Annotated in this window: 178 protein-coding genes, 3 tRNA genes and 2 pseudogenes (1 of these 183 only partly in view); 75 read left to right on the plus strand and 108 right to left on the minus strand. The window is 67.1% G+C overall.

The window, feature by feature from the left end; genetic code table 11:
* Positions 1-1,090, plus strand: the 3' portion of a protein-coding gene (locus tag ACJH6I_RS08250; RefSeq protein ID WP_318984846.1) for an FUSC family protein. The gene continues 1,085 nt to the left of window position 1, outside the view; the window shows 1,090 of its 2,175 coding nt (coding positions 1,086-2,175); the start codon falls outside the window, past its left edge; it ends in the stop codon at positions 1,088-1,090.
* Here ACJH6I_RS08250 and ACJH6I_RS08255 read toward each other — a convergent pair whose 3' ends face one another.
* The gene (locus tag ACJH6I_RS08255; protein ID WP_318984847.1) at positions 1,091-2,095 is read right to left on the minus strand and encodes a pirin family protein; all 1,005 of its coding nucleotides are present in this window, start codon (positions 2,093-2,095) and stop codon (positions 1,091-1,093) included.
* Between the two features lie 64 nt (positions 2,096-2,159).
* Positions 2,160-3,887, minus strand: coding sequence for a phosphoenolpyruvate--protein phosphotransferase (gene ptsP / locus ACJH6I_RS08260; protein ID WP_318984848.1), 1,728 nt, complete (start codon positions 3,885-3,887; stop codon positions 2,160-2,162).
* Positions 3,888-3,989: 102 nt separating this feature from the next.
* Between ptsP and ACJH6I_RS08265 the strand changes: the two genes are divergently transcribed.
* The 11 genes from ACJH6I_RS08265 (at position 3,990) to ACJH6I_RS08315 (ending at position 17,499) form a co-directional block, all read left to right on the plus strand.
* Entirely contained in the window at positions 3,990-4,769 is a 780-nt protein-coding gene (locus tag ACJH6I_RS08265; protein WP_212807866.1) for a DeoR/GlpR family DNA-binding transcription regulator, read from the plus strand.
* Positions 4,766-5,743: a 1-phosphofructokinase gene (gene pfkB, locus ACJH6I_RS08270; RefSeq protein ID WP_226520295.1), complete on the plus strand. Its 978-nt coding sequence runs from the start codon at positions 4,766-4,768 to the stop codon at positions 5,741-5,743. Before ACJH6I_RS08265 ends, pfkB begins: the two co-directional genes overlap by 4 nt.
* A gap of 25 nt (positions 5,744-5,768) precedes the next feature.
* Entirely contained in the window at positions 5,769-7,790 is a 2,022-nt protein-coding gene (locus ACJH6I_RS08275; protein WP_406783930.1) for a fructose-specific PTS transporter subunit EIIC, read from the plus strand.
* A gap of 45 nt (positions 7,791-7,835) precedes the next feature.
* Positions 7,836-8,093, plus strand: coding sequence for an HPr family phosphocarrier protein (locus tag ACJH6I_RS08280; protein WP_020099974.1), 258 nt, complete (start codon positions 7,836-7,838; stop codon positions 8,091-8,093).
* A gap of 193 nt (positions 8,094-8,286) precedes the next feature.
* Positions 8,287-9,633, plus strand: a complete 1,347-nt coding sequence (mycP, locus tag ACJH6I_RS08285) for a type VII secretion-associated serine protease mycosin (protein WP_212807863.1) — start codon at positions 8,287-8,289, stop codon at positions 9,631-9,633.
* Positions 9,630-11,015: a type VII secretion protein EccE gene (gene eccE / locus ACJH6I_RS08290; protein WP_212807862.1), complete on the plus strand. Its 1,386-nt coding sequence runs from the start codon at positions 9,630-9,632 to the stop codon at positions 11,013-11,015. The genes mycP and eccE overlap by 4 nt, the downstream gene beginning before the upstream one ends.
* A 14-nt stretch (positions 11,016-11,029) precedes the next feature.
* On the plus strand, positions 11,030-12,601 hold the full coding sequence (locus tag ACJH6I_RS08295) for a PPE domain-containing protein (RefSeq protein ID WP_212807861.1): 1,572 nt from the start codon (positions 11,030-11,032) through the stop codon (positions 12,599-12,601).
* Positions 12,598-12,936: a YbaB/EbfC family nucleoid-associated protein gene (locus tag ACJH6I_RS08300; protein ID WP_212807860.1), complete on the plus strand. Its 339-nt coding sequence runs from the start codon at positions 12,598-12,600 to the stop codon at positions 12,934-12,936. The genes ACJH6I_RS08295 and ACJH6I_RS08300 overlap by 4 nt, the downstream gene beginning before the upstream one ends.
* A gap of 10 nt (positions 12,937-12,946) precedes the next feature.
* Entirely contained in the window at positions 12,947-14,131 is a 1,185-nt protein-coding gene (locus tag ACJH6I_RS08305; protein WP_212807859.1) for a hypothetical protein, read from the plus strand.
* 157 nt (positions 14,132-14,288) lie between these two features.
* Positions 14,289-15,482, plus strand: coding sequence for a hypothetical protein (locus ACJH6I_RS08310; protein ID WP_244872715.1), 1,194 nt, complete (start codon positions 14,289-14,291; stop codon positions 15,480-15,482).
* 10 nt (positions 15,483-15,492) lie between these two features.
* Positions 15,493-17,499: a serine/threonine-protein kinase gene (locus ACJH6I_RS08315; protein WP_212807857.1), complete on the plus strand. Its 2,007-nt coding sequence runs from the start codon at positions 15,493-15,495 to the stop codon at positions 17,497-17,499.
* 1 nt (position 17,500) lies between these two features.
* Here the strand turns inward: ACJH6I_RS08315 and ACJH6I_RS08320 are convergent, their stop codons facing one another.
* The 16 genes from ACJH6I_RS08320 to ACJH6I_RS08395 all read right to left on the minus strand — a co-directional run bounded on the left by ACJH6I_RS08320 (position 17,501) and on the right by ACJH6I_RS08395 (position 38,273).
* Positions 17,501-18,181, minus strand: a complete 681-nt coding sequence (locus ACJH6I_RS08320) for a sensor domain-containing protein (RefSeq protein WP_212807856.1) — start codon at positions 18,179-18,181, stop codon at positions 17,501-17,503.
* A 33-nt stretch (positions 18,182-18,214) separates the two neighbouring features.
* Positions 18,215-21,265, minus strand: coding sequence for an ATP-binding cassette domain-containing protein (locus tag ACJH6I_RS08325; protein ID WP_212814468.1), 3,051 nt, complete (start codon positions 21,263-21,265; stop codon positions 18,215-18,217).
* Positions 21,266-21,320: 55 nt separating this feature from the next.
* Complete coding sequence (locus ACJH6I_RS08330) at positions 21,321-22,799, minus strand: neutral zinc metallopeptidase (RefSeq protein ID WP_212807855.1); 1,479 nt, start codon at positions 22,797-22,799, stop codon at positions 21,321-21,323.
* Between the two features lie 101 nt (positions 22,800-22,900).
* Complete coding sequence (locus ACJH6I_RS08335; RefSeq protein ID WP_212807854.1) at positions 22,901-24,004, minus strand: hypothetical protein; 1,104 nt, start codon at positions 24,002-24,004, stop codon at positions 22,901-22,903.
* A 100-nt stretch (positions 24,005-24,104) separates the two neighbouring features.
* On the minus strand, positions 24,105-25,649 hold the full coding sequence (gene eccD / locus ACJH6I_RS08340) for a type VII secretion integral membrane protein EccD (RefSeq protein ID WP_212807853.1): 1,545 nt from the start codon (positions 25,647-25,649) through the stop codon (positions 24,105-24,107).
* Entirely contained in the window at positions 25,646-27,040 is a 1,395-nt protein-coding gene (locus tag ACJH6I_RS08345) for a MinD/ParA family protein (protein WP_020099962.1), read from the minus strand. The genes eccD and ACJH6I_RS08345 overlap by 4 nt, the downstream gene beginning before the upstream one ends.
* Positions 27,041-27,146: 106 nt before the next feature.
* The gene (locus ACJH6I_RS08350; RefSeq protein ID WP_212807852.1) at positions 27,147-27,431 is read right to left on the minus strand and encodes a WXG100 family type VII secretion target; all 285 of its coding nucleotides are present in this window, start codon (positions 27,429-27,431) and stop codon (positions 27,147-27,149) included.
* A 45-nt stretch (positions 27,432-27,476) separates the two neighbouring features.
* Positions 27,477-27,782 carry a WXG100 family type VII secretion target gene (locus ACJH6I_RS08355; RefSeq protein ID WP_212807851.1) on the minus strand — a complete coding sequence of 102 codons (306 nt, stop codon included), beginning with the start codon at positions 27,780-27,782 and terminating at the stop codon, positions 27,477-27,479.
* Positions 27,783-27,879: 97 nt separating this feature from the next.
* On the minus strand, positions 27,880-29,184 hold the full coding sequence (locus ACJH6I_RS08360) for a PPE family protein (RefSeq protein ID WP_406783985.1): 1,305 nt from the start codon (positions 29,182-29,184) through the stop codon (positions 27,880-27,882).
* Positions 29,185-29,253: 69 nt separating this feature from the next.
* A complete protein-coding gene (locus ACJH6I_RS08365) occupies positions 29,254-29,550 on the minus strand; it encodes a PE family protein (protein ID WP_212807849.1) in 297 nt (98 codons plus the stop codon).
* A gap of 172 nt (positions 29,551-29,722) precedes the next feature.
* On the minus strand, positions 29,723-31,468 hold the full coding sequence (gene eccCb, locus ACJH6I_RS08370) for a type VII secretion protein EccCb (protein ID WP_212807848.1): 1,746 nt from the start codon (positions 31,466-31,468) through the stop codon (positions 29,723-29,725).
* Positions 31,465-33,702 (minus strand): type VII secretion protein EccCa, encoded by a 2,238-nt coding sequence (gene eccCa / locus ACJH6I_RS08375; protein ID WP_133425723.1) that lies wholly within the window; start codon positions 33,700-33,702, stop codon positions 31,465-31,467. Before eccCa ends, eccCb begins: the two co-directional genes overlap by 4 nt.
* Positions 33,699-35,174, minus strand: a complete 1,476-nt coding sequence (gene eccB, locus ACJH6I_RS08380; RefSeq protein WP_212807847.1) for a type VII secretion protein EccB — start codon at positions 35,172-35,174, stop codon at positions 33,699-33,701. Before eccB ends, eccCa begins: the two co-directional genes overlap by 4 nt.
* 3 nt (positions 35,175-35,177) lie before the next feature.
* Complete coding sequence (gene eccA / locus ACJH6I_RS08385) at positions 35,178-36,899, minus strand: type VII secretion AAA-ATPase EccA (RefSeq protein ID WP_212807846.1); 1,722 nt, start codon at positions 36,897-36,899, stop codon at positions 35,178-35,180.
* Complete coding sequence (locus tag ACJH6I_RS08390; RefSeq protein WP_212807845.1) at positions 36,892-37,410, minus strand: YbaB/EbfC family DNA-binding protein; 519 nt, start codon at positions 37,408-37,410, stop codon at positions 36,892-36,894. Before ACJH6I_RS08390 ends, eccA begins: the two co-directional genes overlap by 8 nt.
* Positions 37,411-37,412: 2 nt before the next feature.
* On the minus strand, positions 37,413-38,273 hold the full coding sequence (locus ACJH6I_RS08395) for an ESX secretion-associated protein EspG (RefSeq protein WP_212807844.1): 861 nt from the start codon (positions 38,271-38,273) through the stop codon (positions 37,413-37,415).
* A gap of 517 nt (positions 38,274-38,790) precedes the next feature.
* Here ACJH6I_RS08395 and ACJH6I_RS08400 point away from each other — a divergent pair.
* The gene (locus ACJH6I_RS08400; protein WP_212807843.1) at positions 38,791-39,987 is read left to right on the plus strand and encodes a MinD/ParA family protein; all 1,197 of its coding nucleotides are present in this window, start codon (positions 38,791-38,793) and stop codon (positions 39,985-39,987) included.
* Between the two features lie 12 nt (positions 39,988-39,999).
* Here the strand turns inward: ACJH6I_RS08400 and ACJH6I_RS08405 are convergent, their stop codons facing one another.
* Entirely contained in the window at positions 40,000-40,773 is a 774-nt protein-coding gene (locus tag ACJH6I_RS08405; protein WP_371824502.1) for a transcriptional regulator, read from the minus strand.
* Between the two features lie 351 nt (positions 40,774-41,124).
* On the opposite strand from ACJH6I_RS08405, the gene ACJH6I_RS08410 reads away from it, so the two are divergent.
* Positions 41,125-41,421, plus strand: a complete 297-nt coding sequence (locus tag ACJH6I_RS08410) for a WhiB family transcriptional regulator (protein WP_212807842.1) — start codon at positions 41,125-41,127, stop codon at positions 41,419-41,421.
* A gap of 79 nt (positions 41,422-41,500) precedes the next feature.
* Entirely contained in the window at positions 41,501-41,812 is a 312-nt protein-coding gene (locus ACJH6I_RS08415) for a GNAT family N-acetyltransferase (protein WP_212807841.1), read from the plus strand.
* Positions 41,813-41,861: 49 nt separating this feature from the next.
* On the opposite strand, the gene ACJH6I_RS08420 is transcribed toward ACJH6I_RS08415, so the two are convergent.
* From ACJH6I_RS08420 to ACJH6I_RS08440, 5 genes are read right to left on the minus strand one after another with little or no spacing between them, the layout of a single operon-like run.
* A complete protein-coding gene (locus ACJH6I_RS08420; protein WP_212807840.1) occupies positions 41,862-42,368 on the minus strand; it encodes a pyridoxamine 5'-phosphate oxidase family protein in 507 nt (168 codons plus the stop codon).
* A gap of 34 nt (positions 42,369-42,402) precedes the next feature.
* Positions 42,403-43,059: an enoyl-CoA hydratase-related protein gene (locus ACJH6I_RS08425; RefSeq protein WP_212807839.1), complete on the minus strand. Its 657-nt coding sequence runs from the start codon at positions 43,057-43,059 to the stop codon at positions 42,403-42,405.
* On the minus strand, positions 43,056-43,682 hold the full coding sequence (locus ACJH6I_RS08430) for a TetR/AcrR family transcriptional regulator (protein WP_212807838.1): 627 nt from the start codon (positions 43,680-43,682) through the stop codon (positions 43,056-43,058). Before ACJH6I_RS08430 ends, ACJH6I_RS08425 begins: the two co-directional genes overlap by 4 nt.
* 55 nt (positions 43,683-43,737) lie before the next feature.
* Positions 43,738-45,426 (minus strand): serine/threonine-protein kinase, encoded by a 1,689-nt coding sequence (locus ACJH6I_RS08435; protein WP_212807837.1) that lies wholly within the window; start codon positions 45,424-45,426, stop codon positions 43,738-43,740.
* A 44-nt stretch (positions 45,427-45,470) separates the two neighbouring features.
* Positions 45,471-47,102 carry a metallophosphoesterase gene (locus tag ACJH6I_RS08440; protein WP_406783986.1) on the minus strand — a complete coding sequence of 544 codons (1,632 nt, stop codon included), beginning with the start codon at positions 47,100-47,102 and terminating at the stop codon, positions 45,471-45,473.
* 643 nt (positions 47,103-47,745) lie between these two features.
* Here ACJH6I_RS08440 and ACJH6I_RS08445 point away from each other — a divergent pair.
* From ACJH6I_RS08445 to ACJH6I_RS08455, 3 genes are all read left to right on the plus strand, one after another.
* Entirely contained in the window at positions 47,746-48,915 is a 1,170-nt protein-coding gene (locus ACJH6I_RS08445; protein ID WP_318985909.1) for a trypsin-like peptidase domain-containing protein, read from the plus strand.
* 160 nt (positions 48,916-49,075) lie between these two features.
* Positions 49,076-49,807: a DUF3592 domain-containing protein gene (locus ACJH6I_RS08450; RefSeq protein ID WP_406783931.1), complete on the plus strand. Its 732-nt coding sequence runs from the start codon at positions 49,076-49,078 to the stop codon at positions 49,805-49,807.
* The gene (locus ACJH6I_RS08455; protein WP_406783932.1) at positions 49,777-52,863 is read left to right on the plus strand and encodes a BTAD domain-containing putative transcriptional regulator; all 3,087 of its coding nucleotides are present in this window, start codon (positions 49,777-49,779) and stop codon (positions 52,861-52,863) included. Before ACJH6I_RS08450 ends, ACJH6I_RS08455 begins: the two co-directional genes overlap by 31 nt.
* Position 52,864: 1 nt before the next feature.
* Here the strand turns inward: ACJH6I_RS08455 and ACJH6I_RS08460 are convergent, their stop codons facing one another.
* Positions 52,865-53,266 (minus strand): hypothetical protein, encoded by a 402-nt coding sequence (locus tag ACJH6I_RS08460; RefSeq protein WP_406783933.1) that lies wholly within the window; start codon positions 53,264-53,266, stop codon positions 52,865-52,867.
* Between the two features lie 4 nt (positions 53,267-53,270).
* Positions 53,271-54,002: an LpqN/LpqT family lipoprotein gene (locus ACJH6I_RS08465; RefSeq protein ID WP_406783934.1), complete on the minus strand. Its 732-nt coding sequence runs from the start codon at positions 54,000-54,002 to the stop codon at positions 53,271-53,273.
* Positions 54,003-54,234: 232 nt separating this feature from the next.
* Here ACJH6I_RS08465 and ACJH6I_RS08470 point away from each other — a divergent pair, with 232 nt between their 5' ends.
* From ACJH6I_RS08470 to ACJH6I_RS08480, 3 genes are read left to right on the plus strand one after another with little or no spacing between them, the layout of a single operon-like run.
* On the plus strand, positions 54,235-54,771 hold the full coding sequence (locus ACJH6I_RS08470; RefSeq protein WP_406783935.1) for a DUF4333 domain-containing protein: 537 nt from the start codon (positions 54,235-54,237) through the stop codon (positions 54,769-54,771).
* A gap of 9 nt (positions 54,772-54,780) precedes the next feature.
* Complete coding sequence (locus ACJH6I_RS08475; protein WP_406783936.1) at positions 54,781-56,130, plus strand: neutral zinc metallopeptidase; 1,350 nt, start codon at positions 54,781-54,783, stop codon at positions 56,128-56,130.
* A gap of 34 nt (positions 56,131-56,164) precedes the next feature.
* Positions 56,165-56,479: a hypothetical protein gene (locus tag ACJH6I_RS08480; protein ID WP_061000044.1), complete on the plus strand. Its 315-nt coding sequence runs from the start codon at positions 56,165-56,167 to the stop codon at positions 56,477-56,479.
* A gap of 9 nt (positions 56,480-56,488) precedes the next feature.
* Here ACJH6I_RS08480 and ACJH6I_RS08485 read toward each other — a convergent pair whose 3' ends face one another.
* The 3 genes from ACJH6I_RS08485 to ACJH6I_RS08495 are packed head-to-tail and all read right to left on the minus strand — an operon-like array spanning position 56,489 to position 58,445.
* Complete coding sequence (locus ACJH6I_RS08485) at positions 56,489-57,004, minus strand: nuclear transport factor 2 family protein (RefSeq protein WP_061000046.1); 516 nt, start codon at positions 57,002-57,004, stop codon at positions 56,489-56,491.
* Positions 57,005-57,015: 11 nt separating this feature from the next.
* Complete coding sequence (locus tag ACJH6I_RS08490; RefSeq protein WP_064858608.1) at positions 57,016-57,618, minus strand: TetR family transcriptional regulator; 603 nt, start codon at positions 57,616-57,618, stop codon at positions 57,016-57,018.
* 2 nt (positions 57,619-57,620) lie between these two features.
* The gene (locus ACJH6I_RS08495; RefSeq protein ID WP_082762264.1) at positions 57,621-58,445 is read right to left on the minus strand and encodes an SDR family oxidoreductase; all 825 of its coding nucleotides are present in this window, start codon (positions 58,443-58,445) and stop codon (positions 57,621-57,623) included.
* An 84-nt stretch (positions 58,446-58,529) separates the two neighbouring features.
* Here ACJH6I_RS08495 and ACJH6I_RS08500 point away from each other — a divergent pair, with 84 nt between their 5' ends.
* Both ACJH6I_RS08500 and ACJH6I_RS08505 read left to right on the plus strand, forming a co-directional pair.
* Complete coding sequence (locus ACJH6I_RS08500; RefSeq protein WP_064858609.1) at positions 58,530-59,396, plus strand: LLM class F420-dependent oxidoreductase; 867 nt, start codon at positions 58,530-58,532, stop codon at positions 59,394-59,396.
* Positions 59,393-59,890 (plus strand): nuclear transport factor 2 family protein, encoded by a 498-nt coding sequence (locus tag ACJH6I_RS08505; protein WP_061000052.1) that lies wholly within the window; start codon positions 59,393-59,395, stop codon positions 59,888-59,890. The genes ACJH6I_RS08500 and ACJH6I_RS08505 overlap by 4 nt, the downstream gene beginning before the upstream one ends.
* Here ACJH6I_RS08505 and ACJH6I_RS08510 read toward each other — a convergent pair.
* The 11 genes from ACJH6I_RS08510 to ACJH6I_RS08560 form a co-directional block, all read right to left on the minus strand.
* Positions 59,887-60,534: a TetR/AcrR family transcriptional regulator gene (locus tag ACJH6I_RS08510; protein ID WP_110767171.1), complete on the minus strand. Its 648-nt coding sequence runs from the start codon at positions 60,532-60,534 to the stop codon at positions 59,887-59,889. The genes ACJH6I_RS08505 and ACJH6I_RS08510 overlap by 4 nt on opposite strands.
* Positions 60,535-60,604: 70 nt before the next feature.
* Positions 60,605-61,660 (minus strand): DUF6670 family protein, encoded by a 1,056-nt coding sequence (locus ACJH6I_RS08515; protein WP_406783937.1) that lies wholly within the window; start codon positions 61,658-61,660, stop codon positions 60,605-60,607.
* A 29-nt stretch (positions 61,661-61,689) separates the two neighbouring features.
* Positions 61,690-62,523: an SDR family NAD(P)-dependent oxidoreductase gene (locus ACJH6I_RS08520; protein ID WP_061000088.1), complete on the minus strand. Its 834-nt coding sequence runs from the start codon at positions 62,521-62,523 to the stop codon at positions 61,690-61,692.
* 58 nt (positions 62,524-62,581) lie between these two features.
* A complete protein-coding gene (locus ACJH6I_RS08525; RefSeq protein WP_131808724.1) occupies positions 62,582-62,989 on the minus strand; it encodes a hypothetical protein in 408 nt (135 codons plus the stop codon).
* Positions 62,990-63,110: 121 nt separating this feature from the next.
* Positions 63,111-63,305, minus strand: coding sequence for a hypothetical protein (locus ACJH6I_RS08530; protein ID WP_061000058.1), 195 nt, complete (start codon positions 63,303-63,305; stop codon positions 63,111-63,113).
* Positions 63,306-63,411: 106 nt separating this feature from the next.
* Entirely contained in the window at positions 63,412-63,867 is a 456-nt protein-coding gene (locus ACJH6I_RS08535) for an SRPBCC family protein (RefSeq protein WP_061000060.1), read from the minus strand.
* A 444-nt stretch (positions 63,868-64,311) separates the two neighbouring features.
* On the minus strand, positions 64,312-66,096 hold the full coding sequence (locus ACJH6I_RS08540) for a hypothetical protein (RefSeq protein WP_406783938.1): 1,785 nt from the start codon (positions 66,094-66,096) through the stop codon (positions 64,312-64,314).
* Positions 66,093-67,304, minus strand: coding sequence for a hypothetical protein (locus ACJH6I_RS08545; RefSeq protein WP_406783939.1), 1,212 nt, complete (start codon positions 67,302-67,304; stop codon positions 66,093-66,095). Before ACJH6I_RS08545 ends, ACJH6I_RS08540 begins: the two co-directional genes overlap by 4 nt.
* A 426-nt stretch (positions 67,305-67,730) precedes the next feature.
* Complete coding sequence (locus tag ACJH6I_RS08550; protein WP_406783940.1) at positions 67,731-68,024, minus strand: hypothetical protein; 294 nt, start codon at positions 68,022-68,024, stop codon at positions 67,731-67,733.
* A 35-nt stretch (positions 68,025-68,059) separates the two neighbouring features.
* On the minus strand, positions 68,060-68,344 hold the full coding sequence (locus ACJH6I_RS08555) for a hypothetical protein (RefSeq protein WP_406783941.1): 285 nt from the start codon (positions 68,342-68,344) through the stop codon (positions 68,060-68,062).
* 289 nt (positions 68,345-68,633) lie between these two features.
* Positions 68,634-68,792: a hypothetical protein gene (locus tag ACJH6I_RS08560; protein WP_406783942.1), complete on the minus strand. Its 159-nt coding sequence runs from the start codon at positions 68,790-68,792 to the stop codon at positions 68,634-68,636.
* A 123-nt stretch (positions 68,793-68,915) separates the two neighbouring features.
* Between ACJH6I_RS08560 and ACJH6I_RS08565 the strand changes: the two genes are divergently transcribed.
* A complete protein-coding gene (locus ACJH6I_RS08565) occupies positions 68,916-69,515 on the plus strand; it encodes a hypothetical protein (protein WP_406783943.1) in 600 nt (199 codons plus the stop codon).
* 652 nt (positions 69,516-70,167) lie between these two features.
* Complete coding sequence (locus tag ACJH6I_RS08570) at positions 70,168-71,061, plus strand: DNA-processing protein DprA (RefSeq protein WP_406783944.1); 894 nt, start codon at positions 70,168-70,170, stop codon at positions 71,059-71,061.
* Positions 71,062-73,477: 2,416 nt separating this feature from the next.
* On the opposite strand, the gene ACJH6I_RS08575 is transcribed toward ACJH6I_RS08570, so the two are convergent.
* From ACJH6I_RS08575 to ACJH6I_RS08605, 7 genes and pseudogenes are all read right to left on the minus strand, one after another.
* Complete coding sequence (locus ACJH6I_RS08575) at positions 73,478-74,176, minus strand: hypothetical protein (protein ID WP_406783945.1); 699 nt, start codon at positions 74,174-74,176, stop codon at positions 73,478-73,480.
* A 44-nt stretch (positions 74,177-74,220) separates the two neighbouring features.
* A complete protein-coding gene (locus ACJH6I_RS08580; RefSeq protein ID WP_406783946.1) occupies positions 74,221-75,357 on the minus strand; it encodes an McrC family protein in 1,137 nt (378 codons plus the stop codon).
* Between the two features lie 19 nt (positions 75,358-75,376).
* On the minus strand, positions 75,377-77,647 hold the full coding sequence (locus ACJH6I_RS08585) for an McrB family protein (protein ID WP_406783947.1): 2,271 nt from the start codon (positions 77,645-77,647) through the stop codon (positions 75,377-75,379).
* A gap of 15 nt (positions 77,648-77,662) precedes the next feature.
* On the minus strand, positions 77,663-81,625 hold the full coding sequence (locus ACJH6I_RS08590) for an Eco57I restriction-modification methylase domain-containing protein (RefSeq protein WP_406783948.1): 3,963 nt from the start codon (positions 81,623-81,625) through the stop codon (positions 77,663-77,665).
* A complete protein-coding gene (locus tag ACJH6I_RS08595; protein ID WP_406783949.1) occupies positions 81,622-84,438 on the minus strand; it encodes a helicase-related protein in 2,817 nt (938 codons plus the stop codon). The genes ACJH6I_RS08590 and ACJH6I_RS08595 overlap by 4 nt, the downstream gene beginning before the upstream one ends.
* 6 nt (positions 84,439-84,444) lie before the next feature.
* The gene (locus ACJH6I_RS08600) at positions 84,445-85,611 is read right to left on the minus strand and encodes a DUF1998 domain-containing protein (protein ID WP_406783987.1); all 1,167 of its coding nucleotides are present in this window, start codon (positions 85,609-85,611) and stop codon (positions 84,445-84,447) included.
* A gap of 960 nt (positions 85,612-86,571) precedes the next feature.
* A pseudogene (locus ACJH6I_RS08605) lies at positions 86,572-89,589 on the minus strand (DEAD/DEAH box helicase); the annotation flags it as partial.
* Between the two features lie 368 nt (positions 89,590-89,957).
* On the opposite strand from ACJH6I_RS08605, the gene ACJH6I_RS08610 reads away from it, so the two are divergent.
* Complete coding sequence (locus ACJH6I_RS08610; RefSeq protein WP_406783950.1) at positions 89,958-91,613, plus strand: RNA-binding domain-containing protein; 1,656 nt, start codon at positions 89,958-89,960, stop codon at positions 91,611-91,613.
* 157 nt (positions 91,614-91,770) lie between these two features.
* Here ACJH6I_RS08610 and ACJH6I_RS08615 read toward each other — a convergent pair.
* Positions 91,771-91,853 (minus strand) — tRNA-Leu (locus ACJH6I_RS08615).
* Between the two features lie 276 nt (positions 91,854-92,129).
* Here ACJH6I_RS08615 and ACJH6I_RS08620 point away from each other — a divergent pair.
* The 7 genes from ACJH6I_RS08620 to pknB all read left to right on the plus strand — a co-directional run bounded on the left by ACJH6I_RS08620 (position 92,130) and on the right by pknB (position 101,865).
* Complete coding sequence (locus ACJH6I_RS08620; protein WP_406783951.1) at positions 92,130-93,626, plus strand: DUF3662 and FHA domain-containing protein; 1,497 nt, start codon at positions 92,130-92,132, stop codon at positions 93,624-93,626.
* Positions 93,627-93,750: 124 nt separating this feature from the next.
* Positions 93,751-94,218 carry an FHA domain-containing protein gene (locus ACJH6I_RS08625; RefSeq protein WP_064859211.1) on the plus strand — a complete coding sequence of 156 codons (468 nt, stop codon included), beginning with the start codon at positions 93,751-93,753 and terminating at the stop codon, positions 94,216-94,218.
* On the plus strand, positions 94,215-95,750 hold the full coding sequence (locus tag ACJH6I_RS08630) for a PP2C family protein-serine/threonine phosphatase (RefSeq protein WP_406783952.1): 1,536 nt from the start codon (positions 94,215-94,217) through the stop codon (positions 95,748-95,750). The genes ACJH6I_RS08625 and ACJH6I_RS08630 overlap by 4 nt, the downstream gene beginning before the upstream one ends.
* 28 nt (positions 95,751-95,778) lie before the next feature.
* Positions 95,779-97,284: an FtsW/RodA/SpoVE family cell cycle protein gene (locus tag ACJH6I_RS08635; RefSeq protein ID WP_406783953.1), complete on the plus strand. Its 1,506-nt coding sequence runs from the start codon at positions 95,779-95,781 to the stop codon at positions 97,282-97,284.
* On the plus strand, positions 97,281-98,759 hold the full coding sequence (gene pbpA, locus ACJH6I_RS08640) for a D,D-transpeptidase PbpA (RefSeq protein WP_406783954.1): 1,479 nt from the start codon (positions 97,281-97,283) through the stop codon (positions 98,757-98,759). The genes ACJH6I_RS08635 and pbpA overlap by 4 nt, the downstream gene beginning before the upstream one ends.
* Positions 98,756-99,985 (plus strand): protein kinase domain-containing protein, encoded by a 1,230-nt coding sequence (locus ACJH6I_RS08645; protein WP_061005914.1) that lies wholly within the window; start codon positions 98,756-98,758, stop codon positions 99,983-99,985. Before pbpA ends, ACJH6I_RS08645 begins: the two co-directional genes overlap by 4 nt.
* The gene (gene pknB, locus ACJH6I_RS08650) at positions 99,982-101,865 is read left to right on the plus strand and encodes a Stk1 family PASTA domain-containing Ser/Thr kinase (protein WP_406783955.1); all 1,884 of its coding nucleotides are present in this window, start codon (positions 99,982-99,984) and stop codon (positions 101,863-101,865) included. Before ACJH6I_RS08645 ends, pknB begins: the two co-directional genes overlap by 4 nt.
* A gap of 11 nt (positions 101,866-101,876) precedes the next feature.
* Here pknB and ACJH6I_RS08655 read toward each other — a convergent pair whose 3' ends face one another.
* Both ACJH6I_RS08655 and ACJH6I_RS08660 read right to left on the minus strand, forming a co-directional pair.
* On the minus strand, positions 101,877-102,545 hold the full coding sequence (locus tag ACJH6I_RS08655; RefSeq protein WP_318985855.1) for an aminodeoxychorismate/anthranilate synthase component II: 669 nt from the start codon (positions 102,543-102,545) through the stop codon (positions 101,877-101,879).
* Positions 102,546-102,582: 37 nt separating this feature from the next.
* Entirely contained in the window at positions 102,583-103,401 is an 819-nt protein-coding gene (locus tag ACJH6I_RS08660; RefSeq protein WP_406783956.1) for a DUF881 domain-containing protein, read from the minus strand.
* 80 nt (positions 103,402-103,481) lie between these two features.
* On the opposite strand from ACJH6I_RS08660, the gene crgA reads away from it, so the two are divergent.
* Positions 103,482-103,766 carry a cell division protein CrgA gene (gene crgA / locus ACJH6I_RS08665; protein ID WP_020099906.1) on the plus strand — a complete coding sequence of 95 codons (285 nt, stop codon included), beginning with the start codon at positions 103,482-103,484 and terminating at the stop codon, positions 103,764-103,766.
* 148 nt (positions 103,767-103,914) lie between these two features.
* Positions 103,915-104,328: a PH domain-containing protein gene (locus ACJH6I_RS08670; protein WP_318985853.1), complete on the plus strand. Its 414-nt coding sequence runs from the start codon at positions 103,915-103,917 to the stop codon at positions 104,326-104,328.
* Between the two features lie 66 nt (positions 104,329-104,394).
* Here the strand turns inward: ACJH6I_RS08670 and ACJH6I_RS08675 are convergent, their stop codons facing one another.
* Entirely contained in the window at positions 104,395-104,922 is a 528-nt protein-coding gene (locus ACJH6I_RS08675) for a peptidylprolyl isomerase (protein ID WP_166555253.1), read from the minus strand.
* Between the two features lie 131 nt (positions 104,923-105,053).
* Between ACJH6I_RS08675 and cwsA the strand changes: the two genes are divergently transcribed.
* A complete protein-coding gene (gene cwsA, locus ACJH6I_RS08680) occupies positions 105,054-105,425 on the plus strand; it encodes a cell wall synthesis protein CwsA (RefSeq protein WP_318985852.1) in 372 nt (123 codons plus the stop codon).
* Between the two features lie 72 nt (positions 105,426-105,497).
* On the opposite strand, the gene ACJH6I_RS08685 is transcribed toward cwsA, so the two are convergent.
* The 5 genes from ACJH6I_RS08685 to ACJH6I_RS08705 all read right to left on the minus strand — a co-directional run bounded on the left by ACJH6I_RS08685 (position 105,498) and on the right by ACJH6I_RS08705 (position 110,344).
* Positions 105,498-105,863: a hypothetical protein gene (locus tag ACJH6I_RS08685; RefSeq protein ID WP_318985851.1), complete on the minus strand. Its 366-nt coding sequence runs from the start codon at positions 105,861-105,863 to the stop codon at positions 105,498-105,500.
* Between the two features lie 264 nt (positions 105,864-106,127).
* The gene (locus ACJH6I_RS08690; RefSeq protein ID WP_016895229.1) at positions 106,128-106,541 is read right to left on the minus strand and encodes a DUF6262 family protein; all 414 of its coding nucleotides are present in this window, start codon (positions 106,539-106,541) and stop codon (positions 106,128-106,130) included.
* Entirely contained in the window at positions 106,538-108,547 is a 2,010-nt protein-coding gene (locus ACJH6I_RS08695) for a tyrosine-type recombinase/integrase (RefSeq protein WP_078343183.1), read from the minus strand. Before ACJH6I_RS08695 ends, ACJH6I_RS08690 begins: the two co-directional genes overlap by 4 nt.
* Complete coding sequence (locus tag ACJH6I_RS08700; RefSeq protein ID WP_231752584.1) at positions 108,534-109,631, minus strand: tyrosine-type recombinase/integrase; 1,098 nt, start codon at positions 109,629-109,631, stop codon at positions 108,534-108,536. The genes ACJH6I_RS08695 and ACJH6I_RS08700 overlap by 14 nt, the downstream gene beginning before the upstream one ends.
* Before the next feature lie 11 nt (positions 109,632-109,642).
* Positions 109,643-110,344, minus strand: a complete 702-nt coding sequence (locus ACJH6I_RS08705; protein WP_231752585.1) for a hypothetical protein — start codon at positions 110,342-110,344, stop codon at positions 109,643-109,645.
* Positions 110,345-110,614: 270 nt separating this feature from the next.
* On the opposite strand from ACJH6I_RS08705, the gene ACJH6I_RS08710 reads away from it, so the two are divergent.
* Together ACJH6I_RS08710 and ACJH6I_RS08715 are read left to right on the plus strand one after the other, a co-directional pair.
* The gene (locus ACJH6I_RS08710; RefSeq protein ID WP_016895225.1) at positions 110,615-111,712 is read left to right on the plus strand and encodes an XRE family transcriptional regulator; all 1,098 of its coding nucleotides are present in this window, start codon (positions 110,615-110,617) and stop codon (positions 111,710-111,712) included.
* 15 nt (positions 111,713-111,727) lie between these two features.
* Complete coding sequence (locus ACJH6I_RS08715; protein ID WP_016895224.1) at positions 111,728-112,057, plus strand: hypothetical protein; 330 nt, start codon at positions 111,728-111,730, stop codon at positions 112,055-112,057.
* Between the two features lie 72 nt (positions 112,058-112,129).
* Here ACJH6I_RS08715 and ACJH6I_RS08720 read toward each other — a convergent pair whose 3' ends face one another.
* The gene (locus ACJH6I_RS08720) at positions 112,130-114,088 is read right to left on the minus strand and encodes a cation-translocating P-type ATPase (RefSeq protein WP_016895223.1); all 1,959 of its coding nucleotides are present in this window, start codon (positions 114,086-114,088) and stop codon (positions 112,130-112,132) included.
* Entirely contained in the window at positions 114,085-114,465 is a 381-nt protein-coding gene (locus tag ACJH6I_RS08725; RefSeq protein WP_016895222.1) for a helix-turn-helix transcriptional regulator, read from the minus strand. Before ACJH6I_RS08725 ends, ACJH6I_RS08720 begins: the two co-directional genes overlap by 4 nt.
* An 82-nt stretch (positions 114,466-114,547) precedes the next feature.
* Between ACJH6I_RS08725 and ACJH6I_RS08730 the strand changes: the two genes are divergently transcribed.
* A complete protein-coding gene (locus ACJH6I_RS08730) occupies positions 114,548-115,144 on the plus strand; it encodes a bifunctional 2-polyprenyl-6-hydroxyphenol methylase/3-demethylubiquinol 3-O-methyltransferase UbiG (protein ID WP_212807815.1) in 597 nt (198 codons plus the stop codon).
* Between the two features lie 43 nt (positions 115,145-115,187).
* Positions 115,188-115,793, plus strand: a complete 606-nt coding sequence (locus tag ACJH6I_RS08735; RefSeq protein WP_197419930.1) for an isoprenylcysteine carboxylmethyltransferase family protein — start codon at positions 115,188-115,190, stop codon at positions 115,791-115,793.
* A 28-nt stretch (positions 115,794-115,821) separates the two neighbouring features.
* Here ACJH6I_RS08735 and ACJH6I_RS08740 read toward each other — a convergent pair.
* From ACJH6I_RS08740 to dnaA, 10 genes are all read right to left on the minus strand, one after another.
* Positions 115,822-115,892 (minus strand) — tRNA-Ala (locus ACJH6I_RS08740).
* A gap of 285 nt (positions 115,893-116,177) precedes the next feature.
* A tRNA-Ile gene (locus ACJH6I_RS08745) sits at positions 116,178-116,251 on the minus strand.
* A 90-nt stretch (positions 116,252-116,341) separates the two neighbouring features.
* Positions 116,342-117,271 carry a DUF3566 domain-containing protein gene (locus ACJH6I_RS08750; protein WP_318985849.1) on the minus strand — a complete coding sequence of 310 codons (930 nt, stop codon included), beginning with the start codon at positions 117,269-117,271 and terminating at the stop codon, positions 116,342-116,344.
* Positions 117,272-117,314: 43 nt separating this feature from the next.
* On the minus strand, positions 117,315-119,837 hold the full coding sequence (gyrA, locus tag ACJH6I_RS08755; RefSeq protein ID WP_318985848.1) for a DNA gyrase subunit A: 2,523 nt from the start codon (positions 119,835-119,837) through the stop codon (positions 117,315-117,317).
* Positions 119,838-119,927: 90 nt separating this feature from the next.
* Complete coding sequence (gyrB, locus tag ACJH6I_RS08760) at positions 119,928-121,955, minus strand: DNA topoisomerase (ATP-hydrolyzing) subunit B (protein WP_020099899.1); 2,028 nt, start codon at positions 121,953-121,955, stop codon at positions 119,928-119,930.
* 219 nt (positions 121,956-122,174) lie between these two features.
* Positions 122,175-122,723 carry a DUF721 family protein gene (locus ACJH6I_RS08765; protein ID WP_318985906.1) on the minus strand — a complete coding sequence of 183 codons (549 nt, stop codon included), beginning with the start codon at positions 122,721-122,723 and terminating at the stop codon, positions 122,175-122,177.
* Between the two features lie 23 nt (positions 122,724-122,746).
* Positions 122,747-123,910 carry a DNA replication/repair protein RecF gene (recF, locus tag ACJH6I_RS08770; RefSeq protein ID WP_212807812.1) on the minus strand — a complete coding sequence of 388 codons (1,164 nt, stop codon included), beginning with the start codon at positions 123,908-123,910 and terminating at the stop codon, positions 122,747-122,749.
* Positions 123,911-124,804, minus strand: a complete 894-nt coding sequence (gene gnd, locus ACJH6I_RS08775) for a phosphogluconate dehydrogenase (NAD(+)-dependent, decarboxylating) (protein ID WP_318985847.1) — start codon at positions 124,802-124,804, stop codon at positions 123,911-123,913.
* A gap of 28 nt (positions 124,805-124,832) precedes the next feature.
* On the minus strand, positions 124,833-126,023 hold the full coding sequence (gene dnaN / locus ACJH6I_RS08780; protein ID WP_061006386.1) for a DNA polymerase III subunit beta: 1,191 nt from the start codon (positions 126,021-126,023) through the stop codon (positions 124,833-124,835).
* A gap of 629 nt (positions 126,024-126,652) precedes the next feature.
* Positions 126,653-128,128, minus strand: a complete 1,476-nt coding sequence (dnaA, locus tag ACJH6I_RS08785; protein ID WP_318985846.1) for a chromosomal replication initiator protein DnaA — start codon at positions 128,126-128,128, stop codon at positions 126,653-126,655.
* Positions 128,129-128,739: 611 nt separating this feature from the next.
* Here dnaA and rpmH point away from each other — a divergent pair.
* The 10 genes and pseudogenes from rpmH (at position 128,740) to pip (ending at position 135,988) form a co-directional block, all read left to right on the plus strand.
* Complete coding sequence (gene rpmH, locus ACJH6I_RS08790; protein ID WP_073695092.1) at positions 128,740-128,883, plus strand: 50S ribosomal protein L34; 144 nt, start codon at positions 128,740-128,742, stop codon at positions 128,881-128,883.
* A gap of 22 nt (positions 128,884-128,905) precedes the next feature.
* Positions 128,906-129,283 (plus strand): ribonuclease P protein component, encoded by a 378-nt coding sequence (rnpA, locus tag ACJH6I_RS08795; protein ID WP_318985845.1) that lies wholly within the window; start codon positions 128,906-128,908, stop codon positions 129,281-129,283.
* On the plus strand, positions 129,280-129,555 hold the full coding sequence (yidD, locus tag ACJH6I_RS08800; protein WP_020099892.1) for a membrane protein insertion efficiency factor YidD: 276 nt from the start codon (positions 129,280-129,282) through the stop codon (positions 129,553-129,555). The genes rnpA and yidD overlap by 4 nt, the downstream gene beginning before the upstream one ends.
* A 43-nt stretch (positions 129,556-129,598) precedes the next feature.
* Positions 129,599-130,609, plus strand: coding sequence for a membrane protein insertase YidC (yidC, locus tag ACJH6I_RS08805; RefSeq protein ID WP_406783988.1), 1,011 nt, complete (start codon positions 129,599-129,601; stop codon positions 130,607-130,609).
* Positions 130,610-130,667: 58 nt separating this feature from the next.
* Positions 130,668-131,210 carry a R3H domain-containing nucleic acid-binding protein gene (locus ACJH6I_RS08810; RefSeq protein WP_020099890.1) on the plus strand — a complete coding sequence of 181 codons (543 nt, stop codon included), beginning with the start codon at positions 130,668-130,670 and terminating at the stop codon, positions 131,208-131,210.
* Between the two features lie 66 nt (positions 131,211-131,276).
* On the plus strand, positions 131,277-131,960 hold the full coding sequence (gene rsmG / locus ACJH6I_RS08815; RefSeq protein WP_318985843.1) for a 16S rRNA (guanine(527)-N(7))-methyltransferase RsmG: 684 nt from the start codon (positions 131,277-131,279) through the stop codon (positions 131,958-131,960).
* 149 nt (positions 131,961-132,109) lie between these two features.
* On the plus strand, positions 132,110-132,979 hold the full coding sequence (locus tag ACJH6I_RS08820; protein ID WP_020099888.1) for a ParA family protein: 870 nt from the start codon (positions 132,110-132,112) through the stop codon (positions 132,977-132,979).
* A gap of 2 nt (positions 132,980-132,981) precedes the next feature.
* Positions 132,982-134,010 (plus strand): ParB/RepB/Spo0J family partition protein, encoded by a 1,029-nt coding sequence (locus ACJH6I_RS08825; RefSeq protein WP_318985842.1) that lies wholly within the window; start codon positions 132,982-132,984, stop codon positions 134,008-134,010.
* Positions 134,011-134,242: 232 nt separating this feature from the next.
* The gene (locus tag ACJH6I_RS08830) at positions 134,243-135,001 is read left to right on the plus strand and encodes an acetyltransferase (RefSeq protein WP_318985841.1); all 759 of its coding nucleotides are present in this window, start codon (positions 134,243-134,245) and stop codon (positions 134,999-135,001) included.
* Positions 135,002-135,090: 89 nt separating this feature from the next.
* Positions 135,091-135,988: pseudogene (gene pip, locus ACJH6I_RS08835) on the plus strand (prolyl aminopeptidase).
* Between the two features lie 773 nt (positions 135,989-136,761).
* On the opposite strand, the gene ACJH6I_RS08840 reads toward pip, so the two are convergent.
* On the minus strand, positions 136,762-137,100 hold the full coding sequence (locus ACJH6I_RS08840; protein WP_318985840.1) for a MerR family transcriptional regulator: 339 nt from the start codon (positions 137,098-137,100) through the stop codon (positions 136,762-136,764).
* 54 nt (positions 137,101-137,154) lie between these two features.
* On the opposite strand from ACJH6I_RS08840, the gene ACJH6I_RS08845 reads away from it, so the two are divergent.
* Together ACJH6I_RS08845 and ACJH6I_RS08850 are read left to right on the plus strand one after the other, a co-directional pair.
* Positions 137,155-137,937, plus strand: coding sequence for an alpha/beta fold hydrolase (locus ACJH6I_RS08845; RefSeq protein ID WP_318985839.1), 783 nt, complete (start codon positions 137,155-137,157; stop codon positions 137,935-137,937).
* Positions 137,934-139,067 carry an MFS transporter gene (locus tag ACJH6I_RS08850; protein WP_318985838.1) on the plus strand — a complete coding sequence of 378 codons (1,134 nt, stop codon included), beginning with the start codon at positions 137,934-137,936 and terminating at the stop codon, positions 139,065-139,067. Before ACJH6I_RS08845 ends, ACJH6I_RS08850 begins: the two co-directional genes overlap by 4 nt.
* A gap of 287 nt (positions 139,068-139,354) precedes the next feature.
* Here the strand turns inward: ACJH6I_RS08850 and ACJH6I_RS08855 are convergent, their stop codons facing one another.
* The 9 genes from ACJH6I_RS08855 to ACJH6I_RS08895 all read right to left on the minus strand — a co-directional run bounded on the left by ACJH6I_RS08855 (position 139,355) and on the right by ACJH6I_RS08895 (position 150,767).
* On the minus strand, positions 139,355-139,828 hold the full coding sequence (locus tag ACJH6I_RS08855; protein ID WP_318985837.1) for an AAA family ATPase: 474 nt from the start codon (positions 139,826-139,828) through the stop codon (positions 139,355-139,357).
* A gap of 72 nt (positions 139,829-139,900) precedes the next feature.
* Positions 139,901-141,094 carry an N-acetylmuramoyl-L-alanine amidase gene (locus tag ACJH6I_RS08860; RefSeq protein WP_064857443.1) on the minus strand — a complete coding sequence of 398 codons (1,194 nt, stop codon included), beginning with the start codon at positions 141,092-141,094 and terminating at the stop codon, positions 139,901-139,903.
* A gap of 157 nt (positions 141,095-141,251) precedes the next feature.
* A complete protein-coding gene (trxA, locus tag ACJH6I_RS08865) occupies positions 141,252-141,584 on the minus strand; it encodes a thioredoxin (protein ID WP_061006395.1) in 333 nt (110 codons plus the stop codon).
* Between the two features lie 40 nt (positions 141,585-141,624).
* Positions 141,625-142,563 (minus strand): thioredoxin-disulfide reductase, encoded by a 939-nt coding sequence (gene trxB, locus ACJH6I_RS08870; protein ID WP_061006396.1) that lies wholly within the window; start codon positions 142,561-142,563, stop codon positions 141,625-141,627.
* 127 nt (positions 142,564-142,690) lie between these two features.
* Complete coding sequence (locus ACJH6I_RS08875) at positions 142,691-143,452, minus strand: hypothetical protein (protein ID WP_406783957.1); 762 nt, start codon at positions 143,450-143,452, stop codon at positions 142,691-142,693.
* Positions 143,453-143,539: 87 nt separating this feature from the next.
* On the minus strand, positions 143,540-144,091 hold the full coding sequence (sigM, locus tag ACJH6I_RS08880; protein WP_064857446.1) for an RNA polymerase sigma factor SigM: 552 nt from the start codon (positions 144,089-144,091) through the stop codon (positions 143,540-143,542).
* 96 nt (positions 144,092-144,187) lie between these two features.
* Entirely contained in the window at positions 144,188-147,592 is a 3,405-nt protein-coding gene (murJ, locus tag ACJH6I_RS08885; protein ID WP_406783958.1) for a murein biosynthesis integral membrane protein MurJ, read from the minus strand.
* Complete coding sequence (locus ACJH6I_RS08890; protein WP_406783959.1) at positions 147,589-149,985, minus strand: hypothetical protein; 2,397 nt, start codon at positions 149,983-149,985, stop codon at positions 147,589-147,591. The genes murJ and ACJH6I_RS08890 overlap by 4 nt, the downstream gene beginning before the upstream one ends.
* Positions 149,982-150,767: an NUDIX hydrolase gene (locus tag ACJH6I_RS08895; RefSeq protein WP_318985834.1), complete on the minus strand. Its 786-nt coding sequence runs from the start codon at positions 150,765-150,767 to the stop codon at positions 149,982-149,984. Before ACJH6I_RS08895 ends, ACJH6I_RS08890 begins: the two co-directional genes overlap by 4 nt.
* A 123-nt stretch (positions 150,768-150,890) precedes the next feature.
* Here ACJH6I_RS08895 and ACJH6I_RS08900 point away from each other — a divergent pair, with 123 nt between their 5' ends.
* Together ACJH6I_RS08900 and ACJH6I_RS08905 are read left to right on the plus strand one after the other, a co-directional pair.
* A complete protein-coding gene (locus ACJH6I_RS08900; protein ID WP_318985833.1) occupies positions 150,891-152,351 on the plus strand; it encodes a CCA tRNA nucleotidyltransferase in 1,461 nt (486 codons plus the stop codon).
* 18 nt (positions 152,352-152,369) lie between these two features.
* Positions 152,370-152,852, plus strand: a complete 483-nt coding sequence (locus ACJH6I_RS08905) for a pullulanase (protein ID WP_318985832.1) — start codon at positions 152,370-152,372, stop codon at positions 152,850-152,852.
* 33 nt (positions 152,853-152,885) lie between these two features.
* On the opposite strand, the gene ACJH6I_RS08910 is transcribed toward ACJH6I_RS08905, so the two are convergent.
* On the minus strand, positions 152,886-153,668 hold the full coding sequence (locus ACJH6I_RS08910) for a TIGR03084 family metal-binding protein (RefSeq protein ID WP_318985831.1): 783 nt from the start codon (positions 153,666-153,668) through the stop codon (positions 152,886-152,888).
* Between the two features lie 9 nt (positions 153,669-153,677).
* Positions 153,678-154,967, minus strand: a complete 1,290-nt coding sequence (locus ACJH6I_RS08915) for an MFS transporter (RefSeq protein WP_318985830.1) — start codon at positions 154,965-154,967, stop codon at positions 153,678-153,680.
* Positions 154,968-155,086: 119 nt separating this feature from the next.
* On the opposite strand from ACJH6I_RS08915, the gene ACJH6I_RS08920 reads away from it, so the two are divergent.
* Positions 155,087-155,707 (plus strand): YqgE/AlgH family protein, encoded by a 621-nt coding sequence (locus ACJH6I_RS08920; protein ID WP_318985829.1) that lies wholly within the window; start codon positions 155,087-155,089, stop codon positions 155,705-155,707.
* A 57-nt stretch (positions 155,708-155,764) separates the two neighbouring features.
* Positions 155,765-156,520, plus strand: coding sequence for a MerR family transcriptional regulator (locus ACJH6I_RS08925; RefSeq protein WP_318985904.1), 756 nt, complete (start codon positions 155,765-155,767; stop codon positions 156,518-156,520).
* On the opposite strand, the gene ACJH6I_RS08930 is transcribed toward ACJH6I_RS08925, so the two are convergent.
* Entirely contained in the window at positions 156,517-156,873 is a 357-nt protein-coding gene (locus tag ACJH6I_RS08930) for a hypothetical protein (protein ID WP_212807785.1), read from the minus strand. The genes ACJH6I_RS08925 and ACJH6I_RS08930 overlap by 4 nt on opposite strands.
* A 49-nt stretch (positions 156,874-156,922) precedes the next feature.
* On the minus strand, positions 156,923-157,951 hold the full coding sequence (locus ACJH6I_RS08935; RefSeq protein ID WP_318985828.1) for an LpqN/LpqT family lipoprotein: 1,029 nt from the start codon (positions 157,949-157,951) through the stop codon (positions 156,923-156,925).
* 195 nt (positions 157,952-158,146) lie between these two features.
* On the opposite strand from ACJH6I_RS08935, the gene leuS reads away from it, so the two are divergent.
* On the plus strand, positions 158,147-161,029 hold the full coding sequence (gene leuS / locus ACJH6I_RS08940; protein WP_406783960.1) for a leucine--tRNA ligase: 2,883 nt from the start codon (positions 158,147-158,149) through the stop codon (positions 161,027-161,029).
* A 67-nt stretch (positions 161,030-161,096) separates the two neighbouring features.
* Here the strand turns inward: leuS and ACJH6I_RS08945 are convergent, their stop codons facing one another.
* Entirely contained in the window at positions 161,097-161,762 is a 666-nt protein-coding gene (locus ACJH6I_RS08945; RefSeq protein WP_318985827.1) for an SDR family oxidoreductase, read from the minus strand.
* 54 nt (positions 161,763-161,816) lie between these two features.
* Between ACJH6I_RS08945 and ACJH6I_RS08950 the strand changes: the two genes are divergently transcribed.
* The gene (locus tag ACJH6I_RS08950) at positions 161,817-163,157 is read left to right on the plus strand and encodes an amylo-alpha-1,6-glucosidase (protein ID WP_318985826.1); all 1,341 of its coding nucleotides are present in this window, start codon (positions 161,817-161,819) and stop codon (positions 163,155-163,157) included.
* 7 nt (positions 163,158-163,164) lie between these two features.
* Here ACJH6I_RS08950 and ACJH6I_RS08955 read toward each other — a convergent pair whose 3' ends face one another.
* The 10 genes from ACJH6I_RS08955 to ACJH6I_RS09000 form a co-directional block, all read right to left on the minus strand.
* Positions 163,165-163,629, minus strand: a complete 465-nt coding sequence (locus tag ACJH6I_RS08955) for a MarR family winged helix-turn-helix transcriptional regulator (protein ID WP_318985825.1) — start codon at positions 163,627-163,629, stop codon at positions 163,165-163,167.
* Between the two features lie 40 nt (positions 163,630-163,669).
* Positions 163,670-164,407, minus strand: a complete 738-nt coding sequence (locus tag ACJH6I_RS08960; RefSeq protein ID WP_318985824.1) for an amino acid ABC transporter ATP-binding protein — start codon at positions 164,405-164,407, stop codon at positions 163,670-163,672.
* Entirely contained in the window at positions 164,404-166,152 is a 1,749-nt protein-coding gene (locus ACJH6I_RS08965) for an ABC transporter substrate-binding protein/permease (RefSeq protein ID WP_406783989.1), read from the minus strand. The genes ACJH6I_RS08960 and ACJH6I_RS08965 overlap by 4 nt, the downstream gene beginning before the upstream one ends.
* Positions 166,153-166,242: 90 nt before the next feature.
* The gene (locus ACJH6I_RS08970; protein ID WP_318985822.1) at positions 166,243-167,025 is read right to left on the minus strand and encodes an LLM class F420-dependent oxidoreductase; all 783 of its coding nucleotides are present in this window, start codon (positions 167,023-167,025) and stop codon (positions 166,243-166,245) included.
* 9 nt (positions 167,026-167,034) lie between these two features.
* Positions 167,035-167,949 carry an alpha/beta fold hydrolase gene (locus tag ACJH6I_RS08975; protein WP_406783961.1) on the minus strand — a complete coding sequence of 305 codons (915 nt, stop codon included), beginning with the start codon at positions 167,947-167,949 and terminating at the stop codon, positions 167,035-167,037.
* 21 nt (positions 167,950-167,970) lie between these two features.
* The gene (gene ahpF, locus ACJH6I_RS08980) at positions 167,971-169,542 is read right to left on the minus strand and encodes an alkyl hydroperoxide reductase subunit F (RefSeq protein ID WP_406783962.1); all 1,572 of its coding nucleotides are present in this window, start codon (positions 169,540-169,542) and stop codon (positions 167,971-167,973) included.
* A gap of 129 nt (positions 169,543-169,671) precedes the next feature.
* On the minus strand, positions 169,672-170,235 hold the full coding sequence (gene ahpC, locus ACJH6I_RS08985) for an alkyl hydroperoxide reductase subunit C (protein ID WP_346416640.1): 564 nt from the start codon (positions 170,233-170,235) through the stop codon (positions 169,672-169,674).
* A 186-nt stretch (positions 170,236-170,421) separates the two neighbouring features.
* On the minus strand, positions 170,422-171,510 hold the full coding sequence (locus tag ACJH6I_RS08990; RefSeq protein WP_406783963.1) for an inositol-3-phosphate synthase: 1,089 nt from the start codon (positions 171,508-171,510) through the stop codon (positions 170,422-170,424).
* Positions 171,511-171,564: 54 nt separating this feature from the next.
* A complete protein-coding gene (locus tag ACJH6I_RS08995; protein ID WP_064857478.1) occupies positions 171,565-172,137 on the minus strand; it encodes a PadR family transcriptional regulator in 573 nt (190 codons plus the stop codon).
* Between the two features lie 166 nt (positions 172,138-172,303).
* Positions 172,304-173,158, minus strand: a complete 855-nt coding sequence (locus ACJH6I_RS09000; RefSeq protein WP_082934498.1) for a DUF1707 domain-containing protein — start codon at positions 173,156-173,158, stop codon at positions 172,304-172,306.
* Between the two features lie 144 nt (positions 173,159-173,302).
* Between ACJH6I_RS09000 and ACJH6I_RS09005 the strand changes: the two genes are divergently transcribed.
* From ACJH6I_RS09005 to ACJH6I_RS09020, 4 genes are read left to right on the plus strand one after another with little or no spacing between them, the layout of a single operon-like run.
* On the plus strand, positions 173,303-173,734 hold the full coding sequence (locus tag ACJH6I_RS09005; protein WP_020099850.1) for a DUF5318 domain-containing protein: 432 nt from the start codon (positions 173,303-173,305) through the stop codon (positions 173,732-173,734).
* Between the two features lie 4 nt (positions 173,735-173,738).
* The gene (locus tag ACJH6I_RS09010) at positions 173,739-176,204 is read left to right on the plus strand and encodes a transglycosylase domain-containing protein (RefSeq protein WP_165605464.1); all 2,466 of its coding nucleotides are present in this window, start codon (positions 173,739-173,741) and stop codon (positions 176,202-176,204) included.
* Positions 176,201-177,850: a glycosyltransferase family 87 protein gene (locus tag ACJH6I_RS09015; protein ID WP_406783964.1), complete on the plus strand. Its 1,650-nt coding sequence runs from the start codon at positions 176,201-176,203 to the stop codon at positions 177,848-177,850. The genes ACJH6I_RS09010 and ACJH6I_RS09015 overlap by 4 nt, the downstream gene beginning before the upstream one ends.
* Positions 177,851-177,891: 41 nt before the next feature.
* Positions 177,892-178,356 carry an SRPBCC family protein gene (locus ACJH6I_RS09020; protein ID WP_406783965.1) on the plus strand — a complete coding sequence of 155 codons (465 nt, stop codon included), beginning with the start codon at positions 177,892-177,894 and terminating at the stop codon, positions 178,354-178,356.
* A gap of 191 nt (positions 178,357-178,547) precedes the next feature.
* Here ACJH6I_RS09020 and ACJH6I_RS09025 read toward each other — a convergent pair whose 3' ends face one another.
* The 3 genes from ACJH6I_RS09025 to ACJH6I_RS09035 form a co-directional block, all read right to left on the minus strand.
* Positions 178,548-179,138: a hypothetical protein gene (locus tag ACJH6I_RS09025; RefSeq protein ID WP_406783966.1), complete on the minus strand. Its 591-nt coding sequence runs from the start codon at positions 179,136-179,138 to the stop codon at positions 178,548-178,550.
* 29 nt (positions 179,139-179,167) lie between these two features.
* Positions 179,168-179,815 carry a hypothetical protein gene (locus tag ACJH6I_RS09030; RefSeq protein ID WP_138251303.1) on the minus strand — a complete coding sequence of 216 codons (648 nt, stop codon included), beginning with the start codon at positions 179,813-179,815 and terminating at the stop codon, positions 179,168-179,170.
* 153 nt (positions 179,816-179,968) lie between these two features.
* Positions 179,969-180,604, minus strand: a complete 636-nt coding sequence (locus tag ACJH6I_RS09035; protein WP_138251302.1) for a hypothetical protein — start codon at positions 180,602-180,604, stop codon at positions 179,969-179,971.
* 193 nt (positions 180,605-180,797) lie between these two features.
* Between ACJH6I_RS09035 and rpsF the strand changes: the two genes are divergently transcribed.
* From rpsF to ACJH6I_RS09075, 8 genes are all read left to right on the plus strand, one after another.
* Positions 180,798-181,088, plus strand: a complete 291-nt coding sequence (gene rpsF, locus ACJH6I_RS09040; RefSeq protein ID WP_020099843.1) for a 30S ribosomal protein S6 — start codon at positions 180,798-180,800, stop codon at positions 181,086-181,088.
* An 81-nt stretch (positions 181,089-181,169) separates the two neighbouring features.
* Positions 181,170-181,679, plus strand: coding sequence for a single-stranded DNA-binding protein (locus tag ACJH6I_RS09045; RefSeq protein ID WP_138251301.1), 510 nt, complete (start codon positions 181,170-181,172; stop codon positions 181,677-181,679).
* A gap of 47 nt (positions 181,680-181,726) precedes the next feature.
* Positions 181,727-181,981, plus strand: a complete 255-nt coding sequence (gene rpsR, locus ACJH6I_RS09050; protein ID WP_020099841.1) for a 30S ribosomal protein S18 — start codon at positions 181,727-181,729, stop codon at positions 181,979-181,981.
* Between the two features lie 15 nt (positions 181,982-181,996).
* On the plus strand, positions 181,997-182,452 hold the full coding sequence (rplI, locus tag ACJH6I_RS09055; protein ID WP_212807767.1) for a 50S ribosomal protein L9: 456 nt from the start codon (positions 181,997-181,999) through the stop codon (positions 182,450-182,452).
* Positions 182,453-182,959: 507 nt separating this feature from the next.
* Entirely contained in the window at positions 182,960-184,750 is a 1,791-nt protein-coding gene (gene dnaB, locus ACJH6I_RS09060) for a replicative DNA helicase (protein ID WP_029120101.1), read from the plus strand.
* A gap of 640 nt (positions 184,751-185,390) precedes the next feature.
* Entirely contained in the window at positions 185,391-186,632 is a 1,242-nt protein-coding gene (locus ACJH6I_RS09065; protein WP_406783990.1) for an MCE family protein, read from the plus strand.
* A 181-nt stretch (positions 186,633-186,813) separates the two neighbouring features.
* A complete protein-coding gene (locus ACJH6I_RS09070) occupies positions 186,814-187,791 on the plus strand; it encodes a glycoside hydrolase (protein ID WP_406783967.1) in 978 nt (325 codons plus the stop codon).
* Between the two features lie 438 nt (positions 187,792-188,229).
* On the plus strand, positions 188,230-188,463 hold the full coding sequence (locus tag ACJH6I_RS09075) for a hypothetical protein (RefSeq protein WP_406783968.1): 234 nt from the start codon (positions 188,230-188,232) through the stop codon (positions 188,461-188,463).
* Here the strand turns inward: ACJH6I_RS09075 and ACJH6I_RS09080 are convergent.
* The gene (locus tag ACJH6I_RS09080) at positions 188,438-189,670 is read right to left on the minus strand and encodes a benzoate/H(+) symporter BenE family transporter (protein WP_406783969.1); all 1,233 of its coding nucleotides are present in this window, start codon (positions 189,668-189,670) and stop codon (positions 188,438-188,440) included. The two genes, ACJH6I_RS09075 and ACJH6I_RS09080, sit on opposite strands and share 26 nt — an antisense overlap.
* A 56-nt stretch (positions 189,671-189,726) precedes the next feature.
* On the opposite strand from ACJH6I_RS09080, the gene ACJH6I_RS09085 reads away from it, so the two are divergent.
* Positions 189,727-190,242 (plus strand): helix-turn-helix domain-containing protein, encoded by a 516-nt coding sequence (locus ACJH6I_RS09085; RefSeq protein ID WP_212807745.1) that lies wholly within the window; start codon positions 189,727-189,729, stop codon positions 190,240-190,242.
* Positions 190,243-190,272: 30 nt separating this feature from the next.
* Here ACJH6I_RS09085 and ACJH6I_RS09090 read toward each other — a convergent pair whose 3' ends face one another.
* A complete protein-coding gene (locus ACJH6I_RS09090) occupies positions 190,273-191,112 on the minus strand; it encodes an SDR family NAD(P)-dependent oxidoreductase (protein WP_406783970.1) in 840 nt (279 codons plus the stop codon).
* Positions 191,109-191,447 (minus strand): nuclear transport factor 2 family protein, encoded by a 339-nt coding sequence (locus tag ACJH6I_RS09095; protein ID WP_406783971.1) that lies wholly within the window; start codon positions 191,445-191,447, stop codon positions 191,109-191,111. The genes ACJH6I_RS09090 and ACJH6I_RS09095 overlap by 4 nt, the downstream gene beginning before the upstream one ends.
* A gap of 81 nt (positions 191,448-191,528) precedes the next feature.
* Between ACJH6I_RS09095 and ACJH6I_RS09100 the strand changes: the two genes are divergently transcribed.
* A complete protein-coding gene (locus tag ACJH6I_RS09100; RefSeq protein ID WP_406783972.1) occupies positions 191,529-192,407 on the plus strand; it encodes a MerR family transcriptional regulator in 879 nt (292 codons plus the stop codon).
* 34 nt (positions 192,408-192,441) lie between these two features.
* Here the strand turns inward: ACJH6I_RS09100 and ACJH6I_RS09105 are convergent, their stop codons facing one another.
* Positions 192,442-193,575, minus strand: a complete 1,134-nt coding sequence (locus ACJH6I_RS09105; RefSeq protein ID WP_406783973.1) for an ABC transporter substrate-binding protein — start codon at positions 193,573-193,575, stop codon at positions 192,442-192,444.
* Positions 193,576-193,583: 8 nt separating this feature from the next.
* Entirely contained in the window at positions 193,584-194,609 is a 1,026-nt protein-coding gene (locus ACJH6I_RS09110; protein WP_406783974.1) for an aldo/keto reductase, read from the minus strand.
* 85 nt (positions 194,610-194,694) lie between these two features.
* Between ACJH6I_RS09110 and ACJH6I_RS09115 the strand changes: the two genes are divergently transcribed.
* A complete protein-coding gene (locus tag ACJH6I_RS09115; protein ID WP_406783975.1) occupies positions 194,695-195,225 on the plus strand; it encodes a TetR/AcrR family transcriptional regulator in 531 nt (176 codons plus the stop codon).
* Between the two features lie 25 nt (positions 195,226-195,250).
* Here ACJH6I_RS09115 and ACJH6I_RS09120 read toward each other — a convergent pair whose 3' ends face one another.
* Positions 195,251-195,835 (minus strand): SDR family NAD(P)-dependent oxidoreductase, encoded by a 585-nt coding sequence (locus ACJH6I_RS09120; protein ID WP_406783976.1) that lies wholly within the window; start codon positions 195,833-195,835, stop codon positions 195,251-195,253.
* Positions 195,836-196,015: 180 nt separating this feature from the next.
* Between ACJH6I_RS09120 and ACJH6I_RS09125 the strand changes: the two genes are divergently transcribed.
* The gene (locus ACJH6I_RS09125) at positions 196,016-198,802 is read left to right on the plus strand and encodes a BREX system ATP-binding domain-containing protein (protein ID WP_406783977.1); all 2,787 of its coding nucleotides are present in this window, start codon (positions 196,016-196,018) and stop codon (positions 198,800-198,802) included.
* A gap of 28 nt (positions 198,803-198,830) precedes the next feature.
* Here the strand turns inward: ACJH6I_RS09125 and ACJH6I_RS09130 are convergent, their stop codons facing one another.
* The 4 genes from ACJH6I_RS09130 to ACJH6I_RS09145 are packed head-to-tail and all read right to left on the minus strand — an operon-like array spanning position 198,831 to position 201,859.
* The gene (locus ACJH6I_RS09130) at positions 198,831-199,526 is read right to left on the minus strand and encodes an SDR family NAD(P)-dependent oxidoreductase (protein WP_406783991.1); all 696 of its coding nucleotides are present in this window, start codon (positions 199,524-199,526) and stop codon (positions 198,831-198,833) included.
* A gap of 23 nt (positions 199,527-199,549) precedes the next feature.
* Positions 199,550-200,290: an SDR family oxidoreductase gene (locus ACJH6I_RS09135; RefSeq protein ID WP_406783978.1), complete on the minus strand. Its 741-nt coding sequence runs from the start codon at positions 200,288-200,290 to the stop codon at positions 199,550-199,552.
* Positions 200,287-200,688 carry a cupin domain-containing protein gene (locus tag ACJH6I_RS09140; protein WP_406783992.1) on the minus strand — a complete coding sequence of 134 codons (402 nt, stop codon included), beginning with the start codon at positions 200,686-200,688 and terminating at the stop codon, positions 200,287-200,289. The genes ACJH6I_RS09135 and ACJH6I_RS09140 overlap by 4 nt, the downstream gene beginning before the upstream one ends.
* A 4-nt stretch (positions 200,689-200,692) precedes the next feature.
* The gene (locus ACJH6I_RS09145) at positions 200,693-201,859 is read right to left on the minus strand and encodes an NAD(P)/FAD-dependent oxidoreductase (protein ID WP_406783979.1); all 1,167 of its coding nucleotides are present in this window, start codon (positions 201,857-201,859) and stop codon (positions 200,693-200,695) included.
* Positions 201,860-202,167: 308 nt separating this feature from the next.
* Between ACJH6I_RS09145 and ACJH6I_RS09150 the strand changes: the two genes are divergently transcribed.
* Complete coding sequence (locus ACJH6I_RS09150) at positions 202,168-203,196, plus strand: NAD-dependent epimerase/dehydratase family protein (RefSeq protein ID WP_406783980.1); 1,029 nt, start codon at positions 202,168-202,170, stop codon at positions 203,194-203,196.
* On the opposite strand, the gene ACJH6I_RS09155 is transcribed toward ACJH6I_RS09150, so the two are convergent.
* Positions 203,193-204,059, minus strand: a complete 867-nt coding sequence (locus ACJH6I_RS09155; RefSeq protein ID WP_406783981.1) for an arylamine N-acetyltransferase — start codon at positions 204,057-204,059, stop codon at positions 203,193-203,195. The genes ACJH6I_RS09150 and ACJH6I_RS09155 overlap by 4 nt on opposite strands.
* A gap of 35 nt (positions 204,060-204,094) precedes the next feature.
* Entirely contained in the window at positions 204,095-204,646 is a 552-nt protein-coding gene (locus ACJH6I_RS09160; RefSeq protein WP_406774517.1) for a TetR/AcrR family transcriptional regulator, read from the minus strand.
* Between the last annotated feature and the right edge of the window lie 276 nt (positions 204,647-204,922).

Below are 204,922 nucleotides of genomic sequence, written 5' to 3' on the forward strand. Positions count from 1 at the left end.
CGTCCTGGGTCGGCGACTGCCGGCGGCCGGGAACCTCGACCGCGTGCTGTCCGAATCCCAGGCCGTGTCAGCCATCCCGTCGGGGTTCGTCGCGACGCGAGCGGTGGTGGTTCAGAACAGCCTTCGTACCGGCATCGGTCTGGCCGTTGCGGTGGCCGTCGTCCATCTGTTTCCCCTGCAGCACGGTTTCTGGATCGCCATGGCATCGCTGTCGGTACTGCGCAGCAGCGCGCTGACCACCGGGACCCGCGTGTTGCGCGCCGTTGGCGGCACTGCGATCGGATTCCTCCTGGGCACCGTGGTGATCCACCTGATCGGCGCGAACCCCGTCCTGCTGTGGTTCGTCCTGCCCATCGTGGCGTTCGGTTCGGCCTATGTGCCCGATGTGTTCTCGTTCGTGGCGGGCCAGGCGATGTTCACCATGCTGGTGCTCACCATCTACAACCTGATCAGCCCGGCCGGCTGGCGCGTCGGGCTGATCCGGCTCGAGAACGTGTTGGTGGGTGCCGCGGTGGGCATCGTGGTGTCGCTGCTGCTGTGGCCGCGCGGGTCGGCGGCGGTCGTCCAGCGCACGCTGGAAGCGGCGCGCGTCGCCGGTACCCGGTATCTGACCGCGGCCGTGCGGCGAGTGACCCGCGGCGCCTCCGAGGCCGCCACGGACCGGGTGCACGCCCTGAGCTTCGACGCGCTGACGGCCTCCCGGACCGTGGATGATGCGGTGCGCCACTTCCTTTCGGAGAGCAGCGGGGCGACCGAGCTGCGGGCGCCGGTGGTCCGGGCGGCCAATCAGACGGTCCGGTTGCGGGCGGCGGCCGACCTCATCGCTGACGTCGTGCCACCGCCCCTGGCCCCGTATCGCGCCGCCCGCGAGGTCCTCGAAGCGCACACCGCGTCGATCTGCGCCCGGATCATGGGCACCGAAGACGCCGACGCCGCAGCGCGCACACCCATCAGCGACGATTTCGTGCTCGCCCTGCGCGCCGAGACCGGCGGCGGAAACTTGTCGGTCGAGGCCGCGCTGCCTCTGGTGACCGTCGCCGCCAGCCTCGGCGAGCTCGAACTCCTCTATCCGGAGTCCGCGCCCGCCTGATCAGTGCCCGGGGCGGTGCGGCTTCAACGCGTTCGGCGGAATGGTGCCGAACTTGCCGGACTGGAAGTCCTCGAACGCCTCGATGAGCTCCGACTTGGAGTTCATCACGAACGGGCCGTAGTGGAAGACCGGTTCCCGGATCGGCTGACCGCCGAGCAACAGCACCTCGAGCGCGGGCCGGTTGGAGTCCTGGCCCTCGTCGGCGGCGACGGTGATCCGGTCGCCCGGCCCCAGCACCGCCAGCTGACCCTGGTGGATGGGATGGCCGACGGGTCCCACGCTGCCACGTCCGGACAGGATGTAGACGAGCGCGTTGAAGTTGCGGTTCCACGGCAGGTCGAGGCGCGCTCCGGGCGCAATTGTCGCGTGCGCCATGGTGATCGGCGTGTGCGTGCCGCCGGGGCCCCGGAGCCGCTCCGGCGGCGACATCGCATCTCCGCGTATGTCCATCTCGCCGGCGATGACGCGCACGAGCGCGCCACCGTCGTCCGACGACAACAGGGTGACGTCGGTGCCCTCGATGGCCTGGTACCTGGGGGCGGCGAACTTGTCCTTCTTGGGCAGGTTCACCCACAGCTGCAGGCCGTGGAACAGTCCGCCGCTCTCGACCAGTTCGGCCGGCGGCGTCTCGATGTGCAGGATGCCCGACCCGGCGGTCATCCACTGCGTGGCACCGTCGGTGATCAGACCGCCGCCACCATGGGAATCCTGGTGCGCGAAGCGGCCGTCGATCATGTAGGTCACCGTCTCGAACCCGCGGTGCGGGTGCCAGTCGGTGCCCCTCGGTTCACCGGGTTCGTACTCGACCTCACCCATCTGGTCCAGGTGAACGAACGGGTCGAGGTCCGCCGGGCTGACCCCGGCGAAGGCTCGGACCACCGGGAAGCCCTCGCCCTCATAGCCACGAGGGCCGGTGGTGATGGACCGCACCGGGCGTTCTGTGTCACTCGGCGCAGCGGAAGCAATACGCGGCAAGCTGATCGTGTCAGCGGTGATAGCAGGCATGTCACCTATAACCGGACTGCAGTCCGATTAATTCCGGGTGCTGTGCGCATCCGATAACCGCTGCTCAGCGTGTTGCCAACGCAGCGAGCGCCGCGCTGCGGGCGTCCGCCGACGACTCGGCCGCCAGCGCCGCTTCCGCGGCCGCCCGGCACTGCTCGAGCGTCACCCCGGCGAGCGCGGCGCCGACCGCACGCACCGCGGCAGCCGCCGTCGACAGGGACGTCACGCCCAATCCGACAAGCACACACGCCAGCGCCGGATCGGCCGCGGCCTCCCCGCACACCCCGACCGGCTTGCCCTGCTCGGCACCCGCCTTGGCGGCCGTACCCACCAACGCCAGCACCGCCGGCTGCCACGGGTCGCTGAGCGTGGCCAGGTCGGCCGACATCCGGTCCGCCGCCATCGTGTACTGCGTCAGATCGTTGGTGCCGATCGACAGAAAGTCGACGTGCCGCAGAATCCGATCCGCCAACAGCGCCGCGGCGGGCACCTCGATCATCACTCCGGGCGTCAGGCCGAACGACCGCACCTGTGCCGCAAAGGCTTTCGCTTCGGCGGGCGTCGCGATCATCGGGGCCATCACCCACGGACGCTGGCCGGTGGCGTCGGCCGCGGCCGCGATGGCCTGCAGTTGGCGGGTCAGCAACTCCGGATTGCCCTGGGCGATGCGGATGCCGCGGACCCCGAGCGCCGGATTGGCCTCATCGGCGTGCCCGGCGAAGCGCAGCGGCTTGTCCGAACCCGCGTCGAGGGTGCGCACCACCACTTTCCGGTCCGGGAATGCGGCCAGCACGTCGCCGTAGATCTGCGCCTGCTCGTCGACGGTCGGTTCGAGATCGCGGTTCAGGAAGCACAATTCGGTGCGGAACAGACCGATGCCCTCCGCAGGCGTCTCCGCCGCGGCGTGCGCCGCGGCACCGTCCTGCACGTTGGCGAGCACCGCGACCCGATGGCCGTCAGCAGTGACGCCCGGGCCACGCCAGCTGTCGGCGAGGTCGGCCTCGCGGCGCGCCTGGGCCACGGCCGCGGCGGCCAGGGTCGCGTCGGGCTCGATCTCCACGGTGCCGTTGGTGCCGTCCACCAGCACCATCGTTCCCGGCTGCACCTTCTCCAGCCCGGAAACGGCCACGACGCACGGGATGCCGAGCTGACGGGCGATGATCGCGGTGTGACTGGTCGGCCCACCCAGGCTGGTCACCAACGCGACCACCAGGTTGGGGTCCAGGCCGGCGGTATCCGCAGGCGCCAGATCCTCGGCACACAGCACCGACGGCACATCCGGCACCGGCACCCCCGGCTCGGGAAGGCCACGCAGATCCGCGATCACCCGATCCCGGATATCCCTCAGGTCGGCGACCCGTTCGGCCATCAATCCACCCATGCGGGTGAACATCTCGACGAACTGATCCGCCGTCGCGACGACGGCGCGGACGGCGGACATGCCGTCGGCGATGCGCTTCTCCGTCGCCGCCGCCCAAGCCCGGTCCTGCGCGAGCGTCGCCGTCGTGGCCAAGACTTCGGCCGCCGCGCCGGTGGCGCGCGCTGCGCGGTTGCGGAGCCGGTCTGCGACCGCCGACGATGCCGCGGCGAAGCGCTCCCGCTCCCCCGCCCGTTCCGGCTCTTCCAGCTCTGCGGCATTGTCATCGGCCTCCGGCGCAGGCCGGGGACCCGGCCACAACACCGGCGCGTACCGCACTCCGCCGACGGCGGGCACGCCGCGCAGGACTACAGGTGCACTGCTGGTTTCCACGTCGACGACCCTTGGCGACGGGCTCACAAATGTCTGGCTCATGTGATGTAGATTACTCCGAACCGTTGACAAGTCAACACATCCAAGCGTAAAACAAACAATACAAAGATCGAACCGGATGGATTCCCACACAATTGGAGGGTCATGTACGCGGAAGAACGGCAGCAAGCCATCGCCGCGCGAGTCCTCGCCGACGGTCGCGCCTCGGTCAACGACCTGGCCGAGGCCTACGACGTCACCACCGAAACCGTCCGCCGCGATCTCGACGTCCTCGACAAGGCCGGCGTCATCCGGCGCGTGCACGGGGGAGCGGTGCCCGCCCGCACCCTGCACCTGGTCGAGCAGGGCGTCGTCCAGCGCGATTCCACCCAGACCCAGCAGAAGGCCGCCATCGCGGCCGCAGCCGTCGCCTTCCTGCCCGCCACCGGCGGGACGGTGCTGATCGACGCCGGCACCACCACCGCGCGCATCGCCGAGCTCATCCCCACCGACCGCGACCTCGTCGTCATCACCAACTCCATTCCCGCCGCCGCAAAGCTGACATCCAACCCGACGGTGTCCCTGCAATTACTGGGCGGCCGCGTCCGCAGCCTCACCCAGGCCGTGGTGGGGGAGCAAGCCCTGCGGACACTCGACTCGCTGCGCGTCGACGTCGCCTTCCTCGGCACCAACGGCATCAGCGTCCGACACGGCTTCTCCACCCCGGACAGCGACGAGGCCGCCATCAAGCGCGCTATGGTCCACTGCGCCAACCACGTTGTCGTGACAGCGGATTCGAGCAAGTTCGGCAGGGAAGACCTCGTCAGTTTCGCGCCGCTGTCGGCGGTTCGCACCGTCGTCACCGACACCGATATCCGCCCCCACGAGCGCCAAGAGCTCATCGACGCCGGCGTCGACGTCATCTGCGCGGAGAGTGAATCATGATCGTCACCGTCACCCTGAACCCGAGCCTCGACCGCACCGTCACGCTCGACGAGCCGCTGACCAGGGGAGCGGTACACCGCCTCACCCCCGTCTCCACCGAGCCAGGAGGTAAGGGGGTCAACGTATCTCGCGCACTGACCCAGAACGGCGTCGACACCCTCGCGCTGCTGCCGGCAGCCGACCACGATCCGATCCTGACGGGGCTGACGACGCGCGGCGTGCCGTTTCACAACATCGCCATCCCGGGCCCCGTGCGCAGCAACCTCACAATCACCGAAAAAGACGGCACCACAACCAAACTCAACGAGCCGGGGGCCCACCTGGATGCCGCTGCCCTGGCGACCCTGACCGCCGCCGTCTGCGACCACGCAGTGGGTGCCACCTGGGTCGTGCTGTCCGGATCGCTGCCCCCCGGGGTGCCCGACGACTGGTACGCCGGCATCGCGGCCCGGCTGGCGGCACTGCCGTGCGGCGTGGCGGTGGACACCTCCGAACGTCCGCTCACCGCCCTGGCAGAAGCCTTCGAATCCGCGGCGCCCGACCTCATCAAACCGAACTCCGAAGAACTGGCCTGGCTGACCGGGTGCTCCGCATCGGAGCTGGAAGACGCTGCCGCGCAGGGTGATCCGATGCCGGTCGTGTCCGCCGCGCGGCAGCTCGTCGACCGCGGGGCCGGCACCGTGCTCGTCACGCTCGGCGGCGCGGGCGCCGTCCTGGTCGACCGCGACGGCACCTGGGCCGCCACGGCACCGTCGATCGTGCCGCGCAGCACCGTCGGAGCGGGCGACGCGTCGCTCGCGGGCTATCTCGCCGCCACCATCGCCGGTGCCGCACCCGCGCAGCGGCTGCAGACCGCCGTCGCATACGGCAGCGCCGCTGCCGCCCTGCCGGGTTCCGCACTGCCCGGCCCGGACCAGATCGACGTGAAAGCCGTTCAGGTCCACGCTGTCACGTCCGCCTCCGCCCACCTCTGATCCGTTCTATTCAAAAGGAACACCCATGCCGATCATCACCTCGGACCTCGTCGCACTCGATGTCGACGCCGGCCCCGACAAGCAGAATGTGATCGAACTGCTGGCCGCCCGGATGGCCGAAACAGGCCGCGCCACCAACGGAGACGGACTCGTCGAAGCCGCCCTGGCGCGCGAAGCCCAGTCCGCCACCGGGCTTCCCGGCGGCATCGCCATCCCGCACTGCCGATCGCCCCATGTCGACGAACCGACGATCGGTTTCGCCCGGCTGGCGCCCGCGGTCCCGTTCGGCGCGCCTGACGGCCCCGCCGACCTCGCCTTCCTCATCGCCGCCCCGGACTCCGGTGGCGCCGAGCACATGAAGCTGCTGTCCAGCCTGGCCCGGGCCCTGGTCCGCAAGGACTTCGTCGAACAGCTGCGGGGCGCGGGCACCGCCGATGAGGTGGTCGAACTCGTCGAAGGCGTGGTCGCCCCAGCACCGGCAGCCGCGGTCACACCCCCGGCGCCGACCCCCGCCGCACCTGCTGCCGAACCGGCGCCCACGGCCTCGATCATCGCGATCACGGCCTGTCCCACCGGAATCGCCCACACCTACATGGCCGCCGATGCCCTGAAACTGGCCGCCGACCGCGCCGGGGTGCACTTCAGCGTCGAAACCCAGGGCTCGTCCGGGTCCACCCCACTGTCCCCCGAAACCATCGCCGCGGCCGACGCCGTCATCTTCGCCACCGATGTCGGGGTCAAGGACAAGCAGCGCTTCGCCGGCAAGCCCGTCGTCGCCTCCGGTGTGAAGCGGGCCATCAACGAACCCGACACCATGATTGCCGAAGCCGTTGCCGCGGCGAAGGATCCGCAGGCCCCCCGAGTCCAGGGCGAGACCGCCGGGGCCGCCACCACCGATACTCGCGGCGGGCTGGGCTGGGGCACCCGGCTGCGCCAGATCCTGCTGACGGGCGTCAGCTACATGATCCCGTTCGTGGCGGCCGGCGGTCTGCTGATCGCGCTCGGCTTCCTGTTCGCGGGATATGAGATCGCCAACAAGCCTGCCGGGCAATCGGATTCGCTCGCACACATCATCGCGACCACCAACTCGCTGACCAACCTGCCGGCGGGCGGGCTGATGCAGTACCTCGGCGCCGTGCTCTTCACCTTGGGTGGACTGGCCTTCGGCTTCCTGGTTCCCGCGCTCGCCGGGTACATCTCCTTCGCCATCGCCGACCGTCCCGGCATCGCACCGGGTTTCACCGCGGGCGCGGTGGCCGTCACGGTGGGCGGCGGATTCATCGGCGGTATCGTCGGCGGTCTCATCGCCGGGTTCGCCGCCCTGTGGATCAGCTCGTTCAAGGTGCCCCAGTGGTTCCGCGGCCTGATGCCGGTGGTGGTGATCCCGCTCGGCGCCTCACTGATCGTCGGCCTTTCGATGTTCCTCCTGCTGGGCCGTCCGCTGGCCGCCGTCACCTCCGGGCTGACCCACTGGCTCGGCAGCATGTCCGGCAGTTCACTGATCCTGCTGGGCGTCATCCTCGGCCTGATGATGTGCTTCGACCTGGGCGGACCGGTCAACAAGGCCGCCTACTCCTTCGCCGCCGCCGGGCTGAACATCACCGACGTCGCATCGCTGCGGATCATGGCCGCCGTCATGGCCGCCGGAATGGTGCCGCCGCTGGCCATGGCGTTGGCCTCGGCCGTCCGGCCCCGGTTGTTCACCGAGCCCGAACGCGAAAACGGCCGGGCCGCATGGCTTCTCGGCGCGTGCTTCATCAGCGAAGGCGCCATCCCATTCGCCGCCGCCGATCCGCTGCGGGTCATCCCGTCGATGATGTTCGGCGGCGCGGTGACCGGCGCCCTGGTCATGACCTTCGACGTGACCTCCAAGGCGCCCCACGGCGGCATCTTCGTCTTCTTCGCCATCGGCAACCTCATCTGGTTCGTGGTGGCCGTCGTCGTCGGCGCTGTCTGCAGTGCGCTCGCGGTGATCGCCGCCAAGAGCGCGGGCCGGTCGCTTCCGCCGGTCGACACCACCGCGGCTCTGCAGCCGGCCAACAGCTAGAACGTCCCGATCAAGCAACAAACCCAACAATCACAAGGAGAAGCAATGCCCAGCAAGACCGTCACCGTCGGATCCGCCATCGGCCTGCACGCCCGTCCGGCGGCCGTCATCTCCGAGGCCGTCATCAATTCCGGTGCCCAGGTCACCCTCGCGGTCGACGGCGGGGAACCCGTGGACGCCGGCTCGGCGCTGATGATCATGACGCTCGGGGCAGGCAACGGAGCGCAGGTGACGGTGGCCTCCGACGACGAAACCGCCCTGGCCACCGTCGCTGACCTGGTGGCACAGGACCTCGACGCCTGACGGACGCGGCCCGGGGTCACTCCCAGCAGCCACAGAAAGCGCACAGAGCCCCCACTACGCACCACTAGTATGAATTCGTGCTACATGCGTATGGGGAGGGCATCGCGGTTCGCGGCGGTGTCGTAGCGGGAAAAATGTCACGGGGGACTCGGAACATCACGAGCGGTCGTCCCCATGGTGGGGGCGGTTGCTCGTGCGTCGTCTAGCCGCCGTAGCTGCTGCGTTGCTGCTGGCTGTCGCCAGCGCCCCGCCCGCACTCGCCATCGAACCGCCGGCCATCGACCCCGGCGCCGTCCCGCCCGACGACACCGGCCCCGATCAGCCGATGGAGCAGCGCAAGATCTGCTCCGCACCGACCGTGCTGCCGAACACCAACTTCGCCGACAAGCCGTGGGCGGCCGACTATCTGCACCTCGCCGAGGCACAGAAGTTTGCGACGGGAGCAGGCGTCACCGTCGCCGTCATCGACACCGGCGTGAACGCCTCGCCGCGGGTCCCCGCCGAGCCCGGCGGCGACTTCGTCGACAAGGGCGGCAACGGCCTGTCGGACTGCGATGCCCACGGCACCCTGACCGCGTCGATCATCGCCGGCCGTCCGGCACCGACGGACGCGTTCATCGGCGTCGCGCCCGAAGCCCGCATCCTATCGCTGCGCCAGACCTCGGAGGCATTTCAGCCGAAAGACTCCCGCAGCGATCCCAACGATCCGAACACCACCCAGACCGCCGGGTCGCTGCGCAGCCTCGCTCGCGCCATCGTGCACGCGGCGAACCTGGGTGCACAGGTCATCAACATTTCCGAGGCCGCCTGCTACAAGGTGACCCGGGCCATCAACGAGACCGGCGTCGGTTCCGCCATCGCCTACGCGGTGAACGTCAAGAACGCCGTGGTCATCGTGGCCGCCGGCAACACCGGCCAGGACTGCAACCAGAACCCGCCGCCGGACGTCAGTGTGCCGTCGGACCCGCGGGGCTGGAAGCAGGTGCAGACCATCGTCTCGCCGGCCTGGTACTCGCCGCTGGTGCTGACCGTCGGCGGCATCGGGCCGCAGGGCCAGCCCAGCAACTTCTCGATGTCCGGCCCCTGGGTCGGTGCCGCCGCCCCCGCCGAAGGCGACACCGCACTGGGCTACGACGGCAATCCCGTCAACGCGCTGAACGGACAGGACGGCCCCATCCCCATCAACGGCACATCGTTCGCCGCGGCGTACGTCTCGGGCCTGGCGGCCCTGCTGCGGCAGCGTTTCCCCGACCTGACCGCCGCACAGATCGTCACCCGCATCACCGCGACGGCACGCCATCCCGGTGGGGGAGTGGACAACTACGTCGGCGCCGGTGTCATCGACCCGGTGGCGGCGCTGACGTGGGACGTTCCCGCCGGCCCCAAGCAGGCGCCCTACCAGGTCAAGAGCATTCCGCCGCCGGTGTACATCCCGCCGCCGGACCGCGGGCCGATCACGATGGTCGTCGTGGCCGGTGCCGCGCTGATCGTGCTGCTCGGCCTGGGTGCGGTGACCCGCCGTGCGCTGAGGCGCCGATGAGGCACTTCGGGCTCCGCTTCACCACGGGGCACCTGCTGTGGGCGGCAACGCTGGTGCCGGCGGTCGTGCTGCTGTGCATGCATTTCAATCTGCTGTGGCTGGGCATCACCCTCGGTGTCCTGATCGCGCTGTTCTCGGTCCTCGCCATCCGCGGGCGGCGGCTGACAGGCTGGATCGCCGCGATGTTCGCCTGGCAGCGCCGACGCAAGGTCGCCCCGCCGGCACCGTCGGAACCGGCCGTCGGCGCGACGGTCATGCCCGGCGACCACGTCGCGGTGCGCTGGCTGGGTGACCACCTGGTCTCGCTTGTCGAACTGGTGCCGCGCTCGTTCACCCCGACCGTCATCGTCAACGGCGAGGCCTTCACCGACGACAACCTCGACACCCGACTGGTGGAGCAGCTGCTCGCGGCGCACGCACCGGATCTCGAGGCGGACATCGTCTCGGCCGGCTACCGCGTCGGCAAGACCGCGCCCTCGAGTGTCGTCGCGCTGTACGAGCAGGTGGTCGGCCCCTACGCCGCCCCCGCCAACCGGCGGACCTGGATCGTGTTGCGCGCCGACCCCGACGAGACCCGCCGGTCGGCCCTGCGCCGCGGCACCGGGGTCTCCGGCCTGGCCAGCTACCTGGTGGCGACCACCACCCGCATCGCCGATCAATTGGCCAGCCACGGCATCGACGCCCGCCCCGCCCGCAGCTTCGAGGAGTACGACCGCGCGACCGCGATCAGCTTCGAGCGCGAGACGTGGTCAACCATCAAGGGCCGCAGCACATTTACCGCGGCCTACTCGGCACCCGGCGGTCCCAACATGTGGTGGTCGGCGCGCGCCGACCACACGATCACCCGCGTCCGGGTCAAGCCGGGTCAAGCGCCGACGGCGACCGTGCTGCTGACCACGCTGGCCACGCCGACGACGCCGCGCGGTTTCTCGTGTCTGTTCGGTGGCCAACGCGCCGCGCTGGAGGGGCTGAGCCCGATCACCGACCGGCACTACGAGCTGCCGATCGGCTCGGCCGGCGTCCTCGTGGGGGAGACCGCCGACCGCTACCCGGTGTACATGCCGTTCGACAACGTGGACTCGACGATCAACCTCGGCGACGCACACGTGTTCACCCAGTTCGTGGTCCGCTCGGCGGCGGCAGGGGCCGTCGTCACCTTGGCGCCGCAGTTCAAGGAATTCGCGGGGTTCATCAACGCCCGGATCGGGAACGTTCCGAAGGTGGTGTGGCCCAACGCCACCACCTACCTCGGTCCACACCCGGGTATTTCACGAATTCTGTTGCGCCACAACTTCATCGATACCCCGCGCCACCGTCAGCTGCCCATCCAGCTGATCAACCCGCGCGAGGAGAGCCGGTTCCAGATGGCGCTGGAGAAGTGAGGGGGAGCAAGTAGATGGCTGGAAAACTGAAAGTCTCCTCGGAGACGCTGAACGCCAAGGCCGCTGAAGTCGACGTAGACCTGCCGACCTTGCCGCCGGCGCCCAATGCGCCATGCGAGTTGACCATCGCGCAAGAGGCCACCGGTTTCCTCAAGAACAACCTGCAGCAGCTCGACGCCGCACTCAAGGCTGGGCGGGCTCAGAATCGGCGACTGGCGGCCTGCCTACGGGCGGCCGCCGCGGCTTACGACGCTGCCGACGCAGCCGGGAAATCCGGCATCAATGCCACCGAGCTGGGCGCTGGCGGTGGTGCACCGATCACGCCCAACCTGCCCCCGGCACCAGCCCCTTCAGACCCGGTCGGCAGCTTGCCCTGGATGCTCGAATCGCTTGGCGGAGCCGAATCGCACCCCAGCAATCCCGGCATGGACTGGGAGGTGGCCGCCAAGCAGATCAACGGCGGCGACCAGGGCGCCTCGATGATCGAGTTCGGCGCGAAAATGACTGCAGTGGCAGCGAAACTGGCTGAACTGAACGGCAAGTTCAACATGGCGGGCGTCGAGTGGGAAGGCGACGCTGCCGAAGCCGCGGAGACGGCGCTGAAGGACTACTCGACGTGGCTGACGGCGATGACCGCGGCAGCGAACAACCTGGCCGTCCAGGCCATCGAACTATCCACGATCCATGGCGGCAGGCGACCCGAGCATCCCAGCATGCAGGACGTGGCGGACTACGAGAACGCCAGCGTGCTCGCGACAGTCGGTCAGGCGGCATACGACTTCTTCACCGGCCACGCCACCAAGCAGCAAGAATCCGACACCGTACGAGCCAAGTACGCGCAGCAGGCGACGATCCGATCCCTCGTCACCCCGCCACCACCCAACTTCGGGTCGAGCCCGTGGCCGGCCGTCAAGCCGGGAGACGTGGCGAAGAAAGACGGCAACGGCACAGGCGCGCCCCAAGGACCTGGTGGAGGTGGACCATCGGCCGGTGGCGGCGGTGGCACCCCGAGTGGTGCGACGCCATCGATTCCGGAGTCGCCGAGCGTCAGCCCGGCTTCTGCCGGTGAGCAGAAGCCCGCAGGCGGCGGATCACCCTCTGGCGGTTCACCTTCCGGTGGCGGCTCGCCGTCAGGCGGCTCCGGACAGGGTTCACCGAGCGGTGGCATGCCCGGCGGCTTGGGCGGCGACAAGCCGGAGATGCCGAGTCTGCCCGACGGCCCCGGCGTGAGCCCGGCGTCCGCGGGCGGCGGCGCGGGCGGCGGGTCCGGAGGCGGTGGCGGTGGGCTGGGCGGCCAGCCCATGCAGCCGGCAGCCGTCGCGCCCGCGGTGGGTGCCGGTGGTGCGGCAGCCGGTGGCGCCAGCCAGGCCGCGGGCCGCCCTCCGGTCGGCGGCGGCGGTATGGGTGGCGGCATGGGTGGCGGCATGGGCGGCCACGGCGCTGGCCGCGAAGGCGGCAAGGAGAAGAAGCGCAACGCGAACCTGTCGCCCGACGAGGTCCTGTACAAGGAGGACCGGGCCTTCACCGACGGCGTCATCGGACACCGGCGTCGCACCAAGATCGATGACAAGAAGGACACCAAATGATCGAGATGCACCCCGAGGTCGCTGCGGTTCTCCAGCAGGCCCAGCGTCTGCAGTCGGTCATGGACGAGCAGCTCGCCAAGATGAACACCGAGTCGTTCACCGCGACCGACGAGGCCAAGACCGTCGAGGTCACGCTCAACGGCCACCACTGGCTGACGGACCTGTTCATCGAGGACGGCCTGCTGCGCCTCGGCGCGGAAACCGTCGAAGCCCGCATCAACGAGGCCTTGGGCAACGCGACGGCGAAGGCCACCGAGTCCATCAACGCCGACCGGGCCCGCCTCAACGAGCTCGTCGCCGAGATCACGGCCGGTAATCCGCCCGCCCAGCCGTAGCGGTCACTGAATGAAGATCGCCAAGCTGGCCGCGGCGACCGCGGCCGTGGCACTGTTGGCCGGCTGCACCACGGTGACGACCGGCGATGCCACGAAAGACCCGTCATTCAAGCCGGGTGACGCCATAGTCAGCCTGCTGAACCCGGGCAACTACCCGACGGTGCCGAAGCCCGGACCAGCCATGAAACCCGGGCCCGAGAGCGGCCGGATTATCGACGGCGAACGCATGGGTGACTACGTGGTCGGGCCATGGGAGATTGACCCGCAGCTACTGCACGTCGGCTTCACTTCGACCGGTCTGTTGTTCAGTGTCGTATCGCTCCTGTCGCCCGAGCTCGACCAACTGGCGCAACAGCACCACTTGATCTACGGATTCGGCTCCGGCCGCCACACGGACGTCGACGCCGACCACCTCCGCAAACTGCAGAACACCGTTTTGCGCTTTCCAAGCCCCGACGAAGCGGCTGCCGCAGCATCTGGTTTCTACACACGGCACCCGGGCATCCACGATCCCTCGACGAAACTCAATCTCCCGATACCCGGACATCCGGAATCGCAGGCGCTCCAAGTCACCATGCCTGATGGAACGTTCGCCACCTCGATCATCTCCCCGCATGGCCCATATGTGTTGATTCAAAGCGGCACAGCACAGGAAAGCCCCGGCGTTTCATTGCAACTGGCGACCAAGTCGTTAGACCTTCAGGCAAGTCGAATCGACAACTTCAAGCCCACCGATCCCAGTCAGTTCGCCACCATGCAGACCGATCCAGAAGGACTGTTGAGCAGGACGGTGCCCACCAAGGAACACAAGGCAAACCAGGGCTTGTGGGGGCCACGCGGCCTCCTTCATTTCGAAGACGACCCAGTCCAAACCGCCGCGGCATTGACGGCAGCCGGCGTCGACGTCATCTCGGTACGCGGTACCTACCTCTACCGGGCCAAAGACGCCACGACCGCGGCGCAGCTCGCGCAGAAGCTCGCCGAGCCTGGCGGTAGCAGCCCCAGCGAACCTGGCCCGACCGTACCCGGACTCCCCGCGGCCAAGTGCCGGGCGATCAATTATGCGGAAGTGAAAGCGCTTGTCTACGACTGCACCGCGTCATTCGATAGGTGGGTGTACGTGGCTTCCTCGTTGCAGCCGTTCGACGCCACACAACGAATGGCATCCCAATACCTGCTGCTGACCGCGAAATAGCGGCACCTGGTTCAACTCGCGTTCGGCCGCCTTCAGGCCGTCCGGCCGTTGCCGCGGCGGGCTGAGGCACTCAGGCGCTCGAGTGCGTACAGTTCGCGGAGAGTCACTGCGCAACGCAACGGGGAGCCGGCGCAGTCGGGAGACGATGGGGAACGTCATGAAGACCGCCAAGTTGGCCGTAGCGACGGTCGCAGTGGCACTGCTGGCCGCCTGCACAACGATAACGAACGGCGACGCGACGAAAGACCCCTCGTTCAGGCCTGGTGACGCCATCGTCAGCCTGTTGAACCCCGGGAACTATCCGACGGCACCCAAGCCCGGGCCCGCGCTGAAACCAGGCGCCGAATCTGGACGCCTCATCGATGCCGAACGGCTTGGCGAATTTGTCGTCGGACCGTGGGAAGTCGATCCCACCCTGATCAGCATCGGGGTGAACGTGACGGGCGTATTTCTCGACGCCGACCGCCTAAACAGCGTCGAGCCCGGCCCGATGAAGCAGATCGCCAAAGATCATCAGCTGATCAACGGGTTCGGCTCAGGTCGTGGCACCATTCGCGGCGCGGATCACGACAACCAGTTAGTGATTCTGGTACTGCGATTCCCAACAGCCGACCTGGCCAACGACGCTGCCCGCCAATTCGCGGCACAGGCCCCGACAATAGATCCAGCCTCACCCAATCAACCGATATCAATTCCAGGACATCCCGAGGCGCTCGCGCACGCAGCCACCACGTCAGAGCGAAGTTTCACAGTCAGCTCCTATACTCCGCACGGGCCATACGTGCTGTATCAATACGCTTCGAGTGACGTAAACCGCGACACCGCAACACAATTCGTTGCAAAGGTGCTGGATATGCAGACTTCACGCATCGACAAGTTCCAGCCAACCGATCCAGCGCAGTTCGCCACCATGCAAACCGATCCCGAAGGCCTACTCAGCCGGACAGTTCCCACGAAGGAACACAAGAGCAATCAGGGCCTATGGGGGCCACGCGGCATCCTTCATTTCAGTGACGACCCGTTACTCACGAGCACCGCCCTGACACCAGCCGGCGTTGACGTCGTTTCGGTACGCGGCACCCATCTGTACCGGGCCAAAGACGCCGCCGCAGCGACGCAGCTGGCGCAAAAGTTCGCCGAGCCTGACGCCAAGAACCCAAGTGAACCTGGTCCCGCCGTGCCCGGCCTGCCCTCAGCGAAGTGCCAGGCAACCGATGTCGCTGACGTCAAAGCCCGGGTCTACTCCTGCGCGGCAGCGCTGGACCGGTGGGTCTATACGGCAGCATCATTGCAACCATTCGACGCCACACAACGAATGGCGTCCCAGTATCTGCTGCTGACTGCGAAATAATCGGACCACAATGACCTCGACCTTCAACCCCGGCGACATCGTGGCCGGTTACACCATCGAATCCGTCCTGGGTGTCGGTGGCATGGGTGTGGTGTACAAGGCCAAGAATCCCCAGCTGCCCCGCAGCGACGCGCTGAAGGTTCTCACCACTTCCATCCAGGGCGACGGCCAGTTCAGGGAGCGCTTCCTCCGCGAAGCCAATGTCGCCGCCACGCTCGACCACCCCAATATCGTCGCGGTCTACTCCCGTGGCGAAACCGAGGCGGGTCAGCTGTGGATCGCCATGCAATACGTCGCGGGCACCGACGCCGACCAGGAAGTCCGGTCCGGGCGGATGTCACCCGCGCGGGCGGCCCGCATCATCACCGAGGTCGCCAAGGCTCTCGATTACGCGCATCGGCGGGGCATCATGCACCGCGACGTCAAGCCCGCCAACTTTCTGCTGGCCAACGCCGAAGATCCCGGTGATGACGAACGAGTCTTCCTGGCGGACTTCGGGATTGCTCGCGCCTTTGATGACGCTGCGCACCTGACCACCGACGGCTCGGTCATGGCGTCCATCGCCTATGCGCCACCTGAAGCGCTCAGTGGGCAGCACGTCGACTCTCGAGCCGATATCTATTCGCTTGCCTGCAGCCTGTTCGTGCTACTCACCGGCCGGACACCGTATGGAGGACTGCCGGGTGGCATCGCCGCGATCGCGGCAGCACACGTGACAGGAGAGATACCGCGCGTCACGGATCGGGTGCCTACTCTTCCGTGGGCGCTGAACGAAGTCATCGCCCGCGGCATGGCGAAGGACCCCAACGCGCGCTACCAGACTGCCCGCGAACTCGCGGCCGCGGCCACCGCGGCCGTCGCGAACCCGGGCCCTGCGCTACAGCCGCCCAGTCGGCTACCGCCTCCGGGTTCGCAGTCATGGCCGCCGCGTCAGCCAACACCGCCCGATGGCGTATTGACTTATCCGAGCGGACAGTTCAGCGGTCCTTACCCGCCCGGCCCGCTGCCTGGCCAGATGGCGGCACCCCAACCTCCGGCTGCTCGACAAAAGAGTCCACGCAAGCGTCGAATAGTCATCGGTGCCGCCGGCGCCGCCGTGATCACCGTCATCGCGGTCGTCGCCTCCATCATGCTGATCGGCAAGCCCGACGCCCCGGCGTACACGGCGCAATCATTCACGCACGCCCACGGCACCACCGAAATCACAAAGGCGCCAACAGCTGTCGCCGCCTTGGGCCCCGGCGACGCCGACGCCGTGCTGTCGCTCGGCCTACAACCGGTGGCCATTGCCGGCGCAGGCACTTCCCTGCCCTCATGGTTGCAGTCCAAGATCACCGGAACCCCGTCGGTCAAGGACACCGTCGGTTTCATCGACACCAGCGCCATTCAGGCCGCCAAACCCGACGTCATCATCGCGACCGGCGAGATCGATGACGCGACCTACCAGCGCCTCGCCGCGATCGCCCCGACCGTGACTCAGCCAAAAGACACCAGCCGAGCATGGAACTGGCAGACCCAGCTCAAATGGATCGGCAAGATTCTCGGCCGCTACAAGGACGCCGACAACCTCATTGATCAGGTGTCGTCCCAGCAGACCGACCTGAAGAATCAGAATCCGAGAGCCGCGGGGAAGAGCGTCCAGGTGATCCACGTGTCGGACGATGGCGTCAGCCAGACGCTGACGCCGTCCAACGCGGCCGACTATCTCAGTTCGCTCGGCCTGAACTACGACCCCGAATTGCGTCGCAAGCCAGGCGACAATAGTTCAACCCGTTCGATGCCCGACCTTGGAAAATTGTTCTTGATTCACAGCGAAGTACTGGTCGTGGTCCGCACCGACAAAGCCGCCGGTAACGGTGGGGCAGCGGGGCTTCCCTACCAATTGGCCGCCTACCGCGGATCGATGATCATCGTGGATGACCCTAATAGCGTTGCAGCACTTGCCGATCCCGGCGGCTACCTGGCTACCGAGTATCTCAACGCCAACTTCGTTCCGCTGATGAGTGTCATCCGCTGATTCACAGGCCGGCGGCGATCTTCGCGACTAGGTCGCGCCCCTTGTTTGCCACGTTCGGAGCACATACCCGCACGTCAATGATCACGTTCCTGCGCGAACCCAATGCGTGCTGACATGGAACCCGGGTCCCGTCGCTGGCTGTCCCCGACACCGGAACGCTCGCGACGGAATCGACCGATTCAACTCTTTCCAACGCATACGTCAGGGGCACCCGACCACCCGTGACAGTCGCCTGCTGGTCCTGGCACGACCTCCAATGTCCGGTAGTCGCCTCACGAAAGCCCGCCGCCTCCGCGTCCGTCGAGAATGCGGCCACCACCTGCACCACTTGCGCATGCTGATCCCCGTGAAGAAGCTGCCCTGCGAAACCTGTTCGGCCGTAGTACCCAATGGTGTCGAGAGCCGGCATGACCGCTTCGAGACAGCGGATCGGTTCCACCCGCAGCTTCGTATCCGGTTTTCTGAAGATCGCCTCCGGCGTCATCGCGACGCCCACCAGGTCGCTGATCTCCGAGGGCGAGCCCAACAGCCTCGGCAGGCCGGCATCATCGATCGGTTTGGCTACAGCTGATGTCGACGTCGCCGGGGAAGCGGCACCTGTGGCCGTCGTGGCCGTACCCGACACTTTCCGGTCAGTGACCGAACAACCCGCCGCCACAACGACGACCGCTCCGATGAGCATTCCAGTACGCCAGGGATTCATCTGATCCTTCCGTCAGCTGACTTTGTCAGCGATCTGCTTGGCCAGCTCCGCCGCCTGCGTGCCGCCGCCCGGGCTGCACGCCAGCACGTCGACCACCACATCGGCCTTGGTGGTCAGCACGTGCTGGCAGCTGCGCCCCGGTTCGGTGAACTCCGCGGTGAGGGTGCCGTCGTCGGATGTGACCCCACCGACGGCCAGCTGCCGCGCCGGTCGGCCGTCGGCCGTGAACGTCACACCTGTATTCGCACATCCCAACCATGTCGCGGCGGCCGGAATCCGTTCCGCTGCTTGCGGTCCTGGATAGCCCACGGCATAAGCAACCATCCAGGTATTCGGGTCCGCCGGGTTACGCAGTTCCATACCTGACATCCCGGTGAACCCCGGGCCGAAGGTTGTGGCGCCACCTGCGTCCGCGACACCGGCGCACGGCGGGGGAGTGGCTGTCCCTGCTCGCGGAGTTTCCGCGGTGACGATGGTCGCGGTCGCCATCGGCGGCGACTGCATGGCGGCGCTCACCGCCTTGCCGTCGGGGAGCAGGGTCGCCAGGTCGATGCGGTGCCCCGGCGGCGCAACAGCTTTGGGTGGTGCTGTGGGTGCCGTCGGTTGCGTCGGCCGGTTTCCGGAGTCGCGGGTCACGTAGGTCATGCCGGCCACAAATCCCGCGGCCAGGACCACGGCGCCCACGATCAGCGCCGCTTTCGGCGCACCTGATTCGGCGCCGCAGCTCGGCAGCCGCAGCCGTCGGTACACCACGAATCCGGCAACCGCGCCCAGCAGCACCAGCACCCCGATATCCAGCGCCCACCAACGTAATTCGTGGTGCCACAGCTGATCGTCGACCGACATGAGCGGAGCAATCTTCAGCAGGTCGACCACGCTCGCCGACGCTGCGAAGCCCCACCGCCCCGGCAGGAACCACGATGCCTGATCCAGACCGACACGTCCGGTGACAGGAATCATGCCGCCGGAGAACACGATCGACAGCATGATGACGACGACGAGCATCGGCAGAATCTGCTCACTGGACCGCGCCACCGAGGACAGCAGCAGACCCAGGATCGCCGAAACAATTGCTGCCACAGTCAGACTCACATAGAAGTCGAGAGTCGGGCTGCCCAACAGCAAGGCACCCTGGGTGGGTGCACCTTTGCCGATCACCACGATCGCCACCACGATTGCTGTCTGAATGGCAGTAAATGCGCTGTAGACAACGATTTTGGCGGAAAGGTAGGCGGCGGCCGACAAACCGACAGCCTGCTCCCTGCGGAAGATGGTGCGCTCGCCGACCAGATCACGGATCGTCAGTGCGGTCCCCATGAACACTGCCGCGATGTTGGCGACGATGAGCAGTTGATTCGGTTCGTTGGGGGAGTGGCCTACAGTCGCCACCCCAAATCCGGTGTCCCCCGGCACGATCAGCGACATCGCGCCCAGGATGAACGGCAGTAGCAACAGGAAGGTGGTGTAGATCCGATCGGCGAAGATCAGCCGCAACTGCCGGCGCGCAACGGTGAGCAGCTGACGGCGGGTGCTGGTACGGGCCGGTGCACCGAGCGGACCCGCGGGCTCCGGCGGCGCCGCCGGTCGGTCGGCGGCCGGATTGTTCTGCAGGAACACCGCATGCGCCGCGTCGGGATTGGCCGAAACCCAGGCGAAGATGTCGGCCCAGTCTTGTGTACCCATCGCTGATCCGACCGCTTGCGGGGGCCCCGCGTACACCGTCTTGCCGCCGGGCGCCAGCAGCAGCACCTGATCGCACATGTTCAGGTACGTCAGGGAGTGCGTCACCACCAGCACCGTGCGCCCGGCATCGGCCAGGCGGCGCAGCATCTGCATGACCTGTCGGTCCAGCGCCGGGTCCAAACCGGAAGTGGGCTCGTCGAGGATCAAAAGCGATGGGCCGGTAAGCAATTCAAGCGCCACCGAAGCGCGCTTACGCTGCCCGCCCGAAAGCTTGTCCACCCGCTTGTCGCGGTGCGCAGCGAGCTCGAGCTCAGCGAGCACCCGTTCCACCACAGCGTGGCGGTCATCCTTGCTCGTGTCGGGCGGCAACCGGAGTTCGGCGGCATAGTTCAGCGCCTGACTGACGGTCAATTGCCGATGGACCACGTCGTCCTGGGGCACCATGCCGATCCGCGACCGCAACGACGCATAGTGGGCGTGCACGTCGTGTCCGTCGAAGGTGACCTGCCCGGACGTGGGTTTGGTGACGCCGCCGAGCAGCCTGATCAGCGTCGACTTGCCTGCGCCCGAGGGGCCGATCACCGCCGTGAGAGTGCCGGGCCGGGCGTCGAACGACACGTTGGTCAGCAGCTGGTGGCCCTCGATGGCGAGGCCGACCTGGCGTACCTCGATGCCACCGGTCGCGACCGCCTGCCGCGACTGGACCGCGGTACCTCCGGTGAACACCAGGTCGGTGTTGCCGACGGTGATGACGTCCCCGGGGCGCAGCGTGACCGCCTCGACGCGGTGACCGTTGACGAAAGTACCGTTGCCCGAGCCGTTGTCGTACAGCTGGGTTCCGGTCGGGGCGGGTATCAGGTAGGCGTGGATTCGGGAGGCCAGCGAATCGTCGACTCTGATGGTCGCTGTCGAATGCCGCCCGATGGTGACGGCGCCCGCGGGCGGTCCCGACGAGCGTTGTGGGGCGGCTGCAGGCGGGCGCGGCGGCGGAGGCGGCGGCTGCGGCGGAACCGGCCGTGGCGCTTGAGGGATCCGCTGCGTCGGACGCGGGGATGCCATCTGCGCCGGTGGCTGCCGGTACTTGGCGACCGGAATGACCTGGGTCGCCGTACGGAAGTGGAGCTGCGGCCCGTCCGGAGCTCCGACGGCCAGCACGAGGTCGTCACTGATGACGGCCGACGGCACGCGCATCCGATTGGCGAAGATTCCGTTGCGGGACTTGTCGATTGCCACCCACTGACCGACACCGGGGTCTACCCGGATGATCAGGTGCAACCGAGATACCACATGCTTGGCACCGGGGCCGGCGTCCGGGATCCTGACGTCCGAGGCCTCGCCGCGGCCGACGGTGACCTCCTTGCCGGGCGGGAAGGTGAACATGGCGCCACCGAGCGTCACGATCAGCGGCGGGACGGAGCTCACGAATGCACTCTCCTCACTGGTAGCGCTTGTAGCAGCCCTCGTCGTCGGTGGCCAGCCCCGCCCGGAACGCCGCGATCCGGGTGAATGCCGCCGGAACACCCTGCCCGTCGACCGCCGTGGCCACGTAACCGTTGGTGAGCAGCCCGGCGACGGCCTTGTCCAGGTCACCTGCGGTCAACTGCAGGCTGGCACCACTGGGCAGGTCATGCGGCTTGGCCATCTGGCGCTGGGCCTGCGCAGTCAGGCAGGCCGTGCGTAGCGCGGCTGTCGGATTGTCCAGCTTGACGCCACGCTGGTTCTCGAGCGCCATCATGTACCTCGACACGATGATCGAGAACGCCGTGTTGTCACCCTGGATGAGCGTCTTTTCGGCCATGTCGGCCGGTGTGCCGATCTGTTGCAGGGTAGGCAGGTTCACCGAGATCGTGTTCGTCGACGGACAGTACGAGGCAGGCGAATCACCCTGTGAGATATCACATTTCGCCGGCTCGTAGGTCAACTTCGGCGGCTGCTTCGGGGAGTAGATCACCCCGAGCAACTCGACCAGAGTGCCGATCGTGTCCTTGTCGATCGCCAGGTCTGCGGACCGGTGATCGTCGTCCATCGGCTCATCTTCGAGCTCCATCGGCAGACCCTTGCGGCGCTGCTTGATGTCGTTCAGATCGATGGCCGCGCAGGCCTGCGGCCCGACGGTGAAGCCCTGCTGGAACGCGCTGACCCGGTCCAGCGCGGTGCCGTGGCCGTCGGTGAGCATGTCGTCGTCGTGCGGCCCCAGCGTGGGATCCCGGACGGTGATCAATCCGGCGAGCACATGGTTGAGGCCGTCACCGGTGCTCATCATGAACCGCTTGGAATCACCGGCCGCGACATAGTGCAGATACGCGCCGGCGAAGCAGTCGGCCTGCTGTTCACGGACGATGACCGGCGTACTGCGGGTCACCAGTTTCGCCATGTACTGGATCGCGTGGCCGTATTCATGCCCGATCAGACCCGCGACTGAGACGTCGCCGAAGTACTTTCGCCCGGTCGGCACCATGATGCCGCGGTCCCACGCCATCAGCTTCTCGCTGGGGCAGTAGAAGGCATTCACCAGGCCGGCGGTGTCCTCGCCGCACGCCTCCGGACTGCTCCGATCGCGGGCGTCATACGACAGGAATTTCTCGATCGGTTTGAATGAGCCCTTCAAACCCGATGCGCTGTAGTCGTGTTGCCAGTACTCGGCGATGTCATTGATCGCCTGCAACGCCAGCCGGTCGACGTCGCTGTTGTTGGTGTTCTGCACCTTGCCGACCGCTGCGGGCGCGTTGTCGCGCAACCCACTCGGGCCATCCTTGGCCGGGAGGTCGGCGACGTGGAAGGGGTCGTTGACAGGCGAGACCGCGGTGCCGGCGACGGTCGGCGCACAGCCGGCGAGCAGCGTCACCACGCATACCGCCACCGAACGTCGCAGCGCCGTTCCGCGTATCACCCGCAATCCGAAACCGCCTGTCATCGTGCCCCCTGACGTTCGATTCAGACTATGGCCTGCCGGCAGCTTCAGAACAGCGAACGGTGCACCCCGATGTCAGGGTGCACCGTTCATCGGTCGGGCTGTCAGAACTGACCGGCAGCGATCTTCTGAATACCCTTGTGGACCTGAATTCCGATGTAGCCCAGCACAACTGCGATGACACCGTTGATCACCACAGCCAGTATCAACATTGCCGTGAGGCTACCGCTGATGTAGGGGCTGCTGCTCACTCCCGCCAGGCCGATGATGCCGATCAACAGACCCAGCAGGCTGGCGGCCGCACCCACACCACAAATCCCGTAGGCCACGAACTGGGCTGCCAGCTTCGTGCCGAGGGCCAGGAAGCAGTAGGCCAACCCGAGCCAGACCACACTGGCGATGAGCGAACCGATGCCACCGAACAGGCTGAGGAACAGCCCGATCAGCACCGCTCCGCCATAGCCGAGATAGACGAACTGGTTGGAACCCTGCGGGTTGTTCCGCATGTTCTGGAACCACGGCTGCTGAATCAGTTCGCCGCGGACACCGCGCGTCATCAACCGGAAGATGAACGAATCACCCTTGGTGAGCAGCGACTTGGCCATGTCGACCGGCGTCTGCTGCGGACCGGCCGGCCCGCCGAACTGCGGTGCACCCGGGCCGGGGTAGCCACCGGGTTGGGGCGCGCCGAAACCAGGCTGGGCGCCGCCCGGACCAAATCCCGGCGGGATCGGAGCGCCGAAACCCGGAGCGCCGAACCCGGGGGCACCGTAGGTCGGAGCGCCGAACCCGGGCGGGGGCGGCGGCGGCACGGGCGCACCCGCGGGGTTCCACGGCTGCTCAGGCTGCGGTGGCACCGGTGCTCCGGGCTGGCCGAACTGCGACTGCGGCGGCTGATAGCCCGGCTGCGGCGGCTGCCACTGCGGGGCCGCGGGCGGCACCTGCTGGCCGTAAGGGTTCGGCGCGGCGGGAGGCTGCGGCGGCTGCCACTGCGGGGCCGCGACGGTCGGCGGAACGACCTGAGTCTGGTCACCCGTCTCGGGGGCGGCTGCGGTCGAGGGAACGACCTGGGTCTGGTCGCCCGTCCCCGGCAAGGCTGCGCTCGGCGACTGGAACGCCGACCGATCGACGAACTGGGTCTTCTCCTCGAGATCACCGGCCGTCGGCGGCTGCTCACTCGCCGGGCCGGCCTCGTGATTTTCGGACATATCGTGGTCTCCCTAAAAATTGACTACTCAAGACACGGTACGGGCGCCAACATGTCGGTCCTGCAGCGGTATCGCGCTCCGGGCGCGGCCGAAAGACCCGTCAGAACCGGATGTTCCGGATGTTGTCGTAGACCCCGGCGATCCACAGCAGCAACGGAATCACCGCGGCAATCGCCGCTCCATCGGTCAGCTCCAAGATCCTCTTCGTCACCGGCGAGACGCGGCCGACGCCGTCCGTCGCACCGACGGTGATCAGCGCCACCAGCGCAAGGGCGACGTACAGCACTATCACCAGCCAGGCGCTGTCGGCATCCCACGAGACCAACTTGATCATCACCCCGGTCGGGATGGCCACCGTCGCCGCCAACAGTGCCCAGCCGCACCACCGTTCTGCGTAGAGCCGCGACCGGAAGCCGCAGACGACCGTCACCAGTCCCGCGACGATCAGCGAGTGCACGAAGAAGTGTCCCTGCACCACGATCGCGATGGCACCGTAGGTCAGCACCGTGACACCGGCGCTCAGGAAGCCGATCAACAGCTGTCGTGCCAGCGTGCTGCGTTCTGTCAGGCGGGCCGCGGAATCAGGCACCGAATCGATGATCGCGCGCCATGTCGCCGACTCTTCGTCGATGACATTGCTGTGCGCGGCAACCGGATCCAGCAGTTCCTCGTTCGCGATCACCTCACCCGGGGCCGGGATCGGCGGCAGCGCGATCCGCGCCACCGCGACCGTGAGCTTCGCCGCGTTGGTCACGACGATCAGTCCGAGGGCGATGGCACCGGCGGGAACCCACGAAGCTCCGCCATATCCGTAAGCGATGGCGGCGCCGGTCACCGCGGCCGCGATGACCGCCAGGAAAGCTGCCACCGCAGCACGTTTGCGCGGCCCGCCGCGGGTCGCCAGCACGACGATCAGAATCACCGCCGCCGCCCCGGCGAGCTGCGGCGCACCCATGTCGTTGATGCCCCGAGGGAGCGGAACCGCCAATGCGGCCGCGCCACCCAACAGCGGCAACGAGGCCACGAGAAGACTCTCGGACAGATCGACGTTGTCGTAGCGGCTCTTGGCAACGAAGCTGCCGCCCAACACCAGCGCGCCCAGCAGGCCGAGCGCGACCGGCCACCACCAACCGTGGCCGGACTGCGACCACGACCACAACGACGCACCAGCAACTGCGAGCGTCGCGACTGGGATGGCCAGTCCGACAAGCCGTTTCAGCGCGGCGCCGTCGAACTCTGGGGACTCTTCGAGCACCGCCATGGCGTCGATGACGTCCTCGACCAGCGGCCGGTAGCGTTCGGTCCGACTCACCGACACCAAGGTCAGCAGGGCACCGTCGACGACCCCGGCGTCGTCGAGCGACTCGGTGGACTTCAACGGCGGCGACCCCGGGCGCGCGAACGCCCAGACGCCCTGGGCCTTGAAGTCGAACCCGGCCAACACATCGGCCGGGGTGTCGTCGAGCAGATCGGCGAGGACGTTGACCGTCTCGTCGATGTAGGTCTCGATCGGCGTCGACGCCGGCAGGACCAGATCGGTCATGCGTCGACCCGTCAGGATGGTGACCCGGGTGGTCGACTGCCTTGTCGGATTGTCAGCTGCCGCGGTGGGCGCGGCGGTTGCGGGGCCGGCCGATGCGGTCACCGGCGCTCGAGCCTGTCGAAGTCGTCGGACAGCGCCGCGGCGAGTTCGGTGATGCGCCGCTGGTAGGTCTTGCCCAACAGGTCGAACTGGATGTCGGAACCGGCGGCGATGTGCTTGTCCCACGGCAGTACGACGACACGGCCGGCCGGCACGTGGCGTTCGAACTGCTGCACCAGGTCGTCGACGTCGATGTTGGTCTTACCCGGTGTCACGTGGTTGATGACCACACACGCCCGGCCCAGCAGATCCTGATATCCGTTCTGCCGCAACCAGTCCATGGTCACCGCGGCCTGGCGGGCACCGTCGATCGAGGCGCTGGCGACGATCACCAGACCGGACACCGTCGACAGCACGGCGCGCGACGCCTGGTGGAACAATCCGGCGCCACAGTCGGCGAGCACCAGGTTGTAGTACTGCGAGACGATCTTGACCGCGGCCGACCAGTCCTCTTCGTTGAAGTCACGGCGCGCGACGCTGTACTCGGCCGACGACAGGACCTCGAGGTTGGAGGCATTCATGCTGGTGTACGCGCGGATGTCGTTGTAGCGCGCAAGTTCCTTGTCGGACAACAGATCCGAGATGGTCGCGGCAGACTGCCGGCCCGCGCGGTCGGCCAGGTTGCCACCGTCGGGATCGGCGTCGACCGCCAGGATTCGGTCGCCACGGACCTTTGCCATGACAGAACCCAGAGTGACCGTGACAGCTGTCTTGCCGACGCCGCCCTTCAGTCCCAGCACACCGATCTGGTACGAGTCGCGGGCATTACGTCGGATCCGGGTATAGAGGTCCAACTCGTACAGCTCGTCGGGCGACAGGCCCAGGTTGATGCGCGTGAGCAGGTAGAGCACGTGGCGCCAGCCGCGTTGCGACGGCATCTTCACCCCGGCCCGCACACCCACGTGAGACAGCGCGTCGATGGCGCGGTGGTCGCCGATGGTGGCGGCCGACGTCTGGTCCGGCATGTGCTGCTCGGTCCACTGCATGTCGGCCTGGGGATCCATGGCGTAGTGCTGTGGCGGCGGCTGCATGTGCCGCGGTGGGGGCGGCATCATCATCGGGGCGTGCTGCGGCTGCTCGTACTGCGCGCCGGCCATCGGCGCGCCCTGCGGCGAGCGCATCAGGCCGTTCTGCATGAATTGCGGTGGCGTAGGCGGCATTTGAGTCGTCACTTCAGACGGCCGCGGCGGCGGGACCATGCCCGGCGGCTGCTGTGGCTGGCCGGCAACGGGCGGGCCCGACGGCGATTCGGCCCCTGCAGCCGAGGCAGCGGCCGCGGAGGCAGACATCTGCGCGGCGGCAGCAAGGGTCGCATGGTCGACGGTTCGCGTGGCTTCCTCGTTGTCGGCCTGGCCCGGCGAGTTGTTGAAAAGCCGGTCATAGTCGGCGGACATGAGTACCTCTCGATTGTGTGTGGATTACACCGGGAACGCACATGAGGTGGGCAGAGTCGACCCTACGCCGACCTGCCCACCTCCTGTGTTGCGTCGCGTGGATCGCCTAGCCGAACATTCCGGTGACGCCGTGCTCGGTCGACTGCATCTGGCCACCGGCCTCGCTGACGGCATGCCCGAGGCTCTGCAGCGCGTTGTTGAGCTCCATCGCGGTGTTGTCCCACCGCTGCTGGACGGCCTGGTAGGCCTCCGAACCCGAGCCGCCCCACACGGAAGCCAGCTTCGCCAACGAGGCCTTGCCCTCGTCCAGCAAGCCCTGTGTCGTGCTCACGGCGCCGGCCAAGTCGCCAGCGCTGCCCTCGATGCCGGCGAAATTCCAGTCCTGTGCCATTTGTCTTCTCCGCTTCTGAGTCGTTGTACGTAGTGGTTGGTCTGGCTAGATCTGCATCTGGCTCGACAGCGACGACCCGGCGTCGGCATCGGCCGCGGTGTACTGCACGCCGGCGGTCTGGATGTTGGTAGAGATGTCAGCCAGTTCCTTCAGCTGCTGCGTCATGGCCTCGTCGAAGCGAGTCAATGCAGCCTGGGCCGCCATGCCCGCCTCGGGTGTCTTCATGTGCGTCGCGAGCTGGCCTGCCACCGCGTCGACGTGGGTCTTGACGCCGGTCAGCTCACCCGCGATGCGATCGAAGTTCGCTGCCTCTGAGGCGAGGACTTCGGCATCTGTATTCATGCTCGTCATGCTGGATCACCTTTTCTGTTTCCTGTGTCCTCACCACGGGAATGGCGAGTCCTTGCCGACCCCCCTGGGCCGGAAAGCCTGTGTGTTAACCGACGACTCACCAGTCGTCGTCATCGTCGTCGAGGTCCTGTACCAGAACCCCGGGTGCCTTGAGGGCTTCCCTCGTCCCCCCGCCCTTCTCTGCTTTGCCGCCGGGACCCATTCCGGCCCCGGCACCGCCGGCACTGCTCACCGGCGCCTTTCCGGCGCCGGAAGAACCCGCTGCCGCGCCGGCCTCCAACGAAGCGGTCGAGGCGCTGTCGACGCCACCGACCAGCGAGGCCATCAGCGGCGTCCGCGGGGCCGAACCGCCCATGCCCGGCAGTGACGCGGCGCGAACCAAGCCCGCACCCGATGTCGCGCCCGAACCACCCGCCAGCGGGTGATTGGAGAAGGGGCTGGCGCCCATGAGGCCGATCTGCGGCCCGTTGTTCTGTCCGAAGCTACTTCCCAGCTGACTGAAAATCTGCGTCATCTGTTGCATCGGCTGGCTCAACTGCTGAACTGGCTGCGTGATGAGCTGGCCGAGCTGCTGCGGCAGCTGCGCGGCCTGCGAACCGACCTGCGAGACCACCTGCATCATCATTTGCGCGCCCTGCTGGCCTTTGCCCTGTTGCTCGCTGGCACGCTGCGCGGCCGATTCGGCCTTGGACGCCTGGCCCTGGGCCCGCTGTCCCGCGAAATTCGCCTGCGCCGCAGCATTTCCGACCATCAGCGCCGCGTCTTCAATTGCCGCCTGGCTGGCCACCTGCGAAATGACCAAATTGCGCGCCACTGCCTCGGAAACCCCCATCGCAGTTCGCGCGACAATCGCCGCTTCCGTCGCCTCGCCGACTCCAGGTATCACGATGGGCTTTGGCGGCAGAATGGGTTCGAACAACGTGTTCATGGTGGTCTCGGCCTGATACGTCTCCATCACCGAGCCCGCCAACGCCCACATGCGCGCGTAGTCCGCCTCGTTGAAGCCGATGGGCACCGTGTTGATACCCAGGAAATTCGTGGCCTCGAGTACGCCGTGCGTGACGTGGTTCATCTCGATTTCCGGCAGCTGCGGAGTGGTGGCCAAGGCCAAGCTGTATGACTCCGCCTGCGCCAACGCCTGCATCGCGCGCTTCTGTGCCTGCATAGCAGTGGTGTGTAGCCACGTCACCATCGGCGTGGTTGCCGTGACGGCTCGTTCACTGCCCATGCCGGACCAGTTCGCGCTCAGCTCCGCCAAGCTGGCGGCAAGCTCCACCGCCTGCGTCTCCAGCGCAACGGCCAACGCTTCCCACCCTGCAGCTGCTTGCAGCATCGGCGCAGGGCCTGCACCGGCCATGAGTCGGCCGGTGTTCATCTCCGGCGGGAATGCTCCGTAGAACATCGCCGGCATGGCGGGAAGCCCCATGATGTGCTGTCCTCAGGCTCTGTGTGGGCTCGTCGTACGCGGTGGCTAGATCAGGGTCGCTGACGTAGCCACGTCGGTGGCCTCATACATGGCGCCCGCCTCGACGTACGCCGCGCCGGCACGCGCCAGCTCTTCCTGGGCGAAGGCGTTGATGCCCATGACCTCGACGCCTTCGACGGCGAATGCCATGGCGGCCTGCAGCGACACTTCGTCTGCACCGGCCGGGACCAGGGTGCTGGCCTCCGTCATGGTGGCGGTGCCGGTCGCAACGCCACGCGCTCCGTTGGCGACAACCTGCGTGCCGACGCCGATCGCGCCCTCTTCATGTTGCAAAGGCTGCATTTCTTTTCTCCTTACCAATTCAAGATCGCGGTATGGAATTGTGCGAACGGCACAGATAAGAATTGAAGATCCCCCACGGAACCCCCGTTCCCCCTAGGCCGATCAGCGGGCGTTTAGCGTTGCTGAACGTCTGAAACTGATACTACCGAGGGTTTTGGGGGGTCACCTACACTTATTCCGCCGGAGGATCAACATAGGCCGCCTGGATGACCTCCTTACCGTCCGGTGACACCAGAAGCGCCTGGCCAGGGGGCCTACGACGGAGTTTGAACTCGCTCGACGGGAACTCCGCTTTCTCGCCCGACAGGAACATCGTCGGCGTTCCGGCGCCATAAGCGGTACCGACGAACTTGTCCATCGTGGAACGGTGCGCCTGACTCATCTGACACGTCACGATGATGTGCAGACCGATATCGGCAGCGGCGGGCAATAGCGGCGCCAATGGCGCCATCGGCGACCCCATACCGCTGGCGGCGACGATCATGTGCCAGTCATCGACCAGCAGCACCACGTCCGGACCGCTCCACCACGACCGTGAGCGAAGCTGGGACGTTGTCAGGTCCGGTGGCGGCAGCCGCTTCTTCAGGTTCACCGCCAGCGCCTTGATGGACTCTTCCAGTGCAGCGATGTTGCGGTTGATGGCTCCCGCCGCGAGCAGATGTGTCTCAGGCACGGCGTCGAGGAGGCCAGACCGGAAGTCGGCGAGCATGAACCGCACCTGATCGGGGCTGTTGCGCTTGCAGATCGCCTCCGCCACCGCATGCGCAATAGTGGTCTTGCCCGACTTCGGCGCACCGAAGATGAGCTGATGCGGCGTGTTGTACATGTGGTTGTACGCCACCGAGAGATCAGATTCGCGCACGCCCACCGGCACCGTCCAGCGGGTCCGGTAATCGTTCTCCGGGCCGGGCGGGTTGGGGTCGAGTTCGTGCAGGTAGATCCGCTCGGGCAGCACGCGCACCCGCGGTGCCATGTCGGTGTGCAGCGACGCGATGTGGTCGACGGCAGCGGTGATGGCCGGCACGAGGTCGGCTGCGCTGTGCACCCCGTCCATCCGGGGCACGCCGATCATCAGGTGGTGCTTCTCCATCGACACCGCCCGGCCGGGGCGGTTCGCCGGAATCTCGCGGGTGATGCGGTCGATCTGCGTCTCGTTGACGTCACCGAGGCGGAATTCGACCTTGGTGCCCAGGTAGTCACGGACACGGGATTTCAGTTCCGTCCAGCGCGGCGTCGAGATGATGACGTGCACTCCGAACGCCAGGCCCTGACCGGCAAGGTCCTGGACCACGGGCTCCAGGTCCGGGAACTCACCGATGAAGGCCGGCCAGCCGTCGATGATCAGGTAGACGTCACCGAACGGATCCTGCGACGCAGGGTGATTCGGATCTTCACGCAACTGCCGGTAACTGGCAATCGACCCGATACGGAGCTCTTTGAAAGTCAATTCACGTTGCCGCAGAACGGCTTTCATTTCCGCGACGACACGCTGTACTCGGTCCGGTTCGGAACGGGTGGCGACGCCACCGACGTGCGGCAGATCCTCGAGGTACATGAGGCCACCACCACCGAGGTCGACGCAGTAGAACTGCACCTGTCTGGGGGAGTGGGTCGCGGCCGCCGACAGCACCAGTGTCTGCAGGAACGTCGACTTCCCGGTCTGCGGCGCTCCGCCGACCGCGATATTGCCACCGGCCGCCGACGTGTCGATGCCCCACACTTCCTGCTTGTGGCGACGCGGTTCGTCCATGATGCCCAGACCGAAGCGCAGCGGGGCCCGCTGGTCGCGCTCCACCAGCTCGTTGACCGGCATCGGATCCAGCAGCGGCGGCAGCCACATCTTGTACGCCCGGCTCTCGCCGGTCGTCAGCTGGTTCAGCACCACTTCGCGCAACGCGCGCTGTTCGGTGTTCGTCATCGTCCGACTCCCGAATCTGCCATCGGCGCAGCGGTGAACGGCCGAATCCGGAAGTTGTTCTGCGCCACCACTCGTGGCGCGTCGTCACCTTCGTCGTTCTCCGCCGCCGTCGGCACATAGGTGCCGCCGGTGTAGATGCTCTTGAACTTGACCGGATCCTCCATACCGACACGGAGGAAGCCGACGCCGCTCTCCTTGTTGGTGATGTACTGCGCCTCGGGCGTACCGATCACCGCCTTGGATTCGGCGGAGCTCGTGGTACGCAACGCGATTCGGTACGTCAGGTTCGGCTCCAGTTTGTCGATGCGGGCGCCACCGGTGTTCAGTGACTGCGTCGCCAACAGCAGGTGCACACGCAGCGACCGGCCCACGCGACAGATACGGTCGAACAACGCGATGAAGTCCGGGTGGTTCTGCAGCAACTCCGCGAACTCGTCGACGACGACGAAAAGCGTTGGTAGCGGCGGCAGATCGGCCCCACGCTCGCGGTACTTCTCGTACTCGGCGACGCCCGACAGCGCACCGGCCGCGCCGACCTGCATACCGGCCTGACGCAGGATGTTCTGCCGGCGGTCCAGCTCACCGGTGAGCACCTCACCCATACGGCCGACGAGTTCGGCTTCCTCTTCCATGTTGGTGACGACAGCCGCGGTGTGCGGCAGCTTCTCCATACCCAGGAATGTCGAACCGCCCTTGAAGTCGGTCAGCAGCAGGTTGATCTGATCCGGATGATGCGTCGCCACCAGTGAAAGGATCAGGGTACGAAGGAATTCCGACTTACCGGAACCCGTCGTACCGATCAGCATGCCGTGCGGACCGGCACCGAATTCGGCGCCCTCCTTGATGTCGAGATACATGATCTCGCCATTCTTGAGCTGGTGGCCGAACGGGATGCGCAACCGGTCCTGATCCGTATCCGAGTACATCCGCCACCGCCGCGGCGTCACCTCCTCGACCGAGCGCGCGCCGACCAGGTGGTGCCACTCGCTCGACACCTTCTTCTGTACGCGGGTGCCCTTGTCGATGATCGTGCCGGTGATGGACCAGCCCGCGAGCTTGCGCGCCAACCGGCCGGCCGACGTCGGGGTCACCGAGTCGGTCACGGTGGTCACCTCACGCCATGGCTGGGACGCCGTGCGGTCCTCGCACGAGCCGTCGGGATTGACCTTGATGCGATAGCCCGACCGGTGGTTGCCCTTGGTGATGACGGTGACGCCGGCGCGACCGTCGACCGGGAAGCCGGCCTTGCCGCCCGTCAGATCGACCACCAGAACATATGGGCCCGACGGGGGCGCGTCGGCACTGTGCGGACCGCGCGCCGTCAGGTCCGCCAGCCCGTCCGGCTTGGTGAACACCAGGCGCCTGGGCCCGGCGTCGTCGAACTCGGTCTGGCTCTGCACGTGGGGCAGCCACTTGAGCCACGCCCAGTCGGGATCGTCGAGATCGTCCATCAGGACCCGGATCTGCAGCAGGTCCGGCGGATGGAAGACCGCCAGGTGGCAGATCATGGCGGCGAGCAGACCCCGCGACCCTTCCGGATCACCACCGATGGCGATGGTCGGGTAGCTCTTGAGGATCACCAGCTTCGGGCAGTCGTGCACTAGACCGTGGGTGCGCAGGAACTTGGTCACCCACATGTGGCTGACCGGCTCCAGATGAGCCTGCGGTGCGGCCATCGGGCCCGCGAGGTCCGACCCGATGTTCGGCTTGAGCAACCGGTCGACCGCCGCCTGGGCGCCGATGCCGATGCGGGCACCCATGAAGAAGTCGGCGTTGTTGCCGCTGACACTGCGCGACCACTGCCGCTGCGTGCCCACGATGGACAGCAGGTCCTCGGGATGCGGTGCGTGGTAGCTGAAGAACGTCACCTGCGCGTCGGCCGACGACGTGACGCGGGTCCGCAGGCCGGCCAGGTACCGCAGATACTCCTTGCGGTCCTCGTTGATCTCCGGCACCTTCTTGCCGCCGCCACCGCCGCTGGCCATGTAGCCGACAGTGCCCATGATCATCATCAGCGGCATCATCAGCATGTACGGCGACAGCTGACGGACGCCGGTGAAGATCATGATCGCGATCATTCCGAGCATGCCGCCGCCCATGACGTACGGCATCGCCTTCTGCATGCCCGACGCGGGGATCTCAATGCCCAGGTCGTCGGGCGGCGTCACGTTGATCTCACCCGGGGTCAGGCGCGGACCGCGCTTCATCGACGGGGTGAACTTCTTGGTCGTCATGACGCACCTCCCGGATGCGGCGGCGCCGCGGCCTCGTTGCTGCCGCCCACCTTCCGCGGTTTCGGATCAGCCGGCAGCGTGTCGTGTTCGAGCAACGCCGCCTCCTTCGACAGGACCGGGCCTTCCATCAGCAGACCGACCACCTGCCACGGTGCCGTGGTGGCGCCGCTGAGGCCGAGGGCCTTCGCAGTGTCGTCGTTGGCTATCCCGTATCGGACGCCCTGGGCGTCGACGTAGTACTGGGCCTCGCCGTACCGCGGGTCTGGCGACTGCAGCCGGATGAACTGACCGCCGTCGATGTAGACGGTGGCGTCACCGCTGATCTGCTTGATGCCGTTGCCCATCGAGCTCGGCGAGATCGGCAGGTGCCGACCGACGATCACCGTGGTCTTGGCACCCTGGTCACCGGCTTCGCGCTGCCACGCCCAGCACACCGTCGGATCGTCCTGCGGCAGCAGCATGGTCATGGGCTTCGCCGGCAGCGGTGACGTATAGGTCTGCTCGGGGATTTTGGCGACGACGCTGGATTCCACCGACGGCGGCGAGATCAGCCCGTACGAGTTCGTGGCGCGCAGCGCGGCCGCCGTGGTGTCGTTGACCTTCGCGACGCCGTCCGGCAGCACCACGTACTGCTGCTTGCTGTTGTCGGTGACGGTCTGGAACACCGTGCCGTTCACCAGGTTCGGCGGCAGGCCGACGGTGTTGGGCGCGCCCGCGGCCGGGATCGGGGCCAGGGCCCAGGGGCCGACGTTCGGCAGCGCGTTGAACAGGCCGGACGAGATGGGCGCCGACTTCGAACCGACCGGAATTCCCACGGCAGAGGTCAGCGCGCGGTCGGCCAGGTCGATCGAATGCCGTCCGTCCTTGGTGATGAGCCAGGTCTTGTCCTGGTACTTGACCAGCACGCCCTGATCTGGCCGGATGGGGCCGACGCCGCCGCCCAGAACGACGGGTTCGACGAGCACCGAGGTCTCGACGGTCGGGGTGACGCTCTCGGGCTTGGTGACGGTGTCGCACACCGACCAGGTGCCCGACGTGCCGTTCACCGGCGTCGCGTAGGGCGCACCGGGGATGCCGATGGGTTGGCCCTTCGGCATCTTGGACAGTTCCGCAGGCTTGACGACCTGCGGCTCACCGGTGTGGCCGAGAACCAGCCGCGCCGACGTCAGGTTGTAGACCGGACGGATCTGCCCCGAGCCCCCGGGCATCACCACATACAGCTGGTTCGTGCTGCGGTCGACGAGCAGCGAGTCCCCGCCGCGCTTACCTTGCGGTTTGAAGTACGCCAGCATCGCCGCACCGAGACAGACAATGACCGCGACGACGATGCCTGCGGACACCGACCGGCTGTAGAACTGCAGCGGGTCGTCGAACATCCGGGTGTCGCGCCGCACGATGGCGTGCTCGACGCGGCGGAGCAGGAAGCGCCAGCCGCTGACCTGAACCTTGGTGGTGAGCCGGAAATCAGCCATCGGTTATTCGCCGATACTCAGGCGCCGATGCACCCCGCTGATCGCGGAAGCCATGTCGTCGCCGGTGATCTCGCCGAGCGCTTCGACGCTCAGGCTCTCGATGTCCATCGAGCGGGCGAGGCGCATGTCGCGGGCCTGCTCACCGGCCTCGACCAGCTGGCGCGCATAGCGGCCGTTACCCGCGATGTCGATGGCCGGCTTGCCGTTCAGCTCGTGCTGGTACAGCGTGGTCGCCGCTTCCAGCACCTGCTTGGCCGCTTCGTCGTTGATCAGCGAATCATTGCTCTTGGCAATGACTTTCGCGATTTCGACGATCTCCTCGGGGGAGTAGGACTCGAACTCGATACGGGTGGCGAAGCGGGAGCGGAGACCGTCGTTGGCTTCCAGCAGCCGGTCGATGTCCGAGCTGTAGCCCGCGATGATGACGACCAGCCGGTCGCGGTCGTTCTCCATACGGGCCAGCAGGGTGTCGATGGCTTCCGAGCCGAAGGCGTCACCGCCCTGCAGTCCGTCCTGGATCAGCGTGTAGGCCTCGTCGATGAACAGCACGCCGCCAAGGGCCCGGTCGATGACCTTGGACGTCTTCACGGCGGTATGGCCGAGGTACTCGCCGACGAAGTCCTTGCGGGACGTCTCGATGAGCTTGGGCTCGGCGATGACCCCGAGACCGGCGAGGATGTTGGCGACCACGCGCGCGATGGTCGTCTTGCCGGTTCCCGGCGGTCCGGTGAAGATCATGTGCTTGGACTGCTGCGCGACCTTCATGCCACGCGCGGCCCGGATCTTCGCCATTTGCGTTGCGGCGCGGTAGGTCTCGATCTGCTCCTTGACCTTGGCCAGGCCGATCTGCCGGTCGAGTTCGGCCTGCGCGTCACTGAGCATCTTGTCGCGCGCCGAGGTGTCGGCCACGACGCTGTTCGGATCCCACTTGTCCGACCGAGCGGCGATCTTCTCTGTCGTGGTGGTCTGCAGCCGGTAGTTCGGATCGCGAAGCGCCTCAGCGACTTTCGGCTCGGGGAAGTTGGCCTGCAGCCATTCCAGCAGGCGACGGGCACCCTCTTCGTTGCCCTGCTCGCGGAACGTCATTGCCAGGTACCACGCGATGGGCCGGCCGCACGCCGTTCCGGCCGGCGATTCATTGGCTTCGGTCAGCTTGTCCTTGGCCTCGGTGAACAGGCCGAGGTTGGCTGCCGCGACGCCACGGGCCACGCCGGCGGCACCGGCCAGGAAGGCGTCCGGCCAGCTCTCCGAACCCCGGAGCACCTCCATGACATCGGTCCAGCGCTGACCGCCGGTGTAGATGACGGCCTTTACCCACGCCACCAAATGCTCCGAACCGCCGACCGCCGCGCCCTCCACGGCTTCCAGCGCGTCGGCGTAATTGCCCTCGGCCGCCTCGTTGACGGCGAACGCCAGCGTCAGCGCGAGGGGCGAGTTCACGGGATAGGTGATGTCGCCGAGCTCGCCGCCGATACGCACCCGGGCGTTGACCTGCGCCAGCGACACCTCGGCCTGGCCGGCGAGCATGCCGAGGTTGCCGCGTGAGTACCAAGCGCGGAACAACGTGGTCCGATCGGTGTCGCCGCAGCGAATGCGCCCGATCCAGGCGTCACACGCAGTCTCGTCGACAGACGTGATCTCACTGAACAGCTGCATCGAACGCGCCGGTGCGGTGTCCAGCATGCCGACGGCGTTGTTGAACATGGCGGCGAGTTGGTCACTCATTGGCGTCTACTTCCCCTGAATATCTGGTGGCAAAGATCTGGGCACGCGTCGCGGCGGCCTCTTCCGGCGACGGCAGGTCGAGACTGCGCGACAGGAAATCCTTCGCCTCTGCGCGGTCGTGACCCAGTTCCCGCAGTCCCGAGTACATGACGTCGTATTGCGCCGACCTGCCGTCCTGGCGAGCGAGTCCGGCGATGACGAGGATCTCGTCCGCCAGTTCGACTTCCGTCATGTTGGTGACGCCCGGAGCGAGTCGGATGCGGTGGATCCGGCCGTCCATGAGGGCCGTGACGGTCACCGTCTGCGGCGGGTTGGTGACCGTGTACCCGAACGGGACAGGCGCGTCATCGGCGGACGGCGCATCGTCCTCGATGACCCCGGCGTCGGGAGGGACGACGTCGTCGTCGGCGTAGAGGTAGTCGAGTGCGCCGCCGAGATCATCGTCCGAGCCGTCGTCCGGATCGTCGCCCGACGGCTCGTCATCGAACCCGTCATCATGGTGGGCCGCCAACGTCAGTCCTGGTAATCGTCGCCGGCGGCGCCCGCCGAGGCCGTGTCGAACCAGGACCGCGACGGCAGGAACTCCAACAGCCCTTGCAGGGCGCGTTCGAGGTTCTCGTCGGTGCCCGCCAGGAAGCTGCCGTACAGCTCCCCGCTGACCTTGCGCGGCAGGGACACGATGCGGCCCAGCCGGGAGTCGAGAACGCCGGCGGCCACGTCGGCCTCACTGTGCGTACCGCCCTCGTGCCGCTCGTTGGCGGTGAGCTCGACCCATGAGTCGGGATTGGCGATGAGTTCGGAATAGGTCCGCGCCGAGCTCAGGCTGATGCCGAACTGGGTGAGCTGGTCGGGGGTGCGGGCGTCACTGAGCCGGCTGGTCGACGCGGTCAGAGGCTCGACGTTGGCGGGGTTGGCGGAGCCGAGCACGGCATTCACCATGCCGGCCAGGCCCACCTGCGGGGCGACCCGCTGGATGACGATCATCTCGCCGTCGCGGGCCGCGACGACATGGCGTTCGCCCTTGCGACAGACCACGAACCGCAGCATCTTCCCGCCGACGTCGCGGCGCCACCAGCGGCCCTCGATGGTGCGGTCGGCGCGGCTGAGGGTGTCGACCATCGCGGCGACTTCCGGATGCGGGTTCCCGTAGATGTCGAGGACGCCCTGCGCCGTCAGATCCCGCCGCACCTGTTCCCAGACCCGGTCCCGAAGGTCCAGCTGGGGAATGTTCGGCCGGATGCCGAGGCTTATCGGGAAATCCATGAGCTCGAGCTTGTCGGCGATGACCAGCATGCCGTCGATGGTGACCTCGACCGCGATGACGTCGTCGATGCCGCCCGAGGCGGTGCTGGCCGCGGTGTACGGGCCGGTCACGACAACCGTCCCGGCGCCATAGCCGACCCAGACGTCCCGGCATCACGCCCGGCGCATGTGTCCACCCGCTGCATCTCGCTCCACCCCCTGTTCCCGGCGCCAGGCGCCGGGCATCGCTGTCCTCCGTGACCATCTTGGTACGCCACCTGACGGACGGCAGGCCGATGGCCAAACTCCTACGCGAGTCACGGCATCTGACCTGCGCGGGCGGCCCCACACCACCCCCACAGCGCTTCCCCACAACCCGCATCGAGCCTACCAGCGGGTCCGCCGCCGGATCCGCACCAATTCACCGACGGCGCGCACTCAGTCGACGCGGTCGACACGCAGCGAAAAACGTTGGTGGACAACCCAATCAGCAGCACCGCAGCCAAGGGGCCCAGACCGTCGGCCGAACGGGCGCCGACGAAATTGGGCCCAGCCATCCCGCCGGCGGCGCCGGCGTGGTCGATACTGGGATGGCATCTGCGTCTTGGCACCTGCGTCGAGCGAACCGAGGAGAGAAAGCGCGTATTCGGTGACTGACCACTTCGAACCGCAGCACAACCCCCCGGAAAGCGCTTTCGCCGGCCATCCCGTGAACACGCCGCCGGCCTGGCCACGGGTAAATCCGGCCGGCAACACCGGCATGCAGCACACCGAACCGCTGCAGCGCAGGACCGGCTACCCACCGCAGCCCGGTCCCGTACCGCCGGGTCCGATGCAGCCGGGACCGCACCCGCACCAACCCTGGCCGCACGGTCCTCAGGGTCAGTTCACGCCACCCGGGTCGTACGCCGACGCCATCCGCCGCGACGACCTGCTCCGGACCCGCAAGCCCGAGCCCGGTCGCGGCTGGCGCAAGACGCTGTTCAAGGCGACGTTCGGGCTGGTAAACCTCGGTCCGTCACCCGACGAGATCCAGGAAGCACAGCAGATCAACCGGATCCGGTCGGCGCTGTCGGGTCACTACAAGGTCGGCGTGATGGGCAAGGGCGGCGTCGGCAAGACGACGGTGTCGGCCTCGATCGGGTCGCTGTTCGCCGAGCTCCGGCAGGACGATCGGGTAGTGGCCGTCGATGCCGACACCGCGTTCGGCAAGCTCGGCAGTCGCGTCGACCCCAAGGCCCTGAGCTCGTACTGGGAGTTGGCGTCCGACCAGCACCTGGAGAGTTTCGCCGACATCCGCAACCGGGTCGGCAGCAATGCCGCCGGGCTGTTCGTGCTGGCCGGTGAGGCGAGCCCGGCCCGCCGCCGGGTGCTGGATCCCGCCGTCTACCGCGAGGCCGCCTCGCGGCTGGACCGCCATTTCACCATCTCGATCATCGACTGCAGCTCCACGATGGACAGCCCTGTCACGCAGGAGGTGCTGCGGGATCTGGATGCGCTCATCGTGGTGTCGTCGCCCTGGGTCGACGGTGCCGGCGCGGCCGGGCAGACGCTCGACTGGCTGGCGGCACACGGCCTCAATGGTCTCCTGCAGCGAACTGTGGTGGTACTCAACGATTCCGACGGCCACGCCGACAAACGCACCCGCTCGGTCCTGGCCCAGCAGTTCGCCGGGCAGGGGCAGGCCGTCGTCGAGGTACCGTTCGATGCGCACCTGCGGCCGGGCGGCGTCATCGCCGGCACCCGGGAAATGGCGCCGGCGACGCGGCGCAAATTCATCGAGATCGCAGCCGCGCTGGCGGCGAACTTCCCGACCGGTGACGATCGGCACCGCGACCGTTCCTGACGCTCGCGGCGGCTACACCAGCTGCACGAGCAGCTTTTCGACCAGCTCTTTGTCGTGGTCCGACACCGCCGCTTCGGCCTCGGCACCGACCACGACGGACTCGGGAACCCCGGCGGCCAGGGCCGTCTCCTGAATGGTCAGGTTGGCACTGCGGCGCGCTGCATACAGCCGCTGCCCGAGCGTCGCGGTGGGCGCTTTCGCGCCGAGCAACGTCAGTTCGTCGATGCGGGCGCGCACCAGTCCCAACGCCTTGATCAGCGGCGGCGACACCGGGCCGAGCCGGGCGGCGCTGGCGGCGACGGCCTCGAGTTGCCGCAGGTCGGACAGAATCTGCGTGACCCACGGCGTGAATTCAGAATCCTCGATCGCCGGCAGGGCGTCGGCCGTGGCTCCCAACGTGTTCACCGCGGCGACGACGGCCTGCGCGATCAGCGGAACCTCGCCCGCGTTGGTCAACGGCGGGGCTGGGGCAGCTTGTGCCTGAGGCGCCAACGGCACCTGCGTCGTCGGGACCGGCTCGCCGCTGCGGATCCGGGCGATGGTTCCCGGCGGCCACTGCAACACCTCTTCGAGACGCAGGCGCGTTCGTTCCCGCGGCCAGCTGCGGCCCTTTTCGAATGAGATCAGCGCTCCGGCGTTGATGATGCCGTCGGCCGCAAGGCTGCGCTGGCTGATGTCCAACTCGCGCCGCCGGGCGGCGGCGGCCGCACCGGCGCGCTCCATTCCGGGGTCGACTGCGGGCAGGGCGATGTATTCGGTGACGTCATCGGGATCGATGTTCGGCACCCGATGTCACCTCCCATCCCTTGCGGCCCGCGCTCAACACGAAATCCGGAGCACCGTCGGCAGTCCGATACAGCTTAACCCGTTCGGCCCCGCATAACTATTGCGTTAACGGTCACTGAACCGTATCGGTCTCGCGCCAAGCGCTTCAGTTAGACCGTACACCCTCCCCAAAGCACGACTTTCACCAATGTTATTCCGGACCATTCGGATGATTTTTGAGCCCTCGCAGCGCGCTGACCTGCGGATATATCTAACGCTACGGTTTAACTGTTGCATTACTGCAGTCTGGTGCTATAGATTCTTCCCAACCGCGACGGAACAGTCGCAGCGCAACAACAAAGGAGTACTCCGATGACCGCAATTGCCATGGACGGCCTGCCGCTCGGTGAGTGCACCCGGAGCCCGGAGCAGTGGACGACGATCGCCAGCGACGAGGCCAAGGCCCTCTGCCGCCAGTGCCCGCGCCGCTGGGCCTGCGCGCGTGACGCCGTCGAACTGCCCCGCGCCGAAGGCCTCTGGGCCGGCATCGTCATCCCGGCCGAGGAGGGTCGCGGCCGGACGTTCGCGATGAAGCAGCTGCGGTCCCTGGCCGAAGCCAACGGCTACCCGGTCCGCCGCCAGCGCCGCATCTTCCTCGAAGTCGCGTAGTACCCGCTTGCCCACGCTGCCGTTTGAGGGGGCGGCAGCGCGGGCGGCGGTTCTACGCAAGAGGGTTACCGTGGGTTCTATGGCCACTGCGAGCACGACCGACAAGACCGGAGCGCCGACCACAGTCACCGCCGAAGCCGGACGATTCACCATCGCCGTCGAAGGCAAGACGGTCGGGCTGATCGATTACATCGACCGGGGTGGCCGACGAATCTTCCCGCACACCGAAGTTCAGCCCGAGTACGGCGGCCGCGGGCTGGCGACGATCCTCGTCGCCGAGGCGTTGGACGCCACCCGTGCCGCAGGGTTACGCATCGTGCCGCAATGCTCGATGGTCAGCGGGTACATCGCCAAGCATCCCGAGTACGCGCCGCTGGTCGACCGGGCCTGAGTGGTTTGGGCGCGCTCCGTATCGGAGAGTGATACGGGGCGCGCCGAGATCACTGCTGGTTCAGGTACTGCGCGGTCGAGCCGCTGATCGGCATGTCGGGCATGCCGAGTTTGCGGTGGTCCCAGCTGCGCATGCGGCTCGGCACGACCCGGACCGCGACGCGGTTGTTCATCATCTGATCGACGAACGGGCGCATCTCGTCGGTGTAGGGGCCGGTGTACCGCTCCCACACACTGATGCCGACGCGCAGACAGGTGTCGGGATCCTCGACGATCTCGGCGGTCCCGTCGATCGACACACCTCGCAGGGTGCCGTAGGTGTCACCATCCTCGATCATCACGGTGATGGTCGGATCCCGACGCAGGTTGACCGCCTTCTGCGACTTGGCCTTGGTCTCGAACCAGATTTCGCCGTCGAGCACGGCGTACCACATGGCCACCAGGTGCGGCCGGCCGTCGGCCAGGACGGTGGCCATGGTCGCGGTCCGGCTGCGATCGATGAACTCGACGATTTCGTCGTCGGTCATGACGATCTTCTTGCGCTCGTTCTGTCCCACGCTCTTATGCCTATCAGGCCGCACCTGGGGGCGGTTACCCGGCCTGCAGCGCCGCGATCGCCGGGGCGAACATCGTCGCCTTGATGGCGGCCATGGTCTGGGAATCCTTGCCAGCCACCGGAATCACGAGATCCACGGCGGAGGAGACGACCGCGTCCTCGGCCGTGGCCAGCTCGACGATGCCGTACTTGGCGGCGTCGTCGCCACCGAAGCGCCGGCCGGTGGTCATCGACGCGATGGCCGCCTGCGGCGTCAGCTTGGCCTGGATCAGCGCGGCCATACCGGGCGTGAACGGAATCCGGATGTCGACCTCGGGGAAACAGAAGAACCCGCGGTCAGCGCGCATGGTCCGGTAGTCGTGGGCCATGGCGAGCATCGCACCGGCGCCGAAGGCGTGTCCGTTGACCGCGGCGGCCGTCGGGATCGGCAGCGTCAGCACCCGCGCGAACAGCGCGTGGACCCGCCCGACGTAGGACTGCATCTGGTCGCCGTGCGCCATCAGCCAGTCGAGATCCAGGCCGTTGGAGTAGAACTTGCCGGCGCCGGTGGTCACGAGTCCCTGGGCGCCGCCCGCGACGAGATCGTCGATGGCACCGTTGACGTCGTCGAGAAAGCCCAGCGAGAAGCGGTTCTCGTCATCGCCGAGGTTGAGAACGGCGATCTTGTCCTGGTAGCTGACGGTGATGCTCATGGTTGTTTCCTCCTGGTTGGGGTGGGTTCGTCGGCGAGGACGGCACGTACGGCTGCGGTCAGCCGTTCACGTGCCCAGCTGTTGCTGATTCTGTTGCGGGACAAGATGATTGCGGTCGGCAGGTCGACGATGCACACCGTGATGGCATCGACCGCCGCGCCGTCGCGCCGGTTCCAGAGGTGCGACGACAGCCGCACCATCAGGTCGATGAGCTGACGGTCGAGGTCTTTGAGTTCAGCCGCCAGGGACGCCGGCAGGTCGGGTCCGAGCAATTGATCGCGCTGCACCCGCCACACCAGTTGGGCCGACTGCCGTTGACGCTCGTAGAACACCGCGGGGGCCTGCGCGGCGGCGACGACGGCGTCCACGGGGTCGGCGGCCGCGTCGGCCAGGGCGGCGTCGACCAATTCCGTTTGTACGTCGAGGAATCGGCGTGCGGCGCGCAGCCAGGTGCGGGCGACGAGCTCGGTTCGCGAGCCGAAGTTGTGATAGATCGCGCCGTTGGAGACGCCGGCCGCGGCGGCCACCGAACGGGTGGTGACACCGGCCGGCCCGGCCTCGACGGCTAGCGATTCGGCAGCGTCGAGCACCGAGTCGAGGTCATACACACGAGGCCGGGGCACCGGCTCACCATAACAGAGCAATCGCTCCGTTATTGCGCAGCAGGGGTGTCGCCGGTTACGGCGGATAGATCTGCTTGATGGTCCCGTCGGCGTTGACCTGCATGTATCCGGTTCCGGGCGCCGTAGAGTGGATCGCGAGCCCCAGACCGCCACCCTCTTCGCCCTCGATGATGAGGTACAGCTGCGAGCCGGGTTCCGCACCCAGCTGCTGCGGTGCACCGGGCATGGTGGCGGCCACGGCCTGCGCGTTGATCGCGCCGAGGTCCGCCAGCACGTCGAACGAACTGGTGCTGGTGTCCGAGCCCCACTTGTTCCAGCTGCCGCCGCGATACATGAAGCTCTGGTCGACGTGCTTGTTCGTGGGGGAGACGCGATCCATGACCGCGTAATCGGGGTACACCACGAGCTTGAATCCCATGGCGTCGCCGAACTTCGCCTTGATGGTCCCGATCAGGTTGGTCAGACCGTCGGCGGTCTGCAGCTGACTCGGTCCCGCCGGCATCGACGCCGCGGTGGAGGCGGGAGTCGACATCGAACCGGTCGGGTACCCGGCGGTGCCCCCGGGACCCGTGGGCATCGACGGAAACAGTTGTGCGCTGGGCTGATTGGTGGCCTGAGGCTGGTCGCCCGAACCGCTGTCGGGCCACATCACGTACGCGATGCCGGCGCCCCCGAGGACGACGATCGTGACCAAGGCCGCGACGATCACCACCGCCGAGTTGCGCCACCATGATTGGGCCGGTTGGTTGTTCGCCAACTGCGGCGGCGACCACTGCGCGGATCCGGCACCCAGACCTTGCGCCGGCGTCGCGTACTGCGTGTGCGCGTGCGCCGGGTAGGACTCGGGGCCGGTCGTGGGGTAGGGGACCGAAGGGGCGGCCCACGCCGGCGGTGTCTGCTGAGCGGGCTGACCGAACTGAGCGGGCTGCGCCGGTCCGGTCAGCGCGGAACGCGCGGCGTTGGCAAGGTCTTTCGTTGTGGCGTAGCGCAATTCGGGGTCCTTCGCCATGCCGGTGGCGATGACCTGATCCATGTATGCCGAAATCCCCGGCCGCATGGTCGACGGCCGTGGCGGATCCGAATAGAGGTGGCTGGTGATCTGCCGCTCCATGCTGTCGCCCGGAAATGGCGGTGCTCCAGTCAGGCATTCGTGCAGGACGCACGTCAGCGCATAGATGTCGGACCGGGCGTCGCACCGGTCGCTGGTGAAGCGCTCGGGTGCCATGTAGGCGACGGTGCCGATGGTGGCACCGGTGTGGGTCAGTTTGGTTTCGCCTGCAGCGCGGGCGATGCCGAAGTCGATGAGGTACGCGAAATCGTCTGGCGTGACCAGGATGTTGGCGGGTTTCACGTCGCGGTGCACCAGCCCCACGCCATGCGCGGCGCCGAGCGCGGCAGCAATCTGCTCGACGATCGAGACCGCGCGGTCGGGTGCCAGTGGGCCGTCGGCCAACAGCTGCTGGACGGTCTTGCCGTCGATCAGCCGCATCGTCACGAACAGCCGGTCGTCGATCTCACCGAAGTCGTGGATCGGCACGATATGCGGCTCATCGAGCCCGGCCGCGGCGTGGGCCTCCCGGCGGAAGCGCACCTGGTACTGCTCGTCGTCGGCGAAGGTCGGCGGCAGCACCTTCATCGCGACGACGCGCTTCATGGTGGTGTCGTAGGCCTTCCAGACCTCACCCATGCCGCCACGACCGAGCAGCTCAATCAGCCGGTACCGGCCGAACGGTGTCCCTTCCACCGGCTAACCATAAGAGGCGGCGGCGTCCGCTGCCCAGCGAATGGTTACGCGCGCACCCTGCGGCGATAGGTGACCTTGTCGAATTCCCGGCCGTGTTCGTCGACCGCGGTGACGTCCATTTCGCTCAGCAGCTGCCCCGGCCTGACATCGACGCGGATGAAGGCGTAGTTGCGGAAACGCACGCGCGACCAGCCGACCGCCTCCGCCTTCTTCTTCCCTTCAGCAGTCCAGACATAGCTGTTCGGGACGAAGGTGTCGGGAGCTTCGTGGCCGCGGTAGCTCTCGGGCTCACCGGGCTGGAAACCGTATCGGGGCCGGCCGGCGCAGCCCACGGTGTAGTAGACGGTGCCGTCGGTTTCCGCGTCGACGGTCGAATTGTCCCCGGCGACCTTGGTGGGGCGGTCGCCGCGGATCGGGTCCGTGCGCTCGTAGACGTGGTTGTGTCCCTGCAGCACGAGATCGACCTGATACCGGTCGAACAACTCGCACCAGGCCGCCCGCACACCGCCGTCGCTGGCGTGCGAGTCGGTGGTCGAGTACGCGCAGTGGTGGAAGAAGCACACGATGAAGTCGATATTGGGGTCGGCGCGGTAGGCGGCCAGGGTGCGCTCGACCCAGGAGTTCTGGGTGCCATCGGAATAGCCGGTGTTGGAACGGATTTCGAAGCTGACGTCGTTGGCGTCCAGTGACAGCACCGCGACGTTGCCGTAGGTGAACGAATAGACCGACGGGCACGCCGCCGGCCCGTTGTCCGGAAAGTCCATGCGCGCCAGGTGACCGCCGTAACCGTGACTCGGATACGAGGCCTCCATGTCGTGGTTACCGGTCGCGAACATCCACGGCGTACTCGCCGCACTGGCCTCGATGGACCCCAGATAGACGTCCCAGACGAACGGGTTGTACTTGTCGAAGCCGTGCGCGGCCTTGCCCCCGGACGGGACGAACGACAACGGCTTGCCGCCACCGGACGGGTCGGCATACGCGATATCCCCGGCCAGCAGATGGAATTCGGGGTTGGACGCGACGATCTGATTGAACACGTTGGCGGTGTGCGGGACGTCGGGCTCGTTGTCCGGCTTGTAATAGCTGTCGTCGTAGTCGCCGCGTTTGAGCCCGGCAGGCTGGCGCGGTATGTCATCGGTGCCCTGGTCACCCATCATGGTGAACCGGAACGGCGCCAATGTCTTTCGCACGCTGGGCATCGCCGTCTTGGCCGACCGCACGTCGCTGACGAAGCCGTCCTCGGTGCGCCACCGGTAGAAATGCGCGCTGCCACCGGGCAATCCGTCGACGGGGACATGGGCGTAGAACTGCTCGGCCGCAAGGACACCGCGATCGCTGGTCGGGATCTGCGTGACGAGGTTGCGCACCTCGGCCTCGATGGTCGCGCCCAACTGATCGGTGGGCCCGTGGTCGACGAACACCTTGGTGCCACCGGGATTTCGCGACAACTGCGCCGCCAGCCGCAGCTGGCTGTCCGCGGCGCCGCCGAAACCGACCCGCCGGTTGGCCACGCTCAGCGGCGCGTCCTGCGCGTAGGCGCGGCGCCCGAACGGCGCCAGACCCAGGGCCGCCACCGCCGCGGCGGCCGCCGATCCGCGCAGGAAATTCCGCCGCGATACCCGGTGCCGACGCAGGTACTGCTGGTGCCAGTCGTACTGCTCGGCGATCGTCATGGTCGTCGACAAATCGTCGGGGATGCCCGTGTCCGGGATTTCACCGGCGGCGGTCAGTCGGGTCGGACGCACCAGTCGATGGTGGCCCAGCACGGTCCGTCCCGCGAGTCCGACACCCGAATCAGGGCCGATGTTCAGCCGTGGTTCACGGAACCGCGATCAACGGCGCCGGGGCGCCGTACCGCTGTGGCCAGTCCTGCCATGCGACGCCCGTCGGGTCTACGGCCTGCTCTGTCCCCGATCAGGATCGACAACCACACGGTCACCGGCGACCCGAAATGACACTTTTTGTGATCTGAAAAGTCTTGGGCTGTCCCGAACTCTTTCTCAGCAACGCCTCAGTTGGCGGCGGCACGGTGGAGACATCAAGCGCGAGCACGCCTGTCTTACCGACGTTTCGAGAAAGTAGTCAACGCCAATGAGACACCCGTCAGAACAGCCGACGCCCGACAACCAGCACCTCTGGTCGCGACAGTACGCCGCTGAACAGGAGAAACTGGTCCAGTGGAGCAATGACCGTTACCAGCGTCCCCACGCATCGGCCGCCTACACCCAACCACTGCGGACTCCGTACGGGGCGCCGCAGCAGTATCCCGCCGCGCCCGTTCCACCGGCGCCAGCTAAGCGCTCGCGCTCCGGGCTGCTGGCCTTCGGCGTCGCCGCCGTAGCCATCGCGGCAGGCGCGGCAGGCACCATGGCGGCGGTCGACCACTACGGCAGCGTGGCGCCGACGGCGCAGGTTCCGCTCGCCGCCGGCATCCAGAACCGCACGCTGCCGACGGCTTCCGCGCCGGCACCGGCGGCGCCGGCCGGCTCCGTCGAGGCGGTGTCGGCCAAGGTGCTGCCGAGCGTCGTGAAGCTGCAGGTGCAGACCGGCCAGCAGGGCGGCGAGGGCTCCGGCATCGTCCTCACCGCGGACGGCCTGATCCTGACCAACAACCACGTCGTCGCGGAAGCCAATCAAACTGCCGCTGAACAGGATTCACTGCCCAGCGGGCTGAGCCCGAGTGGCCGGCTGCCCCGCGGTCTGACGGGCGGCGGCCAGACCAAGGCGACGGTCACGCTGGCCGACGGCCGCACCGTGCCCTTCACGGTCGTGGGCGCCGATCCGGCCGACGACATCGCGGTGGTGAAAGCCCAGGGGGTGTCCGACCTGACCCCGATCAGCATCGGCTCCTCCAAGGACCTGCGCGTCGGACAGAACGTGGTGGCCATCGGCTCGCCGCTGGGCCTGCAGGGCACCGTGACCACCGGCATCATCAGCTCGTTGAACCGTCCGGTGAGCACCGGTGACGAGCAGACCGGCCAGCAGTCGGTGATGAGCGCCATCCAGACCGACGCCGCGATCAATCCCGGCAACTCCGGTGGCGCGCTGGTCGATATGAACGGCAATCTGATCGGGGTGAACTCAGCGATCGCCTCGCTGGGTGGTGGTCCGGAATCCGGTGGCTCCCAGCCGGGCTCGATCGGCCTCGGCTTCGCCATCCCGGTCGACCAGGCCAAGCGCATTGCCGACCAACTGATCTCGACCGGCACGGTGCAGCACGCCTCGCTGGGCGTCAAGCTGGCCGCCAACAACAGCGCGCAGGGCGCGGCCGTGGCCGGCGTCGTCGCCGACGGTCCCGCCGCCGCGGCCGGCCTGGACAAGGGCGCCGTGATCACCAAGGTCGACAACCAGCCGATCGACAGTCCCGAAGCGCTCGTCGCGGCCATCCGGTCCAAGGCGCCCGGTGACAACGTCACCGTGACCTACGCCGACCCCTCCGGAGCGGAGCGCTCCGTGCAGGTGACCTTGGGACAGACGGAGGCCTAGACCGCCCGCACGTCCTGTCCCGCAATCCCTGTGAGGGTTGTGTACGCCGAACCCGAGATACGCGTACACAACCCTCACAGGCGTTTCCGGGCATCCCCGCGCCAACCGGATTCCAATCGCGCCGTCCTACGCTCTCCATGTCGACACTTCCGGAGGGACCATGCGCGTCGAGTACATCGTGGTGCTGATCGCCGTCATCGTGATCGTGGATGTCGCCGTCCTCGTCACGCTGCTGCGCAAGCACCGCGCCCGCACAGCTCCTGCCGACCCTACGACAACCAGCGCAACGGAACTCGGTGCCACCGACCTACCCAAGAAGTCCGCGGCACCGGTCCTGGCGAAGGCGTTCCTGGCGGTCGGGCTGTCGTTGGCCGTCGCGGCCGGTGTCTGCGCAGCGATTGTCGCCCAGACGAATTCGTCCGACAGGCACGCCGCCGGGACCGTCGTCGAGCTGGTGCCCAGCGGCGGCGGCAGCAGCCCGCGCTACCGGGCGCGCGTCGAATTCGCCACATCCACGGGCGCGCACGTCCGCTTTCTCAGCTCGGTCAGCAGCAATCCGCCCCCCGCCAAGCTCGGCGAGCACGTCGACGTCCGGTACGACCCCGACGACCCACACGACGCCACCATCAACAGCTATTGGCAGGTGTGGTTCCTGCCGACCCTGCTCGCCATCATCGGCGCCCCGTTCCTGCTGGTGGGCACCGGATTCGGGATCGTGAGCCGGGCCGGCCGTAGCCGCGGGCCGGAACCGCCTCTGAACTGGCCGGACCGCCAGCAGATTGCCAGGTTCATCTGCGCTGCCGCAGGTCATGCGCGGATGTATCGTCTCTCCAGTTCCAAATTTGCTGTGAATCGGGGGAAATGGCCCAGTACTACCTCTCGGGTGCAGTAGCGGCCCGGGTCGACGGCACGCCGGCAGCGCTCGGCGGACCGAAGCAGCGGTGCGTACTGGCCGTATTGCTGGCCAATCACGGCACGGTGGTGAGCATCGACCGCCTGATCGACGCCGTCTGGGGGGACGAGCCACCGCCGAAGGCGCTCGCGTCGGTGCGCTCGTATGTGGCCAACCTCCGCCGGGTGCTCGACCCGGGCGCCGACGTCGGGCCCGACCAGACGCCCGATGCCCGCCGGGGCGACGCGCAGGGTCAACGGCTCGCCTCCCACCCCCACGGCTACCAGCTGAATCTGCTCAGCGGCGACACGATCGACCTCGTCAGCTTCGAAAGCCTTGTCTCGAAAGGCCGGACGGCGCTGATCCGCCACTCGGCCGGTGCCGCCGTGGAGATGCTGACCGAGGCGCTGGCACTCTGGCACGGAGATCCGTTCGGCGAGTTCGCCTATCACGAGTTCGCCGCACCCGAGGCCATCCGCTTCGCAGCCCTGCGGACCACCGCCATCGAGGCCCGTTTCGACGCCGCACTGCAACTCGGCGGTGGCGGCGAACTCGTACCCGAGATCGAGGCGGCCCTGGCGGAACACCCACTGCAGGAACGCTTGTGGGGTCATCTGATGCTGGCATTACACCGGTCCAACCGGACCGCCGACGCCATCCAAGCATTCGACCGGGCCCGCACGACACTCGACCGCGAGGTCGGGACCCGGCCCGGCGAAGGCCTGCAGACCCTGTTCGAGAAGATTCGCGACGGCGCCGCGGAACTGCGCGTCGCACCCGCACCGCACGTGCTGAATCCCGATCCGGACCCGGCGGCGCCGCCCCCGTTCGTCGGCCGGGACGCCGAACTGGGCGCCGTCACCGCGGCGGTGCGCCGGGCCGACGGCGGCGCCGGCGGGCTGACGCTCGTGACCGGCGACAGCGGCATCGGCAAGACCACCCTGGCGCAGGCCGCCGTCGACCGCGCCCGGGCGGCGGGCGTCGCCGTGGCCTGGGCCGGCCACCCGAGCGGGGTGAAGCTGCCCCTGCTGTGGACCTGGATCCAGCTGCTGCGCCAACTGGGTGGCGAGCTCGGCACCACCGGCCGCAAGGCCGTGCTGCGGGAGGCCCCCGGCGTCGTCAACGCCCTGGTTCCCGAATGGCACGGCGATGACGACCTCAACGCCGGCAGCCGGTTCGCGCCAACGGGATTCGCCCTGGTCGAGCGCATCGTCGCGGCACTGCGCGAGCTGTCGACCCTGGCCCCGATGGTGCTCGTCATCGACGATCTGCAACGGGCGGACCCCGCCTCGATCAACACCCTCGTCCTGCTGGCCGAAGAGTTCCCGCGCGTCCCCATCCAGGTCATCGGCAACTGGACCTTCTTCGGGGACGACCGGCCCATGAACCGGTCCTCGTTCGAGCGCATCGTCCGGTCGAACGACACCGTCACCCTGCATCTGGACGGCATCGACCGCGCGGCCGCCGCAGACCTCGTCGACGCGGTGGTGGGCGGCACGATCCCGCCGGCCATCTCGGCACAGGTCTGGGAGCAAGCCGGCGGAAACCCCTTCTACATCAAGGAACTGGCGCGGGCGCTGGACACCGACGGTGCACCGCAGCGCGGCCATCCCGCGCTGTCGGATGCCGTGGTCGGCGTCGTCGGCCGCCGGCTCGGCGTCCTGGACCGGCCCTGCCGTCGGGTGCTCTGCGCGGCCGCCGTCGTCGGGCCCGAATTCAACGTCGCCGACCTGGCCGACATCGTCGACCTGTCGGTCTCGACGGTGCAGAGCCGGCTACGTCCGGCGTATCAGACCGGCCTGCTCGACGAACTGCCCGCCCGTCCCGGCGCCTACCGGTTCAGCCACGGGCTGGTGCGCGACGCGCTCATCGCCCAGCTCGCCACCACCGACCGCACCAGCGTGCATGCCGCGATCGCCACCACGCGGACGGCGACGCTCGCGACCGCCGCGTACGAACACGTCATCGCGACCGCCGACCATGCCTGGCGGGCCGGCGCGGAACTGAATCCCGATGTGGCCCTTGGCATTCTCGAGGTCGCCATCCAGCGGGCCCTGAACCGGTCGGCGTACCACGACGTCGCGGGGCTGGCCGAGCACGCCCTGCAGATCGGTGACCGACTGCCGGCCAAACCCGAACACCTGGACCGGCAGGCCACCCTGTGGCTGCACCTGGCCGGGGCGAAGAACATCCTCGAGGGGCAGGCCAGCGAGTCGGCCGCCGCGGCCGTCCAGCGGGCCTTCGAGATCGGTCAGGAAGTCAAGGGCCGGGCCTTCTACGGCGCCATCGCACTGCAGTCCATGCTGCTGTGCGCGCACGGCCGCATCGACGAGGTCGAGATCATCGCCATCGGCCTGCAGGACCAGTACGACAAGTCCGGTGACCCGGTGATCGGTCTCGTCAACGACTTCGTGCACATCCTGCTGTACACCCTGCGCGGCAACACCGACATGCTGATCAGCACCGGGCTGCACATGATGGACACCTTCCCGCCGCCCGAGACGGTCATCGATCCGCTGCACTTCTTCCATCCTCGCGTGTACTGCTGGATGGCGATTGCCGAGGCGGTCCGCGGCGACGTGCAGGCCATGCGCGAATACCACCGCCGTGCACTGCATCTCGCGCAGAGCCGCGGCGACGTGTTCAACATCCTGGCCGCGCGGCTGACGTACGTCGAATGCGCGGCGGTCCTCGGTGTCACCGACGGCATCGTCGAACTGGCCGACCAGGTCGACGTCGAGTTCACCGCGGCGGGCAGCCCGCAATGGGCTGCGTGCGCGCGCATCGTCCGGGTCTGGGCGCAGGTCATCGGCTCGGGTGAGGGCGACGCAGCGGTCGCCTTCCAGGCGTTCGACGAATACACCTGCGACGGGACCACCGTGATGAACACGATGTTCCTGTGCCTGCTCTCCGACATCGAGTTGCACCAGGGCCGTCCCGACAATGCCCGTGCCCTGGTGCACCGGGCCGGCCGCCTCGCCGATGCCACGGGCGAACAGGCCTTCGCCCGCGGCATCGCCGAACGGCTGGCGGCCCAGTCCGTCGAGCCCGTGTGAATCAGGCCCTGGCGGTCCGGTCGGGCAGCTCCTCGCGCCACTGGCGCCAGATGGCCCGGTCCGTCATCAGGTCCAGCACACTGCCGAACCCGGACGGATACACCAGGGAGACAACCCATTTGCGGGAGTCTCCGCGGCTGACCTCGCAGCCGCCCCGGTACAACTGGCGTAACCAGGTGACCGTCACGGCGTCCCGCGGGAAGTCGAAGATCACCACCTCCTCACCCGCGGACAGCTTCGCCTGGTAATCGGTCAGGCCCAACTGGTCGTCGACCCACTTCGAATACTCGGACGCAAGGCACCGCACCTGGGTGTCGGTCAGCTCGAGTTCGACGTTCACCCACCAGGTGTTGGTACGGCTCTTGAGCAGATACGCCTTACTTCGGGGTGGCGCCGTCGCCATTTCGTCAGAAGGTGATCTTCAAAGACTTGTCGACCGCGTCCAGCGCCTCGAACAGCTCGTGGCCCTGGCTCTCGTCGCTGGTCGCGTTGATCTGCAGCACGTACAGGCCGTCGGGTCCCTTGAAAACCACCGTCTCCTGGCCGAACGCGGCCTTGCCGCCGCCCTTGAGGTTGTACGTACCGGCGATCCGGAATGCCGGGAAGCCGGCCGAGGTGCCCGCCTCCTCACCGACGGATTCGAAACCGGGGAGGTTCTTCACCTCGCCGCCAGCGAGCTTGAGCAGCTTGTCCGGATCTGCCGGACCGTCGAGGCGCGACACCAGCGCGATGATGTTCGCCGTGTAGTCGGTGCTCTGGGCACCGGCCCCGGTGTACACGAGGGCGCCGTAGGCGTAGTCAGGAGTGTCTTCGCCGGCGCTGTCCCAGCCGGTCGGGCGGTCGATGTCGACAGCCGGCGCACCCGGATCCCCGGGGTGGATCGACGTCTCCTGGATCTTCTCTTCCTTGATGTAGTCGGCGATCGTGGGATTCGTGCCGGATTCATCGGCCGTACGCGGCTTCAGCTTGGGCGCCGCCTTGGTCGACGACGTCGCGCTCGAGCTGCTGCTCGAACTCGACGAGCTGGAACTGGAGCTGGTCGAGCTCTTGCCCTTGTCGCCGCCTCCGCAAGCGCCCAGCGTGATGCTCAGGCAGACCGCGGCGGCAACGGCGATGACAGGCCGATGCGACATCTGCATCGTGACTCCTCAGGGGTAGACGACGGACGCCGGTCACGTCCTCGGCGCCACGATATGGACGGCCGATTGGAATTCCGTTGAACCCGGCGGCGCGCTCGGTTGGAACCGCGGCCACCAACCGGACCGGCGCGGACTTCCAACCGGATTCCAACACCGCAGCGCTAACTTTTGCCGTCCGCTCGATCAGTGCGGCGCCGGTGGCTGGCGCCCGAACTCGGAAGGGGTTGGCGACATGACCAACACGATGTGTCAGAGGCTCGTTCTGGCATCTGCGATCACGGCTGCCGTGTTCGGCGCCGCCGCCTGCTCCAGCGGGACACCGTCGGTGAGCAAGAAAGACGTCGAGAGCCAGATCGTCGAGAAGATGACCGGCGCCGACGGCAAGAAGGCCGATTCGGTGACGTGCCCCGAGAACCTCGCGGGCCAGAAGGGCGCCGAGATCAACTGCACCATGAAGGTCGGCGACAAGACCAGCACCGTCAACGTCACGGTCACCAGCATCGAGGGTGAGAACGTGAAGTTCGACATGGTTCAGACGATCGACAAGGATCAGGTCGCCAAGCAGATCAGCGAGGAGCTGGGACAGCAGTTCGGTACCAAGCCGGAAACGTTGACCTGCCCGGAGAACTTGAAGGGCACCCCGGGTGCCACGCTGCGCTGCGAGCTCAAAGACAGCGGCCAGACCTACGGCGTCACGGTCACCGTCAACAAGGTCGACGGCTCCGACGTGAACTACGGGTTCAAGGTCGACGACAAGCCGACGTCGTAACCGATGCGAATGAACCGGGCCCTCTGGCGGGCATCTGCGCTCCTGGCGGTCTGCACCCTGACCGTCGCCGGCTGCGGCGGGAAGCAGCTGAAACCACAGGCTGAGCCACCATCGTCGACGACGCCGGCGGGCCCTCCGGTGGAGATTCACGGCGACGCCTCGGACCCGGTGAACAAGATCGTCATCAAAGCGATCGGCGACATCGAAAGCTATTGGGAGACCGAGTTTCCCAAGCTCTACAAGAAGGACTACACCCCGGTCAAGGGTGGCTTCTACGCGGTGGATCCCGGGCAGGGACCGCTGCCGCCGTGCGCCCAGGCGGCCGCCGACATCGCCGGCAACGCGTTCTACTGCGCCAAGGCCGACAACGTCGCCTGGGACGTCGAAGGCCTGCTGCCGAGTCTGCGAAAGCGGTTCGGCGACTTCGTCATTCCCGTCGTGATGGCCCACGAATGGGGGCACGCGATCCAGGCCCGCGCGAACTTCCAGGGCGAGACCGTCACCAAGGAGATCCAGGCCGATTGCTTCGCCGGGGCCTGGGCCAAGCACAGCGCCGAGACCTTCAAGCCCAGCCCCAACGATCTCGACCGCGCCCTCGCCGGCGTACTGTTCCTGCGCGACGAGCCGGGCACCGGGCAGCATGAATTGAGCGCGCACGGCAGTGGTTTCGACCGGGTGAGTTCCTTCCGCAACGGATACGATCAGGGCCCGCAAGCCTGCGCCGACTACCGGCGCGGTGACCCGGTGGTGGTCGAGCTGCCGTTCAACAACGCGGAGGATGCCGCGGCCGGCGGCAACGCCCCGTACGAGTCGATCGTGGACGGTGTCCCCGAGGACGCCGAGGACTACTTCGCGAAGCTCTACCAGCAGGGCACCGGCAAACCGTGGACCCCGATGAAGCCCGCGCAGAAGCTCGACCCGCGCAACCAACCGGACTGCGGCAACGAATCGACCAAGGGTTACGTGCTGTTCTACTGTGTGCCCGAGGACTATGTCGGATTCGACAACGTCGAGGCCATGCCCCAAATCTATGAGGAGGCGGGGGATTTCGCGGTGGCGACGCTGATCGCGACGCAGTACGGGCTCGCGCTGCTGACGCGCCTCGGGCAGGACAGCAGTGACAAACACACGTCACTGCAGGCCGACTGCCTCGCCGGCGCCTGGGCCGCGAGCCTGCTGCTGCACGAACGCGCCGACAGCCGTTACAGCCTGTCGCCGGGTGACCTCGACAAGGCGGTGTCCGCACTCCTGCTGTTCCGGGGTGAGGGTGACGTCGAACGCCAAGGTCAAGGCAGCGACCGGATCGATGCCTACCGCAAGGGCGTCTACGAGGGCGCGAAGCCGTGCCTCGCCCGTTGACCACAGCCACCTCGTCGCTCAAGGAGCGTGCTCGATGACCCAGCCCGACCAGACCAGCGTCGCCGCGGACGAGACGCCGGCCGGACAGCAGACCTCGGCCGGGCGCGGCCTGCTGAATTCGATGCACCCGAAGGCGTTCTTCGCCATGGCCGACGGCTATCCCGTTGGGGTCAAACAGTTTCTGCAGTTCTGCCTGCTGCTGATCTATCCGGGCTGGCTGCTCGCGGCGCCCTTGTGCGCGGCCATCTATTTCACGGGGTACGGGGTCCTGTGGGTCCTGTTCTGGCCGTTGCGCGCGTGGATGAAGAAGAACCGGCCCGAGGAGTATGCCGCCAGTCAGCTCAAGTGAGCGGGCGTCCTATCGCTTCAGGAAGTCGAAGAAGTGCGGCGTGGTGTCGACCCGCAGCCGCGTCAGCTTGCGGTAGCTGATGAGCCACAGGCCGTGTTCCAGGCGGTACTGCTCGTGATAGTGGCCGTAGCCGTGGAGATGCTCTTCGGCTTCGCCGTTGGTCCACCACAACTTGTCCTCCATGGCCCAGATTCCGGTGGCCGTGGTGTCGCTGGTCAGCTCGATCTCGGGGGTGTGACCGTGGTGGACGGTGGTGACGGTGGTGCCGCCGTCGAGCAGTGACCGAATGGCGCGCGTCAGCGGCTCCTTACCGACCACCCGGTTGCCGGCCGCCTCTTTGGGCGTCCAATTGTCGTTGTCGGGCAACCCATCCCAGGTCTCGGAGACGACGTCGTCGGTGTGCAGTGTCGGGTAGACCTCCCACTGCTTGGTATCCATGCACCGCAGCCGGCGGGCGAAGGTGCGCTTGATTGCCTCGATGGCGCAGGCCTGGTCGCCGGTGCTGAGGGTGATGTCGGTGGTCATTCGATCTCTTTTCAGGATGTGCGGTTTCGCCGGCGCCAGGGCGCCAGCAGCAGTTCGCAGGCCCGGCGCATGTCGCGCTCGGCCTGCTCGGGCGTCGTCTCCCCGGTGATGGCCCACGACAGGATGCCGTACGCGCACTGCTCGAGCAGCAGCGCGATCTGCGTCTGGTCGGCGGTGGGCGCCGCGATCCCGGCGACGCCGAGAATGTTGCGCCGCAGGTTGTAGTCGCCGCGGACCGTCGACTCGGCGCGGCGGGCATTGACCGACGTGATCATCGCGCGCGCCAGTAGCGGACGGGCCAGCATGTTCCGGATGATGCCGGCCATGAACTCGGTGACGTCGGCGACCGGGTGCCCGGTCGTCGGACCCGGCGGAGCTGCGGTCTGGGTGAGGTGGAACAGCAACGCCGCGAACAGGTGATGCTTCGTGGGGTAGTAGCGGTAGACGGTGGTGATCGAGACCGCCGACTGATCCGCCACGTCCTGCATCCGGACCTCTTCGAGGCCGTACCGCGCCCCCAGGAGCGCGGCGGTCGCGAGGATGCGGTCGCAGCGGTCGATTTGCGCGGGGGTCCTGGGAGTCGCCGGTTCCCTGTCGAGCGGTGCGCGGGGCATGGCTAAACCGCCGGCCCAGACGGCGTGCCCTGCAACATCTTCTGGATCATCGCGTGTGACGCCAGCAGCACCTTGTCGCGATCGGTGGTGGCGTGGACCGCCGGACTGGCGGCGTGCATCGAGATGACGTGCACGGGTCCGTTCGCGAGATTCGCGAGGCCTTCACGGGCGACGTCGGCCGGATCGGACGCGGGCATGCCGGGGACGTCGAAATTGAGGCCGACGCGCTCCATCGCCGGTGTCCTGGTGAGGCCGAGGACGAGTTCGAGGACGTGCACGTTGTGCTCGCGCAGCTCCAGCCACAGACCCTCGGCGTAGATCCGGCTGAATGCCTTCACCCCGCCGTACACGGTGTGCCGCGCCGAGCCGAGGTGCCCGGAGAGCGATCCGACCAACATCAGCCCGCCCCGGCGACGCTCGCGCATCGGCGCGCCGAAGTGGTGGACCAGCCGCAGCGGGGTGGTGACGTTCAGGTCGATGACGCGCTGGAACTCCGTCAGGTCGCCGTCGAGGAACTCGGCGCTGTGGGTGTTGGCGCCGGCGTTGTAGATGAGGAGTCCGACCTCCAGATCGGTTGTGGCACTGATGATCTGATCCACACCGTCATCGGTGGTCAGGTCGACGGTGAGCTCGCGCACCGTCACGCCCAACTCGCGACAGCGAGTGGCGGTGGCCTGCAGCGGCCCCGGCTTGCGCGCGATCAGCACCAGGTTGACACCGGCCCGCGCGAGCAGTGCCGCGAACTCGGCCCCGACGCCTTCCGAGCCACCCGCGATGACGGCCCACGGCCCGTATTGCTGCAACTGCAATGCGTCCTCACTAGACAAGTTCACGCCCCATATCTAAAATTCATTTTAGTTTTCAGCGTCCGAGGGTAGCCGATCCAGACGCCAGATCGGAAGGGCGCATAAATGCGGATTGGTCTGCAGACGCCAGTGGTGATCCAGGTACCCGCCACCGCGTCGGCGTGGGAAGCGACGGCCGGCGTCGCCGAGATCGGGGAGATCGCCGCCGTCGCCGACCTGCTCGGCATCGACTACCTGACGTGTTCCGAACATGTCGTCGTGCCGACCGATGTGGCGGCCACCCGGGGCGCGACGTACTGGGATCCGCTGGCCACCTTGGCTTTCATCGCCGGGCGCACATCGCGCATCCGGCTGGCCACCTCGGTGCTGGTGCTGGGCTACCACCATCCGCTCGAGATCGCCAAGCGTTACGGCACCCTCGACCAGGTCAGCGGTGGCCGGTTGATCCTGGGCGTGGGCGTCGGGTCGCTGCGGGAGGAGTTCGACCTGCTGGGCGCGGCCTGGGACGACCGGGGTGCCCGCGCGGACGAGGCGATGACCGCGCTGCGCGCGGCATTGCCCACCAATCATCCAGTGCACCAGGGTGATCACTACAACTACGACTCGTTCGTGATGGACCCCTGTGCGCTGCAACCGCGCGTACCGATCTGGGTGGGCGGCCGGACCCGCCGTTCGCTGCGCCGGGCCGTCGAGCTCGGCGACGGCTGGATGCCCTTCGGCCTCGCGGCGGCCGAGATCTCGACAATGCTTGCCACCGTGGAACTTCCGACGGATTTCGACATCGTGCTCGCCACGAGGCCGCTGGATCCCATGGGTGCACCGCAACAGACACTCGATGCACTCGGCGCGCTCGAGGACGCCGGTGCGACGGCCGCGACCTGCGTGATCGCCTCCCGATCCGCGGCGCACTGCTGCGAACAACTCGGCGCCCTGGCAGATCTGACGAACCTGCTGACCACGGAGGCGAGATGACCGAACAACGACTGGCCGAGCTCGAAGCGCGGTTGCGCCGCATCGAGGACGAACGCGCCATCGAGCGGATGATCGCTTCCTACGGTCCGCTCGTCGACGCCGGCGAGGCCGACGCCGTCGCCGCGATGTGGGCGCCCGACGGTGTCTACGATGTCGAGAACTGGCTCATGACCGGGCCCGCCGACGTCGCGGCCATGGTGCGCTCACCCGGTCACCAGGATTTCATCACCACCGGTTGCACCCACTTCCTGAGTCCCGCCGTCGTCACCGTCGACGGCGATGAGGCGGTCGCCGTCTGCGAGTCGACGCTGTTGCTCAGGCGCACAACGACTTACGAACCCATCCGGGCCGGCGTCAGCCACTTCCACCTTCGCCGGGCCACCGGGGCGCCGCACGGCTGGCAGATCGTCAAACGCGTCACGCGACTGCTCGACGGAACCGAGCGGCCCCGCAGGTTGCTGTCGGACGGTATCGCCGGACGGCTCCCGGCCTAGCCGCGCACCCGGTCCAGTGTGTGCCCGGCCATGGCCGCCAGGACGCGGTGGGCCCGGGCGACCATGGCCGCGGCGGACTCCTCGGGATGATTGCGCCAGAACAGCATCAGCGCCGACACCATGTGTTCCCAGACGCCGGTGGCGGCCACCAGGTCGACGGGATCGGTCAGGCCGACACTGCCGAGGGACCGCGATACCCCGGCGAACGCCTGCTGCCGCAAGATCGTCCGCTGCTCGCGTGCGGCATCCCGCGCCGGGCCATGGGGGACCGACCGGTCGAACAGCACATGCCAGTCGCCCGGGTGCCCCTCGAACGTCGTGAAGATGGCGGCCAGCACGGGCTCGCCGGCGGCGGCGCCGGCCCCGGCCAGGTGGTCGGGCGAGGTGAGCGCGTCAGCGACGGCCTGCTCGATCTGGGTGCCGATCTTGGTCACGCAGGCGGCGTAGACCGCCTCTTTCGACCCGAAGTAACTGATGATCAGGGTCTTGGAGACGTCGGCCTGCGCGGCAATGGCGGCCAGGGACGCGCCCGCGTACGTGGCACGGCTGAACTCGGCGATGGCGGCCTCGACGATCAGCTGCTCACGCTCACCGCGCGGCACACCTTTGGTACCGGTCCTGCCGGTGACGGGGCGCGTGGTCATCGGGACAGCCTAATCAGCCCCGCAGCACCTCTGCCCCGGAGTTGACCGTTGCCTGGGACGAACAGGCAATTCAGTCCGGCTGAACGTCGATCCACTCCAGATATGCACTGCCCGAGACCGATCCGGTACCCCAGGTACCGGTATAGGAGTACGCCGTCACGTATCCCGGTCCGTGCCCGAGGCGCCACGGCGCGTCAACGGTGCCGATCAGCGCCAGAATTTCCCGGTCGCCATCACGCACCGACCACTTGAACTTGCGGGGCCTCCGCATCTTGTTGCCCCGATCGTCGACGAGCGGCTCGCCGTATTCGGTGACCGCGAAGTGGACGTCGGTGTAGACCTCGGTCTCGCCGCCGAGCACCCGCACGTGGGCCAGCTTGCAGGCGGTGCGGCCCCGCGCCCGGACGTCGGTCAGCAACACCTGCGTTCGCTCGTCGAGGTTGATGATCTGGTAGGTGAAGAAATCCAGCGGCAGTTTCAGCTGGGCCGGTATCGGCCGGCGCGTAAGTGCTTGGTGCGTACGGATTCTCGCGTACTCGAAGGTACCCAGACCGCTGACTGCGACGCCGTCGACCGTGCCGGTGTAGGGCGCGAGCAGGCTCAGGTGGTCATAGATCGGCGACTTCACGAAGTACGAAACCTGTGCTGTGACATTCAGTTTGAGGTCTACGTCGAACTGCGGATAGCGGCCGCGGACGACGACGTGCGGCAGGGCCACGTTGATGGCCAGGTCTTCGGCCCAGTGCAGCCGGCGGGCATCGGCGGTGAACCAGCAGTCCGCGCTCATGTCGTAAGCCCGATAGAACCGCTGGTCCGCATGTGCGGTCGACGAGAAGACCGTGGTGGTGTCGCGCGCGTCGGCGGCGGCCAGGTGGTCGAGATCGAACAGTTCGGCGCCCGACGCACCCAGCAGCGTCATGGTGTTGAGATAGCGGTAGGGGTCGGGCAGGTCCGGCACGAACACACCGAAATGCGTTACGCCCCAGGCATGTGAGAGGTCATGGGGTCGGAGAATCTCCGGGGCGTCGAACGGCAGGCGCGACGCCGGCAGGCGACTGTCGACCAGCGGCAGCATGCCGTCGATGACGACACGCGACAGCGCGCGGGAGATCGGGTGCGTCTTCATGGAGTCCTTGTCTGGCGTGGGATCGGCGACTAGGTGAGGGCGGCGAGAGCACGGTCCGCCGTGGCGGGGGAGATGAGGTCGATGGTCGGCAGGACCGCGCGCAGCACCGCGGGGCTGACCTCGACCGGCTGATGGGTGACCGCCCGCACGATCCAGCGTCCGGCCTCTTCCGCCGACAGTGCCGGGGCATCCTCGTATTCGGCTGTGGGCGCGATCATTTCGGTGCGGACCAGCGGGAAGTAGACATTGGTGGCACTGATGCCTGGGTGGGGCCGTTCGGCATTGAGGCTGCGGCCGAAGATCGCCAGCGCACTCTTGGAAGCGGCATACGCGGAGAAGCGCGGGAACGTGTTGGCGTGCAGGCCCCAGGTACAGACGTTGACGACCTGACCGCGGCCGCGCTCAATCATGCCCGGCAGCAGCCCCAGGCTCAGCTGGACAGCAGCCAGGTAGTTGAGGGACATCGTGCGCTGATAGTCGTGCAGCCGGTCGGTGGCGTCGGCGATGCTGCGGCGGATCGAATGTCCGGCGTTGTTCACCAGCACGTCCACGCGTTCGTCGGCGAGGTCGGCCAGCAGCCGGGCCGTGGCCGCCTGGTCGGCCAGATCGCAAGTGCGCCAAGAGCATCCGGTCTCGGCGGCGAGCGTCCGTAGTTCGTCCTCCCGGCGGGCGACGGCGATGACGGTGGCACCGCGCGCGCGGAGCTGGGTGACGGCCTGCCGGCCGATACCGGCCGAGGCGCCCGTCACGACGATCGTCAGGTCGCTGACGTCACGTCCCGGGCCGGCCAGCGCGGCGTCGAGTCGCTCGGGCAACAGGGTGCGGCGCTGGACGAGATCCATCACGGCATTACGAATGAACATGGTTTCCTCCCACACGGTGTTCTCACCGGGACGTCGCCGATATTACCACTCGGTTACTTCAGCCTCGGCCGGTGATGCCCGAGCCGCCCATCCACAGCGGCGGTTCGCAGTGATCACCGGCCGCGGTATGCGGGACCAACCCGCGCCAGCGCTGACGGCGCGTCATCCGGTCGTAGTGTCCGGCGGCGACCGACTTCAGAAAGTCCACACTGTCGCTCAGGTAATCCAGACCGTAGCCGGTCAGTACATACGTGGGCAGGCCCGGCAACGACTGCTCCGAGATGTCGTATCGCTCGCTGCGGTGGTGCGTCCCGCAATCATCGACCTCGGCTGTCCACCGCAGTGCCGACGGCACGTGCCGCGCCGCCGCCGTCGCCGTCGCCTCTACGGCCGTCCGCCAGTCGACACCGGTCCCGGGCGCGATCCAGAAGGGCGCCGGGATTTCGCGGACGATCTCTGTCCTCATGCCGATCCCCTTCCGCAGCTCGTGCACCGAGTGTGAGCGCGGGCGACGCGGTCGGGGAAGTGCTTCCTACGCCAGCGGGCCGTTTCCTCGCACGAATCACAGATTGGCCCGCCAGCGTGGGCTACAGCCGGTACATCTCGCGCTCGGTGGCCGCTTCGTCGAAAAGCAGGTCGGGCCGTCCCCGATGCGCGGTGTGCGCCCGCGCGGCGGCGATCCGGGCCGCCCAGGCGGGATTTCCAATTATGTTGCGCCGGAATCGAGTTCGCGGTACGAGGACGACCGCGGCCAGGCTCGGCCGGCAGGAGAATGCAGTCATCGACGAACCCTATGAGCCGAGACCACCGTCGGGCATCGTGCTGGGGACGGCTCCGTCCTCATACCGGGGGCGGAGCGCGCTGTTCACCTTCCTGCGCGCAGGCGGATCAGACGGACTCGACCTCGGCCTTGATGCGGTTGAGAGTGGTCCTCATGTCCCGGATGTTGCGTCGGGTGCGCAGCTGGCCGCCGAAAATGCCGAACACGGTGTCGAGCAGGCCGGGCGTCATCCAGAACGACTCGGTGACATCAGTGCCATCGCCGGCGGGCGCCAGGGCGTAGTGCCAGTTGTTCACCGCCTTGTCGCCGGCAAGCACCGCGAAGCCGAACTCGCTCCCGGGTTCGCAGGCCGTGACCCGGCACGTCGTCCAGTAGATCGGCCCGATCTCGTTGCGCTTGACGTGGCCGCGGAACAGCGCGCCCAGTGCGGGTCCGGTGGCTCCGTCCAGCCATTCCGACTCGAATACTTCGGGCGAGTATTTCGGGGTGTTCCGAATATCGGCGATCAGGTTCCAGACCTGATCGGCCTGCGCGCTCATGTGGACGGTAACCGAACCCTTCATGGCGCGATCCTATCGATCGGTACCGCCCGGCAGGCCACCCTCCTGTTTCGGCTGGATCGCCTACACGGGCCTCACCACAACACCCGATAAATGCAAAAGCCGCGAATCCGAACCGGATTCGCGGCTTTTGTTGTGTGTGAAGTTCTCAAATGCAGGTCAGAGTGCCAATCCGGCGGATGATTCCACCGACTTTTTGCGATTTTTCCACCGACTTTATCCAGGATCAGAAGGACAACTTCGGTGGTGCCGCTCTGGCCGTCGTGCGGTCGCGGCGGTTGATATCAGCGCTTCTCCTCGCAAAGCGGAAGCCTGCCGTTTCCGCTGGCAGCGGGCGTTCTGTGGCGGTTCGGTGAAATTGTGCCGTTCCATTCCACCGACTTTTCCGGCTGCGGACATGACGATGGACCGCACCTGTTAGGCGCGGTCCATCATGCGGAGATGTTCTTAGGTTCGTGGCGGTGTGCGGGCAGGTTCGTGGCCGAGGTCGGCGGCGAGCTGACGCATCCGCATGTCGATGGACTCACCCCTGACCTTGGCTGGGTCGAAGTTTGCTTGGCTTTCCCGATTGGAGGCGACGACGGCCATAGCCAGGATCAGCTTGATCATCGGGTCGCGTCGCGGCCCGTCGGTGAGCTTGCTCAGCCCCGTCACGTGGGCCGATTTGAGGTGGCTGAACCGCTGCTCGGTCAGCGCGCGAGCTGCCTCGAAGTACACCGCGTGTTCCCAGCTGCCGGGTACCAGATCCCATTGCGCGCGCTTGAACTGATCCGGAGTGAGGGTGACCATGACGCTGGACTTGGCGCAGCATCCACGTTCGTGGGCCTGCCAGGTCGGCTCCGCGACCGGGACTCCGCGGCGGCCGTACTGCATGGATTCAGGTTTGAGTGGACAGGTGACGTTCCCCAGCGCCGCCGGACAGACCAGTTTGACCTTCACCACCTGCTTACGTGAGCGACCCAGAACGGGCCTGCCGTGCCCGCCTTGTGCGTAGAAGGGCCGTGAGTTGTACCCCATGAGGTAGGGCAGGATGCGCCGCAACCGCTTGTCGTGGAGGCGGAACTGATCGTTGCTGAGAAGGTATTCCATCTTCGGTGCGCTGTGGCCTTTGATCTTCTCCAGGACGGCGGGGCAGAAGAATGCCCCGGCCCATTGGAGAGCGCCCGGTTCGGGCTCAGAGGCGGGCGCCCCGGCAGGTTTCGTCGAGGGACATTCGATCCCCCAGCCCTTGGGGAACCGGCCAACGAAGTTGTAGCGACGTTCCAGCAGGATGTCGGCAGTTTTGTCCTTCGTGTTGTAGGCCATGTCGGAAACCATGAAAGGCCACTTAGCGCGAAGGCTTTCTGGACGTCCGGTCAGACCGTTGGCCTCGGCTCGTTCAAGCGCATCGGCCATGCCTTCCGGGCTTCCTGAGGTTCCGTAGTGGATGGCAATGCCGACGAAGACCGGTGCCACGGCGTGCATCGCAGTGGGTTTACCGATGCGGGTCAGTGCTGTCATTTCCAGAGTCATCCCCGCATAGGTGATCTGGCGGGTGGCGCCGGTGCCGTCGCTGGCCGCAGACTTGCGGTCGCGCACGTGGTAGTTCGCACTCGGTACGGCGCCGCGCATCTTGTCGTCGGCGACGCCGATCGTGCCGTCCTGTTTGGCGACGAGGTAGAGGGTGCCGTCGACGACGAGGTCTCCCCGACAGCCTTCGGGGTTCTTGACCTCCACGGACGCCGCAACGAGGCGGTTGATGGCCAGGTGCACAAGTCGTGCGGCGCGTTCAGCATGCTCGCGTTGTTCCTCGGTGCGCTTCTTGAGGCGGGCGTGATACTGGGCATTGGTCATGCGCCGGGCCGGCAGGTCAGCCCAGGAATCGAAAGGCCTGAGTCTGCGTGTCCACCAGGCGGTGAAGCGCTTGTACTCGGCATGGTGTTGTCGCCAGATCCGTGAGCAATCCTGGTCGTGCATGCCGACCGCGGTGAGTTGGGCCGCGGTGAGCTCCGTCATTGTCTGCAGGATGCCCGTCAGTGTGGGAGGGCGTTTCATAATGACCCTGATCAGAAGCGAGACCAGAACCGCGGTGGTCGTATAGGCGATGCCTTGTGGGCGTCGCCCGACCGCCTCGCGACGATGAGGGTGCTGATCATCGATGAGTTCGGCTACCCCAGATTCCCACACCAGGTGGCGGGCGTAGTTGAAGAGGTCGTCGGCGATGATGCACTCCGGTTTGCGCGCGGCGATCATCGCAGGCTCTCCTGCTGGATGGTGATCGCAGGCCGGATTTTGAAGTGCGGCAGCTCTTTTCGCAGATCGCTCAATACCCTCAAGTCCGCAACATCCGCTAGCTGCAACAGCAGCGCTGTCGGTATGCACCGTTCGGCTATGTCAAGAATCCACCGGTTGCGCAGCGCCGCCGCCCTGACTGGTGGATATCCCTTGTTCGTCAGCTTTTCGCTGATGCGGTTAACGATGTTGCGTTCGGCAAACTCGGCGTTAGGGGCCAGCACCAAGCCGTCGCCGACTCGGGCCGACAATTCGATGAGCCGGGAGTTGATGCCGGGTTCCAGGACCGGTACCTGCCGCACGCCGCCGGCGACGTTGGGCAGGGCGACGACGCAGATCGCTCGGCCATGTGAGCGCACCGTCGTGATCGACGTTCCTCGCAGCACCTTGAAGTCGGCCGCGCGGGCACCGACGCCGTAGCTGAGATCCGCCAACGCCAGCGCTCGCATCCCCAGCGGGGTGGGCAATTCCCAGACGACCCTATAGAAAGAGCGGATCTCGTCGTAACTGGCTGCCTTCCGCTTCGTCCGCGCCACCGGCGTTACCCGCTCTGGCGGGTACTCCCGGGGATGGAACAAGCGTCCCGCGGTGTAGAGGACGTGGCGGACTTGCCGATGACCTCGGGGTTTCTGCGCTCCGGTGACCTCCAGTCGCTCGTCGACAGGTCCGCGTTTGAGAGCTCGCTTGGCATCGACGACGCCACCGACGGCGGCCCAGGCCAGATGCCGTGCCACCTCAGCGCACGACTTCTTATCTGTCGTTTCGCAGCTGAAGTCGGTCATGCACTGGACCTTCGCGGCCTGCAGAACCGCTTCCCTGGCGATCTTGGGGTCCGGGTAGCGGATCGTGATCGCGGTAAGCATGGCCATGCGCTCTTCGAGATCGGGACCCGGCTCCGGCACCGGCGTTAAGGCGGCGCGTTGCATAAACGCCGATGCCGCTTCCAGAAGCGGCTCGGGCGGTACCGCGTCAGGAACACTCATCGACGCATCGGCCGGGGCGAACCTCTTGATTCGGGACATCAGCGACCACTGCCGATCACGCGGCGTGGTTGGTTGACAATCGTGCGTGGGCACGCTGAAATAAACACAGTCCTCCTTGGAGGGTTTGAAGAGCCTGAGAACTCTTTGTTTTGTCTGGAAGCCGGGTTGCCGCCCGGCTTCCGGCATTTCTGGGCGGCACATGCCGCGGGACTGCCGTTAGGGCACTGAGGCTAAGAGTTCGGTTGACCTCCCGACTTCGGGCCGTGCACAACGGGATTCAGTAGATTCTCGATATACCCGTCACGATCAGTTCCCCGCTGGCTCAGCGCCAGCTTCAGAAGTTCACCGCCGGCCTGAGACAACGTGATGTCCGCGGAATCTGCATACGTGTAGACGGCTTCGGCGATTGCCGGTGGCAAGCTGAACTCGACTCGCACCCGTGAAAGGCGTCCGTTGCGTGGCCTACCCATCGCAGCTCCCATCGAGTCCCGGAGATTTGTCGAGAGATTCCCGGCCGTAGATTAACCGACGTGTGACTTTGAATATGTTGCTGTTGAGGGCTTCTCGCAACAACCGGGGTAAACGTTCACCGTATGTGGTGAACTTCGAAAGCTAGGCGCCGTGGCGGCGAAGATGGTCCCTGTTCAGATCATGATTCCAGTCGACGTACGCGCTCTGTGCGCATCCCCGTTGCTGAACAACATATTTCGACCTTCTGTGAGCAATCACCGCCTCAAGGTTGATCGAGCTCGCGACCGCCGTTAGTTCCTGCGCACGGTACTCGACAACGCAGATCAAAACATCCAGCGACAGCTTCGGAGAGGTCTTCGCGAACAGCTCTTTGCGCGCGTGTCGCGGGCGCTGACGCATCGACAGCGGCGAGAGCCACGACGGGACACGGGACACGCAGCTTCGTTCGTCACCAGATCTGACGATTCCGTTCAATCATCTACCACGGCAACGGAGTCTGGTTCACCGGCGATACGCCTGACGGTAGCCCGCTGCATGTCGGTCAGCATGTCCTCGGTGTAGCCATCGATCGCCAGAGCCCACCACACCGTTCTCATGTTGGGACATCGAGGACAACATCGGGGGCTGACGACACCGAACTTGCCCATGCGCGGTGGGTAGTCCCATCCGAGGTCAAACGCAACGCTCGGGGTCAGGATCTCCTCAATCCCGCAGACTTCGCAGATATGCCGCCACTGCGGTTCGGTGTCCGTCATACGCGCTAGTCTCGCCGGTAGCGCTGACAGGTACGCGAGGCGGGCGAGGAGCGCCTCGGCGCCGCACCCCAAGTGGTCGACCAGTTCCGCGCCGACCGCCACGCGACCATCGACCGTGCTGGTGACTCAAGCCGGCGCGCGGGGTCAGGCAGCATGCCGCCGGCCGGGGTCACGGTCATCGGCGACTTCTTCCACGCCGGCAAGCGCCACCAGATCACGCCGGTTACGACCGTCAGCTCACCGGACAGCTGCACATGTCCGTTGCGGACGGCGAGGTGTGTGTGACGGCCTACTCCACCGAGGACATCAGCGTCCACGGCAAGGGCGCCATGGGAGCCAGGTCGTGCATCGGGCGCGTGACGAGTACTTCGATCAGGCCGAGCAGCACCGCACCGATAACGGGCAGGACATTGGTGTGGCGTGGCCGGTAAACATCGCGATGACGCACACCGCCAGCCAGGACAGGGCGCTGACGGCTACCGTGGTCAGCAGGTGCTTGATCGCGGTCAGCAGAATAGAAGGCATGCCTCCCGCCAGCGCTCTGCTCGACACCCCGCAGAGGTGACCGCTGATGCCCGACGACATTGAGAATGCACCGCAGGACCGGCGGTGGCGGTCAGCAGAGACCTTCCAGGGGTTTCTCGACCACATGGACGAGTTCCAGCATTCACCGGAGGGCCAGCAGCTCCAGGCCGACCAACAGGCCGCCGAGGCCGACCTGCAGGCGTGGCTCGCCGATCAGCCGGGCGTCGCCATCGGCCGACACGGCGGGCAAGTTCCCGAGCAGTGGGAAGGCCAGGTCGACCGGCACAGCTTCTACTTCCGCGAACGGGGCGGGGACTGGGAAATCGAATTGGACCTGGACGCGCAGCAGCCCGGCATCACCAGGGGAGACCTCATCGCCACCGGCACGATCAACGCCCCCGGGTACGGGGAGAGCCTTCGGGAGCGCGCGGCGTTCATAGTCACCATCATCCGCAAACATCTGCACACGCGGACCGCCGAGGCCGCCGCCAGCTCGGACTACGCCTACCGGGTCGAGTGGTCGCCGGCGGACAACGAGTTCGTTGGGCCTGGTCGCCGAGTTCCCCTCGCTGTCTTGGTTGGCCCCCACCGAGGACGAGGCGCTGCGCGGCATCATCGAGGTCGTCGAGCAGATCGCGGCCGATGACCCCTACACCGGCGGTGATGAACCTCGATGAACGAGGAAAACGGCGTCGCCACGGAGGTACTGGGACAGTCGGCGGTCCACAGGCCTACGCAAGGCTTCGCGATCCGCGCGATGTCCTTGCCGAGCGGCAGGCGATCGAGCGGCAGTACCAGCGGCACTACCACAGCGACGAATACTTAGCTTAGAGGCCGATACGTGGGCGGGCATCGAAGAGTCAAGATGCCTTGGATATAACCTCACCCGGTTCGTACAGATGGTGAAACAGCACGGAGGGGTTGAAGCCAACCGCATGGTGGTCGACACGCTCCACCCAGCTGAGGGCTTTGTTAAGCTCGCATGGGACATCGCGCCTCGCTGCCTCGACCTCACAGCGAGCAACTCGTGCTGAACTACCCGAGCTGTTGAGCGAAGACGTCGTTAGGAAGGCTCGGGATCGGCTGGGTGGGTCGTAATTCGTCGGTAGCCGACACCCAAGTAGCTCGGATCAGCCCGGTCGCCACCGTTGAGACCGACTCGCTGCGGGTTGCGACGTCAGCCAGTCAAGGATGCCCATCTGCGGCGTGTTGGCGACCTAGACTCTCGACGGACGGACAGCACGAGACCGCGGGTGCTCTCGTCGTATGCCGGGGCTGATCACGGAAGGGGCCTCCCGTTGGAGTCGTTCGCAGAACACGCGGCGCTCGTCGCCCTTCTGCGCGCCAGACCAGGCAACCTCACGTGGCGAAAGCTCACTGCACAGGTCCTCTCATGTGGCAGCGCTGTCGAAGTCTGGCGCAAGTATCATCCTGATGGTTTGCTACCCAGCGCGGAGAAGGCTCCCCTTGCTGATGCAGAGACTGACCTTCGAGCGTGGGAACGGACCGGCCTGCGGTTCCTCAGCGCAATAGACGTCAGCTTTCCACCATCAATGACCGGTACCGCCAATACGCCGCCGTTCCTGTTCGCCCGGGGACGCTTGAAGTACCACGACCCCGCCGTAGCGGTCGTTGGTTCGCGGGACGCCTCCGTGCGCGGGATCCAACTGGCGACGGCCATCACCGAATACCTTGTAGAACAGTCTCTTACCGTTGTTTCTGGCTTGGCGGCCGGAATAGATTCCGCTGCACACGAGACTGCGCTCCGCACCGGAGGACGCACCGTGGCATTCATCGCCACGGGCATTACCAAAAGCTACCCGGCGGCAAATCGCACGACTCAGCATGCGATTGGCGAACGCGGCCTGCTCTTGTCGCAGTTCTGGCCGGAAGCCCCACCTCATAAGGCCAACTTTCTGCTACGCAACAGCTCCATCGCACAGTACGCATCGGCAGCAATCGTGGTCGAAGCCGGAGAGCACAGCGGCGCTCGCAACCTCGCGCAGCAAGCCGTCAAGCTAGGTCGGCCGCTGATCCTCACCGATCTTGTCACCGACGCCAATGCTTGGGCACAGCAACTGCTGTCGACTTCCGGTGTGTACAGGGCTGCCAGCCTGACAGAGCTCGCCGAGATAGTCCAACAGGTCGTGCCAGGCACCCGCAGGGAGTCAGACGCGGGTGATGCCAAGTGAAAGAGGCGCACGAGGCGGATAGTCCACTCGAGATGTTTCTTGCCCAAGCAGCAGTGCATCAGTTCCACAACACAATTCACATCCCACGGCGTACTTGTGAGGTGTGTCGCGGCGGACTATTGAATGGAAGAGCAGCACGCTGCGACCGCTGTACTACGAACACTGGATCAGCCACTGTTGATCTTGTCGGCACGATGATCTACGGCTGTCGAGGTTTAAAGAGCGGCGCGTTAATGCACCGCTACAAGGGACCTCAGGCAACAGCGGCCGACATTCAGCTTGTGGCTGTACTGACGGCCATAGGGTTGCAGCACCGCAGCTGTGCAGGCGCGCTCATGGGACACGTGACGCGATACTGGGCGGCGGTGCCATCATTGAAAACTGCTGGCGCAGAGCATCGTTTCCGTGAGATCTTACTTGCGATTCTCGCTGACCAAGACGAGATCGAGATCTCGGCGAGTAGGGCCTCCCGGTTTGCTACTGATGCGCAGCGGCGGGAAGTACGGCCGGATTTTTACGACGTACATGGACTGGTCCCGGACGGCAGCCACGTAATGATCATCGATGACACCTGGACGACTGGCGGACACGCCGCGTCTGTCGCCACTGCAATCAAACAGGCTGGGGCGCAAGTCGTGTCGGTCATGGCTATCGCACGGTGGCTGGATCCCCGCGGTGGCTATCCGGGGTGGACTTATACGAATCACATCAGCGAGAGGCGTTACGAACCGTCCCTATGCCCGTGGACGGCCGGTGCATGCCCGCCTCCGCTATTCTCAACCAGTACGCGGTCGCCCACACGTCCGGACCCGATTCCATGGCCCGGTTTCTCCTGGGATGCGCCCGGTCGTATCGCGCCAGCCTGTCGGATGATCCTCGCCATCCTCGCTGACGGTCAGTGGCACCGATGCTGCGACATCACTGACCGCGTAGCCGCGGCGTTTGACCTACAAACGGCCACGGTATCGAAGTTAGTGCAGGGCATGGTGAAGAACGGCGGTATTGACCAGCGAGGACGCCAGCAGCGGGGCAGTGCCGATACTCGCGAGGTGAGACGTCCCTAGTCGCGCCAATCACCGCATTTCTCAGCGCCACCCGACTCGGCCTCGTTCAGAGCGTTGCTAAGTTGAGTATCACCTTGACGGTCCCGGATGACTCCGCGGGCCATCACCATTTCGCCTGCTGCGCCGATGGCGACGCCGACACCGGATAGGGCCGCTATTCTGATCGCGATGATGCCCTATTCGGGCCCATACTGAGAATCTTGTTGATTGACGGCATGGTCGACAGCGGCAGCGCGCTTGTGAATGTCTGACACTTGCTTTGTGGGACCTACGTGCGGCAGCCCTGAGACCTTCGGATAGCGTCATAGTGGTGAGCAAGTCCGGCCGCACACCACGCCTCTGCAATCTCAAGAATCCAGCGCACAACGTGGAGACGTGCCCGCGCTGCCAGTGGTTGCTCCGTAGCCCGGAAGCTCGGAAGAATCTTCGCGAGAAGAAGAAGTCCGATCGACGCGCGGAACGGGAGTTTGCGGAGAAGCGGCAACCAATCCGCGTTGTGCAAGGTGGGCTAGGGTCCGGCAACAAGTCGAAGGAAGTCCTACGCGTCAACTGACCTTCCGTCCAACGAGTTCCGCCGGGAGGACGAGTCGTTCAGCTAACTAACGGTGCTTACGCCCTGATGAAGGGAGGCCACCGCTGACCGTGCGAACGCTGTACTCGCCCTCGCTGGGCGGCGGCGCCACGTACTTCTTGTTGGCCTTAGCGACCGGTCGGATCGCGCCATCATCTCTGGGGTTGAATCCGCCGGGGCAACGACGCTCGTTGTTCCACCGGATGCGACCGCCTTCACCTCGATAGTGCGGCCCGAGCGTTCCGTCGTCGCGAACCGTTACGCGGTTGCCGCACTCAACGCATTCCCCACGTTGAGAACGACGCTTGGCCATCTTGTCTCCTAACCTTATTCTCGGGGCACCTGGTGGTGGCCTTTTGAGCATCTGCAGAGACTGGCTGTCCCACCCGGTGCCGACTCACGGGCGAACACGCAGGCTCTCTGGTGGCGTCGGCGGGTTGATCGGGTTACCGACAGGGATCCCGCGCGTGACGCAGCCGTCTGAGAACACGATCCACACACTGTCATCGATGGGCATCTCCCTGGCATCGCGCTCGCTGACGTACCAGAGACCGTCGTGCATCGATCCGGCCGGCGCTTCGTGGGCCGTGTAGGAGTGCGGGCTCCGCCCACGCTCGGCCGCGACCGCCGCGATCGCCTCGGAATTGTTCAGGTGAACCCTCCTACAACCTGCCGTACTCTTGTCGGCTTCTGCATCGCCGCCAGTAACCGGGCGTTGACCTCTGGCGTGCCGCTCACCATAGGCGCTGCGGCCGACAAGACGGGCCCACCCGCCAACGACCTACTGGTTGACTGCGCGGGAAACCCTGTCCCCCAAGGCCCACAGCTCGTCGGGATCGAGTCCCGCGACCGGTACCGCTTTCGCCGGCCCGGCTTCGTTCTGGCCTAGAAGCGATGCGATCTCGCCAAAACCGGGATGGCCCGAGGCTTTGAAGTTGCCCTTCCAGCAACCAGCGACCAATAGTTGCCCGTTCTTCACCGAGAACTTCAAAGGCGGAAACCTCCTGCCGAAGGGATACACGAACAGCGCACCTCCCGGCTTCTTTCCGAATGTCAGCCGAGCGTGCGTTCCCTCCCGTGGCCGTTGACCGTTGGCGTCCATCAGTTCGAGGAACCTCTGAAGGAAAGCTCTGTCGCCCGGGTCGTCGACGGCCGCGACGAACTCCCGCCGGGTCCATCCGCCCGGTTCGGCCGTGGAGTCAGCCTCCGGAAGGCGGATGGGTGCGGCCGTCACTGGCCGACCGGTCAGCCAGGAGCGAAGGTGGTCGACCTTCGCTTCCATGTGGTCGCCGATCGTGTCGAGGTCGCCGTGTTCGCCTCGTTTGGTGGCGCTGTCTATCGTGTCGTCGCCGGAGTAATGGACTTCAATTCTGAGGTGGTTCTTGCTGAAAACGTCAGTCTCATCTGTGGATTCCACGTGCCATCCTGAGACGACCGCGGTGTCGACGGTGTCAAGCCGGGTGCTGGTTCCTTCTGGCAATGGTCAACCTCTCCTCATCGTTGTGGTTCCCAGGTTTCTGAATGTCATCGTGCTCCGGCGACCACCAGTGCGAGTTCGTAGACTTGCTGCAGCAGCGCCGCCGGTGGCAATGCCAAATCCAGTGCGTGACAGTGCATCGTCACGCCACTGCGTTGCACGGTGTGGATGCTGACCGGTTCGTTACCTTTCGCGTAGACTAGATGTCCGTCTTCAAGTCCGAGAACGGTGCAGTAGGCCAGCATTTGGTAGAGGTCGGCGTTGGGGAAACCTTCGGGGCGTTCGGCCTTGTATTTGGCGTCGATGACCGCGCGCACCGATCCGTTACGCCTACAGAGCAGGTCGGGTCGCATGTCGACTTCGCGTTGTTCGTCGAGATGCAACGCTGCCTGTGTCGCGCATCGCCAACCAAGGCCGGTGAGGGATTCGTCGAGTGCGGTGGTGACGAAATCTTCGAAGATCCGCCACATGTCGAACATGTAGCCCGTGACGGTGACGTCGCCCAGGTGATGCTCGAACGATTCGGCAGCCACGACGATCTCGGCCAGCCGCAGTGCGGCCTGGTAGCGGACGTTGAGACGGCTGGGCTGCCAGGCCGGCACCGCGGACCCGCGTGCCGGCACAGAAACGTCGGCCAGGGTGCGGCGCAGCCGCAGTAGCAGCCGCCGTGCTGTATCGCTCACGCGCGGCACTGTCAGCAGCCGCAAACTCGCCATCGCGAGCAATTGGTTCTCGGGGATGTCGACGGTGAAGTCGTCGTACTCCACGGCAAGCGGGACGGGAAGCCCGTAGAGCCGGCTCATCTGCTCCCCGGCCAGGATTCGCCCGCGAAGTACTGGAAGCACGTCGGCGACCGTCCGGTAGCCCTGCAGCAGACCCTGCTCGACGGCGCGGGTGGCCAAACGGGCGAAGGCCTCGGCGACGCCGGGGAGGAGTTCGTCCGCGCCGACCAGGCCGATAGGGTCATCGCGCCAGATCGCCGGGTTCTGGGCGTAACCGAGTAGGAACAGCAGCCGGTTCAAGTCGGCGATCTTCGGACGCACGATCAGCGGGCGTTCACCGATGACGACCGCACCCACCTTCCGGCCCGCCGCAACGTCGTACACACCGTCGGTGAGCGTCGGGGTGACCGCTGCGATGCCCACGGCGGTCAACGCGCAGTACTCCGCGACGCTCAGGGACACCGGAACAGCCGGTCCTCCCTCAGTGAGGATCAGCGGTGCTGGACTCATCGTCGCCCGGTTCGGTATCCAGTCCCAAGCCCTCGGCGGCCACCGCCGCCGCGGCCAGGCTCTTGGTCAGCGCGTCCAAGCCGTAGCGGGCCTGGACGTCGACGCCGCGGTCGCCGTAGTGGTGCTCTTCGAGTAGCGGCAGAATATCGGTGCGCCACATCAGTTTCAGAGCTGCACCCGTCAAGTCACTGGCGATCCGGTCCCTCATGAAATATGACGGTCCGATCTTGAAGTCTGTGTCGCTGATGCGGTTGTTGAGTTCGTCGTGCAGGTCCGCGAGTGTCATCGGGTACCCCTTAGCGGCCAGCCAGCTGCGCAGGATCCCATTGGTCGGGGCTCCAGACGGGTGCAGCGGGAGGAACGCGAACCGGCGGCGTAGGGCCGCGTCGACCAGCGCGATGGAGCGGTCGGCGGTGTTCATGGTGCCGATGACGTAGATATTCTTGGGCAGCGAGAACGGCTCTGCGCTGTCTGAGGAGTACATCAAGTCGATGGCTTGGTCGCGGTATTCGAGCAGGAAGTACAGTTCGCCGAAGATCTTCGGTAGGTTGCCGCGGTTGATTTCGTCGATGATGAGGACGAATACCGCGTCGGGGTTGTCGACGGCCTTGTCGACCAGCGACCGTAGCGGTCCGGCTTTCAACGTGAATCCGATCTGGCCACTGGCCTCACCCTGTGGCCGGAAGCCTTCGAAGAAGTCTTCGTAGGAGTAGGCGGGGTGGAACTGTACGAACTTGATGTTCGCTTCGTCGGTGACGTGGCGAGCGAGTTTCTGGGCGATGTAGGTCTTCCCGGTGCCGGGTGGGCCGTAGAAGATGAGTTGGCGGCGATCACGGAGCAGGTCGACGCAATCCTGTAGCCAATCGATGCCCACGTGGAGTTGCTGTGACAACTCGGCGGTGGCATCGGGCAGATGCACGTCGCCGTGCTTCGGCCTCGGCGGCCGACGCTCGGCCAGGGCGGTCAGTGTCTCCAGATGCTGGCTCAGGTCGAGAACCTCGCCTTGGGCGTTCAGACGCGCCGCCACGTCGCCGGGCAGCTCCGACGTCCGGCAGGGATGCTGGTACCACTTCACCGAGCGGCGGAGGTTGGAACGCCCGTCGCTGCTAGCGACGAAGTAGGCGTCACCGGTGATGGTGCCGAAGTGGATGTCGCCCTGACTGATCGTGACGACCAGGTCGCCGGGGTGCATCCGTTTCAGGAACGCGTAAAACTCGTCGAACTTCTCTTGCCGCGCCGCATACCCCGACGATCGGTAGTCGTCGTCGACGAATGCCTTGAGTTCCTCGCGGGTGACGTCGGCTTCGACCGGTCGCAGCAGGCTCGCCGCCAACGACAGCGATTGCTTCTCACGCCAGACCGGGATCATGTCCTGGCCTTTGACGTTGGAGCCGTGAACCTTCCACGCGTGCTGAACATCCGGTGTCGGTTCTGGCTTCGGGGGCGTACCTTTCTCCCACTTCGCTTTCCATTCGGGAGCGTAGAGGTCGACGTGTCCACCCTCGGCATCGGTCAGCGCTTCATAGATGCGGGCCAGATCGATGTCGACGTCGCCGGAGGAGGTGTCGAGGTAGTCGGCGGCCAGACCGTCGCGCATGGTCGTGCGGTGAGCATTGCTGACCACCGGCAGGAAAAAGTGCGGGAAGGCCAGATAGAGCAGTGATTGTCGTTGTGCTGCTTGGCCGGTCGGCACGGCGTCGATTTCGTCGCGGAAGGTCAGCGGGTCGGCGAGTGCATCGACGCGTCGGCCGTCGGGCAGCGACTTGAAGTGGCGGGCGACCTCGATGAGGTACCCGATCTGTGCCCATTTGTAGGAAGTGAACGCCTGACCGCCGTGGAAGACACCGCCGCCGAGCAGGGCTTCCTCCACGTCGGCCGGTATTGCCACGGGCACGCTGCTCATGTCCAGAACGGCTTGGATCTGCTTCACCTTCAGCGAGCCACCCATGTTGAGGATCGGCAGCACATTGAGGATGAGCACTTCGGCGAACAACTGAGTTGCTGCGGGAGAAGCTTGGGCGAGTTGATGTTTCAGCTTGTCGAAGAAGTCGCCGGGGCCCATGTCGGGCTTGTCGACATACTCCCGTTTGAGTTGCTCGAGATTGTCGACGCTCCAGACCGGCTCCCCCGGCGTCAGAAGTGAATCGTCTTTGCCCAAGCCACAATCGATGAGCCGCCGGCCGACCACCTCGACTCTCGGTGAAGCCTCACGGGCGAACGTCCCCACTTCAGCATCACTCATGTGTCATACCCCCTGTCACTGCGCCGTCAAATCGTCGAACTGTGATTCGTAGGGAACACCCGTGGCTTCGGCTTCGGCCATCGCGTCATATATCTCTAAGATCATGCGCTTTGTGCGATATTCGCCTAGTGCGGCAATGTTTTTGCGCTTGACGACCTGGAACGTTTCCATGATGTAGTCGACGTCATCGCGTTCGATGCCATAGAGATGGAAGAAGGCGGCGTCGAGCTCGGCGCGTAGCAGTTCTCTTCGCTCGGGATTCCACTCATACGGCTCGTCGGTCAGTTCGTAGTCTGCTGCAAACCCCGCCATGTCGAAGGATGTATACACGAGTTCCGCTACGCGTCGGATGACCCACTGCTTGATCGATTGAGTTGTGTACCAGGGCGAAGGCGTGGTGAATACCTCGCGCGACAACACCGGCAATTGCTGTACATAGTTGTAGGTGAGGTTGACTCCTCCGAGTTTCTGCCGCAGTGAGTAGTCCAAGGCAAAGCTGCTTAGGACCGCCAAAAGTATGGCCCCGTCGTCACATAGGATCAGTGGAATACTGTGTCCGACAGCGGCCATTGGCAGCGGGTACGCGACCATCGATCTCTCGTTGGTGGGACTTGATATGTTCGAGAACGCGAGGAACCAGCTAGGTGTATGCGCCGGCATCTCTGCCTCGCTTACCCAGTAGGCGGGCATCGCGGGCCGATTCGGGTTCGCCAGTTCATCATCGGAGAGGTGCCGTGGCTGATTTTGGCGCTTTGCCGCTGTGGCACTTCGAACTACATCGGCTGCTCTGTGGTTGTAGAAGTCGGCCATCATCCCTTGGTACAGCGGCAGCATCCGCTTCTTACCCCGCTCGAACACGTTGCCGTTTAGTTCCCAGCCGTCGTTTTCGAGTTCCTCGCGGGTGCGGAACAGGTGCGAGTCGTTGGACATGTGGAACATCGTCATGAACTTGATGCCCCAGGGGTTTCCATCGGGGTCGCCTTCGCGGATGAGCACCGGCACCCGTTTGTAAATGCCGAGTGTGATCTCGGCGTCGCGGCGGCTGCGGAACACCGGGCAGGTTCCGGTGTTGGGGTTGAGCAGCGTGATCTCCTCCGGTGTGAGGGCGAATGTCACGCCGGCGCGCTGTAAGTCAGTGGGGTCACGGGCGAAGAACGCGAAGCTGGCTTCGGGCTCGCGTGAGTCGCGGCCGACTAAGGTCAGCAGACAGAACTTGAGGCTCCGATGCACTCCCTCGAACAGCGGCTTGGCGTTCTCGAAGTCGTACAGGCTCGAAATCGACTGACTGAGGACGAGATCTTTGAAGTAGTACTGCGTGGTCGCGTCGGTCGCGATACCGGTCGGCAGGATGACGCCGAGTCGTCCGCCGCCGCCGAGCAGGTTCCGGTCCGCCTCGGCGAACACCGCATACGTGTTGATGTCGCCACGCCCCGTCAGCGGATAGCGGCCCGACGTCCGCATGAGATGCGATATTCCTTCTGCACGTCGTTTCTCGGCGATGAACGCCAGGTGCAACGGCTCGTTGGTATCCGGAAGCTTCGCGATGAGGCGTTTTCGCGCCGCCGCGTTGGGCGCCATGGCGATCTCCGGATCACGCGCTGCGAAGAACTCCTGCTCTTGCAGTTTGACGCGCTCCCATGGCGGGTTGCCGATCACCACGGAGAACCCGCCCGCCCATCCGGTGGCGGGGTTGACGGTGTCGCCCGCAGCCGGCGTGGTCGGGAAGATGTGCGGGAACTCCAAGTGCCAGTGGAAGAATCGGTACTCGGCTGCCAGTCGTTCGATCTCAGTGTGGCTGCGCTCATCGAGCCTGTCATCACCCTCGGCCAGCCGGGTGATGGTGCGGTGGGTGATCGCCTTGGGCGCCCCCGGTGTCTTCGGCCAGACGAACGCGGCGCACCACGCGTCGGCGGCGAGCCGCTGCGTCCGGTAGTCGTCGGACTCGGTGTAGGCCCGGAGCCGCTGCTGCTGGACGTGCACATCGGCCAGAGACAGCGGCTGCGCGGCCACCACGTCGTGCACCTGTTCGGCCAGTGTGGTGTTGGCGGCGACCATGTCCACGTCGAACAGGCTGCCCTGTGCGCTGCGTTCGGCCTTGTTCTGTTTGGCCAGGGTGCTGGTGACCTTCTTGTCGTCGCCTTCGATGGGTTTGAACGCGTCGTCGGGCAGGCCGTCGGCGAGCAGGCTCGGTGTGGTGCCCACCAACGCGTTGCCGACTTTGATCTGCGCGTCGAGGAAGGTCAGCGGGCGTCCGGGTTCGAGCGCTTCCATCCACAGCGACACTTTGGCGAGTTCGGCCGCCAGCGGGTTGACGTCGACGCCGTAGACGCAGCGCCCGGCGACCTCGCGCATCGCCGACCGGACCGCCTCGGGGGTGGGTTCGGGGTCCCCGGTGCGAAGCGCGGCGACCCGTTTGGCGATGCGGCGGGCCGCGCCGACCAGGAAGTGGCCGCTGCCGCAGGCCGGGTCGCAGACCGTGACGTTCAACAGCGCCTCTACTGCGTCGCCGGAGGAGGACTTCTCCGCGTCGTCGAGCACCGGATCCAGCGCGGTGTCCAGCAGCGACTCCACCAGCGAGGTGGGGGTGTAGTAGGAGCCGGTGTCCTTGCGTTGATTGCCCGAGGCGATCGACAGCGTGTAGGTCTTGGTGGCGGGATCCCAGGCCGGCACGAACTCCAGCAACGCCTCGTAGATGCTGCCGAGTTCTTCGGCACCCAGGTTGCGGTAGTCGACCACGCGCAGCACGTTCGACCTGGGTTCGCGGACCACCGACAGAGACCGCACCGCCGACTGCAGTGCCTGGTTGCTCAACGCGCAGTCGCCGAGGAAGTCCAGTTCGCCCTTCTCGAAGAGTCCGCCGATGCCGGGCAGGCCCAGTTCGGGCAGCCCGTCGATGCTGCCGAGCCCCCGCCACACCAGCAACAGTGCTTGCCATTTGTCGCCGTAGCGTCCGCCGCGACGGCGCCGTGCGGTGCGCCGCAGCCGGTCGGTGGAGAAGTAGTCGGTGTAACGCTGTCGGGCCCGGGGGGTGGCGTTCGGGTCCAGGAGCGCGCCTCTGTCCTCGGCGACGAAGGTGAACAGCATCCGGTAGGCGACGCGCAGCAGCGCGTGGTGCACGTCATCGACCGACAACCGCCCCTCGGCCAGATCGTCGCGCAGTGCCGCGTTGTCGGGGTGGGCCAGGAACCCTGCACCGAGGGTCTGCAGCGCGTCGACGACCCCGTCGCGCAACAGGTTCAGGGCGCGTGACCCGGTGTCGACCGCGTCCTGGCGCCACTGTTCCAGCCAGCACGAGGCTGGCCCGATCTCGGTGTCGCGGGCTTCCACGCGGGAGACGTGGCACAGCGTGTACAGCAGCAGGAAGTCGGCGAACAGGTCGCCGTCGAAGATGGCCTCCAGGTCGAACTCGACGTAGGCCGAACCCACCAGCGAGGTGGAGTCCCGCAGCAGTCGCAGGGTGGTGGCGTTGGCCAGGATCGCCCACAGGTGCGTGTCGGAGCGGTTGAGCAACTCCTGCACCATGGACTGCGGTGAGGCCCCGGCCGCCCCGGCGACACCTTTGCTGCGGGTGTCCAGCGGCACCCGGCCGAGCAGGTGGATCGGCACGCTGCCCCACAGGTGAGAAACGGGGTGGCTGTACGCGCCGACGGTGATGCCGCCCTTCCCGGTGGTGGGGACGCGGCCGTAGCCGAGTTGGTCCAACATCACCAGCAGGAACCGCTCCCGGGTCAGCGATGTCGCGGTGTCGCTGTCGGGCAGGGCGGCGAGGGCTTGGCGGTAGGTGGTCCAAGCGCCACGCAGGTAGGCCCACACCCGGTTGGCAGCCTCCCGGACGGATTCACCCGCCGGCAGGTGGAAGTCCGCTGACGTCAGCCCCGGCAGGTCGGTGCCGGTGGCCAGTTTCGCGAGCAGGTCGGCGGGCAGCAGACCACCCTGGATGCGGATGCCCACGAACGCGGCCGTCGCGTCGGTACTCATTGAGCGACTCCCGTCGGGGGAACGAACACGAATACGCCGAGGACGTCGGCGACGGGCTCGACTGTGACCTTGAGGCCGCGGACAACGTCGGCGGCAGCCTGGCGAACCCTGCGGTGCGATTCCAGCAGCCGTTGGGCCAGCAGTTCACCGTGGCGCTCGAGGTGATCGCGAACGTCGTCGAGGCCATCGAGGCTTCTGCTGAGGAACTGCTGAGCCTGGGGGTGCGGAACGTTGCCCGACGGGGTGGCGTCCAACAGCGGCGTTACCGCCGCGGGTTCCAGCCACTTCGCCTGTGCGGGCGCTCCTTCGAACGCCAAGGTCGCCACGTCTTCGGCCACCAGTTGGCGGGTGCCCGAGCGGGACGGCAATTCCAGGTGGAACCGATAGCGCACCAGCAACATTGTCGTTCGGGTGGACACCGCCTTTGTCCGCACCACCGAGCAGCGGCACGCCGGTCGCTGCGCGGCGGGTAGCTCGGTGTCCAAGGCTGATTCGAGGACATAGTTAGCGATGGCCTCGACGCTGGCGTCGGTGCGGTTGAGCACCGCCTGCCCGCGGGCCACCGGCAGGTCGGTGGCGAACACCAACGGGTCGCGCCGGTCGGGCGGCAGCGCGTCCCGCAGGCCCAGAGGCAGCGGCGCGAGGGTGGCGGTGAATCCGGATTCCGTTGTACTGCAGGTGGATCGCAGCGATTTCAACGCGTTCAGCACAAACCCAGCGACCTCGGCGCCAGTACCGAGAGCGTCGCGGGACTCTCGCAGCTCGGCAGCCACCTCTTCGGGTTTGATGCCGTGTTGAGCGTATTTGGTCTGCGCGACGCGTTCCCGCTCTGCCGCCGAATCCCATCGCGTGTAGAGCGCGTTCTGCTTGTCCTGGATGTCCAGTTCGAGGCCGAGTTGTTCGGCGTCGCGGCCGCGCAGCAGCAACCCCTCCATGAGCGCCTCGACCACCGCGTCGGTGTTGTCGGGGACCGGCACGGACACGCCGGTCGCCTTGCGGATCGCTTCGTGTTTGCGCAGCAGCACGTCCAGGACGATCCCGTCGATCTGGTTGTCGCGCCCGTAGAGGGTCACCGCGCGCACCGTCTGGGCGGCTTGGCCGAACCGGTCGACACGCCCTTCGCGTTGTTCGTGCCGGGTGGGGTTCCACGCCAGGTCGTAGTGGATGACCGCCTGGAAGTTCTCCTGCAAATTCACCCCTTCGGACAGGCAGTCGGTGGCGACCAGCACGTGCCGGCCGGGCGTCGCGGCCAGTTCCTCGATCCGGGTGACGCGCTCATCGGGCGGCAAGGTTCCGGTCACCGCCCGCACCGTGACGTTCTTGCCGAGCGCGGCGTCGAGGTGTTCGGCGACGTATTCCGCGGTGTCGATAAAGCGGCAGAACACGATCGGGTCGCAGCCCTCGGCCTGGACTTCCTTGACGATCTTGACCAGTGCGGCGATCTTCTTGTCCGGCTTTCCCTCCAGCTTCTGGGCGTCGGCGAGGAAGCCACACAGCCGCCGCGACTTCGAGTCGGTCTGTCCGGAGCTGGGGTCCGAACCCGGTGTGGTGTCGGCCGCCTCGAGCGCTTCGTCGTCGGCTTGGTCGAGCACGATGGCACGGCCGATCGCGTCGGCCTCCTCCGGTGAGTCGGCTGCCGCGGCCGCGGCGCGGGTGCGCAGCGTTTGGGCGGCCGCGCGTGGCGAGGACGCCAGTGCGCGCAGCAGCGCCAGCGCCGACCACCAGTTGACCCGCCGGGCCAGCCCGCCGTCGCCGCTGCGGACCGTTTCCCTGGCGTAGTCCAGCACTTTGGTGAACAGGGCGTCGTATTCGCGGCTGAGGGTGTAGGGAACTTCGGTGGTGAGCCGGTCCTTCGGGAACGGGGTGTCCTCGTCGAGGTAGCGCCGGATGTCGGCGCGGCGGCGCTGGACGAAATGTCTGGCCAGGCGTTCCCGGCCGCGGCGGTCTTCGAGGTCCACGGCGGCCAACTCCGGGTCGAGCAGCCCCAGCAGATTGCGGAACGCTTCTTCCTTGCCGCTGTGCGGGGTGGCGCTGGCCAGGATCAGGTGCCGGGACGTGTCGGCGGCGAGATCGCGCATCAGCTCGTAGCGCTGGGTGCGTCCCGATCCCGATGAGGTGGAGTCCGCGACACAGGTGTGCACTTCGTCGACGATCACCAGATCCGGGCAGGTGCGAAGAAATTCGTGGCGGCGTCGGGTGCTCTTGATGAAGTCGGTGGAGATCACGGTGATCGGGTAGCGTTCGAAGATCGACTCGGCGCCGACCAGGCCGCGTTCGAGGCGCCGGACGGTGCTGGGCAACACCAGTTCGGCCTCGAAACCGAACTTCGCGCGCAGTTCGCTTTGCCACTGCTCGGCCAGCGCGGGACTGCACAGCACCGCCAGCCCGCGGGCGTCACCCACCTGCAGCAGTTCGGCGACGATGAGTGCGGCTTCGATGGTCTTGCCGATGCCGACGTCGTCGGCGATCAGCAGCCGCACAACGTCCTGGCGCAGCGCCATCATCAGCGGGACCAGCTGGTAGGCGCGCGGTTCGACCGCGATGGACGCCAGGCTGCGGAACGGCCCTGCGGTGGATCGGAATCCGATCCGCAGCGCGCTGCGCAGCATCGACGCGCTGAGGTGGTCTCCGATGTCGTCGGGCACCGGCGGAGGAAAGGTCGCGGCCGTCACGCCCTCGCTGACGAGAACGCCGGCGATGTCGTCGTCGATACCGCCGAGCGGACGCAGGACCAGAAAGTCGTCGGTGCTGTCGGGAAGAACCACCCACTCCCGCCCGCGCGCCGTCACCAGATTGCCCGGTGCGAAACCCATTGCCCTCTATCTCCCTTCGCCGAATGCGTAGGCATGCTGGCGTATCTTGTTAACCCAGTCCTCACCGACCTTCAGCCGCAGCACCGACCATCCGATGTCGATCAGGGTGTCCTCCACCTGGCCGGCGTCCACGGGGGTCTGCTCGTCGAGGAACACGGCCAGCGCCGCGTCGTCGGAGCGGTAGACGAAATCCGCGGTGAGCGTGGTGGATCCGATCGGTTCGCGGACACCGTCGGGCAGAGCGAAGTCGTGTTCGACCAGCAATTCGATGAAGTCGCGTTCCAGTTGCGATTCGGCCTGAGTGTGGATCTGGTCGATGCGCTCACCGGCCGGGCTCGACGCGGCGGTCGGCGAGGTCGTCGCGGCCGCCAATTCCATCAATAAGTCGCGGACCGCGTGCCGGTCGATGTTTTGATGATCGGTCTGGTTGCCGTACGACAACAGGCAGTCGTAGCAGGCCTTTTCGCAGCGTTCGCGGGCCCCGTCCGCTTGGCCGGCGTCGCTGCCGTCGGGCCGGAAGTGGGCGATGTCGAGCGCCTTGCGGGCGGCTTGCGCCAATGCCTCGGGCTCGGAATGCAGGCGGCGCAGCACACCCGCGCCGCCCTCGGCGGACTCGGTGAACAGCATCCGGGCCCGGCTGTCGTTGTCGGGCAACGCCTCACTGGAGAGCTCCGAATCCTCCAACTGGAACTCGGCTTCCACACCGCGCTCCAGCGCGTAGCGCAGGCTGGTCGCGGCCTCCTCGGTGACCGGGCGCGTAAGCCGGAATACCAGGATGTTTCGGGTGTCCTCGACGTAGGGAATGACCTTCTGCTTGGACGGCGCGTCGGCGGCGTCTTCGAGCTCGTCCTCCTGCGGAGTGGTGTCCCCGGCCTCCCTTTCGGACAGCCACTCCCCCTTCACGGTGTCCAACCAGTAGCCGAGATCACCCGGGTGCTTGCGCCGACGTCGGCCCACGTTGGTCACCCGCACGGTCGCTGTGTCTCCGTAGCTCAACGCCGCCAGCGGCGTCGGGCCCTCTGCGGACGCCACTGTGGCGTCGAGCCGGCCGGTGCGCGGCCCGTGCTGGCTGAACCGGTAGGACGTGTGCAACTCGAACCCGGCCCGCCGGCGTTCTTCCTCATCGCTGGAGATCCGTTCGCGGCGACGGGTGAATACCGTCTGCATCTTCATCAGCCCGTAGTGCGGCGTGCCCAGCGCGCCGCCGCAGTGCTCGCAGACGTCCAGACCCGCCCGCCGCACGTGGTGGTACCCGCAGGATTCGCACCGGTACGCATCCTGGGTTTCCACGGTGCCGATGCCGCCCGACGTCATCGGTACCTGGACGCGTTTGACCACGTACCGGGCGCCTTCGTGGTAGATGATCGCTCCGGGCCCGAACTCGCTGATGGCCAGGAATCGCGGCCGCTGCAGATAGTCGCCGCCGTCGCCGCGGCCCGCGGCGCTGCGCACACCGGGGATGTAGGCGGCCAGCGGGAGCCGCGGGAAGCTGTAGCCGGGCAGGAAGCCTTCGGAGGCGAAGTAGCGGTAAGTGTAGAAGTCCGAATGCATCCGGTCGGTGTCTTCGTTGCGCAGCAGCCGCAGTTGCCCCTCGGCTTCGCGCCGCCTGGCCTCGGCGGCGTCGCGGGCTCGACGGTTCACCGAGATGTCCAACACGATGCGGTTCTGTTCCTGCTGATCGTCGAGGGCCGACTGGTAGAGCTCTCGCCAACGGACGCAGGCGTCGTCGAAAGCCTTCGGGGCGCCGCTGATGATGGTGTCTGACCACTCGCTGTGCCACCAAGCCGTGGCCGTCAGTTCGTCGGCGAGTTCGGCGATCAGTTGGCGGGCCCGCTCGGCGGCGCGGCGGACCGCGTCCGGATTGTCGAGGGCCTTCTTCAGATCCTCGGTCAGCGGCATCCCCGTTTGGTCGATGTCGAGCAGGTCCGGCATCCGGGACCGCAGGTTGGCGCCGGTCTCCGACAGCCACAGCGCATGCAGATGCGAGGCCAGCAAGGCTTCGTTGGTGAGGTCGAGCCGGGGCGCGGCCACCGAGCCGGCGACCATGTCGGCGGATCGCCGGAAGTAGTACTGGTCATGCGCGTTTCCGGTTGCACAGTAGGTGGTGACCAGCGCCGGTTGCCCCGACCGGCCGGCCCGCCCGCTGCGCTGCGCGTAGTTGGCCGGCGTTGGGGGCACGTTGCGCAGCCCGACGGCGTTCAAGCTCGCGATGTCCACGCCCAACTCCATCGTCGGCGAGCAATACATCACCTTTAGATCACCACGGCGGAACTGTTTTTCACGTTCCTCCCGATCGCCGGCCGAGACCTGCGCGGTATGCTCGCGGGCGTACATGCCGGTCAGTTCCGGTGCGATGTTGCGGTACAGGTCCAAGAAGAACGGGTTGACCCGGGTGCCCTGCTCGGGGTCGAAGCCTTTGCGCAGCGGATCGGGCGCCCCCGAGACCCCGTCGCCGGGATACCAGATGACCGCTGAGGCCTTGAGCCGATAGTTGGGGCCTGGCAGCCGCGGCAGTTCGATGGCGGTGAGCAACCCGGCGCGTTCCAGGGTGGCCAGCACGTCTTCGATCACCTTCTGCGCGTCACCGGTGTCCAGCGGGCCGCCGTCGATGCTCAGCCCGCTCGCTTCCCGGATGTAGCGGCCCAACGCCGAACGCCCGGTGAGTCGGACGTCGGCACGCGGCCGCCCCGGAGCACCGGACTGGGTGGACACCACACCGGGGCGCGGTCGCGGCTCACGCGGCGGGATCGCCCAGAGCCCGCGCAGGTGCTGATCCGACTGGCGGCGGATCCGGTCGAACCCGTCGTCGGTCAAGCACTCGACGTCTACCGCGAGTTCGCGGCGAAACTCGTCGAGCACGATGCGGCACAGCTCTTCTCGTTCCCCTGCCCGCGCGTCACGCAGCGGCGGATAAGCCGATGACCACAGCGCGGTGTCCGCGGCGATCTCGGTCATCGACTCGTAGCCGATGCGCAGCAAGCCCGTCTGTTCGAGGTTGGGCATGGTGACCCGCCAACCCCGCTGCAGGTCGGTGTACAGGCGGTACTCGATGAACTCCTTGAACGCCCGTTCGGCCGAACTGCGCGCCCCATACACGGCTTCCGGGTTGGCCGCATAGTCCTCGAACCGCAAACCGAGGGTGTTGACGACCTGTTCGGCGGCGTCGTCGTGGCGCAGAGTGCCGCGCTGCACGGCCTGGTTCAGCGCGCCGCGTAGTTGGGTCATCTGTACGAAGTCGTTGAAGTGCCCGGCCTGCAGGCTTGCGTCCTGCCGGTTGTCGACGAACGTCAACAATTTGCGGCTTGAGGCGCTCAGTTCGGTTTCGGGAATCTTGTTGAGCGCCCGCACGATTGATGTGCTGAGCACCGAGACCGCGGAGCTTCGACCTTCGGCATCCAAGGTGGCGAGCTTGGCAAAGTCGCTGCCCCGGGCCTGCTCGTAGGACACCTTACAGCGCAGGCAGAACCGGAACGGGGCCGGCACGAATGCGGCGTCGGTGCCCGCGGCCGTGACCTCGGCTCCTGTGGTGTCGACACGAATGCGGCGGGGCAGGTATGGGCGGCGCCGATCTGCGACGGTTCCGTCGACGAGCCACGAATCCGGTAGCCGCCCTTCGGGCAACGGGTCGACCGGCCACGGCTGAGCCGTCGAGATGTAGAGGTAGCCGTTTGCCTGGTCGCCGCCGCTGGCGTCGCGGTCCCGGCGCGGACGGTAGGAAACCGTCGATCCGTCAACGGTTTTCGCGACCACCAAGTATTCCTGCCCACACTCCCGGCAGAACGCCAGCGGCATCAGCAGATCGCCGGGACGGTCGGGGACGGTGACCTGATATTGGGAGGAGATGTGTCGGCGTGCCTCGTCTTCAATCGAGACGTACACGGTGTCGCCCTTGGACAGAAACTGGTGCAGCCGGAACGCGAACAGCGGTCGGTTGGTGACGGGGTGCTGCGCCGCCGAGCCGGCCAGCAGTGTGGCGCGGATCGATTGCTCGCACTCATCGACGGTGGTCCTGGTCAGGTCCGCCAGCCGGGCCGCGGTATCACGAACCTTCGCCGGGGCCTCGCGGATGATGCGGCCTGTCCCTTCCTCGGTCGCCAGCCCGAACTTGATCTCGATCCAGGTGGCCAACGGGGACCGCGCGAGCGTGTCGTAGTCGCCGTTGGCTCCGCCCTGGCGGACCTCACGGCGCAGGCCTTCGGTGTCTTCCGGATCGCCGACGGTGGCCCTGTCCAATGTTTCTCCGATGACACGTTCTGCGGTGACCTCAGCGCCGAACAACGCCGAGGCGACCTCGGCCACCACCCGGCGCTGGTCCTCGGCCGTCCCGGCGCTGGCCATAGTCGCCGAGGTTCCGACACACTGCAGGTCCGGCGACTGGCAGGCGTCGCGCACCCGCCGCACTAGCATCGCAACATCAGCGCCTTGGCGGCCGCGGTACGTGTGCAGCTCATCGAGCACCAGGAAATGCAGCCCTTTGGCGGCTTCGACAAGCTTGCGCCGTTCCTCGGGCCGCGTGAGCATCAGCTCCAACATGACGTAGTTGGTGAGCAGGATGTCCGGCGGGTCGCGGAGGATGGCCTCGCGCTCCTCACCCTGCTCTTGGCCCGTATAGCGGGCGAAAGTCACCGGTTCATTGCCTTCCCCATAGCCGAAGCGCAGAAACTTCTCCAGCTCACCGACCTGGCTGTTGGCCAGCGCGTTCATGGGATAGACGATGATCGCCTTGACCCCGCGCTCCCGCGGTTCTTGGCGCAGCACCCGGTCGACGATGGGCACGATGTAGGCCAGTGATTTCCCTGAGCCGGTACCGGTGGTCAGGACGTAGCTTTTGTTTGACCGCGCGATCTCGACCGCCTCGCGCTGGTGGCGGTGCAGAGTGATCGGTTGTGCGCCGCTGTCGTCCATTCGCTGCTTCGGACGGAAGATGGCCGAGCACTCTGGGTGGAGAAGATTCTCGGCGACGAGGTCATCGATCGACCCCCCAGAGGCGAACATCGGGTTCAGGGACAGCCAGGGCTCGGGCCACTGCTTACCCTCGGCCAGCTCCTCCTGGACGTGCTGGTGGATTCGCGGGTCGAGCGGTACCACCTCGCTGGTCGTAAATGAGCGGTAATCGTCGATCAACTCCCGATGCACACGAAAGACGTCCATTGCCCTCCCTCTGGCTACGTCGATGCCCGGCGCAGGCCGCAACGGGAACACACTGATCGTAGGCAACCGCCCCCGCACCGGGACCGCCTCGCGCTGCTGCTACGTTCCGACAATTGATCCCCCGTACCGATCGAACTCCTGGGCATGGTGCCGACCCTCACGGATCTAGACACCTCGTGGCAAACGTACCGGCGGCGGCCGACGTTCTTGTTCGTTCCACGAACACGGGTCGCTATTGAGCAATCACCATCCCCCGCGGACCGTGCCAGCGGACCTGAACGGCACGATCGCCACGCTTCATAAAGTTCAAAAGTTATGACTCCGCCGCACAGAACCACTAGCCTCCCATAGTTATGCATAATCGTGTGGTGGACACACACGCCATCCTCGCCGGTGGCGAGAGCCTGACAATCGAATTCAAGTCGGACATCAACGACAGAGATCTAGCGAAAGCGGTGGCCTGCCTCGCAAACGGTGACGGCGGCGTACTCGTTATCGGTGTCGAGGATGACGGGACCGTGGTCGGCGCTGCGGCGCGGCATGGCACCAACACCGATCCCGCCCGAGTCGCCGCGTACATACAAGCGAACACCGAGCCCGCCCTTGCCGTCGATGTCAGCGTCGAACTTGTCGACGACCGCGAGATCATTCGCATCGACATCCCCCGCGCGGACCCGGGCCCGATCGGCACCAAGCTCGGCGTCTTCACCAGGCGAGTGATCGATACGACCGGCAAGCCGGCATGCGTCCCGATGACAGCACATGAGATCGTCAGTATGGGCATGGTGACGCGTGGGCAGGACTTCGCTGCAGCGGTGGCCCGCGGCGCGGTTTTCAACGACTTGGACCCCGACGAATTTGACCGCTTCCGAAAGCTTTGTCATGCCGCGGGTGACGACCTGGGTGGACTTTCTGACGTTGACATACTGCGAGCACTCGGACTCGTTCCGCTCAACGATCCGCTGAGCCTGGGAGCGATTCTGTTGTTCGGAACCGAAGATGCCGTACGCCGTTGGGTTCCCAACGCGGAGTTTCTATTTCAGGATCTACGCCCCGGCAATAGTTCTGCCAACGTCCGCATTGTTGCTCCACTGCTACGAGCGGCCGAAGCCTTGCGTGACCTCATCGATCAGCGCAACAGCGTCACCGAACTCATGGCGGGAATGCATCGTGTAGAGATTTCGCTCATCCCCTCCGTGACACGCCGGGAAGCGGTCGCGAATGCTCTGGTGCACCGCGACTACGCGGCGCTCGGGCCTACCGTTGTGCAAGTCACGGCCACTGAGTTCGTCGTGTCGAATCCGGGTGGCTTCCCTCCCGGCGTCACCATCGCGAATATCCTTGATCAGTCCCGCCCCCGCAGTCCGCTACTTGCTGCCGCATTCAAGCGAGCCGGCCTAGTCGAACGCCGGGGCAAGGGCGTCAACGACATGTTTGAGCAACAACTGCGTGCCGGCCGCGACGTCCCCGATTACTCGCGAAGCAATGCAGAGTCAGTCGTAGTCACGGTGCCTCTCGGACATGCCGACCTCGACTTGGTGAGATTTCTCTTGTCTTGGGAGAACCAGCGTCAGCAGCCGCTGAGTCTGGATGAGCTGCGCATTGTCCACGAGGTGAAGTCGTCGGGGTCTGCTACGAGCCCCGAGGTCGCCGAGGCCCTCAAATTGATTCCGGCCACGGCGAAGAGCCTCTTCGGCCGGCTCGTTGAAGCTGGAATCTTGGAAGCTCGTGGGGTGGGACGAAGCCGCCGGTTCCACCTCACCGCTCGCTTCTACGACTTGGCGCAGGACCGCAATGCTTACGTCCGTATCAAAGGGGCTGACCCCCTGCAACAGGAGCGGATGGTCCTCGATTACGTCAGCGCGTACGGTTCGATCAATCGGAGCCAGGCCGCCCTGCTTTGCCAGACAACTCCGATACAAGCGCGCGCAACGTTGAAGCGACTGGTCGACGACGGACGCCTAACTCTCCAGGGCGAACGCCGCGGGGCTCGCTACGTTCTGACCAACTCACAGGGCTCTTGACCCGAGAACTTGCCTGCGCTGGTGGGGATTTGCCGACAAAAGTCCCCTGCGCCCTGCTGAATCCGCATCGCTTCAGCCAGCCTCACATAAACACAAAGGTCACGACCCATATCTGGATCGTGACCTAAGCGCTGCGATTCCGTAGAACCGCTCTGTGTGGGCGAAGGGGGACTTGAACCCCCACGTCCCGAAGGACACTGGCACCTGAAGCCAGCGCGTCTGCCATTCCGCCACTCGCCCCAAACAACTGGGAGAGAGTATCACCACCCCCACCCCCGGCTCCAAATCCGCGCCTGACCACCGGATACGGCCCAATTTGGTCCGCCGCGACCGCGAAATCCAGCGATCGGCCGGTCCGCGTGCCGGCCGGCCACGTCCTGACCTGCGGCTTTCGAATTCTCACGATTCTGTTGGTCACGTATTGCAAGGTCAGGCCGATACCATGCGTAACAGTGGTGTCCGCGGTTATCGCGCACATCACATCTGGACCACCGAGACGAAGCGAGGCAGGGGGACATGGGTCTGGTCGACCGGATCGAGCGCAAGCTCGAGACCACGGTCGGAGACGCTTTTGCCCGCGTCTTCGGGGGGTCGATCGCACCCCCGGAAGTCGAGGCCGCCCTCCAGCGGGAAGCCGAATCCGGTGCCCGTGATGTCGGTGGCGGCCGTATTTTGGCACCGAACGAATACGTCATTACGCTCAGTAACACCGATTTCGAGAAGGTGAACGCCGATCCTGACCTCACACCCAGTGCTTTTGCCAAACACCTTGAGGGATTCGTCCATGAGCGGGGATGGCAAACGTATGGTGAGGTGGTCGTCAGGTTTGAGCCGTCACCTGGCCTTCATACCGGCCAATTCCGCGCCCACGGCGCGGTCAACCCCGACTCAACCGCCGGGCCACCGCGGCCGGCACCCAGCGACCGCGTGCACACCGCAGAACCAGGAGTACCAACGATGACTGACAACCCGACCCACCGTCCCGGCCCGGGACAGGGCCAGCCAGGCGACGAGTACGACTACGGACGGCAGCCCGACGAGCAGCGCGGTCAGCAGTACCCGCAGGACCCGAGCCAGGGCTACGGCCAGCCACCGCAGGGTTACGGCCAGCAGGGCGGCTACGGCGCGCCGCAGGGTGGCCCCGGATACGGCCAGCAGGGTGGCTATGGCCAGCCCGAGCAGGCCGGTTACGGCGCCGGCCCGTCGGGGTACGGCCAGGGCGGCTTCGGCGGCCCGCAGGGTGGTCCTCCCGGACCGCCGCCGGTCGGTCCTCAGCATGGTTACGGCCAGCCCGAGCAGGGTTACGGCCAGCAGAGCTACGGCCAGCAGCCCGAACAGGGCTACGGCGGCCAGCAGGGCGGCTACGGCCAGCCCCCGCAGGGCGGTTATGGGCAGCCCGAGCAAGGTGGCTACGGCCAGGGCGGCTACGGCCAGCCCCCGCAGGGCGGTTACGGCCAGCCCGAACAGGGCTACGGCGGCCAGCAGGGCGGCTACGGCCAGGGCGGCTACGGCGAGCAGAACTACGGCCAGCCGCAGCAGCAGGGCTACGGCCAGGCGCCGGCCGATCAGGGCTACGGTCATGCCCCCGCTGATCAGGGATACGGTCAGGCGCCGGCCCCGGGTGGCTACGGCGACCAGGGTTACGGTGGCGGCGCAGCCGCCGGCTACGCCGAGCCCGACTACGGTCAGCCGGCCGGCGGCTACGGCGGTGGCTACGGCGCCGCGGGCGCGAACGTCACCCTCCAGCTCGACGACGGCAGCGGCCGCACCTACCAGCTGCGCGAAGGCGCGAACGTCATCGGCCGCGGCCAGGACGCGCAGTTCCGTCTGCCCGATACCGGCGTTTCGCGCCGGCACCTCGAAATCCGCTGGGACGGCCACACCGCGCTGCTCTCGGATCTGAACTCGACCAACGGCACCACCGTCAACAACGCACCGGTGCAGGAGTGGCAGCTGGCCGACGGCGACGTCATCCGGGTGGGTCACTCCGAGATCGTGGTCCGCGTTCACTGAGCCCGGTTTCTGTCACCGGCCGGATGATGTTCGCACCGGCCGGTGAGCGCCAAAGTATCGTGACGATGCCGACGGCTACCGGGCACCGGGCCCAGCCTCGACGCGGCAACGGAGAGGACGTCGGATGCAGGGGTTAGTTCTGCAGCTGACGCGGGTCGGTTTCCTCCTGTTGCTCTGGCTTTTCATCTGGTCGGTCCTGCGCGTCCTGCGCACCGACATCTACGCCCCCACCGGAGCCGTCATGGTGCGGCGCGGCCTGGCGTTCCGTGGCACCCTGCTGCCCAACCGGGACCGACGCCGGTACGCGCGCCAGTTGGTGGTGACCGAAGGCGCCCTCGCGGGCACGCGGATCACCCTGACCAGCCAGCCCGTGCTGATCGGCCGGGCCGACGACTCCACCCTGGTGCTCACCGACGACTACGCCTCGACACGGCACGCCCGGCTGTCGCCGAGAGGCTCCGAGTGGTACGTCGAAGACCTAGGATCGACCAACGGTACATACCTGGACAGGGCGAAAGTGACGACGGCGGTAAGGGTTCCAATGGGAACGCCGGTTCGAATCGGCAAGACGGTAATTGAGCTGCGCCCGTGACACTCGTACTCCGATATGCCGCGCGCAGCGACCGCGGCCTGGTCCGCGCCAACAATGAGGACTCCGTCTACGCCGGGGCCCGCCTCCTGGCCTTGGCGGACGGCATGGGCGGCCACGCCGCGGGCGAGGTCGCCTCGCAGCTGGTGATCGCCGCGCTGGCGCACCTCGACGACGACGAACCCGGCGGCGATCTGCTGGCCAAGCTGAACGACGCCGTCCACGACGGCAACGCCGCCATCGCGGCGCACGTCGAGGCCGACCCCGAGCTCGAGGGCATGGGCACCACGCTGAGCGCCATCCTGTTCGCCGGGACGCGGCTGGGCATGGTGCACATCGGCGACTCCCGCGGCTACCTGATGCGCGACGGCGAGCTGACCCAGATCACCAAGGACGACACCTTCGTCCAGACCCTGGTCGACGACGGCCGCATCACCGCCGAAGAGGCGCACAGTCACCCGCAGCGCTCGCTCATCATGAAGGCGCTGACCGGTCACGAGGTCGAGCCGACGCTGACGATGCGCGAGGTCCGCGCCGGTGACCGCTACCTGCTGTGCTCGGACGGCCTGTCCGATCCGGTCAGCCACGAGACCATCCAGACCGCCATGCAGATCCCGGACGTCGTGGACTGCGCCGACCGGCTCATCGAGCTGGCGCTGCGCGGCGGCGGCCCCGACAACGTGACGGTCGTGGTGGCCGACGTCGTCGACTACGAGTACGGCCAGACCGCACCCATCCTGGCGGGCGCGGTGTCAGGTCAGGACGACGACACCCTGCCGCCCAACACCGCGGCCGGACGCGCCTCCGCCTTCAACCCCAAGCGTGTGGCAGCGGCCGCGAAAAAGCCTGCGGCACAACTTGATCCACCGCAGCGCAAGAAGCACACCCGGCGCAATCTGATCATCGGCGCGATCCTGCTGATCCTGCTGCTCGTGAGCGGACTGGCCGTCGGGCGCTACCTGATCCGCAGCAACTACTACGTCTCCGGCCACAACGGCTCGGTCTACATCATGCGCGGCGTGCCGGGCTCGCTGCTCGGGCTGCCGCTGCAGGAGCCCTACCTGCTGGCGTGTCTGGACAGCCACTCGGACATGACGATCATCGGCGTCGACGACACCCGGGCGGGCTGCCAACCCATGAAGGTCGCCGATCTGCGCGAGTCCGGCCGCGCCCAGGTCACCGCCGGCCTGCCGACCGGCACCGTCGACGACGCGATCCGTCAGCTCAAGGAACTCAGCCGCAGCTCGCTGCTGCCGCTGTGCGCTCCGCCCGTCGTCACCCCGCCGGCGGCACCCGCCCCCGCGCCGTCGCTGTCGGTGGTGCCGCAGCCACCGCGCGGCCCGGCCCCCGGTCCCGAGGCACCGGCGTCGACGACGGCCGTTCCGACCCCGGCACCGGCACCCAGCCCGGCGCCCGCCCCCAACCCTTCCGGCCCCGCACCGTCCCCGACCTCGCCCGCGGCTCCGTCCCCGACGGCCACGGCACTCCCTCCGCCACCTCAGGAGCCGGGCACCAACTGCCGGAACGCGTCATGACGGCCCGAGAGCGAGCGGGAGCCCCGGCATGACGACGCCGGGGCAAGAGAAGGGGCGCGAAGACACCCCGGTGCCGGCGCAGCGACGGGAAGACACGTCCGGGCGAGCGCGGCGACGGGAAGACACCCAGCCGCAGTCTCCGGTCGCCGTCGCCCCGCCACTGCCCAATCGGCGTAATTCCGAGCTGGTGCTGTTGGGTTTCGCCGCCGTGATCACGACGGTGGCCCTGCTCATCGTCGAGGCCAATCAGGAGAGCGGCCTGCGGCTGGACCTCATCCAGTTCACTCTCGGCTTTGTCGTGCTGTTCGGTGGCGCTCACCTGGCGGTGCGCCGGTATGCGCCGTATGCCGACCCGCTGCTACTTCCCGTGGTCGCGCTGCTCAACGGTCTGGGCCTGGTGCTGATCTACCGGCTGGACCTGTCTGCGCACACCCGGCCCGCCGGGATCCTGCCGGGCGGCAACGCCAACCAGCAGATGCTGTGGACGCTGCTGGGCATCCTGGTGTTCACCGCGGTGCTGATGTTCGTGCACGACCACCGGATGCTGGCCCGCTACGGCTACATCTGCGGCCTCGCCGGCCTGGTGCTGCTGGCGATTCCCGCCGTGCTGCCCGACTCGGTGGCCGAGCAGTACGGCGCCAAGATCTGGATCCGGTTGCCGGGCTTCTCGATTCAGCCCGCCGAGTTCTCCAAGATCCTGCTGCTGATCTTCTTCGCGAGCGTGCTGGTCACCAAGCGCAGCCTGTTCACCAGCGCCGGCAAGCACATGTTCGGGATGGACCTGCCGCGGCCGCGCGACCTGGCGCCGCTGCTGGTGGCCTGGATCGGCTCCATCGGCGTCATGGTGTTCGAGAAGGACCTCGGCGCCTCCCTCCTGCTCTACGCGACGTTCCTGGTGCTGCTGTACGTCGCCACCGAGAAGCTGAGTTGGGTGATCATCGGACTGAGCCTGTTCTGCGTGGGAAGCCTGCTGGCATATCAGCTCTTCGACCACGTGCGGGTGCGGGTGCAGAACTGGCTGGACCCGTTCGCCGACCCTGACGGCGCGGGGTACCAGATGGTCCAGTCGCTGTTCAGCTTCGCGACCGGCGGCATCTTCGGCACCGGACTGGGCAACGGGCAGCCCGGCACCGTGCCCGACGCCTCGACCGACTTCATCATCGCCGCGGTGGGCGAGGAGCTCGGGCTCGTCGGTCTGGCCGCGGTGCTGATGCTCTACACGATCGTCATCATCCGAGGGCTGCGCACCGCCATCGCCGTGCGTGACAGCTTCGGCAAGCTGCTCGCCGCGGGCCTGTCGGCCGCGCTGGCGCTGCAGCTGTTCATCGTCGTCGGCGGCGTCACCAAGCTGATCCCGCAGACCGGCCTGACGACACCCTGGATGTCGTACGGCGGCTCGTCGCTGCTGTCCAACTACGTGCTGCTGGCCTTGCTGCTGCGGGTCTCGCACGTCGCGCGCCGCCCGCTGTCGACCCGCGGCCCCAACCAAGCGCCGATCGCGGCGGCCAACACCGAGGTGATCGAGAAGCAATGAACACCTCACTTCGTCGCGTCTCCGGACTGGTGATGGCACTCGTCGTGCTGCTGCTGCTGAACGCCACCACCACCCAGGTGTTCGCCGCCGACGGCCTGCGTGCCGACCCGCGGAACCAGCGGGTGCTGCTCGACGAGTACTCCCGCCAGCGCGGCCAGATCACCGCGGGCGGCCAGCTGCTGGCGTACTCGATGCCGACCAACGGCCGGTTCCGCTACCTGCGCATCTACCCCAACCCGCTGGTCTACGCGCCGGTCACCGGCTTCTACTCGCTGCAGTACTCCAGCGCCGGCCTCGAGCGCGCCGAGGACAGCATCCTCAACGGCTCCGACGAGCGGCTGTTCGGCAACCGCATCGCCGACTTCTTCACCGGCCGCGACCCCCGCGGGGGCAACGTCGACACCACCATCGTGCCGCGGGTGCAGCAGGCCGCGTGGGACGCCATGCAGCAGGGCTGTGGCGGCAACCCGTGCAAGGGCTCGGTGGTGGCGCTGGAGCCGTCGACCGGCAAGATTCTGGCCATGGTGTCGTCCCCGTCGTACGACCCCAATCTGCTCGCCTCGCACGAAGGCGACCGGCAGTCCGCCGCCTGGCAGGAGTTGCGCGACAACCCCGACTCGCCACTGCAGAACCGGGCGATCTCCGAGACCTACCCGCCGGGGTCGACGTTCAAGGTGCTGACGACCGCAGCCGCGCTGCAGGCCGGTGCCACCCCGGACACCCAGCTGACGTCGGCGGCGCGAATCACGTTGCCGGACAGCACCGCAACGCTGGAGAACTACGGGGGCTCGGCCTGCGGCGGCGGCCCGACGGTGTCCCTGCGTGAGGCGTTCGCCAAGTCCTGCAACACCGCCTTCGTCGAACTGGGGCTGCACAATGGTGCCGACGCGATGCGGACCATGGCCAAGCAGTTCGGCCTGGACACCCCGCCGCCGTCGATCCCGCTGCAGGTCGCGGAGTCGACCGTCGGCCCGATCTCCGACGCCCCGGCCCTGGGTATCTCCAGCATCGGCCAGAAGGACGTCGCCCTGACCCCGCTGCAGAACGCGATGATCGCCGCGACCGTCGCCAACGGTGGCGTCAGCATGGCCCCCTACCTGGTCGACGACCTCAAGGGACCCGACCTTTCCAACATCGCGGCCACCTCACCGCACCAGCAGCGGCGGGCCATCTCATCCCAGGTCGCGGCTACACTTACGGATCTGATGGTCGGCGCCGAGCAGGTGACGCAGCAGAAGGGAGCCATAGCCGGCGTGCAGATCGCATCCAAGACGGGCACGGCCGAACACGGCACCGATCCACGTAACACCCCACCACATGCGTGGTACATCGCTTTTGCCCCGGCGAAATCCCCGAAGGTCGCCGTCGCCGTCCTAGTGGAGAATGGTGGAGACCGTTTGTCCGCGACCGGCGGTGCGCTGGCCGCACCCATCGGGCGGGCCACCATCGCCGCGGCGCTACGGGAGGGATCATGAGCGCGCGGGTCGGAGTCACACTTTCCGGCCGCTATCGACTTCAGCGACTCATCGCCACAGGCGGCATGGGTCAGGTCTGGGAAGGCGTCGACAGCAGGCTCGGCCGACAGGTCGCCATCAAGGTACTCAAGGCCGAATACTCGACCGACCCCGAATTCGTCGAGCGGTTCCGCGCCGAGGCGCGCACGGTCGCGATGCTGAACCACCCCGGCATCGCCAGCGTCTACGACTACGGCGAGACCGAACTCGACGATTCCGGCCGCACCGCCTACCTGGTGATGGAACTGGTCAACGGCGAGCCGCTGAACTCGGTGATCAAGCGCACCGGCCGACTGTCCCTGCGGCACTCCCTGGACATGCTGGAGCAGACGGGCCGCGCCCTTCAGGTCGCGCACAGCGCCGGCCTGGTGCACCGTGACGTCAAGCCCGGCAACATCATGATCACCCCGACCGGCCAGGTGAAGCTCACCGATTTCGGTATCGCCAAGGCCGTCGACGCGGCGCCCGTCACGCAGACCGGCATGGTCATGGGCACCGCCCAGTACATCGCGCCCGAGCAGGCCCTGGGCCATGACGCCACCGCCGCCAGCGACGTCTACTCGCTCGGTGTCGTCGGCTACGAGTCCGTGTCCGGGCGACGACCGTTCACCGGCGACGGCGCGCTGACCGTCGCGATGAAGCACATCAAGGAAGCGCCGCCACCGCTGCCGGCCGACCTGCCCCCGAACGTCCGCGAGCTGATCGAGATCAGCCTCGCCAAGGACGCCATCCACCGCTACCGCAGCGGCGGCCCGTTCGCCGACGCCGTCGCCGCGGTCCGGGCCGGACGCCGCCCTCCGCGGCCCAACCAGGCCCCGACCATCGGACGGGCCGCTCCCGCGGCCATTCCGTCGAGCACACAGGCACGGGCTGCCATCGAGCCCGCCCGCCCGGCACCCGCGACACCGCGGCCCCGGCCCGCCACCGGCAGCCACCGGCCGGCCCCGCCGGCCCGGCGCACGTTCTCGCCCGGGCAGCGCGCGCTGCTGTGGGCGGCGGGTGTCCTGGGTGCGCTGGCGATCGTCATCGCGATCCTGATCGTGCTCAACGCGCAGGACCGCCAGGACCAGAAGAACCAGCAGCAGTCGACGGTCACCAACACCATCACCGAGACCACCAAGACTCCAGGCGCACCGGCGGGCCAGTCGATTCGTCTCCCGGATCTGTCAGGACCGGCCATCTCATGACCACGCCCCAGCACCTCTCCGACCGCTACGAACTGGGGGACATCCTCGGCTTCGGCGGCATGTCCGAGGTTCACCTCGGACGGGATCTGCGCCTGCACCGCGATGTGGCGGTCAAGGTGCTGCGCGCCGACCTGGCTCGGGACCCCAGCTTCTACCTGCGCTTCCGCCGCGAGGCGCAGAACGCCGCCGCGCTGAACCACCCGGCGATCGTCGCGGTCTATGACACCGGCGAAGCCGAGACGCCCAACGGGCCGCTGCCGTACATCGTCATGGAGTACGTCGACGGTGTGACGCTGCGCGACATCGTGCACACCGAGGGGCCGCTCCCGCAGCAGCGCGCCATCGAGATCATCGCCGACGCCTGCCAGGCCCTGAACTTCAGTCACCAGCACGGCATCGTGCACCGGGACATCAAGCCGGCGAACATCATGATCAGCAAGTCCAACGCGGTCAAGGTCATGGACTTCGGCATCGCCCGCGCCATCGCCGACAGCAGCAACCGGATGACGCAGACGGCCGCGGTCATCGGCACCGCGCAGTACCTGTCGCCCGAGCAGGCCAGCGGACAGAACGTCGACGCCCGCTCGGACGTGTACTCGCTGGGCTGCGTGCTCTACGAACTGATCACCGGTGAGCCGCCCTTCGTCGGCGATTCCCCCGTCGCCGTGGCATACCAGCACGTCCGCGAGGATCCGGTGCCGCCGTCGCAGCGGCACGCCGGGATCAGCCCCGGCCTGGACGCCGTCGTGCTCAAGGCGCTGGCGAAGAACCCGGACAACCGCTACCAGAGCGCCGCGGACATGCGGAACGATCTGATCCGCGTGCACGCCGGCGAGGCGCCTGACGCGCCCAAGGTGCTCACCGACGCCGAGCGCACCGCGATGATGGGCACCGGCGGCTTCGGTGGACCGCGCAGCATGATGCCGGAGCCGATCAGCGTCAACCCCCAGCCGTACCGGTCGACGGAGCGCGCCTCGACGCCGATCGGTCGCTGGCTCATCGCCGCGGCCATCCTGGCGGTGCTGACCGTCGTCGTCACGGTGGCCATCAACCTGATCGGTGGCAAGCCGCACGACCAGCAGATTCCGGACGTGCGCGGGCTGGCTCAGGCCGACGCCGTCGCCAACCTGCAGAACCGCGGCTTCAAGACCCGCACGCAGCAGCGGCCCGACTCGACGGTGGCGCCGGACCACGTCATCGGCACCGAGCCGGCGGCCAACACCTCCGTCGCCGCCGGTGACGAGATCACCATCAACATCTCCACCGGACCGGAGCAGCGCGAGGTCCCGGACGTGTCGAAGCTGTCGCCCGCAGACGCCATGGCCAAGCTGCAGTCCGCCGGCTTCCGGAACATCCAGCAGACGGTGTCGCAGTCGCTGCCGGAGCAGAAGGACCGGGTCATCGCGACCAACCCGCCGGCCCACCAGACCTCGGCGATCACCAACGTCATCACGATCATCGTCGGCTCCGGACCGGGCCTGGTCCCGATCCCCGACGTCAACGGGCAGACCGTCGACATCGCGACCAAGAACCTCAACACCGTCGGCTTCACGACGATCCTGACAGCCCCGATCGACAGCCCGAAACCGGCCGGCGAGATCATCGGCACCGACCCGGCGGCGGGCACGCCGACGGCCAAGGACGCCCCGATCACGCTGAAGGTCTCGCAGGGCAACCAGTTCGTCATGCCGAACCTGACCGGTCAGTTCTGGACCGACGCCGAACCGAACCTGCGCGCCCTGGGCTGGACCGGCGTGCTGATCAAGGGCGCGGACGTGCAGAACAGCGGTCAGCGCAGCAATGCCGTGGTGAGCCAGGTGCCCGCGGCCGGAAGTGGCGTCAACTTCAACGCGTCGATCACGCTGAGCTTCGCCTCGTAAGCGTTGCTCGGTCAGGCCGTGCGGGTTGCGGCCGAGACCGCGTCGGCGACTTCCTGCTCGAGCCGACTGACCAGTGCCTCGTCGGGCGCCTGGCCGCAGACTGCCAGCCAGTTGGCCAGCATCCGGTGGCCGCCCTGCGTCAGGATGCTCTCCGGGTGGAACTGCACCCCGTGGATCGGGAGTTCGCGGTGCCGGACGGCCATGATCACGCCGCTGTCGGTCTGCCCGATGGCCTCCAGCTCAGCCGGCAGCGTCTCCGGCAGAATGGTCAGCGAGTGGTAGCGGGTCGCGGTGAACGGGTCCGGAAGTCCTTGCAGCACACCGCTGTTCGCATGGTGTACCTGGCTGGTCTTGCCGTGCAGCAGTTCGGGCGCGCGGTCGACAGTGCCACCGAAAGCCACGCCGATGGCCTGATGTCCCAGGCACACACCGAGCAGGGGAGTGCCGGTCTCCGCGCACGCCCGGACCAAGGGAATGGACGCACCGGCCCGCTCAGGGGTGCCCGGGCCCGGGCTCACCAGGATCCCGTCGAACTCCTTCGCCACGGCAGCGACGCCGTCGGGAGTGGAGACACGCTCGTCGTCGCTACGCCAGACCTGCGCGTGCACCCCGAGCTGACCCAGGTACTGGACCAGGTTGAACACGAAGCTGTCGTAGTTGTCGAGGACGAGAACCTGCATGCCGTCAGGCTACTGGGTCACCCGTCGACGCGATCAATCAATATGTGACCGGTCCAGCCGGTTGGGCGTACCGGAGCTTCAGCGGCATCCGGTGACCGACGACGTCCACCGATGCCCGCGGCTCCTCGGTGTAACCGAGCCCGAACCGCACGACGTACTGCTTGTAGAGCGTCACCAGCGGCGCGGCGGCGAGCGCGGCGCGCATGCCCTCGACGTTGCCGATCACGGTGATGACGTACGGCGGGCTGTAGGTCCGGCCGTTGAGCAGCAGGGTGTTGCCGACGCAGCGCGGGGCCGAGGTGGCCAGAATCCGCTGGTCCTGCATCTGGACGGCCTCGGCGCCGCCCAGCCACAGCGCGTTGAGGACCGCCTGGACGTCCTGCTGGTGTACGACGAGGTCGTCGGGGGTGGCGTCGTGCGGGTACTGGCCCTGCGCATTGCGCTGGGCGTCGTTGAGGGTGATCACCAGGCCCGGTCCTCGCATGGGGTCGAGGCCGAGCTCCAGGCCCAGTTCGTTGGCTCGACTGGTGATGGCGCCGAGCGCGGCATCGGCGCCGGGTGTGCCGCCGTGGTGGTTCTCGAGCTGATGCTGCAGGTCGTCGCGCTCGGCGGCGCGGGTCGCGACGGTCCGCTGGGCTTCTTTCACCATGTCGACGAGGCGGGGCGCGTCGCTGCGCCGGATCTCGCTGCCCCCGGAGACGCTGTGCGTGGTGGCGAGCAGGAGGCCGGCGAGCACACAGACCACCGGCACACCGAATCGCCAGGCCGAGTGACGGGCCGGCTGGTCAGGTTCCGAGGTCCCCGCCGTCCGGAGCCTGCGAGGCGACACATCTTCTGCGTTAGGCTCTGAGTGCATACCGCTCCATCGTCGCACCGAATTGCCGGTTTCTCTCCACCGGCGCGGGAGTGCGGCACCGACTGTCCGCGAAGGTACCAATGCCCAAGTCCAAGGTTCGCAAGAAGAACGACTTCACCATCAACCCGGTGAGTCGGACGCCGGTGAAGGTCAAGGCCGGACCGTCGAGCGTGTGGTTCGTGGTGTTCTTCTGCTCGCTCATGCTGATCGGTCTGATCTGGCTGGCGGTGTTCCAGCTCGCCGCACTGAACCCGGCCGGTACTCCACACCTGCTGCAGTGGATGGCCGATCTCGCCCAGTGGAATTACGCCATCGCCTTCGCCTTCATGATCACCGGCCTGCTGCTGACCATGCGGTGGCGCTGAGCAGCGTCAACAGACCCGGTTCGTTACATCCAGGTCTCGTGACGTAACCCAGCTGGCAACCTGACGGACACCCAATCACATCGATGTGATTCATCCCCATTGGGGATAGTGCCTGTGGATAACTTGCCCCCAAGGGTGTGGACATCTCGTGGAACAAACTCAATGGAGCCCGCCGACAGCCGGCATCGCGGCCTGTGGCGCATTCGGCGTCATACTCGCCGCCGTGGCCCTGACTTCGGTCACTGACCTGCCCGGACGCGTTCTCGGCGGCATCGCCGCCATCGGTCTGCTGGTGTTCGCCGTGATGTCCTGGCGCGCGCGGCCGAAGCTCGCGATCACGCCGGCCGGGCTGGTGGTGCGCGGGTGGTTCAGTACCCAGACTTATACACAGGCCGACCTCAAGAGTGTGCGTATCACCGAGTTCCGCCGACTGACCCGCAAGGTGCGGCTGCTGGAGCTCGACACCGTCGACGACCGGCTTCTGGTCTTCACCCGATGGGACGTCGGCACCGATCCCATCAACGTCCTCGACGCCCTCACCGACGCCGGGCTGATTCCCTAGCTCTCCAACGCAAACGGCGCGACAGCCCCCGGTAGGGGACTGCCGCGCCGCGCGTCAGGCTGAAATTCAGGAAACGGTGATCGAGTCGATGACGACCGGCTCGGTCGGGCGGTCGCCGCGGTCGGTGGCGGTGGTCGCGATGGCGTCGACAACCTTCTGCGACGCCTCGTCGACGACCTCACCGAAGATGGTGTGGCGACGGTTCAGGTGCGGCGTCGGGCCGACGGTGATGAAGAACTGCGAACCGTTGGTGCCCGGGCCCGCGTTCGCCATGGCCAGCAGGTAGGGCTTGTCGAACTGCAGCTCCGGGTGGAACTCGTCGGCGAACTGGTAGCCCGGGCCGCCGCGGCCGGTGCCGGTCGGGTCGCCGCCCTGGATCATGAAGCCGTCGATGACGCGGTGGAAGATGGCGCCGTCGTAGAACGGGCCGGAGGTGCCGCCCGAGGCGTTCTCGGTGGAGTAATCCTTGGTGCCCTGGGCCAGACCAACGAAGTTGGCGACGGTCTTGGGCGCGTGGTTACCGAACAAAGCAATCTTGATGTCGCCGCGGTTGGTGTGCAGCGTCGCGGTCGCAGTCTGAATGGGGCTCGTCACGGAAAGTCAGTCTGCCACTCACATTTAAGACCCCGAAGTCGCCCCCACCGAATAACGTGGAAGCCCTGGCGTAGAGCCCGGCCTCCGCTCGGGAGGTCTGCAGAAATCGTGTCCGGTAGAGAGGTTGGTTGATGAGCACTGTCACCGAGAACGTCCCCGAGGTCAGCCGCCCCAGCTCCGGTGCCCGCCTGGGTCGCGGGCTGAAGTACACCATCGTCGGGCCGCTGCTGATCCTACGCGGGGTCCTCGGCCTGGGCGTCGGTTCGACCCTGGGGACTGCCCGTTGGGTGGGGCGTAGGTGTCACCGCGGCGAGGACACCGCAGGCGATCTCGCGCTTGTGGTGGAGTCGTCCGGATCCAAGCGGCGCCGGCCCCTGCTGATCGCCGGGGCGACCGTCGCGGTCCTGGCCCTCGGCGGCATCACGTTCTCGATCGTGCGGCGCTCGATGCAGCCGGAGCCCTCCCCGCTACCCCCGAGCGTGGATGTGACGCCGCAGCCCTAATCTTCTGCGCCGACACTGAGCTTGTGTGTCAGATCCGGACTGGATTTGGCACACAAGCTCATGTTCGTCGGCTCAGTGATTCACCGCCGCGATCAGCGCATCGGGATCCGTCACGCTGACGCGCAGCTCACGCAGTGTCACCGGGAACCCGACTACTTTCGCCTTGACGGGCGGGTCGATCGTGATGGCCACGACGCCGTCCGACGAACCGTTGACGAGCCAGCGGCCGCGGAAACCGTGCACGCCCCACGAGATGACGCGACCCTCCCAGCGGCGGGCCTCCTTGATCGATGCCAGCGGGATCTCGGCGGAGAAACCCCAACCCATGGCCACATGCAGTGCGCCGTCACGCACCTCCACCTTGCTGTGCTTGGGCCCGACCCGGAACGGCACCGACAGCGGCACCATCCACTTCGCGTAGCTGATCTGTGTCGTCATGAAGCCAGCGTAGGACGGCGCTGCTGAGCGCCGGCACGAAAAAAGCGGCCCCGATGACTGTCGGAACCGCTTTGCGTACTGCTGTGGATTTTTGTGGAGCCTAGGAGATTCGATATCTCTAGGTGAGCGGCGTGTGGAGTCGACGTCTACGACGGGGCCGCGGCTTGGCGTAGGTCCGTCGTCGTGGCCGGGTTATCTGTAGGAAGTCGTCGACGGTGGTGGGCTGCGCTGTGGCCCCGTTGGTTCTGGTTGGGTCCGGTCCGGCTATGACGGATGCGGTGTCGCCGCAGGGATGCGGGATTCGAGGAGTCGGCTGCGAAGTGCTTCGTTCTCGGTGCGAAGCTGCGCGAGTTGTTCGGTGAGTTCACGGTTGCGGGCGATCGCGGTGGCGAGTTTGGTGCGTAGCGATTCCAGGCTTGCCGCGCGCCCTGTTGCGGCCGTCGCCGTGGTGGTCGTGGTGGTGCGGAGGTTGGTGATGTCGTCGCGTAGTTGGCTGTGCTGGTAGAGGAAGCTGGTCGATACACCGGCGTCGCGGGCGACGTCGACGAAGGTGACGGGCTGACCGGTGTTTCGCAGTCGGGTGATCGCGCGGCGGGCGCGGGCGGTGGCGTCGGTGGTGCGGGCGGCGGCTGCTGCGGTCAGGCGTGCGGTGCGGCGTTCGCGGTCGTCGGCGCTCACTGAGGTTCCTGCGTGGTGTTCGGGTCGATTTCGCTGATCAGTTTGGAGACCTTGTCGAGCATCGCCGTGTTCAATTCGACGGCGGCTGCGTCGCCGCGCTCGTGAGCGTCGGCGGTGAGGCGTTGCAGTTGGTCGCGGTGCGCGATATGGGCGCCGAGGAAGACCCGGCCGCCGGGGTCGTGGAAGGAGCAGTCGAGGCAGGGGTTGGGCCGGAATTCGCAGCGTTGCGCCGTTGGGAGAGTGCAGAATCCGTTGGGCAGCGCGGTGGTGAACCGGGCCCGGAGCCGCTCCACGTCGGCGTCGGTGTTGGTCGTGTCTGTTGCGGCGCTGTTCCAGAATTCACGTGCTTTGCGGGCCAGGGTGTCGTCGGTGATGCGGGCGTATGCCGAGGTCATGGTGTCGCTGTGGTGGCCGAGGAAGTCGCGCACTTCTTGTTGGGTCCAGCCGTTGTTGAGCAGTGTGGTTCCGATGGTGTGCCGGAAGCGGTGCACATCGCCGCCGGAGATCGGCTCGCCGGTGATGGTCGAGGTGGTGATGCCGTGTTCGGTGAACAGTGCGGCGAGGCGGTGCCGCAGGCCGCTGGTCGACCAGGGTTGGGTGCGGCCGGCGGCGGCGTTGGACCGGGCGCCGGGGAATAGGTGCTCGGCGTCGGGGCCGTAGGTGTCGCGCACGCGGGTCTGCTGGTCGAGGACGATGGTTGCGAGGCTGTCCGGGATGGGGAATCGGCGCCAGGCCCGGGTTTTGGGCATCCAATATTCGATCCAGTAGCCCGCGTCGGAGCGGTGCAGGCAGTCGATGGGCAGGGCGACCAGTTCGGAGATGCGGCAGCCTGCCCACCGGGTGGTGGCGATCATCGACCGCAGGGTGGGGTCGGTTGCGGGGTTGTCGACGATCAGCGTGTCGACGCGTTCGATTACGTCCGGCGGGAACGGGCGGGGGCTGCGGGTCTTGCGGTGCACGTTCTCGCCTCGTCGGAGGAACACCGCCGACCCGAGAGCGGGCACGATCTGGGTGTCGTGCAGCGACTCCAGCAGGTAGGCGGCGGTATTGGCCAACCGCGCGTCCGCTTGGGTGTCCGGTCGCCGGGTCCACGCCAGGTAGTCAAGGAAGACCGGCCTGGTCACCGCGGACGGTTCCGGTGATTCGTCGTCGCGGGTGAGGAACCGGGCGAGCTGGCGGGTGGCGCGCACCCACTGGGTCAGCGTGCCCCAGGCCAGGGTGGCGGTGGTGAGCTGCCGGCGTGCGAGTTCTTTGACCGCGTCACGCAGCCACGGCACGGTCACCGTCGACCAGTCCACGGCGGTGTGTGTCGATCCGGATTGGGTGGCGTCGAGAACGAATTCGAATCCGTCTCGCCAGTGCCAGTGGTCGTCGGCCCACGGGTCCGGGTTGGTGGCGCCGTCGAGGAGTCGGAAGAAGCGCCGAATGTAGGGTGCGCACAGGGAGTCGAACGAGCTCGCGTGCGGCCAATGCTGCCGGCACAGCAGAAGCCACTCGCCGGCGGGTCGCTCGGTGAGGGAGTCGGTGATCCGGCCGTCGGCGGTGTCGATGAGCACCATCAAGAAGCGGCGGAGGCTGGTGTTGGGGGTCCAGTCGCCGCGGCGCACCTTGGTGGCGACGACGAACCGGATCTCATCGGCCGCGATCTGCGGTAGCCGCCGGAAGTCGACGATCTGGGCCGAGAGGTGGCCGCGCGGGGCGCCGACGGGTTGGGCTTCGAAGGTTGCCCATGCGGTGAAGTCGGCGGGCTGGCCGGCGCGGAACCATTGGAAGTAGTGCGCGTAGCACAATCCGCGCCGCTCGGCGCCTGCGGAGTGGGGGCCGCCCAGCCAGTACCGCTCGCTGTTGCATGCGTCGACGGCGCAGGGGTCCGCCGCCTGGCGGCGGCGGTCTCCGGCCGGTTCGACCACCTGCCACGTCGGCTGACACCACGGCCCGTCGGGTACCCGTAGCGGCGAACGGCGGCCTCTGCGCGTGGAGTCAGGGTGGGAATCAATGTTTCTCATGGCCTGCCTCGCGCTGCGGTGGCGCCCACACCAGCTGCTCGGTGCGGCGCAATCGGTCTGCCAGATCGTCGCTGGCGAGGTGGATGTAGACGTCCGCGCTGGCGGCGTGCGACTGGCCAAGCCGGGCAGCGATCTCAGCCGACGTCCATCCGGCCTTGGCCAGCGCAGTTGCGTGGGTATGGCGCAGCATGTGTGGGTGCAGCCCGTCAAGGCCCGCTACGGAGCCGATGTGCTCGATGATCTGGTAGGCGTTCGAGTACGACAGCGGCCCGCCGACCGGGGGCCGGGACAGGTTGACGAACACGTAATCGCTGTCCAGGTCGGAGATCTCACTGAGGAGGTAAGCGGCGTACAGGTCGAAGAACCGGCGGGGCGCGGCCACCGCGAATTGCGCTCGCTGCTTTGACAGCGCCCCGTTGGCGTTGTCCTCCCGGCGGCACACCTGCACTCGCTTGCGCATCGGGTCCAGGTCGGCGTGCCGTAGGCCTAACGCCTGCCCGACCCGCAGGCCCAGGTCATAGAGCGCGGAGAGCAGCAGCCGGTCGCGGTGGGTCGACGCCGCCGCCAGCAACGTCGCGAAGTCGGCCTCGAAGTCGATCAGCTGCACGGTCTCTGCCGGCTGCTTGCCCGGCCGGGTCAACCGGGAGACCGCGCTGGGGTGGCGTTGCTCGATGTGGGCCAGGAAGCTGTGTGCCCGGCGCGGGAGCCGCGACGGGTTGCGGGTCAACACCAGATCCTGCGGTCCGCGGCCTTCGACGCGGTGGAACTCGTAGAACTCGCGCACGGCCGCGCTCACCGCTTTGACCGTTCCCGGCGCCCGGCTACCGGACCGGGTCGGCAGCGGGGGCAAACCGGCCGACAGCGCCCCCACGAAATCACACAGTGCGTCGAATACTACGGCGTCCCAGTCGATTCCGCGTGCGCCCAGCCACCGGTAGAACAAGCTCAGGTGGCGCGCATACGAGCGGACGGTGTTCTGCGACCGGCCGATCGCACGCAGCCAGTGCAGGAACTGCTCGACCTCCCCGACCGGTAGGCCTGAAGCGTCTACGACCGTCCACGACGCCCGTCCGTGGATGGTCACCGGTGCCGCCTTCACTCGGCATCCCGGGTTTCCTCGGGGCGCCGGGGCCGCACCTGGATGTCGGGCCGCAGGTCTTCCTGCGGTTGGCGGGCCGGCATCGGCGCGGCTGCGGCGGTGTCGGCAGGAAGTGCCCCGGGCAGCCACTTCATGTCGCGCTTGCGCCACGTCGCGTATTGGGCCTGCACCTTGGCCATCGGAACCTCGAAGCGGTCCCAGTCGACGCCCGGCGCGCTGACCCAGATCCGGCGGATATGGGTGTCGGTGACGATGTCGTAGTCCCAGGTCAGCTCGCAATGGGTGGGATCGCCGATCAGGCCCAGGGTCGCCGAATCCTGGGTGAAGAACGCGGTCCGCCGCGGGGTGGTCGGTTCCATCTCGTTGTGGTGGATCATCATGTGCGTCTTGCCGCGGCTGTTGATCTCGGGCCAGCGGTAGGGCTTGACGACCGTGTGTCCGGGTGGATGCATGCCGCGGGTGCTCAGCCACACATCGGTGCCCGCCGCGACGGCGGCCGCAACATATGTGCCGCGCCCGAGCCCTTGCATCACGGTTCGCAGATGTGCGGAGTGCCGGGCCGACAAGGCGTTCCAGTCATCGACGGCGGCCAGCAGCATCGCCCCCACCCCGACCGCCACCTGGTTGAGCAGCCGTCGGGCCTCCTTGCGGGAGACCGGACGGTCGGGTGTGTTGGGTTGATCCATCGGAGCTGTCACGACCCCGCCTTTCAGCCGAAAACCTTGCATAGAATCGTGCGGACCGGGGTAAAGTTTGAGGCCGGAAGACACGCCGATCGCATACGGAGCAGCCGGTCTGCAGGCGTCACGGGCTGGAGTTGCGCTATCGTCACACCAGCCACACACGCCCCACGTCCGTTAGTGGGCGTGAACTGGGAAAACGCAGATCAAACGGTGTTTCTGCGCGAATTCGCGGCGGCGGCGGGCTAGTGTCGAAAGACAGCACCGAGACGGTTGGGGAGGCGATCTGTGACGGCACCGGACCCGTACGACGACGCGGCGAACAGCGTGATGGTGCAGTTGACCCGGTTGTCGCGTGGGTGGTCGAAAAAGCGCCTGGCCGACGAGGCCGGGGTGTCGGCCTCGCACGTCAGCAGGGTCGAGGCGGGGCTGCTGCCCCTGGCAGGGAAGGCCTTGCTCGACTACGCGCAGGCCATGGAATGCCGCCCGGAAGCGCTGTGCGTGCCCTTCACCCGGTCCCCGGCCCAGGGCAGCCACTTCCGGGCCAACCTGAGTGCGGCCGAGTGGAAGCGTGACCGCGTGTGGGCGCGCGCGAATCTTGTCGCGATGCGGATCGGCCGCCTGGTGTCCCGCGCCGACATCAACCCCAAGCTTGCGCTTCCCGATCTCGACCCGGCCGACTACGCCTCCGAGCTCGGAGAGATCACCGTCGCCCAGGTTCTGCGCCGCCTGTGGCGCGTCGCCGGCCCGATCCGCTCGATGACCGAATTGCTCGAAGCCGCAGGGGTGTTCGTTGTGGTCGATGGTTTCCTCGACGACGAGATCGACGCGGTGACCCTGCGAGCAAGCGAGTATCACCCGCACCTGGTGTACGTCAACGCGGCCCGGCCGCCCGACCGCATGCGGATGACGCTGGCCCACGAACTCGGCCACCTGGTCATGGATGCGATGACGCTGGTCAGCCCCGCCGAGGCCGAGCGGCGGGCCAACAGTTTCGCCGCCGAGTTCCTCGCCCCCATCGCCGACATCGGCTTTGACTTGGACCGCGTGTCAGTGCGGGCCGTGCATGAACTCGATGAGCTGCGCCTCACCTGGGGTGTGAGCGCGTCGTCGCTGGTCGTGCGGGCCCGCGAGCGAGGTGTGCTCTCCGACTACCAGTACCGCTCGATGTTCCGGCTGCTCAACGAGACCGGCCGCATGTATGGCCCCCGCCCCGGCGTGGCCGAGGAGATGCCCCGTCTCGTCGGCGACGTACTCGGCCAACTCGCGGCCGGCGGCTACACCGCCAGTGAACTCGACGACATTACGCTGCTCACCGGCGCGCAACGCGGCGCGCTCTTCGGCGTAAGCGACAGGCCCGGCGCCCGGCACCTCACGATGGTCTAAACACCGGGCGCGATCGTGGGCTGGAATCGCACCCCGGTCCGCGACGAGCAGTGGAAAGCGCCGGTCCACTGGACCAAGCAGGGGCAAGCCCTTGAGCAGGACCACGCCGCAGGCGGCCGCCGATGCCGTGTGGTGAACGACAGTGGTGGTGCGCTCGGACGGGTCGTCCTGCGGCGCAGATACCTGCGTATCTACGCCGAACTGCGGTGGCAGACCAACAACAAAGAATGCAGCACGTACCTCTGCCAGGTATCAGGCAAGAGCCGAAGCGCAAACCTGGCGGCCGCCTGGCGGCGAGCGCACAGTCTCGGCCTGACCGCTGCCGGCCGTGACGCAAAGGCGTGATAAGTCATCGGCAAACACCACACCTTGCTGACCTCCTCGCCTGGCTGGTTACGCGATGGATGATGCCGGTGGTCAACGCGATATCGCGGAGGCGGCTACTTCGGCCACCGGATCATGGTCCCGGCCTGGCTGTGCCAGTGGTTTGGTGCGCCCGGCCCGGACACCGTTGGCGATGACGACGATTTCGGCGAGTTCGTGCACCGCGACGACCGCGGCCAGGCCGAGCACACCGGTGAGGGCGAGCGGGATGAGCACTGCGATCAATCCCAGTGAGAGGCCGACGTTTTGGAGCATGATGCGCCGGGCTCGCCGCGCGTGGGCCAGGGCCTGGGTGAGGTGGCGCAGGTCTTCACCCATGAGGGCGACGTCGGCGGTTTCGATGGCCACGTCGGTGCCCATCGCACCCATCGCGATCCCCAAATCGGCGGTGGCCAGAGCGGGGGCGTCATTGACGCCATCACCGACCATGGCCGTCGAGGAGCGTTGGCGCAGTTGACCGATCAGCGCCGCCTTGTCTTCGGGCCGCAGATCGGCATGCACCGTATCGATCCCCACCTGGCGGGCCAGGGCTTGGGCGGTCGCTTGGTTGTCGCCGGTGAGCATGGCGACCTGATAGCCGCCGCGGCGCAGGTGTTCGACGACCTGGGCGGCTTCGGGCCGCAGTTCGTCGCGCACCGCGACCGCCCCAATGACCTGACCGTTGTCTTCGACCAGCACGGCGGTGGCGCCGGCGGCCTGCATGGCCGCGACGTGTTCGGACAAGGGTCCGGGGTCGAGCCAGCCGGGGCGCCCGAGCCGTAGCCGGTGGCCGTCACGGTGGCCGAGCAGTCCGGCCCCGGTCACCGCCTCCACATCCTCAGCTGGTTGGACCGGCCCCTCGGTGGCGGCGAGAATCGCTGCAGCCAGCGGGTGTTCGCTGCGGGCCTCCAACGCCGCCGCCACATCTAACACGTGGTCGCGGCTGTTGCCGTTGGTGGTGGCGACGTCGATGACGGTGGGCTGGTTGGCGGTCAGGGTGCCGGTCTTGTCTAGCGCGACGGTGCGCACCGCGCCGAGGGCTTCCAGCGCGGCGCCGCCTTTGACGAGGACGCCGAGCTTGGAGGCGGCGCCGATCGCGGCGACGACGGTGACCGGCACCGAGATGGCCAGCGCGCACGGGGAGGCGGCCACCAGCACGACCAGGGCACGTTCAATCCACACCAGCGGATCACCCAACACGGAACCGATGGCGGCGATCAGCGCGGCCGCGACCATGATCGCCGGAACAAGCGGTTTGGCGATGCGGTCGGCCAGGCGCTGGCTGGCGCCCTTGCGGGACTGCTCAGCCTCCACGATCGCCACGATGCGGGCCAACGAGTTATCAGCAGCGCTGGAGGTGACCTCGACTTCGAGCACCCCGGTGCCGTTGATCGATCCGGCGAACACATCACTGCCGGGTCCGGCCTCCACCGGAACGGATTCGCCGGTGATGGCCGAGACATCCAGTGCGGTGCGCCCCGAGGTGATGGTGCCGTCGGTCGCGACCCGTTCGCCGGGCTTGACCAGCATCCGGTCACCGACCCGCAACTCCGCTGGCGGGATGGTGATTTCGGCGCCGTCGCGCAGGACGGTGGCCTCGTCGGGCACCAGCGCCAACAACGCGCGCAGTCCCCGGCGGGTCCGGGCCAGTGAGTATTCTTCGAGGCCCTCGCTGATGGAGAACAGGAACGCCAGCATGGCGGCTTCGCCGACCTCGCCGAGGATCACCGCGCCGATGGCGGCGATCGTCATCAGCGTGCCGACCCCGATCTTGCCTTGCGCTAACCGGCGCAGCGTCGAGGGTACGAACGTGTAGGCCCCGATCGCCAACGCCAGCGCATACAGGCCGATTTCGACCACATGGGGGCCGCCGGACCAGCCGACCGCATAGCCGGCCAGCAGCACCACCCCCGCGGCTGCGGCCGCGCGTAGTTCGGTGATCTCCCAGAGCCGTTCGGGTTCCTGCTCGCCTTCGTTGCGGTCGTCGCTGCCGCAGCCGCACGCCTCGCTCATCGCGCTACCTTCCGTTCAGTCGGGTGGCCGTAGTTGGGGCACAAGGCGACGGCGTTGCCGGTCGCCTCCAACACCGCCTCGGCCGCGCGAAACATGTCCAGCAGTTCCGGCCGGGCCAGCCGATACACCGAGGCGCGGCCCTGGGGCCGGAAATCCACCAGCCCACAGTCGCGCAGGCACGCCAGATGCGACGACACCGTCGATTGCGCCAATCCCAACTCACCGGTCAGATCCACCACCCGAGCCTCACCACCAGCTAGGCGGCGGGCGATCGCCAACCGGGTGGGATCGGACAGACTGTGAAACAACGCCACCGCCCCCGCCAACTCGTCGCGCGATGCACTCGGCGGCGCAGCACCCATACTTTTCATCGACATATCGCGATGATAGCCTACAACATAGATTGAGCGGAATTAGTCGATGACAGCGCTTGCGATTGATGAAGGCTGAGGTGGCGCGGTGAAGCTCAACACCATCGAACGGAGAGCGATGAACAACCCGATTCGGGCTGCCCATCAACACCATCGGGAAGCCGCATGGTTTCGCCGCCTCGCCGGTGGCGACCTCACCGGCCAGGACGTACTCGAGACCGGCTGCGGACGAGGTGTCGGCTCCGAAGTCATCCTCGACCGGCTCCAGGCCCGCCACGTCACCGCATTCGACCTCGACGACACCATGGTCGAGCTCGCCCGCAAACGCCTCCATCACAGGCCCGTATCCCTGTCAGTCGGCGATGTCTGCGACATCCATCAGCCGACCGCCAGCCACGACACCGTCGTTGACTTCGGCATCATCCACCACGTCCCGCACTGGCAGCTGGCCGTCGCCGAGATCGCCCGAGTGTTGCGCCCCGGTGGGCTGCTGTTGTTCGAGGAAGTTCCACGCCGCATGCTCGACACCTGGGCGTTCCGCACATTCACCGTGCACCCACGCGAAAACCGCTTCGAGTCAGACGAATTCGCCGCTGAACTGGCCCGCCACGGCCTGCACGGCACCGCCCGCATCGAACACCACCTTCGCGGGCTCCTCTTCATCGGGGCCGCCCGAAAGATCTGACCTGCCACCCCCGCGACCACGAAAGCCGACCACGATGTCCGCGATGTACGCCATCATCGCCTTGCTCCTCGTCGCGGCTTTCTGGCTGCTCGACGGCTACGTGCGAGCCCGTATTCAACGCCATCGCACCGGCGACAGCGGCATCCGCATCCCTCGCACACCCAAACAGTGGTGGGCCCGAGGAACCCTGGCCTCCGGCATGCTGCTGCCCGGCATCGCCGCCCCCATCGCCGAACTGCTGGGCCTGCAGCCAGTGCCACTGTTGGACCACGGGCCCAGCCGCGTCGCCGGCATCATGCTCGCCGCACTGGGCGTGTTCGCCGCGTTCGGCGCCCAACGCGCAATGGGATCTTCGTGGCGCACCACTGTCGACCCCACCGAACGCCCGCCACTGGTCACCACCGGCATTTTCGCGATCGTGCGCAACCCCATCTACACGTCGATCAACGTCATGGTTATCGGACTAACCTTTGCGGTTCCCAACGGTATTGCACTCGCCGGCGTCGTGATGATCATCATCGGTAGTCAACTGCAGGTCCGCCTGATCGAAGAGCCCTACCTCACCGCCACCCACGGCCAGGCCTACCGCGACTACTGTGAGGCTGTCGACCGGTTCCTGCCCGGCATCGGGCGGATCAGACGGGCGTAGTGTCACCGCCGGCCGTACCGACCAAAGGTGGAGCCACGGGGAATCGAACCCCGATTTGAGCCTTGCAAAGGCCCCGTTCTACCGTTGAACTATGGCCCCGTCATGGATATGACCGTGGCGGTATCACCGCTGGTCACACCCACTTTCATCTACCTCTCCTAGAGATAAACCGCGAACTCCTGACATCTGCCTTGCAAAGGCAGCGCTCTACCAACTGAGCTAAGGCCCCTCGATGGTGTCCGATTGAAGTGAATGCCAGACCTCTGCGCCATGCTGGGTCCGCCATACGGTTACCGCGGCCACTCCAAGCAAGGCACCCAGCACCAGCAGAACCAATCTCACGGTGCACCCTTCCGGTGGGGGAGTCGGTGATACCGACTTCCGTGGGCCTAGGAGGACTCGAACCTCCGACCTCTTCGTTATCAGCGAAGCGCTCTAACCGCCTGAGCTATAGGCCCGAAAGTGGCCTTGCGGCCGAGCGATGAGATTACCGTATGGGTACCTCTGCGCCCAAAACGCGACGTCAGCCGCGGCCGCAGGCCTGCCGACTAGTCCCGGTCCGCCAGCGTCACCTCGACGCCGCCGACCAGATCCGTGGTCAGGTTGTAGACGAACGCCGCAGCCGTGGCCATCGCCGTCAGCAGCACGATGTTGACCAACCCGATGAGGGTTGCGCCGCCGAAAATCGTACTGGCAGAAACCAATTCACCACCGCTGCCGCCACCGCTGGTGAGCAGATCGCCGACGTTGCTGTTGAGCTTGCTCCACACACCCATGCCACCGAGGACGAGGTACAGGAACGCGACGGCGATCATCCAGACGAAGAACAACGCCACCGACAGCACCAGCGAGACCTTCAGCACACTCCACGGGTCGACGCGGCGCACCTGCATGCTGGCCCGCACCGGACCGTCCTGCCGGGCACCCGCGCGGCTGCGCGGCGCCCCCGAACGCGCCGGGGCCGGCGAGACCGTCGCGGCGGTGCTGCGCGGCTCCCGCGGTTCGCCCGCGCGGCGCTGCGGCTGACGGGACAGGTCCGGGATCTCGCTGGCGTACGCGGCCTCGGGCCGGGTTTCCGTCCGGACCGTCTCGGCCGTGCGGACCGGCTTCGGCGGCACATTGCCCTGCGGGGTCACCGCCGGCGACGACGACGGTGCCGCCGCCGGCACCGGGGGTACCGGCGGGGTGTCAGGAGTGATGGCCGGCGTGATGGTCGTCTCCGCCTCGGACGGCGAACCGCCACCCAACGACGATGCCGATCCACTGCCGCTGACGAACCGGTTCAGCCGCTCGTCCAGGCTCTGCCCACCGGCCGCAGGGGCGTCCGCCTGAGCCCCGCTGCGCGTGCGCTGCCAGGGCGGGGTGTCGCCGCCCGGGTCGGCCGCATGGGCGCCGCCACCCGATCCGGTGGCCGGCCCGTTGTTGCTCGCGGGTCCGTCACCGGTACGGGTGTATCCCGGCTCGTTCGGGGAACTCACCTGGCGGCTCCTTCAATCAGGGCGGCTGGGGACAGTCGCAGCACTACGTCTCGTCGGTCTCGGTCTCGGTCGCGGTGTCGACCTCGGTGTCGGTCTCGTCGCCACCTTCGGCCTCTTCGGCGTTGCGCGCGACGGCAATCAGTGTGTCGCCCTCACCCAGGTTCATCAACCGCACACCCTTGGTCTGCCGTCCGGCCTTGCGCACCTGACGTGCCGCGGTCCGGATGACACCACCGCCGGAGGTGATGGCGTACAACTCGGTGTCGTCATCGACGATCAACGCACCGACCAGACTGCCACGCTTGGGGTCGTACTGGATCGTGAGGATGCCCTTGCCGCCGCGGCCTTGCGCCGTGTACTCGTCGATGGCCGTCCGCTTGGCGTAACCGCCCGACGTCGCGACCAACAGGTAGGTGTCCGGCACCACGACATTGAGCGACAGCAAACGGTCGTCCTCGTTGAATCGCATGCCCTGCACACCCGAGGTGGCGCGGCCCATCGGCCGCAGTGCCTCGTCGGTCGCGGAGAACCGGATGGACTGGCCCTTGGCGGACACCAGCAGCAGGTCCTCCTCGGCGGAGCACAGCACGGCACCGACGAGTTCGTCGCCGTCGCGCAGGTTGATCGCGACGATGCCGCCGGAGCGGTTCGAGTCGAAGTCGGCCAGCTTGGACTTCTTCACCAGACCGTTGCGGGTGGCGAGCACCAGGTAGGGCGCGTCCTCGTAGCTCTTGATCTGGATGACCTGGGCGATGCGCTCCTCCGGCTGGAAGGCCAGCAGGTTCGCCACGTGCTGACCGCGCGCGGTCCGCGAGGCCTCGGGCAGGTCGTAGGCCTTGGCCCGGTACACCCGGCCCTGCGTCGTGAAGAACAGGATCCAGTCGTGCGTGGAGCACACGAAGAAGTGGTTGACGATGTCGTCCTGCTTGAGCCCGGCGCCCTGCACGCCCTTACCGCCGCGCTTTTGGCTGCGGTAGAGGTCGGTCTTGGTGCGCTTGGCGTAGCCGGTCTCGGTGATGGTGACGACGACGTCCTCGCGCTGGATCAGGTCCTCGTCGGTGACGTCGCCGTCGGCCGCGATGATCCGGGTACGACGGTCGTCGCCGTACTTGTCGGCGAGCTCCTTGAGCTCGTCGCGGACGATGGCACGCTGCCGCTCGGGCTTGGCCAGGATGTCCTCGAGGTCGGCGATCTCGGCCTCGATCTTGGCGAGGTCGTCGATGATGCGCTGACGTTCCAGGGCGGCCAGACGACGCAGCTGCATGTCGAGGATGGCCTGGGCCTGGATCTCGTCGACGTCGAGCAGCTCCATCAAGCCCGCCCGGGCGGCGTCGGCGTTGGCCGACGCGCGGATCAGCGCGATGACTTCATCAAGTGCGTCAAGGGCTTTCACCAGACCGCGCAAGATGTGGGCGCGCTCGTTGGCCTTGCGCAACCGGTACCGCGTGCGGCGGATGATGACGTCGAGCTGATGGGCGACGTAGTACCGGATCATCTGGTCCAGCCGCAGGGTGCGCGGCACACCGTCGACGATCGACAGCATGTTGGCACCGAAGCTGGTCTGCAGCTGGGTGTGCTTGTAGAGGTTGTTCAGCACCACCTTGGCGACGGCGTCGCGCTTGAGGTCGACGACGATCCGCAGACCCACGCGGTCACTGGACTGGTCCTCGATGTTCGAGATGCCGCCGATCTTGCCGTCGCGCACCTGCTCGGCGATCGAGGTGATGAAGTTGTCGTGGTTGACCTGGTACGGCAGCTCGGTGATGACGAGTGAGGTGCGGCCCTTGGCGTCTTCCTCGATCTCGACGACGCCGCGCATCCGGATGGAGCCGCGACCGGTCTTGTAGGTGTCGGAGATGCCCTGGGATCCGACGATCAGGCCGTGGGTGGGGAAGTCCGGGCCCTTGACCCGCTCCATCACCGCTTCGAGGGTGGTCTCCTCGTCGGCCTCGTGGTTCTCCAGGCACCAGTACACGGCCTCGGTGAGTTCGCGGAGGTTGTGCGGCGGGATGTTGGTGGCCATACCGACGGCGATACCGCCGGAGCCGTTGGCCAGCAGGTTGGGGAACCGGCTGGGCAGGACGGTCGGCTCTTGCACGCGGCCGTCGTAGTTGGGGATGAAATCGACTGTCTCCTCGTCGATTTCACGCAGCATCTCCATGGCCAGCGGGGTGAGCCGGGCCTCGGTGTAACGCATGGCGGCCGCGGGGTCGTTACCCGGCGAGCCGAAGTTGCCCTGACCGTCGACCAGCGGATAGCGCAGCGACCAGGGCTGGGCCATGCGGACCAGGGTGTCGTAGATCGAGGCGTCACCGTGCGGGTGGTAGTTACCCATGGTCTCGGCGACCGAACGCGCCGACTTGGCGTGCGAGCGGTCCGGCCGGAACCCGGAGTCGTACATGGCGTAGAGCACGCGGCGGTGCACCGGCTTGAGGCCGTCGCGGACCTCGGGGAGGGCGCGGCCCACGATGACGCTCATGGCGTAATCGATGTAGCTGCGCTGCATCTCCTGCTGGATGTCGACCGGTTCGATCCGATCGCCTTCGGGAGGCAGGGTGTCGGTCATCGAATTCCTTCTGCGGATTGTTTCACGTTAAACATCGATTTTTGACGGCCGAGCTGGGCCGGATTCGCCGCGTTTCGCTTTGGCGGTTTGCTAAACATCAAGGAAGCGAACGTCTTTCGCGTTCCGGGTGATGAAGCTGCGGCGCGCCTCGACGTCCTCGCCCATCAGGATCGAGAACAGTTCGTCGGCAGCCGCGGCGTCGTCGAGGGTGACCTGGCGCAGCACCCGGATGGACGGATCCATGGTGGTCTCCCACAGCTCCTTGGCGTCCATCTCACCCAGACCCTTGTAGCGCTGGATGCCGTCGTCGGTGTTGATGCGCTTACCGGCCTTCTTGCCGGCCTCGAGCAGGCCGTCGCGCTCGCGGTCCGAGTAGGCGAACTCCGGTTCGCTGCGTTGCCATTTCAGCTTGTACAGCGGCGGCTGCGCCAGGAAGATGTGGCCGTTTTCCACCAGCGGCTTCATGAAGCGGAACAGCAGGGTCAGCAGCAGCGTCGAGATGTGCTGGCCGTCGACGTCGGCGTCGGCCATCAGCACGATCTTGTGATACCGCAGCTTGGAGATGTCGAACTCGTCGTGGATACCGGTTCCCAGGGCCGTGATGATGGCCTGGACCTCGTTGTTCTTCAGCACGCGGTCGATGCGCGCCTTCTCGACGTTGATGATCTTGCCGCGCAGCGGCAGGATTGCCTGGAACATCGAGTCCCGGCCACTCTTGGCCGAGCCACCGGCCGAATCGCCCTCCACCACATACAGTTCCGACTTCGTCGGGTCGGTGGAGCGGCAGTCGGCCAGCTTGCCGGGCAGACCCCCGATGTCGGTCGCGCTCTTGCGGCGCACCAGCTCCCGCGCCTTCCGCGCGGCGACGCGGGCCTGCGCCGACGAAACCGCCTTGTTGACAACCGTTTTGGCCTCGGCCGGGTTGGCCTCGAACCAGTGGGTCAGCTGCTCGTTACAGATCTTCTGCACGAACGACTTGACCTCGGTGTTGCCCAGCTTGGTCTTGGTCTGGCCCTCGAACTGGGGTTGCCGGACCTTCACCGAGACGACGGCCGCGAGGCCTTCACGGATGTCGTCACCGGTGAGGTTGGCTTCCTTCTCCTTCAGCAGCTTCTTGTCGCGCGCGTACTTGTTGACCACCGTGGTCAGCGCGGCGCGGAAGCCTTCTTCGTGCGTACCACCCTCGTGGGTGTTGATGGTGTTGGCGAAGGTGTGTACCGACTCCGAGTAGCCGGCGTTCCACTGCATCGCGATCTCGACCTCGTGGCCGTCACCCTTGCCACCGAAGTCGATGATGCTCTGCTGGATGGCGCTCTTGGTGCGGTTGATGTGCTTGACGAAGTCGACCAGACCGTCGGGGTAGTGGAAGGTCCGGTGCTTGACCTTTTGCGGCGCGGCGGCTTCAGCGGCCTGCTCCTCGGCGGACTTGGGCGCTTCGGCGTGATCGCTGACGACCTCGTCGACGACCGCGGCGGCGGCGACGCGCTCGTCGGTCAGCTCGATGGTGAGGCCCTTGTTCAGGAACGCCATCTCCTGCAGGCGGCGGGCGATGGTCTCGAAGTCGTAGACCGTGGTCTCGAAGATGTCCGGGTCGGCCCAGAAGCGGATGGTGGTACCGGTCTTCTTGGACGGCTCGCCCTTGCGCAGTGTGCCGGGGACGGACTTGTCATAGGTCTGGTGCCACTCGAAGCCGTCCTTGTGGATGTCGGCCTCGAGCCGCGTCGACAGGGCGTTGACCACGGAGACACCGACGCCGTGCAGACCACCGGATACCTGGTAGGCGCCTTCCTCGAACTTGCCGCCGGCGTGCAGCACCGTCATGACGACGTCGACGGTCGGGATACCGGTGGCGTGCATCGCGACGGGGATACCGCGGCCGTCGTCGGTGACCTGGACGCCACCGTCCTCGAGGATGCGGACGTCGACCTTGGTCGCGAAACCGGCCATCGCCTCGTCGACCGCGTTGTCCACAACTTCCCAGATCAGGTGGTGCAGACCGCGCTCGCCGGTGGAGCCGATGTACATACCGGGACGCTTGCGGACCGCTTCCAGACCTTCGAGGACCTTGATCGAATCGGCACCGTACTCAGCCGGCGCATCCTTCTTTTGGGCAGCCACGTCGAACGCGTCTCCTTGGGGTTCGAGGGGGCGGTGAGGACACCGCTCTCAGATCTGTCGACAGTCTACCGGTAGGTACGGACGGCACTGACTTTCTGACAGCGTTTTGACACGTCTGTTCGCGCCGTGCGGGGAATTTCTCGGGTGATGTCGCGTCCGGACGCTCCAGGGGCGTCATCTGAGACTCATCGGCGCGCTGAGCGACGCCCAAGTTTGGCGTCAGCCGAAGGTGTCGCGCGGTCCGCGGGCACCGAAATTCCGCGGGCCCTTCTGCCACGTCGGACCTGACGGACCCAGGATCTTCAGCGACGTGACGACGCCGTCGCCGACGGATGCGGCGATCTTGGCCAAAATCTGCGACTGCACCATCCGCAGCTGCGTCGCCCAGGCCGTGGATTCGGCCGTCACCGTGAGAACGCCCTCGCGCAGCGACGTGGGGGAGGCGTGCTCGGCGATCTGGTCACCGACGACCGTCGACCACTGGCCGAACACCGACCCTTCGGCCATCCGGCCCGACCAGCCGCGGCTGCGGGCCAGGTCCATGGTCGCCGAACCCAGCAACTGCGGATCCCGGCGATCGGGCCCGGGTCCGGACCAGGTGCGCCGACCACCGCCGCGGCGGGTTTTCGAGACCGGCGCACTACGGCCGCGACCGACATCTTTTCCTTGGCTGCGGGCCGCGCCCCGGGCTTCCTCCAGCGTGCGGCGCACCAGATCCATGCCCTTGAGATGGGCGAGATGCGGTGGCGGGAAGGCACTTTCGGGCATGTCCGGTTTCTGAGGCTCTTCACTCACGAGTCCACCACCGAAATCCGTCCGCCGTCGTCGTCACGCATCACCACATTGACCCGGGTGCCGTCCCAGTCCTGGGGAATGTCGTCGGGCACCGCCGCGGTGACCAAAACCTGCTCAGCCGATTGTGCCACGTCGGCGAGCGCTCGCCGGCGTGCCGAATCGAGTTCGGCGAACACGTCATCGAGGAGCAGCACCGGGTCGGTGCCGTCGGTCCGCAGTAGTTCGTAGGCGCCCAGGCGCAGTGCCAGCGCCATCGACCACGATTCGCCGTGGCTGGCAAAACCTTTCGCGAGCTGGTCGCCGAGGCGCAGCTCGAGGTCATCGCGGTGCGGCCCGACCAGGCACACCCCGCGCTCGAGTTCGGCGGACCGGCGGCGGGCGAGTTCGTCGAGCAGGGCGCTCTGGTAGGCCGCGACGTCGACGGATCCGGTGCCGGCCTGTTCTTCGATGGCCTCGACCGAACTGCGGTAGCGGACCGATGCGGGCCGCGACGCGGGTGCCAGCAGGTGATAGGCCTTAGTGATCTCCGGATGTAATTCGTTGATCAGGTTCACCCGCGCGGCGATCAGCTCGGCACCGTGGCTGGCCAGGTGACCGTCCCACACGTCGAGGGTCTCGAGCGCGCCGGAATCCGCACCCCGAAAACGGCTGGCGCCCGCGGATTTCAGGAGCGCGGTGCGCTGCCGCACCACTTTTTCGTAATCCGCCCGCACCCCACCCAGCCGGGGACGGCGGGTGCTGGCGAGTTCATCGAGGTAACGCCGGCGCTCCCCGGGATCGCCGCGGACCAACGACAAGTCCTCCGGTGCGAACAACACCGCCCGCAGGGCGCCGAGAATTTCGCGCGCGGACCGGACTGGGGAGCGGTTCAGCCGGGCCTTGTTGGCCCGGCCGGCCGTGATGTCGAGATCCACCGCCAGCTCGCGGCCGTCGTTGACGACGATGGTGGAGACGACGGCGCGCTCACATCCGGACCGGATGAGCGGGGCGTCCGAGGCGACGCGGTGAGACCCGAGCGTGGCCGTATACCACAGGGCCTCAACGATATTGGTCTTGCCGAAGCCGTTCTGGCCGACGAACACGGTCCGACCCGGTGCCAATTCCAGGTCGAGCCGCGGCCACGACCGGAAGTCGGTCAGACTGAGCTGTCGAACAAACACCTAGCCGGACTTACTGACCCTCTGGACGGCGTGGCCACCGAACTGGTTACGAAGTGCCGCAACGGCTTTCATGGTCGGGGAGTCGTCCTGCCGGGACAGGAACCGGGCGAACAGCGAGGCTGCGATGCTCGGTACCGGCACCCGCAGCCGGATGGCCTCCTCGACCGTCCACCGGCCCTCACCGGAATCCTCGGTGTAGCCGCTGATGTCGGCCAGCTGGGGATCTTCCTTCAGCGCCTTGGCCAGCAGCTGCTGCAGCCACGACCGCACGACGGTGCCGTTGGTCCAGGCCTGGTAGACGGCCTGCGGGTCCTTGATCAGGTCCGACGCGGCAAGCATCTCGTAACCCTCGCCGTAGGCGGTCATCAGCGCGTACTCCACGCCGTTGTGCACCATCTTGGCGAAGTGGCCGGCGCCGACCGGACCGGCATGGACGAAGCCGTCGGCGAGATCTCCCTCGGGCCGCAGCGTCTCGAAGATCGGCATGACGCGAGCGACGTCCTCGTCACTGCCGCCCACCATCAGGCCATAGCCTTCGGTCAGGCCCCAGACGCCACCGGAAACCCCGGCGTCGATGAATCCGATTCCCTTGTCCGCCAACAACTTTGCATGCACGGCGTCTTCGGTGTAGCGAGAGTTGCCGCCGTCGATCACCAGGTCGCCGGAGCTGAGCACGTTCGCGAGATCCTCGATGGTCTCCCGGGTGATCTCACCCGAGGGCACCATGACCCACACCACGCGCGGGGCCTCGAGCTGCTCGGCGAGCGCAGCGAGCGACGGTACGTCGCTGACTTCCGGCCGCGGGTCGTATCCGATGACTTCGTGGCCGCCACCGCGCAGACGCTCGCGCATGTTGAAGCCCATTTTTCCGAGGCCGATCAACCCCAGTTGCATCAGTGCTTCCTCCGCTGTCGTGTTCCGGTCAGCCCGGCAGGCGCACCGGCATCAGCAGGTACACATAGTCGGTGTCCCCGGCGGGGAACGGACCGGATCCCGAGTACTGATTCTCCCCGGCGGGACGCAACACTGCAGGCTTGCTGGGCGTCGTGAACCCGAACGTCACACGATCGGCATGTAAAGAACCCAGGCCGTCGGTGAGGTAGGTCGGGTTGAACGCGATGGTCAACGGCTCACCGTAGAACTCGACCGGCAGGTCTTCCTCGGCGCGACCGACGTCGTCGGCACCGGCCGACAGGCGCAGGATGTCGTCGGCGAACTCCATGCGGACCTGGGCACCACGATCGGCGACCAGCGCGACACGCTTGATGGCCTCGGCGAGCTCGGCGACACCGATGGTGGCCACCGCGGTGTGCTCCGCCGGCAGCAGCTGGCGGAATTTCGGGAACTCGGCGTCGAGCAGACGCGTGGTGGTGCGCTTGCCATTGCTGCGGATACCCAGCATGCCGTCCTTGCCGACGGCCTGACCGGCACCGAGCGACAGGTGCACCTCGGTGCCGTCGGCTCCCGACTTCGCGGACTCGGCCAGCGTCTTCGCCGGAACCAGCACGGCCGCTTCGAGATCCGGCACCGCCGAGTTCCAGGTCAGTTCACGCACCGCGAGCCGGAACCGGTCGGTGGCGGCCAGCACGACCTTCTCGCCCGAGATCTCGACGCGCACACCGGTCAGCATCGGCAGGGTGTCGTCGCGGCCGGCGGCGACCGCCACCTGACCGATGGCCTCGGCGAAGACGTTGGCGGGCACGATGCCGGTCTCATCCGGCAGCGCCGGCAGCGCCGGGTAGTCCTCGACCGCCATGGTCGGCAGGGAGAAGCGGGCGCTACCGCAGCTCAGCGCCACGCGGGTGCCTTCGACGCTGAGTTCCACCGGCTTGGCCGGCAGTGCGCGGGTGATGTCCGAGAGCAGCTTGCCCGAAACCAAAACACTGCCAGGAGACGCGATTTCAGCCGCCACGCGCACCTCGGCCGACACCTCGTAGTCGTATCCGGAGATGGTCAGACCGTCGTCGGAGCCGGTCAGCAGCACACCGGCCAGGACCGGGTTCAACGGCCGGGACGGCAGGATCCGGGCCACCCAGGCCACGGCGTCGGCGAAGTCTTCCCGAACGAGACGGAACTTCAAATCGGTCAGACCGGCTGTCGTCGCCACGTCCATAGCGTCCCTTCGCTGTTACCCCACCACGCTTACCTGCCGGATCCCGCCGTGAGGCGTGAACAACACGCATCGGCGTTGGTTCCGGCTATCGAAGAACACCGTAGAGCGTTCCGCGTGAAGTTGAAAGCTAAACGATCAGCCCGCGCAGCCTGTGACGACCCCCGGAATCCCGTCGGGATCCGGTTGTCCACGGGGAGTTTCCCCAACGGACTGCTTTTAGAAGAAGATCCATAGGGATCTAAAGGTATTAGTAATAGGGGTTGTGCACGCTGTGGATGGATCCACTGAGTTGCTGGTCCGGGCCTCAGCGGCGGGATCCCGCCCTGTGCGCAGACTGTGCACGCGGCGTTAATCCAATCCTTGTATTTGTGGAGCGATCCGGCCATGTGGATTGTTCTGAGCAGAATCCCAGGGTTTATCCCATGTAGTACACAGCGCTGTGCACACCCCCGTCGTGTGGCTGGAGGTGCTCGTGATGCCAAAAAAATCTTTTTGAGATTCGGGTCGTAGGGGCACTAATCACGCTGGATCCGGGGATCTGGGGCTCGGGTACCCCACTCACGGCCCGCTAAAACAACACCGGCCCCCAGGCGATCACGCCTGCGGGGCCGGTGCCGAAGAAGACAGATTCAGTGCTTGGACCGCTGCCGGATCCGGGTGGTGAGTTCCTTGACGTGATCGAAAACCTCACGCCGCGAGGCCATTTCCTTCTTGATCTTGCGTTCGGCGTACATCACCGTAGTGTGGTCGCGGCCGAAGGCCTGCCCGATCCGCGGCAACGACAGGTCCGTGAGCTCCCGGCACAGATACATGGCGATCTGCCGGGACAGGGCGACGGCGCGGGTCTTACCGGGGCCGCGGAGCTCCTCCACGGTGGTCTCGAAGTACTCGGCCGTGGCCGCCATGATCGTGGCGATGCTGATCTGAGTGGTGCCGGCGTCAGCGATGAGATCTCGCAGCACGATCTCGGCCAGCGACTTGTCGATCATCGTCTTGTTCAGCGACGCGAACGCCGTCACGCGGATCAACGCACCCTCGAGCTCGCGGATGTTGCGATCGATGCGGCTGGCGATGAGCTCGAGCACGTCGTCCGGCACATCCAGGCGATCCATCTGCGCCTTCTTGCGCAGGATCGCGATGCGGGTCTCCAGCTCGGGCGGCTGAACGTCGGTGATCAGACCCCATTCGAACCGGGTCCGCAGCCGGTCTTCCAGCGTCGCAAGCTGTTTCGGCGGCCGGTCCGACGAGATGACGATCTGCTTGTTCGCGTTGTGCAGCGTGTTGAAGGTGTGGAAGAACTCTTCCTGAGTGCTTTCCTTGCCTTCGATGAACTGGATGTCGTCGACCAGCAGGACGTCGATGTCGCGGAAGCTGCGTTTGAACGACGCGGTCCGGTCGTCCCGTAGCGAGTTGATGAAGTCGTTGGTGAACTGCTCGGTCGAGACGTACTTGACCCGCATGCCGGGGAACAGCTTCTGCGCGTAATTGCCCGCCGCGTGCAGCAGGTGCGTCTTGCCCAGACCGGATTCACCCCAGATGAACAGCGGGTTGTAGGCCCGGGCCGGCGCCTCGGCGATCGCCAGTGTCGCGGCGTGCGCGAACCGGTTGGAGGCGCCGATGACAAATGTGTCGAAGGTGTAGCGCCGGTTAAGGCTCAGATCGGCCGATTCGTCCGCGGGCGGCCGGTTGAAGTACCGGGGCCAGGTCTCCTCGGCACTGGACAGCTCGTCGGCGTCGTCGTCCAAGTCGTCGGCGACGGCGGCTGGTTCGGGTTCGGGCGTGTCGGCTTCGGGGGCTTCCGTGGCCACCGGCCGGTCGTCGGTCTCCGGGACCGCGATGCGGACACCGAGATCGACGCGTTGTCCGAGGTGCCGGCTCAGCGCGGCGATGATCGGTTCGCGCAGGTGCCGTTCGATCTCGTTCTGCACGAACTGCGTGGGCACCGACAGCAACGCGAAACCCTCGGTCAGCACCAGCGGCTGAACCATGCGCAACCAGGCCCGTTGTTGGGCGGTCAGCGTCGTGGTGCCGCCGAGGTCACCGTTGAGTTCGGCGACCACGCTTTTCCAGATGTCGGTGAACGATGCACTGGGGTTAGCGGTCAACGACTACTACCCCCTCGCAACCGCCTGACCGGCGGCTCAATAAAACGACGACAATCTGTCCACATAGTTATCCACAGACTGTGGACAAAGTAGGAGAGTGCCGTCGTGCTCGTGTTTTGCATGCAGGAAGCCCGCGCGCTGAGGCTCGTCACAGGAACGTCTGTGGGCTCGTAGCGTCGGGACCTCTCTGGCTTGTTGTCTGGCGCCGTCGTGCAACGGCATTGGCAGAAGCTAACAAGTTTTCGGTTCGTCCGCCAACCGTTCGGCAACATTGGTTCGAGGTTCTTGGGCGTGTCGGCTTGCCACGTTGCGAGTGGGACAACTGTGACGAACTCATGTGCGATCCGCCTCGCTTCTCGCTACGAAGCGGTAACGGTTGCTGACGTGCGACAGCGAGGTTTGACCCGGAGAATTCAGATCAGTACCCTCGAACAGTCGCCCACACGTGGTGATACGGCTGCGACCGGGGAAGTTCTGCCACGAACTTCGATCGGTACCGCGCCGGCTAGCAAGCAAGATGCGTGCGCTTACCAGCGACGACCGTGCCCACCGGCATGACTCGTTCATGTCGGTGGCGAGTGCGGGCGTCACATAGTTGAGGAGATATAGCCGTGGCCAAGGGCAAGCGGACTTTCCAGCCGAACAACCGCCGTCGGGCTCGTGTGCACGGCTTCCGTCTGCGTATGCGGACCCGTGCCGGCCGCGCCATCGTGTCGGCACGTCGCGGCAAGGGCCGTCGCTCTCTCACTGCGTGACCTGACGCAGGATCGAAGCACCGTGCTTCCGGCTCGTAACCGGATGACGCGCTCGACAGACTTTCGAGTCACCGTGAGCCGCGGTGTGCGCTCGGCGCAACGGGATCTCGTGGTGCACTCATTGGCACCACGAGATTTTGGCGATGCCGAGTCAAACACCGAGCAGGCGCCGAAAGTCGGTCTGGTCGTAGGTAAATCGGTCGGCAACGCCGTCCAGCGACACCGGGTGTCCCGTCAGCTCCGTCATGCCAGCCGGGATCTGCTGGCCGAGCTGCAGTCCGGTGAGCTGCTGGTGATCCGGGCCCTGCCCGGCAGTCGCGAAGCTGCCACCGCCACGCTGCAGGACGAACTGCGAGTCGCAGTGCAGCGCGCTCACGCGAAGTCCGGATCCCGGCCATGAGTCAGCGGCTGGCCCGCGGGCTGATCTTTCTCATCGAGCTGTACCGCAACATGGTGTCGCCGATGCGTCTGCCCAGCTGCCGGTTCAGCCCCACCTGTAGCCAGTACGCCGTCGAGGCACTCACCGAACACGGATTGTTCCGTGGTTGTTGGCTGACGACAGTCCGGCTGGCCAAGTGTGGCCCGTGGCATCACGGGGGATGGGACCCCATTCCCGAAAGACGGTCCGCGGCAACCGCCGCGCAGTCAAGGAGCGATTCGCTTGTCTTTTAACTGGTTCAGTCTGGACTACATCTATTACCCGGTATCCGGGATCATGTGGCTCTGGTACAAGCTTTTCGGCGCGATCCTGGGTGCGGAGAACTTCTTCGCCTGGGGCCTGTCGGTGATGTTCCTGGTGTTCACCCTGCGCGCCATCCTGTACCGGCCGTTCGTCCGCCAGATCGAGACCACCCGGCAGATGCAGGAACTGCAGCCCCAGATCAAGGAACTGCAGAAGAAGTACGGCAAGGACCGCCAGCGGCTCGCACTCGAGATGCAGAAGCTGCAGAGCGAACACGGTTTCAACCCGCTCCTGGGCTGTCTGCCGATGCTGGCGCAGATTCCGGTGTTCCTGGGCCTGTTCCACGTGCTGCGCTCGTTCAACCGCACGGAGGGCGCCGGGATGGGCATCGGTGCCCAGGCGCTGTCCATCGAGCAGAACCGGTCGATCGGCAACTACTTCTTCAGCGCCACCGACGTCAGCCACTTCCTGAACACCGATCTGTTCGGTGCGCCGTTGGGCGCCACCATGATTCAGACCGGTGAGAGCCTCAAGGCGTTCGCGCACTTCGATCGCATGTCGGTGATCCTCGTCGGCATTCCGCTGATGATCGTCTCGGGTATCGCGACCCACATGAACAGCCGCGCGTCGGTGGCCCGGCAGAGCCTGGAAGCCCAGCAGAACCCGCAGACCCAGCTGATGAACAAGCTGGCGCTGTACGTGTTCCCGTTGGGTGTCGTGGTGTCCGGTCCGTTCCTGCCGATCGCCATTCTCATGTACTGGGTGGCCAACAACATCTGGACCTACGGCCAGCAGCACGTGGTGTTCAACCGGATCGAGAAGCGTGAGGCGGAGGAGAAGGAACAGGCGATCGCGCGCCGTTCCGCCAATGCCCCGGCACCCGGTGTGAAGCCGAACCGGTCCAAGAAGGGCAATCCGCAGGCTGCCCCGGCCAGCTCGGGTACCGACGTCGAACAGACCGGAACAGAGCTCGACGGCACGGAATCCGGTGCGGCCGGGTCCAAGCCGGCGCCGGGCGCCAAGCCCAACAAGAAGAAGCGTTGACCGGTCAGAGGGTAAAGACCCTGAGCGACGGCCGGTGCAAGAGGGAGAAGGCAGGGATATGACAGACACAGAAACGCAGGCGGAGGCCCCGGCCCCGACGACGGCCGAGGCCGCTCCTGCAAGCAAGAACGACGATCTCGAGGAGCGACTGGTCGCCGAAGGCGAGATCGCCGGCGACTACCTCGAGGAACTCCTCGATCTGCTGGACTTCGATGGTGACATCGATCTGGACGTCGAAGGCGACCGTGCGGTCGTCAGCATCGACGGCGGCAACGATCTGAGCAAGCTCGTGGGACGCAAGGGCGAGGTGCTGGACGCGCTTCAGGAGCTGACCCGGCTGGCCGTGCACCAGAAGACCGGCGAACGCAGCCGGTTGATGCTGGACATCGCCCGGTGGCGTCGCCAGCGTCGTGATGAACTGGCTGCGCTGGGCAAGAAGGTGGCCGAGCGGGTGCTGGCGTCGGGTGAGCGCGAAGAGCTGTCTCCGATGACGCCGTTCGAGCGCAAGATCGTGCACGACGCCGTGGCGGCCGTGGACGGCGTCCACAGCGAGAGCGAGGGCGTCGAGCCGTCGCGCCGGGTGGTTGTGCTGCTCGATTGAGCACCTTAATTACATCGATGTTGTTCGTCGGCGGCGAGCTGGCGGGGAAAGTGGAGGCCGTTTCACGTGAAACATGGTGAAGCCCCATCCCCACCGGCCGCCGCCGTCGACGTTTTCGGTGAGCGGGCCGAGCTCGCGCACCGCTATGCCGAGATCCTCGCCGGCGACGGAATCGAGCGCGGACTGATCGGCCCGTCGGAAGTGGGCCGGTTGTGGGACCGTCACGTGATGAATTGCGCCGCTATAGGTGAGTTGGTCTCCAGCGGCGAACGAATCGGCGATATCGGCAGTGGAGCCGGGCTCCCGGGCATCCCATTGGCGTTGGCGCGGCCCGATGTTCACGTGGTCCTGATCGAGCCGCTGCTGCGCCGCGCAGACTTCCTCCGGGAGGTAGTCACCGAGCTCGGCATCGACGTCACCGTGATTCGGGGTCGCGCCGAGGAGCGCACGGTCCGGGCGGAGGCAGGAGAGCTCGACGTCGTCACCTCGCGAGCGGTGGCCGCCCTCGACAAACTGGCGAAGTGGAGCCTGCCGCTCCTCAAAGTCGACGGACGGATGCTGGCTCTCAAGGGGGAGCGAGCGGCCGATGAGATCGTCGAACACCGTCGGGCACTCAACTCACTCGGTGCTGTGGACGTAAGGGTGGTGAAATGTGGCGTGAACTATTTGACTCCGCCCGCAACCGTGGTCGTGGCGAAACGCGGAGCCAAGCGCGCGGCAACCGGCCGACCGGCCAAGAACCGGCGATGACATCGTCGGCCCGGGGGAGCGACAAGTCCGCCGAGGTTTTGACAGCGGCCGACCCGGCCGCCACATCAGGAAAGGCAGTGAGCGATGCCAGGGGCGAGCGTAGCGACGGGGAGTCTGATGTTTCACGTGAAACGTGGCCGAGCGTGACGATGGATACGCCGATCGGGGCGGAAGCCGAACGCGCGGTCCAGATCCTGCACGGCGCCAAGGGACAGCAGCTGCCGCGGCCGACGCATCAGCGGGTGTTCACCATCGCCAACCAGAAGGGCGGCGTCGGTAAGACCACCACGGCGGTCAACATGGCCGCGGCCCTGGCCCTGCAGGGACTCAATGTTCTGGTCATCGATCTGGACCCTCAGGGCAACGCGAGCACCGCGCTGGGCATCGAACACCGGCCGGGCACCGCGTCGTCGTACGAGGTGCTGATCGGGGAGATCACCCTGGAGAGCGCACTGCAGCGGAGCCCGCACAACGAGCGCCTGTACTGCGTCCCGGCGACCATCGACCTGGCCGGCGCCGAGATCGAGTTGGTCAGCATGGTGGCACGTGAAACCCGGCTGCGGAACGCCCTCGCGACGCTCAAAGACCACAACTTCGACTACGTCTTCATCGACTGCCCGCCCTCGTTGGGTCTGCTGACCATCAACGCACTCGTGGCGGCGCCCGAGGTGCTGATCCCGATCCAATGCGAGTACTACGCCCTGGAGGGCGTGGGTCAGCTGCTGCGCAACATCGAGATGGTCAAGGCGCACCTCAACCCCCAGCTGGACGTCACGACCGTCGTCCTCACGATGTACGACGGCCGCACCAAACTCGCCGACCAGGTCGCGATGGACGTCCGAGACCACTTTGGCGATAAGGTTTTGCGGACCGTCATCCCACGCAGCGTCAAGGTTTCCGAGGCACCGGGATACGGCATGACGATCCTGGATTACGACCCGGGATCACGTGGTGCAATGAGCTATCTGGACGCCAGCCGTGAACTCGCCCAGCGTGGCGAGTCGGGAGTGAGGAAGTAACGATGTCGCAGCCGAAGAAGCGCAGCGGACTCGGACGGGGGCTGGCGGCACTCATCCCGACCGGTGCACCCGAGGACGGGCAGCAGGACACCTCGCTGCGAATGGGGTCTGCGGCTGCCGACGTGTTGATCGGCGGTGGCGGTCCGGCCGGTCCGGTCAATGGCGCGGTAGCCGCAGATTCGGCCGCGGCGGCCAGGGCCGAAGCCGAGGCGATCGGCGCGGTGTACCGCGAGATCGAGCCGTCGGCCATCCAGCCGAACCCGCGCCAGCCGCGCAGCGTCTTCGATGCGGACGCGCTCGCGGAACTGGTGCACTCCATTCGTGAGTTCGGGCTCATGCAGCCCATCGTGGTGCGCGAGCTGAGCCAGCCGTCCGGACCGCATCGCTACCAGCTGATCATGGGTGAGCGCCGGTGGCGCGCCTCGCAGGAAGCCGGCCTGACGGCGATCCCGGCGATCGTCCGCGAGACAGCGGACGACAACATGCTGCGCGACGCGCTGCTTGAGAACATCCACCGGGTCCAGCTGAACCCGCTCGAAGAGGCGTCGGCCTACCAGCAGCTGCTGGAGGAGTTCGACGTCACCCACGAGGAACTGGCGACCCGCATCGGCCGGTCGCGTCCGGTGATCACGAACATGATCCGGCTGCTGAAGCTGCCCATCGCGGTGCAGCGTCGCGTTGCCGCGGGCGTGTTGTCGGCCGGCCACGCCCGGGCGCTGCTCGCGCTCGAAGGGGGACCGGAGAAGCAGGAGGAGCTCGCGGCCCGCATCGTGGCCGAGGGGCTGTCCGTGCGTGCCACCGAGGAAGCGGTCACGCTGGCCAACCGCGACGGTGACAAGCCGGCGCCGGCGCCCAAGCGCAAGCCGATCCAGATGCCCGGTCTGCAGGACGTGGCCGAGCAGCTGTCGACCGCGTTCGACACCAAGGTCACGGTGAGCCTGGGCAAGCGCAAGGGCAAGATCGTCGTCGAGTTCGGCTCGGTTGACGACCTCCAGCGCATCGTCGAACTGATGAAGACGGAACAGGGCTGACCGACCCGATTTCGGGTCTGCGACAACCCGACCAGGGACAAGGCCCCGTTACGTCACTGTGACGGTGATGTTCGGGGGAGTGTCGGACGGGGAGGGGATGCGCGATGTTTCACGTGGAACAGTTCAGCGTCCGGTCGACGTCGATCCCGACTGAACAAATCGAGTCGACGGCGCCGGCGTCTCTTATCCTGGTAGAGCAGCCTGATCCGATCGGGTGGACGACGGGAGTCTGGTGAGTTCACGAATCACGCCGCTGCGCCTCGAATCGTTCGAGCGGCTGCCGAAGCATGCGCGGCGTTGTGTCTTCTGGGAAGTCGATCCGTCAACACTCGGGGACAGCGACCACCTCAGCGACCCGGAGTTCGAGAAGGAAGCATGGCTGTCGATGGTCATGCTCGAGTGGGGATCGTGCGGACAGCTGGCGGTCGCGTGCGATCCGGACCGTGCCGAGGACCCCAACGATGACGCGCCCTGTCTGGGCTATGCGTTCTATGCGCCGCCGCGCGCCGTGCCGCGGGCCGGGCGCTTTCCCACCGGGCCGGTCAGCCCCGACGCGGTCCTGCTGACGACGATCGGAGTCGACTGCCCCGACGACGGCGACGGACTGTCGCGCCACCTGATCGCTGCCGTCGTCGCCGATCTGGTTCGTCGTGGTGTACGCGCGTTGGAGGCGTTCGGCCGGACCACCGAGGTTGCCCGTCTCGGTGGGACACAGGCCTGTCCGGAGGAGCTGGCGGCGACGATCGAGGCGTTCGGCGAGTGCGCCGTCGATCAGTGCGTGATCGAAGCGGACTTCCTTCAGGACAACGGCTTCGAGATCGTGGCGCCGCACCCCTACTTCCCGCGACTGCGGCTGGAACTCGAACAGGGACTCGGCTGGAAGGCGGACGTCGAGGCGGCGCTGGAGCGACTGCTGGAGAGCAGCGCCTTGCAACAGCCCGTCGGGGCGGTCACCAGCCCCGCGCTGTGGACGCCGCACACCGGTCGATAGGGGAGCGGGTTCCACGGTGAACACGCGTGCCTGACGCCTCGTCGAAGCCCGACGACTGCGGACTGCTCGACGTCGGCGACGGCAACCGGATGTACTGGGAGACCCGCGGCAGTCCCGTCGGGGAGCCGGTTCTGATCGTCCACGGCGGCCCGGGCGCCGGCAGGTCCCGCAACGCACACAAACAGTTCGACCCGGAGCGCTTCCGCATCGTGGCGTTCGATCAACGTGGATGCGGTGACAGCGTGCCGAGCGCGGCGGACCCGTCGACCGACATGTCGTGCAATACGACCGCGCATCTCCTCGCCGATATGGAGGCGCTGCGCCGTCATCTCGGCATCGATCGCTGGCTGCTGTACGGCGGCTCCTGGGCGTCCACGTTGATCCTCGCCTACGCGCAACGGCACCCGGATCGCGTGCTCGGCATCGTGCTGATCGGCGTGACGATGACGCGGCCGCAGGAGGTCGACTGGCTGTACCGCGGACTGCGGCGCTTCCGTCCTGCCGAGTGGCAGCGGTTCCGTGACGGTGTGCCCGAGGGGGACCGGGACGGCAGTCTGGTCGAGGCGTATCGCCGGTTGATGGAGCACCCGGACGCCGCTGTGCGCGAGCGGGCCGCGCAGGATTGGTGTGCGTGGGAAGACGCCGCGATAGCCCATGAGGCGTTGGGGGAAGCCGGGTCAGTACTCGGCGAAGATCGATGCCGGCCGACTGGCCTTCGTTCGGATCTGCACGCACTACTTCGCCGACGCGGCATGGTTGGAGGACGGCCAACTGCTGCGGGACGCGCACCGATTGGCCGGCATCCCCGGCGTGCTGATCCACGGTCGCCTCGACCTCTCCGCGCCCGTCCGGACGGCGTGGGAACTCGCTCAGGCATGGCCGGGCGCCGAGCTCCGGATCATCGAGGACTCGGGCCACACGGGCAGCCCGGCGATGGCGGCGGCGATTGCAGAGGCTGTCGAACGGTTCACTCCACCGCGGAGATAGCGCGGCCGTTCCACGTGAAACATCGGCCAAATCGATGAGAGTCCGCGGGGCCCCGACGCCGGTACCGGCCGCCGCCGCACCCTCGGCACCCACATCGGAATCCGTGCGGTCACACGTGGGTCGCGGTGATCGCGCTGGAGTCGCGCCGGTGCCGCGGCCATGTAGGCGTCGCCCGGAATTCACACCGGCGCGCTACGGCTGCCCGACGCGGAACCGGTATCGGCCAGACCAACCGAGCAGCACTGCGCGGCTCCTGTGTCCCGCCGGCCGAACGTCATCGCTCGACCGAGTCGAGATGCCGGAAGTGCGCGGCGCCCTGACGCCCAGCCGACTTGGTCGGAATCGGCGGCGCAGGCAAGACACGGCCAGCGGTCCACGTGGCTGTCGCGATGGTCGGTGGGTGGGTACGTCGGTCGCACATCGGCTGTCCATTCCGGCGCCGCCGGTGAAGCCCCCGAGCGCCGGCCCGACTGACCGAACCACTAGGCCGTTCCCCAACCGACACCCGGCTGCGATTGATCCGCGACACGAGACACACGTCTGGTCGGGTACGCGTAGGCCGCCCGCACGTCCTCGGCGCGAACGACCTCAGCGCCGCAATTGCGCGGTGCGGGATTGGGGGCGCCGTTGGCGTGCGCGCCGAAGCGGAGTCGCCAAGAGCACCGTCGGCGCGCGCTGCCCAGCCTGGGATCGACATGGCGCGCCAGTGCGGGCAGGGGAGGGGGGAAGCCGAATGCAGCACCCGACGCCTTCACCCCCCCCCAGCGAGTCGGCTACTGGCCGTCAAGCAGTTGGACGATGCGTGCGCGGCGGAGATTCAGGTCGCCGATGCGGGCGTCCATCTCGGCCAGTGTCTGTCTGATGGCGGCGGCGATGGCCGGGCACATGTCGACCGCGCTGCCGTCGATGCAGGGCAGTAGTTGTCGAATGGTGCGTACGCCGAAACCGGTGTCGATCAGCATCCGGATGCGGCGCACATTTTCCACGGTGTCGGCGGGGTAGTCGCGGTAGCCGTTGGACCGGCGTTGCGGTGCGATCAGACCCTGCGCCTCGTAGTAGCGCAGCGACCTGACCGAGCTGCCGGTTGCCGCCGCTACTTCACCGATGCGCACGCGAGCTCCTCTTGGGTTGACCTTGACGCTGATGTCAGGGTTTAACTTCGCCGCATGCCCAACGATTCCCTACTTTCCACGTTGACGGTCACCCGCGTCGGCTCCGGTCCCGCCCTGCTTCTCGCGCACGGAGCAGGTGGCGGTGTCGCACTGAATTTCGGCCAACTCATGGACGAGATGGCCGGCGAGCGAACGCTGATCGGCGTGGACTATCCGGGCTCGGGAGCCAGTCCGTTGACCGCGGGTTCGTATCGCGTCGACGATCTGGCTGACGCGATCGTCGACGCCGGGCGAGCGGCCGGCTTCGAGCGATTCCCCATCGTCGGCCTATCTCTGGGCTCGGCGGTTGCCATCACCGCGGCACTCCGTCATCCCGAGGCCGTCAGCGCCTTGGTCCTGACGGTGGGCTTCGCGCACGCCGATCCACAGTTGCGGTTGGTGGTCGATGTCTGGCGCTATCTGGCCTCGCACGACCGAGACGTTCTGGCGCGGTTCCTGACAGCAGTGTCGTCGCCGTCGGCGTTCGACGAGGCCGGCAATCTCGACGAGATCGTGGCCGACGTCCGCGCGAGCATCCCGGCCGGCAGTCCGCAGCAGGCTGCCCTGGCCGCCGAAATCGACCTCCGCGACCGCCTCGCGGAAGTCGCGATCCCGACGTTGGTCGTGGCGGCGGGCGGGGACCGTATCGTGCAGCCGTCCTCGGCGCACGCTCTGGCAGCGGGCATACCTGACTCAGTCCTGGTGGAATATCCAGACGCCGGTCACATCTTCACACCGGACGAGGGGCGGATATGGATCTCCGATATTCGGAAGTTTCTGCTGGCACACCAGCTGTGACGGACAGGTGGCACTGGCGGGTCGCCGTGCTGTCTGCCGCCGCCTTCGTGTACCTCGCCGCAGAGATGTTTCCGGTCGGCGTCGTCCCGCAGATGGCCGACGGACTGCACACGGCAGTGCCCGCTGCGGGGCTGTTGGTGGGCGTGTACGCGGTGGCTGCTGGTGTGGCAATCATTCCGGTGGCTCTGGCGACTCGTCGCGTCGAGCATCGCGTCATGCTGACTGCCGCCTTGGCTTCACTGTCGTTGTCGCAACTGCTGCTGGCCGTCGCACCGACGCCCGGGTGGGCCGTCTTCGCCCGGGTCGTCGGCGCGATCTTGCATGGTTCGGTGTGGTCCCTGGCTCCGGTGCTGGCCAGTGCTCTCGCACCCGCCGGCCGTGCGGGGCAGGCGACCGCGCTGGTGTTCGTCGGGGCGGCACTGGGGTTGGCTGGGGGATCCCCGCTTACCACCCAGCTTTCCCTACTCATCGGGTGGAGAGCCGCGTCGCTGGTGCTGGCGGTGCTTGCCCTGATCTTGGCGGCGGCCATTGCCGTGCTGATTCCCCGCCATATCGGTCGTACCGTGACGGCGCCGACCGCCGGCCGAGCCGGTGAGCCGCACACTGTCGCGGCGGTCTGCGTACTGACGCTGCTGGTGGTGACCGCCGCCTATGCCCCGTATTCGTTCATCACGGTGTTGGCCGGCGACATCGGGATCTCGGCCGCCGGGCTCCCGGTTCTGCTCCTGGGCTATGGCGGCGCCGCGCTGGCGGCGGTCGTCGTCGCCGGACGGGTGCTCGATCGACACCGTTACGCCGTCGTGGTCGCGGCCCTGACGGGTCTGCTGATTGCGTTCGCGACGCTGAGCCTGACTGGCTCGCGCGGGTTGTTCGTCGCGGCAGTTCTGTTGTGGGGAGCGGCCTTTGCGTGCTGGGCGCCGACCATGCAGACGATCCTCATCAAGCGTTGCCCCAATGCCGCTTTCGCGTCCTATCTGTACGTGCTGGCGTTTCAAGTCGGGATCTTCTCCGGCGCCTGGGCGGGGTCGCAGCTCGTGGCCTCAGGTGCGGCAGCATCGCTGACGGTGCTCGCGCTCATCGGTGTCGGGTGCGCGTCACCGGTGGCGCTGTTGGCCCGACGGTGGTTGTGATCGGGAGAACCCAATCCGGTCAGCGACATGGGGACTCCAAGCCGGAACACCCGCCATTGGGGCCTGAATCACGATTACCCAGGACCAACCGGAACAAGCGTCACGTGACGCTCATGTCGCAACCGCCCTCGCGGTCGAAATCGGGGGCGCGGCCGGGCGATCCGGGGACGTCTGGGCGTCCTGCGCTTCCCGGTCCGCCAGGCGGGCCATGAGGCCTCAGTGGCGGCCCCTGCGGGACGACGCTGGGGGAGACGGAGTTCGGGGCGGGCACGAGTGAGCGGAGCCCGCTAGACCGCCTTCGCGGCGATGGCGACCAGAGCGTCGACCACCTCCGGCAGCGGGCGGGTCGTGTCGATCTCGTGGGTGGCCGACTGCCGCAGCAGCGGCTCGATCTCTGCGATGTCGGCCAGGATCCGGGCGCGCTCGTCGGCACTCTTGCCGAACGGATTGTTGGTCCGGTGTCGCAGCCGATCCAACACGACATCGGTTGGGGCGGTGAGGAGTACGACCGCATCGAACCGGCCGTAGAAGCGCCACTGGTTGGCCACGGTGCCCTGTACGAACAAGGGCCCGTCGCGCGGTTGCTTCAGCAGCTCGTCGATGAGAGGTTCGCGCCAGAGCGGCTCGCCGTCGACGACGTCGATCCACTCCCCGTCGTCGGTATCGACTGTGGCGTAACCCCGTTCGGCGAGGCCGGCCAGTGTCGTCGACTTGCCGACCCCGGACATGCCGGTCACGAGAACCGTGGCGTGGCCACTCATACCGACCGATTCAACCAGCCCGCGCACCGAAATGCGGTGGCGCGCAGGACGAAAACCCTGAGGGCAGCAGGGCTAGGCGCCGGCCTGGCCGGCCTGCTCGACCGACATCTCGTGGGCCAGCAGTTCGGCGAAGGTGAAAGTGCCTGTGGGACGGTCGTTCTTGCCCAGCAGGTACAGCCGCTTGACGGCGGCCAGGATGCCTTCCGCGATGGAGTCGCGGTGACCGGGGGAGGTCAGCAGCTCGCGGTCGTGCGGGTTGCTCACATAGCCGATGTCGACCTGGACGGTGGGCATCCGGGTCAATCGCAGCAGATCCCAGGTGCGGCCGTGAGTACGGCAGTCGCGGAAACCACTGCGCGCCACGACTTCCCGCTGGATGAAGTCGGCCAGGTTGCGGCCGATGGTGGACACCGAACCGTGCGAGTTGCCGAAGTAGAACGAGGCGACGCCGTTGGCCGCCGGGCTGGGCAGGCTGGCGCAGCGCAGGCTGATCATCAGATCGGCGCCGACCGCGTTGGCCGTCGCGGCGCGCTCGGCGTCGGCCGGGCTGCCACTGACGGGGCGGGACAGGAACGTGTCCATGCCGATGGCCGTCATCCGGCCTTCCAGGCGGCTCGCGAGATCCCACAGGACGTCGGCTTCACTGACCGGGCCGGACCGGCTGGTCATGATGAGTCCGCGGTCGTCGCCGCCGCGGCCCGGATCGATGATGATCCGCTTTCCGGTCAGGCGGGGTCCGCTGCGTCGGACGAGTTCTTCTTCGCGGATCGCGTGCGGCGAACCGCCGGTGACCCGGGAACCCAGGAAGTACAGCGAGCGCAGCGTCTCCGGACCGCAGATGCCGTCCGGGAACATGCCGTACTCGCGCTGGTAAGACATCAGGCCGTTGTGGGTCTGCAAGCCGAAGTGACCGTCGACCAGACCGGTGTAGAAACCGAGGTCCTGTAGGCGCGCCTGGAGGGTGGCGACGTCGTCGCCGTACATGGGGGCACCGAACTGGTGCGACAGCGTGCGCGCCCCCAGCCGGTACGAGGCCTCTTTCAGCGCGCGGTAGGTTGCCTCACCGACCGTGCCGTCGACGAGCAGTCCACGCTGCTGTTGGAAGGCCCGCACGGCCTGGTCCAGATCCTCATCGAAAAGATCGAGAGCGACGTGCTTCCCGGTGGTGAGATCCGCGTCGGGGCTGTCCAGCAGTCCCAGGGCGGCCAGTGCGGCCCGAATCTCGGTGACCGAACCTCCCCGGTCACCGCGACGCAGTATCGACATTCCTGGCCTTTCAATCACGGACGCCAGGCGAGTGGACAGCTGCGCACTGGCGGGACGCCGAGTCCCATTGTCGCAGACGCCCCGCCGGAATCCGCAACTTCACAGGCAGCAGCGGTGCGCCCCGCCGAATCCGGCGGGTGCGCAGCCGCTGCCGCGATCAGAGTTCGTCGGCGATTTCGCGCAGCAGGGCGGCCTTGCCCTTGGCCCCGACGATGCGCTTCACCGGCTCGCCGTCCTTGAACAGGATCAGGGTCGGGATCGAGACGACGTTGAAGCTGCGGGCCGTCTCGGGGTTGGCGTCGACGTCGAGCTTGGCGACCGTCAGCTCGCCGGCTTTCTCGCCGGCCAGTTCCTCGAGCACCGGGGCGATCATCTTGCACGGTCCGCACCATGTCGCCCAGAAGTCGACCAGCACCGGGGTGCCGCTCTTGATGACGTCGCTGTCGAACGAACCGTCGGTGACGGTCAGCGTTGCGCTGCCCTCGCTCATGTACTGCTCCTCTCGGGTGAACTCTGTGGGGGAAGGACGATCAGCCGTGGTGCTCGGCCAGCCAGCGTTCGGCGTCGATGGCCGCCGCGCAGCCGCTGCCGGCCGCGGTGATGGCCTGCCGGTAGGTGTGGTCGACCAGATCGCCGGCGGCGAACACGCCGTCCAGCGACGTGCTGGTGGTGCGCCCCTTGACCTGTACGTAGCCCTCGTCATCGAGATCGACGAGGTCGCGCACCAGCCCCGACCGCGGGTCGTGGCCGATGGCGACGAACACGCCGGTGACCGGAAGCTTGCTCTCCTCGCCGGTGGCGGTGTTGCGCAGCAGCAGCCCGCTGACCTTCGAATCGCCCTCCACCGCAACAACTTCGGTATTGGTGACGAAGGTGATCTTCTCGTTGGCCTGGGCGCGCTCGAGCATGATCCGCGAGGCGCGGAACTCGTCGCGGCGGTGGATCAGGGTCACCGAGCGGGCGAAGCGCGTCAGGAACGTCGCCTCCTCCATGGCGGAGTCGCCGCCGCCGATGACGGCGATGTCCTGGTCGCGGAAGAAGAAACCGTCACACGTGGCACACGTGCTCACGCCCTGCCCGATCAGCTCCTGCTCACCCGGCACACCGAGGTGACGGGCAGCCGCGCCCATGGCGAGGATGACGGCGCGGGCCTGGTGGGTCTCACCGTCGACCGTGACGGTCTTGATGGGGCCGTCGAGCGAAACCGCCTCGACGTCCTCCATGCGCAGGTCGGCGCCGAACCGCAGCGCCTGCTCGCGCATCTCCTCCATGAGCTCGGGGCCGGTGATGCCCTCCTTGAAGCCCGGGTAGTTCTCCACCTCGGTGGTGGTCATCAAAGCGCCGCCGAACTGGACACCCTCGAAAACCAGCGGCTTGAGCTGGGCGCGAGCCGTGTACACCGCAGCGGTGTAGCCGGCCGGCCCCGAGCCGATGATGATCACGTCGTGCACGGTGTCTTGGGTGGTCATGGCCGCCTTTCATCTGGCTCTGGTCAGGCTCATACCTGGTTGGCCTGCTGCCAGAGTCGGTACGCCTATAACACCAGGGTAAGTGCCGGTGTTCCCGGCCGTTTGGCGGGCTCCGGGGGGGGGGGGCTCAGCGGCCCGGTTGTGTCGGGGTCCCCGCAGCATCGGGGATGACGGCGTCGGCGATCAGGCCGGCGTCGGCCTCGTTGCAGCCGGGAGACACCACCAGGGCCATCACGGCGCCGCCATCGGCCTTCGGGAGCAGCAGGAGCACCTGGGCGCGGTCGTGCATGGTCAGGGTGGCGGCGCCGAGGACAGCCGTCGTGGGGGCGTAACCGAGGCCCGCCAGGCAGGAGCGCAGGCGCTCCGGTGCGGAGAGCGTCCCCAGCTCGGGTGGCCGGGTGCGCAGGCCCAGGATCTGCCGGTCGGGCCAGGGCATCCCGGCCTGACGCTGCACCGTCAGTGACGCTGCCTTGGGGCCGGCCGAGATAGGGGCCGGTTCGTCGGATCCGCTCAACACCACGACGGCGCCGATGCCGACCGCGATCAGACCCACCGCGGCGGCGACAACGGCGGGACGTGCGCTCCGCGCACCGTGGCCGGCCGGGCGACCGGGGACGACGGTGTGCCGTGCCGGCTGGGGACCGGCGTCACGAAGGGCGGACCCGATGCGCGCGGTGGCTTCGGCGGGCAGGTCACTCGCGGTGGCGTCGTCGGCCAGGTCGTGCAGATCGCGACGCACCTGTTCGAGCTCGGCGTAGCGACGGGCGAGTGCCGGATCGTCGCGGATACGCCGGCGCAACCGGGCGGCCGTGGCGTCGTCGAGCAGCCCGGCCTGCAGGTCGGCGAGCTGCTCGAGGGAGACGGACTGATCGGCCTGTTCGTCGTCCACCTGCCGAAGCCTAATCCGGCTGCCGCACAGACCCTTGGGACGTCGTCCCCGGTGTGCGGCGCGAAAACGTCACGTGACCGGCGCCCGTCAGTCGGCGAGATGCGCCAGCGACTGGGCGAGCTTCGCGCGGGCCCGCGAGCAGCGGCTCTTGACGGTGCCTTCGGCGATGCCCAGCATCGCGGCGGTCTCGGCGACCGAGTAGCCCTGCATGTCGACGGCGACCACCGCCGCCCGCTGTTCGACCGGCAGCCGCAGCAGTGCCCGTTCGATGACGATGGTCGTCTCGATGCGCCGCGCGGGGTCCGCGGTCTGGCAGGTGGCGTCACTGAGTTCTTCGGTGCGGTGAAACTTGTTGTGGCGCAGTCGGTCCAGGCAGGAGTTCACCACGATGCGGCAGAGCCAGCTACGGACCGAACTGTCGTGCCGGAACCGCGGCGCGTGGCGGTGGGCTTTGAACAGCGCGTCCTGCAGGGCATCCAGGGCATCCTGCGGGTCGTGACTCGTCAGGCGGGCCAGCCGGTACAGCTGGTGGCGGTGCCGATAGAACAGCTCCTCGAACGCGTACCGCTCACCGGCGATGTGTGCCGCGAGCAATTCTGCGTCTGATGCGTCCGTCTGTGGCGCCCCGAAACTCCCCACTTCCGAACCATAAGTCGGGTCTCGGAACACACCTGACGCGAATTGACCGGAATCACCCTGACCTGCACAGATGGCAGGTCAGGGCCTGTGGATAACTTAGCCGGCGGCCTTGACGACCACGTTGGAGATGTCGGTCTTGCTCTTGCCGTCGACGGTCCCCAGCGTGGAGATCCAGATCAGCAGATGCTGTGTCGGCTGCGCGCCCGAGATCGTGATGGTGTTGGTCCCGGGCTTCATGGTCGCCGGCTGCGTCAGGACGGTCGTGGCGTCCAAGGAGGACGGGGTGGCCGTCTGGGCCGACCGGATCTGGACCGCGGTGCCGGTGCTGGTCAGGTTCAGGCTGACCGACGCGACGGTGGTCGACTGGGGCAGGTTCAGCATGAGGCCGACGCCGCTCTTGAACCCGGGGAACGGTGCGGGATCGGTGTAGACGTCAGTCGACCAGGCGTCACCCGCTGCGCCGGTGATGGCCTTGCCCGCGGTCTCGGGGGAGTCCGCGCCACCGCCGGGCGAAAAGACCGTCACTCCAACGGGTTTCACCACATTGCCGGGCGTCGGGGCGCCACTGGAGGTCGGATGCTGACTGTTGAGGCCGAGCTGCTGCTTGTCCAGACCGCCACCGACGTCGCCGAAGATGCCCTTGAGCACCGAAGCCAATACCAGCAGCGCCACGAGTAGTACGGCGCCGCCGACACCCACGCCGATCAGCAGTGCCTTGCGACGTTTCGCCGCCGCTTCGAGTTCGGCGGCGTCCTCGGTCTCCGGGCCCTGAGAGCCGTCGACGGGCGCGAGCAGTTCGGTGGTGTCGGCAACGGTGGTCGTCTGCTGCAGCAGGTTCAACAGTGTTGGCGCCGAACGGATTCCGCCGCCTTCCTGCACGGCCCGGGCGGCCGCGGCGGAGATTTGGAACGGGATGGTCGGGTCGATGGCGCGGGGTTCGACGGGCTGGCCCGCGCTGTTCTGCGTCGCGGGCAGCATGCCGCTGAGCGCACCGCCCTCGGGCAGCGGCCACCGGTTGACCAGCAGCGCGTACAGCGTGGCACCGACGCCGCGGATGTCGTCCTCGGGGGTGGCCGACGGCAGCGTGCCGGGGAAGGCGAGCACCACGTCGCCCTCGATGCTGACCCGGATCCGGCCGGGGTGGTCGACCGACAGCGCGACGCCGGCGCGGTGCGCGGATTCGGCCGTCGAAGCCAGGGACTGGATGGCGCGGGCGCCGCCCATCGGGGACGGTTCCGTCGCGGCCACCTCGGCGAGCGAACCGCCGCGGATCCATTCGCTGACCACCAGACCACCGTGGCCGAGCCGGGTGACGTCCAGGATGCGGGCCAGGCCGGGGCCTTCGATGTGGCTCAGTTTGCTTGTCCGGGTGAGGATTTCCTGGACCATCGACTCCGGCAGCTCGCCGTCGGGGTCGACGAACGTCAGCGCGACCTGGCGATCGAGCGCGATGTCGAGGGCGTGCCAGAACTGCAGATCCGGGGGACCGCCGTGGAAGACGAGCAGCCGGTAGCGGCCGTCGGCGACGACTGCGCCGGCCCGTAACGCGACGTCGTCGCCGCCGGACGTATCCGGGATGTGGGCGGATCCCTGCTCCGCAGGTGCGTCGGTCACCGCAAATCCTTTCCGAAGCCCGCCCGTGGTACCACTGTCCCGGCTTGCCCCGCCAGTGGCGGACGCGCCGGGCCGCGGTGGTACCGGTGATGAATTGCCGTGTCCAGGGTACGGGACCGAGGTCCGTCGGGAGCCCGGTACAGCCGAGCTGACCTGGACAGCGGGGGTCGGTGCCGGTGTGCCGCGACCCAGCCGGAGTTTCACGAAAGCCACTGCGGCCAGGGCATCGGGCACCTTGGCGGCCACGAGGACGGCCACGATCACCGGGAGCATGATCAGGCCGAGCAGAACCAGCCGCAGCAACGATCCGCCGGCGCCGCCGTGCTCGGTCAGCCGGTCGAACCCCAGCAGGCGGTCGGCGACATAGGCCAGCAATCCCGAACCGAGGGAGGCGCAGATGGTCACGAGGATGGTCCGGATAACCGGCAGCTCGATCATCCGGCCGCGCGGTGGCCGCAACGCCGACCGCAGCAGCACATAGCCGACCGTCGCGCCGGCCAGGAAGCCCAGCCCGTTGGCGAGGCCCAGGTAGCCGGCCACGAGTTCGCGATCGTCGGTCAGGTGGGGCGCGATGAGCGAGCCGACGATCTTCACCACGGTGATCACGACGATCAGGACGATCGGGATCCACGGTTGTTCGCGGGCGTAGAACACCCGAAGTTCCAGCAGCACCATCGAATACGGGATCAGGGTGAACGCCGACAGCGTGATGGCCATGCCGAGATAGCCGGCGTCGGTGGCGCCGAAGTTGCCGTACGCGAACAGAGCACTGCCGATGGCGGGGCCGGCGACGGTCATGAATGCGACGATCGGGATCAGCGTCACCATGGTCAGCCGGGTGGCCAGCGAGAAGTCGGCGAGCACCGCGGGGTTGTCGTCCGCGGCGGCGTTGCGCGACAGCCTGGGCATGACCACGGTCAGTACCGTGACGCCGATCATGCCGAACGGCAGCTGCAGCAGCAGCCAGGCGTAGTTGTAGATCGCGGGGCCGGATGCGGCTGCGTGGCTGGCGATCTCGTTGCCGACGATCAGGCCGATCTGACTGATCAGGACGTACAGCATCATCGCGACGGCCATGGTGCCGAACTTCTTGAGCCGGTCGTCGATACCCCACAGCGGCCGCAGGTCGACGCGGTGCCGCTGCAGGGAGTACAGCAGGACGGCGGCCTGGGCCACGACGCCGAGGGTGGTACCGATGCCGAGCACGAGCAGTTTGGCGTTGCCCATCTCGACCGGATCGATCGAGAGTTCGCCCGGGACAAGCACATACACACACAGCGTGACGATCGCCACCACGTTGTTGAGCACCGGCGCCCACGCCGGGGGCCCGAACACGTTGCGGTTGTTCAGGATTGCCATGTAGACCGAGGTCAACCCGTAGAAGATGATCTGCGGCAGCAGCAGATACGCGAAGGCGGTGGTGAGCGGCTCGTTGACCTGCGGGTCGCTGCCCAGCATCAGCCGCACCAGCAGCGGTGCCGCCGCGACCGACAGCACCGTCGTCAGCAGCAGCAGCGCCGTGGCGAGCGTGACCAGCCGACGCACGAACGCGGCGCCACCGTCCGCGTCGTCACGTTCGGCGCGGGCCAGCACCGGCACGAAGATCGCGGTGAAGGTCGCTTCGAGAACCAGGGCGGCCACCATGTTCGGCAGCTGGTTCGCGACGGTGAACGAACTGGACAGGGCCGCACCGAGAATCGCGGCGAGCAGCACGATCCGCAGAAACCCGGTGATGCGGCTGACCAGGGTGGCCAGTGCCATGCCCCACGACCGGGAGACGACGGCGGCGTCGGACAGTTCGGCCCGCCGGGGCGGTGCCGTCGTCGCGGGGTTCGAGCGCGGTGGGGCGCCCAGTGCCGGTTGATTCGCTCGGCGAGCCTCGCTCATGAGTCCTCCGGGGCGTGGGCGATGGCGGTGTCGAGCGGATCGGGCCGGATGGGCCGGGCGTGGTGCGGGCGGTCCAGGTCGGCGCGGTCGGGCTGACCGCGGAACCGGTGCCACAACCGCCGGCCGGCGAGCAGGAACAGGACCGCGCCGGCGGACAGCGTGATGAAGAACAGCACCTTGCCGTAGGCGTTGGAGTGCACCGACAACCGCACCGGTTCCCCGAGCGTCAGCCCGTTGGCCGTGCGCAGGGAGACATCGACCGCGACGCGCTGGGTGAAGTGCACCTCGATCGGTACCCGCAGCGGCAGGTAGCCCGGCGGCAGTTCGATCTCACCCATGTCGGTGACGGTCATGCCGGGCGGCGCGTCGATGACCAGCCGCACCCGGATCGGCACGGGCAGATCGTTGCGCAGAGCCAGGGGGAGGGGACTGCGTTCGGTGGCCAGCGTGTACGAGCCGCCGGGGTTGACGACCGTCACGCCGTGGAACAGGTCGGTCATGGTGCGCTGCGTGGTGGTGATGCGCTGCTGGGCCAGGGCCTCGCGGACACTCGGCGGCACGGACTGCGTCAGCGCCCGCAGCATGTCCTCCCGCAGCGGCGCCGTGTACTGATCGCCCGTCAGCCCCGTCTGGGTGTTGACGGTCAGCGCGGCGGTCAGGCCCCAGATGCGCTCCATCGTGGTCGAGATCTGGCTGGTGATGCCGTCGCCGTAGCGCGCCTTGGGGTTTCCGGTCCCGTTGTCCGGCGGGGTGGCCGACAAGGTGGACGGCAGTGCCTGCGCGTCGGCGATCACCGCGGGCATCGGGCGGGCGACGGCCAGCCCGGAATGTATGGCGGTGGCCACCGACGTCAGGATCGCCTGGGCGTCGTCGGGTGTCACGTCCCACGCCAACGGCGGCATCAGGATCTGGTTGCGCGGTTGTGCCTCGGGTTGCAGGCCACGCCACAGCACCGAGGCGATGGCGTCCTGACGGCGTGCCACCGGGGAGTCGTGGTTCAGCGGCACGTGCAGCGACGTGTCCAGGTATCCGGGCGAGATCGGGGTCCGGCCGGCGCCGGCCAGGGCCGCGGCGACGCACGGGTCGAACGGCGCCACGGTGACCTTGTCGCTGTAGCGGCGGGGCGCGGTGTCGGCGGGATTCGCGGCCTCGTCGGCGGTGACGGGGGCGGCCGCGATCGCGACGGTCGGTTCGGGCTGCGCGGACAGCAGCCGCACCGCCGGGCCGGTGAGCGGCCCGTCACCCACGACGGTGGCGCCGCGCAGGGACTGGACGCCGAGCAGTTGGTTGACGATCGGTCCCGCGTCGGTGGTCGCGGTGGCGCTCAGCACGCCGCCGCCGACGCGTTGCAGCGCCCGCAGGTCGGCCTGGGCGTACACGGTCGGGGTGACGCACACCCGCTGGGCCAGCTCGCGCAGCCGGTTCAGCCATTCGGTCGCGGCCTGCTGTCCGGTGCCGGGGTGTGTGGGCGAGTTCAGACCGGCCGCCGGGTCGTCGGACACGACGTAGCCGCCGCTCATCGCGTTGACGGTGATCAGCAGGTCGGGGTCGACGGCCAGACACATCGCGCCGCGCATGAGGCCGCCGGGATCCACCTGGTCGTTGGTGGCGAAGTCCGCCGCGGCCAGCAGGGTGTCGAGGCGGCCGCCGTTGGCCAGGGAGGCGGCGAGGTCGTCGTCGGCGAGGCGGGCCGGTTCGGTGCGTCCGGGGACGCCGGCCGCCAGGTGCGGACGGTCGGCGAGCGGCCAGAGCAGTGTCAGTGCGACGGGATGGGCGGTGTCGGGTGGTACGACGGCGTCGATCGGCTGTTGGCCGGTGCCACTACCGCTGCCCCCAGCGGGCGGAGTGGCGGGTACGCCGAGCACCGGCAGCAGGAAGCGGGCGTCGTCGAGCCGGGCGGCCGACCCGTAGTCGGGTGTTCCGTTGACGTTGACGAGCAGCGGATACACACCGGGGTGGTCGATGCCGAGGGCGGGATGGTCGGCCGAGCGGACCGGGTACGCGAGCCGGAACGGCACGCTCTGCCCGCGCGCCAGATCCTGCGACACCGTGGTGAAGTCGCCGACGGCGGAGAAGTCCGTCGGTTCCCCGGCCAGCGTCGTCCGCAGCCCGGATGACGACGTCACCGCCGCCGCGTGCTCGAGGCGCACCATGACGTCGTGCACCGGGCGGTCACCGACATTGGTGACGGTGCCGCTGACCGTCACCACCGGCTCGCTCGTGGTGGTGACCACGTCGGGGGTGACGTGGTCGATGCGCAGTTGCAGGAACGTCGTCCCGCCCGGTTCGCCTGCCGACGAATGCGGCGTGATCGGGGCGGTGAGCAACAGCAACAGGGCGGTGACTGCCAGGACGCGCAGGAGAACTGTCGAGGCCGCCAACCTGACCTTCACGACCCGGGTCCGCAGCCGTTCGCGCGGCGGCCGGGTTGGGTATGGGCGGAGTCGTCGGTGCGATGGTTCCGCGTGCGGGAATGGGTCTGTGGGCGGCGACGCGGCGCGGTGCGCGGCAGCGGCGGCAGGGCGCCCGGTCCATCGGTGTGCAGTTTGTCGATCAGTTCGCCGGCCACCTCGGCGAGCTTGCGCTCGTCGGCGTAGGCCAGGCGGGACGGCAGTTCCCGAAGCGGCACCCACGCCACTTCGGTGACCTCGACGTCGTCGTCGGAGAGTTCACCGCCCAGGAATCGCATCAGGTAATGGTGCACTGTCTTGTGCACGCGCCGGCCCTCGGTCACGAACCAGTAGTCGATGCTGCCGAGCGCGGCCAGCACGCTGCCCTGCAGTCCGGTCTCCTCGGCGACCTCACGGATGGCGGTCTGTTCGGCCGTCTCGCCGAGTTCGATGTGCCCCTTGGGCAGGGACCACAGCATGCGGCCGCGGCGGTCGATGCGGCCGATGAGTGCCGCCTTCTGGGTGTCTTTGGGGCCGTCGAGGCCGTCGATCACCAGCCCGCCGGCCGATGTCTCGTGGACGGTGCGCAGCCGGTCGTTGTTCGACTTGCGGGGGGCGGGAGTGGCGGGAGCCGCAGCCGGGGCGGCTTGTGCGGTGCCGTTGCGGGGCGCAGCGGCCGAATCGGTGTCGGTGCCCTGGGTGTTGTCGCTGGGCGGACCTGCCGAGCGTCGACCGCGACGTCGCCCGCGGCGTCGTCGTGGTTTGGCACGCTCGCCTTCCGACACCCAAGCGATAGTAGCTGCTCAGGTTGGGCGCTCTGTCCCCACTCGCCGGTCAGTGGCCCAGTTGTGACCGTGCCGCGATGGTCGGTACCAAACCGTGGGGTGGGCGCATTAGGCTCATCGGACGTGCCGAACGAAGCAAGTACCGATGCCGCGTTGCTGACCGCTGCCGCGGTCGCACTGAACAAGCATGCGGGTTTGCTCGTAGACCTCGGGCGGGTGTTCGCCGCCGCGGGTCATGACCTGTACCTGGTGGGCGGCAGTGTGCGCGATGCGCTGCTCGGCCGTGACCTCAACGACCTGGACTTCACCACCGACGCCCGTCCGGCCGAGTTGCAGAAGATGCTGCGCGGCTGGGCAGAAGCGTTGTGGGACACCGGGATCGAGTTCGGGACCATCGGGGCGGCCAAGTACGGGCAGCGCATCGAGATCACCACCTTCCGCGCCGACAGCTACGACCAGGTGTCCCGCAATCCCGAGGTGGTGTTCGGCGACCGGCTCGAGGAAGACCTGGTGCGCCGGGACTTCACCGTGAACGCGATGGCCGTCCGGATCAACCCCGACCTGCCCGGCGGCATCGGTGAATTCCACGATCCGCTGGGCGGGCTCGCCGCGCTGGCGGACAAGGTGCTCGACACCCCGTCGGCGCCGCAGGTGTCCTTCGGTGACGATCCGCTGCGGATGTTGCGGGCCGCCCGCTTCGTCTCACAGCTGGGGTTCTCGGTGGCGCCGCGCGTTCTCGAGGCCCTGATCGAGATGGCGCCGCAGCTGGGCCGGATCACCGCCGAGCGCGTGGCCGCGGAACTCGACAAGCTGATGCTCGGCGCGGACCCCATGGCCGGCGTGGACCTGATGGTGCAGACCGGACTGGGCGACGTCGTGCTGCCCGAGGTCGGTGCCATGCGAATGGCGATCGACGAGCACCATCAGCACAAGGACGTCTATCACCACTCGCTGACGGTGCTGCGGCAGGCGATCGACCTCGAGGACGAGGGACCCGACCTGGTGCTGCGCTGGGCCGCGCTGCTGCACGACATCGGCAAGCCCGACACCCGCCGCCACGAGCCCGACGGTGGCGTCAGCTTCCACCACCACGAGGTGGTCGGCGCGAAGATGACGCGCAAGCGCATGCGCGCGCTCAAGTACTCCAAGCAGATGGTCGACGACGTCTCGCAGCTGGTGTATCTGCACCTGCGGTTCCACGGCTACGCCGACGACAAGGGCACCGGCAAGTGGACGGACTCGGCGGTGCGGCGCTACGTGACCGACGCCGGGCCGCTGCTGAGCCGGCTGCACAAGCTGGTGCGCGCGGACTGCACCACCCGCAATCGCCGTCGCGCGGCGCGGTTGCAGGCCAACTACGACGGTCTCGAGCGGCGCATCGAGGAGCTGGCCGCGAAGGAGGATCTGGCTCGGGTGCGGCCGGACCTCGACGGCAACGAGATCATGACGCTGCTCGGCATCCCGGCCGGGCCCCAGGTCGGCGAGGCGTGGCGGTTCCTCAAGGAGCTCCGGCTGGACCGCGGCCCGCTGTCGCACGACGAGGCCGTCGCCGAATTGCAGAAATGGTGGAACGCCAGAGGCTGATCAGCCGTCCATTCAGGTATGGACTATTGCCTGAGTGACGGAGACGGGTCGGCGTCGTGGTGGCCGGGGGAGCCGGCGGTGGACGCCGACGGCGACGGCACGCTGGACGGCGTGCGGCTGGACGTGGACGGCGACGGATTGTTCGACGACGCGCTGGCCGACTTCGACGGGGACGGCCGGGCCGACCACGCCGTGATCGATGTCGACGGCGCGCGCAGGTCGTTCACCGACGACGGATCGGGCACCTGGGCGGTGGGCTCGGGGCTGCGGTGGTTCGGCCTGGACGGCACCGAGCAGAGCGGGGGAGCGGTCGTCGACTTCGACGGTGACGGTGCGGTCGACGACCGGCTGATCGACGCCGACGGCAACGGACTCGCGGACCGCGTGCTGGCCGGGCCGGTGGCGTACGCGGACACCGACGGCGACGGGCGGTGGGATGTGCAGCTGTCCGATACCGACGGCGATGGCGCGGCCGACTCGGCCGGCGCGATCCAGCGTTGACCCTGTCAGCGGCGCAGGGTCAACGGCGCGGACTCAGCCCCGGCCCGCTCCCGGCGGCCCGGCGAAGGCCTGGGCGATGGTCAGCCACTTCTGGGCGTCGTCGCCGACGGCCTTGACGTCGAGTTCGCGGAGCGGCCGCCGCTGGGTGACCAGCAGGCAGAAGTCCTCGGCCGAGCCCGTGACCCGCTGTGCGGCGTCGTCCGGACCCCAAGTCCACACCGAGCCGTCGGGGGCGGAAAGTTCCACGTGAAACACCTCGGCCGGCGGGGTCAGCTCGTGGAGCGTGAACGCGAAATCCCTTGTCCGAACGCCGATGTGCGCGATCGACTTGAGCCGGACCGTGGGCTCACGCCGGACCCCGAGCGTGTCGGCGACGTCGGCGCCGTGCGCCCAGGTCTCCATCAGCCGTGCGCTCGCCATGGACGCGGCGCTCATCGGCGGGCCGAACCACGGCAGCTTGCGGCCGTCGGCGACACCTTCGAGCGCGTCGTGCAGCGTGTTCCGGGTCGCGCGCCACTGCGCCAGCATCTCCGCCGGCGGGGTCTGCGCGAGTTCTTCGGCCGCCACGTCGACGAAGCCGAGCGGGTTCTTCCACGCCTCGGTGAGCGTCGCGGCGAAGGCCTCCTCGTCGGTCACCGCCAGTACCGACACCTTGTCGGTCCACCACAGATGCGCGATCTGGTGGGCGATGGTCCAGCCCTCGGCCGGGGTCGCAGTGGCCCACTCGGCGGGTGGCAGGTCGGCGACCAGGCGGTCCAGGTCGTCACTTTCGGCACGCAGATCGGCGATGACACCGGCAGCAGCATTGGGGGCCATGGCAGCACCCTAGACGGTACCGCTGGTTCTGCTGCGCTTGCCCAGCGTCGCGTGCAGGGCCAGGCCCACGAGGTAGACCACGGAGCCGGCGGCCATAAGTGCCGAGGACTTGCCGTCGTCCGGGATCACCGCCGCCGATGCCGTGATCGCGACGATGAACGCCATCCAGAACAGCGCGTCCTGGACCGCGAACACGTGGCCGCGCAGGGCGTCGTCGACGTCGAGCTGCATCGCCGAGTCGGCGCACAGCTTGACCACCTGTCCGGCCGTGCCCAGCACCAGACTGCAGGCGATCAGGACCGGTATCTGCAGACCGACGCCGGAGAGTTGAACCACGGCCGCAATGGCGAGGGCTCCGTTGGCGGTCGCGTAGCGACCCCAGCGGCGCACCGCCGTCGGCATGACGACATTGCCCAGGAACGACCCGAGGCCCGCGGCAGCGACGAACACGACGGTCACCGCGAACCCGGCGACGTGTTCGCCGCCGCCGTGCCGGACGATCACCAGGACCATCAGGGTGTTGATGCCGAACACCATCCGGTGCGCCGCCAGACCGGTCAGGGTGGCGGTCACGGTCGGCACGTTCGCCACCGACCGCAGGCCGTAGACCCAGCCGGTGATGACGGCGTAGGCGACCGAACCGTGGACCGCGCGGGCGCTGTCGTCAGGTCCGAGGAGGTGGCGGTGGAAGCGCACCGACAGCCACAGCGCCACCGCGACGGCCAGCGCCGCCAACCAGATCACCACGGCCGAGCTGGTGTCGCCCGCACCCAGCAGCCATCGGGGCAGCAGCATCACGTTGGCGCCGACGAACGCCGAGACGGCGCCGCACGCGGTCGCCACCGAGTTCATCGACACGACGTGTTCGGTGGGCACGACGTGCGGCAGTGCGGCCGACAGCCCGGACGAGACGAAGCGGGTGAAGCCGTTGACGATCAACGCGCCGAACAGGATCCACTGGTCGGTCGCGGCGTTGGCCAGCAGCGCGCCGACGCAGATCATCACCAGCAGCCGGCCGAGGTTGGCGGCGATGAGCACCTGCCGGCGGTCCCAGCGGTCGAGCAGCGCGCCGGCAAACGGACCCAGCAGCGAGTACGGCAGGTACAGCGCGGCGAAGGCGCCGGCGATGGCCAACGGGGTGGCCTGGCGTTCCGGACTGAACAGCAGGCCGCCCACCAGGCCGGCCTGGAAGAGTCCGTCACCGAATTGGCTGACCGCGCGCAGTTCCAGCAGCCGGCGGAAGTCCGGTAGGGCCTGCACCGCATGCAGGACGACGTGGTGGGGACGGCTGGCGGTCACTGGGATGTTCGTGTCCTGAATTTGGGAGTGCCGGGCGTGGTTGAAGCGACCCGCTCCACAGTACAAATATCCCGGCGGGCCGTGTGCGTTGGTCACGGCGACGGCTCCCAAGTGCCATGATGGAGGGCGTGGCGCAGTCAGAGGAACCGGAGGATTACCGCGATTTCGCTCCCGCCTCGCATGGGATTCGGGCGGGGACACTGCTGCTCGCCAACACCGACCTGCTCGAGCCGACGTTCCGGCGCAGCGTCATCTACATCGTCGAGCACAACTCCGGTGGCACGCTCGGCGTCGTCCTGAACCGGCCCAGCGAGACGGCCGTCTACAACGTGCTGCCGCAGTGGGCGAAGCTCGCGAAGAAACCCAAGTCGATGTTCATCGGCGGTCCGGTGAAGCGCGATTCCGCGCTGTGCCTGGCGACCCTGAAGGTCGGCGTCGACGTGTCGTCGGTGCCCGGCCTGCGGCATGTGCAGGGCCGTATCGCGATGGTCGACCTGGACGCCGATCCCGAGGAGATCGAAAGCGCCGTCGAGGGCGTCCGGATCTACGCCGGCTATTCGGGGTGGTCGGTGGGTCAGCTCGACGGTGAGATCGAGCGCGACGACTGGATCGTGCTGTCGGCGTTGCCGTCGGACGTCCTCGTGGGACCGCGGGTGGATCTGTGGTCGCGGGTGCTACGGCGTCAGCCGATGCCCATGGCGATGTTGGCGACGCACCCGATCGACGTGAGCCGTAACTGACTTGACCCTCACGCGACGTCAGGCGCCAGTCTGGTCGATGTGACGCAGGAGATGCGGGTGGACGGGCTCACCGTGGGCGAGGTCGCGGAGCGGTTTGGCATCACGGTCCGGACGCTCCACCACTATGACCAGATCGGGTTGCTGACTCCGAGTCGGCGTTCGGTGTCGGGCTACCGGCTTTACGCGCCGGCGGACCTGACGCGGTTGTCCCAGATCATCGTCTACCGCCGGCTCGAGCTGTCTCTCGACGAGATCGAGAGTCTGCTGGCCGACGGCGACGAGGTCAGCCATCTGGTCCGGCAGCGCGAACGTGTCATGTCCCGGCTCGATGAGATGACCAAGCTCGTCGAGGCAATCGACCAGGCATTGGAGAAAGCAATGGCGAACAAGCCCATGACCGACGACGACATGCGCGAACTTTTCGGTGACAGCTTCGACGACTACCAGGCGGAGGCCGAGCAGAAGTGGGGCGAGACCGCGGAGTGGAAGGAATCGCAGCGCCGCGCGAAGTCCTACGGCAAGGACGACTGGATTCAGATCAAGTCCGAGGGCGAAGCCGTGGAAAAGGCCTTCGCCGATGCGTTCCGGGCCGGCCTGCCCGCTGACTCCGAAGAAGCGATGGATGCGGCCGAGAAGCACCGGCTCCACGTGAACCGCTGGTTCTACGACTGTCCGCCGGAGTTCCACCGGACTCTCGGCGACATGTACGTGAGTGACCCGAGATATGTCGCCAACTACGACGAGTCATTCGGGTTGCCGGGGCTGGCGGCCTTCTGTCGCGACGCGATCCACGCGAACGCGGACCGGAGCTAGCTGCAGGACAGCGTGCAGCTGGCGCAGCTGCCGGCGCAGCCGTCACCGGCGGGCGCGTTGTCCCGGGCCATCATGGCGGCCCCGGCCTTGGCACCCTGGTAGCAACCGGCCGCGAAGGTGCCGACGGCGCCGATGACGCACACCATCAGGACCATCACCCCGGTGCTGCGCGGTGCGACGAGCGCGACGACACCACCGGCGGCCAGCATCGCGGCCGTCGCGAGTTGGATCGGTGCCACCGAGCGCAGCACGCGCGGCACGGTGTCGGTCGAGGGGGGCCGGCTCAGCGACCAGGCGCCGACGCCCGCGGTCACCACGGCCGCGCACAGGCACAGCACGGCGGCGATCAGCATGCGTCTCAGGATAGGGGCGGCCGGGCGGCCGCTCCAAACCGGCGACCGGTCAGCGGCCCAGCCCGGGGATCGTCGCGGTGAGCGGTACCGCTCCGGCGGTGTGCGCCGGGACGGCGGCCGGTGCGGGAACCATCGGAGCGGCCGGAGCCGGGACGGGTGCCGGTGCGACGGGCGCGGCAGCGGGTGCCGGTGCTGCGGGAACGGCAGCGGGTGCGGGTGCGGCGGCGGGCGCACCCGGCGCGCTGACCTTGAACCCGTTGACGATGGCGTCGGTGGCATTGCCGGACGCGACGGTCACCTGCGCACTCGTGGTCACCGACAGCGTCACCAGGTAGCGGTCTGTGCCCGACGTCGCGATGACGTGCCGCCTCGAGGTGTTCAGCGTCAGGTTGTTCTCGCGGTAGGTGCCCTCGATGATCGACGACGGCATGCCATAGAAATCGGCCATCGAACCGTCGGTGGACCGCCACGCGACCTGCTGCTGGCTGTCGATGAAGCCGTGGCTGATGGCTTCGCGCGGGTCGAAGTTGCCGACCAGCTTGTAGACCTGCAGCGCGGCGTTCGAGGTGTAGAGGCCGTCGCCGCCGACGCGGTCGGCGATCACGGCGAACGCGTCGGGCACGTTCGGGTCGGGCACCGCGGCCCAGCCCGGCGGCACCGGCAGGACGATGTTCAGTGCGGTGAAGCCGGCGGCGGTCTGCCGCTGCATGGCGACGTTGTGGGCGCGGAAGAACTCGGCGATGGTGCCCGAGGCAGCCGGGGCGATGGCGGGTGCGGGCGCCGGCGCCGGGGCGACGACCGGCTGCGCCACTGCGGGCTGGGGAAGCGTGGCCGGCTGGGGTACGCCCGCGGGCTGACCTGCGGGGATGAACGCGGGTCCGGCCGGCTGGGCGGCAGCCACCGGCGCCGGGGCGGCCTGCACCGTGACCGTCTGGGTCACCGTCGCCGGTGCCGGGACGACGGGTTGGGGCGGCAGGGGATCGGCGGATGCGGTGTTGCCTGCGAAGCCGACGACGCCCGCCAGGCCCGCGGCGACACCTCCTGCCAGAAGCCGCCAGTGGCGGGCGTTCTCGAACATGTGGCGTCGGTCCTTCCGCTTCACTTCTGTCTCACGCGTTGCACTGCAGCCGACTGTAGGTAGGTGTGTGCAGTGCCCACCAGATCCGGCGCGCACCTGCAACCGTGCTCTGACCGCACTGCAACGGAACCGAGACCAACGCCGATCGGCTGGCGTGATGCAGGTCGCGCCGGGGGTGTTGACTACCCTGTGCACGTGAGCGATTCCCCGAATGCGCAGGCAGACGTGCGTCCCGAGGCCGCCGTGGCCGTTGACGCCGGCAGCCCGCAGCACCGTTACACGGCCGAACTGGCCGGCCGCATCGAGGCCGACTGGCAGCAGGTGTGGACGGACCGCGGCACCTTCAACGTGCCGAACCCCGTCGGCTCGCTCGCACCCACCGACGGCTCGCCGGTGCCCGCGGACAAGATGTTCGTGCAGGACATGTTCCCGTACCCCTCGGGCGACGGCCTGCACGTCGGGCACCCGCTCGGCTACATCGCCACCGACGTGTACGCCCGCTACTTCCGCATGACGGGCCGCAACGTCCTGCACGCCCTGGGCTTCGACGCCTTCGGTCTGCCCGCCGAGCAGTACGCGGTCCAGACGGGCACGCACCCGCGCACCCGGACCGAGGCCAACATCGTCAACTTCCGGCGGCAGCTGGGACGGTTGGGCCTGGGCCACGACGCGCGCCGCAGCTTCGCCACCACCGACACCGACTTCTACAAATGGACGCAGTGGATCTTCCTGCAGATCTACAACGCCTGGTTCGACGTGGCGCAGCAGAAGGCCCGGCCGGTCGCCGAACTCATCGCCGAATTCGATTCCGGCGCACGGACTCTCGACGACGGCCGGGACTGGTCGGCGCTGACGGCCGCCGAGCGTGCCGAGGTCGTCGACTCGTATCGCCTGGTCTACCGCTCCGACTCGATGGTCAACTGGTGCCCGGGCCTGGGCACCGTGCTGGCCAACGAAGAGGTCACCTCCGACGGCCGCAGCGAACGCGGCAACTTCCCGGTGTTCCGGAAGCGGTTGCGGCAGTGGATGATGCGCATCACCGCGTACTCCGACCGGCTGCTCGAGGACCTGGACGTGCTGGACTGGCCCGACAAGGTCAAGGCCATGCAGCGCAACTGGATCGGCCGGTCCGTCGGTGCGGAGGTGCTGTTCTCCGCCGGCGACGCCGACATCGAGGTCTTCACCACCCGCCCGGACACCCTGTTCGGTGCCACCTACCTGGTGCTGGCCCCCGAGCATGACCTGGTGGATTCGCTGCTGGCCGATTCCTGGCCGGCCGGCGTCGACGAGCGGTGGACCTACGGTGCGGCCACGCCGGCCGAGGCGGTCGCCGCCTACCGCGCCGCGATCGCCGCGAAGTCCGACCTGGAGCGCCAGGAGAACAAGACCAAGACCGGCGTTTTCACCGGCGCCTACGCCACCAATCCGGTGAACGGCCAACAGGTTCCGATCTTCATCGCCGACTACGTGCTGGCCGGTTACGGCACCGGCGCCATCATGGCGGTGCCCGGCCACGACCAGCGTGACTGGGAGTTCGCGACGGCATTCGGCCTGCCCATTGTGGAAGTCATTGCCGGCGGCGATCTTTCGGAGTCCGCGTACACGGGCGACGGCGCGGTGGTCAATTCCGACTACCTGAACGGCCTGAACGTGGCCGACGCCAAGGCCGCCGTCACCGAGAAGCTGGTCGCGGACGGCCGCGGCCAGGCCCGCGTCGAATTCAAGCTGCGGGACTGGCTTTTCGCGCGCCAGCGGTACTGGGGCGAGCCGTTCCCGATCGTCTACGACGCCGACGGCCGGGCCCACCCGCTGCCGGATTCGGCACTGCCCGTGGAACTTCCGGACGTGCCCGACTACTCGCCGGTGCTGTTCGACCCGGACAACGCTGACAGCGAGCCGTCGCCGCCGCTGAACAAGGCCACCGAGTGGGTGCACGTCGACCTCGATCTGGGCGACGGGCTGCAGCCCTACACCCGCGACACCAACGTCATGCCGCAGTGGGCCGGCAGCTCCTGGTACGAGCTGCGCTACGCCGACCCGCACAACTCGGAAGCGTTCTGCGCCAAGGAGAACGAGGCCTACTGGATGGGCCCGCGGCCCGAGATCCACGGCGCCGGTGATCCCGGTGGCGTCGACCTCTACGTCGGCGGTGTCGAGCACGCGGTGCTGCACCTGCTGTACTCGCGGTTCTGGCACAAGGTGCTGTTCGACCTCGGCCACGTGTCGTCGCGCGAACCGTACCGGCGCCTCGTCAACCAGGGCTACATCCAGGCGTTCGCCTACACCGACTCCCGCGGCACCTACGTGCCGGCGGCCGAAGTCGTTGAGCGCGAAGGCAAGTTCTTCTGGACTGGGCCGGACGGCGAAATCGAGGTCAACCAGGAGTTCGGCAAGATCGGCAAGAGCCTGAAGAACTCCGTCTCGCCCGACGAGATCTGCGAGGAGTACGGCGCGGACACCCTGCGCGTCTACGAGATGTCGATGGGTCCGCTGGAGGCGTCGCGGCCGTGGGCGACCAAGGACGTCGTCGGCGCGCACCGGTTCCTGCAGCGCGTGTGGCGCGTCGTCGTCGACGAAACCACCGGTGAGCCAAGGGTTTCCGATGACGCGCTGTCCGAGGAGACGCTCAAGCTCCTGCACCGGACCATCGCCGGCGTCAACGAGGACTACGCCGCGCTGCGCAACAACACCGCCGCCGCCAAGCTCATCGAGTACACCAACCACCTGACCAAGGAGGGCGTCACCGCCCGCGCGGCGGTCGAGCCGCTGGTGTTGATGGTCGCGCCGCTGGCGCCGCACCTGGCCGAGGAGTTGTGGCGCCGCCTGGGCAGCGAGAAGTCGCTGGCGCACGGCCCGTTCCCGGTCGCCGACGAGCGCTACCTGGTCGACGACACCGTCGAGTACCCCGTCCAGGTCAACGGCAAGGTGCGCGGCAAGATCGTCGTCGCCGCCGATGCCGACAAGGCCACGCTGGAAGCCGCGGCCCTCGCCGACGAGAAGGTACAGGCCTTCCTCGCCGGCGCGACGCCCAAGAAGGTCATCGTCGTGCCCGGCCGGCTGGTCAACATCGTCGCCTGACCAACCAGGGATTTGTGCACGATTTTTCGCGCTGACCGCGGAAAATCGTGCACAAATCCCTCAGGAATCAGCGGGGGCGGATGATCACCTCGTGCTGGTGGGCGTCGTCCGGGGTGGCCACGATCTGCGCGATCACCTGCGCCACGGTCGAGGGCTTCAGGAACCGCGCCGGGTCGTAGTCACCGCCCTCGTAGGCCACCAGGTTCCACTGCATGTCGGTGTCGATCCGGCCGGGGTACACCGTCGTCACCCGCAGCGACGGTTCGTCGGCGCGCAGGGCATCGGCGAAGCCCCGCAGCGCGAACTTGCTGGCCGTGTACGACGCCAGGCCGGGCGACGGGCTCCGGCCGGCACCGGAGTTCACGAAGATCACCTGGCCCCGCGCCGCCCGCAACGCCGGCAGCAGCGGCAGCGTAAGACCGACGGCGCCAAGCACATTCACTTCCATGGTGGCCCGCCACTCCTCGATGGAGGACTCGCCGACCCGGCCCGGATACGCCACGCCGGCGTTGTGGACCAGTACGTCGAGCGCGTCGATCGGCTCGACCGTCGCTTCGACGCCCTCGTAGTCGGTGAGGTCCATGGGCCACGTGGTCGCGCCCAGTCGCTCGGCCACGACGTCGAGTTCGGCCGTCGGGCGGCCGGCCAGGAACAGCGTGTGGGTCGGCGCGAGCGCTTCGGCGATGGCCATTCCGAGGCCCCGGGAAGCGCCCGTGATCATTGCGGTCGGCATGGCGTGAGCCTACCGATCAGCGAATCCCCGGGCCGCGACGCACAATAGACAGCGATGCCACCCGACCACAGCTTCGCGCCCACCCAGCTCTCGGCCCGCGCCGCCTATCTGCTGCGCGGTAATGACCTCGGCGTCATGACGACGGCCGCGCCGTTGCTGTACCCGCACATGTGGAGCTGGGATGCCGCGTTCGTGTCGATCGGCCTGGCGTCGCTGACGGTCGAGCGCGCTGTCGTCGAGCTGGACACACTGCTGTCGGCGCAGTGGGCCAACGGCATGATCCCGCACATCGTGTTCGCCAACGGCGTCGACGGATACTTCCCCGGGCCGGCGCGGTGGGAGACCTCCTCCCTCGCGGTCAACGCGCCGCGCAACCGGGATACCTCCGGCATCACCCAGCCGCCCGTGCATGCCATTGCGGTGCAACGGATTCTGGATCACGCCCGCACCCGTGGGCGCTCCACCCGCGTGGTCGCCGAGGCGTTCCTGGACCGCCGGTGGGACGACCTGGTGCGCTGGCACCGCTGGCTGGCCGAGGCGCGCGATCCCCAGGAGCACGGCCGGGTGACGCTGTACCACGGCTGGGAGTCCGGCATGGACAACTCACCGCGGTGGGACAGCGCGTACGCCAACGTGATTCCGGGTGCGGTGCCCGAGTATCAGCGTGCGGACAACGCGATCATCACCGACACCAGCCAGCGGCCGTCCGATGTCGAGTACGACCGGTACCTGTGGCTGCTGGAGGAGATGAAGTCCGTCCGGTATGACGACACGCTGCTGCCGAAGGTCATGAGCTTCCAGGTCGAGGACGTGTTCGTCTCGGCCATCCTGTCGGTGGCATGTACGGTCCTGGCCGAGATCGGCGAGGACTACAAACGGCCGAATTCGGATGTGCGCGAACTCTATTCGTGGGCCGAGCGGTTCCGGCAAGGCGTGGTGGCGACCGCCGACGAGCGCACCGGCGCCGCGCGGGACTTCGATCTGCGGGCCGGTAAGTGGGTGCAGAGTGAGACCGTGGCGCAGTTCGCGCCGTTGCTGTGCGGGGGTCTGCCGCATGACCGCGAACGGGCGCTGCTGCGCCTCCTGGAGGGTCCGCGGTTCTGCGCGCACCCGGATCTCAAGTACCCGCTGATCCCGTCGACGTCACCGGTGTCCCGCGATTTCCGCCCGCGCGAGTACTGGCGCGGCCCGGTGTGGCCGGTGATGACGTGGCTCTTCTCGTGGTGTTTCGCCCGGCGGGGCTGGTCCGAGCGCGCGTCGATCCTGCGGCGGGAAGGCCTGCGGCAGGCCAGCGACGGTACGTTCGCCGAATACTACGAACCGTTCACCGGGGAACCGCTCGGCAGCATGCAACAGTCATGGACCGCGGCCGCGGTGCTCGACTGGCTGGGGTGAGCCGGACCTAGTCGTCGCTACTGGTGGCGAGCTTCTCCAGCGGCCCGAGGGCCTTGGCGATGTGGTCGATGTCTTCGGGTGTCAGGTTGGCCATCATCGCGATCAGCACCTTCCGGCGGGCCTCGAGGGCCTCCCGGTGCTGCACGAGTCCGCGCGGCGTCACGTTGACCAGCACGGCGCGCAGGTCGGATGGGTCACGTGACCGCTTGACCAGACCCAGCTTCTCCAATCGCCGGATCGCCACCGTCGTGGTGGGGGTCCGGACACGTTCGTGGGCGGCCAACTCGGTCATCCGGATGGGTCCGCGATCCAGCAGCGTCAGCAGGATGGACAGCTGCGCCAGGGTCAGATCGGCGCCGGCTTCGGCGTCCTTCGGGATCTCGACGCGTCGGCGCATCACGTTGAACAGCTTGGAGAGGACCTGCTGCAGTTCACCTGCGAGGTCCGCGACCTGCGGTTCCGTCGACGACATAGTTCGATAGTCTAACGTGTATGCCGGATAGTGTTCGGCATTAGACAACCTGCGCCAGAAATTGACGTAAACGTTGAGTTTCCGCGGATTCGAAAATCTGCTCCGGCGTTCCGGTCTCGACCACTCGGCCGCCATCCATGAACACCACCGAATCTGCCGCTGACCGGGCGAAACCCATCTCGTGGGTGACCACCACCATGGTCATGCCGTCCGCCCCGAGTTCGCTGATGAGCGCCAGGATGCCCTTGACCAGTTCCGGATCCAGTGCCGAGGTGGCCTCATCGAAGAACATCACCTGGGGGCTCATGGCCAGTGCGCGGGCGATCGCGACACGTTGCTGTTGTCCACCGGACAGGGTTGCCGGGCGCACGTCGGCCTTGCGTTTCAGCCCGACACGCTCCAGCAGTTGCAGCCCGAGTTCGCGGGCCGCGGCGGCGTCCAGTCCCTTCAGTTTGCGGGGGCCCAGCGTGACGTTCTCCAGCACCGTCCGGTGCGGGAACAGGTTGAAGTGCTGGAAGACCATCCCGATCCGCTGGCGCAATTGATCGGGGTTGTCCTTGAGGACCGACCGGCCGTCGAGCAGGATGTCGCCGCGGTCCGGTTCGTACAACCGGTTCAGGGTGCGCAGCAGCGTCGACTTGCCCGAGCCCGACGGCCCGATGACCGCGGTCGTGGTGCCGGCCGGCACGTCCAGGTCGACGCCGCGCAAGACCGTGTTGGCGTCGAACGACAGGTGAATGTCTTTGGCGGCCAAGGAAACTGCCTGCGGCGTGGTCATATGATCTCCTGGGTCGCGACCTCGGCTGCGACGGGCTTGCCCTTGCTCAGTCGCCGGTCGATGTGGTTGACCAGATGGGTCAGCGGAACGGTCAGGGCCAGATAGAACAGCCCGGCAGCGACAAGCGGAGACAGGTTTCCGGTCTGCGCATTGAGGTCGCGGCCGACCTGGAACAACTCCCGTTGGCTGGCGATCAACCCAAGGAAGTACACCAGCGACGACGCCTTCAGCAGCGAGATGAACTGGTTCATCAGCGCCGGCAGCACCCGGCGCACACCCTGCGGCACCACCACCAGGCGCATCGAGGCCGGGTAGCCGAAGCCCAGGGCGCGTGAGGCCTCGAGCTGGCCGGCGTCCACGCTCTGGATACCCGAGCGCAGAATCTCACCGATATAGGCGCCCGCCATCAGCCCCAGCGCGGCAATCCCCAAGGGGTACGGGTTGTTTCCCGTCAGTGAGCCGACGACCGGCCCGATGCCCAGTCCGATCACCAGGATGATCACCACTTCGGGCAGGCCGCGGAAGATGTCGGTGTACACCCGGGCCGGCCAGCGCAGCCAGCGGGACCGGGAGATGCCGGCGATGGCCAGTGCCATGCCGATGATGAGGCCGATGACGCTCGCGCTGATGGTCAGGATGAGCGTGTTCGGCAGGCCCGTCTTGAACAGGTCGGGGATGGCCTGCCGGTACAGCCGCCAGTCCAGAAACGCGTCTTTCAGTTGCGAGAGCGTGGATTTCGGCGCGGGACCGGCCGACGGGGCCGCTTCGGCGTGAGACGCCGCGATGGCGTTGAAGTCGGGCAGCTGCGGCACGGGCGCGGCCTTCGATCCGGGCTTCCAGCCCGGCGGCAGAGCCCGCGGGACCCAATCGGCGTAGAGGCGCGCCCAGGTCCCGTCGGCGATCACCGCGTCGAGCCCCGCATTGAGCGCGTCGATCAGCGGCTTGTTCTCCTTGGCGACCGCGTAGGCCACGAAATTGTCCAAGCTGAAGGTGTTTTCGACGATCCGCGCCGGGTCGCCCGGTTGCACCGTGCCGGACGCCTGCTGCGACGGCGCCACCCAGGCGTCGATCTGCCGACTCTTGATGTTGGCGTACACCGTGGCGTAGTCCGGGAATTTGACCGGTTCCAGGTGCAGGGTGTCGACGACATAGGCCTCCTGCACGGTGCCCTGCACGACGCCGATGCGCTGTCCGGCCTTCAGGGCACCGAAGCCGTTGATGGCCGATCCGGTCGGCACGACAAGCGAAAAGTAGCCGAAGTCATAGCCATTGGTGAACCCGACGGTCCGCCGCCGGGCGTCGGTGGTGGTGATCGATGACGAGCCGACGTCGAAGCGCCGGGACGCGACCTGGGCCAGCAGGCCGGCGAAGTCGGTGCCGACGAAGTTGACGCGCAGGCCGATCTTCTCGGCGATGGCCCGCAGCAGCTCGTTGTCGAATCCGGTGAACTGGCCGCTGGAGTTGATACAGATGCTCGGCGGGGCATCCGACAGCGTGCCGACGGTCAGCACTCCGGGCGTGCCCAGTCCCAAGGTTTCGGGCCGCACCGTCGAAAGCGGTTGGGTGCCAGGTGTGGTGTATTTGTCGGTGCCGTCGCCTTGGGCGGCGGTGGCCAGGTTGGTGGGCAGGGCGCTGGCGCTCTGCACGCCGGGTGGCGCGCACTGGTCCGTCGTGGCGCGGGCCGGGACGCCCACGCTCAGCGAGCCGACCAGAAGTGCCACCAGTATCGCTACCGTCGCACGCAGGAAAGAGGTCACGCAGGTCAACCTAGCCGGTACCCGGCCGAATGCAGCGGCTTCAGCTCGCCGGGAATTCATCCGGCCGGGCAGCTCCTGCTACTGGCTGTCGCGCCACCGGACCAGCGTCTCGGCGTCGGTCAGGTCGTAGTCGGGCCCGTTGACGCCCACCGTCAGCAATGAAACACCGAGCGCGGTAAGGGCTTCGGCGTTGGCGATCAGGCCGTCGCCGCTGTTGTCGACGCCCGCCGACCGGACGATGGTGCTCGGGTCGCGGCCGATGTCGGCGCAGTGCCGGTCCAGCACGGCGGCCTTCTCCGGGTAGGTCGCCGCCGTGGTGAAGCTGTGCCACATCTGCGCGTACTGCGCGACGAGCCGCAGCGTCTTACGCTCGCCCTGCCCGCCGATCAGGATCGGGATCTCGCGCACCGGCTGCGGGTTCAGCTTGCCCAGCCGCGAGACGATGCGCGGCATGGCCGCCGCGAGGTCGTCGAGTCTGCTTCCGGCCGTGCCGAATTCGTAGCCGTACTCGTCGTAGTCCTTCTCTTTCCAGCCCGATCCGATGCCCAGGATCAGCCGCCCGTCGGAGATGTTGTCGACGGTCCGGGCCATGTCGGCCAGCAGCTCCGGATTGCGGTACGAGTTACAGGTGACCAGCGCGCCGATCTCGATGCGCGAGGTCTGCTCGGCCCAGGCGCCCAGCATGGTCCAGCATTCGTAGTGGGCGCCGTCGGGGTCGCCGTACAACGGGAAGAAGTGGTCCCAGTTGAAGGCGACGTCGACGCCGAGGTCCTCGGCGCGGCGGACGGCGTCGCGGATGAAGCCGTAGTTGGTGGCGTGCTGGGGCTGCAGTTGAACCCCGATGCGAATGGGAAGGGTCATGACCCCACGCTAACCGCCGAGAGCGCCCCGCAGGATCTCGACGAGCGCGGCCGGCTGATCGCCCTGCACGGAATGCCCGGAATCGGCCACCACGTGGGTCTGCCGGAAACCCGGCGCGCCGGCGGCGAAGGCCGCGGCATCGTCGTCGTGGACGAAGTACGACTTGGCGCCGCGCACCAGCGTGGTCGGCATGGTGATCGACGGGACGTCCTCCCACAGCCCGGCGAAACCGTCGCCGACGCGGATCGCGTCGTACCGCCACGTCCAGGTGCCGTCGTCGAGCTGCTTGGCATTGTGAAACACCCCGCGCCGCAACGAGTTCCGGCTGCGGCGCGGTGACGCCGCGACGGTCACGTCGAGCATCGCCTGGAAACTGGGGAAGCTCCGGTCACCCTTCACCAGCGCGACGGCGCCCAGCTGCGCCTGCGTCATCTGCTCGTGGCGCTCCGGTGCCGACGGCGTGACGTCGACCAGCACCAGCTCGGGCACCAGGGCCGGCTCGGTCGCCGCGATCCGCAGCGCCGTCAGCCCGCCCAGTGACATGCCGACCACCAGCCGGGCATCGGGGGCGTGGGCCCGCAGCACCGGCCGCAGCGTCTCCGCGTTGAGCTTGGGGCCGTAATCCCCGTCCTCGCGCCACGCCGACCGCCCGTGCCCGGGCAGATCGATGGCCAGCGCCGGCACGCCGAGACCCAGGATCACGGTGTCCCAGGTGTGCGCGTTCTGCCCGCCGCCGTGCAGGAACACCACCTCAGGTGCCGCGACGCCCCACTTCAGCATGCTGATGGGGCCGTCGTCGAGGCGCGACACCGTCGGTAGCGGACCGTCGGCACCGATCTGCTCGGCGTTCTCGGGCAGCAGCGCGAACTCGTCGAGCGTCAGCAGGTCGTCGTCAGAAATCTCCTGTGCCACGTCTTCGGACACTACGCCCGAGCCGCGGAGCGCTCAGCTACCGACCGGGGCGGTGGTCCGGATCAGGTGATCGAACGCCGACAGGGCTGCGGTGGCACCGGCGCCGGCGGCGATGACGATCTGCTTGAACGGCACCGTCGTGCAGTCACCGGCGGCGAACACCCCGGGAACCGACGTCTGGCCGCGCTCGTCGATGACGATCTCGCCGCGCTTGGACAGCTCGACGCTGCCTTCGAGCCACTCGGTGTTGGGCAGCAGGCCGATCTGGACGAAGACGCCCTGCAGGTCGAGCTGGTGCGACTCGCCGGTGGTGCGGTCCTGGTAGGTCAGGCCGGTCACCTGGTCGCCGTCGCCGAGGACCTCCGTCGTCAGCGTGCTCAGCAGGATGTCGACGTTCGGCAGGCTGCGCAGCTTGCGCTGCAGCACCTCGTCGGCGCGCAGCACCGAATCGAACTCGATCAGCGTCACGTGCGAGACGACGCCGGCGAGGTCGATCGCGGCCTCCACGCCGGAGTTGCCGCCGCCGACCACGGCGACGCGCTTGCCCTTGAACAGCGGTCCGTCGCAGTGCGGGCAGTAGGTGACGCCCTTGTTGCGGTACTCGGCCTCACCGGGCACGCCCATCGCGCGCCAGCGGGCGCCGGTGGCCAGGATGACGGTGCGGGCCGTCAGCGAGGCGCCGCTCTCGAGCGAGATCTCGACGAGGCCGCCCTCATCGAGCGCGGGCAGCAGCTTCGCGCCGCGCTGGGTCTTCATGACGTCGACGTCGTACTCGCCGACATGGGCTTCGAGCGCTGCGGCGTACTTCGGTCCCTCGGTGTGCGGGACGGAGATGTAGTTCTCGATGGCCATGGTGTCGAGCACCTGACCGCCGAACCGTTCAGCGACCACGCCGGTGCGAATTCCCTTGCGGGCGGCGTAGATTGCGGCCGCGGCGCCTGCGGGGCCGCCGCCGACGACCAGCACGTCGAAGGGGTCCTTCTCGGCGATCGCCTCGGCGGTGCGCTGCGCGGCGCCGGTGTCGACCTTGCCGATGATCTGCTCGAGGGTCATGCGGCCCGAGTCGAACACCTCACCGTTGAGGAAAACGGTGGGCACCGCGAGCACCTTGCGCTGTTCGACCTCGTCCTTGAACAGCGCGCCGTCGATGGCGACGTGGCTGATGCGGGGGTTGAGGATCGCCATCAGGTTCAGGGCCTGCACCACATCGGGGCAGTTCTGGCAGGACAGCGAGAAGTAGGTCTCGAAGTGCAGGTCGGCATCCAGGTTCCGCACCTGCTCGAGCAGCTCGGGGGCTTCCTTCGACGGATATCCGCCGACCTGCAGCAGCGCCAGGGCCAGAGAGGAAAACTCGTGGCCGAGCGGGATGCCGGCGAACCGGACCTCGACGTCGGTGCCGGTGCGGCGGATGGCGAACGACGGCCGGCGGGCGTCGTCGTCGGTGCGGGTGTAGGTGATCTTGTCCGACATTGCCGCGATCTCGGTGAGCAGTTCGGCGAGCTCGGCGGACTTGGGACCGTCATCGAGGGAGGACACCAGCTCGATCGGCACGGTCAGCCGCTCCAGCAGGGACTTCAATTGGCCGGCGAGTGAGGTGTCGAGCATGCGGATCAACTCCATCGAGGATAGGAATGGCTGGGCCGTTCACGGCCCGAAAGATGTTGGGGTGAAGCAGTTCTGGTGAGCGGTACGGGCCGGGCGGACCAGGCCCGTACCGCTGACAGCAGTGTCGAACTAGATCTTGCCGACGAGTTCGAGCGACGGGGCCAGGGTCTCTTCGCCCTCTTCCCACTTGGCCGGGCAGACCTCGCCCGGGTGGTTGCGCACGTACTGGGCGGCCTTGACCTTGCGGACCAGCTCGGCGGCGTTGCGGCCGATGCCCTCGGCGGTGACCTCGGTGAACTGGATGACGCCGTCGGGGTCGACCAGGAAGGTGCCGCGGTCGGCGAGGCCCTGGTCCTCACGCAGCACCTCGAAGTTGGTGCTGATCTGCAGGGTCGGGTCGCCGATCATGGCGTACTGGATCTTGCCGATGGTGTCGGACGAGTCGTGCCACGCCTTGTGGGTGAAGTGGGTGTCGGTGGACACCGAGAACACCTCGACGCCGAGGCGCTGCAGCTCCTCGTAGTGGTCGGCGAGGTCGCCGAGCTCGGTCGGGCAGACGAAGGTGAAGTCGGCCGGGTAGAAGAAGAAGATGGCCCACTTGCCCTTGATGTCGGCGTCCGACACGGGGATGAAGGTGCCGTTCTTGTATGCGGTCGCGGAGAACGGCTTGATCTGCTTGTTGATCAGGGCCACGAGAACCTCTCTTCGGGTTTATCGGATGTCTCTTACGAGTACCCACCTTAGCCGCATTTTTTGGACTCAATCCAGTTTAAAGTGCGGTTGTGGCCAGTCTCACAACACCGGTCCCGAAAGCACCGTGGCCTCAAACGCCAAGTGGGCGGCCAGGTTTCACCTGACCGCCCACTCTGACGTCGAAAATTACCCCTCGATGAAGGCTTCCAGCTGCGCGCGGGCGAGGTCGTCGGCGACCTGCACCGGCGGGCTCTTCATCAGGTAGGCCGAGGCCGGCAGGATCGGGCCACCGAGGCCGCGGTCCTTGGCGATCTTGGCGGCGCGCACGGCGTCGATGATGATGCCGGCCGAGTTGGGGGAGTCCCACACCTCGAGCTTGTACTCCAGGTTCAGCGGCACGTCACCGAAGGCGCGGCCCTCGAGGCGCACGTACGCCCACTTGCGGTCGTCGAGCCACGCGACGTAGTCCGACGGGCCGATGTGCACGTTCTTGTCGTAGACCTTGTCGGCCAGCGAGCCGGTCAGGTTCGAGGTGACGGCCTGCGTCTTCGAGACCTTCTTGGACTCCAGGCGCTCGCGCTCGAGCATGTTCTTGAAGTCCATGTTGCCGCCGACGTTCAGCTGGTAGGTGCGGTCCAGCGTGACGCCGCGGTCCTCGAACAGCTTGGCCATCACGCGGTGGGTGATGGTGGCGCCGACCTGGCTCTTGATGTCGTCACCGACGATCGGCACGCCGGCGTCCTCGAACTTCTTGGCCCACACCGGGTCCGAAGCGATGAACACGGGCAGGGCGTTGACGAACGCGACCTTGGCGTCGATGGCGCACTGGGCGTAGAACTTGTCGGCCTCTTCGGAGCCGACGGGCAGGTAGGAGACCAGGACGTCGACCTTCGCGTCCTTGAGGGCCTTGACCACGTCGACGGGCTCGGCGTCGGAGACCTCGATGGTGTCGGCGTAGTACTTGCCGATGCCGTCCAGGGTCGGGCCGCGCTGCACGATGACGTCGGTCGGCGGCACGTCGGCGATCTTGATGGTGTTGTTCTCGGAGGCGCCGATGGCCTCGGAGAGGTCGAAGCCGACCTTCTTGGCGTCCACGTCGAACGCGGCGACGAACTTCACGTCGCGCACGTGGTACTGCCCGAACTTGACGTGCATCAGGCCCGGGACGGTCGAACTCTCGTCGGCGTCCTGGTAGTACTGCACGCCCTGGACGAGCGACGCCGCGCAGTTGCCTACGCCGACGATTGCGACGCGAACCTCGTTCGACTCAGACATGTGACGGTCTCCTTTTCCTACTCTTTCAGTGCATTCACCCGGGGGCGCGTGCGCTCAGGTTTGGTCGGCGTGGCCTTGTGACGGCGGCACCGTCGGTCCGGCAGTTGCCACGCGTTCGGCAGCAATCAGCTCGTTGAGCCATTTCACTTCGCGCTCACTGGACTCGAGCCCGAGCTGATGCAGCTGCCGGGTGTAGCGGTCGAGTGAACTGCTGGCCCGTGCGATCGCCTCGCGCAGACCTTCGCGACGTTCCTCGACCTGACGCCGCCGACCTTCCAGGATTCGCATCCTGGCCTCGGCGGGAGTCCGGTTGAAGAACGCCAAGTGCACACCGAATCCGTCATCGGTGTAGTTCTGGGGGCCGGTGTCGGCGACGAGTTCGGTGAACCGTTGCTTGCCGGCGTCGGTGAGTTGGTAGACGCGACGGGCGCGACGCACCTTCGTCGCACCGAGCGGTGCCGCGTCTTCGACGATCAGGCCGTCGGCCTGCATGCGACGCAGCGCCGGGTACAGCGAGCCGTACGAGAACGCCCGGAACGCGCCGAGCAGTCCGGTCAGCCGTTTGCGCAGCTCATAGCCGTGCATGGGGGACTCCAGCAGAAGCCCCAGGATGGCCAGCTCCAGCACAGTGTCACCTCCCGACATGAATTGACGGACTCGCATATTGAGCGCTAGGACGCTTCAACACCTCGCGCCATAGTATCGCGCCGATATATACGCGGCCAATCGACGCCGCATACGGAGATGAACGGCGCTGGATGCGGCCGTCAACACCGGCCGAACAGGGGGCGAATCAGCCGGGGTAGTTGATGCGCTTGGTATTGCCTTCGGGATCCATCTCGATGTAGCCGCTGTTGTTGAACTTCCCGGATACATAGATCGAGATCGCGACGGTGTCCGGCGGGGCGGTGGTGTCCTTGCTGGCCTTGAAGATCAGGTAGACGGTGTTGATCTCGTTGCGCTTGATGCCCAGCGTCTCGGGCGCGCCGTGCAGGATTCCGGTGATCTTCTCGAAGTTGAACTTCCCGAGGTCGACGACGCGTTCGTCACTGCTCACCGTCGTGGTGTCGGGGTCGTCCCAGCCGCCGCGGTAGTCGTACCGCAGCACCCGGCGGGGTTCGCCCGGGTCGGGGCGCTCGAGGATCGCGTAGTCCGGGTAGATGGTCAGCTCGTAGCCGGTGGTATCGCCGAACTTCTTCTTCATCTGGGTGAACAGTCCGGTCAGCCCGCCGAGCGACTGCAGCTGGCGCGGCGGGGTGAGCACCACGGGAGCGACGCCGTCGGGCTTGGCACCCGGGTCTTCGGCGGCAGTCAGCGGGGACTGGCCGGGCGCGGCGTAGAAGCCCCAGCCGATGGCGATACCGACCACGAGCATCACCGCGGCGCCGGCGGCCAGGATGCCCCAGCCGGTCGACCGCACCGCGCGGCCCGCGCCGGTCTTCAACGGCGGCAGTTTGACCGACGAGTTCGCGGTCTGCAGATCGGTTACCAGCGAGCGCAGTTCGCCGAGCGTGACGGCCCGGGTCGCCGCCGCGACGCGCTGCCGGTGCTCCTCGGCGGACAGCTGGCCGTCGGCCAGTGCCGTGTCCAGGATCTGGCAGGTGTCGTTGCGGTCGCTGTCTTTCGCCCGGGTCGCTGCGGTGGCCACCGGGAAAGCGTAAAGGTCAGGTGGTGCGCGCGCGTGAGCCCGGCCACAAGCCGTTTACCGCTGCACCTATCGAGCCGGCTACAACCCGGCTACATGCGCGCCATCACGCGTCGGCGCTCAGGTGCCCGACGTACTCTGGTCAACGTGCGATTGCAGCGGCAGGTGGTCGACTATGCGCTCCGGCGCAGGTCGCTGCTGGCCGAGGTCTACTCGGGCCGTACCGGCGTCACCGAGGTGTGTGACGCCAACCCCTACCTGCTGCGCGCAGCAAAATTTCATGGTCGTACCAGTTCGGTGATGTGCCCGATCTGCCGGAAAGAACCGCTGACATTGGTGTCGTGGGTCTTCGGTGATCATCTCGGAGCGGTGTCGGGTTCGGCCCGCAGCACCGAAGAGCTCGTCCTGCTGGCGGCCAAATTCGACGAATTCGCGGTTCACGTGGTGGAGGTATGCCGCACTTGCAGTTGGAATCATTTGGTCAAGTCATATGTATTAGGGACGCCGAGTCCCCCGAAGGCGGCGAAGCCTCGTGGCACCCGCGCGGCGCGCTCGAAAGCGCGCACCGCCAGTGAGTGACGGAATGAGTGGGGCTGGGCGCCACAGCCGATCGGACAACGACGCGACCAGAGGACCGGGCGCCGGCGCTCCGCAAGGACGCCCCGGACCCGTGCCGCCGGACGACCGGCGCACCATGATCCTGCCGCCCGTCGGCAAGGCCGACGATGCGCGGCTGCGGGATCCGATCGACGCCGTGAAGGCTGCCCTCGATGGCACCAAGCGCCCGGGCCAGGCCCCGGTCGGCATGAGCGCGGGCATGAACCCGCCACCGAAGTCGCCGCCACCGCCGCCTCCGCGAACCGGCGGCAGTGGTGGTAGCTCCGGCGGTCCGAAGTTGCCGCAGTTCAAGTGGAACTGGAAGGTGTTCCGCCGGATCTGCTACGCGGGCGCCGTGGTGCTGCTGGTGCTGCCGATCGTCACCTTCGCGATGGCGTACCTCATCGTCGACATCCCCAAGCCGGGCGACATCCGCACCAACCAGGTGTCGACCATCCTGGCCAGCGACGGCAGCGAGCTCGCGAAGTTCGTGCCACCGGAAGGCAACCGCGTCGACGTCAACATCGACCAGATTCCGGTGCATGTCCGCAACGCGGTGATGGCTGCCGAGGACCGGGACTTCTACACCAACCCGGGCTTCTCGTTCTCCGGATTCGCGCGGGCGTTCAAGAACAACATCTTCGGTGGTGACCTGCAGGGTGGGTCGACCATCACGCAGCAGTACGTCAAGAACGCGTTGGTCGGTGACGCCCGCTCCGGCGTGGGCGGTTTGGTCCGCAAGGCCAAGGAACTGGTGATCGCCACCAAGATGTCGCGGCAGTGGTCGAAAGACGAAGTGCTGCAGTCGTACCTGAACATCATCTATTTCGGCCGCGGCACCTACGGCATCGGCGCGGCGTCGAAGGCCTACTTCGGCAAACCCGTCGAGCAGCTCGACGTGGCCGAGGGCGCACTGCTCGCGGCACTGATCCAGCGGCCGTCGACCCTCGACCCGGCCGTCGACCCGGAGGGTGCCGCCGAGCGCTGGAACTGGGTGCTCGACGGCATGGTGACCATGGGCGCGCTGTCGAAGGAGGACCGCGCCCAGCAGCAGTTCCCGGCCACGGTGCCGCCGGAGCAGGCGCGCCAGGCGAACCAGACCGAAGGCCCCAACGGGCTGATCCAGCGGCAGGTGATGAAGGAGCTGCAGAGCATCTTCAACATCAACGAGCAGGCGCTGAACACCGAGGGGTTGCAGGTCACCACGACCATCGACCCGAAGGCGCAATCGGCGGCCGAGGACGCGGTGTCGAAATACCTGGATGGCCAGGCCGATGACATGCGCGCGGCGGTGGTGTCCGTCGACCCGCACACCGGCGGCATCAAGGCCTACTACGGCGGCTCCGACGCCAACGGCTTCGACTTCGCGCAGGCCGGTCTGCCGACGGGTTCGTCGTTCAAGGTCTTCGCGTTGGTGGCGGCCCTCGAGCAGGGCATCGGGCTGGGTTACCAGATCGACAGCTCGCCGGTGACGGTCAACGGCATCAACATCACCAACGTCGAGGGCGAGGGCTGCGGCACCTGCAGCATCGCCGAAGCGCTCAAGCGGTCGCTGAACACCAGCTATTACCGGTTGATGCTCAAGCTCAAGCACGGCGCGCAGGACGTCGCCGACGCCGCGCACAAGGCCGGTGTCGCCGACAGCTTCCCGGGCGTCGAGCACACGCTGTCCGAGGACGGCAAGGGCGGCCCGCCGAACAACGGCGTCGTGCTCGGTCAGTACCAGAGCCGCGCGCTGGACATGGCGTCCGCGTATGCGACGCTGGCGGCGTCCGGCGAGTACCACAAGCCGCACTTCGTGCAGAAGGTCGTCAACGGCGACGGACAGGTGCTCTTCGACGCGGCATCTCAGGACAACTCGGGTGAGCAGCGCATCCCGAAGGCCGTCGCCGACAACGTGACCTCGGCGATGCAGCCCATCGCCGGTTACTCGCGCGGCCACAACCTGGCCGGCGGCCGTCCGTCCGCATCGAAGACGGGCACCGTGCAGCTCGGTGACACCGGCGCCAACCGCGACGCATGGATGGTCGGCTACACGCCGTCGCTGTCCACCGCGGTGTGGGTCGGTACGACGGCCGGGACGCAGCCGCTGGTGAACAAGGGCGGCGGGCCGGTGTACGGCTCGGGTCTGCCGTCGGACATCTGGAAATCCACGATGGACGGCGCGCTCAAGGGCACCGACAACGAGTCGTTCCCGAAGCCGACGGCCATCGGTGGCTACGCGGGCGTGCCGCAGGCACCGGTGATCAAGCCGCCGGCGCCCGATGACCCCCAGGCGCCCATGCCGGGCGCGCCGTCGGAGACGGTGGTCCAGCCGACGCTAGTCATCGCGCCGGGCATCACGATCCCGTTCGGGCCGCCGACCACGATGCAGGTTGCCCCGCACCAGGATGCGCCGCCGCCTCCGGCCGGTGGCGACCCGAACCAGCCTGGCCCCCCGCCGCCGCCGTGACGGTCGACGAACCAGACGAGTCCGGCGTTCCGACGGTCTCGCCGGCCCGGCTGGCCCGGGACCTGCGCAGCGCCGACGATCGGGACCTGCCCAGCCGGACCGACGTGATGGGTGCGGCGCTCTCCGGGGTCGTGGGCGGGCCGGTGGGCCGGCACGCCATGATCGGCCGGGCGCCGTTCCTCACGCCGTTCCGGGTGATGCTGATCATCGCGCTGGTCTTCCTCGGGCTGGGCTACACCACCAAGGCGCCGTGCCTGGTGACGACCGGCACGGGGACCGCCGATCAGCGGGTCGCCAACTGGCAGAACCACCGCGCCTATTACGAGTTCTGCTACTCGGACACCGTGCCGCTGTACACCGCGGAGCTGCTGAACCTGGGCAAGTTCCCCTACAAGTCCAGCTGGATCGAAACCGACAGCGCCCAGAAGCCGCGCGTCCAGTACGACGGCACCCGCGCGATCCGCTACATGGAGTATCCGGTGCTGACCGGCATGTACCAGTACGCGGCCATGTCGGTGGCCAAGACCTACACGGCGCTGTCCAAGCTGGTCCGAATGCCGGTGGTCGCCGAGGTGATCATGTTCTTCAACATCTCGGCGTTCGGGCTCGCGCTGGCCTGGATGGCCACCGTGTGGGCGACCATGCGCATGTCCGGCCGGCGGCCGTGGGACGCCGCCGTGGTGGCCGGGTCGCCGATCCTGATCTTCCAGGCGTTCACCAACTTCGACGCGCTCGCGACGGCATGTGCGGCCGGCGCCATGCTCGCCTGGTCGCGCCGGAAACCGGTGGTGGCCGGACTGCTGATCGGGGTCGGGGTGGCCCTGAAGCTGTATCCGCTGCTGTTGCTGATCCCGCTGGCGATGCTGGCGGTGCGGACCGGCAAGTGGCGGCCTGTGGCCAAGACGGCGATCACCGCGCTGGTCACGTGGATCGCGGTGAACCTGCCGATCATGGTGATGTTCCCGCGCGGGTGGTCCGAGTTCTTCCGGCTCAACACCCGGCGCGGCGACGACATGGACTCGCTCTACAACGTCGTGAAGTCCTTCACCGGCTGGGGCGGGTTCGACACCAACCTCGGTTTCTGGGAGCCGCCGACAGTCCTCAACACCGTCACCGCGTTGCTGTTCGTCTTGTGTTGTGCGGCAATCGCTTACGTCGCGTGGACGGCGCCGCAGCGGCCGCGGCTGGCGCAGCTGGCGTTCCTGGTCGTCGCCGCGTTCCTGCTGACCAACAAGGTGTGGAGCCCGCAGTACTCGCTGTGGCTGGTACCGCTGGCCGCGCTGGCGCTCCCGCATCGTCGAATCTTGTTGGCGTGGATGACTATTGATGCGCTGATCTGGATTCCGCGGATGCTGTACCTGTACGGCGACCCGAAGCTCGGGCTGCCCGAGCAGTTCTTCACCACCACGGTGCTGCTGCGCGATATCGCGGTGATCGGCCTGTGCGCGTTGGTGATTCGCGCCATCTACCGGCCGGAGGTGGATCTGGTGCGCTGGGGTGGCCGCGTGGATGATCCGTCCGGCGGCGTGTTCGACGAGGCCGACGACAATCCGCCACGCTGGTTGCCCGCCCGGCTTCGGCCCCGGCCGATCGCCGTCGCCGAACCCGATCCCGACCCGGAACCGGAGCTTGCGCCCACGGCATAAATGGGCTGCGTTCCCGCGCGCGCGGTGGCAGGGTCGAGGGCGTGACCGACCTGACGTTCTCCGATTCCGTTGTCATCGATTCCGATCCCGAGACCCTCTACGCCCTGGTGTCCGACGTGACCAAGATGGGTCAGTGGAGCCCGCAGTGCAAAGCGTGCTGGTGGGAGGACGAGGACGGCGGCCCGGTGGCCGGCGCCTGGTTCAAGGGCCGCAACGAAACCAGTGACCGAACCTGGGAGACGCGCAGCCAGGTGGTCGTCGCCGAGCCCGGCCGCGAGTTCTTCTGGGAGGTCAACGGCGGTTGGGTGCGCTGGGGCTTCACGCTGGATCCCGCCGACGGTGGCACGCGCCTGACGCAGTCGTGGGAGTTCCTGCCGGCCGGCATCGCGGGCTTCCACGAGCGCTGGTCCGACGACGCCGAGGCGCAGATCGCGCTCCGGACGAAGTACGCGAAAGAAGGCATCCCGCTGACGCTGGCGGCGATCAAGAAGACGGCCGCGGCCTAGGTTCTTTCGCGGTCGCCGCGAGCGTGCGCACAGACTGCGCAAGTCGCCGGTGCGGAGCGTTGGCTGAACAGTCGCGGCGTACGTCGCTCTCTCCCTTGGCAACTTCGATCTGGAGCCGTCAACTTGCCTTGACGGTCAATGAAAGTTGACGGTTCGGGATCGAACATGTCCAGAGGAGAGCTCTCTCGAACTCAGCCCTGGTACGACGGCGGGTACTGCGGAAAGTATTGCGGCGCAGCCCGGTTCTGCTCCGCCCTGATCCACGCGGTGGTCGACGGCAGCAATGCCAGGACCATCGTGATGATCGGGAACGCCAGGCCCAGAAGGGCGCTGACGACACCTTCGGGCGAGTACCAGTCGTCCGATGTCACGGCGGTGGTGAAGACGGAGGTCATCAGGTTGCTCACGATGGCCACCGCACAGCCACTGACCACGAGCCACCGGCCGAGCATCTTGCGCCGGAAGAGCAGCACGGCGCCGGCGATGAGCAACACGCTCAGCAGCGTGCCCAGCACGAGCGTGATGATCACCACGGCGACCAGTCCGATGGCCAGAACGCCGAAGATGCTGTCGAGGAATTCGACATCAGAGCGGTCGAAGTTGCTGCCGATCGATGCGATGACGATCAGGAAGAACAGCGAGACCGCGGTGATGCCGAGGCTGAGCAATCCGCCCAGCGTCGCCAGCACGCCGGCGGTGATCGCGGTGCCGCCGCTCGGCTGGGCTGGTGCCGCCGGCGGGACGGGGTAGGCGCCTGGCTGCGGGTACTGCGGATATGTCATGTGTTCCCTTTGACGCCGGCTTGATCCATTTAGCCCTGATGCGGCGGGTAGGGCGGAAAGTATTGCGGCGCAACGGGAGTGCGCTTGGCCTGAAGCCACGCGACGGTTGAAGGCCGAAGGGTCAACACGAGAGTCAAGATCGGGAAAGCGAGCGCCGGGACTCCAAACCTAGGGCCGCCCTCGTACTCGGAGATGGCGTTGTGTAGTCCATAGCTGATGACGGTCCCGGCCATGACCAGTACGCATCCGGCGACAATCAGCCAGCGCCCGGGCATCTTGCGCATGAGCAACATCGTCGCGCCGGCCAAGAGCAGTAAGGCCGCGACGACACCTGACAAGCAGAACATGACCGCGAGGGCATAGGTCCCACCGGGGAATGCGGCGGCGGACTCGCTCCTGACCCTGGCGATCGACGACAAGCCAGACAGGCCCATTCCGCCGTTGGCCAGTGCACCCAGAATCGACAGGACTGCCGCGCTGACCGCCGTGCCGCCACTTGGCGGTGCCGATGGCACAGGCGGATACCCGCCGGGAAACCCACCGGGATAGCCGCCCGGCTGTGGGTAGCCCTGCTGGTAGACCGGCTGGGCCGGATAGCCCTGCGGATACCCCGGCTGCTCGGGATACCCGGGCTGCCCCGGAAACCCTTGGCCGTACGGCCCCTGCGGATACGTCATGCGTCCCCCTCGCTGGCAAACGGTGAAGCCAGCCTATCGGCGGGCCGCGTATACCGGGGTCGCAGAAGGCTTTTGCATCGACTGCGAACTGACGCCGCGAAAGCTCCCGAGCCATCGTGTGCGTGGATTCGCAGTGAACGCCGGCCGCCCACCTCAGCGCTGATATGGCGGCGGGTACTGCGGAAAGTATTGCGGCGCAACGGGAGCGCGCTTCGCCTGGATCCATCGGGTGGTCGAGGGCAGGAAGGTCAACACGACGGTCACCACCGAAAAGATCGCAACCGGGAGGGCGATCACCCCTATGACGCCATCCCCGTCGGCACTTGCCGCCAGGAAGCCCATCAGGCCGAACGCGAAGATGGGTACGCAGCCGACGGCGATGAGCCACCGACCCGCGGTCTTGCGCGCCAGCAGCAGGAAGCCTCCGGCCAGAATCAGCAGACCGCCGACGACCGACACCGACAGGACCACGTCGCCGAAGTGCGATGAAGAGCGGGTGCCGAAAGAGTTCGGTTCTTTCGTGAGGGAGTCGAACAACGTCATGCTCCCGATGCCCCCATGCAGCACTCCGCCCATGATCGCCAGCACGCCCGCGATGACCCCACTGACACCGCCAGTCGACGCGGGCGGCACGGGTGCGGGCGGAAATCCGCCCGGAAAACCGCCCGCCTGCGGGTATCCCTGCTGGTAGCCGGGCTGGGTCGGGTAGCCCTGTGGATACCCCGGCTGCTGCGGGTAACCGGGCTGCCCCGGGAAACCCTGGCCGTAAGGCCCCTGCGGATACGTCATGCGTCCCCCTCGCCGACAATGATCTTGGACCCAGACTAGCGATCTTGACGGCCCCGTCAGGACAGCTCTTCGGAGAGCCGATTTCGCAGCTCAGGGGCTCTTCGGGTAACCTGACCCGGTTGCCGACGCAGGCGACCCTCCTGCCACGGAACACGCCGTGGCCGATACGACCATAGGAGGTGATGGGTTCCACATGCGTCCATACGAAATCATGGTCATTCTCGACCCCACACTTGACGAGCGCACCGTAGCTCCGTCGCTGGAGACGTTCCTGAACGTCGTCCGCAAAGACGGCGGCAGCGTCGAAAAGGTGGACATCTGGGGCCGTCGCCGGCTGGCTTACGAGATCGCCAAGCACGGTGAAGGCATCTACGCGGTTGTCGACCTGAAGGCCGAACCGGCCACGGTCAACGAGCTCGACCGTCAGCTGAACCTGAACGAGTCGGTGTTGCGTACCAAGGTCCTGCGGACCGACAAGCACTAGAAGCGCCGAAGCTCTGCGGATTTGTCGCGGGCCTTGCGTAGGCTCGCGCCTAATTCACCCAATCCGTCCCAGGAGGATCTCGTGGCTGGTGACACCACCATCACCGTTATCGGAAACCTGACCGCTGACCCGGAACTGCGCTTCACGCCGTCCGGTGCTGCTGTTGCGAACTTCACCGTGGCCTCGACGCCGCGGATGTTCGACCGGCAGAGCAATGAGTGGAAGGACGGGGAGGCGCTGTTCCTCCGCTGCAACATCTGGCGCGAGGCGGCCGAGAACGTCGCCGAGAGCCTGGTCCGGGGGTCGCGTGTCATCGTGACCGGCCGGCTGAAGCAGCGCTCGTTCGAGACCCGTGAGGGCGAGAAGCGCACCGTGATGGAGGTCGAGGTCGACGAGATCGGCCCGTCCCTGCGGTACGCGACGGCGAAGGTGAACAAGGCCAACCGCAGTGGCGGAGGCGGTGGCGGCTTCGGCGGAGGCGGCGGGGGTTCCCGTCCGTCCGCTGGTGGCGGCGCTCCGGCCGACGACCCGTGGGGCAGCGCCCCGGCATCGGGTTCGTTCGGCGGCGCCGACGACGAGCCGCCCTTCTGATCCACGTAATTGGCTGGGCAACCAGCTAGACCCAGAAAGAGAAAGACATGGCCAAGGCCACCAAGCGGCGTCCGGCGCCGGAAAAGCCGGTCAAGACCCGCAAGTGCGTGTTCTGCTCCAAGAAGGCGCAGACCATCGATTACAAGGACACCGGACTGCTCCGGACCTACATCAGCGAGCGCGGCAAGATCCGTGCGCGTCGCGTCACCGGTAACTGCGTGCAGCACCAGCGCGACATCGCCATTGCCGTGAAGAACGCCCGCGAGGTTGCGTTGCTCCCGTTCAGCTCGTCGACTCGATAGGGAGGACTGAGAAAAATGAAGCTCATTCTGACCACTGAGGTCGACCACCTGGGTTCGGCCGGCGACACCGTTGAGGTTCGCGACGGCTACGGCCGTAACTACCTGCTGCCCCGCGGCCTGGCCATCGTGGCCACCCGCGGTGCCGAGCGTCAGGCCAACGAGATCCGTCGCGCGCGTGACGCCAAGACGGTTCGCGACCTGGACCACGCCAACGAGCTGAAGCAGGCGATCGAGGCCCTCGGCCCCGTGTCGCTGGCCGTCAAGGCCGGTGCCGACAGCGGCAAGCTGTTCGGTTCGGTGACCGCGGGCGACGTCGTCGCCGCGATCAAGAAGGCCGGTGGCCCGAACCTCGACAAGCGCACCGTCGAGCTGCCCAAGGCGCACATCAAGTCGGTCGGCACCCACAAGATCGCGGTGCGTCTGCACCCGTCGGTCAACGTGCCGGTGTCGCTGGCTGTCGTCGCCGGATAGGCACGCGGTAGCTCAAACAGCAGAACGCCCGGGTGGAGTCAATCTTTGACTTCGCCCGGGCGTTTTCTGTTGACAGTGGGCGAATTTTTTACGCCAATCTGCAAACAGTGATCTACGCCGGCTGTTAACCTACGCGGCCCTTTTCTGCCACGCGTACGCAACACAACACGCCCGAGATGGCTACCCGGCACGACACGCCGCACCAATTCTCATACACAGGCTCACAGGCGATATATAGGCCCTTGACCTGCAAGGTTGGGAATTTACCCGCTGGTATTCCACAAGTTCTCCCCAACCCGTCAACATCGTTGTCCACGTCTTTCCACATTTCATCCCCAGGGTTATCAACAGGGGTGGTTTCGGGAGGCTCCAGCAACGCCTAACGTGATGCGTCGCGCGACAGGTGAGCGGGCTTGCGAGCCCGATCTGTCGGCGGGGTGAAGTACGGTCACAAGTAGCTCGTTCGAACATACGTTTCATATCGATTTTCGGGAGGAGGAGCGCTTCGTGGCTGTCGCTGACGACCTGGGTCGTTCCGACATGGAGGAGCCGCCCAGCGAGGATTTCGGCCGTCAACCGCCGCAGGACATGGCTGCCGAGCAGTCGGTCCTCGGTGGCATGTTGCTGTCCAAGGACGCGGTCGCCGACGTCCTCGAGCGCCTGCGTCCCGGCGACTTCTACCGCCCCGCGCACCAGAACATCTACGACGCCATCCTCGACCTGTACGGCCGGGGTGAGCCCGCTGACGCCGTCACGGTCGCCGCCGAACTCGACCGTCGCGGACTGCTCAAGCGCATCGGCGGCGCGCCGTATCTGCACACCCTGATCTCCACGGTGCCCACCGCGGCCAACGCCGGCTTCTACGCCGGCATCGTGGCAGAGAAGGCCACGCTGCGCCGCCTCGTCGAGGCCGGCACGCGCGTCGTGCAGTACGGCTACGCGGGCACCGAGGGTGCCGATGTGGCCGACCTCGTGGACCGCGCGCAGGCCGAGATCTACGACGTCACCCAGACCCGCAGCAGTGAGGACTTCACCGTCCTGGAGGAGCTGCTGCAGCCCACCATGGACGAGATCGACGCCATCGCGTCCCAGGGCGGTATCTCGCGCGGTATCCCGACCGGTTTCACCGAGCTCGACGAGATCACCAACGGTCTCCACCCGGGCCAGATGATCATCGTGGCCGCGCGCCCCGGTGTCGGTAAGGCGCTGGCGCTCGACACCCCGCTGCCCACGCCCGGCGGCTGGACCACCATGGGTGATGTCTCGGTGGGCGACGAGCTGATCGACGCCAACGGACAGCCCACCCGCGTGGTCGCCGCGACTCCGGTCATGGAGGAGCGCCCGTGCTACGAGATCGACCTGTCCGACGGCACGACCATCGTGGCCGACGCCTCGCACCAGTGGCCGACCGGCCGCGGCATCGTCACCACCGCGACCCTGCGGCCCGGCGCTGACCGCCTCGAGCCGGCACTGACCGCCGGCGGGCTGGCGGTGCTCACGCGGCCCGTGACGATCACCGATGTGCGCCGGGTGGAATCGGTGCCGGTGCGCTGCGTCGAGGTCGACAACCCGGCCCACCTGTACCTGGCCGGGCGGTCGATGGTGCCGACGCACAATTCGACGATCGGGCTGGACTTCATGCGGTCCTGCTCGATCAAGCACCAGCAGGCCAGCGTCATCTTCTCGCTGGAAATGAGCAAGACCGAGATCGTCATGCGACTGCTCTCGGCCGAAGCCAAGATCAAGCTCGGTGACATGCGCTCGGGTCGCATGAGTGACGACGACTGGACCAAGCTGGCCCGCCGCATGAGCGAGATCTCCGAGGCACCGCTCTACATCGACGACTCGCCGAACCTCACCATGATGGAGATCCGGGCCAAGGCCCGTCGTCTGCACCAGAAGGCCAACCTGCGGCTCATCGTCGTGGACTACATGCAGCTGATGACCTCGGGTAAGAAGTTCGAGTCCCGGCAGCAGGAAGTCTCGGAGTTCTCGCGGTCGCTGAAGCTGATGGCCAAGGAACTCGAGGTTCCCGTGGTCGCCATCAGCCAGCTGAACCGTGGTCCCGAACAGCGCACCGACAAGCGCCCGCAGGTGTCGGACCTTCGTGAGTCGGGATCGCTGGAGCAGGACGCCGACATGGTCATGCTGCTGCACCGCCCGGACTCCATCGACCGCGACGACCCGCGCGGTGGTGAAGCCGACATCATCCTGGGCAAGCACCGTAACGGCCCGACCGCGAATATCACTGTGGCACACCAGCTTCACTTCTCGCGGTTCACGAATATGGCGAGGTAGTTCTCAGCAGCAGCTGTGTAGATTCTTACGAATCGTGGCGGAATCTCACCAGTGATGCCGGAGTGTCGAGGAACGTCAGCTTCCTCGCGGGGTATCGCCGAGGTCGGCTCATTTCCTCAGCGCTTCTCGACAAGTCGATCTTTACCCTGCCCAAATTCGGGTGGAAGCGCGGTGACCGTGCGGGTTGATAGCCAACAGGTCGCCCACCGGCGCTAGCCGGTGATTTCGGTGAGGGAAAGGTCTTGCCCGACTGGTCATTTCGGGAACCCGCCCATCGGACACCGTTCGGCAATCGTGGCAGACCACTACCACGGGTGGCGTGAACCCGCCCGCGAAGTCTCGACGGAGATTGAACCGAGTCCCGATACGGAAATGGTCGTGCGGGAAATTGATTCCGCATGGCGGCGGCGATCGTTGGGGGGCTCAGGCAGCTCTCGTGCAGTTCTTGCGGTTCCTGCCGACCATGGCCTGCGTGACGGCTGACACGTCGGATCGCCCATGTGAGCCCGAACACCATGCAGGCCAACAGGTTTCGACAAGCCGTCGATACCGCGTTTAATGACAGGGCGTTTGGCCTAGCGGGCCGGCAAAGGGGGGTGGTGCAGTGGCGGGTCCCGACTCGGGGAGCGACCTCGATGGATTGCCGCCGCCGCCAATCGCCGAGGGGCAGGTCCATGCCCCGTTGAACCCCGACCGTAGCCCGCCGTACCAGGCGGCAGCGGTTGGGCTGGTGCTGTTCTTCGTGCTGGTGCTGGCGCTGACTTGGTCCCAGTTCCGAGGCTATTTCGACACCAAGGCCCAGCTGTTCGTGGTGTACAACCGGTCCGGGTTGTCGATGGATCCTGGTTCCAAGGTCACCTTCAACGGGGTGCCGATCGGCCGGTTGCAGGCCGCTGAGGCCCAGTCTGGGAATGATGGCCGGGCTCAAGCCAAACTTGTTCTCAGCGTCGATCCGCAGTACTTGGACCTGTTGCCGAGCAACGTGGACGTCAAGCTGTTGGCCACCACCGCGTTCGGCAACAAGTACATCGCGTTCACCTCGCCGGCCAACCCGTCGCCACAGCGCCTCAAAAGTGGTGACGTGATCAACGCCAGTGGCGTCACCACTGAGTTCAATACGCTGTTCGAGACCATCACCGCGATCTCCGGGCAGGTGGACCCGGTCAAGCTCAACCAAATTCTGACCGCCGCGGCTCAGGCTCTCGACGGGCTGGGGGACAAGTTCGGGCAGTCGCTGGTCAACGGCAACGACATCTTGGGTGACATCAACACGCGGATGCCCGCATTGCGGCATGACATCAAGGCCTTGGCCGACCTATCGCAGGTGTACGCCGACGCATCCCCGGATCTGTGGGACGGCCTGGCGAACGCGGTCACGACGGCCCGCACCTTCAACGATCAGCGCGGCAATCTGGACCAGACGTTGGTCGCTGCGGTCGGGTTCGGCAACACCGGTGGCGACACCTTGGAGCGAGGTGGTCCGTACCTGACCCGGGGCGCCGAGGACTTGCTGCCGACCACCCGGTTGCTGGACAAGTACAGCCCCGAGTTGGACTGTCTGTTCCGCGGCTTCGCCTCCGGTGCGCCGGCCGCGGCCAAGGGCCTCGGCGGTAACGGTTACTCGTTGGCCATGCACATGGAACTGGTCGGCACCGCCAACGCCTATGTCTACCCAGACAACCTGCCTCGCATCAACGCCTCCGGCGGTCCGATGGGTCGCCCGGGTTGCTGGACGGTCACCAAGGACATCTGGCCGATGCCGTACATGGTGATGGACACCGGCGCGTCGATCGCGCCGTACAACCACTTCGGCTTGGGCTCGCCGTTCGCGTCCGAATACATCTGGGGACGTCAAGACGGGCCGAGCACCATCAACCCATGACCCAAGCGTCGCCCGACGGCTCCCGTAGGCGCGGCTCTTCCACTAGCTGATGACCACGCGAGTGGTTGACGGCCATGGTTGGACAGCGCAGGCGCCACTTTTGTAGCCTCCTGGACAACTAAGGCACACGGACAGTCGGCTCGACGGAGCAGACGCCGACAGCGTCGAAGGATGCGCAGTCTTGAAGGTTCACTCACCGCTTGTGGCGAATGACGCCGCCCGCAAGCCGGTGGTCGGTGCCATCGCGGGACTGGTCGCACTGAGCGTGGTGTGGGCCGGTGTGGCGCAGGCCGACCCGCCCCAGGATGGGTTGGCACAGCTCAACGAGCTGTCCCGCCAGGTCGAACAGCTGTCCGACACCATCCGCAATGCGCAGCCGGATCTCGACGCGAAGCTGCAGTCGCTGAGACAGGCGGACAAGAAGCACTCCGACGATCTCGCCGGCCTCGAGGCGACCAAAGCCCAACTGACCGCCTACCAGCAGGACGTGGACCAATATGCCGCTGCGGCCTACATGGGTGGGCGAACCGACGGCGTCAGCGCCATTCTGACCGCGTCGTCGCCCGCGAACCTGATCGACACCCTGGCCGTCCAGAGGGTGGTGGCTACCGAGATCTCCGCGCAGATGCGGGGCTTCCGTCAGGCCTACCAGGACGCGCAGGCCAGCGAGGAGGCCTCGGCAAAGTCCGCGGCTGACGCGAAGGCGGCCGTCGACGCGGCTGCTGCGGTCCGAGCGGACTTGCAGAACATGCGGGCTCGGCTGCGCAAGCAGATGGCCGCTGTCAGCGCGAGCTATGCCGCGTTGCCCCCGGCCCAGCAGGCGGGAGTGGTCCTCCCGACGGCAGCCGTCACGGCAGCGTTGGGCCCGATCGCGCCGATCCCCACGGTCGGGATGAGCGGTTTGGTCCCCAACGCGAGGGCGATCGTGGACTACATCATGGCCACCTACCCCGGCGTGAAGTCGATCGGTGGCGTGCGTGCAGATCGGCTTCCCGACCACCCGAGCGGGCATGCGGTGGACATCATGATCGGCTCGGACATGGGTCTCGGGGACGAGATAAAGGCCGATCTCGAGAGTCAGGCCGGACGCTTCGGTATCTCCTACACAATGTGGCGGGTGGCTGCCCACTTCGACCACGTCCACGTGACCGTCTCCTGAAGATCCGTTCTTTCGCACAGTCCCCTCGGACATCGTCGGCCGTGACATCGGGCCGGGCCGCCGGGGCGGAGGCCTTCAACAGCCGGCTTGAGTAGCGCTGGCGCTATGTGCTCGGGATCACGTAATTCGCACGTTCGGCTTGGGCCACCGGTCACGACTAACCCATATACCGCGGTTGCTGGCCGCAACCGCTCACGAGATGAACGCCAAGTCGACGGTTGCCGCCAGCGCAGTCGTTCACAATCTCGAAAGGGGAACTGGAGCAACATGTTTAGCCGTGTACTAGCCCTCGCCGGTGCCGCTGCGGTTCTCGGCGCCTTGCTATCGACAGCAATCCCTGTGCAGCTGGGAGCTGTGGACCGGTTTGGAACGCCGATTCCCTGCGGGACCGGCTTTCACCCGGACTTCGAAGTCGCCCGAGTACAAGACCAGATCAATTTGGATCTGCACACCAACCGCGGGCCCATGTTCGCGCCGAGCAACTATGTCGAGCAGTGCCAGTCGATACTGGCTGATCGGCAGTCGACGACGCTGCCGGTTGGGGCCGGTGGAGTGGTGGCCCTCATCGCGGCCGCGGTCCTGTGGAGTCACCGCCGTCCGCAGGTGGGCGAGGAGCCTGCCATGGCGCCTGTGCTGACGCCGCCGTTCAGCCGAGAGGCTGCGTTGTCGTAGCAGCAGGCGCACTTCGGCGCGACAGTTCTGGAGCGGCGGCGGCCGCAGGCCTGAGCAGTCGGTGTGCGATCACGCCGATCACCAGCGCCCAGAACGCCGCACCGATGCCGGCCACCGTCGTTCCCGAGGCGGCAACGATCAGCGTCACCGCTGCGGGGAGTCGCGCCGATTCGTCGGCCATCGCTCCCGCGCAGGCGCCGGCAAAAGCACTGAGTAGTGCCACACCGGCAACGGCTTGCACGACACCCGCCGGGGCCGCGAGAACAGCCGCTGTCAGTCCGGTGGAGACCAGGCCGAGCCCGCAGTACACCGCCCCCGTCGTGAACCCGGCGATCCAGCGGCGCCGGGGGTTCGGATCGGCGTCCGGTGCGGCCGCCAACGCGGCGCTGATCGCGGCCAAGTTGACGGCGTGTCCGCCGAACGGAGTCGCCAGCAAGGAACCGATCCCGGTCACCGTCAGCACCGGACGCCAGGGAACGCGGTAACCGAAACCCGACATGACAGCGACGCCGGGGATGTTCTGCGCTGCCATGGTCACGATGTACAGCGGCACAGCGATGCCGGTGAGCGCTTGCAAGGTGAAGGTGGGAGCCGTGACCTGCAGGTGGGGGATCCATGCAGTGGCTGCGGGCAGGGCGTGGTTGCGGACCAGTGTCACCGCGATCACCACCAGGGCGGCGCCGAACGCGGCCGGTACGGCCCAGCGGGGCCGGAGCGCGATCATGATCAGCCACACCACCAGCACCGGTGCGATCGCACCCGGATCGTGGGCCAAGGCGGTAACCGGAGCAACGCAGAGCGGCAGGAGGACCCCCGCGAGCATTGCCTGAGCGACGGGATTGGGGATGCGGGTGACCAGGCGCGCGAGCGCCGGCCAGAGGCCCGTCGCCAGCAGCAGCACCGCCGTGAGCGCGAACGCGCCGACGGCCGCGGGCCACCCGCCGGCCACCGCACCCGTCGTGACCAGCAGCGCCGCGCCGGGCGTCGACCACGCACTCGTGATCGGCATCCGGAACCGCCACGACAGCAGCATCGATGACGCGCCCATCGCCAAACTCACCGCCACCAGACCCGAGGCCGCCTGTTGCGGATTTGCGCCCGCTGCCCGCAGCCCCGCGAGAACCACCGCGAACGACGACGTGAAGCCGACCAGGGCGCACACCACGCCGGCACTGATCGGGACTGCCTTCGAGGCGTCCTGTTCCATCCACACCCTCCGTTCTGAATACGGAACGTTCTGTAAACGGAACGTACCATGAAGAGATGTATGCGGGAGAGGTCGGTCGCCGGTTGCGAGAGCTGCGGGTGGAGCGGGGTCTGAGCCTGTCCGAGCTCGCCCGCCGAGCCGGGGTGGGCAAGGGGTCGTTGTCCGAGATCGAGTCGGGCGGCCGCAATCCCACGGTCGAGACCCTCTACGCCCTGTGTGAACCCCTGGATGTGCCGCTGACCGCGCTGGTGGGCGAGACCCCGGGCGTGCACCCAGCCGCCGACGGCGGAATGCGTACGGTGCTGCTGTCGGTGCGGCACCTGCCCCGGGTCACCGTCGAGGTGTTCCGCCTGGAGTTCCCTGACGGCGCCGAGCACATCTCGCCGTCGCACGGGGTGGGCGTTCGCGAGCACCTCACTGTTGTCGACGGCAAGGTGCTGGCCGGGCCGGTCGGTGAGGAGAGCCTGGTCGAGGAGGGGGCGACGCTGAGTTGGCTGAGCGACCGCCGCCACCGGTTCGCCGCTCCCGATGGTGCTGCTGAAGCGGTAGTGGTGATCACCACCCCGCGGTGAGGGCCGGCGGAAGGAAGCCGGGCCGCCCGGCTAGGCAGGGAAATCCGCACTGCGAGAAAGTCTTTCGTTCGCCCGGATGTCGGCCAGGTTCTGCTCCAGCGCATCGATCACGGCGTCGTATCCGCTGTTGCCCAGGACCAGCCGGCGGGGCGGCGGGTCCTGGGCCATCGCCGCGAGTACCGCACGAGCTCCGCGGCGAGGGTCGCCTGGCTGCACACCGTCCATCCCCACGAAGGTGGCACGGACCTGCTCCAGCATGTCGTGATACTCCGGAATCCCTTCAGCGACAGGCTCATTGGTGAAGCCGGCGTAGGCGTTCGTGCGGAACGCTCCCGGCTCGACCGTCAACACGGAGATGCCCTGTGCGGCGACCTCGTCGCGCATCGCATCGGTGATGGCTTCGATGGCGAACTTCGTCGCGCTGTAGTAGCCGAATCCGACGGCCGACACGAGCCCGGCCACCGACGACACGTTGACGATCCACCCGCTTCCGCGGGCGCGCATGCCTGGCAGCACGGCGCGCGTCACGGCCAGCACCGCAAAGAAGTTCAGTTCGAACATCGCCCGCAACGAGGTCTCGTCCATTCCCTCGATCGATCCGTACCAACCGCGACCCGCGTTGTTGACCAGCACATCGATACCGCCGAAGTGCTCCTCGGCCGCGCGCACCGCGCGCTGCACCTGCGCCCCATCGGTGAGTTCCAGCGGCACGACGAGAACGGCGTCACCGTACTGTTCGGCCCAGGTCGCCAGCTCCTGCGGGCGCCGGGACGTCAGCACCACGCGGTCTCCCGTCTCGAGCGCCGCTTCGGCGAAGGCCACCCCGAAGCCGCCGGGTGTATCGCCGGTGATGAACCATCTGCGGCTCATGGCTCGATCACCAACCGGCTGATCGACTCGCCGTCGAGGGTGAAGCGGAAGTGCAGGTCGACCACCCCGCCGGGAAAGTCGCCCTCCAGATGCTGCCCGACGTCGACGGTGGTGCCGGTCGTGGTCGCGCCGGTGAACTCGGAGGTGTAGGTGTACTCGCCGGCCGAGGCGGTCAGCCAGGCTCCAATCTCGTGACGGCCTGTGTGGTCGCGCCCCTCATCGGTCACGACCGCATCGGCGGTGAAGGTGGCAACCGCGCGGCCGTCCTGCGGAGTGCTGAGCGCGGTCATGAACGTCTTTATGTTGTCCGGGAGGGCATCCCAATCTGTGGTCATGACCTCACGGTGGAGCTTCCTGTAGGGGGAGGGTCAAGCCTGGGCCGCAATGTTGACCTTGCCCTAGGGGGAGACTGCAGGATGGCCTCAGCCGATAACGCGGGCGGCGGATCGCATGAGGAGGACGGCGTGGGCGCACAGGTTTCGATCGGTGACTTCGCCGTGATGACCAGCCTGAGTAGGAAAGCGCTACGGCACTACCACGACATCGGGATCCTCGAACCGGCACACGTCGACGCGTACACCGGCTACCGCTTCTATGACACCAGCCAGGTCGACCATGCACACATCATTCGCCGGTTTCGATCCCTCGGCATGTCCATTCCCGACATCAAAGCGCTGCTGAGCACAGACGACGCCGCGACGCGCACCCGGATCATCACGGCTCATCTCGAACAGATGGAGGTCCAGCTGCAGCAGACGCGTGACACCGTTGGCGCGCTGCGCGAGTTGCTTTCGCCCGTCCAGACCCCCGCCTTCGTGGCAGTGCGCCATGAGCCGGCACTGGCCGTGTGGTCCATCGGCGCCACCATCGAGGTATCCGAGATCGACAGCTGGTTCGCGGCGACGCTGAGCACACTGCGAGATGCAGTTGGCGCAGCAGTCGGCGCACCGTCTGTCGTCGTGCCTGGCGGCCTCTACGACCGGGCACTCTTCCTCGAATCACGCGGCCACGCAACCCTATTCGTGCCTGCGCCGCAATCGGCGCAGCCTCCGGAGGGTGTCCGCGCGGAGGTGTTACCCAAGGCCGAATACGCGGTGCTCACCCACTCCGGGGGTCACGACGAAAGCATCGACCGCAGCTACGGGGCGCTGGGCAAATACGCGAACGAGCACCTGATCAGCGGCCAGGGGCCGATCCGCGAACACTACCTTGGTGGAACACCTGCAGCTCCAACAACATTCACCGCTACGGAAATCTGTTGGCCGGTCTTCAGCACCACCCCGTCGCCAGACTGACAACAGCCCGCGGCCAGACCGACACCGTCGATCATCAGCGGTTTGCGTCGGTGCGGCACAAGTGCTCTCGTAGCCGTCCTGCGGACCACGGGGTGAGACGGAACCGGCCGTCCCGAATGACGGCGACGGCGACGTCATCGACGTCCAAGCCCGAATGGTCGGTGGGCGAGAAGGCGTATCGGCCGGCAGCCGTTAGGCACGTCAGCGTTTCCATCGCGTCCCGGACTGCGCCACGGTCGTCGGTGCCCGCGGATTCGATCGCCGCCGTGATGAGTTTGGCGGCGATGTAACCGTCGACGGCGAACTGCGATGGGAGTGCGCCATGGCGCTGTTCGAAGGGTGCGGCCAAGGCTTCGATCGTGAGTCGCGTCGCCTGCTCTGGTACGTCTGAACCGATGCTCGCCAAGGACGTTCCGACGATGATGCCCTCGGCGGCGGGTCCGACCGAGTCCATAAATCCCGGGCTTGCTGCCCCGATCCCCATCACCATCGGCATGCTGAGCCCGGCGGCTCGAAAAGCCAGTGCCAAACCCGTTGCCGGTGGACCGGTCACCCAAGCCATCAACGCCTGCGCCGCGCTCTGGGTGACCTGACGGATTGCCGGACCGAAATCGGCGGTGTCCACGTTGACGGACACGACGGCGATGGCCGTGATGCCGTGCCGATCAAGCATGGCGCGCTGGGCCGCCCAGGCATCTCGGTTGAACGCGCTGTCGGCATCGATGACCACGGCGATCTCGGCGATGCCGGCGTCGTGAAGGAACCGCAGCAGTTGCTCGGCCACCAGATGCCCGGGCGGCGGCGTCATGAAGGCGTACGGCCGCACGGGATCGACCTGCGTGTGTGCGGCACCAGTTGAGACATAAAGCAATTGGTGTTCGTCGGTGTGTGGCAGGACGGCGAGGCTGGCATTGGAGAACGATGTGCCGATAACCGCGACGGTTCGCAGCCCGGCGAGCCGACCGTAAGCATCGACTGCGCCCTGCGGCAGGCTGCCGTCGTCTTCGACGTGCAGCTCGATACGGCGTCCGAGCACGCCGCCAGAGTCGTTCAGTTGTTGCACCGCCAGCTCGGCGCCGGCCACGTTCTCCAACCCCATGTAATTGGAGCCGGTCAGTGATGCGATCTGACCGAGCACGAGGGGGCGGGCGGCAGGGGTGGGCGTCATCTGCGCGCTCAGCGTGGCGCCACGGTACTGGCGTGCGCCGGTGCGTAGCGGTCGCCGACGATGGTTCCCGGGGCGAAAGCCGCTGAGAGATAGGCGGATTCGTCGGCGCTGAGGGCGGCATTGGTGGCGGCAAGATTCTCGGCCACATACTCGGCGCGCTTGGTTCCGGGAATCGTCACCACCCGGAAGGGGCGCGAAAGCAGCCAGGCCAACGCCAATTGGCCCGGGCGGCAACCTTTTTGATCGGCCAGCTCGTTCAGTGCAGCCACGGGAGCCAGGTTCGTCTCCAGGTTCTCCGCGGTGAAGCGCGGGTTGGTGGCGCGCAGATCGCCTTTGGCAAAGGTTGCATCGGCAGCCAACGCTCCGGTGAGTGCGGAGCGGCCCAGCGGGCTGTATGCGACCAGCGTTATCCCCAACGCAGCACACGTCTCCGCGATACCGCCCTCGACGCCGCGTTCCCACAGGGAATACTCGCTCTGCAACGCCGCTATCGGATGCACCGTCTGCGCTCGGCGCAAGGTCTCGGGCCCCACCTCGCTGAGACCGATCGCGCGGACCTTGCCCGCATCGACCAACTCGGCCATGGCCCCGACTGTTTCCTCGATGGGGATGTGTGGATCGAGGCGATGGCAGTAGTACAGGTCGATCACGTCGGTGCCGAGGCGCCGCAGACTGGCTTCGCAAGCGGCGGTTGCGTACTCGGGCCGTCCGTCGATCGCGATCCCGTCGTTGGTTTCGTTGATCCGGGCGGCGAACTTCGTGGCCAGCACCACCTCATTGCGGCGTCCGGAAATGGCCTTGCCGATCAGCTCCTCGTTGTGGCCGAACCCGCGGATCGGGACGCCCCAGGTGATGTCGGAAGCGCCGTAAACGTCTGAAGTGTCGAGGTGGTCCACGCCCAAGTCGAGCGCTGCACGGATGGTTTGTATCGACGTCGAATCGTCGGCGTCTCCATAGCTCTGCGACATCCCCATGCAGCCGAGACCGACCGGCCGAACATGGAGGTCCGAATGGCCGATCTGCACCCGTGCCATGCCATCAACTGCCGTCACTGTCGAACCCCTTCGCGATAAGTGATAGTTTCACTATCAGATAGTACGCCTGGAAATGGAGCCGACGATGAGACGAGATGCGGCAGCCAACCGCAGCCGATTGGTCGCCGCTGCCGAGGACGTGTTCGCGCAGCAAGGCACACGGGCGACTTTGGAGGATGTCGCACGTGCGGCCGGGATGGGCCCGGCAACGCTCTACCGACGGTTTCCCAACAAGGAGGCATTGGTCCGAGAAGTGTTGAGCGAGTTCTTCGGGCGCCTACTGGCAGCCGCGGAGGAAGCGCACGCCGCACCCGACGACCGATGCCTGAGCGTCTTCCTCCACACCGTGGGCGCCGAGCTCGTCCGTAAGAGCGGGCTGTCGGCCTACTTGTGGGGTGACCTCGCGCCACAGCAACTCGTGGAGGAACTCCGGCAGCAGTCGGCAGCCTTGCTGTCGCGCGGGCAGCGATCCGGCGCGATCCGGCGGGACGTGACGACCGCAGACGTGACCGCTACCATCTGGGCGCTCCGCGGCATCGTCGCGGCCGGTGGTGGCGACGACCTTTGGCGGCGACACCTCGACACCGTCCTCCGCGGGTTCCGTCCGGCGCCTTAGCGGCGCACCTACCGAGTCGCGGTACTCACGCGATGCTTGCTCCGCCATCAACGTGCAGTGTGGCGCCGGTGATGAAGCTCGCCCGGCCGGAGGCGAGGAAGATGATCGCTTCGGCGATTTCGGCAGGCCGGCCGACGTGTCCGAGCGGATTGGCTCCGCTTCCGGCCACGACGGTGTTGACCCGAATGCCGCTTGCGCCGAATTCCGTTGCCCAGCATCGGGTTAACGCGGCAATGGCATCTGTCGGCCCCGTCGTGACGTTGACGATCGCTCCGCCACCGTGGCGGATCATGCAGAGAGCGACGGCGCTGACAAGAAAGTACAGGCCGGCCAGCGTATCGACGTCGACCACTTCGGCATTGTTGATGAGGACGTCGACCGGCACCTGTCGGGCGAGATGGTCGACGGACTCCAGGTCAGCCAGGTCGGCGTCGATGAACCGGGTACCAGGGCCCAGTTCGTTGACGGCAGCCCGTCCGGCGGCGGCGTCCCGGCCACTGATGATCAGCTGAGCGCCGGCCTCTTTGAGCAGGCGCGCCGTGGCCCGTCCCAGCTTCGAGGTCACCTCGGTGACCATGGCTGTGCGTCCCGAAAATTCTGGTGAGCCCACCCTGCCCTCCCTCCGGCGTGCTTCGACAACAGTGGCAGTCAGAGAGCCGGTAGGGACCACGGAAAACCCGTGGTCCACGGGTAGCCCTGCATCCAGCGGGCCGACATGACAGGATCTGCCGGTACCGCGGTCAGAAGCCTGGCCGCTTCCGGGCGCTCCAGACGGGTAGGCATTTCGATCGTGACGGCGATCCGCGACCGAAGCAACGCGGCGTTGCCGGGCCGCACCGCCGAATGCCAGACACTTCGGGAGATGGTGGACGCCGTGCGCTCCGGGCGCAGTGAGGTGCGGGTGCTCCTCGGTGAGGCCGGTATCGGGAAGACGGCGTTGCTGACATTTCTGCGGGAGTGCGCCGCCGCGGACTGCACGGTGTTGACCACAGTGGGTGTGGAATCCGACATGGAATTGGCCTTCGCGGGTCTGCAGCAGCTGTGCGCGCCGGTGCTGGATTACCGGTCGGGTCTGCCGCAACCGCAGCGGGAGGCGCTGGAGGGGGCCTTCGGTCTCAGCGACACCGGTACCGCGCCGAATCGGTTCTTGGTGGGGTTGGCAATCCTCGGGCTGCTTGCGGCTGCCGCTGCGGATCGACCGGTGTTGTGCGTGGTCGACGATGTGCAGTGGCTGGATCACGTGTCGGCGCAAACGTTGTTCTTCGTGGCGCGCCGCGTGCAGGCCGAGTCCGTAGGGTTGGTTTTCGCGACGCGTACCCCGATCGACGGCACCGCGGGGTTACCCAGCCTGGCGGTGGGTGGACTCGACGACGGTGACGCACGCAGGTTGTTGGAGTCGACGTACCCGGGTCGCCTGGATGGAGCGATCCTGGACCGGATCGTGGCCGAAGCGCGGGGAAACCCGTTGGCGCTGTTGGAGACTCCGAAGGACATCGCATCCTTCAACACCGAGAACGTCAGGGCCGGCATCGCAGAGCATTACCGCACGCTGATCGCCGACCTGCCTGCCGAGACCCGGATGCTCCTGTGCGTCGCGGCCGCTGAACCGGTGGGCGACCCGGCGCTGCTGTCGCGCGCATTGGCACATCTGGACCTCAAACCCACAGTGATGACGCCCGCGTACGACCTTGGCCTGATCGCGGTCGACAGCCGAGTACGGTTCCACCATCCGCTGGCGCGGTCGGTGGCTTACCGCTCGGCCTCCGTAGAACAACGCCGATCCGCGCACGCGGGGCTGGCGGCGGTCACCGACCCCAGCGTCGACCCGGACCGGCGTGCCTGGCACCGTGCCCTGGCCGCCGATTCTCTTGATGAGCAGGTGGCATCGGATCTGGAGCGTTCGGCCGGGCGGGCGTTGCAGCGCGGTGGAACCGCCTCCGCCGCAGCATTTCTGGCCCGGGCGGCGGAGTTGACTCCGGACCCCGCAGTCCGTACCGGCCGGGCGCTCGCGGCGGCCGAGGCCCATCGCGAGATCGCGTCGTTCGGCAACGCCCACCGTCTCCTGGCCACCGCAGATCTGGGCCCGCTGACCGATTTGCAACGGGCCCGCTCCGCGCAACTGAAGACCCGGTTGACATTTGCCGCCGCACGCGCCGACGGTGACGCCGATGCGCTCGTGGCCGCCGTCTCCCAGTTCACGGCGGTGGCGGGGCAGTTGGATGCGCTCGACACGACCCTGGCCACCGAGGCCTACCTGGAGGCGCTGAGCGCCGCGATGTACGTCGGGCGTATCGCAACCGGTCTGGCTGCCGACGTCGCAGCGACCGCGCGAGCCGCGCTGGCGAAATTGCAGCCGCAGACCCCACTCGAGCTGGTGACGCACGCGCTGGCCGAGCGGTTGGCGTTGGGTCCGGTCGAGGCGATGCCCGCCATGCGCCGCGCGTTGGACGCGCTCAAGACGGCCGCCCGGGACGGCAGCCGCGGGTGGTTCTGGCGGGCCTTCCCCGTTGTCCATGAATGTCTGATCCACGAGACGTGGGACGACGGGTGGCATGACTTCTCGGCGCACGCGGCGCAGCTGGCCACCGACAGCGGGGCGCTGGCGCTGCTGCCGCCGGCGCTGTTGTCACGTGCCGGTGCCGCCGTCGAGCGCGGCGAATTGGCCACGGCCAGTTCACTTGTCGCCGAAGCCAATGACCTGGCCATCGCCATCGACTACGCCCCGCTGAAGTACCACCGGATCATCGTGTCGGCCTGGCGGGGAGACGAAGCCGAGGCCACCCGATTGGCGACGGCGGCTCTGGAGTCCGGCCGCGCCCGAGGTGAGGGCCGGGTGATCGGCCTGGCGTACTACGCCACCGTGGTGCTGAACAACGGGCTGGGCCGGTATGCGGAGGCGCGATCGGCGGCACACAGGGCGTGCGAGTATGACGACCTCGGGTTCCACAGCGAGTTGTTGGTCGAGGCAATCGAAGCCGCGGTCCGCGCCGATGATCGTGGATTCGCCGAGCAGATTTTTGATCGGCTTCAGGCGCGGACATCGGCGGCTGGGTCACCGCGGGCGTTGGCCGCGCTGGCCCGATCGCGGGCCTTGCTGAGCGAAGGTGAGCAGGCGGAGGCGCTGTACCTGGAGTCGATCGAGCGTTTCGAAGCGACGTCGCAACGGGTCCGCCTGGCCCGGGCGCGACTGCTTTACGGGGAATGGTTGCGCCGCAACGGCCCTGCCACAGTCGCACGGGAGCCGCTGCGTCTCGCCCACCAGGAGTTGGTCCAGATGGGGTCGATGGCGTTCGCTGAACGGGCCCGCCGCGAGCTGCTGGCTGCAGGTCAGAAGACCCGTAAGCAGCCGACAGCCGCTGGTGATGAGCTGAGCCCGCAGGAACGTCAGATCGCCGAGCTGGCCGGCCGGGGCCTGACCAATCAGGAGATCGCCGGCCAGCTGTTCATCAGTGCCCACACCGTGGAGTGGCATCTTCGGAAGGTGTTCACCAAGTTGGGGATTCGTTCGCGGCGGGAGCTCAGGAAGCGGACCAACCAGCCGAACGGGTCGGAGCCCCCAACGGCACGCACCCGATGACGCGAGTGTCGTCGTCGGAGTCCAGTTTTCAGACGGCGGTCCCGCCGCCGTCGACATGCAGGGTGGTCCCGGTGATGAAGCTGGCGCGCGGGGAGGCCAGGAAGTAGATCGCCTCGGCGATCTCGGCGGGATCAGCGGTCCGTCCGAGAGGTAGTGCACGGCCGAGCTCTTCGTTGGTTTCGCCCCATTCCGCTGCGACACCAGCGGTCGCGGTCGGCCCGGGTGCGACGTTGTTGACCCGGATGTTGTGTGGACCGAATTCCACAGCCCACGTTCGGGTCAGCTGCTCCACCGCTGCTTTGGACGCGCTGTATACCGAGGCGCCGGGCACGCCTTTGGATGCCACCATCGAGGTGACGTTCACGATGGCCCCGCCACCGCGGCGAATCATGGTGGGCACCGTCGCGGCCACCAGGAAGTAAAGTCCGCGCACGTTGGTGGCGAAGGTGTGCCCGAATCCGTCCTCGTCCTGGTCGACGGTCAGGGCGGCCGGGAAGCGAGCCGCGTTGTTGACCAGGATGTCGAGTTCGACTTTCCGGGCCAGCCGTTCCACACCGGCTGAGTCGGCCATGTCGACGGCGACGAATTGTGCTGTCGGACCGAGCTTTTCCTGAGCCTGGTGTCCGCGTTGCGGGTCGCGGCCGGTGATGATCACCGTGGCACCCGCTTCCACCAGCCGATGGGCGGTCGCGAAGCCGATGCCGGCGGTGCCGCCGGTGACCATGGCGGTGCGCCCGGCGAGCTCGGTCACCGGGCCAGCCAGTCGGAGAGCCGGGTGGTGCCCAACTCGGCGCCGTCGCCGGTCACCAGGCTGTTCTGCTGCACGGGGACACCGAAGTAGGTGGCCTGCGGGTCGACGACGACGGGCAGGTCTTTGCCTCGTGCGGCGAAAACGGTGCGGGCCAGGTCGGCGAAGGCCACCTTCTCCGGCCCGCCGAAATTCAGCACATCGTTGCGCGGCGCTTCGGTGGCGACCCGCGCGACCATGCCGGCGACCTCGGCTGCCGCGACGGGCTGGATCAGGGCATCCGGTGCATGGGCGACCCCATCGGCGACCAGCGAACCGGCGATACTCTCGGTGAACTCGTGGAACTGGGTGGCCCGCACGATGGTGTACGGCACGCCGGAGTTGGCCACCAGTTCTTCCTGGAGCTGCTTGCCACGCAGATAGCCGTCGGCCTCGATACTGCCGACCCCCACGATCGACAACACCACGTAGTGCTGCACCTGGGCCTTCTTGGCTTCCGCGAGCAGGGTGGCGGCCGAGGCGGTGAAGAACTCCGCCGCCGGCCCGGGTTCCATGGTGGGGGAGTTGAGGACGTCGACGACAGCGTCGGCGCCCTCGAAGGCCGCCGCCACCCCGTCTCCGCTGACGGCGTCTACGCCGGAGGACCGGGAGGCGGCGGTGACGTCATGGCCTGCGCCGGTGAGTAATTCGACGACCTGCGCACCGATCTGGCCGGTGGCCCCTACGACAGTGATGTTCATTTTTGCCCCTTCGTGAAGCGTCGGTCTCGGCGCTGTTCGAGTTCGTCCTCGTCGACGAGGACGAACATGTCGACGCCGGGTTTGCAGAGCATGGTCACCAGGAACCGCAGCGGGATGTCGTCGCGGTTGTTGCCGTCGGAGTAGTGGATGACGTCACCGCCGGGCTCCCAGAACGCCTCCCCGGCTTTGATGACTCGCGGGGCCTCGCCCTCCAGCTCGAAGAGCATCTCGCCTTCCAGGACGTAACCGAAGCAGGGCCCGCCGGGATGGCGGTGTGGCGGCGCGCCTTTGTCACCGGGTCCCCATTCGATGATCGCGGTCATCGCGTCGGCGCCGTCCGGAATGTGGGGCGGTTTGACCGACTGGATGACCGTCATCGCCGCCATCAGCTTGTCCATCACATCAGACACGAGTTGTCCCTTTCCTCAGATTCTTTTGCCGCTTACCGCCTTTGGGCCAGAAGTAGCTGCCTGGTTTGCGGGCCTCCTTGGCCAGGAACGACACCGTGCCTTTGCACACCGATTCCTTGATGGTGGCGGCGAGAGGACCGCCGAGGTGCAGCGGCAGGGCCTCGTCGTTGAAGTGCGCCATCTGGATGGTGCCGCCGTGGCGGCCCAGGCTGATGCATTGACCCACCGAGGCCGGGTTCAGGTCTTTCGGAGTCGTGCCGTCGAGGCGCGCCAAGAGGGTGTCAGCGGCGTGGGCGGCCAGGGGCATGGCGAGCTGGCAGCTCATCCGCAACGGGGCGCCCGAAGGGGAGGCCGCATCGCCGGCGGCGATGATCGCGGGATCGTCGACGCTGGTGAGGGTTTCGTCGGTGAGCAACCGGCCGAGCCGGTCGGTGCGTAGACCGCTGTCGGCGGCGAGCGTCGGGACACCGAAGCCGGCGGTCCACACGGTGGCCGCGCTCGGCAGTTCTGTGCCGTCGCGCAGAGTGATTCGGTCTGCGGCGACGCGTGTGACGGTGGCGTTGTCGAGCACGGTGACACCCAGTTTCGTCAAGCGCTTGGCCACCGACTTACGCCCGCCCTTGGCCAGTGACGGGCCGAGGGCGCCGGTCACCAGAGTGACGCTGCGGCCGACTTCGGCGAGTTCGGAGGCGGCCTCGATACCTGTGAGACCGCCGCCCACCACCACGATCGGCGCCTGCAGTGGAACATCGGCCAGTCGAGCGGTCAGGCGCTGTGCCGCCTCGAATTCGCCCAGCGCATAAGCGAATTCGGCGGCGCCGGGCACGGATGCCGGGACCGGGGCGGTGCTGCCGACGGCATAGACCAGGTAGTCGTAGTCGAGGGTGCTGCCGGATGACAGGCGTAGTTTCTTGGCGCCGGCATCGATGTATTCGGCAGCGTCGACGACAAGCTTCACCGAGTCGGCCAGCACCGCCGAGTAGTCCTCAGTGGCGTCGTCGTTGCCTGCGACCAACTGGTGCAGCCGGATCCGTTCGACGAACTGCGGCCGCGGGTTCACCAGGGTGACGTCGATGTCTGTGCGTTGGCGCAGGCGGTTGGCGGCAAGGACGCCGGCGTATCCGCCGCCGACGACCACAACGCGGGTGGTGGTGCTCATCTGTTTCTCCTCGGTTAGGTGTCGGTGCTGAACTACCGGCCGTGGCCCTCAGCGCGTCACGTCTTCATGCCAGCGACGTTGCCATTCAGGAGATTGGTCAAGGACCACGGAAAACCCGTAGTCCTCGGTTCGTGCGCCGCTCGAGGGCAGGGCAGCCAGATGTGATCCGATGACCTCAAGTTGCAACGAACAGGAACTACGGGGTTTCCGTGGTCCTTGACGCGCGCCGTGTGGGCAGGCTGTCGGTGTGCGCGTGCGGGCACCGGCGATCCGGGCGTTCGCTTTCAACAAACAACTGGTGAGGGACTATGGGTGAGAAGTCATTGGTACTCGTGACCGGCGCCGCTGGTTACGTAGGCAGCCACGCCGTCAGTCAGCTGCTCGGCCGGGGTTACCGGGTGCGCGTCGCCTTGCGCAGCCGAGCGCGGGCCCAGGAACTCTCCGAAACCGTGGCGCTGCAGGGGCTGGACCCTCGCCTGATCGAGATCGTGACAGCCGACCTCACCGCCGACGACGGGTGGCCGAAGGCGGTCTCCGGAGCCGCGGACGTCCTGCACATAGCCTCACCGTTCCCGGCCGAAGCACCCGCGAACGACGACGAGATCATCATCCCCGCGCGCGAGGGCACCCTGCGTGTCCTGCGCTATGCCCGCGATGCGGGCTGCCGCCGGGTCGTCATGACGTCCTCTTTCGCGGCCGTCGGGTACTCCGCCAAAGCGGACGAGCACTGGACAGAGGACGACTGGACCGACCCAGCCGACGACAACACCGCCTACATCCGGTCCAAGGCCATCGCCGAGCGCGCAGCGTGGGACTTCATCGATACGCAGGGCGGTGACCTCGAACTGACCACGTTGGTGCCGGTTGGCATCTTCGGACCCACTCTCGGAACACATCTGTCCACGTCGGTGAAGTTCATCCAATCGATGCTCACCGGAGCGCTCGACCGGGTCGCGCCTCAGTATTTCGGTGTCGTCGACGTGCGCGACGTCGCTACGGCCCACATTCAGGCGCTGACGGCGTCCGGTGCGGCCGGCGAACGGATCCTGCTGGCAGCTGACGGGCCCGCAGTCAGTTTCCTCGAGATCGCGCGCATGCTGCGCGAGGGTCTGGGAGCTGCGGCGTCGAAGGTACCCACCAGCGAGTACAGCGAAGCCGAAGTACGCGAACTCGCCCAGACGGTGCCGGCGTTGCGCGAGGCGCTGTCGCGACTCGGCCTGCGACCTCAGATCAATAATGCCAAGGCCAAGGCGGTGTTGGACTGGGAACCGCGCCCGATCAGCGAGACCATTCTGGATACCGCGCAGTCACTGATCGCCAAAAACCTGGTTTCCTAGAGGCGCACCCGCATCCAGTCGACCAGAGCCGCAGCATCCTCACCGGACAACTCGACGCCGAAGGTGTCGGCCAACAAGGTTGGTACGTCAGAGATCTCGACGTCGCGTGTGGAGCAGGATCCGTCGGGATTCGTTGTGGTCCACGTAGTTCCGTCGAGCACGTGCTGGACGTCGGCGGCGAATCGCTGGACGAACGGCCGGGTGGTGAACGGTGAGCGCCGTGAGGTCGACACGAAGTGGTTGCCAACGGCGTAATCGATCGGATACTGCGGGTCGAGCGTGAAGACGTGCCGGTCGAGCCATTCGACCGTGCCATCCACACTCGACCGCTGCCACAGCGTCCACTCGGCTGGATGGAACACCTCGGTGTCGGCGCCGAGGGGAGCCGAGGACAGGCGCAACTGCCAGCCGTCTTGATCGACCTCGTTACCGGCGATCAGCTCGATGGGTTCGAGTGGCCCGCGGCCGAATCCGACATCACACAGCCAGCGCCGACCGTCGTCGAACTCGACAACGATCAGCGCGTGGGTGCGCGGGCGCGCGGTCCCCTCCGCGCCCAGGGTGACGCGCCCGCCGAGCGCGGTGAACCGGAAACCGAGCCGCTCCAGGGCCGCTGCGAACACCGTCACGTGCTCGTAGCAGTAGCCGCCGCGGCGGTACTGAATCATCTTGTGCTGCAGGGTGTTCAGATCGAGGAGGATCGGCCGGCCGAGCATGATCTCGAGATTCTCGAACGGAATCGAGGTGGTGTGGGCGCGGTGCAGAGCGGCCAGGGTCGCGGCGGACGGGAGTCGCTCGCCCTCGAAGCCGATGCGCGCGAAATAAGCGTCAAGATCGAGTTCGTCGCCATGCCACGTGGTCACAAACCCACGATAGTCAGCGGTCTGCAGACCCATGCTTACCTGGGTCTACGTGAGGCGGCCTCGACCGCAGGCAGGTAGATGAGGTCCACCAGCTCGGCAAGGGCGCTGCGCTCAATGGTGTTGTGTGCGAGCAACAATTCGTTGCGCATGAGTGCCAGAATGCTGGTGGCTACGCGGTCGGGAATCCTGGCCGGTCCGATCTCGCCTCGATCGCGCGCGGCGTCCAGTGCGCGGCGAATCGTGTGGTCGGTGTGTGCGGCCACCTTCGCTTGGAAAGTCTCCAGGGTGGCTTCGTCGGCTTCGGCGATGAGGTTGCGGTAGGTGTCGAGCCCGATCTGTTGCCACTGATCGACCAGGGATTCGACCATGGCGAGGATGTCGTCACGAAGGTTCTTCGACGACGCCACCTCGAGCGACGGGGTGCGCAGCGTCGGAAGCGCGTCGGTGACCATCTGTGCGCGAGAACGATAGCGGCGGTAAAGAACTGGCTTGCCCGTCTTTGCGCGGCGCGCGACGCCTTCGAAGGTGACGCCGGCGTATCCGTGTTCGGTCAGCTCAGCCCACGTGGCGTCTCGGATGGCGGACATCAGCGCGTCGTCCCGGCGTCGTGACACCGGCCCGGGCGGTACGGCCGCTTCTCGATTAGGCACGTTGCGTATCTTAACGGCCCGCGCTACCGTGAAAGTAGGAAACGCTCCGTATCTTATGGGCACCGCCGGCAAACACCCTTTTGAAGCGAAGGCGAGGATTCATGGCTGTTCGACTGCCAAGCCTGGAGGACCTCGAGAGGAATTGTCAATACCTGTGGATCGGCTTGTTTCAGGCGACCTCCGTTCCAGTTGATTCGGTCGGTGCCGAGTCCG

Source organism: Mycobacterium sp. SMC-13, assembly GCF_045311035.1.
Lineage (GTDB): Bacteria > Actinomycetota > Actinomycetes > Mycobacteriales > Mycobacteriaceae > Mycobacterium.

Bases quoted from the DNA above. Each gene is read 5' to 3' on its own strand.
- ACJH6I_RS08255 (WP_318984847.1), bottom strand. From the start codon at position 2,095: ATGCCTGCTATCACCGCTGACACGATCAGCTTGCCGCGTATTGCTTCC.
- ptsP (WP_318984848.1), bottom strand. From the start codon at position 3,887: ATGAGCCAGACATTTGTGAGCCCGTCGCCAAGGGTCGTCGACGTGGAA.
- ACJH6I_RS08265 (WP_212807866.1), top strand. From the start codon at position 3,990: ATGTACGCGGAAGAACGGCAGCAAGCCATCGCCGCGCGAGTCCTCGCC.
- pfkB (WP_226520295.1), top strand. From the start codon at position 4,766: ATGATCGTCACCGTCACCCTGAACCCGAGCCTCGACCGCACCGTCACG.
- ACJH6I_RS08275 (WP_406783930.1), top strand. From the start codon at position 5,769: ATGCCGATCATCACCTCGGACCTCGTCGCACTCGATGTCGACGCCGGC.
- ACJH6I_RS08280 (WP_020099974.1), top strand. From the start codon at position 7,836: ATGCCCAGCAAGACCGTCACCGTCGGATCCGCCATCGGCCTGCACGCC.
- eccE (WP_212807862.1), top strand. From the start codon at position 9,630: ATGAGGCACTTCGGGCTCCGCTTCACCACGGGGCACCTGCTGTGGGCG.
- ACJH6I_RS08295 (WP_212807861.1), top strand. From the start codon at position 11,030: ATGGCTGGAAAACTGAAAGTCTCCTCGGAGACGCTGAACGCCAAGGCC.
- ACJH6I_RS08300 (WP_212807860.1), top strand. From the start codon at position 12,598: ATGATCGAGATGCACCCCGAGGTCGCTGCGGTTCTCCAGCAGGCCCAG.
- ACJH6I_RS08305 (WP_212807859.1), top strand. From the start codon at position 12,947: ATGAAGATCGCCAAGCTGGCCGCGGCGACCGCGGCCGTGGCACTGTTG.
- ACJH6I_RS08310 (WP_244872715.1), top strand. From the start codon at position 14,289: ATGAAGACCGCCAAGTTGGCCGTAGCGACGGTCGCAGTGGCACTGCTG.
- ACJH6I_RS08315 (WP_212807857.1), top strand. From the start codon at position 15,493: ATGACCTCGACCTTCAACCCCGGCGACATCGTGGCCGGTTACACCATC.
- ACJH6I_RS08320 (WP_212807856.1), bottom strand. From the start codon at position 18,181: ATGCTCATCGGAGCGGTCGTCGTTGTGGCGGCGGGTTGTTCGGTCACT.
- ACJH6I_RS08325 (WP_212814468.1), bottom strand. From the start codon at position 21,265: ATGTTCACCTTCCCGCCCGGCAAGGAGGTCACCGTCGGCCGCGGCGAG.
- ACJH6I_RS08330 (WP_212807855.1), bottom strand. From the start codon at position 22,799: ATGACAGGCGGTTTCGGATTGCGGGTGATACGCGGAACGGCGCTGCGA.
- ACJH6I_RS08335 (WP_212807854.1), bottom strand. From the start codon at position 24,004: ATGTCCGAAAATCACGAGGCCGGCCCGGCGAGTGAGCAGCCGCCGACG.
- ACJH6I_RS08345 (WP_020099962.1), bottom strand. From the start codon at position 27,040: ATGTCCGCCGACTATGACCGGCTTTTCAACAACTCGCCGGGCCAGGCC.
- ACJH6I_RS08350 (WP_212807852.1), bottom strand. From the start codon at position 27,431: ATGGCACAGGACTGGAATTTCGCCGGCATCGAGGGCAGCGCTGGCGAC.
- ACJH6I_RS08355 (WP_212807851.1), bottom strand. From the start codon at position 27,782: ATGACGAGCATGAATACAGATGCCGAAGTCCTCGCCTCAGAGGCAGCG.
- ACJH6I_RS08360 (WP_406783985.1), bottom strand. From the start codon at position 29,184: ATGTTCTACGGAGCATTCCCGCCGGAGATGAACACCGGCCGACTCATG.
- ACJH6I_RS08365 (WP_212807849.1), bottom strand. From the start codon at position 29,550: ATGCAGCCTTTGCAACATGAAGAGGGCGCGATCGGCGTCGGCACGCAG.
- eccCb (WP_212807848.1), bottom strand. From the start codon at position 31,468: ATGACGAACACCGAACAGCGCGCGTTGCGCGAAGTGGTGCTGAACCAG.
- eccCa (WP_133425723.1), bottom strand. From the start codon at position 33,702: ATGACGACCAAGAAGTTCACCCCGTCGATGAAGCGCGGTCCGCGCCTG.
- eccB (WP_212807847.1), bottom strand. From the start codon at position 35,174: ATGGCTGATTTCCGGCTCACCACCAAGGTTCAGGTCAGCGGCTGGCGC.
- eccA (WP_212807846.1), bottom strand. From the start codon at position 36,899: ATGAGTGACCAACTCGCCGCCATGTTCAACAACGCCGTCGGCATGCTG.
- ACJH6I_RS08410 (WP_212807842.1), top strand. From the start codon at position 41,125: ATGACCGCAATTGCCATGGACGGCCTGCCGCTCGGTGAGTGCACCCGG.
- ACJH6I_RS08415 (WP_212807841.1), top strand. From the start codon at position 41,501: ATGGCCACTGCGAGCACGACCGACAAGACCGGAGCGCCGACCACAGTC.
- ACJH6I_RS08425 (WP_212807839.1), bottom strand. From the start codon at position 43,059: ATGAGCATCACCGTCAGCTACCAGGACAAGATCGCCGTTCTCAACCTC.
- ACJH6I_RS08440 (WP_406783986.1), bottom strand. From the start codon at position 47,102: ATGACGATCGCCGAGCAGTACGACTGGCACCAGCAGTACCTGCGTCGG.
- ACJH6I_RS08450 (WP_406783931.1), top strand. From the start codon at position 49,076: ATGCGCGTCGAGTACATCGTGGTGCTGATCGCCGTCATCGTGATCGTG.
- ACJH6I_RS08455 (WP_406783932.1), top strand. From the start codon at position 49,777: ATGGCCCAGTACTACCTCTCGGGTGCAGTAGCGGCCCGGGTCGACGGC.
- ACJH6I_RS08460 (WP_406783933.1), bottom strand. From the start codon at position 53,266: ATGGCGACGGCGCCACCCCGAAGTAAGGCGTATCTGCTCAAGAGCCGT.
- ACJH6I_RS08465 (WP_406783934.1), bottom strand. From the start codon at position 54,002: ATGCAGATGTCGCATCGGCCTGTCATCGCCGTTGCCGCCGCGGTCTGC.
- ACJH6I_RS08470 (WP_406783935.1), top strand. From the start codon at position 54,235: ATGACCAACACGATGTGTCAGAGGCTCGTTCTGGCATCTGCGATCACG.
- ACJH6I_RS08475 (WP_406783936.1), top strand. From the start codon at position 54,781: ATGAACCGGGCCCTCTGGCGGGCATCTGCGCTCCTGGCGGTCTGCACC.
- ACJH6I_RS08480 (WP_061000044.1), top strand. From the start codon at position 56,165: ATGACCCAGCCCGACCAGACCAGCGTCGCCGCGGACGAGACGCCGGCC.
- ACJH6I_RS08485 (WP_061000046.1), bottom strand. From the start codon at position 57,004: ATGACCACCGACATCACCCTCAGCACCGGCGACCAGGCCTGCGCCATC.
- ACJH6I_RS08490 (WP_064858608.1), bottom strand. From the start codon at position 57,618: ATGCCCCGCGCACCGCTCGACAGGGAACCGGCGACTCCCAGGACCCCC.
- ACJH6I_RS08500 (WP_064858609.1), top strand. From the start codon at position 58,530: ATGCGGATTGGTCTGCAGACGCCAGTGGTGATCCAGGTACCCGCCACC.
- ACJH6I_RS08505 (WP_061000052.1), top strand. From the start codon at position 59,393: ATGACCGAACAACGACTGGCCGAGCTCGAAGCGCGGTTGCGCCGCATC.
- ACJH6I_RS08510 (WP_110767171.1), bottom strand. From the start codon at position 60,534: ATGACCACGCGCCCCGTCACCGGCAGGACCGGTACCAAAGGTGTGCCG.
- ACJH6I_RS08515 (WP_406783937.1), bottom strand. From the start codon at position 61,660: ATGAAGACGCACCCGATCTCCCGCGCGCTGTCGCGTGTCGTCATCGAC.
- ACJH6I_RS08520 (WP_061000088.1), bottom strand. From the start codon at position 62,523: ATGTTCATTCGTAATGCCGTGATGGATCTCGTCCAGCGCCGCACCCTG.
- ACJH6I_RS08525 (WP_131808724.1), bottom strand. From the start codon at position 62,989: ATGAGGACAGAGATCGTCCGCGAAATCCCGGCGCCCTTCTGGATCGCG.
- ACJH6I_RS08530 (WP_061000058.1), bottom strand. From the start codon at position 63,305: ATGACTGCATTCTCCTGCCGGCCGAGCCTGGCCGCGGTCGTCCTCGTA.
- ACJH6I_RS08535 (WP_061000060.1), bottom strand. From the start codon at position 63,867: ATGAAGGGTTCGGTTACCGTCCACATGAGCGCGCAGGCCGATCAGGTC.
- ACJH6I_RS08540 (WP_406783938.1), bottom strand. From the start codon at position 66,096: ATGATCGCCGCGCGCAAACCGGAGTGCATCATCGCCGACGACCTCTTC.
- ACJH6I_RS08545 (WP_406783939.1), bottom strand. From the start codon at position 67,304: ATGCCGGAAGCCGGGCGGCAACCCGGCTTCCAGACAAAACAAAGAGTT.
- ACJH6I_RS08555 (WP_406783941.1), bottom strand. From the start codon at position 68,344: ATGACGGACACCGAACCGCAGTGGCGGCATATCTGCGAAGTCTGCGGG.
- ACJH6I_RS08565 (WP_406783943.1), top strand. From the start codon at position 68,916: ATGCCCGACGACATTGAGAATGCACCGCAGGACCGGCGGTGGCGGTCA.
- ACJH6I_RS08585 (WP_406783947.1), bottom strand. From the start codon at position 77,647: ATGAGTGATGCTGAAGTGGGGACGTTCGCCCGTGAGGCTTCACCGAGA.
- ACJH6I_RS08590 (WP_406783948.1), bottom strand. From the start codon at position 81,625: ATGAGTACCGACGCGACGGCCGCGTTCGTGGGCATCCGCATCCAGGGT.
- ACJH6I_RS08595 (WP_406783949.1), bottom strand. From the start codon at position 84,438: ATGGGTTTCGCACCGGGCAATCTGGTGACGGCGCGCGGGCGGGAGTGG.
- ACJH6I_RS08600 (WP_406783987.1), bottom strand. From the start codon at position 85,611: ATGAAGATGCAGACGGTATTCACCCGTCGCCGCGAACGGATCTCCAGC.
- ACJH6I_RS08620 (WP_406783951.1), top strand. From the start codon at position 92,130: ATGGGTCTGGTCGACCGGATCGAGCGCAAGCTCGAGACCACGGTCGGA.
- ACJH6I_RS08625 (WP_064859211.1), top strand. From the start codon at position 93,751: ATGCAGGGGTTAGTTCTGCAGCTGACGCGGGTCGGTTTCCTCCTGTTG.
- ACJH6I_RS08635 (WP_406783953.1), top strand. From the start codon at position 95,779: ATGACGACGCCGGGGCAAGAGAAGGGGCGCGAAGACACCCCGGTGCCG.
- pbpA (WP_406783954.1), top strand. From the start codon at position 97,281: ATGAACACCTCACTTCGTCGCGTCTCCGGACTGGTGATGGCACTCGTC.
- ACJH6I_RS08645 (WP_061005914.1), top strand. From the start codon at position 98,756: ATGAGCGCGCGGGTCGGAGTCACACTTTCCGGCCGCTATCGACTTCAG.
- pknB (WP_406783955.1), top strand. From the start codon at position 99,982: ATGACCACGCCCCAGCACCTCTCCGACCGCTACGAACTGGGGGACATC.
- ACJH6I_RS08655 (WP_318985855.1), bottom strand. From the start codon at position 102,545: ATGCAGGTTCTCGTCCTCGACAACTACGACAGCTTCGTGTTCAACCTG.
- ACJH6I_RS08660 (WP_406783956.1), bottom strand. From the start codon at position 103,401: ATGCACTCAGAGCCTAACGCAGAAGATGTGTCGCCTCGCAGGCTCCGG.
- crgA (WP_020099906.1), top strand. From the start codon at position 103,482: ATGCCCAAGTCCAAGGTTCGCAAGAAGAACGACTTCACCATCAACCCG.
- cwsA (WP_318985852.1), top strand. From the start codon at position 105,054: ATGAGCACTGTCACCGAGAACGTCCCCGAGGTCAGCCGCCCCAGCTCC.
- ACJH6I_RS08685 (WP_318985851.1), bottom strand. From the start codon at position 105,863: ATGACGACACAGATCAGCTACGCGAAGTGGATGGTGCCGCTGTCGGTG.
- ACJH6I_RS08695 (WP_078343183.1), bottom strand. From the start codon at position 108,547: ATGAGAAACATTGATTCCCACCCTGACTCCACGCGCAGAGGCCGCCGT.
- ACJH6I_RS08720 (WP_016895223.1), bottom strand. From the start codon at position 114,088: ATGAGCGAGGCGTGCGGCTGCGGCAGCGACGACCGCAACGAAGGCGAG.
- ACJH6I_RS08725 (WP_016895222.1), bottom strand. From the start codon at position 114,465: ATGTCGATGAAAAGTATGGGTGCTGCGCCGCCGAGTGCATCGCGCGAC.
- ACJH6I_RS08735 (WP_197419930.1), top strand. From the start codon at position 115,188: ATGTACGCCATCATCGCCTTGCTCCTCGTCGCGGCTTTCTGGCTGCTC.
- gyrA (WP_318985848.1), bottom strand. From the start codon at position 119,837: ATGACCGACACCCTGCCTCCCGAAGGCGATCGGATCGAACCGGTCGAC.
- ACJH6I_RS08765 (WP_318985906.1), bottom strand. From the start codon at position 122,723: ATGCCCGAAAGTGCCTTCCCGCCACCGCATCTCGCCCATCTCAAGGGC.
- gnd (WP_318985847.1), bottom strand. From the start codon at position 124,804: ATGCAACTGGGGTTGATCGGCCTCGGAAAAATGGGCTTCAACATGCGC.
- dnaN (WP_061006386.1), bottom strand. From the start codon at position 126,023: ATGGACGTGGCGACGACAGCCGGTCTGACCGATTTGAAGTTCCGTCTC.
- yidD (WP_020099892.1), top strand. From the start codon at position 129,280: ATGAGTCAGCGGCTGGCCCGCGGGCTGATCTTTCTCATCGAGCTGTAC.
- yidC (WP_406783988.1), top strand. From the start codon at position 129,599: ATGTGGCTCTGGTACAAGCTTTTCGGCGCGATCCTGGGTGCGGAGAAC.
- ACJH6I_RS08810 (WP_020099890.1), top strand. From the start codon at position 130,668: ATGACAGACACAGAAACGCAGGCGGAGGCCCCGGCCCCGACGACGGCC.
- ACJH6I_RS08820 (WP_020099888.1), top strand. From the start codon at position 132,110: ATGGATACGCCGATCGGGGCGGAAGCCGAACGCGCGGTCCAGATCCTG.
- ACJH6I_RS08825 (WP_318985842.1), top strand. From the start codon at position 132,982: ATGTCGCAGCCGAAGAAGCGCAGCGGACTCGGACGGGGGCTGGCGGCA.
- ACJH6I_RS08845 (WP_318985839.1), top strand. From the start codon at position 137,155: ATGCCCAACGATTCCCTACTTTCCACGTTGACGGTCACCCGCGTCGGC.
- ACJH6I_RS08855 (WP_318985837.1), bottom strand. From the start codon at position 139,828: ATGAGTGGCCACGCCACGGTTCTCGTGACCGGCATGTCCGGGGTCGGC.
- ACJH6I_RS08860 (WP_064857443.1), bottom strand. From the start codon at position 141,094: ATGTCGATACTGCGTCGCGGTGACCGGGGAGGTTCGGTCACCGAGATT.
- trxA (WP_061006395.1), bottom strand. From the start codon at position 141,584: ATGAGCGAGGGCAGCGCAACGCTGACCGTCACCGACGGTTCGTTCGAC.
- trxB (WP_061006396.1), bottom strand. From the start codon at position 142,563: ATGACCACCCAAGACACCGTGCACGACGTGATCATCATCGGCTCGGGG.
- murJ (WP_406783958.1), bottom strand. From the start codon at position 147,592: ATGAGCGAGGCTCGCCGAGCGAATCAACCGGCACTGGGCGCCCCACCG.
- ACJH6I_RS08905 (WP_318985832.1), top strand. From the start codon at position 152,370: ATGGACTATTGCCTGAGTGACGGAGACGGGTCGGCGTCGTGGTGGCCG.
- ACJH6I_RS08910 (WP_318985831.1), bottom strand. From the start codon at position 153,668: ATGGCCCCCAATGCTGCTGCCGGTGTCATCGCCGATCTGCGTGCCGAA.
- ACJH6I_RS08920 (WP_318985829.1), top strand. From the start codon at position 155,087: ATGGAGGGCGTGGCGCAGTCAGAGGAACCGGAGGATTACCGCGATTTC.
- ACJH6I_RS08930 (WP_212807785.1), bottom strand. From the start codon at position 156,873: ATGCTGATCGCCGCCGTGCTGTGCCTGTGCGCGGCCGTGGTGACCGCG.
- ACJH6I_RS08935 (WP_318985828.1), bottom strand. From the start codon at position 157,951: ATGTTCGAGAACGCCCGCCACTGGCGGCTTCTGGCAGGAGGTGTCGCC.
- ACJH6I_RS08945 (WP_318985827.1), bottom strand. From the start codon at position 161,762: ATGCCGACCGCAATGATCACGGGCGCTTCCCGGGGCCTCGGAATGGCC.
- ACJH6I_RS08950 (WP_318985826.1), top strand. From the start codon at position 161,817: ATGCCACCCGACCACAGCTTCGCGCCCACCCAGCTCTCGGCCCGCGCC.
- ACJH6I_RS08955 (WP_318985825.1), bottom strand. From the start codon at position 163,629: ATGTCGTCGACGGAACCGCAGGTCGCGGACCTCGCAGGTGAACTGCAG.
- ACJH6I_RS08960 (WP_318985824.1), bottom strand. From the start codon at position 164,407: ATGACCACGCCGCAGGCAGTTTCCTTGGCCGCCAAAGACATTCACCTG.
- ACJH6I_RS08970 (WP_318985822.1), bottom strand. From the start codon at position 167,025: ATGACCCTTCCCATTCGCATCGGGGTTCAACTGCAGCCCCAGCACGCC.
- ahpF (WP_406783962.1), bottom strand. From the start codon at position 169,542: ATGCTCGACACCTCACTCGCCGGCCAATTGAAGTCCCTGCTGGAGCGG.
- ACJH6I_RS08990 (WP_406783963.1), bottom strand. From the start codon at position 171,510: ATGTCTGAGTCGAACGAGGTTCGCGTCGCAATCGTCGGCGTAGGCAAC.
- ACJH6I_RS09010 (WP_165605464.1), top strand. From the start codon at position 173,739: ATGAGTGGGGCTGGGCGCCACAGCCGATCGGACAACGACGCGACCAGA.
- ACJH6I_RS09025 (WP_406783966.1), bottom strand. From the start codon at position 179,138: ATGACATATCCGCAGTACCCGCAGCCAGGCGCCTACCCCGTCCCGCCG.
- ACJH6I_RS09030 (WP_138251303.1), bottom strand. From the start codon at position 179,815: ATGACGTATCCGCAGGGGCCGTACGGCCAAGGGTTTCCGGGGCAGCCC.
- ACJH6I_RS09035 (WP_138251302.1), bottom strand. From the start codon at position 180,604: ATGACGTATCCGCAGGGGCCTTACGGCCAGGGTTTCCCGGGGCAGCCC.
- rpsF (WP_020099843.1), top strand. From the start codon at position 180,798: ATGCGTCCATACGAAATCATGGTCATTCTCGACCCCACACTTGACGAG.
- rpsR (WP_020099841.1), top strand. From the start codon at position 181,727: ATGGCCAAGGCCACCAAGCGGCGTCCGGCGCCGGAAAAGCCGGTCAAG.
- rplI (WP_212807767.1), top strand. From the start codon at position 181,997: ATGAAGCTCATTCTGACCACTGAGGTCGACCACCTGGGTTCGGCCGGC.
- ACJH6I_RS09080 (WP_406783969.1), bottom strand. From the start codon at position 189,670: ATGGAACAGGACGCCTCGAAGGCAGTCCCGATCAGTGCCGGCGTGGTG.
- ACJH6I_RS09085 (WP_212807745.1), top strand. From the start codon at position 189,727: ATGTATGCGGGAGAGGTCGGTCGCCGGTTGCGAGAGCTGCGGGTGGAG.
- ACJH6I_RS09090 (WP_406783970.1), bottom strand. From the start codon at position 191,112: ATGAGCCGCAGATGGTTCATCACCGGCGATACACCCGGCGGCTTCGGG.
- ACJH6I_RS09095 (WP_406783971.1), bottom strand. From the start codon at position 191,447: ATGACCACAGATTGGGATGCCCTCCCGGACAACATAAAGACGTTCATG.
- ACJH6I_RS09100 (WP_406783972.1), top strand. From the start codon at position 191,529: ATGGCCTCAGCCGATAACGCGGGCGGCGGATCGCATGAGGAGGACGGC.
- ACJH6I_RS09105 (WP_406783973.1), bottom strand. From the start codon at position 193,575: ATGACGCCCACCCCTGCCGCCCGCCCCCTCGTGCTCGGTCAGATCGCA.
- ACJH6I_RS09110 (WP_406783974.1), bottom strand. From the start codon at position 194,609: ATGGCACGGGTGCAGATCGGCCATTCGGACCTCCATGTTCGGCCGGTC.
- ACJH6I_RS09115 (WP_406783975.1), top strand. From the start codon at position 194,695: ATGAGACGAGATGCGGCAGCCAACCGCAGCCGATTGGTCGCCGCTGCC.
- ACJH6I_RS09130 (WP_406783991.1), bottom strand. From the start codon at position 199,526: ATGGTCACCGGCGGCACCGCCGGCATCGGCTTCGCGACCGCCCATCGG.
- ACJH6I_RS09135 (WP_406783978.1), bottom strand. From the start codon at position 200,290: ATGAACATCACTGTCGTAGGGGCCACCGGCCAGATCGGTGCGCAGGTC.
- ACJH6I_RS09140 (WP_406783992.1), bottom strand. From the start codon at position 200,688: ATGGACAAGCTGATGGCGGCGATGACGGTCATCCAGTCGGTCAAACCG.
- ACJH6I_RS09145 (WP_406783979.1), bottom strand. From the start codon at position 201,859: ATGAGCACCACCACCCGCGTTGTGGTCGTCGGCGGCGGATACGCCGGC.
- ACJH6I_RS09150 (WP_406783980.1), top strand. From the start codon at position 202,168: ATGGGTGAGAAGTCATTGGTACTCGTGACCGGCGCCGCTGGTTACGTA.
- ACJH6I_RS09160 (WP_406774517.1), bottom strand. From the start codon at position 204,646: ATGTCCGCCATCCGAGACGCCACGTGGGCTGAGCTGACCGAACACGGA.